Origin of the sequence: Streptomyces sp. NBC_01460, assembly GCF_036227405.1 — a bacterium.
In the GTDB taxonomy this organism is placed as follows: Bacteria; Actinomycetota; Actinomycetes; order Streptomycetales; family Streptomycetaceae; genus Streptomyces.
Genome location: NZ_CP109473.1, coordinates 1774076 through 2001592, shown reverse-complemented (window position 1 = coordinate 2001592; position 227517 = coordinate 1774076). Strand labels below are relative to the sequence as shown.

211 protein-coding genes, 3 rRNA genes, 3 pseudogenes and 1 riboswitch (2 of these 218 only partly in view) are annotated in these 227517 nt (G+C 71.5%); of the genes and pseudogenes, 137 read left to right on the top strand and 80 right to left on the bottom strand.

What is annotated here, in order from left to right; genetic code table 11:
- The 3 genes in view from pgi to OG488_RS08940 are tightly spaced (at most 3 nt apart) and all read left to right on the top strand, a layout consistent with a single transcriptional unit that may run on beyond the window.
- Positions 1–804 carry the 3' portion of a glucose-6-phosphate isomerase gene (pgi, locus tag OG488_RS08950; protein ID WP_329227560.1) on the top strand. Its footprint begins 849 nt before the window's first position, so the window shows 804 of its 1653 coding nt (coding positions 850–1653); the start codon falls outside the window, past its left edge; the stop codon is at positions 802–804.
- A 3-nt stretch (positions 805–807) separates the two neighbouring features.
- Positions 808–1311 (top strand): PH domain-containing protein, encoded by a 504-nt coding sequence (locus OG488_RS08945; protein ID WP_329227558.1) that lies wholly within the window; start codon positions 808–810, stop codon positions 1309–1311.
- On the top strand, positions 1308–2816 hold the full coding sequence (locus OG488_RS08940) for a PH domain-containing protein (RefSeq protein ID WP_329227556.1): 1509 nt from the start codon (positions 1308–1310) through the stop codon (positions 2814–2816). Before OG488_RS08945 ends, OG488_RS08940 begins: the two co-directional genes overlap by 4 nt.
- Before the next feature lie 249 nt (positions 2817–3065).
- Here the strand turns inward: OG488_RS08940 and pgl are convergent, their stop codons facing one another.
- From pgl to tkt, 5 genes are read right to left on the bottom strand one after another with little or no spacing between them, the layout of a single operon-like run.
- Positions 3066–3848 carry a 6-phosphogluconolactonase gene (gene pgl / locus OG488_RS08935; RefSeq protein ID WP_329227554.1) on the bottom strand — a complete coding sequence of 261 codons (783 nt, stop codon included), beginning with the start codon at positions 3846–3848 and terminating at the stop codon, positions 3066–3068.
- Positions 3845–4882: a glucose-6-phosphate dehydrogenase assembly protein OpcA gene (gene opcA / locus OG488_RS08930; protein ID WP_329227552.1), complete on the bottom strand. Its 1038-nt coding sequence runs from the start codon at positions 4880–4882 to the stop codon at positions 3845–3847. Before opcA ends, pgl begins: the two co-directional genes overlap by 4 nt.
- Positions 4879–6411: a glucose-6-phosphate dehydrogenase gene (zwf, locus tag OG488_RS08925; RefSeq protein ID WP_329227550.1), complete on the bottom strand. Its 1533-nt coding sequence runs from the start codon at positions 6409–6411 to the stop codon at positions 4879–4881. The genes opcA and zwf overlap by 4 nt, the downstream gene beginning before the upstream one ends.
- Positions 6412–6416: 5 nt before the next feature.
- Positions 6417–7535: a transaldolase gene (gene tal, locus OG488_RS08920; protein WP_329227548.1), complete on the bottom strand. Its 1119-nt coding sequence runs from the start codon at positions 7533–7535 to the stop codon at positions 6417–6419.
- A 34-nt stretch (positions 7536–7569) separates the two neighbouring features.
- Positions 7570–9657: a transketolase gene (gene tkt / locus OG488_RS08915; RefSeq protein ID WP_329227547.1), complete on the bottom strand. Its 2088-nt coding sequence runs from the start codon at positions 9655–9657 to the stop codon at positions 7570–7572.
- Positions 9658–9943: 286 nt separating this feature from the next.
- Between tkt and OG488_RS08910 the strand changes: the two genes are divergently transcribed.
- From OG488_RS08910 to OG488_RS08895, 4 genes are all read left to right on the top strand, one after another.
- The gene (locus OG488_RS08910; protein WP_329227545.1) at positions 9944–10897 is read left to right on the top strand and encodes a heme o synthase; all 954 of its coding nucleotides are present in this window, start codon (positions 9944–9946) and stop codon (positions 10895–10897) included.
- A gap of 100 nt (positions 10898–10997) precedes the next feature.
- Positions 10998–11354 carry a hypothetical protein gene (locus OG488_RS08905; protein WP_329227543.1) on the top strand — a complete coding sequence of 119 codons (357 nt, stop codon included), beginning with the start codon at positions 10998–11000 and terminating at the stop codon, positions 11352–11354.
- Positions 11355–11519: 165 nt separating this feature from the next.
- Entirely contained in the window at positions 11520–12161 is a 642-nt protein-coding gene (locus OG488_RS08900; RefSeq protein ID WP_329227542.1) for a bifunctional 4-hydroxy-2-oxoglutarate aldolase/2-dehydro-3-deoxy-phosphogluconate aldolase, read from the top strand.
- A gap of 31 nt (positions 12162–12192) precedes the next feature.
- On the top strand, positions 12193–13152 hold the full coding sequence (locus OG488_RS08895; protein WP_329227540.1) for a sugar kinase: 960 nt from the start codon (positions 12193–12195) through the stop codon (positions 13150–13152).
- Between the two features lie 35 nt (positions 13153–13187).
- On the opposite strand, the gene OG488_RS08890 is transcribed toward OG488_RS08895, so the two are convergent.
- From OG488_RS08890 to OG488_RS08880, 3 genes are all read right to left on the bottom strand, one after another.
- Positions 13188–14168: a COX15/CtaA family protein gene (locus OG488_RS08890; protein ID WP_329227538.1), complete on the bottom strand. Its 981-nt coding sequence runs from the start codon at positions 14166–14168 to the stop codon at positions 13188–13190.
- A gap of 85 nt (positions 14169–14253) precedes the next feature.
- Positions 14254–15021, bottom strand: coding sequence for an ABC transporter permease (locus OG488_RS08885; RefSeq protein ID WP_329227536.1), 768 nt, complete (start codon positions 15019–15021; stop codon positions 14254–14256).
- On the bottom strand, positions 15018–15944 hold the full coding sequence (locus OG488_RS08880; RefSeq protein ID WP_329227534.1) for an ABC transporter ATP-binding protein: 927 nt from the start codon (positions 15942–15944) through the stop codon (positions 15018–15020). The genes OG488_RS08885 and OG488_RS08880 overlap by 4 nt, the downstream gene beginning before the upstream one ends.
- A gap of 234 nt (positions 15945–16178) precedes the next feature.
- On the opposite strand from OG488_RS08880, the gene OG488_RS08875 reads away from it, so the two are divergent.
- From OG488_RS08875 to OG488_RS08835, 9 genes are all read left to right on the top strand, one after another.
- Positions 16179–16928: a helix-turn-helix transcriptional regulator gene (locus tag OG488_RS08875; protein WP_329227532.1), complete on the top strand. Its 750-nt coding sequence runs from the start codon at positions 16179–16181 to the stop codon at positions 16926–16928.
- Positions 16925–18346, top strand: coding sequence for a Fe-S cluster assembly protein SufB (gene sufB, locus OG488_RS08870; protein WP_033303094.1), 1422 nt, complete (start codon positions 16925–16927; stop codon positions 18344–18346). Before OG488_RS08875 ends, sufB begins: the two co-directional genes overlap by 4 nt.
- Positions 18347–18407: 61 nt before the next feature.
- Positions 18408–19589, top strand: coding sequence for a Fe-S cluster assembly protein SufD (gene sufD, locus OG488_RS08865; protein WP_329227527.1), 1182 nt, complete (start codon positions 18408–18410; stop codon positions 19587–19589).
- Between the two features lies 1 nt (position 19590).
- Positions 19591–19908, top strand: coding sequence for a bifunctional 3-phenylpropionate/cinnamic acid dioxygenase ferredoxin subunit (locus OG488_RS08860; protein ID WP_073720274.1), 318 nt, complete (start codon positions 19591–19593; stop codon positions 19906–19908).
- Positions 19909–19915: 7 nt separating this feature from the next.
- Complete coding sequence (sufC, locus tag OG488_RS08855) at positions 19916–20680, top strand: Fe-S cluster assembly ATPase SufC (protein ID WP_014156912.1); 765 nt, start codon at positions 19916–19918, stop codon at positions 20678–20680.
- Positions 20677–21945: a cysteine desulfurase gene (locus OG488_RS08850; RefSeq protein WP_329227524.1), complete on the top strand. Its 1269-nt coding sequence runs from the start codon at positions 20677–20679 to the stop codon at positions 21943–21945. The genes sufC and OG488_RS08850 overlap by 4 nt, the downstream gene beginning before the upstream one ends.
- A gap of 18 nt (positions 21946–21963) precedes the next feature.
- Positions 21964–22419, top strand: coding sequence for a Fe-S cluster assembly sulfur transfer protein SufU (gene sufU / locus OG488_RS08845; protein ID WP_329227522.1), 456 nt, complete (start codon positions 21964–21966; stop codon positions 22417–22419).
- On the top strand, positions 22416–22754 hold the full coding sequence (locus OG488_RS08840) for a metal-sulfur cluster assembly factor (protein WP_145802444.1): 339 nt from the start codon (positions 22416–22418) through the stop codon (positions 22752–22754). The genes sufU and OG488_RS08840 overlap by 4 nt, the downstream gene beginning before the upstream one ends.
- Before the next feature lie 140 nt (positions 22755–22894).
- Entirely contained in the window at positions 22895–24289 is a 1395-nt protein-coding gene (locus OG488_RS08835; RefSeq protein WP_329227517.1) for a hypothetical protein, read from the top strand.
- Positions 24290–24339: 50 nt separating this feature from the next.
- On the opposite strand, the gene OG488_RS08830 is transcribed toward OG488_RS08835, so the two are convergent.
- Complete coding sequence (locus OG488_RS08830; RefSeq protein WP_329227515.1) at positions 24340–25491, bottom strand: hypothetical protein; 1152 nt, start codon at positions 25489–25491, stop codon at positions 24340–24342.
- 156 nt (positions 25492–25647) lie between these two features.
- Here OG488_RS08830 and OG488_RS08825 point away from each other — a divergent pair, with 156 nt between their 5' ends.
- The 3 genes from OG488_RS08825 to dapD all read left to right on the top strand — a co-directional run bounded on the left by OG488_RS08825 (position 25648) and on the right by dapD (position 27834).
- Complete coding sequence (locus OG488_RS08825) at positions 25648–25968, top strand: DMT family transporter (RefSeq protein ID WP_329227514.1); 321 nt, start codon at positions 25648–25650, stop codon at positions 25966–25968.
- The gene (locus OG488_RS08820) at positions 25968–26516 is read left to right on the top strand and encodes a TetR/AcrR family transcriptional regulator (protein WP_329227512.1); all 549 of its coding nucleotides are present in this window, start codon (positions 25968–25970) and stop codon (positions 26514–26516) included. Before OG488_RS08825 ends, OG488_RS08820 begins: the two co-directional genes overlap by 1 nt.
- Before the next feature lie 319 nt (positions 26517–26835).
- Positions 26836–27834 (top strand): 2,3,4,5-tetrahydropyridine-2,6-dicarboxylate N-succinyltransferase, encoded by a 999-nt coding sequence (gene dapD, locus OG488_RS08815; RefSeq protein WP_329227510.1) that lies wholly within the window; start codon positions 26836–26838, stop codon positions 27832–27834.
- On the opposite strand, the gene dapA is transcribed toward dapD, so the two are convergent.
- Complete coding sequence (gene dapA / locus OG488_RS08810; RefSeq protein ID WP_329227508.1) at positions 27831–28718, bottom strand: 4-hydroxy-tetrahydrodipicolinate synthase; 888 nt, start codon at positions 28716–28718, stop codon at positions 27831–27833. The two genes, dapD and dapA, sit on opposite strands and share 4 nt — an antisense overlap.
- A gap of 146 nt (positions 28719–28864) precedes the next feature.
- Here dapA and OG488_RS08805 point away from each other — a divergent pair, with 146 nt between their 5' ends.
- The 6 genes from OG488_RS08805 (at position 28865) to OG488_RS08780 (ending at position 35837) form a co-directional block, all read left to right on the top strand.
- Positions 28865–29494: a DUF4232 domain-containing protein gene (locus tag OG488_RS08805; RefSeq protein ID WP_329227506.1), complete on the top strand. Its 630-nt coding sequence runs from the start codon at positions 28865–28867 to the stop codon at positions 29492–29494.
- A gap of 83 nt (positions 29495–29577) precedes the next feature.
- A complete protein-coding gene (locus OG488_RS08800; protein WP_329227504.1) occupies positions 29578–30285 on the top strand; it encodes an antibiotic biosynthesis monooxygenase in 708 nt (235 codons plus the stop codon).
- Positions 30286–30403: 118 nt separating this feature from the next.
- Positions 30404–31876 carry a hypothetical protein gene (locus OG488_RS08795; RefSeq protein ID WP_329227502.1) on the top strand — a complete coding sequence of 491 codons (1473 nt, stop codon included), beginning with the start codon at positions 30404–30406 and terminating at the stop codon, positions 31874–31876.
- A gap of 244 nt (positions 31877–32120) precedes the next feature.
- Entirely contained in the window at positions 32121–33593 is a 1473-nt protein-coding gene (locus OG488_RS08790; RefSeq protein WP_329227500.1) for an alkaline phosphatase PhoX, read from the top strand.
- Positions 33594–33946: 353 nt separating this feature from the next.
- On the top strand, positions 33947–35527 hold the full coding sequence (locus OG488_RS08785) for a TROVE domain-containing protein (RefSeq protein WP_329227498.1): 1581 nt from the start codon (positions 33947–33949) through the stop codon (positions 35525–35527).
- A 79-nt stretch (positions 35528–35606) separates the two neighbouring features.
- A complete protein-coding gene (locus OG488_RS08780; protein ID WP_014156926.1) occupies positions 35607–35837 on the top strand; it encodes a hypothetical protein in 231 nt (76 codons plus the stop codon).
- Positions 35838–36043: 206 nt separating this feature from the next.
- Here OG488_RS08780 and OG488_RS08775 read toward each other — a convergent pair whose 3' ends face one another.
- The 4 genes from OG488_RS08775 to OG488_RS08760 form a co-directional block, all read right to left on the bottom strand.
- A complete protein-coding gene (locus tag OG488_RS08775; RefSeq protein WP_329227496.1) occupies positions 36044–37282 on the bottom strand; it encodes a TerD family protein in 1239 nt (412 codons plus the stop codon).
- 64 nt (positions 37283–37346) lie between these two features.
- Complete coding sequence (locus OG488_RS08770) at positions 37347–37580, bottom strand: hypothetical protein (protein ID WP_329227495.1); 234 nt, start codon at positions 37578–37580, stop codon at positions 37347–37349.
- Positions 37581–37681: 101 nt separating this feature from the next.
- Positions 37682–38254 carry a dihydrofolate reductase family protein gene (locus OG488_RS08765; protein WP_329227493.1) on the bottom strand — a complete coding sequence of 191 codons (573 nt, stop codon included), beginning with the start codon at positions 38252–38254 and terminating at the stop codon, positions 37682–37684.
- Positions 38255–38461: 207 nt separating this feature from the next.
- Positions 38462–39271 carry an NAD-dependent epimerase/dehydratase family protein gene (locus tag OG488_RS08760; protein ID WP_329227491.1) on the bottom strand — a complete coding sequence of 270 codons (810 nt, stop codon included), beginning with the start codon at positions 39269–39271 and terminating at the stop codon, positions 38462–38464.
- 342 nt (positions 39272–39613) lie between these two features.
- On the opposite strand from OG488_RS08760, the gene OG488_RS08755 reads away from it, so the two are divergent.
- From OG488_RS08755 to OG488_RS08685, 15 genes are all read left to right on the top strand, one after another.
- Positions 39614–40573 carry a 5-dehydro-4-deoxyglucarate dehydratase gene (locus OG488_RS08755; protein ID WP_329227489.1) on the top strand — a complete coding sequence of 320 codons (960 nt, stop codon included), beginning with the start codon at positions 39614–39616 and terminating at the stop codon, positions 40571–40573.
- Positions 40570–41754 (top strand): hypothetical protein, encoded by a 1185-nt coding sequence (locus OG488_RS08750; RefSeq protein WP_329227487.1) that lies wholly within the window; start codon positions 40570–40572, stop codon positions 41752–41754. The genes OG488_RS08755 and OG488_RS08750 overlap by 4 nt, the downstream gene beginning before the upstream one ends.
- Positions 41755–41997: 243 nt before the next feature.
- Positions 41998–42654, top strand: a complete 657-nt coding sequence (locus OG488_RS08745) for a GntR family transcriptional regulator (protein ID WP_329227485.1) — start codon at positions 41998–42000, stop codon at positions 42652–42654.
- A 50-nt stretch (positions 42655–42704) separates the two neighbouring features.
- Positions 42705–43607, top strand: coding sequence for a dihydrodipicolinate synthase family protein (locus OG488_RS08740; RefSeq protein WP_329227483.1), 903 nt, complete (start codon positions 42705–42707; stop codon positions 43605–43607).
- Positions 43604–45349, top strand: coding sequence for an L-arabinonate dehydratase (gene araD / locus OG488_RS08735; protein WP_329227481.1), 1746 nt, complete (start codon positions 43604–43606; stop codon positions 45347–45349). The genes OG488_RS08740 and araD overlap by 4 nt, the downstream gene beginning before the upstream one ends.
- A 121-nt stretch (positions 45350–45470) precedes the next feature.
- Positions 45471–46409: a carbohydrate ABC transporter permease gene (locus tag OG488_RS08730; protein WP_329227479.1), complete on the top strand. Its 939-nt coding sequence runs from the start codon at positions 45471–45473 to the stop codon at positions 46407–46409.
- A complete protein-coding gene (locus tag OG488_RS08725; protein ID WP_329227478.1) occupies positions 46406–47323 on the top strand; it encodes a carbohydrate ABC transporter permease in 918 nt (305 codons plus the stop codon). Before OG488_RS08730 ends, OG488_RS08725 begins: the two co-directional genes overlap by 4 nt.
- A 76-nt stretch (positions 47324–47399) precedes the next feature.
- Positions 47400–48572 carry a Gfo/Idh/MocA family protein gene (locus OG488_RS08720; protein ID WP_329227475.1) on the top strand — a complete coding sequence of 391 codons (1173 nt, stop codon included), beginning with the start codon at positions 47400–47402 and terminating at the stop codon, positions 48570–48572.
- Positions 48569–49393: a PmoA family protein gene (locus OG488_RS08715; protein WP_329227473.1), complete on the top strand. Its 825-nt coding sequence runs from the start codon at positions 48569–48571 to the stop codon at positions 49391–49393. Before OG488_RS08720 ends, OG488_RS08715 begins: the two co-directional genes overlap by 4 nt.
- Entirely contained in the window at positions 49390–50940 is a 1551-nt protein-coding gene (locus tag OG488_RS08710) for a glycoside hydrolase family 43 protein (protein WP_329227471.1), read from the top strand. The genes OG488_RS08715 and OG488_RS08710 overlap by 4 nt, the downstream gene beginning before the upstream one ends.
- Positions 50941–51217: 277 nt before the next feature.
- Complete coding sequence (locus OG488_RS08705; RefSeq protein WP_329227470.1) at positions 51218–52552, top strand: ABC transporter substrate-binding protein; 1335 nt, start codon at positions 51218–51220, stop codon at positions 52550–52552.
- A 140-nt stretch (positions 52553–52692) separates the two neighbouring features.
- Positions 52693–53520 carry a rhamnogalacturonan acetylesterase gene (locus tag OG488_RS08700; RefSeq protein ID WP_329227467.1) on the top strand — a complete coding sequence of 276 codons (828 nt, stop codon included), beginning with the start codon at positions 52693–52695 and terminating at the stop codon, positions 53518–53520.
- A 58-nt stretch (positions 53521–53578) separates the two neighbouring features.
- Positions 53579–54907, top strand: coding sequence for a pectate lyase family protein (locus OG488_RS08695; protein ID WP_329227465.1), 1329 nt, complete (start codon positions 53579–53581; stop codon positions 54905–54907).
- A gap of 107 nt (positions 54908–55014) precedes the next feature.
- Positions 55015–56118, top strand: a complete 1104-nt coding sequence (locus OG488_RS08690; RefSeq protein ID WP_329227464.1) for a pectinesterase family protein — start codon at positions 55015–55017, stop codon at positions 56116–56118.
- Positions 56115–57203: a dienelactone hydrolase family protein gene (locus OG488_RS08685; RefSeq protein ID WP_329227462.1), complete on the top strand. Its 1089-nt coding sequence runs from the start codon at positions 56115–56117 to the stop codon at positions 57201–57203. Before OG488_RS08690 ends, OG488_RS08685 begins: the two co-directional genes overlap by 4 nt.
- Positions 57204–57270: 67 nt before the next feature.
- Here the strand turns inward: OG488_RS08685 and OG488_RS08680 are convergent, their stop codons facing one another.
- From OG488_RS08680 to OG488_RS08665, 4 genes are all read right to left on the bottom strand, one after another.
- Positions 57271–58203 (bottom strand): hypothetical protein, encoded by a 933-nt coding sequence (locus tag OG488_RS08680; protein WP_329227460.1) that lies wholly within the window; start codon positions 58201–58203, stop codon positions 57271–57273.
- Positions 58204–58367: 164 nt separating this feature from the next.
- Positions 58368–59201 (bottom strand): pectate lyase, encoded by an 834-nt coding sequence (locus OG488_RS08675; RefSeq protein WP_329227459.1) that lies wholly within the window; start codon positions 59199–59201, stop codon positions 58368–58370.
- A 152-nt stretch (positions 59202–59353) separates the two neighbouring features.
- Positions 59354–60064, bottom strand: coding sequence for a hypothetical protein (locus tag OG488_RS08670; protein WP_329227457.1), 711 nt, complete (start codon positions 60062–60064; stop codon positions 59354–59356).
- Positions 60064–60636, bottom strand: a complete 573-nt coding sequence (locus tag OG488_RS08665; RefSeq protein WP_329227455.1) for a SigE family RNA polymerase sigma factor — start codon at positions 60634–60636, stop codon at positions 60064–60066. The genes OG488_RS08670 and OG488_RS08665 overlap by 1 nt, the downstream gene beginning before the upstream one ends.
- Before the next feature lie 320 nt (positions 60637–60956).
- Here OG488_RS08665 and OG488_RS08660 point away from each other — a divergent pair, with 320 nt between their 5' ends.
- Positions 60957–62468 (top strand): NCS2 family permease, encoded by a 1512-nt coding sequence (locus OG488_RS08660; RefSeq protein ID WP_329227453.1) that lies wholly within the window; start codon positions 60957–60959, stop codon positions 62466–62468.
- Positions 62469–62565: 97 nt separating this feature from the next.
- Here the strand turns inward: OG488_RS08660 and OG488_RS08655 are convergent, their stop codons facing one another.
- The 3 genes from OG488_RS08655 to OG488_RS08645 form a co-directional block, all read right to left on the bottom strand.
- Positions 62566–64578, bottom strand: coding sequence for an Ig-like domain repeat protein (locus tag OG488_RS08655; protein WP_329227451.1), 2013 nt, complete (start codon positions 64576–64578; stop codon positions 62566–62568).
- 226 nt (positions 64579–64804) lie between these two features.
- Complete coding sequence (locus OG488_RS08650; RefSeq protein WP_329227449.1) at positions 64805–66256, bottom strand: peptidoglycan D,D-transpeptidase FtsI family protein; 1452 nt, start codon at positions 66254–66256, stop codon at positions 64805–64807.
- 114 nt (positions 66257–66370) lie between these two features.
- A complete protein-coding gene (locus OG488_RS08645; RefSeq protein ID WP_329227447.1) occupies positions 66371–67141 on the bottom strand; it encodes an IclR family transcriptional regulator in 771 nt (256 codons plus the stop codon).
- Between the two features lie 155 nt (positions 67142–67296).
- Here OG488_RS08645 and OG488_RS08640 point away from each other — a divergent pair, with 155 nt between their 5' ends.
- Together OG488_RS08640 and OG488_RS08635 are read left to right on the top strand one after the other, a co-directional pair.
- Positions 67297–68817, top strand: coding sequence for an aldehyde dehydrogenase (NADP(+)) (locus tag OG488_RS08640; RefSeq protein ID WP_329227445.1), 1521 nt, complete (start codon positions 67297–67299; stop codon positions 68815–68817).
- Positions 68818–68825: 8 nt separating this feature from the next.
- Positions 68826–69431 (top strand): DUF1349 domain-containing protein, encoded by a 606-nt coding sequence (locus OG488_RS08635; RefSeq protein WP_329238520.1) that lies wholly within the window; start codon positions 68826–68828, stop codon positions 69429–69431.
- Positions 69432–69562: 131 nt separating this feature from the next.
- On the opposite strand, the gene OG488_RS08630 is transcribed toward OG488_RS08635, so the two are convergent.
- The 3 genes from OG488_RS08630 to OG488_RS08620 all read right to left on the bottom strand — a co-directional run bounded on the left by OG488_RS08630 (position 69563) and on the right by OG488_RS08620 (position 74775).
- Complete coding sequence (locus tag OG488_RS08630) at positions 69563–69976, bottom strand: hypothetical protein (RefSeq protein ID WP_329227443.1); 414 nt, start codon at positions 69974–69976, stop codon at positions 69563–69565.
- 1 nt (position 69977) lies between these two features.
- Positions 69978–74030 carry an SGNH/GDSL hydrolase family protein gene (locus OG488_RS08625; protein WP_329227441.1) on the bottom strand — a complete coding sequence of 1351 codons (4053 nt, stop codon included), beginning with the start codon at positions 74028–74030 and terminating at the stop codon, positions 69978–69980.
- A 505-nt stretch (positions 74031–74535) separates the two neighbouring features.
- Positions 74536–74775 carry a DUF397 domain-containing protein gene (locus OG488_RS08620; RefSeq protein ID WP_329227439.1) on the bottom strand — a complete coding sequence of 80 codons (240 nt, stop codon included), beginning with the start codon at positions 74773–74775 and terminating at the stop codon, positions 74536–74538.
- Positions 74776–74833: 58 nt separating this feature from the next.
- Here OG488_RS08620 and OG488_RS08615 point away from each other — a divergent pair, with 58 nt between their 5' ends.
- Positions 74834–75001: a hypothetical protein gene (locus OG488_RS08615; protein ID WP_329227438.1), complete on the top strand. Its 168-nt coding sequence runs from the start codon at positions 74834–74836 to the stop codon at positions 74999–75001.
- 34 nt (positions 75002–75035) lie between these two features.
- Here OG488_RS08615 and OG488_RS08610 read toward each other — a convergent pair whose 3' ends face one another.
- From OG488_RS08610 to OG488_RS08600, 3 genes are all read right to left on the bottom strand, one after another.
- Entirely contained in the window at positions 75036–75389 is a 354-nt protein-coding gene (locus tag OG488_RS08610; protein WP_329227436.1) for a hypothetical protein, read from the bottom strand.
- A 181-nt stretch (positions 75390–75570) separates the two neighbouring features.
- Positions 75571–76194: a GyrI-like domain-containing protein gene (locus OG488_RS08605; RefSeq protein WP_329227434.1), complete on the bottom strand. Its 624-nt coding sequence runs from the start codon at positions 76192–76194 to the stop codon at positions 75571–75573.
- 52 nt (positions 76195–76246) lie between these two features.
- Positions 76247–76741 carry a DinB family protein gene (locus OG488_RS08600; RefSeq protein WP_329227433.1) on the bottom strand — a complete coding sequence of 165 codons (495 nt, stop codon included), beginning with the start codon at positions 76739–76741 and terminating at the stop codon, positions 76247–76249.
- 116 nt (positions 76742–76857) lie between these two features.
- Between OG488_RS08600 and OG488_RS08595 the strand changes: the two genes are divergently transcribed.
- The 3 genes from OG488_RS08595 to OG488_RS08585 all read left to right on the top strand — a co-directional run bounded on the left by OG488_RS08595 (position 76858) and on the right by OG488_RS08585 (position 79807).
- Positions 76858–77619, top strand: coding sequence for a GNAT family N-acetyltransferase (locus tag OG488_RS08595; RefSeq protein ID WP_329227432.1), 762 nt, complete (start codon positions 76858–76860; stop codon positions 77617–77619).
- Positions 77620–77941: 322 nt separating this feature from the next.
- Complete coding sequence (locus OG488_RS08590) at positions 77942–78655, top strand: DsbA family oxidoreductase (protein WP_329227431.1); 714 nt, start codon at positions 77942–77944, stop codon at positions 78653–78655.
- A gap of 90 nt (positions 78656–78745) precedes the next feature.
- Complete coding sequence (locus OG488_RS08585) at positions 78746–79807, top strand: aminotransferase class V-fold PLP-dependent enzyme (protein ID WP_329227429.1); 1062 nt, start codon at positions 78746–78748, stop codon at positions 79805–79807.
- Between the two features lies 1 nt (position 79808).
- Here the strand turns inward: OG488_RS08585 and OG488_RS08580 are convergent, their stop codons facing one another.
- Complete coding sequence (locus tag OG488_RS08580; RefSeq protein ID WP_329227428.1) at positions 79809–80312, bottom strand: MarR family winged helix-turn-helix transcriptional regulator; 504 nt, start codon at positions 80310–80312, stop codon at positions 79809–79811.
- A 147-nt stretch (positions 80313–80459) separates the two neighbouring features.
- Between OG488_RS08580 and OG488_RS08575 the strand changes: the two genes are divergently transcribed.
- A complete protein-coding gene (locus tag OG488_RS08575; RefSeq protein WP_329227427.1) occupies positions 80460–81530 on the top strand; it encodes an alkene reductase in 1071 nt (356 codons plus the stop codon).
- A 147-nt stretch (positions 81531–81677) separates the two neighbouring features.
- The gene (locus tag OG488_RS08570) at positions 81678–82139 is read left to right on the top strand and encodes a GNAT family N-acetyltransferase (protein ID WP_406466270.1); all 462 of its coding nucleotides are present in this window, start codon (positions 81678–81680) and stop codon (positions 82137–82139) included.
- Positions 82140–82234: 95 nt separating this feature from the next.
- Here OG488_RS08570 and OG488_RS08565 read toward each other — a convergent pair whose 3' ends face one another.
- The 4 genes from OG488_RS08565 to OG488_RS08550 are packed head-to-tail and all read right to left on the bottom strand — an operon-like array spanning position 82235 to position 86402.
- Entirely contained in the window at positions 82235–83269 is a 1035-nt protein-coding gene (locus tag OG488_RS08565; RefSeq protein ID WP_329227425.1) for a LacI family DNA-binding transcriptional regulator, read from the bottom strand.
- A gap of 42 nt (positions 83270–83311) precedes the next feature.
- Positions 83312–84169: a carbohydrate ABC transporter permease gene (locus tag OG488_RS08560; RefSeq protein ID WP_329227423.1), complete on the bottom strand. Its 858-nt coding sequence runs from the start codon at positions 84167–84169 to the stop codon at positions 83312–83314.
- Positions 84166–85092 carry a carbohydrate ABC transporter permease gene (locus OG488_RS08555; RefSeq protein ID WP_329227422.1) on the bottom strand — a complete coding sequence of 309 codons (927 nt, stop codon included), beginning with the start codon at positions 85090–85092 and terminating at the stop codon, positions 84166–84168. Before OG488_RS08555 ends, OG488_RS08560 begins: the two co-directional genes overlap by 4 nt.
- Entirely contained in the window at positions 85089–86402 is a 1314-nt protein-coding gene (locus OG488_RS08550) for an extracellular solute-binding protein (protein WP_329227421.1), read from the bottom strand. The genes OG488_RS08555 and OG488_RS08550 overlap by 4 nt, the downstream gene beginning before the upstream one ends.
- Before the next feature lie 190 nt (positions 86403–86592).
- On the opposite strand from OG488_RS08550, the gene OG488_RS08545 reads away from it, so the two are divergent.
- Both OG488_RS08545 and OG488_RS08540 read left to right on the top strand, forming a co-directional pair.
- Positions 86593–88638 (top strand): beta-galactosidase, encoded by a 2046-nt coding sequence (locus OG488_RS08545; RefSeq protein ID WP_329227419.1) that lies wholly within the window; start codon positions 86593–86595, stop codon positions 88636–88638.
- A 45-nt stretch (positions 88639–88683) separates the two neighbouring features.
- On the top strand, positions 88684–90243 hold the full coding sequence (locus OG488_RS08540) for a glycoside hydrolase family 53 protein (protein WP_329227417.1): 1560 nt from the start codon (positions 88684–88686) through the stop codon (positions 90241–90243).
- Positions 90244–90246: 3 nt separating this feature from the next.
- Here the strand turns inward: OG488_RS08540 and OG488_RS08535 are convergent, their stop codons facing one another.
- Together OG488_RS08535 and OG488_RS08530 are read right to left on the bottom strand one after the other, a co-directional pair.
- Positions 90247–91254, bottom strand: a complete 1008-nt coding sequence (locus OG488_RS08535) for a VOC family protein (RefSeq protein WP_329227416.1) — start codon at positions 91252–91254, stop codon at positions 90247–90249.
- Positions 91255–91309: 55 nt separating this feature from the next.
- Positions 91310–91873: a TetR/AcrR family transcriptional regulator gene (locus tag OG488_RS08530; RefSeq protein WP_329227413.1), complete on the bottom strand. Its 564-nt coding sequence runs from the start codon at positions 91871–91873 to the stop codon at positions 91310–91312.
- 72 nt (positions 91874–91945) lie between these two features.
- Between OG488_RS08530 and OG488_RS08525 the strand changes: the two genes are divergently transcribed.
- The gene (locus OG488_RS08525) at positions 91946–93025 is read left to right on the top strand and encodes a zinc-binding dehydrogenase (RefSeq protein ID WP_329227412.1); all 1080 of its coding nucleotides are present in this window, start codon (positions 91946–91948) and stop codon (positions 93023–93025) included.
- 62 nt (positions 93026–93087) lie between these two features.
- Here OG488_RS08525 and thpD read toward each other — a convergent pair whose 3' ends face one another.
- The 5 genes from thpD to OG488_RS08500 all read right to left on the bottom strand — a co-directional run bounded on the left by thpD (position 93088) and on the right by OG488_RS08500 (position 97778).
- The gene (gene thpD, locus OG488_RS08520) at positions 93088–93981 is read right to left on the bottom strand and encodes an ectoine hydroxylase (protein WP_329227410.1); all 894 of its coding nucleotides are present in this window, start codon (positions 93979–93981) and stop codon (positions 93088–93090) included.
- 4 nt (positions 93982–93985) lie between these two features.
- Complete coding sequence (locus OG488_RS08515; RefSeq protein ID WP_099176037.1) at positions 93986–94384, bottom strand: ectoine synthase; 399 nt, start codon at positions 94382–94384, stop codon at positions 93986–93988.
- Positions 94385–94446: 62 nt separating this feature from the next.
- A complete protein-coding gene (gene ectB / locus OG488_RS08510; protein ID WP_329227409.1) occupies positions 94447–95709 on the bottom strand; it encodes a diaminobutyrate--2-oxoglutarate transaminase in 1263 nt (420 codons plus the stop codon).
- Positions 95710–95809: 100 nt separating this feature from the next.
- On the bottom strand, positions 95810–96334 hold the full coding sequence (ectA, locus tag OG488_RS08505) for a diaminobutyrate acetyltransferase (RefSeq protein WP_329227407.1): 525 nt from the start codon (positions 96332–96334) through the stop codon (positions 95810–95812).
- Positions 96335–96671: 337 nt separating this feature from the next.
- Complete coding sequence (locus OG488_RS08500) at positions 96672–97778, bottom strand: pyridoxal-phosphate-dependent aminotransferase family protein (protein ID WP_329227406.1); 1107 nt, start codon at positions 97776–97778, stop codon at positions 96672–96674.
- A 103-nt stretch (positions 97779–97881) separates the two neighbouring features.
- Between OG488_RS08500 and OG488_RS08495 the strand changes: the two genes are divergently transcribed.
- Positions 97882–98982: an amidohydrolase family protein gene (locus OG488_RS08495; RefSeq protein ID WP_329227405.1), complete on the top strand. Its 1101-nt coding sequence runs from the start codon at positions 97882–97884 to the stop codon at positions 98980–98982.
- A gap of 322 nt (positions 98983–99304) precedes the next feature.
- Positions 99305–100444: an SCO1860 family LAETG-anchored protein gene (locus OG488_RS08490; protein ID WP_329227403.1), complete on the top strand. Its 1140-nt coding sequence runs from the start codon at positions 99305–99307 to the stop codon at positions 100442–100444.
- Between the two features lie 63 nt (positions 100445–100507).
- Here the strand turns inward: OG488_RS08490 and cobC are convergent, their stop codons facing one another.
- Complete coding sequence (gene cobC, locus OG488_RS08485; protein ID WP_329227402.1) at positions 100508–102019, bottom strand: Rv2231c family pyridoxal phosphate-dependent protein CobC; 1512 nt, start codon at positions 102017–102019, stop codon at positions 100508–100510.
- Between the two features lie 145 nt (positions 102020–102164).
- On the opposite strand from cobC, the gene OG488_RS08480 reads away from it, so the two are divergent.
- Positions 102165–102887 (top strand): ZIP family metal transporter, encoded by a 723-nt coding sequence (locus OG488_RS08480; protein WP_329227400.1) that lies wholly within the window; start codon positions 102165–102167, stop codon positions 102885–102887.
- Between the two features lie 2 nt (positions 102888–102889).
- Here the strand turns inward: OG488_RS08480 and OG488_RS08475 are convergent, their stop codons facing one another.
- The 7 genes from OG488_RS08475 to OG488_RS08445 form a co-directional block, all read right to left on the bottom strand.
- Positions 102890–104236 (bottom strand): cobyrinate a,c-diamide synthase, encoded by a 1347-nt coding sequence (locus tag OG488_RS08475; protein ID WP_329227397.1) that lies wholly within the window; start codon positions 104234–104236, stop codon positions 102890–102892.
- Complete coding sequence (gene cobO, locus OG488_RS08470) at positions 104230–104829, bottom strand: cob(I)yrinic acid a,c-diamide adenosyltransferase (protein ID WP_329227395.1); 600 nt, start codon at positions 104827–104829, stop codon at positions 104230–104232. Before cobO ends, OG488_RS08475 begins: the two co-directional genes overlap by 7 nt.
- Complete coding sequence (locus OG488_RS08465; protein ID WP_329227393.1) at positions 104829–106856, bottom strand: putative cobaltochelatase; 2028 nt, start codon at positions 106854–106856, stop codon at positions 104829–104831. Before OG488_RS08465 ends, cobO begins: the two co-directional genes overlap by 1 nt.
- Positions 106853–108493: a cobyric acid synthase gene (locus tag OG488_RS08460; protein WP_329227392.1), complete on the bottom strand. Its 1641-nt coding sequence runs from the start codon at positions 108491–108493 to the stop codon at positions 106853–106855. The genes OG488_RS08465 and OG488_RS08460 overlap by 4 nt, the downstream gene beginning before the upstream one ends.
- A complete protein-coding gene (locus OG488_RS08455) occupies positions 108490–109434 on the bottom strand; it encodes a cobalamin biosynthesis protein (RefSeq protein ID WP_329227390.1) in 945 nt (314 codons plus the stop codon). Before OG488_RS08455 ends, OG488_RS08460 begins: the two co-directional genes overlap by 4 nt.
- Positions 109435–109562: 128 nt before the next feature.
- Positions 109563–109691: riboswitch (cobalamin riboswitch) on the bottom strand.
- Positions 109692–109842: 151 nt separating this feature from the next.
- Positions 109843–110061: a hypothetical protein gene (locus OG488_RS08450; RefSeq protein ID WP_329227388.1), complete on the bottom strand. Its 219-nt coding sequence runs from the start codon at positions 110059–110061 to the stop codon at positions 109843–109845.
- 12 nt (positions 110062–110073) lie between these two features.
- Positions 110074–111324 (bottom strand): inorganic phosphate transporter, encoded by a 1251-nt coding sequence (locus OG488_RS08445; RefSeq protein ID WP_329227386.1) that lies wholly within the window; start codon positions 111322–111324, stop codon positions 110074–110076.
- Between the two features lie 257 nt (positions 111325–111581).
- Between OG488_RS08445 and OG488_RS08440 the strand changes: the two genes are divergently transcribed.
- From OG488_RS08440 to OG488_RS08430, 3 genes are all read left to right on the top strand, one after another.
- Positions 111582–112241, top strand: coding sequence for a class II aldolase/adducin family protein (locus OG488_RS08440; protein ID WP_329227384.1), 660 nt, complete (start codon positions 111582–111584; stop codon positions 112239–112241).
- 68 nt (positions 112242–112309) lie between these two features.
- Positions 112310–113449 carry an alpha/beta hydrolase gene (locus OG488_RS08435; RefSeq protein ID WP_329227382.1) on the top strand — a complete coding sequence of 380 codons (1140 nt, stop codon included), beginning with the start codon at positions 112310–112312 and terminating at the stop codon, positions 113447–113449.
- Positions 113450–113634: 185 nt separating this feature from the next.
- The gene (locus OG488_RS08430; RefSeq protein ID WP_329238517.1) at positions 113635–114933 is read left to right on the top strand and encodes a hypothetical protein; all 1299 of its coding nucleotides are present in this window, start codon (positions 113635–113637) and stop codon (positions 114931–114933) included.
- 30 nt (positions 114934–114963) lie between these two features.
- Here the strand turns inward: OG488_RS08430 and OG488_RS08425 are convergent, their stop codons facing one another.
- On the bottom strand, positions 114964–115374 hold the full coding sequence (locus OG488_RS08425; protein ID WP_329227381.1) for a VOC family protein: 411 nt from the start codon (positions 115372–115374) through the stop codon (positions 114964–114966).
- 417 nt (positions 115375–115791) lie between these two features.
- On the opposite strand from OG488_RS08425, the gene OG488_RS08420 reads away from it, so the two are divergent.
- The 3 genes from OG488_RS08420 (at position 115792) to OG488_RS08410 (ending at position 118904) form a co-directional block, all read left to right on the top strand.
- Positions 115792–117390 carry an ABC-F family ATP-binding cassette domain-containing protein gene (locus OG488_RS08420; RefSeq protein WP_329227379.1) on the top strand — a complete coding sequence of 533 codons (1599 nt, stop codon included), beginning with the start codon at positions 115792–115794 and terminating at the stop codon, positions 117388–117390.
- Between the two features lie 357 nt (positions 117391–117747).
- Entirely contained in the window at positions 117748–117969 is a 222-nt protein-coding gene (locus OG488_RS08415; RefSeq protein ID WP_006123601.1) for a helix-turn-helix domain-containing protein, read from the top strand.
- A gap of 143 nt (positions 117970–118112) precedes the next feature.
- Positions 118113–118904, top strand: coding sequence for an enoyl-CoA hydratase/isomerase family protein (locus OG488_RS08410; RefSeq protein WP_329227377.1), 792 nt, complete (start codon positions 118113–118115; stop codon positions 118902–118904).
- Positions 118905–118950: 46 nt separating this feature from the next.
- Here OG488_RS08410 and OG488_RS08405 read toward each other — a convergent pair whose 3' ends face one another.
- The gene (locus tag OG488_RS08405) at positions 118951–119646 is read right to left on the bottom strand and encodes a hypothetical protein (RefSeq protein WP_329227375.1); all 696 of its coding nucleotides are present in this window, start codon (positions 119644–119646) and stop codon (positions 118951–118953) included.
- A gap of 94 nt (positions 119647–119740) precedes the next feature.
- Between OG488_RS08405 and OG488_RS08400 the strand changes: the two genes are divergently transcribed.
- Genes OG488_RS08400 through amaP form a run of 5 tightly spaced genes read left to right on the top strand, consistent with a single transcriptional unit; the run spans position 119741 to position 122072 of the window.
- Positions 119741–120232 (top strand): Asp23/Gls24 family envelope stress response protein, encoded by a 492-nt coding sequence (locus tag OG488_RS08400; RefSeq protein WP_329227373.1) that lies wholly within the window; start codon positions 119741–119743, stop codon positions 120230–120232.
- Positions 120233–120264: 32 nt separating this feature from the next.
- Complete coding sequence (locus OG488_RS08395) at positions 120265–120456, top strand: hypothetical protein (RefSeq protein WP_103513710.1); 192 nt, start codon at positions 120265–120267, stop codon at positions 120454–120456.
- Positions 120453–120806, top strand: a complete 354-nt coding sequence (locus OG488_RS08390; protein WP_329227368.1) for a hypothetical protein — start codon at positions 120453–120455, stop codon at positions 120804–120806. The genes OG488_RS08395 and OG488_RS08390 overlap by 4 nt, the downstream gene beginning before the upstream one ends.
- Positions 120803–121489, top strand: a complete 687-nt coding sequence (locus OG488_RS08385) for a DUF6286 domain-containing protein (RefSeq protein WP_329227367.1) — start codon at positions 120803–120805, stop codon at positions 121487–121489. The genes OG488_RS08390 and OG488_RS08385 overlap by 4 nt, the downstream gene beginning before the upstream one ends.
- 4 nt (positions 121490–121493) lie before the next feature.
- Entirely contained in the window at positions 121494–122072 is a 579-nt protein-coding gene (amaP, locus tag OG488_RS08380; protein WP_329227365.1) for an alkaline shock response membrane anchor protein AmaP, read from the top strand.
- Positions 122073–122095: 23 nt separating this feature from the next.
- On the opposite strand, the gene OG488_RS08375 is transcribed toward amaP, so the two are convergent.
- The 5 genes from OG488_RS08375 to OG488_RS08355 form a co-directional block, all read right to left on the bottom strand.
- Positions 122096–122851, bottom strand: coding sequence for an SDR family oxidoreductase (locus tag OG488_RS08375; protein WP_329227363.1), 756 nt, complete (start codon positions 122849–122851; stop codon positions 122096–122098).
- Between the two features lie 4 nt (positions 122852–122855).
- Positions 122856–124649, bottom strand: a complete 1794-nt coding sequence (locus tag OG488_RS08370; RefSeq protein ID WP_329227361.1) for a glycoside hydrolase family 15 protein — start codon at positions 124647–124649, stop codon at positions 122856–122858.
- Between the two features lie 73 nt (positions 124650–124722).
- Positions 124723–125517, bottom strand: coding sequence for an SURF1 family cytochrome oxidase biogenesis protein (locus OG488_RS08365; RefSeq protein WP_329227359.1), 795 nt, complete (start codon positions 125515–125517; stop codon positions 124723–124725).
- Between the two features lie 68 nt (positions 125518–125585).
- Complete coding sequence (locus OG488_RS08360) at positions 125586–125819, bottom strand: hypothetical protein (protein ID WP_073747930.1); 234 nt, start codon at positions 125817–125819, stop codon at positions 125586–125588.
- A 63-nt stretch (positions 125820–125882) separates the two neighbouring features.
- The gene (locus OG488_RS08355; protein ID WP_329227358.1) at positions 125883–126890 is read right to left on the bottom strand and encodes a DEDDh family exonuclease; all 1008 of its coding nucleotides are present in this window, start codon (positions 126888–126890) and stop codon (positions 125883–125885) included.
- Positions 126891–127032: 142 nt separating this feature from the next.
- Here OG488_RS08355 and OG488_RS08350 point away from each other — a divergent pair, with 142 nt between their 5' ends.
- The 4 genes from OG488_RS08350 (at position 127033) to OG488_RS08335 (ending at position 130598) form a co-directional block, all read left to right on the top strand.
- Entirely contained in the window at positions 127033–127752 is a 720-nt protein-coding gene (locus tag OG488_RS08350) for a VIT1/CCC1 transporter family protein (RefSeq protein ID WP_329227357.1), read from the top strand.
- 186 nt (positions 127753–127938) lie between these two features.
- Positions 127939–128856, top strand: a complete 918-nt coding sequence (locus OG488_RS08345) for a sterol desaturase family protein (protein WP_329227355.1) — start codon at positions 127939–127941, stop codon at positions 128854–128856.
- A complete protein-coding gene (locus tag OG488_RS08340; RefSeq protein WP_329227353.1) occupies positions 128853–129533 on the top strand; it encodes a lysoplasmalogenase in 681 nt (226 codons plus the stop codon). The genes OG488_RS08345 and OG488_RS08340 overlap by 4 nt, the downstream gene beginning before the upstream one ends.
- Before the next feature lie 21 nt (positions 129534–129554).
- A complete protein-coding gene (locus tag OG488_RS08335; protein ID WP_329227351.1) occupies positions 129555–130598 on the top strand; it encodes a zinc-dependent alcohol dehydrogenase family protein in 1044 nt (347 codons plus the stop codon).
- Positions 130599–130681: 83 nt separating this feature from the next.
- Here OG488_RS08335 and OG488_RS08330 read toward each other — a convergent pair whose 3' ends face one another.
- Positions 130682–132214 carry a S8 family peptidase gene (locus OG488_RS08330; protein WP_329227349.1) on the bottom strand — a complete coding sequence of 511 codons (1533 nt, stop codon included), beginning with the start codon at positions 132212–132214 and terminating at the stop codon, positions 130682–130684.
- A 310-nt stretch (positions 132215–132524) separates the two neighbouring features.
- Between OG488_RS08330 and OG488_RS08325 the strand changes: the two genes are divergently transcribed.
- The 3 genes from OG488_RS08325 (at position 132525) to moaA (ending at position 135677) form a co-directional block, all read left to right on the top strand.
- A complete protein-coding gene (locus OG488_RS08325) occupies positions 132525–132890 on the top strand; it encodes a DUF485 domain-containing protein (protein WP_329227347.1) in 366 nt (121 codons plus the stop codon).
- Positions 132887–134530, top strand: coding sequence for a solute symporter family protein (locus tag OG488_RS08320; RefSeq protein WP_329227345.1), 1644 nt, complete (start codon positions 132887–132889; stop codon positions 134528–134530). The genes OG488_RS08325 and OG488_RS08320 overlap by 4 nt, the downstream gene beginning before the upstream one ends.
- A 157-nt stretch (positions 134531–134687) precedes the next feature.
- The gene (moaA, locus tag OG488_RS08315) at positions 134688–135677 is read left to right on the top strand and encodes a GTP 3',8-cyclase MoaA (RefSeq protein WP_329227343.1); all 990 of its coding nucleotides are present in this window, start codon (positions 134688–134690) and stop codon (positions 135675–135677) included.
- Here the strand turns inward: moaA and OG488_RS08310 are convergent.
- Positions 135660–135908 (bottom strand): hypothetical protein, encoded by a 249-nt coding sequence (locus OG488_RS08310; protein WP_329227341.1) that lies wholly within the window; start codon positions 135906–135908, stop codon positions 135660–135662. The two genes, moaA and OG488_RS08310, sit on opposite strands and share 18 nt — an antisense overlap.
- Before the next feature lie 219 nt (positions 135909–136127).
- A complete protein-coding gene (locus tag OG488_RS08305) occupies positions 136128–136493 on the bottom strand; it encodes a DUF3099 domain-containing protein (RefSeq protein ID WP_329227339.1) in 366 nt (121 codons plus the stop codon).
- 213 nt (positions 136494–136706) lie between these two features.
- On the opposite strand from OG488_RS08305, the gene OG488_RS08300 reads away from it, so the two are divergent.
- Entirely contained in the window at positions 136707–136991 is a 285-nt protein-coding gene (locus OG488_RS08300) for a GlsB/YeaQ/YmgE family stress response membrane protein (protein WP_329227337.1), read from the top strand.
- A gap of 70 nt (positions 136992–137061) precedes the next feature.
- Here the strand turns inward: OG488_RS08300 and tyrS are convergent, their stop codons facing one another.
- The 3 genes from tyrS to OG488_RS08285 all read right to left on the bottom strand — a co-directional run bounded on the left by tyrS (position 137062) and on the right by OG488_RS08285 (position 141309).
- Entirely contained in the window at positions 137062–138330 is a 1269-nt protein-coding gene (gene tyrS, locus OG488_RS08295) for a tyrosine--tRNA ligase (RefSeq protein ID WP_329227335.1), read from the bottom strand.
- A gap of 64 nt (positions 138331–138394) precedes the next feature.
- A complete protein-coding gene (locus OG488_RS08290; RefSeq protein ID WP_329227333.1) occupies positions 138395–139789 on the bottom strand; it encodes a metallopeptidase TldD-related protein in 1395 nt (464 codons plus the stop codon).
- Positions 139786–141309 carry a TldD/PmbA family protein gene (locus OG488_RS08285; RefSeq protein WP_329227332.1) on the bottom strand — a complete coding sequence of 508 codons (1524 nt, stop codon included), beginning with the start codon at positions 141307–141309 and terminating at the stop codon, positions 139786–139788. The genes OG488_RS08290 and OG488_RS08285 overlap by 4 nt, the downstream gene beginning before the upstream one ends.
- 220 nt (positions 141310–141529) lie before the next feature.
- Here OG488_RS08285 and fabG point away from each other — a divergent pair, with 220 nt between their 5' ends.
- The 3 genes from fabG (at position 141530) to OG488_RS08270 (ending at position 143568) form a co-directional block, all read left to right on the top strand.
- A complete protein-coding gene (gene fabG / locus OG488_RS08280) occupies positions 141530–142249 on the top strand; it encodes a 3-oxoacyl-[acyl-carrier-protein] reductase (protein WP_329227330.1) in 720 nt (239 codons plus the stop codon).
- A 5-nt stretch (positions 142250–142254) separates the two neighbouring features.
- A complete protein-coding gene (gene fabI / locus OG488_RS08275; RefSeq protein ID WP_329227328.1) occupies positions 142255–143022 on the top strand; it encodes an enoyl-ACP reductase FabI in 768 nt (255 codons plus the stop codon).
- Between the two features lie 174 nt (positions 143023–143196).
- On the top strand, positions 143197–143568 hold the full coding sequence (locus tag OG488_RS08270) for a hypothetical protein (protein WP_329227326.1): 372 nt from the start codon (positions 143197–143199) through the stop codon (positions 143566–143568).
- A 19-nt stretch (positions 143569–143587) separates the two neighbouring features.
- Here the strand turns inward: OG488_RS08270 and OG488_RS08265 are convergent, their stop codons facing one another.
- Complete coding sequence (locus OG488_RS08265) at positions 143588–144262, bottom strand: FadR/GntR family transcriptional regulator (RefSeq protein ID WP_329227323.1); 675 nt, start codon at positions 144260–144262, stop codon at positions 143588–143590.
- A gap of 128 nt (positions 144263–144390) precedes the next feature.
- Here OG488_RS08265 and OG488_RS08260 point away from each other — a divergent pair, with 128 nt between their 5' ends.
- The 4 genes from OG488_RS08260 to OG488_RS08245 all read left to right on the top strand — a co-directional run bounded on the left by OG488_RS08260 (position 144391) and on the right by OG488_RS08245 (position 146755).
- On the top strand, positions 144391–145659 hold the full coding sequence (locus OG488_RS08260) for a CynX/NimT family MFS transporter (RefSeq protein ID WP_406461661.1): 1269 nt from the start codon (positions 144391–144393) through the stop codon (positions 145657–145659).
- Between the two features lie 17 nt (positions 145660–145676).
- Positions 145677–145793, top strand: coding sequence for an SGM_5486 family transporter-associated protein (locus OG488_RS08255; RefSeq protein ID WP_329227320.1), 117 nt, complete (start codon positions 145677–145679; stop codon positions 145791–145793).
- Positions 145794–145930: 137 nt separating this feature from the next.
- On the top strand, positions 145931–146137 hold the full coding sequence (locus OG488_RS08250) for a hypothetical protein (protein WP_329227318.1): 207 nt from the start codon (positions 145931–145933) through the stop codon (positions 146135–146137).
- Positions 146138–146236: 99 nt separating this feature from the next.
- On the top strand, positions 146237–146755 hold the full coding sequence (locus OG488_RS08245) for a SixA phosphatase family protein (protein ID WP_329227316.1): 519 nt from the start codon (positions 146237–146239) through the stop codon (positions 146753–146755).
- A gap of 70 nt (positions 146756–146825) precedes the next feature.
- Here OG488_RS08245 and serB read toward each other — a convergent pair whose 3' ends face one another.
- Positions 146826–148082: a phosphoserine phosphatase SerB gene (gene serB / locus OG488_RS08240; protein ID WP_329227314.1), complete on the bottom strand. Its 1257-nt coding sequence runs from the start codon at positions 148080–148082 to the stop codon at positions 146826–146828.
- A 267-nt stretch (positions 148083–148349) separates the two neighbouring features.
- On the opposite strand from serB, the gene OG488_RS08235 reads away from it, so the two are divergent.
- Positions 148350–150941, top strand: coding sequence for an ABC transporter ATP-binding protein/permease (locus OG488_RS08235; RefSeq protein WP_329227312.1), 2592 nt, complete (start codon positions 148350–148352; stop codon positions 150939–150941).
- 137 nt (positions 150942–151078) lie between these two features.
- Here the strand turns inward: OG488_RS08235 and OG488_RS08230 are convergent, their stop codons facing one another.
- On the bottom strand, positions 151079–151807 hold the full coding sequence (locus tag OG488_RS08230; RefSeq protein WP_329227310.1) for a transglycosylase SLT domain-containing protein: 729 nt from the start codon (positions 151805–151807) through the stop codon (positions 151079–151081).
- Between the two features lie 514 nt (positions 151808–152321).
- Here OG488_RS08230 and OG488_RS08225 point away from each other — a divergent pair.
- From OG488_RS08225 to OG488_RS08215, 3 genes are all read left to right on the top strand, one after another.
- Positions 152322–153467, top strand: coding sequence for a GAF domain-containing sensor histidine kinase (locus tag OG488_RS08225; RefSeq protein ID WP_329227308.1), 1146 nt, complete (start codon positions 152322–152324; stop codon positions 153465–153467).
- A complete protein-coding gene (locus OG488_RS08220; protein WP_329227306.1) occupies positions 153460–154104 on the top strand; it encodes a response regulator transcription factor in 645 nt (214 codons plus the stop codon). The genes OG488_RS08225 and OG488_RS08220 overlap by 8 nt, the downstream gene beginning before the upstream one ends.
- Positions 154105–154261: 157 nt before the next feature.
- Complete coding sequence (locus OG488_RS08215; protein WP_329227304.1) at positions 154262–154519, top strand: chaplin family protein; 258 nt, start codon at positions 154262–154264, stop codon at positions 154517–154519.
- A 69-nt stretch (positions 154520–154588) separates the two neighbouring features.
- On the opposite strand, the gene OG488_RS08210 is transcribed toward OG488_RS08215, so the two are convergent.
- Positions 154589–155368: a hypothetical protein gene (locus OG488_RS08210; protein WP_329227302.1), complete on the bottom strand. Its 780-nt coding sequence runs from the start codon at positions 155366–155368 to the stop codon at positions 154589–154591.
- A 120-nt stretch (positions 155369–155488) separates the two neighbouring features.
- Here OG488_RS08210 and OG488_RS08205 point away from each other — a divergent pair, with 120 nt between their 5' ends.
- The 4 genes from OG488_RS08205 (at position 155489) to OG488_RS08190 (ending at position 158725) form a co-directional block, all read left to right on the top strand.
- Complete coding sequence (locus tag OG488_RS08205; protein WP_329227301.1) at positions 155489–156289, top strand: ABC transporter ATP-binding protein; 801 nt, start codon at positions 155489–155491, stop codon at positions 156287–156289.
- Positions 156290–156354: 65 nt separating this feature from the next.
- Positions 156355–156783: an NfeD family protein gene (locus OG488_RS08200; protein WP_329227299.1), complete on the top strand. Its 429-nt coding sequence runs from the start codon at positions 156355–156357 to the stop codon at positions 156781–156783.
- Positions 156784–156943: 160 nt separating this feature from the next.
- Positions 156944–157873, top strand: a complete 930-nt coding sequence (locus OG488_RS08195; protein WP_329227297.1) for an SPFH domain-containing protein — start codon at positions 156944–156946, stop codon at positions 157871–157873.
- Positions 157874–157957: 84 nt separating this feature from the next.
- Positions 157958–158725 carry a sulfite exporter TauE/SafE family protein gene (locus OG488_RS08190; protein ID WP_386862233.1) on the top strand — a complete coding sequence of 256 codons (768 nt, stop codon included), beginning with the start codon at positions 157958–157960 and terminating at the stop codon, positions 158723–158725.
- Between the two features lie 66 nt (positions 158726–158791).
- Here OG488_RS08190 and OG488_RS08185 read toward each other — a convergent pair whose 3' ends face one another.
- The 3 genes from OG488_RS08185 to OG488_RS08175 all read right to left on the bottom strand — a co-directional run bounded on the left by OG488_RS08185 (position 158792) and on the right by OG488_RS08175 (position 160812).
- Positions 158792–159298 carry an HNH endonuclease gene (locus tag OG488_RS08185; protein WP_329227293.1) on the bottom strand — a complete coding sequence of 169 codons (507 nt, stop codon included), beginning with the start codon at positions 159296–159298 and terminating at the stop codon, positions 158792–158794.
- Positions 159299–159439: 141 nt separating this feature from the next.
- Positions 159440–159973 carry a YbhB/YbcL family Raf kinase inhibitor-like protein gene (locus OG488_RS08180; protein WP_329227291.1) on the bottom strand — a complete coding sequence of 178 codons (534 nt, stop codon included), beginning with the start codon at positions 159971–159973 and terminating at the stop codon, positions 159440–159442.
- Between the two features lie 56 nt (positions 159974–160029).
- The gene (locus OG488_RS08175) at positions 160030–160812 is read right to left on the bottom strand and encodes a sporulation protein (RefSeq protein ID WP_329227289.1); all 783 of its coding nucleotides are present in this window, start codon (positions 160810–160812) and stop codon (positions 160030–160032) included.
- Positions 160813–160963: 151 nt separating this feature from the next.
- Between OG488_RS08175 and OG488_RS08170 the strand changes: the two are divergent.
- From OG488_RS08170 to OG488_RS08135, 8 genes and pseudogenes are all read left to right on the top strand, one after another.
- A pseudogene (locus tag OG488_RS08170) lies at positions 160964–161221 on the top strand (DNA-3-methyladenine glycosylase); the annotation flags it as partial.
- A gap of 14 nt (positions 161222–161235) precedes the next feature.
- A complete protein-coding gene (locus tag OG488_RS08165; RefSeq protein WP_329227287.1) occupies positions 161236–161847 on the top strand; it encodes a DNA-3-methyladenine glycosylase in 612 nt (203 codons plus the stop codon).
- Between the two features lie 222 nt (positions 161848–162069).
- Positions 162070–162437, top strand: a pseudogene (locus OG488_RS08160) (DNA-3-methyladenine glycosylase); the annotation flags it as partial.
- Between the two features lie 662 nt (positions 162438–163099).
- Positions 163100–164625: ribosomal RNA gene (locus OG488_RS08155) — 16S ribosomal RNA — on the top strand.
- A 303-nt stretch (positions 164626–164928) separates the two neighbouring features.
- Positions 164929–168053, top strand: a 23S ribosomal RNA gene (locus tag OG488_RS08150).
- Positions 168054–168185: 132 nt separating this feature from the next.
- Positions 168186–168302 (top strand): 5S ribosomal RNA (gene rrf / locus OG488_RS08145).
- The 16S, 23S and 5S rRNA genes sit together here, the layout of an rRNA operon.
- 660 nt (positions 168303–168962) lie before the next feature.
- Positions 168963–169778: pseudogene (locus OG488_RS39245) on the top strand (hypothetical protein); the annotation flags it as partial.
- A 267-nt stretch (positions 169779–170045) separates the two neighbouring features.
- Positions 170046–170798 (top strand): hypothetical protein, encoded by a 753-nt coding sequence (locus OG488_RS08135; RefSeq protein WP_329238514.1) that lies wholly within the window; start codon positions 170046–170048, stop codon positions 170796–170798.
- 88 nt (positions 170799–170886) lie between these two features.
- Here OG488_RS08135 and OG488_RS08130 read toward each other — a convergent pair whose 3' ends face one another.
- Positions 170887–172167 (bottom strand): DUF1015 domain-containing protein, encoded by a 1281-nt coding sequence (locus tag OG488_RS08130; protein WP_329227285.1) that lies wholly within the window; start codon positions 172165–172167, stop codon positions 170887–170889.
- Between the two features lie 72 nt (positions 172168–172239).
- Between OG488_RS08130 and OG488_RS08125 the strand changes: the two genes are divergently transcribed.
- The 4 genes from OG488_RS08125 to OG488_RS08110 all read left to right on the top strand — a co-directional run bounded on the left by OG488_RS08125 (position 172240) and on the right by OG488_RS08110 (position 176395).
- Positions 172240–173268, top strand: a complete 1029-nt coding sequence (locus OG488_RS08125) for an HAD hydrolase-like protein (protein ID WP_329227283.1) — start codon at positions 172240–172242, stop codon at positions 173266–173268.
- A gap of 63 nt (positions 173269–173331) precedes the next feature.
- Complete coding sequence (locus tag OG488_RS08120; RefSeq protein WP_405695862.1) at positions 173332–174393, top strand: FecCD family ABC transporter permease; 1062 nt, start codon at positions 173332–173334, stop codon at positions 174391–174393.
- Between the two features lie 95 nt (positions 174394–174488).
- On the top strand, positions 174489–175508 hold the full coding sequence (locus tag OG488_RS08115; RefSeq protein ID WP_329238510.1) for a FecCD family ABC transporter permease: 1020 nt from the start codon (positions 174489–174491) through the stop codon (positions 175506–175508).
- Between the two features lie 56 nt (positions 175509–175564).
- Entirely contained in the window at positions 175565–176395 is an 831-nt protein-coding gene (locus OG488_RS08110) for an ABC transporter ATP-binding protein (protein WP_329227281.1), read from the top strand.
- On the opposite strand, the gene OG488_RS08105 is transcribed toward OG488_RS08110, so the two are convergent.
- Entirely contained in the window at positions 176379–176726 is a 348-nt protein-coding gene (locus tag OG488_RS08105; RefSeq protein WP_329227279.1) for an SCP2 sterol-binding domain-containing protein, read from the bottom strand. The two genes, OG488_RS08110 and OG488_RS08105, sit on opposite strands and share 17 nt — an antisense overlap.
- Positions 176727–176768: 42 nt before the next feature.
- Between OG488_RS08105 and OG488_RS08100 the strand changes: the two genes are divergently transcribed.
- From OG488_RS08100 to OG488_RS08080, 5 genes are all read left to right on the top strand, one after another.
- A complete protein-coding gene (locus OG488_RS08100) occupies positions 176769–177083 on the top strand; it encodes a hypothetical protein (protein WP_329227277.1) in 315 nt (104 codons plus the stop codon).
- A gap of 7 nt (positions 177084–177090) precedes the next feature.
- Positions 177091–177906 carry a TlyA family RNA methyltransferase gene (locus tag OG488_RS08095; RefSeq protein ID WP_329227275.1) on the top strand — a complete coding sequence of 272 codons (816 nt, stop codon included), beginning with the start codon at positions 177091–177093 and terminating at the stop codon, positions 177904–177906.
- Positions 177903–178826 (top strand): NAD kinase, encoded by a 924-nt coding sequence (locus OG488_RS08090; protein WP_329227272.1) that lies wholly within the window; start codon positions 177903–177905, stop codon positions 178824–178826. The genes OG488_RS08095 and OG488_RS08090 overlap by 4 nt, the downstream gene beginning before the upstream one ends.
- A gap of 83 nt (positions 178827–178909) precedes the next feature.
- Entirely contained in the window at positions 178910–180664 is a 1755-nt protein-coding gene (gene recN, locus OG488_RS08085) for a DNA repair protein RecN (RefSeq protein ID WP_329227270.1), read from the top strand.
- A gap of 175 nt (positions 180665–180839) precedes the next feature.
- Complete coding sequence (locus OG488_RS08080) at positions 180840–181904, top strand: glycosyltransferase family 4 protein (protein ID WP_329227267.1); 1065 nt, start codon at positions 180840–180842, stop codon at positions 181902–181904.
- A gap of 52 nt (positions 181905–181956) precedes the next feature.
- On the opposite strand, the gene OG488_RS08075 is transcribed toward OG488_RS08080, so the two are convergent.
- The 3 genes from OG488_RS08075 to OG488_RS08065 all read right to left on the bottom strand — a co-directional run bounded on the left by OG488_RS08075 (position 181957) and on the right by OG488_RS08065 (position 186985).
- Positions 181957–183585 carry a PucR family transcriptional regulator gene (locus OG488_RS08075; protein ID WP_329227266.1) on the bottom strand — a complete coding sequence of 543 codons (1629 nt, stop codon included), beginning with the start codon at positions 183583–183585 and terminating at the stop codon, positions 181957–181959.
- A 106-nt stretch (positions 183586–183691) separates the two neighbouring features.
- Positions 183692–185086 carry an FAD-binding oxidoreductase gene (locus OG488_RS08070; protein ID WP_329227264.1) on the bottom strand — a complete coding sequence of 465 codons (1395 nt, stop codon included), beginning with the start codon at positions 185084–185086 and terminating at the stop codon, positions 183692–183694.
- Positions 185087–185182: 96 nt separating this feature from the next.
- Positions 185183–186985: a glycoside hydrolase family 15 protein gene (locus OG488_RS08065; protein WP_329238507.1), complete on the bottom strand. Its 1803-nt coding sequence runs from the start codon at positions 186983–186985 to the stop codon at positions 185183–185185.
- 460 nt (positions 186986–187445) lie between these two features.
- Here OG488_RS08065 and OG488_RS08060 point away from each other — a divergent pair, with 460 nt between their 5' ends.
- From OG488_RS08060 to OG488_RS07995, 14 genes are all read left to right on the top strand, one after another.
- Positions 187446–189116: a CTP synthase gene (locus tag OG488_RS08060; RefSeq protein WP_329227262.1), complete on the top strand. Its 1671-nt coding sequence runs from the start codon at positions 187446–187448 to the stop codon at positions 189114–189116.
- A 77-nt stretch (positions 189117–189193) separates the two neighbouring features.
- Positions 189194–189820, top strand: coding sequence for an NUDIX hydrolase (locus tag OG488_RS08055; protein ID WP_329227260.1), 627 nt, complete (start codon positions 189194–189196; stop codon positions 189818–189820).
- A 223-nt stretch (positions 189821–190043) separates the two neighbouring features.
- Positions 190044–192074 (top strand): tetratricopeptide repeat protein, encoded by a 2031-nt coding sequence (locus OG488_RS08050; RefSeq protein ID WP_329227258.1) that lies wholly within the window; start codon positions 190044–190046, stop codon positions 192072–192074.
- A gap of 186 nt (positions 192075–192260) precedes the next feature.
- Positions 192261–193376 carry an alanine dehydrogenase gene (gene ald / locus OG488_RS08045; RefSeq protein ID WP_329238504.1) on the top strand — a complete coding sequence of 372 codons (1116 nt, stop codon included), beginning with the start codon at positions 192261–192263 and terminating at the stop codon, positions 193374–193376.
- Positions 193377–193735: 359 nt separating this feature from the next.
- A complete protein-coding gene (locus OG488_RS08040) occupies positions 193736–194854 on the top strand; it encodes a ParA family protein (RefSeq protein ID WP_073751114.1) in 1119 nt (372 codons plus the stop codon).
- Positions 194839–195441, top strand: a complete 603-nt coding sequence (locus OG488_RS08035) for a hypothetical protein (RefSeq protein ID WP_329227256.1) — start codon at positions 194839–194841, stop codon at positions 195439–195441. The genes OG488_RS08040 and OG488_RS08035 overlap by 16 nt, the downstream gene beginning before the upstream one ends.
- Positions 195442–195541: 100 nt before the next feature.
- The gene (locus OG488_RS08030; protein WP_329227255.1) at positions 195542–196600 is read left to right on the top strand and encodes a segregation and condensation protein A; all 1059 of its coding nucleotides are present in this window, start codon (positions 195542–195544) and stop codon (positions 196598–196600) included.
- A complete protein-coding gene (scpB, locus tag OG488_RS08025) occupies positions 196597–197247 on the top strand; it encodes an SMC-Scp complex subunit ScpB (RefSeq protein WP_329227253.1) in 651 nt (216 codons plus the stop codon). Before OG488_RS08030 ends, scpB begins: the two co-directional genes overlap by 4 nt.
- Entirely contained in the window at positions 197247–198404 is a 1158-nt protein-coding gene (locus OG488_RS08020; protein ID WP_329227252.1) for a pseudouridine synthase, read from the top strand. Before scpB ends, OG488_RS08020 begins: the two co-directional genes overlap by 1 nt.
- 146 nt (positions 198405–198550) lie before the next feature.
- Positions 198551–199207, top strand: coding sequence for a nicotinamide riboside transporter PnuC (gene pnuC / locus OG488_RS08015; RefSeq protein ID WP_329227250.1), 657 nt, complete (start codon positions 198551–198553; stop codon positions 199205–199207).
- Positions 199204–200283: an AAA family ATPase gene (locus tag OG488_RS08010; RefSeq protein ID WP_329227248.1), complete on the top strand. Its 1080-nt coding sequence runs from the start codon at positions 199204–199206 to the stop codon at positions 200281–200283. The genes pnuC and OG488_RS08010 overlap by 4 nt, the downstream gene beginning before the upstream one ends.
- The gene (locus OG488_RS08005) at positions 200280–201023 is read left to right on the top strand and encodes an NUDIX hydrolase (RefSeq protein WP_329227246.1); all 744 of its coding nucleotides are present in this window, start codon (positions 200280–200282) and stop codon (positions 201021–201023) included. The genes OG488_RS08010 and OG488_RS08005 overlap by 4 nt, the downstream gene beginning before the upstream one ends.
- A complete protein-coding gene (locus tag OG488_RS08000) occupies positions 201020–202042 on the top strand; it encodes an ADP-ribosylglycohydrolase family protein (protein WP_329227244.1) in 1023 nt (340 codons plus the stop codon). Before OG488_RS08005 ends, OG488_RS08000 begins: the two co-directional genes overlap by 4 nt.
- A 3-nt stretch (positions 202043–202045) precedes the next feature.
- Complete coding sequence (locus OG488_RS07995) at positions 202046–202843, top strand: nucleotidyltransferase domain-containing protein (RefSeq protein WP_329227242.1); 798 nt, start codon at positions 202046–202048, stop codon at positions 202841–202843.
- A gap of 35 nt (positions 202844–202878) precedes the next feature.
- Here OG488_RS07995 and OG488_RS07990 read toward each other — a convergent pair whose 3' ends face one another.
- Positions 202879–203445 carry a helix-turn-helix domain-containing protein gene (locus tag OG488_RS07990; RefSeq protein WP_329227240.1) on the bottom strand — a complete coding sequence of 189 codons (567 nt, stop codon included), beginning with the start codon at positions 203443–203445 and terminating at the stop codon, positions 202879–202881.
- 47 nt (positions 203446–203492) lie between these two features.
- Here OG488_RS07990 and OG488_RS07985 point away from each other — a divergent pair, with 47 nt between their 5' ends.
- Positions 203493–204431 (top strand): class I SAM-dependent methyltransferase, encoded by a 939-nt coding sequence (locus OG488_RS07985; protein ID WP_329227238.1) that lies wholly within the window; start codon positions 203493–203495, stop codon positions 204429–204431.
- Position 204432: 1 nt separating this feature from the next.
- Here the strand turns inward: OG488_RS07985 and OG488_RS07980 are convergent, their stop codons facing one another.
- Both OG488_RS07980 and OG488_RS07975 read right to left on the bottom strand, forming a co-directional pair.
- Positions 204433–205125, bottom strand: a complete 693-nt coding sequence (locus tag OG488_RS07980; RefSeq protein ID WP_329227236.1) for a nucleotidyltransferase domain-containing protein — start codon at positions 205123–205125, stop codon at positions 204433–204435.
- Between the two features lie 10 nt (positions 205126–205135).
- Positions 205136–205573 (bottom strand): Rieske (2Fe-2S) protein, encoded by a 438-nt coding sequence (locus OG488_RS07975; RefSeq protein WP_329227234.1) that lies wholly within the window; start codon positions 205571–205573, stop codon positions 205136–205138.
- Between the two features lie 247 nt (positions 205574–205820).
- Here OG488_RS07975 and aroH point away from each other — a divergent pair, with 247 nt between their 5' ends.
- From aroH to der, 5 genes are all read left to right on the top strand, one after another.
- The gene (aroH, locus tag OG488_RS07970) at positions 205821–206183 is read left to right on the top strand and encodes a chorismate mutase (protein ID WP_329227232.1); all 363 of its coding nucleotides are present in this window, start codon (positions 205821–205823) and stop codon (positions 206181–206183) included.
- Positions 206180–207268, top strand: a complete 1089-nt coding sequence (locus tag OG488_RS07965) for a prephenate dehydrogenase (RefSeq protein WP_329227230.1) — start codon at positions 206180–206182, stop codon at positions 207266–207268. The genes aroH and OG488_RS07965 overlap by 4 nt, the downstream gene beginning before the upstream one ends.
- Positions 207269–207379: 111 nt before the next feature.
- On the top strand, positions 207380–208096 hold the full coding sequence (gene cmk / locus OG488_RS07960) for a (d)CMP kinase (RefSeq protein WP_329238502.1): 717 nt from the start codon (positions 207380–207382) through the stop codon (positions 208094–208096).
- Complete coding sequence (locus OG488_RS07955) at positions 208093–208761, top strand: lysophospholipid acyltransferase family protein (protein WP_329227228.1); 669 nt, start codon at positions 208093–208095, stop codon at positions 208759–208761. Before cmk ends, OG488_RS07955 begins: the two co-directional genes overlap by 4 nt.
- A gap of 56 nt (positions 208762–208817) precedes the next feature.
- Positions 208818–210287, top strand: coding sequence for a ribosome biogenesis GTPase Der (der, locus tag OG488_RS07950; protein ID WP_329227225.1), 1470 nt, complete (start codon positions 208818–208820; stop codon positions 210285–210287).
- A gap of 84 nt (positions 210288–210371) precedes the next feature.
- Here der and OG488_RS07945 read toward each other — a convergent pair whose 3' ends face one another.
- Both OG488_RS07945 and OG488_RS07940 read right to left on the bottom strand, forming a co-directional pair.
- Positions 210372–210677 carry a hypothetical protein gene (locus tag OG488_RS07945; RefSeq protein WP_329227223.1) on the bottom strand — a complete coding sequence of 102 codons (306 nt, stop codon included), beginning with the start codon at positions 210675–210677 and terminating at the stop codon, positions 210372–210374.
- Positions 210678–210814: 137 nt separating this feature from the next.
- Positions 210815–211597: a hypothetical protein gene (locus tag OG488_RS07940; protein ID WP_329227221.1), complete on the bottom strand. Its 783-nt coding sequence runs from the start codon at positions 211595–211597 to the stop codon at positions 210815–210817.
- Positions 211598–211897: 300 nt separating this feature from the next.
- Here OG488_RS07940 and OG488_RS07935 point away from each other — a divergent pair, with 300 nt between their 5' ends.
- Positions 211898–213178 (top strand): glycosyltransferase, encoded by a 1281-nt coding sequence (locus tag OG488_RS07935; RefSeq protein WP_329227219.1) that lies wholly within the window; start codon positions 211898–211900, stop codon positions 213176–213178.
- Between the two features lie 436 nt (positions 213179–213614).
- Positions 213615–213830, top strand: a complete 216-nt coding sequence (locus OG488_RS07930; protein WP_329227217.1) for an I78 family peptidase inhibitor — start codon at positions 213615–213617, stop codon at positions 213828–213830.
- A gap of 95 nt (positions 213831–213925) precedes the next feature.
- Here the strand turns inward: OG488_RS07930 and OG488_RS07925 are convergent, their stop codons facing one another.
- Positions 213926–214957 (bottom strand): phosphatase PAP2 family protein, encoded by a 1032-nt coding sequence (locus OG488_RS07925; protein WP_329227215.1) that lies wholly within the window; start codon positions 214955–214957, stop codon positions 213926–213928.
- A 481-nt stretch (positions 214958–215438) separates the two neighbouring features.
- Between OG488_RS07925 and OG488_RS07920 the strand changes: the two genes are divergently transcribed.
- Both OG488_RS07920 and OG488_RS07915 read left to right on the top strand, forming a co-directional pair.
- Entirely contained in the window at positions 215439–217163 is a 1725-nt protein-coding gene (locus tag OG488_RS07920) for an MFS transporter (RefSeq protein ID WP_329227213.1), read from the top strand.
- 89 nt (positions 217164–217252) lie between these two features.
- Positions 217253–218482 carry an acyl-CoA dehydrogenase family protein gene (locus tag OG488_RS07915; protein ID WP_329227211.1) on the top strand — a complete coding sequence of 410 codons (1230 nt, stop codon included), beginning with the start codon at positions 217253–217255 and terminating at the stop codon, positions 218480–218482.
- Positions 218483–218504: 22 nt separating this feature from the next.
- Here the strand turns inward: OG488_RS07915 and OG488_RS07910 are convergent, their stop codons facing one another.
- Positions 218505–218945, bottom strand: a complete 441-nt coding sequence (locus tag OG488_RS07910) for a cell division protein SepF (protein ID WP_329227209.1) — start codon at positions 218943–218945, stop codon at positions 218505–218507.
- Positions 218946–219254: 309 nt separating this feature from the next.
- Between OG488_RS07910 and OG488_RS07905 the strand changes: the two genes are divergently transcribed.
- On the top strand, positions 219255–220445 hold the full coding sequence (locus OG488_RS07905; protein WP_329238499.1) for a DUF5685 family protein: 1191 nt from the start codon (positions 219255–219257) through the stop codon (positions 220443–220445).
- 30 nt (positions 220446–220475) lie between these two features.
- Here OG488_RS07905 and OG488_RS07900 read toward each other — a convergent pair whose 3' ends face one another.
- Entirely contained in the window at positions 220476–221414 is a 939-nt protein-coding gene (locus tag OG488_RS07900) for an ABC transporter substrate-binding protein (RefSeq protein ID WP_329227207.1), read from the bottom strand.
- A 449-nt stretch (positions 221415–221863) separates the two neighbouring features.
- Here OG488_RS07900 and OG488_RS07895 point away from each other — a divergent pair, with 449 nt between their 5' ends.
- The 6 genes in view from OG488_RS07895 to OG488_RS07870 are tightly spaced (at most 45 nt apart) and all read left to right on the top strand, a layout consistent with a single transcriptional unit that may run on beyond the window.
- Entirely contained in the window at positions 221864–222730 is an 867-nt protein-coding gene (locus OG488_RS07895; protein ID WP_329227205.1) for an amino acid ABC transporter permease, read from the top strand.
- Positions 222727–224568, top strand: a complete 1842-nt coding sequence (locus OG488_RS07890) for an FAD/NAD(P)-binding protein (RefSeq protein WP_329227203.1) — start codon at positions 222727–222729, stop codon at positions 224566–224568. The genes OG488_RS07895 and OG488_RS07890 overlap by 4 nt, the downstream gene beginning before the upstream one ends.
- 45 nt (positions 224569–224613) lie before the next feature.
- The gene (locus tag OG488_RS07885; RefSeq protein WP_329227201.1) at positions 224614–225516 is read left to right on the top strand and encodes an amino acid ABC transporter permease; all 903 of its coding nucleotides are present in this window, start codon (positions 224614–224616) and stop codon (positions 225514–225516) included.
- A 35-nt stretch (positions 225517–225551) separates the two neighbouring features.
- Positions 225552–226304: an amino acid ABC transporter ATP-binding protein gene (locus tag OG488_RS07880; RefSeq protein ID WP_329238496.1), complete on the top strand. Its 753-nt coding sequence runs from the start codon at positions 225552–225554 to the stop codon at positions 226302–226304.
- Between the two features lie 30 nt (positions 226305–226334).
- Complete coding sequence (locus OG488_RS07875; protein WP_329227199.1) at positions 226335–227309, top strand: ABC transporter substrate-binding protein; 975 nt, start codon at positions 226335–226337, stop codon at positions 227307–227309.
- 15 nt (positions 227310–227324) lie between these two features.
- Positions 227325–227517 carry the beginning of an LLM class flavin-dependent oxidoreductase gene (locus OG488_RS07870; RefSeq protein ID WP_329227197.1) on the top strand. It continues 884 nt past the right edge of the window, so only the first 193 of its 1077 coding nucleotides appear in the window; its start codon is at positions 227325–227327; its stop codon lies beyond the right edge, outside the window.

Genomic DNA, 227517 nt, shown 5'->3' with positions numbered 1-227517 from the left:
TCGCTGATGATCGCCATCGGACCCGAGCGCTTCCGCGAGATGCTCGACGGCTTCCACCTCGTCGACGAGCACTTCCGCACCGCCCCCGCCGAGGAGAACGCCCCGCTGCTGCTCGGCCTGCTCGGCGTCTGGTACGGCAACTTCTTCGACGCCCAGTCCCACGCGGTCCTGCCCTACAGCCACTACCTGTCCAAGTTCACCGCCTACTTGCAGCAGCTGGACATGGAGTCCAACGGCAAGTCCGTGGACCGCGACGGCAATCCGGTCGAGTGGGAGACGGGCCCGGTCGTCTGGGGCACCCCCGGCACCAACGGGCAGCACGCCTACTACCAGTTGATCCACCAGGGCACCAAGGTCATCCCGGCCGACTTCATCGGCTTCGCCGCGCCGGTCCAGGACCTGCTGCCCGGACTGATCGCCCAGCACGACCTGCTGATGGCCAACTTCTTCGCGCAGACCCAGGCCCTCGCCTTCGGCAAGACGCCCGACGAGGTCCGCGCGGAAGGCGTCGCGGAGGAGCTCGTGCCGCACAAGACGTTCCTCGGCAACCACCCGACGACCACGATCCTCGCCGACCGGCTCACCCCCTCGGTGCTCGGCCAGCTCATCGCGCTGTACGAGCACAAGGTCTTCGTGCAGGGCGCCGTCTGGAACATCGACTCCTTCGACCAGTGGGGCGTCGAGCTGGGCAAGGTCCTGGCCAAGAAGATCGAGCCGGTCCTGACCGAGGGCACCGGAGGGGACCAGCTGGACAGCTCCACCGCCGCGCTCGTCTCGACGTACCGGTCGCTGCGGGGCCGCTGAGCGATGACCACGGGGGAGGGGACGATACGGCTGCGGACGCCGCGCAACGCGCCGGCCCGCGGGGCCGTCGGCTGGTGGCGGGCCCGGTGTCTGCTGCTGACGGCGGTACCGGTGGTGGTCCTGGGTCCGCTGGGGGCGTTCCTCGCTCCCGCCAGGTTCTGGCTGCTGACCGCGGCCGTCGCGTCGGCGGCCGTCGGGCTGCTGTGCGCCGTCCTCCTCCCCCTCTGGTGGTTCCGCACCCACCGCTGGGAGGTCACCGAGGAGGCGGTCTACGTGAGCACCGGCGTCCTCCTGCGGGAGTGGCGGATCGCGCCGATGTCCCGCATCCAGACCGTCGACACCGTGCGCGGACCCCTGGAACAGCTCTTCGGACTGGCCACGGTCACCGTCACCACCGCCTCCGCCAAGGGAGCCGTACGGATCGGGGGACTGGCCCACGGGACGGCCGCGGAGCTCGCGGAGCGGCTGACCCGCATCACCCAGGACACCCCCGGGGACGCCACGTGAGCACCGCCGCCGACAGCGGCCCCGGCTGGCGGCGGCTCCATCCCCGCACGGTCCTGGTCACCGCGCTGGTCATGGCGGGGGTCGCGGCGAGCGCCGCCGTGCCGGTCACGGTGGCCCTGGCCGCCCCGGTCGGGTACGCGAGGGCGGTCGGCTGGGTGCTGGCCGGAGCGGCCCTCCTGATCGGCTGCGCGGCCGGCGGTGACTACGTGCGGTGGCGGCGCACCCGCTACCGCATCGGCGCCGAGCGCGTCGATCTGCACAGCGGGCTCCTCCTGGTGAAGCGCCGTTCGCTGTCCCGCGAGCGGATCCGGAGCGTCGACCTCACCGCGCACCTCCTGCTGCGGCTCCTGGGGCTGGTCACCGTCCGCATCGGCACCGGCGAGCACACCGGCGGCGACTCCGCCCTTGAGCTCGACCCCGTCTCCCGGGCGGAGGGCGAACGGCTGCGCCGGGACCTCCTCGACCGGGGCGCCACGACGGCCCCGGGGACGCACCGCGAGGGCGAGCTGGCCACCCTCGACCCCCGCTGGATCCGGTACGCACCGGTCTCCTTCGTCGCGCCCGCGCTCGCCGGCGCGGCGGTCGGCGGGGTGATGCAGATCAGCGACTGGGTCGGTGCGCAGGGCGAGGTCATCGACTGGGTCACCGACCGCTTCCGGGACACCCCGCTGGTCTGGGCGATCACCGTCCTCGTCCTGGCCGCACTGGTCGCCGGTGTCGTCGGCGCCCTCGGGCTCTGGATCGAGATGTGGTGGAACTACCGCCTGGAACGCGAACCGGGCGGCACCCTGCGGGTCAGGCGCGGCCTCCTCACCGCGCGCTCCCTCTCCGTCGAGGAGCGGCGGTTGAGGGGTGTGGACCTGGTCGAGCCGCTCGGCGTCCGGCTGCTGGGCGCCGCCCGGGTGGACGCCATCACGACCGGGCTCGCCAAGGACGAGGAGTCGCGGGGCGCCGAGCACGACACGCTGCTGCCGGTCGCTCCCCGGGCGCTGGCCGACACGATCGCCGCAGAGGTGCTGCGGGAGAGCGCCACCCCGACCGGCGCGCCCCTGACGGCCCATCCCCGCGCGGCCCGGGGCCGGCGGCTGCGCCGCGCCCTCGTCGTGACGCTGGTGCCCGTGCTGGTCCAGGCGGTCCTCGGCGTCCTGCTCACACCCGTGCTGCTGTGGACGGCGTCCGCCTGCGCGGTGGTGGCCGTGCCCGTCGGGGTGCTCCTGGCCCTCGACGCGTACCGCTCGCTGGGGCACACCCTCAGCGGCGGCTACCTGGTGACCCGCTCCGGCAGCGTCCGGCGCTCCACGGCGGCCCTGCGACGGACAGGTGTGATCGGCTGGACGGTGAAGCAGTCCTTCTTCCAGCGGAGGGCCGGGCTGCTGAGCGTCACCGCCACGACGGCCGCGGGAGCCGGCGCCTACACGGCCCACGACACGGACGCCTCCGAAGGGCTCGCCTTCGCCTCCGACGCCGTCCCGGGGCTGCTGGAGCCCTTCCTGGAGCGCGGCTGAGGGTGCCGCGGGGCCGCGGTCACCGGGCGAGCGTGGTGGTCGCCCATGCCCTCGATCCCGCGACGGCACGGGAGCCCGGCTGCGGCCACGCGTCCGCCGTGCCCGGCCGGGCGGCCGGGCACGGCGGACCTCCGCCGGCCTCCCGGCGGGCGGTGACCTCCACGGCCTCCCGGCCGGCGGCCCGCCGCGGCCACGGCGAAAGGCCCGGCCCCGCTCCGAGGAGCGGGGCCGGGCCCCTGCGGTACCGCGTTACGCCGAGGCGGGCGGATACAGCGCGCGCGGCAGCTTCGACGCTGCCGCCGCGTCCAGCAGCCAGAGCGTGCGGCTGCGGCCGTACGCTCCCGCCGCCGGGGCCTGGATCTCCCCGGCACCCGACAGCGCGATCTCCGCCGCCTCCGCCTTGTCCTCACCCGCGGCCAGAAGCCACACCTCACGTGCCGCCCGGATGGCCGGCAGCGTGAGCGAGACACGGGTGGGCGGCGGCTTGGGAGCACCGTGCACACCGACGACGGTGCGCTCGGTCTCCCGCACCGCGGGCAGTTCGGGGAAGAGCGACGCGACGTGCGTGTCCGGGCCGACGCCCAGCATCAGCACGTCGAACGCCGGTACGGGCCCGTGGTCCTCCGGGCCCGCGGCGGCGGCCAGCTCCGCCGCGTACCCCGCGGCGGCGGCGTCGGCGTCGCCGCCGTACGGCCCGTCCGACGCCGGCATCGCGTGGACCCGGGAGGGGTCCAGCGCCACCTTGTCCAGCAGGGCCTCGCGGGCCTGCGTGACGTTGCGCTCCGGGTCGCCCTCGGGCAGGAAACGCTCGTCGCCCCACCACAGATCGAGCCGCGACCAGTCGATGGCGTCCCGCGCGGGCGACCCGGCGAGCGCGGCCAGCAGGCCGTTGCCGTTGCGCCCGCCGGTGAGGACCACCGAGGCGGAGCCCCGGGCGGCCTGGGCGTCCACGATCTTCGTGATCAGCCTGGCCGCCGCGGCCTGGGCCATCAGCTCCTTGTCGCGGTGCACGACGAGCTGCGGAGCGCTCACTTCGACGCCGCCTTCTTGGCAGCCGCCTTCTTCGCGGCAGGGGCGGCGGAACCCGTGGGCTCCTGCCGCTTCTGCCCCGAACCCGCACCCACGGAGGACGCCTCCGTGGGTCCGCCGAGGCGCTCCACGCCGAACTTCACCGTGGCCTCGTAGATGTTGTCCGGGTCCAGGCGGCGCAGCTCCTCCGCGAGGAGCTCGGCGGTCTCCCGCCGCTTGAGCGCGACCGCGCGGTCCGGCTGGCCGGCCATGCAGAGCGTCGCCAGGGAACCGTCGGGACGGTCCAGGACGATCACGCCGTTCCTGGTCTCCAGCCGCACCGCCGTCAGGCCGGGGCCACCGGAGAGGGTGCGCTCGACCGGGACGCCGAGCCGGTCCGCGAGCCACATGGCCAGCAGCTCGCAGCTCGGGTTGTCGGACTCGCCCTCGACCGTCGCCGAGACGACCTGCGCGGGCTGCTGGTCGAGCGCCGCCGCCAGCATCGAGCGCCACGGCGTGATGCGGGTCCAGGCCAGGTCCGTGTCGCCGGGCCGGTACGTCGCCGCGCGCACCGACAGCTCGTCGAGCGGGTGCTCGGCGGAGTAGGTGTCGGTGATGCGGCGCTGGGCGAGCGCGCCCAGCGGGTCCTTGGCCGGGTCCGCCGGAGCGTCCTCGGGCCACCACGCCACCACCGGGGCGTCCGGCAGCAACAGCGGCAGGACGACGGACTGGGCGTGGTTGGCCAGCTCGCCGTGCAGACGCAGGACGACGGTCTCGCCCGAGCCGGCGTCGGAGCCGACCCGGATCTCGGCGTCGAGCCGGGCGTCGCGGCGCGCCCGCGGCGAACGGCTGACCCTCTTGATCACCACGATGATCCGCGAGGGGTGCTCGCGCGAGGAGTCGTTCGCCGCCTTGAGGGCGTCGTACGCGTTCTCCTCGTCCGTGACGATCACCAGGGTGAGCACCATGCCGACGGCGGGGGAGCCGATGTCACGGCGGGCCGAGATGAGGGCCTGGTTGATCTTGCTGGACGTGGTTTCCGTGAGATCGATCTTCATGGCCGGCGCCAGCTCCGTCCGTCGCGTGCGAGCATCTCGTCGGCCTCGGCCGGGCCCCACGTACCGGCCGCGTACTGGGCGGGCTTGCCGTGCTTGTCCCAGTACTCCTCGATCGGGTCGAGGATGTTCCAGGAGAGCTCGACCTCCTGGTGGCGCGGGAAGAGGTTGGCGTCGCCGAGCAGCACGTCGAGGATGAGCCGCTCGTACGCCTCCGGGCTGGACTCCGTGAAGGACTCGCCGTAGGCGAAGTCCATCGTGACGTCCCGTACCTCCATGGAGGTACCGGGCACCTTGGAGCCGAACCGGACCGTGACCCCCTCGTCCGGCTGCACGCGGATGACCAGGGCGTTGCCGCCGAGCTCCTCCGTCGCGCCGACTTCGAAGGGCAGGTAGGGGGCGCGCTTGAAGACGACCGCGATCTCCGTGACCCGGCGGCCGAGGCGCTTGCCGGTGCGGAGGTAGAACGGCACGCCCGCCCAGCGGCGGTTGTTGATCGTCAGCTTGATCGCGGCGAAGGTGTCGGTCTTCGACTTGGGGTCGATGCCGTCCTCCTCCAGATAGCCGAGCGCTTCCTCGCCGCCCTGCCAGGCGTGCGCGTACTGGCCGCGCACCGTGTGCTTGCCCAGGTCCTCGGGCAGCTCCACCGCCGTGAGCACCTTCAGCTTCTCGGCGACCAGGGCCTTGGGGTGGAAGGAGCCGGGCTCCTCCATCGCCGTCAGCGCCAGGAGCTGGAGCAGGTGGTTCTGGATGACGTCACGGGCGGCGCCGATGCCGTCGTAGTAGCCGGCCCGGCCGCCGATGCCGATGTCCTCGGCCATCGTGATCTGGACGTGGTCGACGTACGACCTGTTCCAGATCGGCTCCCACATCGTGTTGGCGAAGCGGAGCGCCAGGATGTTCTGGACCGTCTCCTTGCCGAGGTAGTGGTCGATACGGAAGACCTCGTTCGGCGGGAAGACGTCGTGCACGAGCTGGTTCAGCTCCTGCGCGCTCTCCAGGTCGTGACCGAACGGCTTCTCGATGACGGCCCGTCGCCAGCTGCCTTCCTTCTGGTCGGCCAGTCCGTGCTTCTTCAGCTGCTGGACGACCTTGGGGAAGAACTTCGGCGGCACGGACAGGTAGAAGGCGAAGTTGCCGCCCGTGCCCTGCGCCTTGTCGAGCTCCTCGATCGTGGCCCTGAGGGTCTCGAACGCGAGGTCGTCGTCGAAGTTGCCCTGGACGAAGCGCATGCCCTGGCTGAGCTGCTGCCAGACCTCTTCGCGGAACGGGGTGCGGGAATGCTCTTTGACGGCGTCGTGGACGACCTGGGCGAAGTCCTCGTCCTCCCAGTCGCGGCGCGCGAAGCCGATGAGCGAGAAGCCCGGTGGCAGCAGGCCGCGGTTGGCCAGGTCGTAGACGGCGGGCATCAGCTTTTTACGGGACAAATCGCCCGTGACGCCAAAGATCACCAGGCCCGACGGCCCCGCGATGCGCGGGAGCCGTCGGTCCTGGGCGTCACGGAGCGGGTTGGCTCCGGGAACACCAGACAAGGTGGTCAGCCCTCCGAAGGAGCGAGGCGCTCGAGTTCGGCCTCGGTGGAGTTGAGCAGGTCGTTCCAGGCGGACTCGAACTTCTCGACGCCCTCGTCCTCCAGTACCTGGACGACGTCGTCGTAGCTGACCCCGAGCTTCTTGATCGCGTCGAGGTCGGCGCGGGCCTGGTCGTAACGGCCCCCGACGGTGTTGCCGGAGATCTCGCCGTGGTCGGCCACGGCGTCCAGCGTCGCCTCGGGCATGGTGTTGACCGTGTTCGGCGCGACGAGGTCGTCGACGTACAGGGTGTCCTTGAGGGACGGGTCCTTGACGCCGGTGGAGGCCCAGAGCGGACGCTGCTTGTTCGCGTGCGCCTTGTCCAGGGCGGCCCAGCGGTCGCCCGCGAAGACCTCCTCGTACGCCTCGTAGGCCAGACGGGCGTTGGCGAGGGCGGACTTGCCCTTCGCGGCCTTCGCCTCGTCGGTGCCGACGGCGTCCAGGCGCTTGTCGATCTCGGTGTCCACGCGGGACACGAAGAAGGACGCCACCGAGTGGATCTTGGAGAGGTCCAGGCCCGCGGCCTTCGCCTTCTCCAGGCCCGCCAGGTAGGCGTCCATGACCTCGCGGTACCGCTCCAGCGAGAAGATCAGCGTGACGTTGACGCTGATGCCCCGCCCGATGGTCTCCGTGATCGCCGGGAGGCCCGCCTTGGTCGCCGGGATCTTGATGAGCGTGTTCGGCCGGTCCACCAGCCACGCCAGCTGCTTGGCCTCGGCGACCGTGGCCAGGGTGTTGTGGGCCAGGCGCGGGTCGACCTCGATGGAGACCCGGCCGTCCTGGCCGTCCGTCGCGTCGAAGACCGGACGCAGGATGTCGGCGGCGTCACGGACGTCCGCGGTCGTGATCATGCGGATCGCCTCCTCGACCGTCACCTTGCGGGCGGCGAGGTCGGTGAGCTGCTGGTCGTAACCGTCGCCCTGGGAGATCGCCTTCTGGAAGATCGACGGGTTGGTCGTGACACCCACGACGTGGCTCTGGTCGATCAGCTCGGCGAGGTTGCCGGACGTGATCCGCTTGCGCGACAGGTCGTCCAGCCAGATCGCCACGCCCTCGTCGGAGAGGCGCTTGAGTGCGTCTGTCATGAGAATTGCATCTCCTACTAGTCGTATGTCCGCGTCAGCGCGCGGCGGCGGCGAGAGATTCCCGGGCGGCTTCCGCCACGTGCGCGGCGGTGAAGCCGAACTCGCGGAAGAGGACCTTGGCGTCGGCCGACGCACCGAAGTGCTCCAGCGAGACGATCCGGCCGGCGTCACCCACGTACCGGTGCCAGGTGAGTCCGATGCCCGCCTCGACGGCGACCCTGGCCTTCACGGACGGCGGCAGCACGCTGTCCTTGTACGCCTGGTCCTGCTCCTCGAACCACTCGACACACGGCATGGAGACCACACGGGTCGGCACACCGGCCGCCTGGAGCTCGTCGCGGGCCTCGACGGCCAGCTGGACCTCGGAGCCCGTGGCGATCAGAACGGCCTGCGCCTCGCCGCCCTCGGCGTCGAGGAGCACGTAACCGCCCTTGGCGGTGTTCTCGTTCGCCGCGTAGGTGGGCAGGCCCTGGCGGGACAGCGCCAGACCGTGCGGGGCGCTCGTGCCGAAGTCCTTCTTGCCGCGCTTGAGGATCTCGCGCCAGGCGATGACCGTCTCGTTGGCGTCGGCCGGGCGGACGACGTTCAGGCCCGGGATGGCACGCAGCGAGGCGAGGTGCTCGACCGGCTGGTGCGTCGGGCCGTCCTCGCCGAGACCGACCGAGTCGTGCGTCCACACGTACGTGACCGGGAGGTGCATCAGTGCGGAGAGACGCACGGCGTTGCGCATGTAGTCGGAGAACACCAGGAAGGTGCCGCCGTAGACGCGGGTGTTGCCGTGCAGCGCGATGCCGTTCATGGCCGCGGCCATGGAGTGCTCGCGGATGCCGAAGTGGATCGTCCGGCCGTACGGGTCGGCCTCGGGCAGCGGGTTGCCGGCCGGGAGGAACGACGACGTCTTGTCGATCGTGGTGTTGTTCGAGCCGGCGAGGTCGGCGGAGCCGCCCCACAGCTCGGGGATGACACCGCCGAGCGCCTGGAGGACCTTGCCGGACGCGGCACGCGTGGCGACGCCGTGGCCCGCCTCGAAGACGGGGAGCTCGTCCTCCCAGCCCGCCGGCAGCTCGCCCGCGGCGATCCGGTCGAAGTCGGCGGCGCGCTCCGGGTTGGCGGTGCGCCACGCGGCGAAGGTCTTCTCCCACTCGGCCTTGGCCTCACGGCCGCGGTCCAGCGCCTCACGGGTGTGCGCGATGACCTCGTCGGAGACCTCGAAGGTCTTCTCCGGGTCGAAGCCGAGGACCCGCTTGGTGGCCGCGATCTCGTCGTCGCCGAGCGCCGAGCCGTGCGCGGCCTCGGTGTTCTGGGCGTTCGGGGCGGGCCAGGCGATGATCGAGCGGGCCGCGATGAACGAGGGGCGCTCCGTCTCGGCCTTGGCGGCCAGGAGCGCGAGGTGCAGACCCTCGGGGTCCAGGTCACCGTTGGGCAGCTGGTCCACGCGCTGGACGTGCCAGCCGTAGGCCTCGTAGCGCTTGAGGGTGTCCTCGGAGACCGCGGTCTCCGTGTCGCCCTCGATCGAGATGTGGTTGTCGTCCCACAGCAGCACCAGGTTGCCGAGCTTCTGATGGCCGGCGAGCGAGGACGCCTCGGCCGAGATGCCCTCCTGGAGGCAGCCGTCACCGGCGACGACCCAGACGGTGTGGTCGAACGGGGAGGTCCCGGGGGCCGCCTGCGGGTCGAAGAGACCGCGCTCGTAGCGGGAGGCCATCGCCATGCCCACGGCGTTGGCGACACCCTGGCCGAGCGGGCCGGTCGTCGTCTCGACACCCGTGGTGTGGCCGTACTCCGGGTGGCCCGGCGTCCGGGAGCCCCAGGTGCGGAACGCCTTGAGGTCGTCCAGTTCGAGGCCGTATCCGGCGAGGTAGAGCTGGATGTACAGCGTCAGGCTGGAGTGGCCCGCGGAGAGTACGAACCGGTCGCGTCCGGTCCACTCCGCGTCCGCCGGGTCGTGGCGCATCACCTTCTGGAAGAGGGTGTACGCGGCAGGAGCGAGGCTCATCGCCGTACCCGGGTGGCCGTTTCCGACTTTCTGTACGGCGTCCGCGGCGAGGACGCGGACGGTGTCCACGGCCCGCTGGTCCAATTCGGTCCACTGGAGGTCTGTGGTGGTCGGCTTGGTGCTCACCCTGAGTCAGGGCTCCTCTCCACTGTTCGTAAACCGGTGGCTGGTTACCGCACCGGGCATTGTCGAGCCTACCCCCGTCCCAAGGCCGTACTTCTGCCCTTTCCACAGTGCGGGCGACCTGCGGAGTTCGCCTCCCGTATGAGCGCTCCCGTTCACTTCTGCGCCACCCCAACACGACCCCACCCCCGCGAAGAGCGGCGTATGCCCAACGTCTACAGTGGTCTGGTTCGCGCAAGTCTTTACCGGGCCTTCATGCCCGGAGCTTGCTGGGATTTCTCTGTCAGGGGTGTGCGTGACGGCCGTCGAGTCCCGACCCGCAGGGGTCGCCTTGACTCCGAGCCCAAGGGGCCATCGCCCGTTCGGGGCCCGCATCAAGGCATTCGTGGCTCTTACCAAGCCGCGCATCATCGAGCTGCTGCTGATCACCACCGTTCCGGTGATGTTCCTCGCCGCTCAGGGCGTGCCCGATCTTTGGCTCGTAGTGACCACCACCATCGGCGGATATCTCTCCGCGGGCGGTGCCAATGCGCTCAACATGTATATCGACCGTGACATCGACGCGCTGATGGACCGTACGTCCCAGCGTCCGCTGGTCACCGGCATGGTGAGCCCCAGGGAGTGCCTGGCCTTCGGAATCGCCCTCGCGGTGATTTCCACGGTCTTCTTCGGACTGCTCGTCAACTGGCTCTCCGCCGCACTCTCACTCGGCGCACTTCTGTTCTACGTCGTCGTCTACACGATGCTGCTGAAGCGCCGTACCTCGCAGAACATCGTCTGGGGCGGAATCGCCGGCTGCATGCCGGTGCTCATCGGCTGGTCCGCCGTGACCAATTCGATGAGCTGGGCCGCGGTCATTCTTTTTGCGGTGATCTTCTTCTGGACGCCGCCGCACTACTGGCCGCTGTCGATGAAGGTCAAGGACGACTACGCCCGCGTCGGTGTCCCGATGCTCCCCGTGGTCGCCTCCAACCGGGTGGTGGCCCGCCAGATCGTCGTCTACAGCTGGGTGATGGTCGCGGTCTCGCTGCTGCTCACCCCGCTGGGCTACACCGGCTGGTTCTACACGGCGGTGGCCCTGCTGACCGGCGGCTTCTGGCTCTGGGAGGCGCACGGCCTGCAGAACCGGGCGAAGTCCGGCGTCACCGGCGCGAAGCTCAAGGAGATGCGGCTGTTCCACTGGTCCATCACCTATGTCTCGCTCCTCTTCGTCGCCGTCGCGGTGGACCCCTTCCTGAGGTAGTCCCGCACGACCAGGAGCTCCGCCGACGGGCGGGGTACGTGGCCCACGCCACGCACCCCGCCCGTCGCCACGTCCTCTACCCGTCGGTAGCATCCTGTCCATGGCAGAGACGGCTGAGACCCAGCAGGTGGACGGCAAGCAGGCGGCGCGCGCGGAGCGCAGGGCGGCCCGGCTGGCCAAGCGGATCGGCGCCTTCGCGAAGGCGCACGGCGGCGCCGAGGGGCAGCTCGCCCACCTCGGCCAGGCAGGCACCCGCATCGTCCTCGTCGGCGAGGACGGAGGCTGGGGCGACCTGGTCGCCCCCTCGTACGCGGTCGCCGAGAGCGCCGTGGCGAAGGCCGGGATCACCGTGCACGAGGACTTCGACGGGGAGTTCGCCGCGAAGGTCCGCACCGGCCCGTACGAGTGGTCGCGGATGGCCGGTATCCAGGTCGGCGGTCCGTCCGGCAGGCGCTGAGCCTCCTCACCCGTCCGCCCCGCGGCTCCGTGCCGCGGGGCGCTTCCGTGTGTCCGGCCGCAGACCGTGCGCGGCCTCCGGCGACCCCGCTTCGGCGTACGGAACGGAGGGGACCACGATGGAGGCAGCAACAGACGCACACCAGCAGAAGGAGGGAACCCGGACGTGGAACTGCTGACCGCGCTGCGTACCCACCGGATCGTCGCCATCGTGCGCGGCGCCGACGCGGACGCCTCACTCAGGACCGTCCTCACCCTGGCCGAGGAGGGCATCGCGCTCGTCGAGGTCTCCCTGAGCGGCGAGGACGCCCCCGGCGTCATCCGCCGGGCCCGCGCCGAACTCGGCCCCGCCGCGCCGCTCGGCGCCGGCACCGTCCTGACCGCACGGGACGCGGGGACGGTCGCGGAGGCCGGCGCCGACTTCGTCGTCACCCCCGCCGTCTGCGAGGGCGTCACGGAGTCGAAGCGCCTGGGACTGCCGGTGCTCGCCGGAGTGATGACCCCCACCGACATCGTCGCCGCGCAGGGGCTCGGCGCCGACGGGTACAAGATTTTCCCGGCCGCCCAGGCGGGCGGTCCCGGCTTCCTGAAGGCACTGCGCGGACCGTTCCCCGACGCGCCGTTCGTGCCCGTCGGGGGAGTGGACGCCGAACTGGCGCGCACCTACCTGGCGCACGGCGCCACCGCCGTGGGCGTCGGATCGCCGCTGATCGGCGACGCGGCCGACGGGGGCAGCCTCGACGCGCTGCGCGAGCGGGCCCGCGCCTTCCTCGACGCCGTACGCCTCGCCCCGGACGCCGGGCGATGAGCGCCGCCACCCTCCTGCGGGGAGGTCCCGCGTGAGGCCGCCGGTGGCCTGCGTCGGGGAGACCATGGCCGCGCTGGTGCCGGATCCCGCCGCGCCGCTGGAGGAGGCGGCCGGCCTCGGCGTACGGATCGCGGGCGCCGAATCCAATGTGGCGGTGTACCTCGCGGACCACGGGGTGCCCGCGCGCTGGGTCTCCGCCCTCGGCGACGACCCGTTCGGCCGCCGGATCCGCAGCGAGGTGGCCGCGGCCGGCGTCGATGTGAGCGGGGTCCGCAACGATCCGGAGCGGCCCACCGGGCTCCTGGTCAAGGACCCCGGCCCCGACGGGACCCGGGTCCACTACTACCGTCGCGGCTCGGCGGCGTCGGCCCTGACGGCGGACGTGCTGGAGGAGGACGCCGTACGCACCGCGGGGCTCGTCCACCTCAGCGGCATCACCCCGGCCCTCTCACCGGGCTGCCGCGGGCTGGTCGCCGCGCTGCTGGAGCCGTCGCCCGCCGAGCGGTCCCGGCCGGTCAGCTTCGACGTCAACCACCGCCCGGCCCTCTGGCCGGAGGGCACCGCGCCGGCCGTGCTGCTGGACCTCGCCCGCCGGGCCGACATCACCTTCGTCGGACTGGACGAGGCCCAGGCCCTGTGGGGCGAGGAGCTGACGGACGCCGAGGCCGTGAGGGAGCTGCTGCCCGAGCCGGGCGTCCTGGTCGTCAAGGACGGCGCGACGGACGCCACCGCCTTCGACGCCACCGGGGCGCACAGGGTCCCCGCGCGCAGGGTCGACGTGGTCGAGCCGGTGGGCGCGGGCGACGCGTTCGCCGCGGGGTTCCTCGCCGGGCTGCTCCGTGGGGAGTCCACCGTCCGGGCGCTGCGGCTCGGGCACATCACCGCCGGTGCCGCGCTGGGCGTGACCGGCGACCACGGGCCGCTGCCGGACCCCGCCCGGATCGCCCGGCTGCTGGACGCGACACCGGAGGAGTGGGCGGGGGGCCGCTGAAGCCGGGCGGGGCCACCGCCCGGCAGGGGAACGGCTCAGCCGGCCGCGGTCGCGGGCTCGGGCAGTCCGGCCGTCCGGCCGGGCACCGGGCCCGCGCCGGCCGGGCGCTCGCGCAGCGACAGCAGCAGGCGCAGCACCGCGATCCACATCAGGGACGAGCCCAGCATGTGGAAGCCGACCAGGATCTCCGGTACGTCGTTGACGTACTGGACATAGCCGATGCCGCCCTGGGCCAGCAGCACGATCAGGAGGTCACGGGCGCGGCTCCGGGTGTCGGCCGGGGCGTCGACGACGCGCAGGGCGAACCACATCGCGACGGCCAGGGCGCAGACGACCCAGGCGGCGATCGCGTGCACATGGGCGGCGGCGCTCCAGTCCCAGGGCATGCGCGGTACGTCGCTGCTGTCCCCGGCGTGCTTGCCGGAGCCGGTCACGGTCGTGCCGAGCGCGATCAGGACCACGGTGGTGGCGACGATCGCCCAGGAGAGCTGCCGCACCGGCTTCGGGGCGCGCGGGCGCGGAGCGCCGTCACCCTCACCGATCCGTACCCAGGTGATGACGGTCACCGTGAGCAGGCAGTTGGCCAGCAGGAAGTGCCCGGCCACCGACCACGGGTTCAGGCCCGCCCAGACCGTGATCCCGCCGATGACGGCATTCCCCATCACGAGCCAGAACTGCGACCAGGCCAGGCGGGTGAGCCCGCGCCGGCGGGGCTTCAGGGACCGCGCCGCGATGATCGCCCAGCCGACCGCCGCGCACAGGACGTACGTCAGCATGCGGTTGCCGAACTCGATGGCGCCGTGCAGGCCCTGCTCCGGCGTGGCGAAGAGGCTGTCGTCGGTGCACTTGGGCCAGGTGTCGCAGCCCAGCCCGGAACCGGTCAGCCGGACCGCACCACCGGTGATGATGATGAAGACGCTCATCACGACCGCGGTGAGCGCGGCTCGCTTGGCCGTCTCCGCCGACGGTGTCCAGCGCTTGGCGATGTAGGAGAGGGGGGTTTCCACGCGAACCATCGTAGGCAACGGCTTGTGCAACTTTTCACGAGGGGTGGGGGCATTCCCGGATGACCCGGGACATCGGCGATGTGTCACCGCCCGCTCACTCCCAGCGGAAGAACCTCGCCGCGGCTCCCAGCCCCAGGACCGCCCAGACGGCGAGGACCGCCGCGTCGCCCCAGGGCATCGCGGCGCCGTGCTGCAGGACGTCCCTCAGCCCGCCGGAGAGCGCGGAGATCGGGAGCAGGCCCAGGACCGACTGCGCGGCGTCCGGGAACTTGTCCAGCGGCACGACGACCCCGCCGCCGACCAGCAGCAGCAGGAAGACGAGGTTGGCGGCGGCCAGCGTCGCCTCGGCCTTCAGGGTGCCGGCCATCAGCAGCCCGAGCCCGGAGAAGGCCATGGTGCCCAGCACCAGGAGCAGGAGCACGGCGAACGGATTCCCCTGCGGCGACCAGCCCAGGGCGAGGGCGATCACGGTCAGCAGGACGATCTGCAGCACCTCCGTGACCAGCACCGAGAGCGTCTTCGCCGCCATCAGGCCCCAGCGGGGCAGGGGTGAGGCGCCGAGCCGCTTGAGCACCCCGTAGCGCCGTTCGAAACCGGTCGCGATGGCCTGGCCGGTGAAGGCCGTGGACATCACCGCGAGCGCCAGCACGCCGGGGGCCAGGAAGTCGACCGGATCGCCCGTGCCCGTGTCGACGATGTCGACCGCGCTGAACAGCACGAGCAGCAGCGTCGGGATGACCACCGTCAGCAGCAGCTGCTCGCCGTTGCGCAGCAGCATCCGCGTCTCCAGCGCGGCCTGCGCGGCGATCATGCGGGGCAGCGGGGCGGCGCCGGGGCGCGGGGTGTACGTACCGGCGCTCATGCGCGCAGCTCCTTGCCGGTCAGTTCCAGGAAGACGTCCTCGAGGGTGTGCCGCTCCACCGCGATGCCGTCCGGCATCACGCCGTGCTGGGCGCACCAGGAGGTGACGGTGGCCAGCAGCTCCGGGTCGATCCGCCCGGTGATGCGGTAGGCGCCGGTGGTCAGCTCCGCCGCCTCGCTGCCGTCGGGCAGCGCCTTCAGCAGCGAGGCGAGGTCGAGGCCGGGGCGGCCGGTGAAGCGCAGGGTGTTCTCGGCGCCGCCGCGGCACAGCTGCTCCGGGCTGCCCTGGGCGATGACCCGTCCCGCGTCGATGACGGCGACGTCGTCGGCGAGCCCCTCGGCCTCGTCCATGAAGTGCGTGGTCAGGACGATCGACACCCCGTCGGCGCGCAGCTCCCGGATCAGGTCCCAGGTCGAGCGGCGCGCCTGCGGGTCGAGTCCCGCCGTCGGCTCGTCGAGGAAGACCAGCTCGGGGCGGCCGACGACGGCCATCGCCAGCGCGAGGCGCTGCTGCTGGCCGCCGGAGAGCCTGCGGTAGGTGGTGCGGCCGCAGCCGCCGAGCCCGAGGCGTTCGACGAGTGCGTCGACGTCCAGCGGGTGGGCGTGCAGTTTCGCCGTGTGGCGCAGCATCTCGTCGGCGCGGGCGCCCGGGTAGACGCCCCCGGACTGCAGCATCACGCCGATGCGGGGGCGGAGCGCCGCCGCGTCCGCGACGGGATCGAGACCGAGGACCCGCACGGTCCCGCCGTCCGGACGGCGGTATCCCTCGCAGGTCTCGATCGTGGTGGTCTTGCCGGCGCCGTTGGGTCCGAGGACCGCGGTCACCGCGCCCGCCGCGACCTCCAGATCGAGGCCGTCGACCGCGGTCTTCGTGCCGTACCGCTTGACAAGGCCCCTGGCCTGTACGACGGGCTCGCTGCTCATGGCGGGCAAGTCTAGGCTGGTGGGTGAGGGGTCCGGCGCGCCGGGTTCCCCCGCCTTTCCGGAGCCTTCCCGGCGGTCCGGCCGCGGCCCGGCCCGGACGGCGCCCACCTGCGGCGGCCTGGGTGATCGTGCTGTTTTCGCAGGTCAACTTAGGTCTGCCTAAGTGATGTAAGGCACCGTGCCCGGTCCTGGGGCGGGTTGTCACGCCCGAGGGAATTACGCAACAATGGCGTTGTGAAATACGTTGGCGAGGCTCCTCAGGAGGAACTCGCGACCGGAGAGCGCTCGACGCGCAACCGGGTCGCGCGCTCCATCCTGGACCACGGCCCGTCCACCGCCGCCGACCTCGCGCGGCGCGTCGGTCTCACCCAGGCCGCCGTGCGCCGTCACCTGGACGCGCTCGTCTCCGACGACGTGGTCGAGGCCCGCGAACAGCGGGTGTACGGGGCGCGGACCCGTGGCCGTCCGGCCAAGGTCTTCGCCCTCACCGACTGCGGCCGGGACGCGTTCGACCAGTCCTACGACAAGCTGGCCGCCGACGCCCTGCGCTGGATCGCCGAGACGGCGGGGGACGAGGCGCTCGTCGCCTTCGCCCGCGCCAGGATGGCCGCCCAGTCCGAGACGTACCGCGCGGTGATCGAGGCCGCGGACCCCGAGGCGCGCACCGAGGCCTTGGCCAAGGCCTTGTCGGCCGACGGGTACGCTGCTACGGCGCGCAGCGCGCCGGGCCCTCAGCAGGGTGAGCAGCTGTGCCAGCACCACTGCCCGGTCGCTCACGTCGCCGAGCAGTTCCCGCAGCTGTGCGAGGCGGAGACGGAATTCTTCTCCAGCCTGCTCGGGACCCATGTGCAGCGTCTCGCCACCCTCGCCCACGGTGACGGTGTGTGCACGACGTTCGTTCCGCGCAGCAGCCCCGCAGCACCACAGCCTTCACAGACCACTCATTCAGTATCTGCAAGTACGGCCGGGAGGAACCCCGCATGACGCTCCCTACGGAGACTGCCCACCCTGAGCTCGAAGGCCTGGGCACGTACGAATTCGGCTGGGCCGACTCCGACGCGGCAGGCGCGGCGGCGAAGCGCGGCCTGTCCGAAGCTGTCGTCCGCGACATCTCGGAGAAGAAGAACGAGCCGGAGTGGATGCTGAAGCTCCGCCTCAAGGGCCTCAAGCTCTTCGGCAAGAAGCCCATGCCGAACTGGGGCTCCGACCTGTCGGGCATCGACTTCGACAACATCAAGTACTTCGTGCGGTCCACGGAGAAGCAGGCGGAGTCCTGGGAGGACCTGCCCGAGGACATCAAGAACACGTACGACAAGCTCGGCATCCCCGAGGCGGAGAAGCAGCGCCTCGTCGCCGGTGTCGCCGCGCAGTACGAGTCCGAGGTCGTCTACCACCAGATCAACGAGGAGCTGGAGGCGCAGGGTGTCATCTTCATGGACACCGACACCGCGCTGAAGGAGCACCCGGAGCTCTTCAAGGAGTACTTCGGCACCGTCATCCCCGTCGGTGACAACAAGTTCGCCTCGCTGAACTCCGCCGTGTGGTCCGGCGGCTCCTTCATCTACGTGCCGAAGGGCGTGCACGTCGAGATCCCGCTCCAGGCCTACTTCCGTATCAACACGGAGAACATGGGCCAGTTCGAGCGGACGCTGATCATCGTCGACGAGGACGCCTACGTCCACTACGTCGAGGGCTGCACCGCGCCGATCTACTCCTCCGACTCGCTGCACTCCGCGGTCGTCGAGATCATCGTGAAGAAGGGCGGCCGCTGCCGCTACACGACCATCCAGAACTGGTCGAACAACGTCTACAACCTGGTCACCAAGCGGGCCGTGGCCTACGAGGGCGCGACCATGGAGTGGGTCGACGGCAACATCGGCTCCAAGGTCACCATGAAGTACCCGGCCGTCTACCTGATGGGCGAGCACGCCAAGGGCGAGACCCTGTCCATCGCCTTCGCGGGCGAGGGCCAGCACCAGGACGCCGGCGCCAAGATGGTCCACATGGCACCGAACACCTCCTCCAACATCGTCTCCAAGTCGGTGGCGCGAGGCGGCGGCCGCACCTCCTACCGCGGTCTCATCGAGATCGGCGAGGGCGCTCCGGGAGCCAAGTCCAACGTGCTGTGCGACGCGCTGCTCGTGGACACCATCTCCCGCTCCGACACCTACCCCTACGTCGACGTCCGTGAGGACGACGTGTCGATGGGGCACGAGGCGACGGTCTCCAAGGTCTCCGAGGACCAGCTCTTCTACCTGATGAGCCGCGGTATGACGGAGTTCGAGGCCATGGCGATGATCGTGCGCGGCTTCGTCGAGCCGATCGCCAAGGAGCTGCCCATGGAGTACGCCCTGGAGCTCAACCGGCTGATCGAGCTGCAGATGGAGGGCTCGGTCGGCTGACACGCCCGCCGAACCGCGTCCCCCAGAGTTCCTGACTGAGAAAGCGAGCACTACGACAGCCATGGCTGAGGCTCAGAACATCCCTGCGGGCTCCACCACCGCCGGGTCCATCGCGGTGGCGGCCGAGTCCACCGTCGCCACGCGCATGAGCGCGCCCCCGTCCTTCGACGTCGCGGACTTCCCGGTCCCGCACGGCCGCGAGGAGGAGTGGCGGTTCACGCCGCTGGAGCGCCTGCGCGGTCTGCACGACGGCACGGCCGTCGCCACCGGCGACGGCGTCAAGGTCGTCATCGAGGCGCCGTCCGGCGTCACGGTCGAGACCGTCGGCCGCGACGACGCGCGACTCGGCAGGGCCGGCACGCCGGTGGACCGGGTCGCCGCGCAGGCGTACTCGTCCTTCCAGCAGGCCTCGGTCGTCACCGTCGCCAAGGAGGCCGTGCTCACCGAGCCGATCCGGATCGCCGTGCACGGCCAGGGCGGTGTGGCCTACGGCCACCAGGTCATCGAGCTGGGTGCCTTCGCCGAGGCCGTCGTCGTCATCGACCACACCGGTGACGCGGTGCTCGCCGCCAACGTCGACTACGTCCTGGGCGACGGTGCGAAGCTGACCGTCGTCTCCGTCCAGGACTGGGACGAGAAGGCCGTCCACGTCGGCCAGCACAACACGCTGGTCGGCCGCGACGCCTCCTTCAAGTCGATCGTCGTCACCTTCGGCGGCGACCTGGTCCGCCTCCACCCGCGGATCGCCTACGCGGCCCCCGGCGGCGAGGCCGAGCTCTTCGGGCTGTACTTCACCGACAAGGGCCAGCACCAGGAGCACCGCCTCCTCGTCGACCACAACGCCCCGCACTGCAAGTCCAACGTGGCCTACAAGGGCGCGCTGCAGGGCGACGGCGCCCACGCCGTGTGGATCGGTGACGTGCTCATCCAGGCCGCCGCCGAGGGCACCGACACCTACGAGATGAACCGCAACCTGGTTCTCACCGACGGTGCCCGCGTCGACTCCGTGCCGAACCTGGAGATCGAGACCGGCGAGATCGTCGGCGCCGGCCACGCCTCGGCGACCGGCCGCTTCGACGACGAGCAGCTGTTCTACCTGCAGTCCCGCGGTATCCCGGCCGAGGAGGCCCGCCGGCTCGTCGTGCGCGGCTTCTTCGCCGAGCTGGTCCAGCAGATCGGCCTGCCGGACGTCGAGGACAGGCTCCTCGACAAGATCGAGGCCGAGCTGAAGGCGTCGGTCTGAGATGGCCTTCGTCAAAGCCTGTGCGCTGAGCGAGCTGGAGGACGACACCCCCAAGAGGGTGGAGCTCGACGGCACGCCGGTATCCGTCGTCCGCACCGAGGGCGAGGTGTTCGCGATCAACGACATCTGCTCGCACGCGAACGTCTCGCTGTCGGAGGGCGAGGTGGAGGACTGCATGATCGAGTGCTGGCTGCACGGATCGAGCTTCGACCTCCGCACCGGCAAGCCGTCCGGTCTTCCCGCGACGCGCCCCGTCCCCGTATACCCCGTAAAGATCGAAGGGGACGATGTGCTCGTCTCCGTCACCCAGGAGTCCTGAGTCACCCATGGCAACGCTTGAAATCCGCGACCTGCACGTCTCCGTCGAGGCCGACAACGCCACGAAGGAGATCCTCAAGGGCGTCGACCTGACCGTGAAGCAGGGCGAGACCCACGCCATCATGGGCCCGAACGGGTCCGGCAAGTCCACCCTCGCCTACTCGCTCGCGGGTCACCCCAAGTACACGATCACGAGTGGCACGGTGACCCTGGACGGCGAGGACGTCCTGGAGATGTCCGTCGACGAGCGGGCCCGCGCCGGCCTGTTCCTCGCCATGCAGTACCCGGTCGAGATCCCCGGTGTCTCGGTCTCCAACTTCCTGCGCACCTCCGCCACCGCCGTCCGCGGCGAGGCCCCCAAGCTGCGGACGTGGGTGAAGGAGGTCAAGGAGACGATGGCCGAGCTCCAGATGGACCCGTCCTTCGCCGAGCGCAACGTCAACGAGGGCTTCTCCGGCGGTGAGAAGAAGCGCCACGAGATCCTCCAGCTGGAGCTCCTCAAGCCGAAGGTCGCCATCCTCGACGAGACCGACTCCGGCCTGGACGTCGACGCCCTGCGCGTCGTCTCCGAGGGCGTCAACCGGGTCCGTGAGGGCGGAGAGGTCGGCACCCTGCTGATCACGCACTACACGCGGATCCTCCGCTACATCAAGCCCGACTTCGTTCACGTCTTCGCCAACGGCCGCATCGCCGAGTCCGGTGGCGCCGAGCTGGCCGACAAGCTGGAGAACGAGGGCTACGAGGCATATGTGAAGGGTGGCGCTTCCGCGTGACTGACGCCCGACAGGGGCTCTCCGGCCTCCTCGACACCGAGGCGATCCGCAAGGACTTCCCGATCCTGGACCGCACGGTCCACGACGGCAAGAAGATCGTGTACCTGGACAGCGCCGCGACCTCGCAGAAGCCGCGCCAGGTCCTCGACGCGCTCAACCAGTACTACGAGCGGCACAACGCCAACGTCCACCGCGGTGTGTACACCATCGCCGAGGAGGCCACCGCGCTGTACGAAGGCGCTCGCGACAAGGTCGCGGCCTTCATCAACGCTCCCAGCCGCAACGAGGTGATCTTCACCAAGAACGCCTCGGAGTCGCTCAACCTCGTCGCGAACATGCTCGGCTGGGCGGATGAGCCCTACCGGGTCGACAGTGACACCGAGATCGTCACCACGGAGATGGAGCACCACTCCAACATCGTGCCGTGGCAGCTGCTCTCGCAGCGCACCGGCGCGAAGCTGAAGTGGTTCGGCATCACGGACGACGGCCGGCTCGACCTGTCCAACATCGACGAGATCATCACGGAGAAGACGAAGATCGTCTCCTTCACGCTGGTCTCCAACATCATGGGCACGATCAACCCGGTCGAGAAGATCATCCGTCGCGCGCAGCAGGTCGGCGCGCTGGTCTGCATCGACGCCTCGCAGGCCGCTCCGCACATGGTGCTCGACGTGCAGGCGCTGCAGGCCGACTTCGTGGCCTTCACCGGCCACAAGATGGTCGGCCCCACGGGCATCGGCGTGCTCTGGGGACGGCAGGAGCTCCTCGAGGACCTGCCGCCGTTCCTCGGCGGCGGCGAGATGATCGAGACCGTGTCGATGCACTCCTCGACGTACGCCCCGGCCCCGCACAAGTTCGAGGCGGGTACGCCCCCGATCGCGCAGGCCGTCGGCCTCGGCGCGGCCGTGGACTACCTCACCTCGATCGGCATGGAGAACATCCACCGCCACGAGCAGGCCATCACCGCGTACGCGGTGAAGCGGCTGCTGGAGGTCCCCGACCTCCGGATCATCGGCCCGGCGACGGCCGAGGACCGCGGCGCGACGATCTCCTTCACGCTCGGCGACATCCACCCCCACGACGTGGGCCAGGTGCTCGACGAGCAGGGCATCGCCGTCCGGGTCGGACACCACTGCGCACGACCGGTCTGCCTGCGGTACGGAATTCCTGCGACGACGCGAGCGTCGTTCTACCTGTACTCCACGCCCGCCGAGGTCGACGCCCTGGTGGACGGGCTGGAGCACGTGCGGAACTTTTTCGGTTAGACGGCAGAGGGTTGTCTGGTGAAGCTTGATTCCATGTACCAGGAAGTGATCCTGGACCACTACAAGCACCCCCACGGGCGTGGCCTGCGGGAGGGCGACGCCGAGGTGCACCACGTCAACCCGACGTGCGGCGACGAGATCACGCTCCGCGTGAAGTACGACGGCGAGACGATCGCCGACGTCAGTTACGAGGGCCAGGGCTGCTCCATCAGCCAGGCCAGCGCCTCCGTGCTCAACGAGCTGCTCGTCGGCAAGCAGCTCGGCGAGGCGCGGAAGATCCAGGAGTCCTTCCTGGAACTGATGCAGTCCAAGGGTCAGCTGGAGCCGGACGACGCGATGGAGGAGGTGCTGGAGGACGCGGTCGCGTTCGCCGGCGTCTCCAAGTACCCGGCCCGGGTCAAGTGCGCGCTGCTGAGCTGGATGGCGTGGAAGGACGCGACGGCGCAGGCGCTGTCCGAAGGGAAGACGGCATGAGCGAGAACGAGACTCTTACCACCAAGCCGGCCTCCGAGGAGGAGGTCCGCGAGGCGCTGTACGACGTGGTCGACCCCGAGCTGGGGATCGACGTCGTCAACCTGGGCCTGATCTACGGCATCCACATCGACGACGCCAACATCGCGACGCTCGACATGACGCTGACGTCCGCGGCCTGCCCGCTGACCGACGTCATCGAGGACCAGGCGAAGTCCGCCACCGACGGCATCGTCAGCGAGCTGCGGATCAACTGGGTCTGGATGCCGCCGTGGGGCCCCGACAAGATCACCGACGACGGCCGCGAGCAGCTCCGCGCGCTCGGCTTCAACGTCTGATCCAGGACGTCCAGGACGGCCCCCGGCGATGCGCCGGGGGCCGTCCCGCGTTGTTCGCCCGCCGTACCCGCACCGTGCGCCTTCTGTTGGTGCGGGGACCGGAACCTGCTTCTCGACACCACGCCGACGAGAGGCACGCAGTGCTGCACCAGCTTTCAGTCCAGAACCGCCGGGCGGCCGCCGCCGCTGCCGGGATCCTCGCGCTGGCCGCCCTGGGGAGCAACGCCCCGGTGCACGCCGCGAGTTACGGGACGCCGACGATCAGCCTGTCGGCCTCCTACCTCTCCGGAGCCGTCGGCGCGACGGGCGACCCCGTGGTGAGCGTGACCGTGGCGCAGAGCGGCGCCGACGTCTCCGCGCTCACGGTGGCGGCCTCGGCCAGCTCGAAGTCCTCCGTCGCGGGCACCTCCGACGTGACGGTCACGGGGACCGGGGCGACCCGTACGCTCTCCGTCGCCGCGCACGCCCGCGGGTACACCGATCTCACGATCAAGGTCACCGGGCTCGGTGGGAAGACCGCCACCAAGAAGCTGTCCTACGCCGCCTCGGCGGCCGTGCAGAACTCCTCCGACACCCGCTACGTGACGGGTTCCTCGGACGCCTCGGCGGCCGTCGACGTCGGCGGCGGCTACGCGGTGGTCGCGGACGACGAGTCCAACGTCCTGCGGCTCTACGACCTCGCGGTGTCCGGCGCGCCCGTGCGGACCTGGGACGTCGCCTCGAAGCTGGGTGTGAGCAAGGAGATCGACATAGAGGGGGCGGCCCGGGTCGGCAACACCGTCTACTGGACCGGCTCGCTCGGCAACAACAAGGACGGCGAGTACAAGGCCGACCGCAACACCGTCTTCACCACGACCGTGACCGGCTCGGGCGCCTCGACCCAGCTCACCGTCGGCGGGAAGTACGGCAAGCTGCGTGACGACCTGGTCGCCTGGGACGAGGCGAACGACGACCGGTACGGCTTCGCCGCGGGCACCGAGGACGGCCAGGCGCCCAAGCAGATCGACGGGTTCAACGTGGAGGGGCTGGAGTTCGCTCCCGGCTCGACGAGCACCGCGTACATCGGCTTCCGCGCCCCCCTCGTCCCGCCGAAGTCGGGCGGCAAGGCGCTGATCGTGCCGGTGACCAACTTCGACAAGGTCGCCGGGAGCGGAGCCAAGGCGGTCTTCGGGACGCCGATCGAGCTGGACCTCGGCGGGCTGACCATCCGGGACATCCGGAAGAACGCCGCGAACCAGTACCTGATCGTGGCCGGTTCCTGGGAGGCCGACGACAACTCCGACCCGTACGCCCTGTACGGCTGGGACGGCGTCGCCGGACACGCGCCGGTGAAGCGGACCTCGCTGCCCACCACCGACCCGGGCGGCTGGGAGGCCGTCGTCTCGGTGCCGGACCTGACGGCCGCGGGGACGCGGGCGCAGGTGATCACGGACGCCGGTGCCGCCGACCTGTACGGCGACGGCACGGAGGCGAAGGACCTGGAACACGCCGAGTGGAAGAAGTCCCGCGCCACCTGGTTCACCGTGGGCGGCTGACGTGACCTCCCGCCTCCTCCTGCGGGCAGGGGGAGGCGGGAGCGCGGGTGTCAGCGGTGCATGCCCCCGTACGGAGGCATGCCGTACGGGGGCACACCCCCCGCGGGGACACCGGCGGCCTCCGCCAGCACCGGGCCCAGGTCCTCCGTCCGGATGCGCCGGTCGACGTAGAGCAGGCCGGTCACCAGCTGCGGGAACGTCGTCGAGATGATCTGGCTCACCAGCTGGCCCAGCAGGGTCGCGACCAGGTAGCCGCTCATCGCGACGGCCACGGCGGCGGGGCTCGGGTCGTCGTCCAGCGACGCGGTCCCGATCATGCCGGGGAAGATGCCGAGGATCGAGAACGGCATCTGGATGACATAGCCGGCCACACCGGCCATCAGTCCGGCCAGCAGGACGATGCCGAAGATCCGCCACCAGTCGCCGCGCACCAGCCGGGACGAGCGGCGCAGCGCGGCGATCGGCCGGCTGCCCTCGAAGACCACGACCGCCGGTGCCAGGCAGACCTTTATCCAGAGCCAGACCGCCAGCGGCCCGGTCACCAGCACGCCGACGACGCCCAGGGTGATGGCGGCGGGCGCACCCCCGCCGCTGTCCATGGTGACGAGGCTGATGACCGCCCCGGCGAAGACGGTCATGAGGAGCAGGACGGGCACGGCCGCGACCAGGGCAGTGAGGATCAGGGCGCCGATCACGGGGAACAGATGCGCCCAGGCCTTGCGCCACACCGCCGAGAAGGGGACCGGCCTGCCCAGGACCGCGTCCTGCAGCACGGTGGGGACCGCCGCGTACATCAGGCCCGAGACGATCGCCAGGGTGACGACGCCCAGCAGGGCGAGGACACAGCCCGCGATCACGAGGGGGACGACGTCCGCGGACGAGGCACTCTCGTCGTAGTCGAGGGAGACCACCCGCTCCAGATGGCCGGAGACGGCGGAGTAGGCGACGACCACCGCCGCGGTCATCAGGAGTGCGGCGCCGCCGTAGAGGGCGGCGGCCAGCCCGAACAACTGCTTCCAGTACCTGCCCATCGTCGAGAACGCCCCGCCCAGCACGTCCCCCAGCCTCAGCGGCGCGAGCGGTATCACCCCCGGCTTCGGCGGCGGGACCCAGCCGCCCCACCCCGGAGGTCCTCCGTACGGGCTTCCGCCGTACGGCGCGCCCCCGTAGGCGCCCCCGCCCCACCCTGCGTCCTGCGCCACCACAACTCCGTTGTTCGTATCGTCCGGCAGTCATCCGGTCCTACCGGTGCGGACACCGTAGCGCCCCGGACCGGCCGCGAACCCCGTCCTGGCCGGTCACGACGGGGCCGCACGCGATATGTACGGCAGTACGCAACGTTGTGTACGCTTGTACGCATGGGATACGGATTGCTGGCCGCGGCCATCGCGGCGGAGGTGGCCGGGACGACGGCCATGAAGTACAGCGAGGGGTTCACCCGGCTCTGGCCCTCGCTCGTCACCGTCGTGGGCTACGTCGTAGCCTTCGCACTGCTCGCCCAGACCCTCAAGACGCTCTCGGTCGGCACCGCCTACGCCATCTGGGCCGGTGCGGGCACCGCGGCCGTCGCCGCCATCGGGATCCTCTGGATGGGGGAGTCCGCCGGCCTCGCCAAGCTGGCCGGCATCGCCCTGGTCATCGCGGGGGTCGTGGTCCTCAATCTCGGAGGAGCCCACTGATGGTCCGGCGGTACGACCCCGAGCGGCGCGAGCGCATCATCGACGCGGCGATCCGCGTCGTCGCGGACCGGGGCATCGGAGGGCTCAGCCACCGCACCGTGGCCGCCGAGGCCGACGTCCCGCTCGGCTCGACCACCTACCACTTCGCCTCGCTGGACGAGCTGCTCGTCGCCGCGCTGCGCCGCTGCAACGAGAACTTCGCCCGGGTGGTGCGGGAGAGCCCGCACTTCGACGATCCCTCGGTCCCGCTCGCCGACGAGCTGACCCGACTGCTGGGGGAGTGGTTCGCGAGGGGGCGCGGGCCGCTGGCGCTGGAGTACGAGCTGTACCTCGCGGCCCTGCGGCGGCCCGCGCTCCAGCCGGTCGCCGCCGAGTGGGCCGACACCCTGGCCGTGCTGATCGCCCACCGCACCGACCGGGCCACCGCCCGGGCGCTGGCCGCGCTGCTGGACGGCATCAGTCTCCAGGTGCTGCTCTCCGGGGCCGAGTTCGACCCGGAGTACACCAGGGAGATGCTGGGCAGGGTCGTCGACGGGGCGGGCCGCTGAGCCCGGTCGGGCACCGCCCCGGCGGACGGCCGCCGGTGCGGCCCGCGCGCTCGCCTCGACGTCCGTGACCGGGTGCGGCGCCTCGACGACCGTCCGGTCGCGGTGCATCGCCGCACCCACGCTGCTCCGGCCGCTGTGCGCGGCCTCGCCGGCGGGGCGTCGCGCGGCCGTTCCGGCGGCGCGACGCCCGCGTGGGCCCTCGTCGCCGCACCGGGACGACAGGCGCACCCCTGGTTCCCCGGTGCCCGCCGGGGACGGACACGCTCCGGCACCTGAGACCGGTTCGCCCGTGCGGGCCTCGGACGGTTAGGTTCTGTGCATGACCGACACGACTTCCCAGGGCTCCGCCCGCACCACCGGCGCCGTCGCCGCCGGCCTCGCCACCATCGCCGGTGACGGCACCGTCCTCGACACCTGGTTCCCCGCCCCCGAGCTCTCCGCCGAGCCCGGCCCGGCCGGTACGCAGCGCCTCAGCCCCGACGAGGCGGTGAACCGTCTCGGCGAGGGCGCGGCCAGGGCCATCGGTGTGGACGCGCGCCGCGGTGTGGAGGTCGTCGCCGTGTCCACGGTCATCTCCTCGCTGGACGACAAGCCGCTCGACGCGCACGACGCCTATCTGCGACTGCACCTGCTCTCGCACCGCCTGGTACAGCCCCACGGCCAGAACCTCGACGGCCTCTTCGGCCTCCTCGCCAACGTCGCCTGGACCTCGCTGGGTCCGGTCGCCGTCGACGACCTGGAGAAGGTCCGGCTCAACGCCCGCGCCGAGGGCCTGCACCTCCAGGTCACCTCCGTGGACAAGTTCCCCCGGATGACGGACTACGTCGCGCCCAAGGGCGTGCGCATCGCCGACGCCGACCGGGTCCGGCTCGGCGCCCACCTGGCCTCGGGTACGACCGTGATGCACGAGGGCTTCGTCAACTTCAACGCGGGCACCCTCGGCACCTCCATGGTCGAGGGCCGTATCTCCGCGGGTGTCGTCGTCGGCGACGGCTCCGACATCGGCGGCGGCGCGTCCACCATGGGCACGCTCTCCGGCGGCGGCAAGGAGCGCATCGTCATCGGTCAGCGCTGCCTGGTCGGCGCCGAGGCCGGCGTCGGCATCGCGCTCGGCGACGAGTGCGTCGTGGAGGCCGGGCTCTACGTCACGGCAGGCACCCGGGTCACGATGCCGGACGGACAGGTCGTCAAGGCCCGGGAGCTCTCCGGGGCCTCGAACATCCTCTTCCGCCGCAACTCGGTCTCCGGCGCCGTCGAGGCCCGCCCGAACAACGCGGTGTGGGGCGGGCTCAACGACGTACTGCACAGCAACGACTAGCCCGTAGCGGCGAGGAGTTCCTCGTACAGCCCGCGCAGCCCGTCGGTCGCCTCGCGGCCGGCGGGCTGCAGCGGTTCACGGACCGGGCCGGCGTCCAGCAGCGCCTTCGCCGTGACGGTGCCGGGCAGGCCGGAGGCCATCATCGCCTCCACCAGGCCGATGGTGAGTCCGTTGACACGGGCGGCCCCCGCCGTGTCCCCGGAGTCGAACGCGTCCAGCACGGACCGCATCTGACGCGGTGCCACGTTCGCGACCGTGCTGACGTAGCCCGCCCCGCCGAGCGCGTACAGCGGGAGGTTCAGCTCCTCGCAGCCCGAGTAGTACGCCAGCGAGGTCCGCGCCATCACCTTGGTGGCCGCGAGAAGGTCGTACGAACAGTCCTTGACCGCCAGGACGCGGGGATGCTCCGCCAGGCGGAGCAGGGTCGCCGGTTCGATCCTCGTCCCGGTGCGGCCCGGGATGTCGTACAGCATCAGCCCGAGGCCCGTCGCCTCCGCGACCCGGAGGAAGTGCGCCTCGACCGCGGCCTGCGGGGGCCGGCTGTAGTAGGGGGTCACCACCAGCAGCCCGTCGGCGCCCGCGGCCTCGGCCTCCCGCGCCAGCCGGACCGTGTGCCGGGTGTCGGCACTGCCGACACCCGCGACGATCTGGACCGCGTCGCCCACCGCCTCCCGGACCGCCCGCACCAGCGCGGTCTTCTCCTCGTCCGTCGTGGTCGGCGACTCGCCGGTGGTCCCGCTGAGCACGAGGCCGTCGCAGCCGTCCGCGACGAGACCGGAGGCATGGCGGCGGGCGGCGTCCAGGTCCAGGTCACCGGCGGCGGTGAACGGCGTGATCATGGCGCAGAGGGTGCGGCCGAAGGGCCCGCCCGTGTGGGATCTCATCTCCGCAGTCTCGGGCCCCGGCGGGTGCCGGTCCACTTAGATCTGCTGGGGGTGAGGGGCAAGAGACGCTGAACGGTGGGCCCCGTCTGGCTCTGGCATGATCGAACGGAGTGGCGACGGACCGTTCCAGGGGTGGGGTACACGGCATGCGCGTACGGAAGACGATCACGGCCGCAGTGCTCACGGCAGCCACACTGCCCCTCTCCGGCTGTGCCGGGTTCCTCGTCCCGGCGGGCGAGGGGGAGCCCGGCCCGGCCCCGAGCGCCTCCGTGGCGACGCCGGCGGCGGACTCCGGGCCCACGGCGGACGTGCCCGCCCAGGGCGCCCCCGTCCCCACCCCCGCGGCGACGAGCGGGGGCTGCCCGGCCTCGGGCGTGGCCGTGGAGATGGGCCCCGTCCAGACGGCGATGTTCCACCGCGCGGTCACGCTCACGCTCACCAACTGCGGTGCGAAGTCCTACCGCGTCCACGGTTACCCCTCCGTCCGCGCGCTGGGGGACGACGGCGAGCGCATCCCCGTCCCCGTGAACCCGGGCGGGTCGATGTTCGGCAACGACGAGGGGCCGGAGGAGGTCGTGCTGAAGCCCGGGAGGAGCGTCACGTCGACGCTGGCCTGGGTCTCCACCAAGGAGGGCGGAGACCTCATCGAGGGGGACGCCCTGGAGATCGCCGCCGCCCCGGACACGGGAGCACGCGTCTTCCCGCTGGAGGGTCACGACATCCGGCTGATGGACGAGCTGAACACGACGGCCTGGCGTACGGGGAAGGCCGGATGAACGGCCTTGACCTCAAGCGTGCTTGACGTACGAGGGTGTTCGTCGAAGGCACACCGCGAGGGTGTGCCGGAGAGGATCACGCCATGTCTGCCGTGCAGTTCGACTCCCGCCCCGACCTCACCCGTCCCGACGCGGGCATCGTCAAGGTCAGTACGTGGGGCGTCGGCACCCCGGAACGGCAGCGGCTGACGGTCGAGGCCGTCCGTGCTGCCTGGACAGCCCGCGAGTGGCCGCACCCCGGCCTCCTCTCGTACACCGTGCACACCGGGGAGGACGGGAAGACGCTGCTCCACTACTCGCAGTGGTCCGGCGAGGAGGCGTACCAGGAGTTCGTGCGGAGCGGCCGCGACGCGCGCAACGCCGAGATCGACGCGGCCGTCCCCGGGATCGAGCGGCTCGGGCCGCACACCTTCGAGCTGTACCGCTCGGGGAGCCGGGGGAGCGGCACGCGTGAGCCGGGCTGCGTCGTGATCGTCGACGTGGAGTTCGCGGGACCGGACCCGGCCCGCCAACGGGACTGGGTGGACGCCGTGTTCGAGGCACTGGCGACCGAGACGGAACCGGTGCCCGGCGGTATCTCCGCGCACTTCCACGTCGGTACGGCGGGGGACCGTGTGCTCAACTACGCCGAGTGGGAGACCGCGCAGGCCCACATCGACGCGCTCGCGGGGGACGGTGAGGGTGCCGGAACCCCGTCGCCGCAGTGGGAGCGGGTCCAGGCCTACCCGGGCGTGACGGGCGGCGGCGTGCACCGCTACACCCCCGCGCTCCGCCTCGCGGCCGGCCTGTAGGGGAACCGGGCGGCAGGGGACGAAATACGTCTACGCTGGGACGGTGGCCGCGAACCCGTGTGTACCGGGACGGCGGCCCCGGACACAGCCCGTGCAACGCCCCGAGGAGACCCCCCTGATGTCAGCAGAGCGCCCCTCCCTGCCGCCGGTGCGGCTGCACACCGAGGCCGAGCTGGCACGGGACGCGCTGGCCGCTCCGCTGCTCGCCCGAGCCGCCCGCCTCGCCCGCTGGGCGGGGCCCGGGACCCGGGTCGGCGCCGGCGGCGAGCTCGTGGACGCCCAGCTGCCCGCCGCCGCGCGGCACCTGGGGCTCGCCGACGACGAGGACGGCGCCGCCTCCGCCAGCGAGGCGTGGCGCCTCGCGGTCGACACGGGGCTCGTCGACGTCGAGGACCCGCAGGACGCGGAGGAGGCCGAGGGCGACGACGCGGAGGGCACCGCCACGGCCGGCGAGAACCTGGCCCTGCTGACCTCCGGTTCACCCGCCGACGTCCTCGCGATCTGGCTCGACGGGCTGGAAGCCGTGCACGCGGACGCCACCGCCCCGGCGTTCGACGACTTCGCCGACCTCATCGGCGAGGACGGGAGCGTCGACTTCGACGCCCTGGACTGGGACCCGGAGGAGGAAGCCGACTTCCTCGACGGGGTGCTCGGCAACCTCTACCTGCTGACCCTCTCGGAGGCCGGTCCCGCCGACGGCACCGTGCCGCTGCCCGCGCTCGCCGCGTCCGTCGTGGTGCCCGAGGACATGGGCGAGCCCACCGACGACATCCTGGAACAGGTGTCGGAGGCCATGATGCGGCTGGACGACCAGTTCCGGGTGCTCGAACCCATCGGGATCGTCGAATACCGGCCGGTGGACGAGACGTTGCTGACCGAGGAGGGCGAGGAGGCGGCACCCCCCGCCGACGACGAGGACGTCACCCGCTACGGCATGGTGAAGCTGACCCCCCTCGGCCTCTACGGCATCCGGGAACGGATGCTGGAGGCCGGTGTGGACGCGCCCGCCGTCGGCGACCTCACCGACAAGGGGGCCGACGCCCTCCTCGACGGCATCGCCTACTACCCCGAGGAGGCCGCGCGCACCGAGGTCGGGCTCTGGCTCGGCCGGCACGGCGCGGCCGGGGCGGAGGCCGCCGCGGCGGAGCTCCTCGGCGCGGCACGCGGGGCGGACCGGCGCGCCCCGCTGCGCAGGCTCCACTGCCAGCAGGCCCTCGCCCTGGTCGGGCCCGAGGCCGAGCCCGCGGTGCGCGCGGTGCTCGGTGACCCCGAGCTCGGCGGGCTGGCGCGGGTCTGGCTCGCGGAGCGCGGGGCGGCGGACGTGCCGGCACCGCCGGAGTCGATGATCTTCTGGCTCGCCGTGGACACGATCGCCGCGCAGTTGGACGCCGACGGCGACCTGGAGGAGCTCCAGGAACTGGTCGAGGGGCTCTCCGGTCAGCACAGCGGCTTCTTCGACGAGGCATGGCGGGTGGAGCACCCCGCGACGGAGGAGGTGCTCGAGGCCGTGGGCCGGCTGCACCGGGACCGGAAGATCGCGAAGGACGCGCGCAAGGCCGCCTTCAAGGCCCGCTCACGCGCGAAGAGCTGAACCGCGGGGCCGGACCGTCCGCGCGCCGGGCGGCTCTCCGGCCGGGCGGCTCCGGTGGTCAGGCGGCTTTCCGGCCAGGCGCGCCCGGCCGGAGCCGCGCCCGGTGACCTGATTTGTCAGGGAAAGCCGTACGGCTTGACGTGAGGGCCCGCTCGACGTCGTACGTCGTTCAACTCCTGTTGGTGTGGGGGAGGGAGCGTGATCGCGCCAACCCACCCGGCCCACGCACCACCAGGAGTCCGCGATGTCGATCACGCGCAGGGAATTCAGCAGACAGTCCGCCCTCACCGGTGCCGGTATAGCCCTCACCGGTGCCGTCGGTGCACTGGCCACGGCGCCCGGAGCCCTGGCGGCCGACGACGCGCGGCACGGCCACGGTGACGACGGTCATGGCCACGACCACGGGCACGGGCACGGCAAGGAGCTGGGCTACGGCCCGCTGCTCCCCGACCCGAAGGGCATCCTCGCGCTGCCCGCCGGATTCTCCTACCGCGTGATCACCCACAGCGGTGTCACCACGCTGGAGACGGGCGAACCGACCCCCTCCAACCATGACGGCACCGCCGCCTTCGAAGGCCCCCGCGGTGTCACCCTCCTCGTCAACAACCACGAGCTGAGCGGCACGCGGGCCGGCTGGGAGCACCCCGTACCGCTCACCGAGGGCCTCGTCTACGACCCGGTCGCGGCCGGCGGGTGCACGGTCGTGGAGACCCGTCGCGACGGACGCACGGCCGAGTGGGTCGGCATCGCGGGCACGTCGACCAACTGCGCCGGCGGCAGCACCGCGTGGGGCACCTGGCTCACCTGCGAGGAGACCGAGGACAGGGCCGGCAAGAACGGTCTCCTCAAGGACCACGGCTACGTCTTCGAGGTCGACCCGTACGACAAGCGCGCCAACCGCGACCCGCGCCCGGTCAAGGCGTTCGGGCGGTACGCCCACGAGGCCGTCGTCATCGACCCGAAGCAGGGCCACGCCTACCTGACGGAGGACGCCTCGGGCCCCAACGGCCTGCTCTACCGCTGGGTTCCGCCGCACGGCTTCAAGCACGGCCGGGGCAAGCTGCGCACCCTCGCCGACGACGCCGGCGTCCTCCAGGCCACGAAGTGCTTCGACCGGAACGGCACGTTCGTCGACGACCTGTCCCGCGCCACGAAGGTCGGCACGGTCTACGGCGTGGACTGGGTGGACGTGCCCGACCGGGACGCGAAGAGCGTCTCCGTCCGCAAGCAGTTCACCGACGGTCAGGTCACCCGTGCCCGCAAGCTGGAGGGCATGTGGTGGAGCGACGGCGGCGCCTACATCGTCTCCTCGTTCGCCCGTGACGAGAGCCCCGTCGCCCACGACGGCCAGGTCTGGTTCTACGACCCCAAGCGCCGCACGCTGACCCTGAAGGTGCTCCTCGGTGTCAACGCCGACCCCTCCGTGGACGGTGCCTTCGACGGCCCGGACAACATCACCGTCTCGCCCTACGGCGGTCTGGTCATCGCCGAGGACGGCGAAGGCATCCAGCACCTCTTCGGTGCCACGGACAGCGGCCGCACCTACCCGATCGCCCGCAACGAGCTGAACGGCGGCACGGCGGAGGACCCCTCCTACAGCGAATTCACCGGCGTCACCTTCTCACCGGACGGAAAGACGCTCTTCGCCAACATCCAGACCCCGGGCATCATGCTCGCCATCACAGGTCCGTGGAAGCGCCAGTCCGACAAGCACTGACGTCCCCCGGCGCGGTGCGGCGCGGTGCGCGGGGGAAATCCCCTCGCACACCGCGCAGTTGTTCTCCTAAAGTCATGGCCATGCACCTCCCGGTGCGAAGGCAGCGGCTCCTTCCTTTCCCGAAACCGCCGCAGCCGTCCTGATCTCGGGAGGCACAAGCGCCGGGGTGCCCGGTGCGCAGGCAACGGATACTTCTACGGATCCGAGGGGTGCGGGTTCGAATCCCGCCCGGCCACGGCCGGTAGCTCAATCGGGTGGAGCATCGGGCAAGCACCGTCGCCGACTCCTGATCTCGGGCACCCCTTCCTCGCTGTGCCCTCCCCCATCGATTTCATGAATTCGGGGGAACTCACATGGCACGCTTCAACACCCGCCTCACCCGGCCCCGCGCCACCTCGCCCGTCCGGTCGACCGGACGCACCGCCCCGAACCACCAGGGCGCCGTCGGGCACCTCCGGGACAGCCGCTCCGAGCTCTTCCTGCTCGCGGTCGCGAACTTCGTGTCGCAGGACACCTACCACGAGGACGACGAGGGACGCGACACCCGCTTCGCCGCACTGGTGCGGACACTCGCCGTCGAGGACCCCGAGTGGACCGCGGGGCTGCTGGGCTGGCTGCGCCGCGAGGGACAGATGCGCACCGCGTCGGTCGTCGGCGCCGCCGAGTACGTGAAGGCGCGGCTCGACGCGGGCGCGACGGGCGGCCCGTCCAACCGACAGGTGGTGGACTCCGTGCTGCTGCGCCCCGACGAGCCCGGAGAGCTGCTCGGATACTGGACCTCGCACCACGGGCGCGCCCTGCCCAAGCCGGTCAAGCGGGGGATCGCTGACGCCGTGCGCCGCCTCTACAACGGCAGGGCGCTGCTGAAGTACGACACCGCGTCCAAGGGATACCGCTTCGGCGACGTACTCAATCTGGTGCACGCGGCGCCCGACCCCGGCAAGCCCTGGCAGGGCGACCTCTTCCGGTACGCCCTGGACCGCAGGCACCACCCCGAGGACGCCGTGCCGCCTGCGTCGAACCGGACGCTCACCGCGCACCGGGCACTGATGGCGGTGCCGGTCGCCGAGCGTCGCTCCCTGGTCACCGGACCGGACGGAGCGGACCGGCTGGCGGACGCGGGCATGACCTGGGAGGCCCTGGCGGGCTGGCTGCAGGGGCCGATGGACGCCGCGGCCTGGGAGGCCGTGATCCCGTCCATGGGCGTGATGGCGCTCGTCCGCAACCTGCGCAACTTCGACGAGGCGGGGGTCTCGGACGAGGTCGCGGCGGGTGTGGCGGCGAAGATCAGCGACCCGGAGGCCGTCGCCTCCTCACGGCAGTTCCCCTTCCGCTACCTGGCGGCCTACCAGCACGCGCCGTCGTTGCGCTGGGCCTACCCGCTGGAGCAGGCGCTCGGGCACTCGCTGGGCAACGTCCCCGCGCTGCCCGGCCGCACCCTGATCCTCGTCGACCGCTCCGGTTCGATGGGGGCGCCGCTCTCGGACCGCTCCCTGCTGAACCGCGCCGACGCGGCCGCCGTCTTCGGCGCGGCACTGGCGCTGCGGGCCGCCGACGCGGATCTGGTGCAGTTCGGCACGGGCAGCGCCGCCGTGGCCCACCGCCGGGGCGAGTCCGTGCTGAGGATCATCGAGCGCTTCGGCAACCTCGGCGGCACCAATACCGTCCAGGCGGTGCGCAAGCACTACCGCGCGCACGACCGGGTGCTGATCGTCACGGACGAGCAGGCGTCGTTCACCCACTACGGTGACGTCACCGGGGGCGTCCCGCCCACGGTGCCCGTATACACCTGGAACCTCGCCGGCTACCGGACCGGGCACGCGCCGTCGGGAAGCGAGAACCGCCACACCTTCGGGGGTCTTTCCGACGCGGCGTTCCGCATGGTGCCCCTGCTGGAAGCGGGCAGGAGCGCCGACTGGCCCTGGAACCGCTGATTACGAATCCGGCACTACTGCCCGCTCCGGAGCGGTCGGGCATGGCGTCGGGCGCTTACAGGGCGCATACTCGACCGTAATGAAACAGTCAGCCGGTTCCCGGCGTCACCTGCCTTCCAGTCCCTTCAACCGCCCGGCCCAGGCGGCCCCACCGGTCGAATGCTTCGATGTGGGCGACAGGGTGTCGCACGACCAGTTCGGACTCGGACGAGTCCTCGCTGTCGAGGGCGACAACGACGCAGTGCTCATCGACTTCTCGGGGCGACAGGGGAGGATCCTGAGCCCGTATTCCAAGCTGACCAAGCTCTGAGAGAGCGGACGAGCACGCACCGCGTCCCACCGGAGACTCTCCGGATCCGGGGCACCTGAAGGGGAGACCCGTCGGGTGCCCCGGAAGCCGTTCCGGGGTCCGGACCCGTCCGGACGGTGCCGTGACCCGTCCGGACGGCGCCGTGACCCGTCCGGACGGTGCCGTGACCCGTCCGGACGGCGCCGGGGCGCGTCCGGAGGACGGCCCTACAGGGCCTTCGAGGCCGGCTTCACCATGCCGCGGACGGTCCGCGACTTCACGAACTCACCCATGGCGGTCATCTCCCACTCGCCGGAGAACTGCTTGATCAGCTTGGCCATCATCACGCCCGTCTGCGGCTCCGCGCCGGTCAGGTCGAAGCGGACCAGCTCCTCGCCGGTGGCCGCGTCGATCAGCCGGCAGTAGGCCTTGGCGACCTCGGTGAACTTCTGCCCGGTGAAGGAGTTGACCGTGAAGACCAGCCCCGTCGCGTCGGCGGGGATCCGGCCGAGGTCCACGACGATCACCTCGTCGTCGCCCGCGCCCTCACCCGTGAGGTTGTCGCCGGAGTGCTTGACCGCTCCGCCGAGGATGGACAGCTTGCCGAAGTAGCAGCTGTCCAGGTGATTGCGGTCGGGGCCGAAGGCGATCACCGAGGCGTCGAGGTCGATGTCCTTGCCGCGGAACGCGGGCTCCCAGCCGAGGCCCATCTTGACCTGCGAGAGCAGCGGCCTGCCGCCCTTGACCAGGGACACCGTCTGGTTCTTCTGGAGGCTGACCTTGCCCTTGTCGAGGTTGATCTTCCCGGAGCCGGCGGGCGCGGGCGGTGCGGGCGGTGCGGGCGGTGCGGGCGGTGCCGCGGGCGCCGGCGGAGCGATCCGGGGGTCCACGGGTGCGGCGGTCGGGGGAGCGGCGGGCGGTGCCACGGGTGCCGCCACCGGGGCGGGCGCGGCGGCCGCGGCGGGCTCCTCCACCGAGACGCCGAAGTCCGTGGCGATGCCGGCCAGACCGTTCGTGTAGCCCTGGCCGACCGCGCGGGCCTTCCAGGCGCCGTTGCGCAGGTAGATCTCGATGACCACCAGCGCCGTCTCGCCGCCCAGCTGCGGCGGGGTGAAGGTGGCGAGCGCGCTGCCGTCGTCCGCGTTGCGCACGGTGGCCGTGGGCTCGATGCCGCGGAAGGTCTGGCCCGCGGCGTCGGGGCTCGCCGTGACCACGATCTTCTCGATGCCCGGGGGGACCGCCGTGGTGTCCACGACGATCGCGTCGGGCGCGGAGCCGCCGCCCGAGCGGTACGTCACACCGGGGCCCGAGGGCTGGTTGTAGAAGATGAAGTCGTCGTCGGAGCGCACCTTGCCGTCAGCGGTGAGCAGCAGGCCCGAGACGTCGAGCCGCACCGGGGCGGCGACGTCCACCGCCACGCGGGCGGCGGAGAGAGGGATGTTCGAGCCGGGGGTCATTGCGGTCATGCACGGGCTAACGAACGACCCCTCTTTGCCGTTCCCTTACCTTCGTGTGTGTGGTCCGGACGGCTCAGCGCCCGCCGCGGGCCCGGTTGCGGGGGTGGTCCCGGGCGGTGCGCTCGTTGCCGTGCCGGTACGCGCCCGTCCAGCGGGCCATGACGAGCTGGGCGTCACCGGACACCACCTCCGCCAGGAACTTCTCCGCCCGGCCGCCGCGCAGCGTTCCCGCGGGGCGGCCGTGATGGGTGAGGGTGACGCTCGCGTCGCCGTGCTGCTCGTACTGGAATCCTGTAGGTCTCGGCATGGGCGTATGGTGCCCGACCGGCAGCGTCGCGTCGCGTGAATTCCGTGCCGGGCAACTGCCCGGCCGCGGTGCGCCGGAGGCCCGTACCGTTCCCGCGGCGGTCAGCGGACGACGTCGAAGACGTTCTTCTGGAGCCCGTTGGCGTAGGCCTCGTGCTCCACGAGCCTCAGGTGCTGGGTGTCCTTGTCCGTCGTGCTGAAGAGCCGCTTGCCCGCTCCCAGGAGGAGAGGGAAGACGAGCAGGTGGTAGCGGTCGACGAGGCCGGCGTCCGAGAGGCTCCGGTTGAGGGCGGCGCTGCCGTGGACGATGATCGGGCCGCCCTCGGTCTCCTTCAGCGCGGCGACGTCGTCCAGCGAGCGCAGGATGGTGGTCTCGCCCCAGTCGGACACCAGGTCGCCCTCGCCGAGCGTCGTGGAGACGACGTACTTCGGCATCAGCTTGTAGTCCGCGAAGTCCTCCATGCCGGGCCACACCGGGCTGAACGCCTCGTAGCTGCTGCGGCCCAGCAGCATCGCGGCGGCTTCCTTCTGCTCCCTGCCCTTGATCTCGAACGCCTCGGGCAGGAACTCGACGTCCTTGAAGGTCCATCCGGAGTTCCGGTAACCGGGCTCGCCGCCGGGTCCCTCCACCACTCCGTCGAGCGAGATGAAGGCGGTGCTGATCAGAGTGCGCATCGTGGTCCCCGTGTCCGTGTTCGTGTCCTGCTGCCGTCGGATTCGCCCGGTGCCCGCGACGACCGCTCCCGCGGCCGTTCGCCGTACCGTACGTGATCCATGACCGCCGGCCGGGGGAGAACTCATCGGCGGACGCGCGACGGGTTCCGGAAGCCCCGGTGCTCCGCCCCCCTGTGAGCGGATCACCGGGCGGGGCCGGGGACCGGCTCAGTAGGGCCAGATCGGGGGGTCCGTGACGAAGTGGCCGCCGAGGTGGGCGTGGTCGGGGTTCTCCGGGTCCAGCTCGCCGTGCTCGGCGACGAGCTTGTCCGCGTACTGCTCGGAGTCGTCCTGCGGGTCGTAGCCGAGGGAGCGTGCCGTCGTCAGGTCCCACCACAGGCGGGTGTTGTCCGAGGAGCCGTAGACCACCGTGTGGCGCACGTCCTCGGCGGTCAGGGCCGCGTGGAAGAGGCGGGCCCCGTCGCCCGGGCTCATCCAGACGGAGAGCATCCGCACGGAGGTCGGTTCCATGAAGCAGGAGCCGATGCGCACGGAGACGGTCTCGATGCCGTGCTTGTCCCAGTAGAACTGCGCGAGGTCCTCGCCGAAGGACTTCGACAGGCCGTAGAAGGTGTCGGGCCGGCGGGGGGTCCCGACCGGGATCAGCGGGTCACCGGGGAGCGGGCGCGGGGTGTAGCCGATGGCGTGGTTGGAGGAGGCGAACACGATGCGCTTCACGCCCTCCTCGCGCGCCGCCTCGTAGAGGTTGTAGGTGCCCTCGATGTTGGAGTGCAGAATCTTGTCGAACGAGGCCTCGAGGGAGATGCCCGCCAGGTGGATGACCGCGTCGACGCCCCGCACGGCCTCCCGCAGAGCGGCCTTGTCGCCGAGATCGGCGGTGACGGCGTCCGGTTCGCCCTCGATGGGGGTGAGGTCGAGGAGCCGGAGGTCGTAGCCGTACGCGGGGAGCAGCCCGCGCATCAGGGTGCCGAGGCCGCCGGCGGCGCCGGTGAGAAGGACGGTGCGGGGAGCTGGCATATGAAGATCTCCTCGGTGCGGGCGCAGGGCGCGGGCGCGGCGTGCGCGGACGGTGCGGTGCTGTGCTGCGTGTGGCCGGACGTGGGACCTGCGGGGTACGTGGGGCACGCGGATGTCACGCAACCGCCCGGTGCGTCAAATTCATGGACGGCATTCACATGCGTGGACAAAATAAGAAGTCACGACGGACCGCGTCAAGTGTCGCTCGGTGTCGGCAGGTTCGTCCCGGGGTCGGGTGTTCGCGTCTTGACCAGCGCCGCGCGGCTGCCTTAGCGTGGCGCCGTTCAGAAATATGGACGCCGATCATAATTGTGCACGCCTGAATCTGCTCAGGGAGCGCCCGTGACCTCAGCCCCCCTTGCCGCCCGACTCACCGATGTCGCCGGGCCGCTCTTCTTCCCCGTCACCGCCTACGGGCCGGACGGCGCCGTCGATCCGGACGCCTTCCGCGCGCATGTGCGCGCGGGGATCGACGCCGGCGCGGCAGCCGTCTTCGCCTGCTGCGGCACCGGCGAGTTCCACGCGCTGACGCCGGAGGAGTTCCGGCTCGTCGTCGGGGCCGCCGTCGAGGAGGCCGCGGGGCAGGTGCCCGTGGTCGCCGGAGCCGGCTACGGCACGGCCCTCGCGGTCCAGTTCGCGAAGCTCGCCGAGGAGGCCGGCGCGGACGGGCTCCTCGCCATGCCGCCCTACCTCGTCGTCGCCGGCCAGGAGGGCCTGCTGGCGCACTACACCGCCCTCGCGGCCGCCACCTCCCTGGAGACGGTCGTCTACCAGCGGGACAACGCGGTCTTCACCCCGGAGACCGTCGTCGCCCTGGCCCGGACCCCCGGGATCATCGGCCTCAAGGACGGCTACGGCGACCTCGACCTGATGCAGCGCATCGTCAGCGCCGTACGCACCGGACTGCCCGGCGAGGACTTCCTGTACTTCAACGGGCTGCCCACCGCCGAGCTCACCGGGCTCGCCTACCGGGGCATCGGCGTCACGCTGTACTCCTCCGCCGTCTTCGCGTTCGCGCCCGACATCGCCCTGGCCTTCTACCGGGCGCTGGACTCCGGCGACGACGACCTGGTCAACGCGCTGCTCGACCACTTCTACCGGCCGCTCGTCGAACTGCGGGCCAAGGGCCGCGGCTACGCGGTGTCGCTGGTGAAGGCGGCGGTCCGGCTGGAGGGCCTGGACGTCGGCCCGGTGCGCACCCCGCTCACCGAGCCGTCGGCCGAGCACGTCGAGGAGCTGACCTCGATCATCGCCGACGGCCGCGCCCTGCTGGAGAAGTACCGCGCGGAGGAGGCGAAATGAAGGCCTCCGCCTTCCTGTACCCCTGGGACGTCGTGGGGGACCCGGCCGCCCCCGCCCGCCTCGCCGTTCTGGGCGTCGAACAGGTGACGCTCGCCTCCGCCTACCACTCCACCCGGGCCCTGACCCCGCGCCACCCCTGCCGCCGGATCGTCACCGCCGAACACGCGGCGGTGCTCTACCCGCCGGACACCGCGCGGTGGGCGGGACGGGAGCTCCGCCCCTACGGGCAGTCCTGGGTGGCGGGGGACGACCCCTACGCCGAGGCCGCCGAGGCCCTGGCGGCGGCCGGCCTCCAGGTGCACTCCTGGGTGGTGCTCGCGCACAACTCCCGCCTGGGCGCGGAGCATCCGGACACCTCCGTGGTCAACGCCTACGGGGACCGCTACCCCTGGGCGCCGTGCATCGCACGGCCCGCCGTTCACGCCTACCTGGTGGACCTGGCGGCGGAGGCGGCCGTACGCCCCGGGACGTCGGGTACGGAGCTGGAGTCCTGCGGCTGGTACGGCTTCGCCCATCTGCACGCCCACGACAAGGTCTCCGGGGTCGCGCTCGGCGACGCGGCGCAGTACCTGATGTCCCTCTGCTTCTGCTCCGACTGCCGCGCCGGCTACGCCTCGGTGGGCCTGGACCCCGACGAGCTGCGCGACGCCGTGCGCCGCGCCCTGGAACCCGTCTGGGCCGGGCCGGGATCCGGGGAGCAGGGCTGGGCCGGGGTGGAGAAGCTGCTCGGCGCGGGCCTCGCGGACGCCACCCTCCGATGGCGCGTCCAGGTCGCCAGGGGCCTCCAGGAGGCGGCTGTCGCCGCTGTGCGGGGCGCGGCGGCGGGGCCGGACTTCCAGGTCCTGCTCCACGCCGACCCGGCCTCCCACCGCACCGGCGCCAACGTGGGGACCGACCCCGCCCACATCCTGTCCACGGCCGACGGGGTCGTGCTGCCCTGCACCGGCGGCGACGCGGCGCGCGAGGCGGTGCTCGGCCCGTTCGCCGGGCTGTCCGGGGTGCTGGCCGCGAATTTCAACGTGGTGAGCGGCATGGGCGGCAGCCCCGGCACCCTGGAGCGCGACGCCGCGCACGCGGCCTCGCTCGGTGCGGACCAACTGCGCCTGTACCACGCGGGTCTGGCCTCCGGTCCGGATCTCGCCGCCGTCGGCGACGCCCTCTCCGCGGTCCGCGGCGGCTGACCGCGGACCGTCTCCCACCCTCGAAGCGCAGGTCCCCGGCGTGCGGCCGGGGGCCTGTGCCGTTTCCGCCCCCGGACCGCGGAGCCGTACGGGCCGCCGTCCGTGCCCCCGCCGTCGCGAGGTCGGTGAACTTCTTTTGCCAGAAGCGTTGACGAAACATTCCCGCGGCTCTAGCTTCATCCGCGTCGTACTTCGTACGTCATATATGAGACGCGATACGCGAGATGCGAGAGCTCTTCACCCATGACCTTTGCGCCTGCCCCCATCCCGTCCAGGACCCAGTACGTGCTGGAGGCGATCAAGCACGCCATCCTCACCGCACAGCTGAAGCCGGGACAGGCACTCGTGGAGACCGAACTCGCCGCACAGTTCGGGGTGTCGAAGACCCCCGTGCGTGAGGCGCTGAAGACGCTCGCCGGTACCGGGCTCGTGGTCATGAGCCAGTACAAGGGAGCCACCGTCCGGCTCGTCGACGCGACGATGGCCCGGGAGGTGTACGACGTCCGCCTGCTCCTCGAGCCGGAGGCGCTGCGCCGCTCCATCACCCGCAAGGTCTCGCTGGAAGCGGCCCAGGAGGCCCTGGAGCGCTCCGACTCGGCGGTCGACAAGGCGGACAGGTCGCTCGCCAACCGGGACTTCCACCGGGCGCTCTACCTGCCCTGCGGCAACCCGCTGCTCGCCCGGATGCTCGACGAGATCCGCGACCAGGCCGCACTGGTGTCGACCGTCGCCTGGTCGGCGATCCCGTCCTGGGAGCGCGAGGCGGCCGAGCACCGCGAGATCCTGCGGCTCGCCCTGGCCGACGACGCGGAGGCCGCCGCGGGGGCCCTGCACGACCACATCGCATCGTTCGTACGCCGTGCCTTCCCCGACGACGAAGACGGGGGTGACACGACGTGAACCACCAGCTGGACACGGCTCACCAGCACCTCGACGAAAGGTCAGTCCGCATGGACTTCTCCCCGCTGAAGGCGGCCCTCGCAGACGTTGTGGCGATCCCGGTGACTCCGTTCGCCGAGGACGGCGGCATCGACATCCCGGCGCACCGGGCCCTGCTGCGACGGCTGCTCGACGGCGGCGTCCGCATCGTCACCCCGAACGGCAACACCGGTGAGTTCTACGCGCTCACCCCCGACGAGCGGCGTACCGTCACCGAGCTCACCGTCGAGGAGACGGGTGGCCGTGCCACCGTCCTGGTCGGGGTCGGCCACGACGTGCCGACCGCCGTGGCCGCCGCCGAGCACGCGAGGGACTGCGGAGCGGCGATGGTGATGGTGCACCAGCCGGTGCACCCCTACGTCTCGCAGGACGGCTGGATCGACTACCACCGGGCCATCGCCGAGGCCGTCCCCGGGCTGGGGGTCGTGCCGTACGTCCGCAACCCGCTGCTCGCCGGTGAGCGCCTCGCCGAGCTCGCCGACAGCTGCCCCAACGTCATCGGGGTGAAGTACGCCGTCCCGGACGCCGCCCGCTTCGGCGCGTTCGCCCGCGACGCCGGCCTGGAGCGCTTCGTGTGGGTCGCCGGGCTCGCCGAGCTGTACGCCCCCTCCTACTTCGCCACCGGCGCCACCGGATTCACCTCCGGGCTCGTCAACGTCGCCCCCGGCGTCTCGATCGCCATGATCGAGGCGCTCCGCGCGGGCGACTACCTCGCCGCGATGAAGGTCTGGGAGCAGATCCGCCGCTTCGAGGACCTGCGCGCCGACCGGCAGTCCGCGAACAACGTGACGGTCGTCAAGGAGGCCCTGGCCTCCCTCGGGCTCTGCCGCCGCGACGTACGCGCGCCCAGCCGGGTGCTGCCCGAGGCGCAGCGCGCCGAGGTCGCCTCCCTGGTCGCCGGGTGGTCCATATGACCGGCGCGTCGTCGGCGGGCCGCCGCCTCGCTCCCGAGGAACTGCGCAGCCACCAGTGGTACGGCACGGACGGGCTCCGCTCGTTCAGTCACCGCGCCCGCACCCGTCAGCTCGGCTACCTCCCCGAGGAGCACCTGGGCAAGCCGGTCATCGCGATCCTCAACACCTGGTCCGACATCAATCCCTGCCACGTCCATCTCCGCGAGCGCGCGCAGGCGGTCAAGCGGGGGGTCTGGCAGGCGGGCGGCTTCCCGCTGGAGTTCCCGGTCTCCACGCTCTCGGAGACCTTCCAGAAGCCCACCCCGATGCTCTACCGCAACCTGCTGGCGATGGAGACGGAGGAGCTGCTGCGCTCCTACCCCGTCGACGGCGCCGTGCTGCTGGGCGGCTGCGACAAGTCCACGCCCGCGCTGCTGATGGGCGCCGCCTCCGTCGACCTGCCGACGGTCTTCGTGCCGGCCGGGCCGATGCTGCCGGGCCACTGGCGCGACGAGGTCCTGGGCTCCGGCACGGACATGTGGAAGTACTGGGACGACAAGCGGGCCGGCCTCATCGGCGACTGCGAGATGGCCGAGCTGGAGAACGGCCTCGCCCGCTCCCCCGGCCACTGCATGACGATGGGCACCGCCTCGACCCTGACGGCCGCCGCCGAGGCGCTGGGCGTCACGGTGCCGGGCGCCTCGTCCATCCCGGCCGTGGACTCCGGTCACGACCGGATGGCGGCGCAGTCCGGGATCCGGATCGTCGAACTGGTGTGGCAACAGCTGAAGCTGTCACGGATCCTCACGGCGGACGCCTACGAGGACGCGGTCGCCACGGTCCTCGCGCTCGGCGGCTCCACCAACGCCGTCATCCACCTGATCGCGATGGCGGGCCGCTCCGGGGTGAAGCTCACCCTGGACGACTTCGACCGCATCGCCCGCACCGTGCCCGTCCTCGCCAACCTCCGCCCCGGCGGGAAGTACCTGATGGAGGACTTCCACTTCGCCGGAGGACTCCCCGGGTTCCTGGCACGGCTCACCGACGTGCTCCACCTGGACCGGCCCACCGTCACGCACGCCACGATGCGCGAACAGCTCGACGGGGCGCTCGTCCACAACTCCGAGGTCATCCGGGAGCGGGACAACCCGCTGGCGGAGGAGGGCGGTGTCGCCGTCCTGCGCGGCAACCTGTGCCCGGACGGCGCGGTCATCAAGCACATCGCCGCAGAGCCCCACCTGCTGCGCCACACCGGACCGGCGGTCGTCTTCGACGACTACAAGGAGATGCAGCGCACCATCAACGACCCGGCCCTGGCCCTCACCCCGGACCACGTGCTGGTGCTCCGCAACGCCGGCCCCAAGGGCGGCCCCGGGATGCCGGAGTACGGCATGCTGCCCATCCCCGACTACCTGCTGAAGCAGGGCGTACGGGACATGGTGCGGCTCTCCGACGCCCGGATGAGCGGCACCAGTTACGGCGCCTGCGTCCTGCACATCGCACCCGAGTCCTTCGTCGGCGGGCCGCTCGCGCTGGTCCGCACCGGTGACCTGATCACCCTGGACGTCGAGGCGCGGCTGCTCCACCTCGACGTCACCGACGAGGAGCTGGAGCTCCGCAGGTCCGGGTGGACCGAGCCGCCCGCCCGCTACGGGCGCGGATTCGGGGCGCTCTACCAGGACCAGATCACCCAGGCCGACACCGGCTGCGACTTCACGTTCCTGGCCCGGCAGGGAGAAGTGCCCGACCCGTACGCGGGCTGAACCGCGAAGAGGAATTCCGCGCACCGCGTCGTCCGGGATACCGAACGGCATGCGGTAAGCGCTTGCACCATGCACCGAACGCACGGCACATCCAGCACTTCCCAGAGATCGGAGACGCGTCATGGCCCAATCCGCAGCCGTGGCCACACCGCCCCCCAAGGGGCAGGCGCCGAAGCGCCGTTCGGCCAGTCCCCGCCGCCTGCCGTACCTGCTGATCGCACCCGCGGGCCTGCTGATGCTGGGCTTCATCGCCTATCCGGTGATCAGCGTCTTCTACTACAGCCTGCAGGACTACAACGTCACCAAGCCGTGGCGGAACGGCTTCGCCGGCTTCGACAACTTCACCCGGATCTTCACCGAGGACGACCAGTTCTGGTCGACGCTCGGCTTCAGCGCCCAGTGGGTCTTCACCCAGGTGACCCTCCAGCTGGCGCTCGGCCTCGCGCTCGCGCTGATCGTCAACCAGAGCTTCGTCGGACGCGGCATCTCCCGCGCCATGGTCTTCTCGCCCTGGGCCGTCTCCGGTGTGCTCACCAGCACCATCTGGATCCTGCTCTACAACTCGTCGACCGGCTTCAGCCGCTACCTCGCGGACGCCGGGATCGGTGAGTACGGCACCTCGGTCCTCTCCGACACCGGGACCGTCTTCTGGGCGGCCACCGTCTCCGAACTCTGGCGCGGGGTCCCCTTCTTCGCCATCCTCATCCTCGCCGACCTGCAGTCGGTCTCCAAGGAGCTGTACGAGGCGGCGTCGGTCGACGGCGCGGGCCGGATGCGGCAGTTCTTCCACATCACGCTCCCGCACCTGCGCGACGCGATCATCCTCGCCACCCTGCTCCGCGGGGTCTGGGAGTTCAACAACGTCGACCTCCTCTACACCCTCACCGGCGGCGGGCCGGCGGGCGAGACCACCACCCTCCCGCTCTACGTCGCCAATACCGGCATCGAGGGCCACGACTTCGGATACGCGTCCGCGCTGACCACCGTCGCCTTCGTGATCCTCCTCTTCTGCTCGATCGTCTATCTGCGCCTGAGCAAGTTCGGAGGCGACCACAAGTGACTGCCGCACTCGTAGAGAAGAACGACGCCCGCACGCCCGGGCTCTCCCGGCGGGACGACGTCCCGCCGCCCTCCTCGCACCGCCGGACCAAGCGCGAGCGCGCCTTCGACGACGTACCGCGCTGGCAGATCTACGTGCCGCTCGGCATCTACCTGCTCTTCACGCTCATCCCGTTCTACTGGATGTTCCTCTTCGCCGTACGGCCCGCCGGCTCCACCTCCCTGGTGCCCTGGCCCATGACGGGGGACCACTTCTCCAAGGTCTGGAACGAGCGCAGCTTCGCCCTCTTCTTCCAGAACAGCATGATCGTCGGCGTCGCGACGCTGATCGCCACGACCCTGGTCGCGCTGGCCGGCGGCTACGCCCTGGCCCGGTTCGACTTCAAGATCAAGGGCGCCTTCATGCTGGCGCTGCTCTGCTCGCAGTTCATCCCGGGCGCCCTGATGCTCGTGCCGCTCTTCGAGATCTTCAAGAACCTCCAGATGATCAACTCCCTGGGGAGCGTCGTCATCGCGGAGACCGTCTTCCAGCTTCCCCTGTCGATCATCCTGATCAGCGGCTTCATCAAGAACGTCCCGGTCTCCCTCGAAGAGGCCGCCTGGGTGGACGGCTGCTCGCGCTTCAAGGCCTTCTGCGCCGTCGTCCTGCCGCTGCTGCGCCCCGGTCTGATCGCCGTCGGCTCCTTCGCCTTCGTCCACAGCTGGAACCACTTCCTGTTCGCCCTGATGTTCCTCAGCGAACAGGACAAGCAGACGATCCCGGTCGGCCTCAACACCCTCATCGGCGCCGACAGTGTCGACCTGGGGGCGCTGGCCGCGGGCGGTGTCATCGCCGCGGTTCCGGTGGTCATCGTCTTCGCCTTCATCCAGAAGTGGCTCATCACCGGCTTCAGCGCCGGCGCCGTGAAGGGATGACGGACATGACCTGGAAGCTCCACGCCCGCACCGCCACCGACGTGGCCCGCGGGGCCGGAGCGGGGAAGGCGGACCGATGAGCGTGACCACCCCCCTCCCCGTCGTCCTGGCCGGCGCCCGCGGCCACGGCCGCTGGCACCTCGCCAACATCCGCCGGCTCCAGCACCAGGGGCTGGTCCGGCTGGCCGGGATCTGCGAGCTGAACCCGCTGACCGACGGCGAACTCGACCTGTTCGCCGACGAGATGCCCGAGCAGTCCGCCGACTTCGGGGCCCTCCTGGACTCCACCGGCGCGCGCGCCGCCGTCGTCTGCACCCCCATCCCGACCCACACCACGCTGGCCCTGACCGCCGCGGCCCGGGGCGTCCACCTCCTTCTGGAGAAGCCCCCGGCCGCAACCTGGGACGACTACGCCCGCATGGCGGACGGGGTACGGGAGGCGGGCATCGCCTGCCAGATCGGCTTCCAGTCCCTCGGCTCGCACGCCGTGCCCGCCGTCAAGGACCTCGTGCGCTCCGGGGCGATCGGCGCCGTCCGCGGCGTCGGGGCCGCCGGCGCCTGGGTCCGCGACGACGCCTACTTCCGGCGGGCCCCCTGGGCCGGGCGGCGCAGGCTGGGCGGGACCGACGTGGTCGACGGGGTGCTCACCAACCCCCTGGCGCACGCCGTCGCCACCGCACTCGAACTCGCCGGCCGGGGAACGGCCGACGACGTGGCGTCCATCGAGACCGAGCTCTTCCGCGCCCACGACATCGAGTCCGACGACACCAGCTGCGTCCGGGTCACCACCGCCGACGGGACTCCGGTCACCGTCGCGGTCACCCTCTGCGCGGAGGAGGCCGGCGAACCGTACGTGATCGTCCACGGCGACCGCGGCCGCGTCACCTTCTGGTACAAGCAGGACCGGGTCCTCGTCCAGCGCGCCGGACACGGCCCCGAGGAGGCCGTGCACGGGCGGACCGACCTCCTGGAGAACCTCGTCGACCACCTGGAGCACGGCACCCCGCTCCTCGTGCCGCCGGAGCGCACCGGCGCGTTCATGCGGGTCCTGGAGGCCGTGCGCACCGCCCCCGAGCCCGCCGCACTGCCCGCCACCGCCTGGTACACCCGCCCGGCCGACACGGGCGACGGCGTACGGCGCATCGTGCGCGGTGTCGACGGCACCGTCGCCGCCGCGGCCGACACCCTCACCCTCTTCTCCGAACTGGGCGCCTCCTGGGCGCGCCCGAGCGAGGTGAGCACCCCATGACCACCGCACTCCTCAGCTGCGCCGGACGGCCCGTCGGCCGCTACGGCCACCGGCCCGGGACCGACGGCCGGCCCTACCTGCACCCCGTCACCACACTCGCCGGCACCCCCGTCACCGAGGAGCGGCCCGCCGACCACATCCACCACCTGGGCGCCTCCGTCGCGGTGCCCGACGTGGCCGGGCACAACTTCTGGGGCGGGCGCACCTTCGTCCGTGACCAGGGACCCACCGTGCTCGACAACCACGGGACGCAGCGCCACCTCGGCTGGAAGCTCCGCGACCCGGACGGCTTCGTGGAGGAGCTCAGCTGGGAGGCCGACGGCACCGAGCTGCTGCGCGAGCACCGCACGGTCGCCGCCGTCGGGCTCTCCGACACCGCCTGGGCGCTGGACTTCTCCTTCTCCCTCACCAACCGGGGCTCCACGGACCTCTCCATCGGCAGCCCCGCCACCAACGGCCGCCCCGGAGCCGGGTACGGCGGATTCTTCTGGCGCGCACCCAAGGAGGCCGTGCCGCCCGCCGTCTTCAGCGGCACGCTCGACGGCGAGGAGGCCGTGCACGGCAGGGCCGCCGACTGGCTGGCCCTCGCCGGGGACGGCTGGACCCTCGTCTTCGCCGGCGCGACCGAAGAGACCCGGCGCGACCCGTGGTTCGTGCGCACCACCGAGTACCCGGGGGTCGGTTCATCCCTCGCCGCCGACCGGCGGCTTCCCGTCCCCGCCGGAGCCACCGTCGTGCGCAGGGTCGTCACCGTCGTCGCCGACGGACGCCTCGGCCGGGACGCCGCGGGCGCCCTCGTCCGCAAGGCGGTCGCCGCATGACCATGCCCTGGAGAGCCGACCTCGGGGACGGCACCTACCGCAACCCGGTCCTCAACTCCGACTGGTCCGACCCCGACGTCGTGCGCGTCGGCGACGACCACTACCTCACGGCGTCCAGCTTCGGCCGGGTCCCCGGGCTGCCCCTGCTGCACTCCCGTGACCTGGTCAACTGGACCCTGATCGGCCACGCCCTCGACCGGCTCGGACCGGAGGCCGACTTCTCCGTGCCGCGCCACGACTGCGGGGTGTGGGCGCCGTCGCTGCGCCACCACGCCGGACGCTTCTGGATCTTCTGGGGGGACCCCGACCACGGCGTCCAGCAGATCAACGCCGAGAACATCCGCGGCCCCTGGAGCGCCCCGCACCTCGTCAAGGCCGGGAAGGGCCTGATCGACGCCTGCCCCCTCTGGGACGAGGAGACCGGCGAGGCCTATCTGGTCCACGCGTGGGCCAAGTCGCGCTCCGGCATCAAGAACCGGCTCACCGGCCACCGGATGAGCCCCGACGGGCGCGAACTCCTCGACGAGGGCACGACCCTGGTCGACGCCGACACGATCCCGGGCTGGTTCACCCTCGAAGGCCCCAAGCTCTACCGGCACGACGGCTGGTTCTGGATCTTCGCCCCCGCCGGGGGAGTGGAGACCGGGTGGCAGGGCGCCTTCCGCTCGCGGACGTTCGCCGGCCCCTACGAGGAGCGGGTCGTCCTCGCCCAGGGCAGCACCGAGGTCAACGGCCCCCACCAGGGCGGCTGGGTCAGGACCGCCGCGGGTGAGGACTGGTTCCTGCACTTCCAGGCACGCGGGGCCTACGGCCGTGTCGTGCACCTCCAGCCCATGCGCTGGGACGAGGAGGGCTGGCCGGTCATCGGTGACGAGGGCGAACCCGTCCTCACCCACCGCAGCCCGAAGGCGCCGGAACAGACCGCGGAGGCCCCGGTCTCCAGCGACGACTTCCCCGGCGGGCGGTACGGCCGGCAGTGGCAGTGGACGGCCGATCCGCGGCCCGGCTGGACGGTCGGCCACGGCGGCGACGGGCTGCGCCTCAGCTGCGTACGGACCGCGTACGCGCACGATCTGCGCGCCCTGCCCAACGTCCTGGTGCAGCGGCTGCCCGCCGAGGAGTTCACCGTCGAGGTGGGCATCACGCTCGACACCGGCGAACCGGACGCCAAGGCCGGGCTCGCCGTGCTCGGGGACGCCTTCTCGTGGATCGGCCTGGAGGCCGGGGCCGACGGCACGGCCCAGCTCGTGCACCGGTACGCCGAGACCGTCGCCGAGCACGAGCGGGACGCCGAGCACCCCCGCCCCGCACCCGACGCCTCGGTCCGGGTACGGATCGAGGTCACCCGGGGCGCCCGCTGCCGCTTCTACGCCGACACCGGCGACGGGTCCGGATTCCGGGCCTCCGGCCAGGTCTTCGCCGCCGCGCCCTGGCGGTGGGTCGGCGCGCTGCTGGGCCTCTTCGCCACCGCCCCGGCCGGTTCGGGGCCCTCCGGAACAGCCGGCTTCACCGCGTTCCGCACCACCGCGCCACCGCGCACCACCTGACCCCGCACCGCCGTATGGGAGCCGCAATGACGCACCTCCGTACCGAGCGCACCAGAGCGAGAACACCGTTCACCGCCTTCACCCCCGCCGTCCTCCGGCGTGCGCGGAGCCAGGACGGTGGCCGTCGGAAACAGCTGCCACGGGGGCGTCCGGCACACCCGCCGGGACGACACGCCGGCCGGGCCGGTCCGGCGCGGCCGAGCACCCCGGCGCCGCACCGCGCACACCACTGACCTCCCCCCACGTACGCGTACAGATCCGAGAGAGAAGAGCCGACATGAACATCTCGAAGACGCTCCGGGGGCGTGCCGCGACCGCGGTGTCCCTCACGGCGGTCCTGGCCCTCGCGGCCACCGGCTGTGGCGACGACGGCAGCGACTCCGGCACGGACGGCAGCGGGAAGGGCGAGATCACCTTCTGGGACAACAACGGTGGCCCGCGCACCGCGATCTGGACCGAGATCATCAAGGACTTCGAGAAGAAGAACCCGGACATCAAGGTCAAGTACGTCCCGATCCCGATCGCCGACGTCCAGTCGAAGTACGACACGGCCATCGCGGGCGGCGGGCTGCCCGACGTGGGCGGCGTCGGCACCGCGTACCTGGCGAACATGGTCTCCCAGGAGGCCCTGGAACCGGTCAACGACCGGCTGGACGGGTCGTCGCTGAAGGGCAAACTCGTCGAGGGCATGGTCGAGAGCGTCAGAGCCGCGGCCGGCCGGGGCGACGACCTGTACTCCGTGCCGACCTCCGCCAACAACGGGGCGCTCTGGTACCGCACCGACCTGTTCGAGGAGGCCGGCCTGGACGCGCCCACCACCTGGCCCAAGTTCTACGAGGCCGCCGACAAGCTGACGGACGCCAAGAAGAACAAGTTCGGCTACACCATCCGCGGTGGCGCGGGCTCCATCGCCCAGGCCCTCGACGCGATGTACGGCCAGACCGGCATCACGGACTTCTGGGACGGCGAGAAGACCACCCTGAACGACCCGAAGAACGTCGCGGCGCTGGAGAAGTACGCCGCCCTCTTCAAGAAGACGACGCCCTCCGCCGACGTCAACAACGACTTCACCAAGATGGTCGCCCAGTGGGACTCCGGCACCATCGGGATGCTCAGCCACAACCTCGGCTCCTACCAGGACCACCTGAAGGCGCTGGGCGAGGACAAGTTCGCCGGGATACCCGCCCCCATCGGGGAGGGCGGCACCCGCGTCCAGGTCTCGAACCCCGTCGACGGCCTCGGCCTGTTCCGGTCCAGCAACAACAAGAACGCGGCCTGGAAGTTCATCGAGTTCGCGGCCTCCCACGAGTCGAACAGCAAGTGGAACGAGTCCGCCGGCGCCATCCCCGCCAACACCGAGGCGGCCAAGGACCCGTGGATCGGTGAGACCGAGCCGACCGCCCTCGCGGCGAAGGCGCTCACCGACGGCTCCACCAAGATCGTCGACCTCCCGTACTACCTGCCCGACTGGAACAACATCAGCAAGGCGGACAACGAGCCCGAGTTCCAGAAGCTGCTGCTCGGCAAGATCACGGCCAAGGCCTTCCTGGACGCGATGGCCGACGAGCTGAACGCCGCCCAGAAGGAGTGGAAGGAACTGGGCAACGGCTGACCCGGCCGTCCCCTCGCGGACGCCCCCCATGACCGGGGGACCGGCGGCGGTCCGGGTCGCACCCCGCCGCCGGTTCCCCACCTCCGTACACCCCCCCCGGGCACCACCTCACGTCGTCCCCCGAGAGAGGCAGTCATCCTGTGTCACTCACCCGCAGACGGACGGCGGCCGCGCTCCTCGCGCTGCCCCTCGCCCTGAGCGCCACCCCCGCACTCGCCCACGGCGGCGGCGGGCACCGGCCCCGGACCCGTACGCTCCACATCGCGGGCGACTCCACGGCGGCCCAGAAGTACGCCGACGCCGCGCCCGAGACCGGCTGGGGCATGGCCCTCCCCTTCTTCCTCGGACAGGGCCTCACCGTCGCCAACCACGCGATGAACGGCCGCAGTTCCAAGAGCTTCATCGACGAGGGGCGCCTCACCGCCCTCCTGGACGGCGTCCGTCCGGGCGATCTCGTCCTCATCCAGTTCGGGCACAACGACGAGAAGACCGAGGACCCCGCCCGGGGCACCGACCCGTACACCACGTACCAGGAGTACCTGCGCCAGTACCTCGAGGGCGCCCGAGCCCGGCGCGCCGAGCCCGTGCTGATCACCCCGGTCGAGCGCCGCCGCTTCGCCGAGGACGGCACGGCGAAGCCCACCCACGGGGAATACCCCGCCGCGATGCGCGCCCTGGCGTCCGAGGAGGGCGTCGCCCTGCTCGACGTCCAGGCGCTCTCCCTCGCCCGGTGGCAGGAACTCGGCCCGGACGGGACCCGGGCGTACTTCAACTGGCTGGAGCCCGGCGAGTCGCCGAACTACCCCGACGGCAAGCAGGACAACACCCACTTCCGGCCTGACGGCGCCGTCGACGTGGCCAGGACGACGGCCCGCGCGCTGCTGGACGGGGGCGTGCTCGCCCCGCGCGAGCTGCGCCGCCTCGACGCGACGGTGCCCGGGAGCCGGATCACCTGGCCGCAGGCCTGACACCCGCTCCCCGCATTCCCCTTCATTCCTTTCCCCGTACGACAGTTAGGGATCCGCCATGCCCGCACGCATGAGACACGTCCGCGCCATCGCCGTGGTGATGGGCAGCGCCTCGCTCGCCCTCGCGGTGAGCGTCCCCGCCCAGGCCACCACCCACCACGGCAGGGGCATCGAGCGTTCCGTGCTCCCGGCCGGTGACGGCTGGGCCTCCGCCGACGGCTCCACCACGGGCGGCGCGGACGCCACCCCGGAGCACGTCTACACCGTCACCAACCGGGCCGAGCTCATCGCCGCCTTCGAGGACGCGGGGGACGCACCGAAGATCGTCCGGATCGCCGGCACCGTCCACGGCAACTCGGACGCCGCGGGCACCCCGATCGGCTGCGAGGCCTACCAGCAGGGCGGCTACACCCTGGAGAAGTACCTCGCCGCCTACGACCCGGCCGTCTGGGGCACGGACGAGGTCCCCTCGGGCCCGCTGGAGGACGCCCGTGCCGCGTCCGCGAAGCTGCAGGCCGCCGCGGTCAACGTGAACGTCCCGTCCCACACCACGCTCGTCGGTGTCGGCAAGGACGCCACGATCATCGGTGCCAGCCTCCAGGTGAAGAACGTCTCCGACGTCATCATCCGCAACATCTCCTTCGAGGACACCTACGACTGCTTCCCCCAGTGGGACCCCACCGACGGTGACCAGGGCGCCTGGAACTCCGAGTACGACAACCTCGTCGTCTACGGCTCCAGCCACGTCTGGGTCGACCACAACACCTTCAGCGACGGCGACCGCCCCGACGCCGACCAGCCCCACTACTTCGGGCAGGTGTACCAGCAGCACGACGGCCTCTTCGACATCGTGCGCGGCGCCGACCTCGTCACCGTGTCGTGGAACGTCCTCAAGGACCACGACAAGACCATGCTCATCGGCAACAGCGACGGCGCCGGGGCGAGCGACCGGGGCAAGCTCCGCGTGACGCTGCACCACAACCTCTTCAAGGACGTGAAGGAGCGCGCGCCCCGCGTCCGCTTCGGCCAGGTCGACTCGTACAACAACCACTTCGTCGCGGGCAAGGGCGCCGCCTACGGCTACACGTACGGCATCGGCGCCGAGTCGAAGCTCGTCGCCGAGCACAACGCGTTCACCGTGCCCTCCGGCTTCGACAAGGCGGCCATCCTCAAGAAGTGGTCCGAGTCCTCCCTCACGGCGGGGGACAACTACGTCAACGGGCGGAAGACCGACCTGATCGCCGTGCACAACGCGGGCGTGCCCTCCGAGCAGCTCACCGAGGGCGCCGGCTGGACCCCGACGCTGCGCACCGGGGTCGTCCACCCGCTCGCCGTCCCGCTCCTGGTGGGCCTCGGCGCGGGAGCCGGCAAGCCGCTGGTCCGCTGACCCCACCCCACCCCGAACCGGCCGGAGCGGCACCGCACCCTTCCACCACCCCGGAAGGCGCCGCTCCGGCCCGCCTGTCCTCGCACCTCTTCGCAAGGAGTACCGCCATGCCCAGCAGACGCAGCGCGCTGACCCTGCTCGCGGGTGCGGGCGCCGCCCTCGCCCTCGGCACACCCACCGCCCACGCCCGGCCCGCGCACCCCCGCCCCTTCGGCCGCCACGGCTCACCGGCGCGCCGCCTGAACGCCCTGACGCTGTACGTCGATCCGCACGGCAGGGGCGACTTCACCGACGTACGGTCCGCGCTCGACGCGGCCACCGGCACCGGCCGGACCCTGGTGATCGCCCCCGGCACCTACCGCGGGAAGCTCTCCGTCCCCGCCGACCGGACCGGCCTCACCCTGATCGGCGCGAGCGGCGACCCGCGCGACACCGTCCTCGTCCACGGCGACGCCGCCGGAACCCCGAAGCCCGACGGCTCCGGCACCCTGGGCACCAGCGGATCCGCCTCCGTCACCGTCCAGGCCGCGGACTTCACGGCCCGCGACGTGACCTTCGCCAACGACTGGCTGCGCTCCGACAACCCGGAGTACACCGGGACCCAGGCCGTCGCGATCAAGGTGCAGGGCGACCGCTCGGCGTTCCTCGGCTGCCGCTTCCTCGGCCACCAGGACACGCTGTACGCCGACTCCCTCGCCCTCACCGCCTTCGCCCGCCAGTACTACCGCGACTGCTACGTCGAGGGGGACGTCGACTTCGTCTTCGGCCGTGCCACCGCCGTCTTCGACCGCTGCCACTTCCGTACCCTGACCCGCACCGACCTGGCGTCCGCGCCGTACGGCTTCGTCTTCGCACCCAGCACCGCCGGAGCCAACCCGCACGGCTACCTGGTCCTGCGCTCCCGCGTCACGAGCACCGCCCCCGACGGCTTCTACAAGCTGGCCCGCCCCTGGGTGCCCTCCTCGGACCTCACCGCGCACCCGATGCTGACCGTCCGCGACAGCCACCTCGGCGCGGGCATCGACGCGGCGGCCCCGTACGGCACGATGTCCGCGGGCTTCCCCTGGCAGGACCAGCGCTTCGCCGAGTACCGCAACACCGGTCCCGGCGCGCGCGTCACCGTCCCCGGCAACCGCCCGCAGCTGAGCGCCGCCGAGGCCCGCGCGCACACCCCGGCCGGCCACCTCGGCGACTGGCGCCCCTCCGCATGACGCTCGGGATCACCCGCGGGGTGCTCCCGGACTTCTACGGGCGGCTGAAGGACGAACTGACCTTCCCGCTCTCCTGGGAGCGCTCCGCGACCCGTGACTTCCCGGCCTGGCGCGCCGAGGGGCGCGCCGCGGCCGGGGAGTCGCTGCTGCAGCCGGCGGTCCCCGGCCCCGAGCCCTACGACCCGGTGACCCTCGACGAGCACGCACGCGGCCCGTACACGGCGCGCACCGTGGAGTTCGCCCTCAGCCGGTACGGCAGGGCACGCGGCTCCCTGCTGGTGCCGCACGGGACGGGGCCGTTCCCCGCGGTGCTGGTCCTGCACGACCACGGGGCCGAGTTCAGGATCGGCCGGGAGAAGACCGTACGGCCGTGGTCGGACCCGGACCGCCTCACGCTCGCCACCGCGTGGACGGACCGCTACTACGGGGGCCGGTTCATCGGCGACGAACTGGCCGCCCGGGGGTACGCGGTGCTGGCCGTGGACACCCTGGGCTGGGGCGACAGGGGACCGCTCGCCTACGAGGACCAGCAGGCACTGGCCGCCAACCTCCTCCGGCTGGGCACCTCGCCGGCGGGCCTCGCCGCCCACGAGGACATCCGCGCCGCGGACTTCCTCGCCTCGCTGCCCGAGGTGGACGAACGGCGTGTGGGCGCCCTGGGCTTCTCCATGGGCGCCTACCGCGCCTGGCAGCTGTCCGCCCTGTCCGACGGGGTCCGCGCGGCGGCGGCCGTCTGCTGGATGACGGGGCTCAAGGAGATGATGCTCCCGGGCGACGACGCCCTGCGCGGCCAGTCCGCGTACTTCATGCTCCATCCCGGGCTGCACCGCCGTCTCGACATCCCCGACGTGGCGTCCCTCGCCGCCCCGAAGCCCGCCCTGTTCCACGCCGGTGGCCGGGACGGCCTCTTCACGGCGGCCGGGGTGGAGGCGGCGTACGCCGAGCTGCGCGCGGTCTGGGAGTCGCAGGGGGCCGGCGACCGCCTCACCACCAGGGTGTGGCCGGACACCGGGCATGTCTTCAGCCGTGCCATGCAGGACGACGTCCACGGGTGGTTCGACAGGTGGCTGAGGGCTCCGGCCTGAGACGCCGCCTCGCACCGTACGCGTCCGGGCGGTCCGGGCCGGCTCCTGCGGGGCGCCGCCCGCCCGGCTACGTCCGGCGCCGAGGCCGGGCCGCGGCCTTCTTCGTGGTCCTGCTCCTCGACGGCCCAGGGACGCCGTCCTCCTTCTCCGCGTCGGCCTCCGCCGAGGACGCCTTCCTGGCCGCGGTCTTCTTCACGGGCTTCCTGCCGGAGGCCCTCCTGCTCTCCGGGGCCGTGGCGCCGGACGCCTTCTTCCTGGCCGTGCTCGTCCTCTTCGCGGGGGCCGGACGGCGTGGCCGGTCCGGGGCGGTGTCGTCACCCTCCGGGGCCCGGCGCCGACGGCGGGCGACCGGGCGCTCGGACGCCCTCTCCGTCTCTTCCGCACCGTCCTGGTCCCCGGTGTCCCCGCCGACCTCCTCGACCGTGTCCGCGGCGCTCCGGCCCACGTCCCCGACGGCCGCGCCCGCTTCCTCGCCGATGTCTTCCACCGCGCCGCCCGCACCGCTGCCGACGGATTCGACCGCGGTCCCGGCTCCCCGGCCCACCTCGCTCACGGCCGCGCCGGCGCCCGCGCCCAGCTCGCCCGCGGCCCGGCCGGTGCCGGCTCCGACGTCCTCGACCGCCGCGCCCACCCCGCGGGTCAGCTGTTCGAGGATCTGCGGGTTGCGGTCCACCGTGGCCAGCAGCCGGGTGACGATGGCGGCGATGTGGTGGAGCCGCACCTTGAGCTGCGCCTGGACGTCCACACCCTCGATGTCCAGCTGGACCCGTCCGAGTCTCACGTCCGCTCCGACGTTCAGTTTGAGGAGGTCCAGCACCTCCGCCTGGAGGGAGACGTGGGCCTCCAGGTCGTCGACCTCCAACTCCAGCTTGTCCACGTGGAGGGAGGGAACGTCCAGGAAGACATCTGACGGTCCATCATCGGGGCCGTCGTCCCCCGGGACCACGATCTCGGCGTCCGGGTCCCGGCCTTCGCGGCCGGCTCTGTCGGAGCTGGGCATGGCGTGCGCACATCCTCGGTAGGTTCCCCGAGCAGGATCCTCACGTCCCAGTGTCGACCGGGGGAAACCATGACGCAATCGCCGGTGCCGCGCGTCCGCCCCCGCAGGCCAGGGGCACCGGGCCTGCGGGGGCGGACCGCACTCGGGGGACGCCCGCCGGATCTCTAGTCGTAGCTGAGGTCCGACGCGGTGTAGCGGCAGTACGTGCCGTCCGGACCGCTGCCCGTCTCCTTCGGCTCGGCGCCCGTGTTGTTGCCGGTGTAGCGGACGCAGGGCTTGATCTTCTTGCTGCTGTCGCCGTGGATCCGCACCGAACGCAGCGCGGCGGTGTCCCCGTAGTTGGTGTTGATGCCGACCAGGGACGTGCCCGGCGCCGTGATGTCGACGTCGTTCACGATGATGTCGCGCTTGTACTGCTTGGAGCAGTTGCCGCAGGACCGGACGAGCTTGCCGAAGTCCGTGACCTGGAACTTCGTGATGACCAGCTTGCCCGCGCCGTTGAACTGGAAGACCTTGTCCGAGGCCTTCCTCGCGCCGCCGCCGTACACCGTGTAGACGGAACCGGTCGACGTGCCCTTGAAGGACGCGGCGTCCTCGCCGACGTCCTCCCACCAGACGTTCTGGATCGTGCAGCTGCCGGAGCAGTGGACACCGTCGGCGGCGGGTGAGCCCAGGATGACGTTCTTGAGCGTCGCCCCGTCGGCCAGCTTGAAGATCGGGTCCTGTCCTTCGTCCTGGCCGTCGCCGCCGAGGTCGCCGCTCCCGTAGAAGCGCTTCAGCGATCCGTCGTACGTCCCCGAGACCTCGATGGTCTTCGAGACGGCCTGGGTTCCGGTGGCACCGGGCCAGGCGGGCACCGCGGCCGTCGCCGCTCCCGCGGGCTGCAGCATGACATTGGTGGCCAGAGCGGCTCCGGTGAGACCCAGGGCGGCGGTCAGTGCGGCCGCCATGCGGCGCTTGCCGGGCCTGCGCCGATGCGTGTGCGCTCGTTCGCTCATGTTGGTCGGTCCCGTTTCCTAGGGGGTGGGGGGGATGGTGTCGCGCTCATGGGTCGCCACCGCCCGCGAAAGGGTTGCCGTGTTCCGGATCTGTTTTTCCGTGGAGGCCCCTCGCACGCCCCCCGCCCCACCCGCCGCCCCGCGGGGTGAGCTCAGTGCGTCTCCGCGAAGTCGCCGCCCACCGAGGTCTGCCCGCCCGTCGCGCGCCCCCGCGCCGTGTAGTCGTCCCGTCCGGTGTCGCGGGACCCCTCCGCGTGGTCGTACTGCCCGGCGAAGGTGTGCGTACCGGTCGGCACGCCCCGCCCCGGCCTGAGCGTCCAGCGGTAGACGAGGAAGCCGTCCTCCTCGGTCGCCGACGCCACGAAGTCCTTCTCCGGCAGGGAGCGCCAGGAACCGGTGGTGTGCACCCCGCCGTTCAGAGCGATCCGCAGCTCCACGGTGAGCTCCGTCAACGGCCGGGTCGTCTTGACCGTCACCTCGCTCTGCGCCCAGTAGGCGTTGCCGTTCGGGTTCAGCGAACCGTCCGACCACAGCGGGCCGCTGCCGGCGGGCAGCGCGGCGCCCCGGCCGGCGGGCGGGGACTCGGGGCGGTGCGACGTGGGGCCGGCGGCCACCCGCTGTCCGGCCCGCGGTTCCTCCCGGCCCGCGGACGTGACCGCGAAGGCGCCGGCCGTCAGCACCCCGCAGACCGCCGCGGTCGCCCCGGCGACCCGCAGCCACGGCATCGGAGAGCGCGGGGCGCGCGTGGGGCGTACGGGCGGTTCCTCCGACATGCCGCGCTCGATCCGGGCCAGCATCCGCGCCCGGTCGGGGCGGTGCGAAGCGGCGGCCGTGCGCAGCCGCTCCCGCAGGTCCTCGTCCATCACTGCCTTCCCCCGGTGCGCTGCCCGGCGACCGCCACCTGTACCTGTGCCGCCGGGGTCTCGGGTCCGAGCAGCCGCTGGAGTTCCGCCACACCGCGCGAGGTCTGGCTCTTCACCGTACCGACCGATATCCCGAGGACCAGAGCGGTGTCCCGCTCGGACAGGTCGAAGGCGTGCCGCAGGACCACGCACGCGCGCTTGCGGAACGGCAGCCGCCGCAGGGCGCCCTGGACGTCGACCACCGCCGACACGTCGGGCCCGTCCGCCGCCCAGCCGTCGCCGGACCCACGGGGTGCCCAGAACAGCGCGATCCTCCGGCGCTCCCGCACGGCGCTGCGGATGCGGGTACGGGCCAGGTTGGCGACGACCCCTCGCGCGTAGGCCGCCGGGTGGTCGGCGCCCCTGACCCGGTCCCAGCGGTGCCAGAGCGCCATGAGCGCGTCGGCGGCCAGGTCGTCCGCCGCATCGGCCTCGCCCGTCAACAGATGGGCGAGCCGGGCGAGTTCGGCGTAGTGCGCCTCGAAGAACGCACGGAACTCGGCGGCAGCAGCATCATCCAGGACTGTGCCCACGGGTACCTCTCCTCTGCACGGGATCCCTGCGCGCGGACTGTGTACGTTCCCAATTGCGTTCGCGGGGCGAGAGCGTACCAATGCGTGTCCCCGGAAGCGCTTCGACGCGTGTGCGCCTCCAGTAAGGCGCACCACGGCGGAAACCTGAACCCCCTTGCGCCGGATGACCGTTCCGGAACCCTCGGTGCGGAGACCGGACACGGGGTCGTCGCCGCGGAAGACGTAACACGGGGAAAACCTGAAATCCCCGCGACCGGTGAACAATCCGGCTGACCGCCGCGTGATCCGTACACCGTGATCCGTACACAAGGAGGAGTGCCATGCCGGACAGATCCGATCCCACCGTGCCCGTGCCCGCGCCCAGGACCGACGAGGCCGGGGCCACGGGGGCCGCCGGGCCCCCCGGAGCGGTGCCGAAGGGCGCGCCGCGCGGCGCGGTCGACCGCTTCTTCTCCATCAGCGCGCGCGGCTCGGACTTCGGGCGCGAGATACGCGGCGGCTTCGCCACCTTCTTCACGATGGCCTACATCCTGGTGCTCAACCCGATCATCCTCGGCTCGGCCGAGGACAAGTTCGGCAACCACCTCTCGGGTCCCCAACTCGTCACCGCAACCGCCCTGGTGGCCGCGGTGATGACCGTCGCCATGGGGGTCGGCGGCAATCTGCCGCTCGCCCTCGCCGCGGGGCTCGGCCTCAACGCCGTCGTCGCCTTCCAGATCGCGCCCCTGATGAGCTGGCCCGACGCGATGGGGCTCATCGTCATCGAGGGCCTGCTGATCTGCGTCTTCGTGGTCACCGGGCTGCGCGAGGCGATCATGCACGCGATCCCCTCGTCCCTGAAGCAGGCCATCGGCGTCGGCATCGGGCTCTTCATCGCGTTCATCGGCTTCGTCGACGCCGGCTTCGTCACCCGCATCCCCGGCGACACGGGCTCCGTCCCCGTCCAGCTCGGTGCCACCGGGCAGCTCTCCGGCTGGCCGGTCCTGGTCTTCTGCCTCGGTGTGCTGCTGACCGTCGCGCTGCTCGCCCGCAAGGTGAAGGGCGCCATCCTCATCGGCATCGTGGTCACCACCGTCGTGGCGGTCGTCATCGACGGGATCGCCGACATCGCCCCCACCGCCTGGGGCCTGACCGTGCCGTCCGTCCCGGACGACCTGGTGGCCGCGCCGGACTTCGGCCTGATCGGCTCCTTCAGCCTCTTCGGGGCGTTCGAGCACGTCGGCGTCGTCACCCTCGTGCTGCTCGTCTTCACCCTGCTGCTGAGCGACTTCTTCGACACCATGGGCACCGTGCTCGGCGTCTCCCAGGAGGCCGGCCTCCTCGACGAGGACGGCAAGGTGCCGCATCTGGGCCGGGTCCTGCTCATCGACGGCGCGGCGGCCGTCGCGGGCGGCGCCGCCTCCGCCTCCTCCGCCACGTCCTACGTCGAGTCCGCCGCGGGCGTCGGCGAAGGCGCCCGTACGGGCTTCGCCTCGCTGGTCACCGGCGGCCTCTTCGCCGTGGCGCTGTTCCTCACGCCGCTGGCCACGATCGTGCCCTCCCAGGCCGCGGCACCCGCGCTGGTCGCGGTCGGTTTCCTGCTGATGGCGCAGGTGCGGCACATCGACTGGGAGAAGTACGAGGTCGCCATCCCGGCCTTCCTCACGATCGCCGTGATGCCGTTCACCTATTCCCTGACCAACGGCATCGGCGCGGGCTTCGTCGCCTACGTCGTGATCAAGGCGGTCCTCGGCAAGGCCAGGGAGGTCCACTGGCTGCTGTGGGCCACCGCGGTCGTGTTCGCGGTGTACTTCGCCATCAACCCCGTCGAGCAGCTCCTCGGGGTGAGCTGACCGGGGCCGCACGTGACGCCGGCCTCCACGACCCGGTCGGGTCGTGGAGGCCGGCGTCGTCGTGCGGGGCCGGGGCCTCCGCGTGTGCCGTGCGACGTCAGTTGGTGACGTACATGTACTTCCACGAGCCGTAGGCCGTCGAGTTGACGCCGTCGCCCGAGTAGCCGGCGCCCTTGACGTACGCCGACCGGAACCGGAACTTGTAGCCGACGGAACTCGACCCCGGCTTGCCCAGGTTGACGACCGACTTGCCGAGCGAGTCCAGCGTGAAGTACTCCGAGCCGCCACTGCGCCAGGCACCCTGGTAGTACATCTGGATGTCCAGCCGCTGCTTGCGGCCCGGGTAGGGGTTCATCGTGGTGTTGAAGTACGGCTGCGAGGTCTTGTGGACGTAGGAGTACGTCGTCGAGCCGATCTTCCCCGTCTTGTAGTGCCGGGAGATGGACGTGCCGACCTTGGCCTGGCCACCCGCCCACACCGTCACGGTCTTCGCGGCGGTCCGCGCGTCACCGTCGTACACGGCGTAGACCGAGGAGTCCCGGTACATGTTCAGGGTGCCGGAGAGCTTGCCGGTGCTGTTCACCGTGCCCGACTTGATCAGGTACTTGCCCTTGCCGTCGCCGGCCCGGTCGGCGTAGATCTTCACCGCGCGGTTCTTGTACGTCGTGCCCAGGGCGGCGGTGAAGGAGACCGGCTTCCCGTACGAGAAGATCTTCTTGTCGTTGTTCAGGGTGAGGGTGACCGCGGTCCGTGACACGGTGACGGTGTCGGAGCCGCTCGCCGGGGCGTGCGTGGCGTCGCCCGCGTACGCGACCCTGTACGTCACGCTGCCGCCGGCCGACGGGGTGTCGGAGAAGGAGAACGCGCCGCCCGTCCTGGTGACGACGGCGGGCAGCGTCCTGCCCTTGGGGTATTCGACGTCGGTGCGTGTCACCGTCAGCGGTGTCCCGGCGGGGAGCGCCACACTCGCGGTGATCGTGCCCGTGACCGTCAGGGCCTTGGCGCGCGTCGCGCTGGAGGGCGCGCTCACCGTGATCGCCGGGAGCGATTTCGCGGGGTCGCCGAGGACGCGCAGGGAGAACACGCCGTCGCTGTTCACCGACACGGCGAACAGCCGGCTGCTGTCCGGAGCCCAGGCCAGGGCGCCCGGCACGAGGGTGTCCCCGCCCGAGGAGTTGCCCGTGTTGGGGAACTCGAAGGTCCGGACCGGGTCCGGGTCGCCGTGCGAGAAGACGTGGACGTCCGGCCCGTACCAGGAGAAGGTGCCGCCGGCGACCTCGCCGCCCGGGGCGACGTCCACGGCATTGGGGTAGTCGGACGACTGGTAGGTCACGACCGGCGAGAGGTCGGCCGTCGAGAACGCCGGGTGCACGTAGGGCGCTCCGCTGGCGGTCACGACCTCCTTGCCGTCAGGGGTGATGTCCAGTTCCCGGAGGTTCCCGGCCACCGACTTGCTGACGCGCAGTGTCAGCCCGGACTCCGTCACGTCGTAGATGCCGACGACGTCGCTCTCCTGCACGCCGACGGCCAGCACGCCCGGAGCGGCCGGGTCGGAACCGAACTCCGGGGCCACGGAGCCGCTGTAGCCCTGAGGGCTCTGCAGGGAGAGTGCGACGACGGGTTCGGGGCCCGACAGGTCCAGCGAGCCGATGCGGCCGGAGTACTCGGCGGTGTAACCGAAGAACAGCCTGCCGCCGGCCTGGGCGAGCGTGCTGACACCGTCGAGACCGCCGAGGGCGTAACTCGCGCTCTGCGCGTACGTCTGCGTGTCGACCTCGATGATCCGGCTGCCGCCGGTGACGGCCGCGTACAGCCGGCCGGAGTCCGGCGAGAGCTCGAGGCCGTTCACACCGGACAGGCCGGTGAGTGTGGCGACGACGGTCGCCGCGTAGTCGGTGACGACGATCCGGCCGGCGGTCGGGTCCGATATGTAGACCCGCTGGTGGACGCCGTCCACCACGACGTCTCCCGCGGACTTCAGGGAGAGGACCTTCGAGGTGTCGGCCGCGGCCGGGCCCGCCGCCCCGACGCTCAGCGCCGCCGAGCTGAAGAGGACCGCGAGCGCCGTCGCGGTGGTGAGCGTGCGTCTGTGCTTATGTCTGCGCACCATGATGAGACCCCCCAGGGTGAAGAAAGTGTGTAAGCGCCCCCGCTGGCTCGCAGCGTATGTGATGCCTGTGACAGTTGGGCAGCGGGTTAACCGCTGCGAGGCATGGGGAAGTGCCCCGTCCGGTGCCGGACGTCCCCGGCGGCCGGATCCGGGCCCCGCGACGCCCGCACGCCCGGTCACTCGTCCACGGACACCCGGTCACTCACCACCGGGGGTGCCCGGTCACTCACCCCTTCAGTGCCGCCTTCATCATCTTCTGCGCGATCGGCGCGGCCAGGCCGTTGCCGCTGACCTCGGAGCGGGCCGCTCCGGAGTCCTCGACGACCACCGCGACCGCGACCTGCTTGCCGGTGGAGTCGTCCTTCGCGTACGAGGTGAACCAGGCGTACGGGGTGTTGCTGTTGTCCACGCCGTTCTGCGCGGTCCCCGTCTTGCCGCCCACCTCGGCGCCGTCGATCTTCGCGTTGCTGCCGGTCCCCTTGTTCACCACGGTGACCATCGCACTGCGCAGCTGCTCCGCCGTCGACTCCTTCACGACCCGCTCGGTGTCGCCGTCCGGGTACTCCTGGAGCGCGGAGCCGTCGGCGTCCGTCACCTTGGAGACCATGTGCGGCGAGGCCAGCTCACCGCCGTTGCTGAGGGCCGCGGAGACCATGGCCATCTGCATGGGGGTGGCGGTCACCTCGAACTGCCCGATGCCGGTCAGCGCGGTCTGCGCCTTGTCCATGTCCTTCGGGTACACGCTCTCGGACGCCCGCACGGGCACGTCCAGCTCCTTCGTGTCGAAACCGAAGGCGTCCGCCATCGCCTTCAGCTTGTCCTGGCCGAGATCGGCGGCGACCTTCGCGAACACGTTGTTGCAGGAGTACTGGAGCGCGGTGCGCAGCGTGGCGTTCTCGCAGGGCGCCGAAGGGTTCTCGTTGGACAGGACCGTGCTCGTGCCCGGCAGGGTGTACGGATCGGGGCTGTCCGTGGCCTCGTCGACCGAGCCGTACAGGCCGTTCTCCAGGGCGGCCGAGGCCACCACCAGCTTGAACGTCGAACCGGGGGGCAGCGGCTGCCGCAGCGCCCGGTTGACCAGCGGCTTGCTCGTGTCGCCGAGCAGCTTCTGCCAGGCGTCGGCGTCCCCCGTCCCGCTGATGTCGGAGGGGTCGTACGAGGGCGAGGAGACCATGCCCAGGATCCGCCCGGTCTCCGGGTCCATCGCGACGGCCGCGCCCCGGTCGTCGCCGAGCGCCTCGTAGGCCGCCTTCTGGACGCCCGGGTCGATGGTCGTGATCACGTCGCCCGGGGACGTCTGCTTGCCGGTGATCAGATCCGTGGGGTTCTTGAGCCGGTCGTCGGTGCCGTCGAGGACATCGCTGTAGATGCCCTCCAGCTGGGTCGCCCCGTAGGCCTGAGAGCTGTAGCCGGTGACCGACGCGTACAGATCGCCCTGGGTGTAGGTGCGCTTGTAGCGGAGGTCGTCGCCGTCCGTCTCCTTCGAACCGGTGACCGGCGAGCCGGCCACGATGATGTCGCCGAGCGGCTGCGCGTACTGCGCGATCGTGTTCCGCCGGTTGTGTTCGTCGTCTGCGAGCGCCCGGCCGTCGTACGCCTGCACCCAGGTCGCCCGCACCAGCAGGGCGAGGACCATGAGCAGACAGAAGACCGAGGCGCGCCTGATCGTCTTGTTCATCCCGCTGGAGGGACGAACGGGGACACCTGGGGCGTTCCCGTTCGTGTTCCTTCTCACCGCTTTCTCAGGCACGCCGCACCGGGCCCCCGGGGAGACCCGGGCGGTGCCGGGCGGTCAGAGCCTGCGGGTCGCGAGGGTGAGCCGGTCGCGGGCGTCGAACAGGGCGTCCTTGACCATCTGCTCGTGCGCCGGGGTGAGCCGGGCGACCGGCACCGAGCAGCTGATGGCGTCGCGCGAGGGGGTGCGGTACGGGATCGCGACGCCGAAGCAGCGCAGCCCCAGGGTGTTCTCCTCGCGGTCCACCGCGTATCCCTGCTCGCGGATGACGTGCAGCTCCTCGATCAGCGCCTCGCGGTCGGTGAGGGTGTGCTCGGTCAGCGCCGGCAGGGTCTCCGGCAGCATCTTGCGGACCTGCTCGTCGCTGTGGGTCGCCAGGAGCGCCTTGCCGAGCGAGGTCGAGTGGGCGGGCAGCCTGCGGCCCACGCGGGTGAAGGGGCGCAGGTAGTGCTGGGACTGCCGGGTGGCGAGGTACACCACGTTCGTCCCGTCCAGCCGGGCCAGGTGGATGGTCTCCGTGGTGTCGTCGGAGAGCCGGTCCAGGGTGGGGCGGGCGGCGGCGACGACCTCGTCGCCGTCGATGTACGAGGTGCCGACCAGCAGGGCCCGCACGCCGATCCCGTACCGGGTGCCCGTGGCGTCGGTCTCGACCCAGCCGAGCTCCACCAGGGTGCGCAGCAGCATGTAGAGGCTGGACTTCGGGTAGCCGACGGCCTCCTGCACAGCTGCCAGCGAGTGCATCCCGGGGCGCCCCGCGAAGTATTCGAGGAGTTCCACCGTCCGTACCGCGGACTTGACCTGTGCCCCACCGGGCTCGCCAACCGACATCCCTTATGCCCCTTCCAGCCTTCTTGTACGACCCTGCGACTTCTTGCCAACACGGAGCGCCCGGAAATAGAGTTCCTGTGTATTCACGTTCAGGAACGCTGTTCAGAATACCGAACAACTTCTCCTGTGTGGCAGTGGAACCGGAAGGAATCACGGTGGCAGCAGCACCAGTCTGGAGCGTCGACCCCCGGACGGGGAACCCGCGTGAGCAGGTTGCGGTGGAGGCTACAGCGGAGGAGGTCGACCGCGCGGTCCGGGCGGCGCACGCCGTCCGCGGGGCGCTGGCCGACCGCACCGTGCGTGCCGCGTTCCTCCGCACCGCGGCCGACCTCCTCGCCGAGGCCAAGGACCACGTCATCGAGGCGGCCGACGCGGAGACCGCGCTCGGCCCCGCCCGGCTGACCGGTGAACTCGCGCGCACGGCCGCCCAGCTGAGGGCCTTCGCCGAGGTCGTCGACGAGGGCGCCTACCTCGACATCCACATCGACCACGAGGACGGCAGCCGGACCCCGCCCTGGCCGGACCTGCGCCGCTACAAGATCCCGCTCGGCGTCGTCGCCGTCTACGCGGCCAGCAACTTCCCGCTCGCCTTCTCCGTCCCCGGCGGCGACACCGCGAGCGCGCTCGCCGCGGGCTGCCCCGTCGTCGTCAAGGCGCACCCCGACCACCCCGCGACCTCGGAGATCTGCGCCTCCTTGCTGCGCAGGGCCGCCGCGCAGAACGGCCTTCCCGAGGACGTCCTGACCGTGGTCCACGGCTTCGACGCGGGTGTCGAGCTGGTGAAGCACCCGCTCGTCTCCGCCGCCGGTTTCACCGGCTCGATCCGTGGCGGCCGCGCCCTCTTCGACGCGGCGGCGGCCCGGCCCACCCCGATCCCCTTCCACGGCGAGCTCGGTTCGCTCAACCCCGTGGTCGTCACCGAGGCGGCCGCCGCCGAGCGCGGTGAGCAGATCGGCGCCGGACTCGGCGGCTCGATGACGATGGGCGCCGGACAGTTCTGCACCAAGCCCGGCTTCGTGTTCGCCCCCTCGGGCGAGGCCGGCGACCAACTGCTCAAGTCGCTGACCGAGACGGTCAGCGGTACGGGCGCCGGGGTCATGCTCGACCACCGGATGCGGGACGCCTTCGTGCGGGGAGTGGCCGAACGGGCCGAGCTCCCCGACGTCGAGGCCCCGGTCACCCCGGGCGCGGGCGGCGAACACACGGTCTCCCCGGGCTTCTTCACCGTGCCGGCCCAGCGCCTGGCCCAGGAGGGTCCGCACGACGCACTCCTGGAGGAGTGCTTCGGGCCGGTCACCGTCGTCGCGCGCTACGACTCGCCGGACGAGATCACCGCGGTGCTCTCCCGCCTGCCGGGCAACCTCACGGCCACCCTCCAGATCGCCACGGAGGAGGCCGACGGCAGCGCCGCCGGGATCCTCTCCGAGCTCACCCCGGTGGCCGGACGCGTCCTGGTCAACGGATGGCCGACCGGCGTCGCCGTCGCGCCCGCCCAGCACCACGGCGGCCCCTACCCGGCCACCACCTCCACCTCCACCTCGGTCGGCGCCACCGCGATCGAACGCTGGCTGCGCCCGGTCAGCTACCAGTCGACGCCCGAGGCCCTGCTGCCCCCGGAGCTCCGCGAGGACAACCCGCAGAACCTCCCGCGACGGGTCGACGGGCGGCGCGCGTGACGACGGCGATGCAGCTCCCCGAACTCCCCTTCGGCCTCGACCCGGTCGGGCCCGACGGCGGGTGGACCTACGCCGACGGCGTGCTGACCGGATCGGCGGGTGCGAAGCAGGACCGTTTCGTCCCGCCCGGCGGCGACAGCCTGGAGTCCGCCTCCGACGCGCCGCGCCTGCTGGGGGCGGCGCCCGAGGGCGACTTCCAGCTGATCGCCCGGGTGGACGTCGGCTTCGCCGCCGCCTTCGACGCGGGGGTCCTCTACCTCCACGTCGGGGAGCGGGACTGGGCGAAGCTCTGCCTGGAGCTCTCCCCGGAGCGCCCCACGGTCTGCACCGTGGTCACCCGGGGCCACTCCGACGACGTCAACTCCGCCGTCGTGGAGGGCAACAGCCACTGGATGCGCCTCAGCCGCGTCGGCAGCAGCTTCGCCTTCCACGCCTCGGCGGACGGCGAGCGGTGGACCTTCGTCCGGGTGTTCACCCTCGGCACGGAGGAGGAGCGGGCGGCGGCCCGCATCGGCTTCCTCGTCCAGTCGCCCACGGGCGACGGGTGCACCGCGTCGTTCGACCGGATCGTCTTCCGGCCCACCGGCCCCGGCGATCTGCGCGACGGCGGCTGACACCCCGCAACCGCACACGGGAAGGGTCCGGATCCGGGAGGATCCGGGCCCTTCCCAGCTTCCTCATCGCCTTTGACGGACGTGAGGTGGCGCGACCCGACGCCGACGGGCAGGCGAACCGCACCGGTCTCCTACCGGGCCGGCGTCCCGCATCCCTCGCCCTGCCGGGGCAGGGCCACCCGGGTGTGCGTGTCGAGCGGGAGCGGAACGGTGAAGACGTAGCAACCGGCCCCGTCCTGCGGGTAGGTGACCGTGATCCGCAGGGCGGTGTCGCCGGTCTCCCGGTCCCACCGGCCGCCGCGGGCGGCGAAGGCGATCTCCTTGGCGGTCAGGGCGCCGTCGGTGGCGTAGCTCTCCAGGTAGTGCCTCGTCGCCTCGGCCGTGCCGGGCGGTTTCCCGGCCGGTTCCGCGGGACGGTCGAAGAACCCTGTCACCGCCACCGAGAGCAGCAGGCAGACCGCTGCGAACACGATGCCCCCGATGACGACGGCGCAGGGGCACCCGCCTGCGAACAGGCGAGTGCCCCTGCTGGAATCGTCCGGCATGTCAGGGCGTTCCCGTATAGCCGATCGCGTTCAGACGGAGCCGCATCACCTCAGCGTATCCGGTGGTGCCGGCGTCCTTGGGGTGGAAGGACTCACGGCTGAGGCACTTGCCGCCCAGCGCGCCCCACAGGCAGGAGGCCGGGACGGCCGCCGCGTCGCCCAGGTGGAAGTCGCCGTCGCCGTTGGGGCCGAGGACGAACTTGTTGATCCACTCGGGGTCGTCGCAGCCACTGTGACCGACGAACGCACTGACGGGGTCGGCGTAGTCGACCTTGAGCTTGGACGTACCCGTACGCAGCGCGTCGACCATCACCTTCTGCTTGTCGTCGGCGTAGTTCACCAGCTCCGCGAGTGCCTTGACTTCCGTCATGTCGTAGTAGAGCGAGCCGCCGCACTTGACCGAGCGGCTGAGCAGTTCCGGATAGCCCATGAGGACGATCCGTGCGTTGGACGCCCTGGTCGCGACGTCCTCCAGGGCGGCCTGCACCCGCTCGGTCATACGGTCCACGACCGCCTTGTACCCGGGCAGGAAGTCCGAGTCGCTGGAGCAGTCACCCAGCCCACCGCACTCCTGCATGGCGGAGGCGAAACCGCCCTCGTCGTTGCCCCCGAGCGTCAGCATGACCAGGGTCGTGTCGTCACTGAGAACACCGGATTCCGTCTGCAGAACCTCCTTGAACTGTCCCTCCAGGTGATTCTGCGGGTCGTTGTTGTAGTTCGGCTGGTACGCCACGTTCTTGGACATCGCTCCCGAGCAGGCGACGAAACCCAGCTCGGCGGAGGTGCCCCAGGTGTCGGCGATCTTGCCGAGCGACTCGGTGGTGCCGGGCAGGACCAGCTTGCGGGGCCACGCGTTGGCGCTGCGCCGGCAGGCGTTCCACCCGGCCTCGCCGTGGTCCTTGTCGCTCTCGGGGGAGTAGGAGCCCGCCCCCTCGCCGGAGGTGAAGGAATCGCCCAGCACCGCGACGATGTGCTTCGGCTTGGCGGCCAGCGGCTGGAAGGCCACGGCGTCCCAGGCCACGTCCTCGTCCCCCGTGCCGTCCAGGGTGGTGCTGGCCAGCCTCACCCGAGGAGTGCCGGAGATCTTGTAGGTGCCGAGCGAGACCCAGGTGTTGGCCTTGCGTTCCTGGCCCAGGGAGCGGTGACGGGTGAACGAGCCGGAGCCCGTGTCGATCTCGTAGTCGGCCTGCTGGGTGTGGGCCCCGTGGTCCGGGACGTGGACCATGATGCGGGACCACTGGTTCAGGCTCTTGCCCAGGGTCCACGTCCCGGTCGTCCGCAGCCGGGAGCCGTCCGTGTCGGTCGCCTTACGGGTGTGGGTGAACCAGAAGTGGTCGCCGTAGCCGGCTCCGATCTGGTGCAGGTCGATCTTGCCGGGATAGGTGCCGTTGGACTCGGCGAAGTCGAACGCGAACGTGCCGGCGGACGCCACCTGACCGCACGTATGGCCCGACTGCCCTGTCGGGGTGACTCCGTTCGGGACGTCGTCGATGACCAGCGATCCCGACGGCGGGTTACCGGAGGCGGAGGCACAGCGCGGCGGGTACGAGGAGTTCTCGTCGGGCTGCTCCGGGTAGTCCGCGTTGTTGAACCGGTGCACGGGGTTGCCGCACTCCGCGGCCGCCTCGCAGTCCTTCCACTTGACCGACTCGTGCCACCAGCACTTGAGATAGAGCGGGTTCGTCTCGTCCGGGTCGCCGGGCAGCAGGCACGGGCCCTTGCCGGTCTGGTTGGACGAGCCGTCGAGGATCTTGTCGTCGTCGCAGTCGTTCGACGCCGTGCAGAAGATCATGTTAGGCGGCTTCGCCCGCGTGCGGGCCGCGTTGTTGTTCCACCAGGCGGCGCGGTAACCGGCCTGCATGTCACCCGGCTTGAACATCGCCGAGATGGGGCGGGCGGCCCAGCCGATCACCTTCTCCTGGTACGGCCAGTACTGCGGGGTCGCCGCGTGCGAGTAGTCGTCACCGCCGCTGGAGCTCTCCAGGAACGGAAGGCGGTTCTCCTTCCACAGCGGGTTGGCGGGGTTGTTGGTCCAGCCCACACCCCACTTGCCGCCGTTGCTCCCGGCCTGGGACTGCGGGTGGAAGCCGGAGTTGTAGGCCCACAGCGCGAAGAACCAGTTCTCGATGTACTTCGGCTTGCCGCCGTTGACGGTCATGCCGGCGGCCCTGGTGTCGTTCCACTTCGAGGCGAGGATGCTCGCCCCGTACGCGATGTTCGCCGTGTAGTCGAGGGCCGCGGCCTCCTTCTGCGCGGTCGTCAGCGTCGTGTCGGACAGACGCATGCCGTCCGTGACCTGGGTGATGCCGTAGCCGCAGTCGGCCTTGGCCCAGTTGACGGCCCAGGGATCGGCCTGGTCGCCGTCGGCGGAGTACTTGATCCCGTAGAAGTTGCCGATCAGGGAGTTGCCGGTGACACCCGGGACCACGGTCCGGGTGGCCTGCCACATGTTCGACTCCTGCGCGGTGACACCGAGCAGGATCTGCGCCGGGATGTGCCACTCGTCCGCCCGGTCGACGACCCCGTTCGGGTCCCCCGCGAGGACGGGGAGCGGGAAGAGGGTCTGCGGGGTGTACGGGGACATGCCGGTGTTGTTCCAGTTGGCCTGCCGGCTGACCCACATGTACAGACCGTCGATCACCGCCTGGTCCACGGCCCACTCCGCCTGGCGCGGTGTCGGCTGCAGCGCCTGCTTGCGCGGGTCGTTACGGGGCACGGCACACGTCCGCTCGGCTTCCACCGGGTTGGACGGTGAGCCCGCGGCGACCTTCGCCGTACCGCCGGACTTCGCCGTACCGGACCGGACGGCCAGGGCCGGTGAGCTGGTGGCGCCCGTTCCCATCTGCGCCGACGCCAGGGGCGTACCGCCCGGCAGGGCTTCGAGAGTGGCCTCGGCACCCGTGTCCAGGAGGCGAAGCCGCGTCCGCACGGGCCGTGCTTCGTCGCTCGTTCCCGTGGTGGTGACCGGGGAATCGGCGTCGGGCACCCAGGAGGTGCCCACGGCAGCGTCGGACAGGGTGGAGATGCGGTCGTCCTTGGCCAGCGTGCCGGGGTTCTTCACGCTGTCCGGCAGCGTGCCCCGGGTCCTGGCCTTCCCCGTGACGTACACCGTGCCGTCGGCGGCGGCGGACAGGTCCCAGTCGGTGAGCGGGCCCCGCGCCAGCGTGGCGGGGGTCGCCCCGCCCCGGCCGATCTGCGTGGCACTGACCCGGCGGGCCGCGCTCTCGACGGCCGCGTCGGAACTCTTGCCGCCGGCCGCGACGGGAAGGCGCTCGATGAACGTGACACCGCCGGACCGGTCCGGGCGGAGCTGGAAGGGAACCGTACGGGTGCGGGCGATCTCCTTCTCACCGCCGTCGGCGCCGATACGGACCAGCCGCTTGCCGTGGGCGGCGACGATGCCCTGCCCGGTGGGGACGGCGGACGTGACCTGGCCGTCCAGGTGCAGGGGTGCGGCGCTCTTGCCACTGGCGGCGTCGACGCTGATCAGCCGGGTGCCGGACTGCTTGTCCCCGTCGGTGGTGAGCTGTGTGAAGACCGTCTTCTCGCCTGATCCGCAGCCTGGGGAGAAATAGGCCAGCGAGGCCGTGTTCGCCAGCTTGGTGACCTTGCCGGTCGTCAGGTCCACGATCGCCGCGAAGGCACCACGGACCATCAGCTCGGGCTTGTTGGTGAAGGTGCGGGGCGCGTAGGCGACCGCCGCCCGCTTGCCGGAGCGGGTCACGCAGGCGTTGCCGATCCAGGCATCCGCCTCGAATCCGGGCTCGGACAGGGTGGCGGCCGTCTTCCAGGCGTAGCCGTCCTTGGCGTCGGCCACCATGAGGTGGAATCCCCGGGCGTCCCCGGAGGTGGTCCACGCGCGGTCCTTCGAGGCCTTGTACCCGGCCCCGAGGGTCTTCTCGCGGTCGGCGGCGGGAACACGGTCGGGTGCGTCCTGACCGGCGGCGTCGCGGAACGTCTTCGCCGACCAGCCGTTCGCCGCACCGGGCGGCGGGGAGCCGGCGGCCAGAGCGGTGCCCGGGAGCGTCCCGGCGAGCAGAGCGAGGGAACACACGGCTATGAGGTGGGCCGTGGTCCGGGCATGGCCGGCGGATCTGCGCCGTCCCGCCGGACGTCTGAGCAATGGCACGGGATGAGCCCTTCGACGAGTCGGTGTGTGCGGGGGCACGGCCCACCGGTCGGTGATGGCTGTGACGAGTGCTGCGGAGAAGCCGGTTTCCACGCGAGGGTGCTCAGCCGCCGGTGAACGGCTGCTGGGGCTCACCCCTCCGAACACCCTTGTCCAAGGCCGCTGTCAGGGTGCACCGACGGGATGAAACGCACCTTCCCGGCCATGCCCCACCAGCCTTAACCACCCCATGCGTCACTCGCGCCCCCTCCGGCAGGAGCAACATACGCAAGGTCCGTTGTCCGACCGGCTGGACACAGCTGGAAAGTGACGCCCTCACCGTCGACCGGCACGCCGCTGCCGAGCCCTCGACCTGGATGGACGCGCGCGGGCCGAAGTGGGAACGGGCCCCTCCGATCCTGACGGTTCGGCCAGAAACGCGTGACGGTGCCTACACGTGATCACGGGCGCCCTGCGACGCGGGCGGGCGTAAGGTCCCGGCGGCGTACCGCACGAGGTGCGCCCATCGGGCGGGGGTGACGGCCAGGTGGGGGCGGCTGAGGTCCTTCGAGTCGCGGACGAGGACGGCACTGACCGTGGTGGCGACCTCGACGCATTCGCCGCCGTCGCCGGCGCTGTGACTGCCCGTGGACCAATTGAGTTCGGCGGCCGCACTGAGGTGGGTGCTCATCGCTCTCCCGGCAACTCCTCGGTCAGTGCCAGGTGAGGGCCTGACCGCGAATGCGTCGGTGACCAGACGGGTCGTGCTCTGCACCTCCAGGTGGCGGGCGGGCCGCTTCGGGATGGCCTTCGTGGACGCGTTCGCCAGGGACTGGGGCGTGTGCCCGTTCCCGCCGTCCGGGAAGACCCTGTGGGCCGAGATCGCCCCGGAGCGCGGGGGCGGGGAGCAGGGCTGAGGCGGAGGGCGCCCCTTCGGGGAACCTTCCCGCCTCAGCGGAACTCGTGGACCACCTGGATCCTGCCGACGATGTGGGCGTTGAAGTCGTCCAGTTCCTCGGCCGGGACCCAGAGTTCGAGGATGGTCCGCCCACCGGCCTGCTGGACGGGATACCGGCTCACGAACTGCGACTCGACCTCGAAGCGGGTGACGAAGCCGGCGCCGTCGTGCTTCACGTTCCAGTCGCGGGCGATCCTCACCGCGTAGTCCTCGTTGAGGACCGGGTAGAAGATCGGCTGCTCCGGCAGGCGGGGAGGCCAGGCGCGCCAGTCCAGCTCCCGGAGCAGATCCAGTTCCACGGGGCCGGTGGGGCGCCACAGGGTCGTCGTCTCTTGTCGGCCGGTCATGTGCGTCGCTCTCCGATGGTGGGCCGCCCGGCACGGCGGACCCGGAGGCCGGACGATACCGGCAGGGCGATCGCAGAGTCACGCGGTTTGCGGGCAGCTGTCGGCCTCGTGACCAGCAGGCACCTGTGCCGGTGCGGGGACGAGCAGCACACCGCGTACGCCGCGTGGCGCCGGTCCGTCCTCATCGGACCGCGCTCCGCACCGGCTGCCGGAGGACGGTCCGGAGTCTCGCCGGCTCGGTCCGGCGCGGATCGCTGAGGTAGACCTCGTGGTGGAGCCCGGTCATCCGCAGGCCGTTGGCGGCGAGGTACTCGTCGTGGAGCGCGGCGAGCACGGGGCCCTCGTCGTCGTAGGGCCCGACGTGCAGGAGCTGGGCACTGGGTCCCTCGTGCAGGGTCTCGTGGCGGATGTCGGCGATCGCGGGGAGGCCCTTCTTCGCCAGCGCGGTCTCCTTGGCTTCGTCGACGAGGGCTTCCGTGATCCAGTCGGGCCGGCTGATGAGCATGCGCCACTGCCATGCGTCCTTGTCGCGGGAGGTGAAGACCTCCATGCGGTCGGACCACCACAGCCCTTCGAGCGGTCCGACGACGAAGTCCGGGTCACCGGTGCGTCGGCCGGTGAACTTGAGGGTGTAGGCGACGGAGTAGAGCGCCTCGACGGCGCGTGCGTAGGCGTCGCTCGTGTTGGGGTCGCCCCGGCCGTCCACGGCGATGAACTGCTGGGCGGGTACGTCGACCAGTTCCCAGCCGGTGTTCCTCGGCGCGTAGCACTGCCTGAGTTCGCGTTTGACGTCGTAGGGGGGCATGGCCCGTACTCCTTCGGGGTGGCGGCCGGCGGCCTGCTGCGGGACCGGAGGCCTAGCCTCGCAGCGCCGTGCTGTTCGCGCCGTCGATCGCCTCCCGGACGATGTCCGCGTGCCCGGTGTGCTGGGCCGTCTCCTGGAGGAGGTGCAGCAGGATCCTGCGTCCGGGCCGGCGGTGCACCACGCCGGGCTCCCAGGGGGCCTCGGGGAGCGGGACCTCCGCGTCGAGGTCCGCCGTCGCGACGGTGGCGTCGGTGGCGCGGGCGGCCTCCTCGTACGCGGCCCGCAGCGCCGTGAGCGTGACGCCCTCCGGCGCCTTGTACTGGCCCATGTCCCACATGCCGTCCGGGACGCTGCCGGTGGTGTCGGTGAGGATGTGCGTCCAGACCCGCTCGCCCTGCGTGAGGTGGTTCAGGATGCCGCCCAGGGTCAGCTCGCTCACCGTGGACCGCTCGGTGAGCTGGGCGTCGGTGGCGCCCTGCACGGTGATGAGGAGGAGCTTCCGCGCCTCGCGCAGGGCCCGCAGGATGCCTTCGTTCTCCGGTGTCATGGGGAGAGCGTAGGGATCCATCAGGTCGGAATCCGACCTGTACGGCTCCGGGTCACCGACGGACCGGAGCGGGATCTTCGCGGCGGGGCGCCAGGAACACCTGGTAAGCACGTCGCATGGAGGAACTCGCACGGCTCAGTGACATCGAGCGGACCGCGGCCGGCCACGGGCAGCTGATCTGGACCGCCCAGGGGCAGGGGGGTGAGAGCCTGGGGCCTGAGGTACGGGCCTGGCGCCACGGCGCGGCGGTGGCGGTGGCCGGCCCGAGCCGGCAGCAGGACCGGCTCGCGGTCCACGGTGACAGTGCCGACGCGGTCGTACTGGTGCGACGGGTCCTGGAGGAGGTCGGCGCGTCCTACCGGCTCCTGGGGGAGGCAGCGTTGATCGGTGCGCTCGTGCGGCAGGTCCCCGGTCTCGTGCCGGTCCACGAGTTCTTCTGGATGGAGACCACGTCCCCTCCCGGTGCCGCCCCTGACGGCGTGCGGTGGCTGGACGCCCGCGAGGAGACGGAGGCGAGGCCGCTCTTCGACCGTTTCTTCCCCGACTCCTACGCGCAGCCGGGCCGCGCGGGCGTGGGCCGCTGGGCCGGGGTCGTCGGTGAGGTGGACGGCAGTACCGGGGCGGAGCCGCCGGCGGTCGCGGCGGACGCGTGGTCCGCGGCCGGGTGCGGGTTCATGGGAGGGGTGGTCACCCACCCCTCCGCCCGCGGCCGCGGGCTCGCCCGGGCCGTGTCCGGCTTCGTCCTGGACGCCCTCGTCCACCGCCACGGCCGCGCCGCGCTCATGGTGCTCACCACCAACGCACCGGCCATAGCCACGTACGAACGCCTCGGCATGGCCAAGCACCGCTTCGGAGCGGCACACCTCCCGGCCCGGTGAGTCCGGGGCCCCACGGCCCGACGCCCTCACGCGGTGGGAGTACCTCTCCCCGGACGGGCCGTCGCCAGCGTGGTCACGGTCAGCAGGACCGCGCTGATCACCAGGCTCGCCCGGAGCCCTGTGTGGAAGCCGTTCGCGACGAGAGCGCCGAAGGAACATCAGCAGAGTGGCGGCCGTGACCGGATCCGCCCCTGCCCGCCCGCGCGCCCACGTGTGACGCGGGCCGGGGGACCACCGGGAATCACCTGGTCGGGCACCGCGTTGAACCGGCGGCGGAGGCCCCCTCCGCACCGGTACTGCAGAGCTGGAGAGTAGAAGAGTCATGCGCGTCGAGATATGGAGCGACATCGCCTGCCCGTGGTGCTATGTCGGAAAGGCCCGCTTCGAGAAGGGGCTCGCCGGATTCGCCCACCGTGACGAGGTCGAGGTCGTCCACCGCTCCTTCGAGCTCGACCCCGGCCGTGCCAAGGGTGACACCGAGCAGGTCGTCGACATGCTGGCGCAGAAGTACGGGCGCACCCCCGAGGAGGCCCGGGGCATGGAGGCGAACGTCGCCGCGAACGCGCAGGCCGAGGGGCTCGGCTACCGCACCGAGGGGCGCGATCACGGCAACACCTTCGACATCCACCGGCTGCTCCACCTCGCCAAGGCCCGCGGGCGCCAGGACGAGCTGCTGACCCGCGTCTACCGGGCGAACTTCGCCGAGGAGCGTTCGGTCTTCGACGACGCGGTGCTGGCCGACCTGGCCGTCGAGGCGGGGCTCGACGCCGACGAGGCGCGCGCGGTGCTGGCCGATCCCGAGGCGTACGCCGACGACGTGCGGGGCGACGAGCGCGAGGCCGCCGAGCTGGGCGCCAACGCCGTGCCGTTCTTCGTGCTCGACCGGCGCTACGGCATCTCCGGCGGTCAGCCCGCGGAGGTCTTCGCGCAGGCCTTGGAGCAGGCGTGGAAGGACCGCGAGGTCACCGGGCTCACCCAGGTCGGCGGGGATGCCGCCGCCTGCGACACCGACGGGTCCTGCGAAGTGCCCCGGTAGGACGGGACCGGCCTCTATAAGGATGTCTTGGGCGTGCCGCTCGGATTCGCGTGATTGACGTGGAGTTGAGCGGCCGTCAGGCTGGCCCGCATGGAGAATTCTGCGATCGACCAGGTCAGGGCCACCGAATTCGCATCGGAATCCACCTACCTCAACACCTCGACGTGCGGGCTGCTGCCCCGTCGCGCGATCGAGGCCGTCCAGAAGCTGGCCGGCGACAGCGCCGTGGGCATCCGGGGCGGCGTGGGCAGCTTCGACTCGGTGGACGCCGCCCGCGCGGGCTTCGCCCGGATCGCGGGAGTCGCACCGGCCCGGGTGTCCGTGGGGGGTTCCGTCGCCGCCCATGTGGGGATCGTCGCGGCGTCCCTCCCGCCGGGCGCCGAAGTCCTGGCGCCCACGGGGGAGTTCAGCTCCGTCGTCAGCCCCTTCGCCGTCCGCGGTGATCTCAGGATGCGCTACGTCCCGCTGGCCGAGCTGGCCGACTCCGTGCGGCCCGGGACCGCGCTCGTCGCCTTCTCGGCCGTGCAGTCGGCCGACGGCCGGGTCGCCGACGCGGACGCGGTCCGCGCCGCCGCGGCGGCGCACGGGGCCCGCACGATGTTCGACGCCAGCCAGTCGGCCGGATGGCTCCCGCTGGACGCCGGGGCGTACGACTACACGGTCACCGGCGGGTACAAGTTCCTGATGTGCCCCCGGGGCGCGTCGTTCCTGACCGTGACGGAGGAGGCGCAGGAGACCCTGCCGGCGCTCTACGCGGGCTGGGTCGCGGCCGAGGACCGCTGGAACAGCACGTACGGGCCGGTCGAGAAGCTCGCCGTCGACGCCCGGCGCTTCGACGAGCCGGTGGCGTTCCTCGCCTACCACGGGGCCGAGCAGTCCCTGGAGCTGCTGGCCGAGGTGGGAGTGGACCCCGTGTACGCCCATGCCACCGGGCTCGCCGCCCGCTTCCGGAAGGGCCTGGCGTCGATCGGGCACGAGGCCGTGCCCGGAACCTCCGCCATCGTCGCCGTGCCGGGACTGGGCGGCCGGGAGCCCGATCTGGCCGCGGGCGGGGTGATGGTCTCCGCCCGGGCGGGGAACCTGCGGGCCGCCTTCCACCTGTACAACACCGAGGCGGACGTGGACCGCGCCCTGGACGTGCTGTCCGGCTGAGCTACGGCGTGCGGCAGTCCCCGTCCTCATGGCAGAGGTTCTCCTCCACCATGGCGAGCAGTCGGGTCAGCTCCGCGCGATCGGCCGGGCCGAGCCCCGCGAGGGTGTACTCCTCCAGGCCGGACCAGGCGCTGCGCACCTCGTCGTGCAGGGCGCAGCTCTCGTCGGTCGCCTCGACCAGGACGGCCCGTCCGTCGTCCGGGTCGGGGCGGCGGCGCACGTGCCCGGCCTGTTCGAGGCGCTGGAGCATCTTGGTGACGGTGGACGGGTCGAGGTCCATGGCCTTGATCAGCTCGGCCTGGCGGACGGCCCCGGTCTCCCACAGGTGCATCATCAGGAACTCCTGCCCCGGGTAGAGGCCGAGCCTCTTGAGCATCCGGCCCGCCGTGATCCTGTGCAGCCTGGCGACCCGTGAGACGGCGTGGCTGACGGGCCCGCCGAGGGCCGCGCTCGGCAGGCCGCCGGCGCAGGCGGAGTGGGCGGGGTCGGTGCTGTCGTCCTTCATCGGGACTCCTCGGGGCGGTGGTGCGGCCCGGCAGGATCCGGGGTTCATGACGTGCTCGTGAACTTTACCTTGGTCGGCCAATCAATAGGTTACAGTGACCGGGCACCCAATTACTTGGCCGACCATGTAAATACCTCGGAGGCTTTCATGACCACCGTGTTCGACCCCATCGACCTCGCCGGCACACAGCTCTCCAACCGCATCGCCCTCGCGCCGATGACCCGCAGCCGGGCCGGTGAAGGAGGCACGGCCACCGACCTCGTCGTCGAGTACTACACCCAGCGCGCCTCGGCCGGACTGATCATCACCGAGGGCATCCAGCCGTCCGTGGTGGGCCAGGGGTACCCGTCCACCCCGGGCCTCCACAGCGCCGAGCAGGTCACCTCCTGGCGCAAGGTCACCGACGCCGTCCACGCGGCGGGCGGCCGGATCTTCGCCCAGATCATGCACGCGGGCCGGATCGGCCACCCCGTCCTGCTGCCGGACGGACTGACCCCGGTGGCACCCTCTCCGGTCGCCGCGCCCGGCCAGGTCTACACCCACGTGGGGCCGAAGGACTTCGTGGAGCCGCACGAGCTGACGGACGCGGAGATCCGCGAGACCGTCCGTGACTTCGCCACCGCCTCCCGCAACGCGATCGAGGCCGGGTTCGACGGCGTCGAACTGCACGGTGCCAACGGCTACCTGATCCAGCAGTTCCTGGCCCCCAACACCAACCTGCGCACCGATGATTGGGGCGGCTCCGACGAGGCCCGCATCCGCTTCGCGGTCGAGGTGGTCAAGGCGGTCGTCGCCGAGATCGGATCCGAGAGGACCGCGCTGCGCATCTCCCCCGGAAACCCCTACAACGGCATCGAGGAGCCCGAGCCGGACGCCGTCTACACCGCGCTCGTCACGGAGCTCGAACCGCTCGGGCTGGCCTACCTGCACATACTGGAGCAGGCCGGCACCCGTGACCTGACCCTCGCGCTGCGCAAGAGGTTCACCGGAACCCTCGTCATCAACGTGTTCTCCGAGGGGCCGACCGGCCCCGAGCACCACACCGTCATCGATGACGGGATCGCCGACATCATCGCCTACGGCGCCCTGTTCCTCGCCAACCCGGACCTGCCGGCCCGGCTGAAGGCCGGCGGGCCCTACAACACCCCGGACCCGTCGACCTTCTTCGGCGGCGACGCGAAGGGCTACACCGACTATCCGGCGCTCGACACCGTCTGACGGGACCGGCGGGGCCTCCGTCACCGGCGGCCCCGCCCTGCCGGGCCGGTCGGCCCTCCGTGGCACACTGCCGCGGTGAACGACGAGACGACGCACGGCGTACGGATCAGGCCCGGCGGTCCGGCCGACGCCCCGGCCATCCTGGACATGCTCGACTCCGCGGTGGCCTGGATGAACGCCCGCGGCAACACCGAGCAGTGGGGCACGGTCCCGTATTCGCGGACGTCCGGCGGCGTCGCGCGGGTGGAGCGCTACACCACCGAGAACACGCCGTACGTCGCGGAGCTGGAGGGCGTGCCCGTCGGGGCGATGGTCCTCGACCACGGACCCAGCCCGCAGATGCCGATCGAGGCGGCCGGGGAACCCGAGCGGTACGTACGCCTGCTGGTCTCCGACCGGACGCGCGCCGGCCGGGGCATCGGCGCGGCTCTGCTGGCCCACGCCGCGGAGGAGACCCGGCGGGCCGGAGTGGATCTGCTGCGCGTCGACTGCTGGGCGGGCGGCGGGGGCGAACTGGTCGCGTTCTACGAGCGCAACGGCTTCGCCCCCACGGACCGCTTCCTGTCCGGGACCTGGCCCGGACAGGTGCTGGCCCGCCGGGTCGGCTGAGACCGGCCGTCCGGAACCCGCCCCCGCAGGGGCCCCCGGGTCGGCCGAGCCCCGGCCGTGTCGCCCGGCCCCGCACGGACCGCTGAGCCCGGGCCCTACGCCGACTCGCGGCGCACCAGCTTCGTGGGGAGGATGACCGCGGCCGGGTCCTCCCCGCCGATCTGGGCGAGCAGCACCCGCACCATCTCGGCGCTGATCCGGTCCCACGGCTGGCGGACCGTCGTCAGCTCGGGACGCGCCGCGAGCGCCGCGGGGGAGTCGTCGAACCCGCCGACCGCGATGTCCTGCGGCACCCGGCGCCCCGCCCGCTCCAGCGTGCTCAGCACCCCCTGCGCCATCAGGTCCGACGCGACGAAGACCGCGTCCACATCGGGTGCCCGCTCCAGCAGCAGCGCGGCCGCGGCCTCACCCCCGGCCCGGCTGTAGTCGCCCGGCACGATCAGGGACTCGTCGACGGGCAGCCCGCACTCGGTGAGCGTCTCGCGGTAGCCCGCCAGCCGGTCCACACCGCCCGGGGTGTCCAGCGGCCCGGTGACCGTGGCGATCCTGCGGCGCCCCGACCCGTGCAGGAAGCGCACCATGTCCCGGGCCCCGTTGCGGTCGTCCGCCGCGACGTAGCTGACCCGCGACCCCTGCCCGAGCGGCTTCCCGCAGGCCACCAGGGGGACGCCGGCCTCGTGCAGCTGGGCGGCGACGGGGTCGCCGGAGTGGCTGGAGACCAGCAGCACCCCGTCCACGTGCCCGGCGATGTAGCGCATGTTGCGGCGGCGCTCCGCCTCCGTGCCCGCGATCATCAGCAGCAACGGGATGTCGTGCGCGGCGAGCGCGGTGGTGCAGCCGCGGAGCAGCACGTTGAAGTTCGGGTCCTCGAAGAAGCGCTCCTGCGGCTCGGTCAGCAGGAACGCCACCGAGTCGGAGCGCCCGGTGATCAGCGACCGGGCGTGCCGGTTCACGGTGTACCCGGTCCGCCGGATGGCGGACTGAACCGCGTCGAGGGCGGCCGCGCTGACGTTGTGACCGCCGTTGAGCACCCGCGAGACCGTGCCCCGGGAGACCCCGGCCTCCCGGGCGACGTCGTGGATCGTCGGCGGCCTGCGGCGTCCCGCGCCGTTCTGTTCTGTGCGGCTCATGGTGCTCGATCTTTCATGAAGAGGTGCCCTGTTGAGGAGCAGTCAGGACTTTACGGCGCCGGAGAGCAGGTCGAGGCTCCAGAACCGCTGGATCACGAGGAACAGGGCGATCAGCGGGATGATCGCCAGCAGCGCGCCGGTGATGACCAGCGTGTAGAGCGCCGGGGTGGTCGCCCCCTGCTGGAGCAGCGTGTAGAGCCCCAGGGTCACCGGGAACTTCTCGTCGTCGCCGAGCATGATGTAGGGGAGCAGGAAGTTGTTCCAGACCGCGACGAACTGGAACAGGAAGACCGTCACCAGCCCCGGCAGCATCATCGGCAGCGCGATCGTCCGGAAGATCCGCCACTCACCGCCGCCGTCCATCCGCCCGGCCTCGATCACATCGGCCGGCACGGCGGCCGCCGCGTAGATCCGGGCGAGGTAGACGCCGTACGGGGAGAGGATCAGGGGCAGCAGCACCGAGAGGTACGAGTCGGTCATGTCCGCCTCGGCGAGCAGCAGGTACTGCGGCACGGCGAGGATCACCGGGGGCATCAGCACCCCGGCGAGCAGGATGTTGAAGACCGTCTCCTTGCCCCGGAAGCGGTACACGGCCAGCGCGTACCCCGAGACCGCCGACACCGCGGTCGACAGCAGGGCGCCCACCCCCGCGTAGAAGGCCGAGTTGGCCATCCACGTCCAGTACACCCCCTCGCGGTACTCCGTGAGCTCGGCGACGTTGTCGGCGAACCCGGAGCCCGGCAGGAAGGTGAAGGTGGAGAACAGCTCGCTGCCGGACTTCGTCGAGGCCACCAGGACCCAGGCGACGGGCAGCAGGCAGTACAGGGCGCCGAGCAGCAGCGCGGCGGTCGGGACGAGCGGGAGGCGCCGGCGGCCGGCGGCGGGGGGCTGGGTGCTCATCGGGAGTCTCCCTGCTTCGTACGGGAGTTGGCCGCCTTGAGGAAGCCGAAGGACAGGGCGAGGGTGGCCAGGGCGATGATGACCGCCTGGGCGGCGGCCGCGTGGATGTCGTTGTTGACGAAGGCGTCCTGGTAGACCTTCATCAGCGGACTCCAGGTGGTGGAGAGGGAGTTCGTCAGCGGCTTGAGGGTGGTGGGCTCGCTGAAGACCTGGAGCGTCGCGATGATCGAGAAGAAGAAGGTCAGGATCAGCGACGGCGCCACCATCGGGATCTTGATCCGCAGCGCGATCTGGAACTGCGAGCAGCCGTCGAGGCGCGCGGCCTCGAAGATCTCGGCCGGGATGGCCCGCAGCGACGTGTAGATCACGATCATGTTGAAGCCGGTGCCGCCCCACACCGCGATGTTCGCCAGCGACAGGTACAGCGGCCCGCCGTCCAGCAGATCGGGCTGCGGCAGTCCCGTCGCGTCGAGCACGTACAGGAAGGGGCTGACGTCCGGCAGGTACAGGAAGCCCCACATCAGCGCGGCGATGACGCCGGGGATCGCGTAGGGCAGGAAGATCGCCAGCCGGGTGAAGCCGCGCAGCCGGAGCCCGTCGGTGTCCAGGAGCAGGGCGAAGAGGAGGGCGAGGCCGAGCATCACCGGGACGACGATCGCGCCGTAGCCGAGGATGCGCAGCGCCCCGTGGAGCAGCTCCGAGTCGGAGATCGCGTCGGTGTAGTTGGACAGGCCGGCCCAGATCTCGTCCCGGGCGCCCTTGCCGAGGCCGAGCCCCCGTACCTCGGTCCTGCGGAAGCTGAGGTACACGGCGTAGCCGATGGGGAGGGCGAAGAAGAGCAGGAACAGGAGGGTGGCGGGGACCAGGAAGACGTACGGGGCGCTCCTGACCCCGTACGCCTTCCCGCGGGGTGCGCGTGTCACTCGGAGACTCCGAAGCCCTGCTTCTTCAGGTCCGCGACGGTGGCGTCCTGCATCGCCGTCAGCGCGGCGCCGAAGTCCGACTTGGTCTTGGCGGCCGCGGCGAAGTTGTCCTTGAAGGCGCTGTACGCGACGTTGACATTCGGCCCCCAGGCGGCGGGCGCGGTGCCCTGGGCGATCTTGGCGGCCTCGGTGTAGAAGGCGGGCTGGTTGGAGAAGTAGTCCGGGGCCTTCGCGAGCGCGCCACCGGTCTGGGCGGCGGTCGCGGCGGGGTAGATGCCGCTCTCCTTCACCAGCGCGGCGAGGGCCGCCGGATCCGTGTTCAGCCACTTCGCGAAGGTGGCGGCCGCCTTCTTGTTCCTGGAGTCGTTGGTGACGGCCGTGGAGGAGCCGCCCCAGCTGCCGGTGACGTTCTCACCCGCGGTCCACTGGGGGAGCGGGGCCATCGCCCACTTGCCCTTGGTGTCGGGCGCGGCGGTGGTCAGGGTCCCGGGGGCCCAGACGGCGCTGACCCAGGCGACCTGCTTGCCGGTGTTGAGCGCCTTGTTCCAGGCGGGGGTGTACATCGGCTGGTTGTCGATGGCGCCCTCCTTCACCAGGCCGCCCCAGAAGTCGGCGACCTTCTGTGTGGCCGGGTCGTCGATGGCGACCTTCCACTTGTCGCCGCCCGTGGTCCACCACTGCGCGCCCGCCTGCTGGGCGAGACCGGCGAAGAGGCCCGAGTCGTTCGAGGAGAAGGTGGTGAGGTCCTTGTCGGGCGCCTTCTTCTTCAGCGCACGAGCAGTCTCGGCGAACTCGTCCCAGGTGGTGGGCACGGTCAGTCCGTACTGCTTGAACAGGTCCTCGCGGTAGTAGAACATCAGCGGGCCGGAGTCCTGCGGCAGCGCGTACAGGGCGTCCGAACCGAGCGTGGCCTGCTGCCAGATCCCCTCGGCGAAGTCGCCCTTCGCGTCTCCCGCCTCCTCGGATATGTCGGCGAGGACGTCGTTGGAGACGAGGGTGGGGAGCGCCTGGTACTCGGCCTGGACCAGGTCGGGGGCCTTGTGGGCCTTCGCCGCTGTGATGATCTTGGTGACCAGGTCGTCGCCCGACGCCTGCTTCTTGACCGTGACGGTGATGCCGGCCTCCTTGCCCGGCCCCTTGTTCCAGATGTCCGCGACCTTGTCCAGGCCGGGCGCCCAGGCCCAGTAGGTGAGCGACGCGGGCCCGGAGGCGGCCGGCTCGTCGCCGCCGTCGTCCGATCCGCACCCGGAGAGCAGGGCGGTGGCGGCGAGAGCGGCGGCGGTGGTCACCGCGACGGTGCGGTATTTCATGGTTTCTCCCCTGACGAGACCGGCGAGCGCATCGGCGAGGTGGCCGAGAAGAGGCGCTGTGAGCGTTCACAGTAGAGAAACCAATCCGACACTTGTCAATGGTTGTTGCTGTGCGGTTATGTTGGCCCTGCGCCGCCGAGAGTGTGTGTGCACGTTCCCAGAAGTTGTCCCGAAGAGCCAGGAGCTGTCCATGCCGCACTCAGAATCCGCTCCGTACCCGGTCGGCCTGCACAAGCTGGCCTTCGGCGGCGACTACAACCCCGAGCAGTGGCCCGAAGAGGTCTGGCACGAGGACGTACGCCTGATGCGGGAGGCCGGCGTGACCATGGTCAGTGTCGGGATCTTCTCCTGGGCGCTGCTGGAACCCGAGCCGGGCACCTACGACTTCGGCTGGCTCGACCGCCTCATGGACCTGCTGCACGTCAACGGCATCCGGGCCGACCTCGGCACCCCCACGGTCGCCCCGCCCGCCTGGTTCTACCGCGCCCACCCCGAGGCCCTGCCCCTCAGCAGGGACGGGGTCCGCTTCGCCTTCGGGTCACGCGGCGCCATCTGCCACAGCTCGGCCCCCTACCGCGCGGCGGCGGCGAACATCACCGAGCAGCTCGCCCGCCGCTACGGGAACCACCCGGCCCTCGCGATGTGGCACGTCCACAACGAGTACGGCGTCCCGGTCAGCGCCTGCTACTGCGACACCTGCGGCGCGCACTTCCGCCGCTGGCTCACCGCCCGGCACGGCTCGGCCGAAGGGGTCAACGCGGCCTGGGGCACCGCCTTCTGGGGCCAGCGCTACCGCAGCCTCGACGACATCGACCCGCCCCGCACCACCCCGACCGTCGGCAACCCGGCCCAGCAGCTGGACTACGCCCGCTTCGCCGACGCCACCATGCGGGAGAACTTCACCGCCGAACGCGACATCCTGCACCGCCTGGCCCCCGGTATCCCGGTCACCACGAACTTCATGACCGCCCTCAGTCAGTGCGAGTCCGTCGACTACTGGGCCTGGGGCCGCGAGGTCGACCTCGTCACCAACGACCACTACCTGATCACCGACGGCCGCCGCACCCACGTCAACCTCGCCATGGCCGCCGACCTGACCCGCTCGGTCGCGGGCGGCGGGCCCTGGCTGCTGCTGGAACACTCCACCAGCGGCGTCAACTGGCAGCCGCGCAACCCCGCCAAGCGCCCCGGCGAGATGGCCCGCAACAGCCTCGCCCACGTCGCCCGCGGCTCCGAGGGCGCGATGTTCTTCCAGTGGCGGCAGTCCCGGCGCGGCGCCGAGAAGTTCCACTCGGCGATGGTCCCGCACGCGGGCACCGACTCCCGGATCTGGCGCGAGGTGAGCGCGCTCGGCGCCGGCCTCGGGCTGCTGGAGGGCGTCCGGTCCACCCGGACCGTCGCCGACGTGGCGATGGTCTGGGACTGGGAGTCCTGGTGGGCGCAGCGCCTGGAGTGGCGCCCGAGCGAGGAGCACGACGCCCGCGAGCGCGCCGACACCTTCTACGCCTCGCTCTACGACCGGCACCTCACCGTGGACTTCGCCCACCCGGAAGCGGACCTCTCGGCCTACCCCCTGGTCGTGGTCCCCGCCCTCTACCTGGCGAGCGAGGAGACCGGCCGCAACCTGCGCCGGTACGTCGAGAACGGCGGCACCCTCGTCGTCTCGTACTTCTCCGGCATCGTCGACGCCGACGACGCCGTGCACCCCGGGGCCTACCCCGGCGCGCTCCGGGACGTGCTCGGCCTGACGGTCGAGGAGTTCTCCCCGCTCGGCGAGGGCGGCACCGTACGCCTGGTCACCCCCGAGGGCGCCCCCGAGGGGCCGGAGCTCACCGGCGACCTCTGGTCGGACGTGGTGATCCCGCGCGGCGCGGAGACCGTCTGGGCGTACGCCGAGGGCATCCCCGCCGGCCGGCCCGCCGTCACCCGCTACCGGCTCGGTGAGGGCACCGCCTGGTACCTCTCCACCCGGCTCTCCGGAGCCGGCCTGGACGCCGTCCTGGACCGCGCCGCCGCCGACGCGGGCATCGCACCCCGCACGGATCTCCCGTACGACGTCGAGGTCGTACGCCGCAGCGGCGACACCGGAAGCTACCTCTTCGTCGTCAACCACACCGACGCGGAGGCCGTGGTGGCGCTGGACGCCCCCGGAACCGAACTCCTCACCGGCGAGCCCGCCGTGGACAAGCTCGCCGTTCCGGCGGGCGCGGTCCGCGTCGTACGGCTCGACGGCTGAGGCACCCGCACGTTCCCCCGCACCACAGTCGAAGGGACATCGACGATGTACGGAACGACGCACACCCGCGCGAAGGCGGCCGGGGCGGTGGCCGCACTTTCCGGCCTCGTGTTCGCCGCACTTCCCGCGCAGACCGCCCACGCGGCCACCGCCCCCGTCAACACCGGCTTCGAGTCGGGCGCCACCGGCTGGTCGACGTACTCGGCCGGAGGCCAGAACGCCGCCTCCTTCACCGAGGCGGGCGGCCACGGAGGCAGCACGCGGCTCAGCCACTGGTCGGCCTCGGCGTACAAGGTCGAGACCTACCAGTACCTGAGCGGCCTCACCGACGGCACGTACACGCTCAGCGCCTGGGTCCGCTCCGGCGGAGGCCAGAACGCCGCCTACCTCGCCCTGCGCAACTGCGGAGCCGCCGAGCAGCGCACCGACCTGCCCCCGACGGCGAACGGGGCCTGGGTCCGGCTCGTCACCTCCGTCAAGGTCACCGGCGGGGCCTGCACGATCAGCCTCAACTCCGACGCCCACGCGGGGGAGTGGGCCAACTTCGACGACATCACCTTCACCACCGGAACCACCGGGCTGAGCGTCAGGGGAGGTGACCTCTCCACCCTCCCGAAGAACGAGGCCCACGGCGCCACGTACAGCAACGCGAGCGGCGCCGCCGGGGACGCCATGAGCATCCTCAAGAGCTCCGGGATGAACTACGTACGGCTGAAGGTGTGGGTGAACCCCGCCGACGGCTACAACGACAAGGCCCACGTCCTCGCCATGGCCAAGCGCGCCAAGGCCCTCGGCATGAAGACGCTCATCGACTTCCACTACTCCGACGCCTGGGCCGACCCGGGCAAGCAGAACAAGCCCGCCGCCTGGGCCGGACACGGCTACAGCCAGTTGCGCACCGACGTCTACAACCACACCTACGACGTGCTGAACGCGCTCAAGGCCCAGGGCACCACGGCCGACATGGTGCAGATCGGCAACGAGATCAACGGCGGCATGCTCTGGCCGGAGGGCTCGACCGACAACTGGTCCCAGCTGGCCGGACTGATCACCTCCGGGGCGAACGCCGCCAAGGCGGTCTCCTCCGGCACGAAGGTCGCCCTGCACCTCGCCGAGGGCGGCGACAACGCGGGCACCCGCTGGTGGTTCGACAACGCCGTGGCCCAGAAGGTGCCGTTCGACGTCATCGCCCTCTCGTACTACGGCTACTGGCACGGCTCGCTGTCGGAGCTCCAGACCAACCTCGACGACGCCGCCTCCCGCTACGGGAAGCCGGTGATGGTCGCCGAGACGGCCTACGCCCACACGCTCGCGAACGCCGACGGCCTGGAGAACAACGTCGCCACCGCGAGCCAGCTGGTCAGCGGCTACCCGGCGACCCCGGCCGGCCAGGCGGCGAACCTCAGGGACGTCATGAACGTCGTCGAGGCCGTCCCGAACGGCCGGGGCCTGGGAGCCGTCTACTGGGAGCCCGCGTGGACCGCCGTCACCGGCAGCGGCTGGGACCCGGCGGACCCGGCCTCGGGCAACGCCTGGGAGAACCAGGCGGTGTTCGACCGCAACGGCAGGCTGCTCCCGGCGGCCGGCTGGTTCTCCCACCGGTAGCCCCTACAGCGGCGCGCCGTGCCACTTCCACGAGGTGACACGGTCGCGGCCCGGCAGACCGGCGCGGCCGGTGGACCAGAGCAGGACCGTCCACCGGTCGTCGTCGTCCGGGGCGTCGGGGAAGAGCCGGGCCAGCACCCGGTCGCAGAGGTCCCGGGGAGGCGCCCAGGAGAGCGACAGCCCCGAGGCCACGTCGTAGGTGTGCACGAGGGTCTCCACGATGCCCATCGCGGCGAAGCCCTCCGGGTCGGAGAGCCCGAACACGTGGTGGGAGCGGACGTCCGAAGGGGTCGTCCGCACCATCGCCGTCAGGAGGGCGCCGCTCGACTCCAGCGTCTGGAGCAGCCCGGACGTCCCCGCCTCAGGGTTCGCGAAGATCGAGTTCCAGGGGCCGCCCTCACGGTCGGGCCCGTACCGGTACGGCACCTCGCGGTCCTGCGGGGGCCTGCGCCCGCCCAGCTGGACCGCGTACGCGAAGAGGTCGTCGCTCAGGTGCTCGACCGTCTCCCAGCAGTCCCACTCCAGCGATCCCGCCGGGATGCGCCAGTCGTCCGCCGGGGACGTCGCGAGGGTGTCGACCGCCAGCCGCACCGCCAGCGTGACGTCGTCGGCGGTGACGGGCAGCCGGGCTCCGGTCAGCGCGGCCCGTTCGCGCGCACCGCACTCCACGCAGAACTCGTTTCCCTCGGGGTCGGCCAGTGTCGCCCAGCCCCGGCCGTTCGGCTTGCGGTGGTCGGCGACCAGCGTGGCGCCCAGTGCCAGCAGCCGCTCGACCTCCTCGTCGCGGGTGCGCTCCTCGGGGCGCAGGTCGAGGTGGATCCGGTTCTTGGTGCTCTTGGCTTCGGGCACCGTGACGAAGAGCAGTGCCCCACGGGGCGACTCGACGAGCGCCTCGGGGTCACCGGGCGCGTCGTCGTCGGAGAGAGGGGAACCGAGCACCTCGGCCCAGAAGAGGGCCAGTTCGTAGGCGTCGGCGCAGTCGATGGTGATGTGCTGTACGAGCGATGTCATGGGCGCCACTGTCGTCGTGGACGGGGCCCCGGGTCCAGCGGTTTGAGAGCCGCGGTCAGGTGGCGGCTCTCACCAGGGCCCGGGCGAGGTCGGCGCTGTCCGGGAGGGTGTCCAGCGGGAGGGGCTGCGTGGCGAGAGCGCCCTCGTGCAGCACGAGGAGCTGGGCGGCGAGGGTGGCGGGGCGTGAACAGCCCGCCGCGGTGGCGAGTTCCACGAACAGGTTCAGCAGCCAGAGCTTCTGGTTCGCGGCGATGCCGTACGCGGGATGCGCGGTGTCCGGGAGCTCGGCCAGGGCGTTGGTGAACGCGCACCCGCGGGGGTTGGTCCCGGTCCAGGTCCGCAGCGCGTCGAAGGGCGCGGTGACGGCCTCGACGGGGCTGTCGCAGGCCTCGACGGCGGCGCGGACCAGCGACCGCCAGCGCTGGTCACGCTCCATGAGGTACGCCGCCACGAGCTGGTCCTTGGAGCCGAACTGGTTGTAGAGGGTCCGCTTGGTCACCCCGGAGCGCTCGGCGATCAGATCCACGCCGACCGCGGTGATCCCCCGCCCGTAGAACAGCTCCTCGGCTGCCGCGACGATGCGCCGGCCGGCCGGCGTCAAGGGTCGTGTGCGCTGCATGGGCCGCCTCTTCACCGATCGGTGTACCGTGGGATGTGTTCACAGATCAGTATACCTACGAGGAGGTCGGTGATGGGTGAGCCCGAGGTCATGCGCGCCGTGCGGATCACAGGGCACGGAGGACCGGAGGTCCTCGAGCAGGTGGAGGTGGCCGTGCCCGCCCCGCGGGCGGGAGAGACACTGGTCCGGGTCGGCGCGGTGGCGCTGAACAACACCGACCTGTGGACCCGGGAGGGCGCCTACGGCCGCCCGGGAGAGCCGGAGGCCGTGTCCGGCTGGCGCGGCCCGATCGCCTTCCCGCGCATCCAGGGCGCCGACGTGGCCGGCCGGGTCGTGGCGGTGGGCGACGGCGTGGACACGGGCCTCGTCGGCCGCCGGGTGGTCGTCGACCCGGCGCTCTACGACAGCGAGGGTCCGGACGCGAACCCGGTGGGCCTGATGGGGAGCGAACGCGACGGCGGTTACGCCGCGTACGTGACCGCGCCGGCGACGCAGGTGCACGACGTGACGGGTTCCCCGCTCACGGACGACCAGCTCGCGACCCTGCCCACCGCCTACGGCACGGCGCTGGGCATGATCGAACGGGGCCGGCTGCGCGAGGGCGAGACCGTCCTGGTCTCGGGGGCGTCCGGCGGTGTCGGCATCGCGCTGATCCAGCTCGCCCGCGCGCGGGGCGCGAGGGTGCTGGCCGTCAGCAGCGGATCCAAGATCGACGCGGTGCGTGAGGCGGGCGCGCACCACGTCCTCGACCGCGCCCGGGACGTCGCCGGGCAGATCCGCGCCGCCGCCCCGGAGGGCATCGACGTCGCCCTCGACGTCGTCGCCGGCGACCTGGTGAGCGACGCGCTGCCCCTGCTGCGCGAAGGCGGCCGGTGGGTCGTCGCCGGAGCACTCGGCGGGTACGACGTGGCCTTCGACGTGCGCCGTCTCTACCTGCACAACGTGCAGGTGATCGGTTCCGCGATGCACACGCCGACCCACTTCGCCCTCCTCATGGACCTGGCCCGTCGCGGTGGGATCCGGCCCGTCGTCGCGGCGACGTTCCCGCTGGACCAGGCCGCCCGGGCACAGGAGGAGCTCGCCCGGAGGGTCCACGTGGGAAAGATCGTCCTGCACCCCTGGGAGGAGAGCCCGCCCGGCACAGGGAGCTGACCTGTGCGGAGAACGCCGGAAGGGGCGGGACGCCCGACGCGTCCCGCCCCTTCCGTACGCCGCTACTTCACCGGCGTGAAGTCGCGTGCCCCGATGAACTCGGGCCGGCGGATCGGAGCCGCGAAGGGCTCCTGCGCCAGGTTGTCCACGCTGTTGAACACGATGAAGACGTTGCTCCGGGCGTAGGGGGTGATGTTGTCCCCCGACCCGTGCATCGCGTTGCAGTCGAACCAGGTCGCCGAACCGGCCTTGCCCGTGAAGAGCTTGATGCCGTGCCGGTCGGCCAGCTTCGTCAGGACCTCGTCCGACGGGATGCCGGCGTCCTGCATCTGCAGGGACCTCTTGTAGTTGTCCTTCGGCGTCTCGCCCGCGCAGCCGACGAACGACTTGTGCGAGCCGGGCATGATCATCAGCCCGCCGTTGGTGTCGAAGTTCTCGGTCAGCGCGATCGAGACGGACACCGTCCGCATGTGGGGGAGGCCGTCCTCGGCGTGCCACGTCTCGAAGTCCGAGTGCCAGTAGAAGCCCGAGGCACCGAAGCCCGGCTTGACGTTGATCCTGGACTGGTGGACGTACACGTCGGAGCCGAGGATCTGGCGGGCGCGGCCCACGACGCGCTCGTCGCTGACGAGCTTTGCGAAGACCTCGCTGAGCTTGTGGACCTCGAAGACGGACCGCACGCTCTGCGACTTCGGCTCGATGATCGAGCGCTCGTCGGCACGGACCAGCGGATCGTCGACGAGCCGGTCCAGCTCCGCCCGGTAGACGGAGACCTCGTCGGGGGCGACGAGCTGGTCGACGGTGAGGAAGCCGTTCTCCTCGAAGCCCTGGAGATCCTTCGCGGTGATCGGACCGGGCGCGCCCGGCGCGGACCAGATGACCGGGTCCTGGCGGGGAGTGGTCATCTCGGCGGCGCCGCGCGAGGGGTACAGATCGGCGCGTACATCGGTGGTCATGGGCTCAGCCCTCCTCTGTCAGCAGCGGGTATACACCGTTCTCGTCATGGTCCTCCCGTCCGGTGACGGGGGGATTGAAGACGCACACGCAGCGGAAGTCGGTCTTGGGCCGCAGCGTGTGGTGCTCGTGCCCGTTCAACAGGTACATCGTCCCGGGGGAGATCCAGTGCTTCTCGCCGGTCTCGTCGTTGGTGAGCTCGGCCTCGCCCTCGGTGCACAGAACGGCCTCGATGTGGTTCGCGTACCACATCGACGTCTCCGTGCCCGCGTACAGCACGGTCTCGTGGAGCGAGAAGCCCACCTTCTCCTTGGCGAGCACGATGCGCTTGCTCTCCCAGGTACCTGAAGCGGACTTGATGTGCCGGTCGGTGTTCTCGATGTCACTGAAAGATCGGACGATCACGGTGGGATGGTGCCTTTCTCTTCTGTCCTGCTCAGTGGTGCCTATGCGGGGGAGTGCCCCGCTCAGGCGGTCTCTCGGACGGAGCGGGCCAGCGTGCGCAGGCCCTCCTCCAGCTCATCGGGGGTGACGGTCAGCGGCGGGAGCAGCTTCACGACCTCGGACTGCGGGCCGGAGGTCTCCAGCAGCAGGCCCAGCTCGAAGGCGCGCTTGCAGACGGCGGAGGCGCGCTCGGGGTCGGTGAACTCCAGGCCCCAGACCAGTCCGCGGCCGCGGAACTGTGCGGTGTCGTCCTCGCCGCAGATCGCCAGCAGCGTCTGCTCGACCTGCTCGCCGCGGGCCAGGGTCTGCTTCTCCATCTGGCCGTCGGCCCAGTAGGCGTCGAGCGTGGCCGCGGCGGTGACGAACGCCGGGTTGTTGCCGCGGAAGGTGCCGTTGTGCTCGCCCGGCTCCCAGACGTCCAGCTCGCCCTTGAACAGGCAGAGCGACATCGGCAGGCCGTAGCCGCTGATGGACTTCGACAGCGTCACGATGTCCGGGACGATGCCGGCCTCCTCGAAGGAGAAGAAGCCGCCGGTCCGGCCGCAGCCCATCTGGATGTCGTCGACGATCAGGAGCATGTCCTGGCGGTGGCACAGGTCCTGGAGCGCGCGGAGCCACTCGGCCCGGGCGACGTTGATGCCGCCCTCGCCCTGCACGGTCTCCACGATCACGGCGGCGGGCTTGTTCAGCCCGGAACCCTGGTCCTCCAGGAGCCGCTCGAACCAGAGGAAGTCGGGCACCTGGCCGTCGAAGTAGTTGTCGAACGGCATCGGGGTGCCGTGGACCAGCGGGATGCCGGCGCCGGCCCGCTTGAAGGCGTTGCCGGTCACGGCGAGCGAACCGAGCGACATGCCGTGGAAGGCGTTGGTGAACGAGACGACGGACTCGCGGCCCTTGACCTTGCGGGCGAGCTTCAGCGCCGACTCGACGGCGTTGGTGCCGGTCGGGCCGGGGAACATCACCTTGTACGGCAGGTCACGGGGACGCAGGATCACGTTCTCGAAGGTCTCGAGGAACGCCCGCTTGGCCGTCGTGGCCATGTCCAGGCCGTGGGTGATGCCGTCGCGCTCGATGTAGTCGATCAGCGCGCGTTTCAGCACCGGGTTGTTGTGCCCGTAGTTGAGGGATCCGGCACCGGCGAAGAAGTCCAGGTACGAGTGGCCGTCCTCGTCCGTGAGCCGGGCACCCTGTGCACGGTCGAACACCGCGGGCCAGCTGCGGCAGTAGCTGCGGACTTCCGACTCAAGGCTCTCGAAGACGCTCAGGGCGGGCGGGGTGATGGTCACAGCGAATCTCCTGCTCGAGGGGGGTGGTGTGACGGGCTGCGGGTCAGGCATGCCCCGGGGAACCGCGCCCGGGCGGGGCGCGGAAGGGGCGTCGGAGGCTCTAGAACGGACCGATGCGGTACAGCACCTCCGGCAGGTGCGTTCCCTCGGGGAACAGCGACCCGTCGAAGAGGACCTCGCGCTCCAGGGGCACGTCGTGCCGCTGGGCGAAGCTGGTGAACAGCCGGTCGGAGGCGGTGTTGTCCGGGGTGATGGTCGTCTCGACCGATGCCAGTCCCTGGTCGGAGGCGACGCGGGTGGTCAGCGCGTCCAGCAGCGTGGCCGCCAGTCCCTTGCCACGGTGGGCCTGGTCCACGGCCACCTGCCAGACGACGAGCGTCTCGGGGCGGTCGGGGCGGATGTACCCGGTCACGAAGGCGACCGGGTCGCCGTTCTCGTCGCGGGCGACCACGGAGGTCGCCGCGAAGTCACGGCACCACAGCAGGTAGCTGTACGAGGAGTTGAGGTCCAGGACCTCGGAGTCGCGGGCAATGCGCCAGATCGCAGCTCCGTCCTCCACTCGCGGGGCGTCGATTCTGATGAATTCGCTTCGGGCACTTGCAAAGTCTGCTGGTGCGGCGGTCATGTGAATTGAATTTACCCAGCAAAAATCAAAATTGCATCGTCAGAAGGGGTTGGGTGAAGGGGCCTCCTGTGCTATCACGCGGGCGCGGGCCGCCCACAGCAGGGTGAAGGTTTCAACCATTTTGCCCTGAATTTTTCGCCCAAATGGGTGACGGTGTGGAGTCGGTCACAGGTCCGTAACCGTCGTGACACCTGTTCGGATTGTGCGGAACCGCCCCGTCGGAACTGCTGCGTTTAGGGAGGGGAGGAGCGGGAAGAAGAATGCGGGGAGCTGCTCCCGGAAAAGCAGCTCCCCTTTTTTGTCCCTGGAATTGCTTCCTGGCCCGGCCGAAATGAATTCAGCTCTTCGGCCAGGTTTCCTCCACGGCTGCGCGGGCAGCCTCGAGATCGGCCGTACGGCCCGCGCCGGCCAGCGCGGTGCCCAGGGCCTCGAGGGCCGACAGCACCACGTCCCGCGTCGCGTCCACGCCGTAGTGGTTGACCCGGACCATCTCCTTGGAGAGCGCCCCGCCGCCCGCGATCAGCGGCAGCGAGGGGTCGGCCGCGAGCGCCCGCCCGACCAGCTCCGCGGCGTCCACACCCGCCGGCGTGCGCAGGGTCGTGGCGACCGGAGCCGCGTCACGGGCGTCGTGGACGTACGGCTCCAGCCCGCCGCCGAGCGCCGTGGCACCCGCCCGGGTCGCCGCCGCCGCCGAGGCGTGGCGCGCCATGACGGTGTCCAGCCCGTCGGTCGCGATCCGCTCCAGGCACGCGTCGAGCGCCAGCATCTCCAGCTGTGCCGGAGCGTGCGGCAGCGCCGTCCGGCCCCCGTCGATCCAGCGCGCCTTCCAGTCGAGCAGCGAGAGGTACGACTGACGCGGGGCCTTCGGGTTGGCGGCCATCCGCTCCCACGCCCGCGCGCTCACCGACACCGCGGACACCCCGGCCGGGCCGCCCATGGCCTTCTGCGCCCCGATGACGCACAGGTCCACGCCCCAGGCGTCGACCAGCAGCGGCTCCGCACCCACCGAGGCGACGGCGTCCACCATGAACAGCGCACCGTGCGCCCGGACCACCTCGCCGATCTCCCCGACCGGGTTGGTGTTTCCGGTCGCCGCCTCGGCGTGCACCAGGGAGACGAAGTCGATCTCCGGGTGCTCCGCGAGCGCCCGCTCGACCTGCTCGGCGGTGACCGCGGAGTGGAAGGGGACGGCGAGGTCGACGACCTCGGCGCCGCAGTCGCGCAGCCAGTCGCCGAAGGTCTGGCCGTACGGCCCGGTGACGACGTTCAGCGCGGTCGAGCCGGGCCGGGCGCCGCCCCGGATGCAGCCTTCGAGGGGCAGCAGCGCCTCACCCTGCATGATGACGACGTCCTGCTCGGTGGCGAGGAGGTCGGCCACCCGCCGCTCGATCGCCGCGAAACGCGCGGCGGTGAGCGGGGCGAGGTCGAGGAATGGGTGCGTCACGGTGGTGCTCTCTTCGGGTCGGCCGGTGCGCGGTCAGCGCCTGCGTCGAGGGTACCCAGCACCTCTCCGGGCCCCGTGAGGACCGCCTCGTACAGTGCTGTCCATGAGTGATCACGAGGTGGCGCCGGTGCTGCGGATCAAGGGGCGGGTACTCGTCGGACCGGACGAGGTGAAGGACGGGCTCTGGGCGGTCGACGGGCGGATCACCTACGAGAGGCCGCCGGGTGCGGACGGTGCGCCGACGCTCACCGGGTGGGTGCTGCCCGGCCTCGTCGACGCGCACTGCCATGTCGGCCTCGGCCACCAGGGCCCCGTCGACGCGGCGACCAGCGAGAAGCAGGCCCTCACCGACCGCGAGGCGGGCACCCTGCTCATCCGGGACGCCGGGTCACCCTCCGACACCCGCTGGGTGGACGACCGCGAGGACCTGCCGAAGATCATCAGGGCGGGTCGGCACATCGCCAGGACCCGCCGTTACATCCGCAACTTCGCCCATGAGATCGAGCCCGGCGACCTCGTCGCCTACGTCGCGAGGGAAGCGCGCCGCGGTGACGGCTGGGTGAAGCTGGTGGGCGACTGGATCGACCGGGACGCAGGGGACCTGACGGCCTGCTGGCCCCGCGGCGAGGTCGAGGCCGCCATCGCCGAGGCGCACCGGCTCGGCGCCCGGGTCACCGCCCACTGCTTCGCCGAGGCGGCGCTGCGGGATCTGGTGGAGGCCGGGATCGACTGCATCGAGCACGCGACGGGGCTGACCGAGGACACCGTCCCGCTCTTCGCGGAGCGCGGGGTGGCGATCGTCCCGACCCTCGTCAACATCGCCACCTTCCCCGGCCTCGCCGAGGCCGGCGAGGTCAGGTACCCCCGCTGGTCCGCCCACATGCGGCGGCTCCACGAGCGCCGGTACGAGACCGTGCGCGCGGCGTACGACGCCGGGATCCCGATCTTCACGGGCACGGACGCGGGCGGCTCGCTGGCCCACGGCCTGATCGCGGACGAGGTCGCCGAACTGGTGAAGGCCGGCATCCCGGCGATCGACGCGCTCTCCGCGACGGCCTGGGGCGCGCGCCGCTGGCTCGGCCGTCCGGCGCTCGAGGAAGGCGCCCCGGCGGACCTGGTGGTCTACGACGAGGACCCGAGGGCGGACGTACGGGTGCTGGCGTCCCCTCGGAGGGTGGTGCTCAACGGGAGGGTGATGGGCTGATCACCGGTTGACCCCGGAACGGGCGCCGTGTTGACCGGCGGTGACCCGGCGCCCTGCCTCTCGTTGAAGCACTCCGGCACACGCTCCGACGTGCCCACCGAGTGCGCCCCTGAGGCCGTGAAACGGGTGATTGAGAAGAACTCCTGTGCCGGTGGATTCGAATGTGCACGCGGAAACCCCTCTTTGGAGTGAACTGGCGGAAGGTATCCGCCAGTTCACTCTCTGTGCGTAAAGATTCACGGAGTCGAGGCCACCGGTGCCCGCGATGTCCCCCATTGGACGGCGCCGGCGGCTCCATGTCTCTTGTGGGGGTTCCACCATCTTGAACAGCAACACCTTCCGTCTGGCCGCCCTGGCGATCGCCGCCGCTCCCGTCGCCCTGCTCGTCGCCGTCCCCGCGCACGCAGCCACCGCGACGAGCCCGGCCACCCCGGGCGGCGGCCACGGAAAGGCGAGCGCGGTCGTCCTCCGCGCCGGGCTCGACGTCTCCCTCCTGAACAAGTCGGTCCAGGTGCCGCTCGAGGCCACGCTCAACGAGGTGCACGCGCCGGCGAGCGCGGAGGAGACCGCGCTCAGCGTGGAGCTCGACGGCGCCGAGAAGGGCCGTCCCATCCACGTGCTGAAGGCCGATGTCGCCACGGCGAACGCGACGGTGGACGCCCGCAAGGCGGAGGGGTACACGAACCTCGTCGCCGCGCGGGTGCATGTCCCGGGTCTTCCGCTGCTCTCGCTGATCGAGGTCGAGGAGGTCACCTCCAAGGCACTGTGCGAGAAGGGGCGCAAGCCGGTCGCGGAATCGAACGTGCTGGGGCACGTGTCGGTGCTCGGCAAGAGGGTCCGGCTGACGTCGGGCGGCACGACCAGGGTCGAGGTGCCGGGCGTCGGTGACGTGACGCTCGACCTGTCGAAGACCGAAACCACCACGCGGACGGCGGCCGCGACGGCTCTGCGACTGCGTGTGTCCGTCAATCCGCTGAAGCTGAACGTGGCCGAGGTGGAGGGCGAGGTCATCCTGGCCGAAGCCACCTGCGAGACGCCCGGGCGCGGGGGCGGTTCCGGTCACGGCGGATCGGGCAACGGCGGTTCCGAGGACGGGGGTTCGGGCAACGGGGGTTCGGAGAACGGGGGCTCCGAGGAGGGCGGCTCGGACAATGGCGGCTCGGGCGACGGGGGTTCGGGGAACGGGGGCTCCGGTGACGGCGGCGCCTCCGGTGACGGCGGGTCGACGGGCGGCGACAGCGGTTCCGGTGGCACGGGCGGCACCGCCGGAAGCGGTGGCAAGGAGGGGCCCGTCGACGTGAAGCCGCAGACGGGCACGGACCCGGTCCAGGCCTCCGGCGCCGGTGACCTCGCCGAGACGGGAGCCGGCACGTCGACCCCGTACATCGCGGGTGGCGCAGCCGTCCTGCTGGCGGCCGGCGCCGGTGCCACGGTCATCGCCCGCAGGCGCGCCCGGGGCTGACCCCCACCGCACGGAGAGCGGTGCCCGCAGCGCAGGGCACCGCTCACCTCCCCCGGGAAGCCGTCAGCCGGCGGTTCTCCGGGGCAGGCACTGCAGGGCCAGGTCGAGCGCCTGCAGGAACCGGTTGGTCGTGACCCGGTCGCGTACGGCGAGCCGCAGCCACTCGCTGCCCAGCCCGGGGAACGTGTCCCCGCGCCGCGCGGCGAACCCGCGTGAGCGCAGGAGGTGACGCACCTCGTCCGCCCGGTCCAGCCGCAGCAGCACGAACGGCCCCGCGGCCGGCTCCATCACCTGCACCTCGCTGAACTCCGCCAGTCCGGCCAGCAGATGGGCCCGGTCCACGGCGATCCGGTCCGCCGCGTCCGCCGCCTCGACCAGCGCACGCGGCTCCATGCACGCCTCGGCCGCCGCCAGCGCGGGGGAGGAGACCGGCCAGAGCGGCTGCGCCTCCTGCAGCAGCGCGACCGTCGCCGGATCGGCCAGCACGTAGCCGATCCGCAGGCCCGCGAGTCCCCAGGTCTTCGTCAGGCTCCGCAGGACGACGAGCCCGGGGAGGTCCTGGCGGTCGCACAGGGCCTCGCGCTCGCCCGGAACGGCGTCCATGAACGCCTCGTCGACCACCAGCGTCCGGCCGGGCCGCGCCAGCCGCTCCAGTACGTCCGCGGGGTGCAGGACGGACGTCGGGTTGGTCGGATTGCCGACCACCACCAGGTCCGCGTCCTCGGGCACCGCCGCCGGATCGAGCCGGAAGCCGTCCTCCGGGCGCAGCACCACCCGTCGCACCTCGTGCCCCGCGGCGCGCAGGGCCGCCTCCGGCTCGGTGAACTGCGGGTGCACGACGACCGGCCTGCGGGCGGGCAGCGCCCGCGCGATCAGCACGAACGCCTCGGCCGCGCCCGCCGTGAGCAGGACATGCTCCTCGGGCAGCCCGTGCCGCCCGGCGACCGCAGTCCGTGCGGGCCGGCCGTCCGGATAGGCGGCCAGCGAGCCCAGCGACGCGGCTATGCGCTCCCGCAGCCAGTCCGGGGGCGTGTGGGTCCGTACGTTCACGGCGAGGTCGGTCAGATCCAGGCCGCGTACTTCCTCGTCGCCGTGGTGCCGCAGATCGGGCCCGGCGCTCTCGATGTGCTTCGTGGGGGGCAGCATGGCAGCCATGGTGGACGGCTCGGCGCCATTCGTCGATGCCGAGGTTCCGGCCGGTCGTGTCCGGAGGGCGACGGCGCAGGTCGCCGAGGCCGACTTCCTTTTGGATACGAGCAGTTCACCGGCGTCCACGAGCGCCGCGGCCTCCGCCACGGACCCGGTGGCCACCGCCGCACGGGGAACAGCCGACGGATGGGGCACCGGGACCTCCGCCAGCACGTCGGCCGTGTACGCCCGCACGGGCACCCCCAGGCGTACGGCGGCGCCGGCGATCCCCGGCTCGTCCGCCCGGCTGTCGAGCGTGGCCAGCTCGACCACGTCGCCGACCGCGAGCCCGGCCTCCTCCAGCGTCGTCCGGATCAGCCCCAGCACCTCCTCGGCCGGGACGCCCCGACGGGCGCCGACACCGACGACGAGCGCCGCTCGGTTCATGGGAGGAGGTCCTTTCGCGGGCACGGACAAGGAGACAAAGAGACAAGAGGACAAGGAGGCAGCAGACCGGGGACACGGGACACGCGGACGTGGGTCAGGCCGGCCTGAGGTGCGGGAAGCGGTGCCGATCGGCTAGCAAGGGCCCATGGCGGTATTCGTCGCGCTCGGCGCGTTCCTGATGACCCTGGCGGGCGGCTGGGTCGCGCAGCGCGTCAGCGACCGCCGCCACCTCGTGCTCGGCTTCGCCGGCGGACTGATGCTGGGCGTCGTCGGCCTCGACCTGCTGCCCGAGGCGGTGGAGGCCGCCGGTGGAGTCGTCTTCGGCGTCCCCGCCGCCCTGCTGCTCTTCGTGGGCGGCTTCCTGACGGCCCATCTCGTCGAGCGATCGCTCGCCGTACGCCAGGCGGCACACGGGGCGGGCGAGGAACGGGTGCCGCAGGTGGGGCTGACGGCGGCGGCCGCGATGGTCGGCCACAGCCTGATGGACGGTGTCGCGCTCGGCGCCGCGTTCCAGATCGGCGGCGGCATGGGGGCCGCCGTCGCGCTCGCCGTCATCACCCACGACTTCGCCGACGGCTTCAACACGTACACGATCACCAGCCTCTACGGGAACGCCCGCCGCAAGGCGCTCCTGATGCTGTACGCGGACGCCCTCGCCCCGATCGTGGGCGCGGCGACCACCCTGCTGTTCACCCTTCCGGAGGAACTGCTCGGCTGCTATCTCGGCTTCTTCGGAGGGGCGCTCCTCTACCTCGCCGCCGCCGAGATCCTCCCCGAGGCGCACCACGACCACCCGGCCCGTTCCACGCTGCTGTGCACCGTCGCGGGGGTGGGCTTCATCTGGCTGGTGGTCGGCATCGCGGAGTGACGTCACCCCCCGCACCGCTCCACGAAACGCCGGGCGATCTCCGGGGAGGCCGCCCAGTGCGTGTGCAGATAGCTCGCGTGCACGCCCCGCTGCACGAAGCCCTCCACCCGCCGCTCCGGCTGGTGCAGGCCCCAGGCGGGCGTCGCCCCGGCCCCGGGCTCCAGCACCGTCCGGTGGAACTCGTGACCGCGCAGCCGGGTCCCGGCCACCGCCAGCACGCTGTCCGACACCGCCACGGCCTGCCGGTAGCCGAGCGTCAGCCGCTCGGACATCCGGGCCGAGGCGTCCAGCACCCCGCACATCGGCCGCCCGTCGAGCTCACGGGCCAGGTAGAGCAGCCCGGCGCACTCCGCGGCCACCGGCGCGCCGGACAGGGCCAGAGCGGTCACCGCCCGCCGCAGCGGCTCGTTCGCCGACAGCTCCGGCGCGTACACCTCGGGGAATCCGCCGCCGACGACCAGCCCCGCCGTGCCTGTGGGCAGCTTCTCGTCGCGCAGGGGGTCGAAGACGACCACCTCCGCGCCCGCCGCGGTGAGCAGCTCGGCGTGCTCGGCGTAGGCGAAGGTGAACGCCGCGCCGCCCGCCACGGCCACCACCGGCCGCACCGCCGAGGCGGGACGCCGCTCCGGCTCCCACGCCTCGTCCGGCAGGGCGGGGGCCGAACGGGCCAGCGCCATCAGGGCGTCCAGGTCGCAGCCCTCGCGTACGCGGTCGCCCATCGCCCGTACGGCGTCGAGCGCGTCGGTCTGCCGCTCGGCGACCGGCACCAGCCCCAGATGGCGCGACGGGGTCGCCACCTGCGGCGCCCGCCGCAGCACCCCGAGCACCGGCAGCCCGGACTCGTCGAGCGCCTCGCGGAGCAGCGCCTCGTGACGGTCGGACGCCACCTTGTTCAGGATCACCCCGCCTATGCGCACCTCCGGGTCCCAGGAGGCGAATCCGTGCACGAGGGCCGCGACCGAACGGGACTGGGACGACGCGTCGACCACCAGCACGACCGGCGCCCGCAGCAGCTTGGACACCTGGGCGGTCGAGGCGAGTTCGCCCTGCCCCGACGCCCCGTCGTACAGGCCCATCACCCCTTCGACGACGGCCAGGTCGCAGCCGCTCGCACCGTGCGTGAACAACGGGGCGACGAGATCCGGCCCGCACATGTACGCGTCGAGGTTGCGCCCCGGCCGGCCGGTGGCCAGCGCGTGGTACCCCGGGTCGATGTAGTCGGGCCCCACCTTGTGCGGGGAGACCGCGAGGCCGCGCTCCGAGAAGGCCGCCATCAGGCCCGTGGCGACCGTGGTCTTGCCGCTGCCCGAGGCCGGTGCGGCGATGACCAGACGAGGAACGCTCACCACTCGATGCCTCTCTGGCCCTTCTGGCCCGCGTCCATCGGATGCTTCACCTTCGACATGTCCGTCACCAGGTCCGCGGCGTCGACCAGCTTCTGCGGGGCGTTCCGGCCCGTGATCACCACATGCTGCGTCCCCGGGCGGTCGCGCATCACCTCGACGACCTCGTCGGTGTCGATCCAGCCCCAGTGCATCGGATAGGCGAACTCGTCGAGCACGTACAGCTTGTACGTCTCGGCGGCCAGGTCCCGCTTGACCTGCTCCCAGCCCTCGCGGGCCTTCTCCTCGTTGTCCAGCTGATTGTCACGCTGGACCCACGACCACCCCTCGCCCATCTTGTGCCAGTCGACGGTGCCCCCCTCGCCGCTCGCCCCGAGCACCTTCAGGGCGTTCTCCTCGCCGACCTTCCACTTCGCCGACTTCACGAACTGGAACACCCCGATCGGCCAGCCCTGGTTCCAGGCCCGCAGGGCCAGCCCGAAGGCCGCCGTCGACTTGCCCTTGCCGATGCCCGTGTGGACGAACAGCAGCGGGCGGTTGCGCCGCTGACGTGTCGTCAGTCCGTCGTCCGGTACCGATACCGGCTGTCCCTGTGGCATTAAGCGGCCCTCCCGGCAGCAGTGATGTCCTTGACCAGCCCGGCGATCGAGTCGGCGCGCAGCTCGTCGAGCGTGACCGCGCTGCCCCCCAGATCCCGGGCGAGCTGTGCGGCGAGACCGAGGCGCACGATCCCCGACTCGCAGTCCACGACGACGGAAGCGGTGCCCTCGGAGGCGTGCAGCCTCCCGGCCCGCGCCGCCAGCGCCACCGGATCGACGCCCCCGGTGGCCCGGCCGTCCGTGACCACGACCAGCAGCGCCCGGCGCGACGGATCCCGCAGCCGCTCCACCCGCAGCACGTCGTGCGCCTTCAGCAGCCCGGCGGCCAGCGGGGTGCGCCCGCCGGTCGGCAGCGTCTCCAGCCGCGCGGCGGCCGCGTCCACCGACGAGGTCGGCGGCAGCACCACCTCGGCGTCCTTGCCCCGGAAGGTCACCAGGCCCACCTTGTCCCGGCGCTGGTAGGCGTCCAGCAGCAGCGACATCACCGCGCCCTTCACGGCGCTCATCCGCTGCCGGGCCGCCATCGACCCGGAGGCGTCCACGAGGAACAGCACGAGGTTCCCCTCGCGCCCCTCCCGCGTCGCCTGCCGCAGGTCGTCCCGCCGTACGACGAGCCCCCGGCCCGTCCGGCCGCGCGCCCGCTGGTGCGGCGCCGCCGCCTGCACGGTGGCCGCGAGGTGCAGCTTCGTCAGCGCCCCCTCGGGCCGCCGGGAGCCGGTCGTCCGCCCGTGCTCGGTACGCGCCCGGGACCGTCGCCCGGCCGCGCCCTCACCCAGTCCGGGCACGCTGAGCATCTTCGTGCGGAACGGCTCGCCGGCCCGCACGGGCTGCTGCTCCCCGGCGCCGCCGCCCGGGGCGGGCGCGTCGCCGCTCCCGTTCTGCTCCGGGCCCGGCGCGTCGGTACCGCCGTCGTCGGGACCACCCGTGTCGGTACCGCCGTCGTCGGGGCCACCGCCCTGCGGGGGCACCCCGCCGCCGGGCCCGTCGGGGTCCGGGTCGTCGTCCCCGCCGTCGCCGTCCGCCGCGTCCTGGAGGGCCTCGTCCAGCTTGTCCTCGTCCAGCCCGGGCGCGTCGAACGGGTTGCGCCGGCGCCGGTGGGGGAGTGCCAGGAGCGCGGCCTGCCGGACGTCGTCCGCGACGACCTCGTCCCGGCCCGCCCACGCCGCCAGCGCCGTCGCCGTACGGGCCATGACGATGTCGGCACGCATCCCGTCGACCTCGAACGCCGCACACGTCGCCGCGATCTGCCGCAACACGCCGTCGCCGAGCACCACACGGGGCAGCAGGGCGCGCGCGGCGACGATCCGCTCACGCAACGCGGCCTCCTCGTCGGCCCACCGTGCGGCGAACCCGGCCGGGTCGTCGTCGTAGGCGAGCCGGCGGCGTACGACCTCCACGCGCAGGTCCGTCTCGCGCGAGGCGGCCACCTCGACGGTCAGCCCGAAGCGGTCCAGCAGCTGCGGCCGGAGCTCGCCCTCCTCCGGGTTCATGGTCCCGACCAGCAGGAAGCGGGCCGCGTGCCGTACGGAGACGCCCTCGCGCTCGACGTAGGAGGCGCCCATGGCCGCCGCGTCGAGCAACAGGTCCACCAGGTGGTCGTGAAGCAGGTTGACCTCGTCCACGTACAGGATCCCGCGGTGCGCGTCGGCGAGGAGCCCCGGCTCGAAGGCCTTCACACCCTCGGAGAGCGCCCGTTCGATGTCGAGCGCCCCGACGAGCCGGTCCTCCGACGCGCCGACCGGGAGCTCCACGGTCCGCGCCGGGCGCGACACGCCCGCCCCCGCCTCGTGGGGGCCGTCGGGACACGCCGGATCGGGCGCGCCGGGGTCGCAGGAGAACCTGCATCCCGCCACGACCGCCACCTCCGGCATGAGCGCGGCGAGCGCGCGTACGGCCGTGGACTTGGCGGTGCCCTTCTCACCCCGGACCAGCACCCCGCCGACGGCGGGACTGACGGCGTTGAGCAGGAGCCCGAGGCGCAGATCGTCCTGCCCGACGATGGCGGTGAAGGGATACGGCGTACTCACGGAGCCTCCTCTGTAGCGATCACATCTGTACGGCCGGGCCCGGCGGCACCGGGTTCCGGCGCCCGGCCGGACGGGGCCGGGCCGGCGCCGTCCGGGGCCCCCGCGGGAGCCCGACGGGCGGGGACCGGCACGGGTGGCGCGCCCGGCGGGAGGAACGGCAGCCCCTCCGGGGCCCCCTTCTCGATCAGCCTCCACAGGGCGTCCGTGTCCGCGTGTTCCTCGATCAGGTCCCCCAGCCGGTCCAGCTGCTCCTCCCGCAGTGCCCCGAAGCTCGTGTCCGGCGCCGCGACGAACCGCCGCCCGGCCGCCCGCGCGACCTCACCGAGGAACGCCCGCCGGAACGCGTCGCTCTCCAGCGACCCGTGCCAGTGCGTCCCCCAGACCGCGCCCACCCGGCACCCGTCCAGGAACGGCTCGCCGCCCAGGACCTCGGCGACGCCGTGATGGATCTCGTACCCCTCCACCGGCTCCCCGAGCGCCGACCCGACGGGCCGCTCCAGGACCTTCTCCCGGCCGAAGCGGACGCGTACGGGCAGCAGCCCGAGCCCCTCGACCAGCCCTGCCCGGGACTCGACGTCGTCCTCGATCCGCTCGCCCAGCACCTGGAAACCGCCGCAGATGCCCAGCACCGGCCGGCCCTCGGCGGCCCGGCGGACCAGCGCGTCGGCGAGCCCCCGCTCCCGCAGCCACGCGAGGGCCTTCACGGTGCCGCGTGTCCCGGGCACGATCACGAGGTCCGCGTCGACGAGCTCCTCGGCCCGGTCCACGAACCGCACCACCACACCCGGCTCGGCCGCCAGCGCGTCCACGTCGGTGAAGTTGGACATCAGCGGTACGGCGCAGACCGCGACCCGCAGCACGTCCTCGCCGTGCGGCGGTGCCACCACCGACTCCCGCACGGTCCCGCGCATCGAGACGCGCAGCCCGTCCTCCTCGTCGATGCCCAGCCCGTGGGCGTACGGCAGCACGCCGTACGCCGGCCGCCCGGTGAGCCCGAGCAGCATGTCGAGACCGGGCTCCAGCAGGGACACGTCACCGCGGAACTTGTTGACCAGGTATCCCGCGATCAGCGACTGGTCCTCGGGGCTCAGCAGCGCCGTCGTACCGAAGAAGGAGGCGAACACACCGCCGCGGTCGATGTCCCCGACGACCAGCACCGGGAAGCGGGCGGCCCGCGCGATGCCCATGTTCACGATGTCCGTGCGCCGCAGGTTGATCTCGGCCGGACTGCCCGCCCCCTCGCAGATCACCGCGTCGTAGGTGGACCGCAGCTGCTCCAGACAGTCCGTGACCGTCCCCAGCAGCGCTTCCTGGCGTCCCCCGTGGTAGCCGCGCGCACTCATCTCGCCGACCGGCTTCCCCATCAGGACGACCTGGCTGGAGCGGTCACCGCCGGGCTTGAGCAGCACCGGGTTCATCAGCGCCGACGGCTCCACCCGGGCGGCCTGGGCCTGCATCGCCTGGGCGCGGCCGATCTCCGCCCCCTCACGGGTGACGAACGAGTTCAGCGACATGTTCTGCGCCTTGAACGGCGCGACCTTCACCCCCCGGCGCACGAGCCACCGGCAGATCCCGGCCGTGACGACGCTCTTGCCCGCGTCCGACGTCGTTCCGGCGACCAGCAGTCCGCCGCTCATGTGGCTCTCCGTCCCCTGGCGAGGCGCCCCGCCGCACACACGGCGAGGGCCAGCACACTCACCCGGCGCGACAGCCGCACCGCGCGTTCGATGTCAGCGACCCGCACCTCGCGGCCGGCCTCCCCGTTGAGCACCGGCCGGTGCTCGATCCGTCCGCCGTACGCGAGGGTCCCGCCGAGCCGTACGCCGAGCGCTCCCGCGAACGAGGCCTCCACGGGGCCCGCGTTGGGGCTCGGATGCCGTCCCGCGTCCGCCCGCCAGGCCCGTACGGCGTCGTGCGGACGCCCCCCGGCGGCCACGGCGAGCGCGGCGGTGAGCCGGGCCCCGGGCCAGCCGACGACGTCGTCGAGCCGGGCCGACGCCCAGCCGTAGCGCCGGTGGCGGGGCGACCTGTGCCCGACCATAGCGTCGAGCGTGTTGACGGCCCGGAAGCCGACCAGCCCCGGCACGCCGCCGAGCGCACCCCACACCAGGGCCCCCACCACGGCGTCGGAGGTGTTCTCGGCGACGGACTCGACGACCGCGCGGGCGATCTGCGGGCCGTCCAGCGCCTGCGGATCGCGGCCGCACAGATGCGGCAGCCGCTCGCGGGCCAGCTCTATGTCCCCGGCGGCCAGCGCCCCGCCGACGGCGCGGGCCTCCCGGCCCAGCGACGTACCCCCGACGACGGACCAGGTGGCGGCGGCGGTCAGCGCCACGGCCAGGGCCGGACGGTTCCGTACGGCACGGGCGGCCAGCGCGGCGGCGCCCGTGGCGCCCCCGGCGCAGACGAGCGTGTGCAGGGCGCCCCAGCCGCGGTGGTCGCGCCAGAGCCGGCTCTCGGCGGCCGCGGCGGCGTGCCCGAAGGCGGCGACGGGGTGGCCCCGCCGGGGATCACCGAGCAGCAGGTCGCCGATCAGGCCGGCGGTGGCGCCGTACGCGAAGATGCGGTCGGCTCGCACCGCTCAGCCGGCCGTCGCGCCTCGAAGGACCTCCGGAGCAGGTGGTGCAGCGACCGACGCAGGGCAGCCAGACATGGCGTATGTCCTCACTCAGGGTCCGCGCCCTGGTTCGACGTGACCGGCGACGAGAGTCTCCTGGCTTCCGGATCCGCAGTTCCTCCGGCCTTCCAGCCCGCGGTGGCGGGCCGTGACTTCCGTGTGGAGGCTGCTCCCCGGTGACAGTGGCGGGACCGCGCCGGATTCGCACCGGCTTCCTCTCCTGTCGCCGTAAATGGCTCCGGCAGTCCACCACGGCCCGTGAAGGCCCGTCAACCTGCCGTTGACCTGCGAGGCTTCAGTGTGCGCAGACGCACACCGGGCCGGACACACCACCGTGGTGTGTCCGGCCCGGTACGGGTCGTGCGGGTGTCAGGCGACGATCAGGTAGATCCCGTACGCGACCGCCGCCGCGCACAGCGCGAAGCAGGCGTACGCACCGGTGCGCGCCAGGGCGCCACCGCCGCCCCGCGTCGTCGACACCTGCTTGGCGAGGCCGGTGATGCCGAGGGTGAAGAGGCCGACCAGCGCCACGGTGATCACGAGGCTGACGCCGAAGACGGAGGCGAGGGCCGCCCAGTCGATGTTCATGCGGATCTGTCCTTACACCGTGGCCGGCCGGGCCGGGTCGGCCTGGGTGTCCGGAGCGGGGATGGTGGTCTTGAAGTCCGGGACGGCCACGCCGACGGGCGGCGGGCTGACGGCCGCGATGGCGGTCGTGACGACGCCCGCGGGCTCGCCCTCGGTCGCGTTGACGTTGGTGTGGTCGACCGGCTTGCGGCGCGACAGCAGCCAGATGGCACCGGAGCCCGCGACGAGCAGGATGGCGACCACGGCGACACCCCAGGGACCCTGCTTGGTCAGGAACTCGGCACCCGCGCCGACCAGGCCGGCGGCCGGCAGCGTCAGGCCCCAGGCGACGAACATCCGGGTGGCGGTGGACCAGCGGACCACGCCCCCCTTGCGTCCGAGGCCCGCGCCCATGACGGCACCGGAGCAGGACTGGGTGGTCGAGAGGGAGAAGCCGAGGTGCGAGGAGGCCAGGATGACCGTGGCCGCGCTCGTCTGGGCCGCGAAGCCCTGCGGCGGCCGGAGGTCGGTGAGGCCGCTGCCCATGGTGCGGATGATGCGCCAGCCGCCGAGGTAGGTGCCCAGCGCGATGGCGATGCCGGCGGAGGCGATGACCCAGACCGGCGGGTTGGAACCGGGGGACAGGACGCCGCCGGTGACCAGGGCCAGGGTGATGATGCCCATGGTCTTCTGGGCGTCGTTGGTGCCGTGGGCGAGCGAGACGAGACCGGCCGAGGCGATCTGGCCGGCGCGGTAGCCCTTGGCGGTCGACTTCAGCTGGGCCTCGTCGGTGATCTTCCGGTTGAGGCGGTACGTCAGCTTCGTGGCCAGCAGCGCCGCGAGACCCGCGACGAGGGGAGCGGCGATCGCGGGCAGCAGGACCTTCGTGACGACGGTGCCGCCGTTGATCGAGGACCAGCCGGCCGACATCACCGCGGCGCCGATGAGGCCGCCGAAGAGTGCGTGGGAGGAGCTGGAGGGCAGGCCGACCAGCCAGGTCAGCAGATTCCACAGGATCGCGCCGACGAGCGCGGCGAAGATGACCTCGGTTCTGAGGCCGTTCTCGTTGATGATCCCGCCGGAGATCGTCTTGGCGACCTCCACCGACAGGAACGCGCCGACGAGGTTGAGCACGGCGGACATGGCCACCGCGGTCTTGGGCTTGAGGGCGCCGGTCGAGATGGTGGTGGCCATCGCGTTGGCGGTGTCGTGGAAACCGTTCGTGAAATCGAACACGAGAGCTGTCACGATCACGATCGCGAGCAGCAGCGTGATGTGTTCCATTTACCCAGGCAATCGTTCGACGTCATTGGCACGTGGAACGTAAGCAACCAGGGTGAACGGAAGATGAACTGGGCAGGGCGGCATGGTGACCCCAACCGCGTACGTCAGTTCCGCTTGTGTGCGCCGAGAGTATCCGGAGGCGCCCACTCCGGGGCGTGGGCCGGGCGTGGGCCGGGCCCTGTCCCGCACCTGTCGTCCACCTTCGGCCCGATGTGTCCCCCGGAAGAGACATCGGTCACCACCCCTAGGATCCCCGCATGGGTGATGAGCGGCAGGACGCGATCGAGCAGGCGTGGGACGGAGTCGTCGCGACGGCCCGGCGGACGGCGGCGGACGGCCTGGTCGTCGGCACCTCGGGCAACGTCTCGGCCCGGGTCGGGGACATCGTGCTGGTCACCCCCAGCGGGGTTCCCTACGACCGCCTGGGTCCCGGCGACGCCGTCGGCGTCGACCTCGAAGGACGCCAGGTCCTCGGCGACCTCGTCCCGACCAGTGAACTGGCTCTCCACCTGGCCGTCTACCGCGACAGCGACGCCGCGGCCGTCGTCCACACCCACGCGGTGCACGCCACCGCCGTCTCCACCCTCGTCCACGAGGTGCCGCTCATCCACTACGCCGCCGCCATGATGGGCGGCCCCGTCCGCACGGCCGCCTACGCGCGCTACGGGACGCGGGAGCTCGCCGACAACATGCTGGCCGCGCTGCACGGCCGCACCGGCTGCCTGCTGCGGAACCACGGCACGGTCACCTACGGCAGCACCCTCGACCAGGCGTACGACCGCACCGCCCAGCTGGAATGGATGTGCAGGCTCTGGCTCACGGCGAGCTCCGTGCCCGGCCACAGTCCCGCCCTCCTCTCGGCCGCCCAGCTGCGTGACGTGCGGGAGGCCCTGGAGGGCTACGGCCAGCCGGGCTGAACCCGGGGCGGGCTCCGTACGGCCCCTGCCCACTGGCAGAGGGCGCCCCGGCCCAGGACACTGGAGCCGTGCGCCAGGCAACAGCGGCGGCAGTGGCCGCAACCTCGATCCTCGGCGTCGGCGCGGCAGCGGTCGCCGCCGGCCGCTACGCCAGCGACGCCGCCCTCGGGGCGCCCTCGCCACGGCCCTTCCCCGCCGACCGCCGTCTCACCGTGCACGCCACCGCGGCCGGGCAGGTCACCCTGACCCGCTCCCTCTCCGCGCTGCGTCCCGGCACGTACGGACTGACCGGCCGGGGCGGCGTCCACGCGGTGGTGGGCCCGGTGCTCGAACAGCCCGGCCGCTCCGCCGTCTCCGCGGACACCGTCGTACGCCGGCTGGAGAGCGTCACCCTCGGCAGCCTGAAGCCCGGCGCCCGGGTCCGCCTCACCCCGGAGCTCCACCGCGGTGACCCCCTCGCCGCCCTCGGCCTCGCCTACAAGGAGGTCGAGGTCCCCGGAGAGCTCGGCGCCCTGCCCGCCTGGTTCGTGCCCGGGGCCCGCGACACCTGGGTGATCACCGTGCACGGTCTCGGCACCACCAGGGACCACCCCCTGAATGTGATGGGGTTCCTCCACGACCAGCAGTTCCCCGTGCTCGACCTGGCCTACCGGGGCGACCCGGGTGCCCCGCGCTCCCCGGACGGGCTCACCCACCTCGGCGAGTCCGAGTGGCGCGACCTCGACGCCGCCATCCGCTACGCCGTGCGCTACGGGGCGGAGCACGTGGTCCTCCACGGCTGGTCGTCCGGCGCCTCGATGGCGCTGCACGCGGCCGTCAACTCCGCCCTCCGTGATCGCATCCGCGGCCTCGTCCTCGACTCCCCGGTCATGGACTGGCGGACCACGCTGCGGGCCCTCGCCTCGGCGAGGGGCGTCCCCTCGGCGCTGCTCCCCCTCGCCGTCCGCGCGGCCCAGGGCCAGACAGGGCTGCACGGCGCCCCGCTCCTGAGCACCTCGGTGCCGACGGCCCTGCACGCCCCCACCCTCATCGTCCACGGGCCCGACGACACCCTGGCCCCCTGGGGGCCCTCCCGGGAACTCGCCGCGCTCCGGCCGGACCTGGTGACCCTGCACCCCGTGCCCCAGGCTCCGCATGCGGCGATGTGGAATGCCGACCCGGCAGGCTACGAGGAGGCGCTCCGGCGCTTCCTCACGCCCCTGATGTGAGCTGATGGGCCGGAACCGCCCGGTTGGTGACCCGGCCCCGAAGCTCCCCGAACCCTGGTGACACGGCTTCCGTTTGGGCTTTCGGCCCGTCAGAGGCAAGACTGCTCCTCGTGACGTCCCGTACCCCGCGCGACTCCAGGCTGCGACTTGTCCGCCCGCGACCCCAGGCGACCGCCCGTAAGGCCGTGACGACCCGGCGCACCCGGCCGGCCCCCCGCCCACCCGAGGGCACACCGCCCCCGGCGGAACTGGCACGCCAGGCCAGGGCCGTGCTCGCCGACGCCGTACGGATCGCCCACTGGGCGGCGGACGGTACGAGTCCGGGCTCGGTCACCCTTGCCGCCCAGGCCCTGGAGCGGGCCGCCGCGGCGATGGAGCTGTCACCGGCCCAGGTGCTGACTGGCTGGGACCGGGCCAGGCTGGCCGGGCTCATCGAGCTGCACGGCGACACCGCCCGCCCCGGCTGGCGGCTGCGGGCCTGGGACCGCGACGACTCCGCCGTGCTCCGCGGCTGGGTCGCGCTCTTCGACGCCTGGTCGCTCGTCCACGCCTCACCCGACGGCATCGAGGCCACCGCCGTGGCGGAAGCCGTCGAGGCCGTGCCCCAGGTGCTCTCCCTCCTCCAGCTCTCGGCGGGGCCCGTCACCGTGCCCGCGCTCCTCGACCTGCTCGGCCAGCGCGTCGCCGAGCTCCACGAGGAGCGGTGCGAGGTGCCCTACGGCCCGCAGGAGCAGCCCGCTGCCGTCGCCGGACACCCCGCCGACCTGAACGCGCTGCTCCTCGACTGGGCCCTGGAGGGCCTGGCCTCCGTGGGCGCCCTGACGCTCGGCGCCGGCCACGCGACCCTCACCCCTCTGGGCAACTGGGCGGTCTGGGTCAAGCTGGAGCAGATCTGCGTCGCCGCCCAGAGCCCGGCCGGCAACATCGAGCAGTCCGCCGCCGACATGCTGCTCGGCTGCGCCCGGCTCACCCCCGGCCCGGCCCGCGCCGAATACCGCGCCTGGCTCGCCGCCCGGCCCGTCGGCAGCGCCGTGGCCGAGCTGCTGGCCGTCGCCCGGGGCGAGGACGCGCTGCTGCGCGGGCTCGCCTTCGAGGCCCTGCGCGTCGTCGGCGCCCCCGCCGAGCCGGTCGTCCGCTCCGTCGTCACCGAGGCGCCGCTGCGCCCGTACGCGCTGCTCTGGCTCGCCGAGTACGAGGGCACCGACCCCGACGACGCCCAGGACGTCCTCAGCCGCGAGGAAGCGACCTGGCTCTGGGTCGACACCGCCGCGGCCGTGGCCGACCACGGCGAGACCGGGCTGCTGGTCCGCCACCTCGACTCCGCGGTCCAGGGCACGGTCCCCGCGCTGCTGGACGAGGTGCGTGCCGTGGGGCACCCCCGGACCGTCCAGGTGCTGGTGGCCCTGGCCGCCGCGCACCCGGACCCGGCCCTCGCCAAAGCCGTGCGCCGCGCCGCCTTCCAGGTGCACACCGGCGGGGTGTGAGCGGGCGAGCACGCGCGGCCCCGGGGACGCTCAGTCCGAGGACCCCGGGGCGTACGTCCCGAAGCTCCAGACGTTGCCCTCCGCGTCCCGCGCCATGTAGTCCCGCGAGCCGTAGTCCTGGTCGGTGGGCGGCATGAGGATCTCCACGCCGTGCTCCACGGCCCGCGCGTGGTGTGCGTCCACCTCGTCCACGACGACGTAGACCCCGGAGGGCCCGGCGCCGGCCATCGCCTCGGCGAAGGCGCCCCCGCGGCCCCTGGAGCCGAGCATCACCCTGCCGTTGCCGCACGAGAGCTCGGCATGGACCACGCTGCCGTCCTCGCCCTCGTACACCGCCTCCTCGGTGAACCCCAGGGCCTGGGTGAGCACTCGGATCGCGGCCTTCGCGTCCTCGTACAGGATCGTCGGAAAGATCGTGGGACCACCGTCCGCCACTGCCATCACGCTCGCCCTCTCCCGCTACCCGACCACCTCGATGTGATCTGCGTCTCAGTCTTCCATCGGCCACCGACGACGTCAGCGGAAGGGGCCGCGGCGGCCCGGGTCCCCGGTGCTCCTGGATCCGGGCCGCCGCCGACCGCCGTCGCCGCGGAGAGACCGTCCCGGATGTCCGCCTCCGTCCGCTCCGGCCGCTCCACCGCGACTGTGCCGTTCGGTGCCGGGTTCCAGCCGGTTCGGCGGGGTGCGCCCGCCTACGTGACGAGGTGTGGTGGCGCGGTGGCGGGCCGGGAGCATGAGGTAAAGCAGGTGGACACCGCCAGTAGACTGAGTCCCATGGCAATTCTCCTTGTGCATTAGGCGGCGTCGAGTCGTGAGTCCGCTGTCCCTCCGCCGTCCATACCGCCCTGGAGTATTTCCGTGATCACCGCTTCCGGCATCGAGCTGCGCGCCGGCGCCCGCATCCTCATCGAGAACGCGTCCTTCCGTATCGCCAAGGGCGACCGCATCGGTCTGGTCGGCCGCAACGGCGCGGGCAAGACCACGCTCACCAAGTGCCTCGCGGGCGAGGGGACCCCCGCCGGCGGCACCATCAGCAACAGCGGTGAGGTGGGCTACCTCCCGCAGGACCCGCGCACCGGCGACCTCGACGTCCTGGCCCGCGACCGCATCCTCTCGGCCCGCGGGCTCGACGAGATCCTGCGCAAGATGCGGGAGAACGAGGAGCGGATGGCGAACGGCAAGGGCGCCACCCGCGAGAAGGCGATGAAGCGGTACGAGCGCCTGGAGACGGAGTTCCTCACCAAGGGCGGATACGCCGCCGAGGCCGAGGCCGCCACCATCGCCGCCGCGCTCAGCCTGCCCGACCGGGTGCTCGGCCAGCCCCTGCACACCCTCTCCGGTGGTCAGCGCCGCCGTGTCGAGCTCGCGCGCATCCTGTTCTCGGACGCCGACACCCTGCTCCTCGACGAACCCACCAACCACCTCGACGCGGACTCGATCGTCTGGCTGCGGGACTACCTCAAGACCTACCGCGGCGGCTTCATCGTGATCTCCCACGACGTCGAGCTCGTGGAGACCGTGGTCAACAAGGTGTTCTACCTCGACGCCAACCGCGCGCAGATCGACATCTACAACATGGGCTGGAAGCTCTACCAGCAGCAGCGCGAGGCCGACGAGAAGCGCCGCAAGCGCGAGCGTCAGAACGCCGAGAAGAAGGCCGCGACCCTCAACGCGCAGGCCGACAAGATGCGCGCCAAGGCCACCAAGACCGTCGCCGCGCAGAACATGGCCAAGCGCGCCGACCGGCTGCTCTCGGGGCTGGAGGCCGTGCGGGTCTCGGACAAGGTCGCCAAGCTGCGCTTCCCCGACCCCTCCCCGTGCGGCAAGACCCCGCTGATGGCCGAGGGCCTCTCCAAGTCCTACGGCTCCCTCGAGATCTTCACCGACGTGGACCTGGCCATCGACAAGGGCTCCCGCGTCGTCATCCTCGGCCTCAACGGCGCGGGCAAGACGACCCTGCTGCGCCTCCTCGGCGGAGCCGAGAAGCCCGACACCGGCGAGGTCATCGAGGGCCACGGCCTCAAGCTCGGCTACTACGCCCAGGAGCACGAGACCCTCGACCCGGAGCGCTCCGTCCTGGAGAACATGCGCTCGGCGGCGCCCGACCTCGACCTGGTCGCGGTCCGCAAGACGCTCGGTTCCTTCCTCTTCTCCGGTGACGACGTCGACAAGCCCGCCGGAGTGCTCTCCGGCGGTGAGAAGACCCGGCTGGCCCTGGCGACGCTGGTGGTCTCCTCCGCGAACGTGCTGCTGCTCGACGAGCCGACGAACAACCTCGACCCCGCCAGCCGCGAGGAGATCCTCGGGGCCCTGCGCACCTACAAGGGCGCCGTCGTCCTCGTCACCCACGACGAGGGCGCGGTGGAGGCGCTCCAGCCGGAGCGGATCATCCTGCTGCCCGACGGTGTCGAGGACCTCTGGGGTGCGGACTACCGGGACCTGGTCGCCCTCGCCTGACCCCGCAGGGGACCCGGAACCGGCGCGGAGCCCGGTGATCCAACGCGTCTGGATCATTCGGCCCATCGGTGATCCATCATCTGGGTGAGCGGGTCTCGTACTCCGGCGCGGCGCCCGGCAGATAGCTGCCGGGCGCACTCATTTCCGGCCACCCCACCCCGTACGGCCCTGACCTGGCCGTTCTTCCCGCATCCCGCTCCACGGGGCTCTCAGCCCCCTTGGAATGCGGGATTCCGCTTGTGTCGGACCGCTTCCGGACGTGGAAACCGGTCGTACGTACCTTGCCGAATGGGTGGCCAGGAAGCCCGGTAGGGGTGATCATGAGAGTCCAGAGCGCACTTCCTTGAGGAGGCACGGGTGGCCGAGACTCTGAAGAAGGGCAGCCGGGTTACCGGCGCCGCGCGTGACAAGCTCGCGGCAGACCTGAAGAAGAAGTACGACTCCGGTGCGAGCATCCGGGCGCTGGCCGAGGAAACCGGCCGCTCCTACGGATTCGTCCACCGGATGCTCAGCGAGTCCGGAGTCACGCTGCGGGGACGCGGCGGAGCGACTCGAGGCAAGAAGGCCGCTTCGGCCTGACGGCGGTCAGGAGCCGGCCCGGCCGGCTCCTCGGACTCACCGGAACACCGGGTGGCCACCCGGCCGACCACCAGGTCGTCCGGGTGGTTACTGTTCAGTTACTTGCCAGTAAGTGCTGACAGCACCCGATCCGGAGGCGTTCCATGACCTCGCTCGACCCTGTGCTCGACAAGGACGGTGTACGGCTCACCGTCGATGACGCGGTTGCCACGGTGACGCTCACCAATCCGGCCAAGCGCAACGCTCAGTCTCCCGCTCTGTGGCGGGCGTTGACAGAGGCCGGACGGGCGCTCCCCGGCAGCGTGCGGGTCGTCGTGCTGCGCGGCGAGGGCAAGTCCTTCTCCGCGGGCCTCGACCGGCAGGCATTCGCACCCGAGGGATTCGACGGCGAGCCGTCCTTCCTGGACATGGCGCGCGGCCCGGAGGCCGAGCTCGACGCGACCATCGCCGAGTACCAGGAGGCGTTCACCTGGTGGCGCCGCAACGACATCGTGTCGATCGCGGCCGTCCAGGGGCACGCGATCGGTGCCGGCTTCCAGCTCGCCCTCGCCTGCGATCTGCGCATCGTCGCCGAGGACGTGCAGTTCGCCATGCGCGAGACCAGCCTCGGTCTCGTTCCCGACCTCACGGGCACCCACCCCCTGGTGAACCTCGTGGGATACGCCCGTGCGCTCGAGATCTGCGCCACCGGCCGCTTCGTGCACGCCGAGGAGGCGGAGCGCTCCGGCCTCGCCAACCTCGTGGTCCCCGCGGACCAGCTGGACGCGGCGGGCCGCGACCTGGCCGCCGCCCTGCTCGCCGCCCCGCGCGACGCGGTCGTGGAGACGAAGGCACTGCTGAGCGGCGCCCTCTCCCGTACGTACGAGGAGCAGCGCACCGCCGAGCGGGCCGCCCAGGGCCGCCGACTGCGCGACATCGCCGGGCTGGCCGACTGACCCCCTGTCACCCACGGCTCCCTCGCCGGACGGTGAGGGAGCCGTGTCAGTTTCGCTCCACCACGGCCGTGATCAGCACGGCGACCGTCGGCCGGCCCTCCACGGCCCCGGCCACCGCCCCGCGCACCGCCCGGGCGACGTCCAGCGCCCGGTGGTCCCCGGCCGTCGCGAGCTCCACCCGGACATGACCCGGCGCGTGCTGCACCGCGCCGCCCAGGACGTGGGTCAGCGACATCACGCCGGGGACCCCCGCCGCAGCCGCCCCCGCGGTGCCGTCCGGTTCCGCCGCGCGCACGTCGGCGGGCGGCTCAGGGGCCGGACGGGGCTCCTCCTCCAGCAGCTCCGTCACCCGCAGGTCCACCTCGTCGACCACCAGGCCGAGGCGCTGGGCCGCCGCGGTCAGCAGCGCCGCGCGCAGCGCGTCCGCGGTGGCGTGCAGGGGCCGCCGTGCCGTCGAGGCGAAGTCGGCCTCGATCCGCAGCGGTCCGGGCGGCAGTGCGCTGGGCGGTCCGGGCACCGCCGGTTCCGGGGTGTGCTCCTCGACGGCCGGGGCGATCCTGAGCTTCCCCAGGACGGCCCCCGACCCGGCCGCGGCGTCCCGCAGCACCGTGGCCGCCGCCCGTTCCGCGATCCAGGAGCCGTCGGCGGGGCCGCCCAGAGGGAGTAGTCGCCCCAGACCGAGCCGTTGGCGTACCGCGGCGGTCCATCCGTCGGCCCGGTGGGGGCCCTCAGCCGTTGTCATTGCTCCACCCTGCCCCATCCACGGCGCGGGACCGGGCAAGCGCACTTACTGTGGGCCACGGAAGTCCAACCCTGCCCCGAAGGGAAGAGCGGCGATGACCGATAGCCCGCAGCGAAACCGGCCCGACAGCCCCGGCAGTGCGCCCGGGGACGACGGCAGGCAGAGCCAGTTCAGCAAGCGCGGCGGGGGAGCCCCGGCGACCCGGGGACGCACCACCATCGCCGACGGCGTGGTCGAGAAGATCGCTGGAATGGCGGCACGCGACGTCGTCGGTGTCCACGCGATGGGCAGTGGCATCTCGCGGACGTTCGGCGCGGTGCGCGACCGCGTCCCCGGCGGCAGCAAGTCCGTGTCGCGCGGGGTCAAGGCGGAGGTCGGCGAGTCCCAGGCGGCCCTCGATCTGGAGATCGTCGTCGACTACGGCGTGGCGATCGCCGAGGTGGCCCGCGACGTGCGCGAGAACGTCATCGCGGCGGTCGAGCGGATGACCGGCCTGGAGGTCGTGGAGGTCAACATCGCCGTGAGCGACGTCAAGCTGCCCGACGAGGACGACGACGATGACGAGTCCGAGTCACGCGTCCAGTAGGACCCTCCCGCCCGGCAGTTGAGGAGCACACGATGAGCATGGCTGTGGTCGGCATGGTGGCCGGCATGGCGCTCGGATTCGCCGGATACTTCGGTGGGTTCGGGGCCTTCCTTCTGGTGGCCGCGCTGGGCGCGGTCGGCTTCGTCGCCGGCCGCTTCCTCGACGGCGACCTGGAACCCGGCGACTTCTTCCGGAGTCGCGAGCGCGGCGACCGGCGACGGTGACCGGGGTGACGGACCGGGTCGACGCCGCCGGACGCGGGCAGACCCGGATCGCCGACCGGGTCGTCGCGAAGATCGCCGCGCAGGCGGCGAAGGAGGCCGTCGACGAGCGGCCCGAGGGCGCCACCGCGCCGCGTGCCACGGTCACCGTGCACCGCGACACCGCCCGCGTGCGGGTCAGCCTCGACCTGGCCTACCCGTGCGACATCGGCCGGCAGTGCGGCGCGGTGCGTCGTCGGGTGGCCGAGCGGGTAAGAGCGCTGGCAGGGATGGAGGTGCCCGAAGTGGCGGTGCAGGTCGAACGGCTGCACCGGCCGGAAGCGGGCACCGCACCGGAGGGGAGCATCCGATGAGCGAGCCCCAGGAGCCGGACAACCGCACGCAGCGGCTGCCCACGGTCGAGGCGGCGCCTTCCGGCGGCGTGCTCGCGATGGACCAGTCCGCTTCGGGCTCGTCCTACGAACCCGCGGCCGTGCCGGCGAAGCCCGGCGGCAGGGCCGGCCGGTTCCGGTCCGGGCGCAGGATCCCCGCGGCACTCGTCGCCCTCGTCGTCCTCGGCGGCGCGGGACTCCTGCTCTACGACATCGCGGCGGTACGGGCCGGACACCCCGCCATGCGGTGGCGGCGTTCCGTCGCCGACGACCTGGCGAGCCGTCACCTCGACGACGTATGGGTCCTGGCGGGATCGGCCCTGGCGGCCGCGCTCGGCCTCTGGCTGCTCCTGCTGGCCCTGACCCCCGGACTGCGTGCCCTGCTCCCCATGAACCGCCGGCACGCCGGTGTGCGGGCCGGGCTCGACCGGACCGCCGCCGCCCTCGTCCTGCGTGACCGGGCCGTGGAGGTGGCCGGCGTGCAGTCCGTCCGGGTGAAGATGAGCCGCCGCAGGGCGACCGTGCGCGCCGTCTCGCACTTCCGTGAACTCGACGACGTCAGGGCCGACCTGGACACCGTCCTGGGAACCGCCGTCGGCGAGCTGGACCTGGCGAAGCCGCCCGGCCTCTCCGTGCACGTACGCCGGCCCGCGAAGAAGGGGTGACCCCGTGATCAAGACCGTCAACCGGGTCCTGCTCGGCCTGGCAGGGCTGGTCCTCGTCGTCGTGGGCGGCGCCGTCCTCGCCACGGGGCTCGGCCTGTCCGTGCCCTCCTGGTGGCCCTGGGACGGCACGGACGACGTGCTGTTCAGCAAGGCCGACCGGACCCGCTGGCGGGACGAGGGCTGGTGGTGGCCCACCGTCATCGCGGTCCTCGCCGTCCTCGTGGTCCTCGCGCTGTGGTGGCTCCTGGCCCAGCTGCGCCGGGGGCGCCTCGCCGAGGTGCTGGTCGACAGCGGCGACGGCGAGGGCGCGCTGCTGCGCGGCAGGGCTCTGGAGGGTGTGCTCGGCGGCGAGGCGGGAGCCCTGGACGGGGTCTCCGAGGCGAAGGTGGCGCTGACCGGCCGCCGCACCGCCCCGAAGGCCGGGGTCCGGCTGCTGATGGAGCCGCACGCGTCCCCGGGCCTGGTGCTGCGCGGCGTGTCCGAAGGGGCGCTGACCCACGCGCGGACCTCGGCCGGACTGGACGAGCTGCCCGCCGAGGTCCGTCTGAAGGCGGTCAAGCACCGCGCGGAGCGGGTGAACTGACGGGACGCCCTCCGGGGCGGCCGTCAGAAACCGTGCCGGGCCCCGCCGTCGACCGGCACCATGATGCCCGTCAGGTAGGAGGCGGCCGGGGAGAGCAGGAAGGCCGAGGTCTTCCCGAACTCCTCGGGGGTGCCGTAGCGGCGCAGCGGGATGCGCGCCTCGTTGGCCGTACGGGAGGCCTCGGCGTCGCCGGACAGGGCGTCGAGCTCGCGCACCCGGTCCGTGTCGATCCGCGACGGCAGCACACCCACGACCCGGATGCCACGCGGACCCAGCTCGTCGGCCAGCGACTTGGCGAAGCCGGCGAGGCCGGGGCGCAGACCGTTGGAGATCGTCAGACCGGCGATCGGCTCGTGCACCGATCCGGACAGCACGAAGCCGATGACACCGCCCTCGCCGAGCGCCTCGGCCGCCGTACGGGCCAGACGCACGGCGCCCAGGAAGACCGACTCGAAGGCCGACTGCCACTGGTCGTCCGTGTTGTCGGCGAGGAAGCCCGGCGCGGGGCCGCCGACGCTGATGAGGATGCCGTCCAGCCTGCCGAAGCGATCCTTCGCGGTGTCCACGAGACGCCGGGCGGCCAGCGGATCGGCGTTGTCCGCGCCGAGCCCGACCGCGTCGGCACCCAGTTCGGCCGCGGCCTCGACGGCGTCCTTCTCGTCACGGCCGGAGATGATCACCTTCGCGCCGTCCGCGGCGAGGGCGCGCGCGGTGGCGTTTCCCAGCCCGCGGGTCGCGCCGGTGACGATGTACACACGGTCCTTCAGTCCAAGATCCATGGCCCTATCCTGCCAAGTCCTCACCGGCGAGGTCGACCGCGCTGTTCACCAGGCCGACGTGGCTGAACGCCTGCGGGTAGTTCCCGAGCTGGCGGCCGGCCGCCGAGTCGTACTCCTCGGCCAGCAGCCCCACGTCGTTGCGCAGGTCCAGCAGCCGCTCGAAGAGGACCTCGGCCTCGTCCCTGCGGCCCGTCCGCAGCAGGGCGTCGACCAGCCAGAACGAGCACGCGAGGAACGCCCCCTCGTCACCCGGCAGACCGTCCACCGATCCGCCCGCCGTGCTGTAGCGGCGGATCAGACCGTCGTGGGCGAGCTCGTCGCGCACCGCGTCGACCGTCCCGGTCACCCGGGGGTCGTCGGCAGGCAGGAAGCCGGTGCGCACGATGAGCAGGGTCGAGGCGTCGAGCTCGTGCGAGCCGTAGTACTGGGTGAAGGTGTTGCGTACGGGGTCGTAGCCCTTCTCGCAGACCTCGGCGTGCACGGCGTCCCGCATCGCCCGCCACCGGTCGGCGTCGCCCGGCAGGTCCGGGTTCTCCTCCAGGGTGCGGACCGCGCGGTCCGCCGCGACCCAGGCCATCACCTTGGAGTGCACGAAGTGGCGGCGCGGGCCGCGGACCTCCCACAGGCCCTCGTCGGGCTCGCGCCAGGTGGACTCGAGGAAGCCGAGCAGACTGAGCTGCAGGTTCCAGGCGTGCGGCTTGTCGTCGAGGCCGGCGTCCCGGGCCAGCCTGAGCGAGTCGATCACCTCGCCGTACATGTCGAGCTGGAGCTGCCGCACCGCCGCGTTGCCCGTACGGACCGGGACCGAGTTCTCGTAGCCGCTCAGCCACGGCAGCTCCGTCTCGGGGAGCCTGCGCTCCCCGGCGAGCCCGTACATGATCTGGAGGTCGGCGGGGTCACCGGCCACCGCCCGCAGCAGCCAGTCCCGCCACGCCGCCGCCTCCTCCACGTACCCGGCCGAGACCATGGCGGCCAGGGTGAGCGTGGAGTCCCGCAGCCAGCAGTAGCGGTAGTCCCAGTTCCGCACGCCGCCGATCTCCTCCGGGAGCGACGTCGTGAGCGCCGCCACGATCCCGCCCGTGGGCGCGTAGGTCAGCGCCTTCAGGGTGATCAGGGAGCGGAGCACCGCCTCCCGGTGCCTGCCGTGGTAGGTGCACTTCGCCGACCACTTCGCCCAGTCGGAGAGGGTGTGCTTCAGCGACTTGTGGGGGTCGATCAGCTTCGGGCGGGGGGAGTGCGAGGGGTGCCAGGTGAGCACGAAGGCCACGCTCTCGCCCTCGGCGACCGTGAAGGAGGAGCACGTGCTCATCTGCTGGCCCCACGTCTTGACCTCCGGCTCGCTGCGCAGCCAGACGGAGTCGGGGCCCGCGACGGCCACCCGGTGGCCGTGCGAGCGGCGCATCCACGGGACCACGGAGCCGAAGTCGAACCGCAGCCGCAGGACCGAGCTCATGTCGACGCTGCCGCTGACCCCCTCGACGATCCGCATGACATCGGGCGCCTTGTCGCGCTGCGGCATGAAGTCGATGACCTTGACGGTGCCCGTCCTGGTCTCCCAGAAGGTCTCCAGGACCAGGGAGTCCTCCACGTACGCGCGCCGGGTGCAGGTGTCCGTGCTGTCGGTGCCCTGGGGGGCGATGCGCCAGTGGCCGTTGTCCTCGTCGCCGAGCAGGGCCGCGAAGCAGGCACCCGAGTCGAAGCGGGGCAGGCACAGCCAGTCGACAGAACCGTTCCTGCCCACCAGGGCGGCCGTCTGGAGATCGCCGATGAGGGCGTAGTCCTCGATACGTGGAGTCACGCTGGGCGTCTTCCCGAACCTGCGCCCCGCTAAGCAGTGGAACCGGTGCGAACAGGCGCTGACGTCCGTGCCCTCAGGCGGCCGCGGGCTCCGGCTGTGCCGCCGCCCCGGCGTCCTCGGCGGCCTGTTCGCGGTCGCGCTTCTCGCGGCGCACGAGAATGACCCAGCCCACGGGGACACCGGCGGCGAAGAGCCACCACTGGACGGCGTAGGCCATGTGGGGACCGATGGAGCTGTCGTCGGGTGCGGCGATCGTCTCGGGACTGCCGTCGGCGGGTTCGGGGGCGGTGAGCTCGACGTACCCGCCCAGCACCGGACGGCCGAGCAGGTGGGCCTGCTGGGCGCTGTTGATCAGCATCACCTGGCGGTCCGGCAGCCCCTGGAGGTCCTTGATGCCGCTGGCGCTCGTCGTCTCGTCCGCCTTGAGCCTGCCCTTGACGGTGACCTCGCCGCGCGGCGGTGCGGGCACCTTCGGGAAGGCCTGCTGGTCGTCGGCGGCGGGGACCCAGCCCCGGTTGACCAGGACGGTGCCGCCGCCCTTGAGCTCCAGGGGGGTCAGGACCAGGACGCCGATGCGTTCGTCCTGGGAGGTGCGGCGCCGTACGACCACCTCGTGCTCGGTGTCGAACGTCCCGGTGGCCGTCACGGCACGCCAGTAGTCGGAGCGGGGGACCGTGTGCCCGGGGGAGGTGAGGCGGGTGACCGGGGCCGGGTCCGCCTCGAGGTTCCGGGTGATCAGCGCGTTCTGCTCCACCCGGTGTTCATGCCGGTGCAGCTGCCAGAAACCCAGCTCGACCATCGTGGGGATCATGGCGAGGACGAGGAGGGCGAGAATCACCCACTGCCGGGTCAACAGGAAGCGGTACACCCCATGACCGTACAACCGGGGTCATGGGGTGCGGCACGGAGGGGTCCCCGTGCGGACGGGACGGACCGTCATACTTTGTCCACGATGCCCGCCCTTCCCTCGGCGCGGGCGCAGTGGCCGCCGCAGTACCAGTGACCGTCGACCTCGACGCCCTGGCCGATGACCTGGACCCGGCAGTGCTCACAGATGGGCGCCATGCGGTGGATGGCGCAGGAGAAGCAGTCGAAGACATGCACCGCGCCCTGCGCGTGCACCTCGAAGGACATCCCGTAGTCGTTCCCGCAAACCTCACAACGTGCCATGCGCCACAGGGTGGGACGCCGGGCGGCGGCGGGCGAGCGGGTGCCGGGCGAGTCGCCGCCGGTTCACTCCGATGACGGTGAGGGCTTCGGCACGGTGGCCGTCCTCGCCGGTGCCACGTCCCTCAGCAGATGGGTGAAGGCGCTCTCCTCCAGGATCGGCGTGCCGAACGACTTGGCCTTCACCGTCTTGGACGTCGCCGAGTCCGGGTCGTTGGTGACGAGCAGGCTCGTCAGCCGCGACACGCTGGTCGCCACGTGGAGCCCCGCCTCCACGGCACGGTCCTCCAGGAGCTCCCGGTCGACGGAGGTGTCTCCGGAGAACGCCACACGCATGCCCTGCATGAGTGGTTTGTCCGACTCGTACCGCCCGGGGTTCGGATAGGGGCACGCGGGGCGCTTGCGCGAGGGGCGCCAGCTGCCCGATGCCGGCGCGGGCCGGTAGCCGGAGCGCGGGGTGACCGGGGAGTCGTACCACTCCGTCAGCGGGCGGCACTCCAGCAGCGGCAGCCGCACGCCGTCCCGGGCCGCCGCGTGAAGGCTGGGGCGGAACGCCTCGGCCAGCACCCGGGCGTCGTCCAGCGCGTGGTGCGCGCGCTGCTGGACCACGCCGAAGTGCGCGGCCAGCGACTCCAGCTTGTGGTTGGGCAGGGGGAGCCGCAGCTCCTTGGAGAGCGCGATGGTGCACAGCCGCTGCTCGACGGGCGCGGTGACCGCGGCGCGCGCGTACTCGCGGGCGATCATCGACCAGTCGAACGCGGCGTTGTGGGCGACCAGCACCCGTCCGCTGAGCCGCTCGGACAGCTGTGCCGCGACCTCCGGGAAGAGCGGGGCGCCCTCCAGGACGTCGCTGGTCAGCCCGTGGATCCAGACGGGGCCCGGGTCCCTCTCCGGGTTCACCAGCGTGTACCAGTGGTCCTCGACGTCGCCTCGCGCGTCCAGGCGGTAGACGGCAGCGGACACTATCCGGTCGTCGCGGGCGAGTCCGGTGGTCTCCACGTCGACGACCGCGTACCCCTGGGGATACGCGGCCGGCCACGGCGCTGCGGTCTGACGGTCGTCGAGCATGGTCACAGAGAATACGGGCCGGGACCGACAGCGACCTATCCGGGCGTCGTCGTCGGCGAACCCGGTGACGTCGGCGAGCAGTTGGCAGGGGCGGCGGGGACGCCGGCCGGGGATGCGCCCGGGGCGGGCGCGGTGAGACGCTCCCGGGGTGACGGAGACACAGGCGCAGACGCACGACGAACCCCACCGGGGCGGGCTCGGCACCCGGCTCAACTGGCTGCGGGCCGCGGTGCTCGGTGCCAACGACGGTGTGGTCTCCACGGCCGGCCTCGTAGTCGGCGTGGCCGGCGCCACGGGTGACCGCTCCACCCTGCTGACGGCCGGCCTGGCCGGGCTGCTGGCGGGGTCCCTGTCGATGGCGGCCGGCGAGTACGTGTCGGTGTCCACCCAGCGCGACTCCGAGAAGGCCGCGCTGGCGACGGAGGAGCGGGAGCTGGAGGAGACCCCGGAGGCCGAGCTCGCCGAACTGACCGGGCTGCTGGAGGAGAAGGGGCTGAGCAACGAGCTGGCCCGGGAGGCCGCCCTCCAGCTCACGGAGCGGGACGCGCTCCGTGCCCACGCCGAGGTCGAGCTGGGCATCGACCCGGACGAGCTGACCAACCCGTGGCACGCGGCGGGAGCGAGCTTCCTCGCCTTCACGGTGGGCGCGCTGCTGCCGCTCCTGGCGATCGTCCTGCCCCCGCCCTCGGCGCGCCTGCCCGTCACCGTGCTCTCCGTGCTCGCGGCGCTGGCCCTCACGGGCTGGGGGAGCGCCCGGCTGGGCGAGGCCGCGGCGGGGCGTGCGGTGGCGCGGAACATGGCCGGGGGAGCGCTGGCCATGGGGGTGACCTACGCGGCGGGGGTGCTCCTGGGGGCGGCGGGGGCGTGATCCCGGCCGGATCGGCGCAACATCGGTACCGGGTGAGCTCGTTCCTCCCGCTCGGTCAGGTGCGTGCCGGAAATCCTGCGGCGGGGCTGTTGGCAGAACCCGCCAAACGGTGATGACGTCCCGTCTCACATACTTGTCGGTAACAACGTCTATGCCCGGCACCCGGGACGGCTCTACGGTGCTCGCATGGAGCCGAACCTGCCCGATGTCGTGCTGTGGTCGATCCCGGCCTTCGTCCTGCTCACCGTCCTCGAAATGGTGTCCTACCGACTGCACCCGGACGAGGACGCCGCCGGGTACGAAGCCAAGGACGCCACCACCAGCGTCACCATGGGACTCGGCAGCCTGGTCTTCGACCTGCTGTGGAAGATACCCGTCGTCGCGATCTACGCGGCCGTCCACGAGCTGACCCCGCTGCGCGTCCCGGTCCTGTGGTGGACGGTCCTGCTGATGCTCCTCGCACAGGACTTCTTCTACTACTGGTCCCACCGCGGCCACCACGTCATCCGGCTCCTGTGGGCCTGCCACGTGGTCCACCACTCCAGCCGGAAGTTCAACCTCACCACGGCACTGCGCCAGCCCTGGACCTCGCTCACCTCCTGGCCGTTCTACCTCCCGCTCATCGCCCTGGGCGTCCACCCGGCCGCCCTGGCCTTCTGCTCCTCGGCCAACCTCGTCTACCAGTTCGGCGTGCACACCGAGCGGATCGACAAGCTGCCCCGGCCCTTCGAGTACGTCCTGAACACCCCCTCGCACCACCGGGTGCACCACGCCTCCCAGGGCGGCTACCTCGACCGCAACTTCGGCGGGATCCTCATCGTCTGGGACCGGCTCTTCGGCTCGTTCGCCGCCGAGACCGAGCGCCCCGTCTTCGGGCTCACCAAGAACATCGACACCCACAACCCGTTCCGCGTCGCCACCCACGAGTACGCCGCCATCGCCCGCGACGTACGCGCGGCCGCCACCTGGAGCGAGCGGGCGGGGCGGATCTTCCGGGGACCGGGCTGGCAGCCGTCGCGCGCCGTCGGAGCCGCGCCGGCCGCACCGGTGCGGCCGCCGGCCGTCACCGTCCCGCCGCACGCCGCCACCGAGCGCACCGGATGACCCCCCGCGCCGGCGCACCCCGGCTCGCACGCCCTCTGCTGGTCGCCTTCCTGGCCGTCTCCGCCGTCCATCTGGCCGGGCTCCTCGCCGGGCAGGACGCCGTGCACGTGGCCACCAAGCCGCTGCTGATGCTTCTGCTCGCCGGCTACGCCGCGGCCCGCGGCGGTCCCCGGCTGCTGATCGCCGCACTGCTCTGCGGCTGGGCGGGGGACGTGCTGCTGATGCCCGACGCGGAGCCCGCGTTCCTCGCGGGGATGGGCCTCTTCGCCGCGGGCCACGTCTGCTACCTGCTGCTCTTCGGCCGTGCCCCCGTGCGACCGGTCACCGGCCTCGTGTACGCCGTCGTGCTCGTGGTCTTCGTCGTCCTGCTCTGGCCGGGGCTGCCGGGCGGAATGCGCGTCCCGCTGACCGGCTACAGCCTGCTGCTCACGGCGATGGCGTGGCGGGCCGGCGTCCTCGGCCGGTACGCGGCCCTCGGAGGCGCCCTCTTCCTGTTCTCCGACGCCCTCATCGCCACCGGCATCGCGGAGTGGCCGCAGCTGCCCGCCCACAACTTCTGGATCATGCTGACCTACACAGGGGCGCAGTACCTGCTCACCCGGGGAGCGCTCGATGTTCCCAAGGATTCCACCGGCGCCGCCCCCGGGGCGTACCGTGAGGGGAGTATCAGAATCTGAGACGATCGAGGATCCCCACCCATGCGCGCCACAGTCATCCACGCCCCCCACGACATCCGCGTCGAGGAGGTGCCCGACGCCGCGGTCCAGCAGCCCACGGACGCCGTCGTGCGGGTCCTGCGGGCCTGTATCTGCGGCAGCGACCTGTGGGCCTACCGGGGCGAGTCCGCCCGGCAGCCCGGTCAGCGCATCGGCCACGAGTTCCTCGGCGTCGTGGAGGAGACCGGCTCCGGGGTCAACGGCTTCGCCGTGGGCGACCTCGTCGTCGCCCCCTTCGTCTGGTCCGACGGCAGCTGCGCGTACTGCGCCGAGGGGCTCACCACCTCCTGCCCCCAGGGCGGGTTCTGGGGATCGGTCGGCTCCGACGGCGGCCAGGGCGAAGCGGTCCGTGTCCCGTTCGCCGACGGCACCCTGGTCAGGCTCCCGGCGGCCGCCGCGTCCGACGACCGGCTGCTCACCGCGCTCCTCGCGCTCTCCGACGTCCTGGGCACCGGCCACCACGCCGCGCTCGGCGCGGGCGTGAAGCCCGGCAGCACCGTCGCGGTCGTCGGTGACGGCGCGGTCGGCCTCTGCGGCGTCATGGCGGCCAAGCGGCTCGGCGCCGAGCGGATCATCGCGCTGGGCCGCCATCAGGCCCGGACCGACATCGCCCGTGCCTTCGGCGCCACCGACGTGGTGGCGGAGCGCGGCGAGGCGGCGCTCGCGGCCGTGCGGGAACTGACGCGCGGCGAAGGCGCCCACGGCGTGATCGAGGCGGTCGGCACCGAGGAGTCGATGCGCACGGCCATCGGCATCGTCCGTGACGGCGGTTCCGTCGGATACGTCGGGGTCCCGCACGGCAGCGGCACCGGGATCGACCTCGACGTGATGTTCGACCGGAACATCGCCCTGCGGGGCGGCGTCGCCCCCGTGCGTACGTACATCCCGGAGCTGCTCCCCGACGTGCTGGACGGCACCATCGACCCGTCACCGGTCTTCGACCTGTCCGTCGGGCTCGAGGGTGTTCCGGGCGGCTACAAGGCGATGGACGAGCGCACGGCCCTCAAGGTCCTCATCAAGCCGTAGCGGTACGCGGGAGGGGCCGGGGACAGCTGTCCCCGGCCCCTCCTTCACGCCCTACCCGCAGATCGCCTCACCCGCGGGCCGGTTCACCTGCGGACCGCGTCCAGCGCGTCCACGACACCGGCTCCGTAGAAGCCGTTGTACTGCTTGCCGCCCTCGCAGACCGCGTCGACGGTGCCGTCCTTGTCGATGTCGTACGGCGCGCCGCACGCGGTGGCGTCCGCCTGGTGCGTCAGCAGGGCCTTCACCAGGCCCGCCGAGGCGTGCGGGTGGGTCGACTTGACCAGGGCCGCGACGCCCGCGACGTGCGGGGACGCCATCGACGTACCGGCCATGTAGCCGAATCCGCCACCGGGCAGGGTGGACAGGATCAGACCGTTGTCGGCCGGTGCCTCCGGCGCCTGGTAGCGCGTCGAGTCACCGCCCGGGGCGGCCACGTCGATGACCCCGAGACCGTAGTTCGAGTAGGAGGACTTGAGGTTTTTCGCACCGGTCGCGGAGACCGTCACGACACCCGGCACCATGGTCGGGATGTCGGGGCAGGCGCTCGGGTCGACCGTGCGCGTGACCGGATTCGTGTCGTTCGGGCTCGTCGAGTCCTCGATGGCGTCGAGGGCCAGGTCGTGGTCGGAGTTGCCGGCCGCGGCGACGTTGACCACGCCCTTGCGCTCCGCGTACCGGGTGGCGCGGGTGACCGCCTCCACCAGGGCGCCCTGGTCCGGGTCGTTCTTGCAGTTGAACAGCCACGGGTCGGTGTAGTAGCTGTTGTTGGTGACGTCGACGCCGTGCTCGGCGGCCCACACGAAGCCGCAGACCACGGCCTCGGTGTAGAAGAATCCGGCAGGCGTGGACACCTTGATGCCGGAGACCTTCACACCCGGCGCCACACCGGTGACGCCCGTGCCGTTCTTCGCCGCGGCTATGGTGCCCGCGACATGCGTACCGTGAGGGCTCTCACCCGCCGCGGGCCGCCAGGCGCCGTCCGTGGTGTCCGGGGCCCCGGACACACAGTTCACCGAGGCCTTGCGGTCGAAGTTCGGGGCCAGGTCCGGGTGCGTGTCGTCCACACCCGTGTCGATGACGGCGACCGTGACCTTGCTGCTGCCGAGCGACTTCTTGTGCGCCTTGTCCGCCTTGATGGCGGGCAGGTCCCACTGCAGGGGCTCCAGCGGGTCCTGGCCCGCCACCGCGTCGTTCGACGCCTCCCGCGCCTGGCCGGCGCTCAGGGGCTGCTCGACCCCGATGTCCTTCGTCGCCTGCGGAACGATCGGGTCGGTGCGCGTGGCGCCCGCCGACTGGACGCCCCTGGCCTTGCGGATCGTCGCGCCGAAGTCCGGGTTCTGCGAGTGGACGACGATGACGCCTATCGTGTCGTACGACGTCACGACGGTTCCGCCGGCCGCGGATATCGCCTTCCGTACCTGTTTGACGGTGCCGTGGCCCGCCCGCGTGTTCACGACGTACGACAGCTTCGGGCCGTCCGCGGGAACCGACGCCGCGGGCCCGTCCGCGGGTGCCGCGGACGCGGCACCCGTCGGGAGGAAGCCCAGCGAGGCCGTGAGCGCGAGTCCGACGGGCAGCGTGAGTACGCGAGTCCGTCTGGATGCCAGATGAGCCATGGGTTCTCCACATCATCCGTGCCGTGGGGCCGGACACAGGTGTGTCCGGTCCGGTACATGACCAGTGAAGTTATCGCTGATCTTCCCGGAGCATCAATGAATACGGGCAAGTGAGTTCGAGGTGTGACCTGTGGGAGTCGTGTCCACGGGAGCCCACGGGAGAAGACCGAACCTGCGGTGAACCGCTTCGCCACGCTCTCCGTGCCGTTGCACAGGGAGCCGTGCGTCCAGCTCATCACCCCCGCAACGCAGAGGACTCCCCTTGAAATCCACCGTCCCCACCACCGCACCCGCGTCGCGAGGAGAATCCGTGGCCACCGAAGCACCGCCGCCCCAGAGCCCTGAGGGCGGCAGTCCCGTCCAGCCCACGACCGAGGCGTTCCTCGAGGCGCAGAACAGTGCGGAGTTCGCCGAACTGCGCCGCTCCCACCGGTCCTTCGCCTTTCCGCTGACCGTCGGCTTCATCGCCTGGTACCTGCTGTACGTGCTGCTGTCCAGCTACGCCGACGGCTTCATGAGCAAGGTCCTCTTCGCGAACTTCAACGTCGCCTTCGTGTTCGGCCTCGCCCAGTTCGCGACCACGTTCCTCATCGCCTGGTTCTACTCACGCCACGCCACGAAGACGCTCGACCCGCAGGCGGCGGCCATCAAGTCCCGTCTGGAGGCCGACGCATGAGCGCCGCGTACGCATCGCACGCCGTGACCCAGCTCGCCGCGTCGACCTCGTCGACGAGCGAGCACCGGCCGCTGATCATCACCCTGTTCGCGGTCTTCGTCGCCGCGACCCTGGGCATCACCGTCTGGGCCGGCCGCCAGACCAAGAGCGCCTCGGACTTCTACGCGGGCGGGCGGCAGTTCACCGCCTTCCAGAACGGCCTCGCCGTCTCCGGCGACTACATGTCGGCCGCGTCCTTCCTCGGCATCGCCGGTGCCATCGCGCTCTTCGGCTACGACGGCTTCCTCTACTCCATCGGCTTCCTCGTCGCCTGGCTCGTGGCCCTGCTGCTCGTCGCCGAACCGCTGCGCAACTCCGGCCGCTACACCATGGGCGACGTCCTCGCCTACCGGATGCGGCAGCGTCCCGTCCGCACCGCCGCTGGCGTCTCCACCATCGTCGTGTCGATCTTCTACCTGCTCGCCCAGATGGCGGGCGCGGGCGTCCTCGTCGCCCTGCTGCTCGGCATCACCAGCGACGCGGGCAAGATCCTCATCGTTGCCCTGGTCGGCGTGCTCATGATCCTCTACGTCACCATCGGGGGCATGAAGGGCACCACCTGGGTGCAGATGGTCAAGGCCGTCCTGCTCATCGCGGGCGCCCTGCTGATGACCCTGATGGTGCTGTGGAAGTTCGACTTCAACGTCTCCGACCTGCTCGGCACGGCCGCCGAGAAGAGCGGCCACGGCGCGGCCTTCCTGGAGCCCGGCCTCAAGTACGGCGCCACCGGCACCTCGAAGCTGGACTTCATCTCGCTCGGCATCGCCCTGGTGCTCGGGACGGCGGGTCTGCCGCACATCCTGATCCGCTTCTACACCGTGCCCACCGCCAAGGCCGCCCGGAAGTCGGTGAACTGGGCCATCGGCATCATCGGCGCCTTCTACCTGATGACGATCGCCCTCGGCTTCGGCGCCGCCGCCCTCATCGGGCCCGAGGAGATCAAGGCGAAGAACCCGGCCGGCAACGCCGCCGCACCCCAGCTCGCCGAGTACCTCGGCGGACTCGGCACCACCGGCGGCGCCGTCATGCTCGCCGTGATCTCCGCCGTCGCCTTCGCCACGATCCTCGCCGTGGTCGCCGGCCTCACCCTCGCCTCCTCGTCCTCCTTCGCCCACGACATCTACGCCAACGTCATCCGCAGGGGCAAGGCCACCGAGAAGGAGGAGATGCGCGCGGCCCGCTGGGCCACCGTCGCGATCGGCGTCGTCTCCATCGGCCTCGGCGCGATGGCCCGCGACCTGAACGTCGCCGGGCTCGTGGCGCTGGCCTTCGCCGTCGCCGCGTCGGCCAACCTGCCGACCATCCTCTACAGCCTGTTCTGGAAGCGCTTCACCACCCAGGGCGCCCTCTGGTCCATCTACGGAGGCCTCGCCTCGTCCGTCCTCCTGGTGCTGTTCTCCCCGGTCGTCTCCGGGAAGGCCACCTCGATGTTCCCGGACGTGGACTTCGCCTGGTTCCCGCTGGAGAACCCCGGCCTCATCTCCATCCCGCTGGGCTTCCTGCTCGGCTGGGTCGGTTCGGTCCTCTCCAAGGAGGAGCCCGACCGGGGCAAGTACGCCGAGCTCGAGGTCAAGTCCCTCACCGGCACCGGAGCCCACTGACCGGGCCCGCCGCACCCCACGGGGCCCCGTCGTAGAGACCTACGACGGGGCCCCGCCGCACCTCGTGTCAACCTGGCCCCCTCGATGTCACCGCTCTCGCGTAGTCTCGGAGATGTCAGACCGCAACCGCGGACATCACCGGGGGAGGGGGCCCACAGTGCTCATCGACACCTACGGCCGGGTCGCCACCGACCTGCGTGTATCACTGACCGACAAGTGCAATCTCCGCTGCACCTACTGCATGCCGGAGGAGGGCCTCCAGTGGCTCTCCAAGACCGAGCTGCTCAGCGACGACGAGATCGTCCGGCTCATCCGCATCGCCGTCACCACCCTCGGCATCACCGAGGTCCGCTTCACGGGCGGCGAGCCGCTGCTGCGTCCCGGCCTCGTCTCCATCGTCGAGCAGTGCGCGGCCATGGAGCCCCGCCCCAGGATGTCGCTCACCACCAACGGCATCGGCCTCAAGCGCACCGCGGCGGCCCTGAAGGCGGCAGGCCTGGACCGGGTCAACGTATCCCTGGACACCCTGCGGCCCGACGTCTTCAAGACGCTCACCCGCCGCGACCGGCACAAGGACGTCCTGGAAGGGCTGGAGGCCGCCCGTGAGGCCGGGCTCACCCCGGTCAAGGTCAACTCCGTCCTCATGCCCGGCCTCAACGACGACGAAGCCCCCGAGCTGCTCGCCTGGGCCGTGGAGAACGCCTACGAGCTCCGCTTCATCGAGCAGATGCCGCTCGACGCCCAGCACGGCTGGAAGCGCGACGGGATGATCACGGCAGGTGACATCCTGGCCTCGCTGCGCACCCGTTTCACCCTCACGGCCGAAGGGGACGAGGCGCGCGGATCCGCCCCCGCCGAGCGGTGGACCGTGGACGGGGGACCGCATCGCGTCGGCGTCATCGCCTCCGTGACCAGGCCCTTCTGCCGGGCCTGCGACCGCACCCGGCTCACCGCCGACGGACAGGTCCGCACCTGCCTCTTCGCCCGGGAGGAGACGGACCTGCGCGGAGCGCTGCGCTCCGACGCCCCCGACGAGGAGATCGCCGGCATCTGGAAGCTCGCGATGTGGGGGAAGAAGGCCGGCTCCGGTCTCGACGACCCCGCGTTCCTGCAGCCCGACCGCCCGATGTCAGCGATCGGCGGCTGAGGAGTCCCACTCCGCCAGCGTCACGACGTCCTTCAGGAAGCCGCGCACGCCGAGGAACGAGGACAGGTGTTCCCGGTGCTCGTCGCAGGCCAGCCACGTCTTGCGGCGCTCCGGGGTGTGCAGCTTCGGGTTGTTCCAGGCGAGCACCCACAGGGCATCGGCGCGGCAGCCCTTGGCGGAACAGACCGGCGCACCGGTGGCGCTCTCGGCGGAGGTATCGGGGAAGTTCACGGCTTCAACCCTACGGGCACCCGGACCGGGCCCCTTCGACGCATCCCCGCCGGAGAAAGGCGACGCCGAGCAGCCACGGGGGGAGCTGCCCGGCGTCGGTCCGTCGCTCCGACGGGGGATGCGGAGCGCTCACGAAGTATGCCACGGGGCCCGGGGTCCGGTGCACCGTAACGTCATGATTGATCTGAGCTCTCCCCGAGCTCCGTGGACCGCTTCCGGTCACTCCCCGTGAGGCGTACGGTCCGCGCGACCGGCGTCCCCGGGTTCCTCCACGGGCCCGGACACCGGGGCCGCGCCGAGCGCGGGCCGCATCGGTGCGGGCACGAACGTCGTCGGGAGCGAACGGGCGTTCTCACGACCGCCGTTGGCGATGACCACCGAGAAGTAGGGGAGCAGGACGCCCAGCGCGAGCGCCACCACGGCCACGTGCCTCTCGACGTTCCACAGGGTGGCGGCCAGTACCACGGCGACGGTGCGCACGGACATCGAGATGATGTAGCGCCGTTGCCGGCCACGCACGTCGTCGGCAAGTCCCTGCCGGGCGCCCGTGATCCGGAAAACCTCCGAGTCGCTCTGCTTCCGCATCGTGATTCCACCACCAGATCTCTGTGCTGGGCTTCCCCGGACCGCGCGGCTCCTACAGTACGCCGGGCGTCCGCGGCATTCGAGACCGGGTCGGGCCCCGACCGCACGGATCCCGGACGCGCTCCCACGTACGGCCCTGTCCGGCATGCGGCGTACGTCCTCCGGGCCGAGACTGGGCGAACGTGCGCACACCGCGCCGCACGAGGAGGCGATATGAGCTGGTTGTGGGCAATCATCGTGGGTCTGGTGCTGGGTGTGATCGCCCGGGCGATCCTTCCCGGCAAGCAGAACATCCCCCTCTGGCTGACGGCGGTGTTCGGCATCCTCGGCAGCATCCTGGGCAACGCCGTCGCGGGCTGGATCGGCGTCAGGGACACCGACGGCATCGACTGGACCCGCCATGTGCTCCAGCTGATCGGTGCCGTGGCCGTCGTCGGTGTCGGAGACATGCTCTGGCAGTCCATCAGGGGCAACCGGAACAAGCAGCAGAGAACCTGACCGATGTCACACAGCACCGCGGCCGGCCACGCTTCGCGCGTGACCGGCCGCGGTGCTGTGCCCGCCGGGGTCAGCCGGCGGCGACCTCGACGGCCGCCAGGTTCTTCTTGCCGCGGCGCAGGACCAGCCAGCGCCCGTGCAGCAGCTCCTCGTGGGCCGGAGCGCTCTCGCCGTCCGTGACCTTCGCGTTGTTCACGTAGGCCCCGCCCTCCTTGACCGTACGGCGGGCGGCCGACTTGCTGGCGGACAGCCCGACCTCGACCAGGAGATCCACGACCGGGCCCAGCTCGGTGACCCGGGCGTGCGGCACCTCGGACAGGGCGGCGCTCAGCGTCGCCTCGTCCAGCTCGCCCAGCTCACCCTGGCCGAACAGCGCCTTCGAGGCCGCGATGACCGCCGCGCACTGCGCGCCGCCGTGCACCAGCGTCGTCAGCTCCTCGGCCAGCGACCGCTGCGCCGAACGCGCCTGCGGACGCTCCTCCGTGAGCTTCTCCAGCTCCTCGAGCTCCTCACGGCTCCTGAAGCTGAGGATGCGCATGTACGTCGAGATGTCCCGGTCGTCCACGTTCAGCCAGAACTGGTAGAACGCGTACGGCGTCGTCATCTCCGGGTCGAGCCAGACGGCCCCGCTCTCGGACTTGCCGAACTTGGTGCCGTCCGCCTTCACCATCAGCGGCGTCGCCAGCGCGTGCACCGCGGCGCCCGGCTCCAGGCGGTGGATCAGGTCGATCCCGGCCGTGAGGTTGCCCCACTGGTCGCTGCCGCCCTGCTGGAGGGTGCAGCCGTAGCGCCGGTACAGCTCCAGGTAGTCCATGCCCTGGAGGAGCTGGTAGCTGAACTCCGTGTAGCTGATGCCCTCCTGCGACTCCAGCCGGCGGGCCACCGAGTCCTTGGTCAGCATCTTGTTGACCCGGAAGTGCTTGCCGATGTCCCGGAGGAACTCGATCGCGGACAGGCCCGCGGTCCAGTCCAGGTTGTTCACCATCGTCGCGGCGTTCGGGCCCTCGAAGGTGAGGAAGGGCTCGATCTGCCCGCGCAGCCGCTGGACCCACGCGGCGATGGTCTCCGGGTCGTTCAGCGTGCGCTCCGCCGTCGGCCGCGGGTCACCGATCTGGCCGGTGGCCCCGCCGACCAGGGCCAGCGGCCTCAGCCCGGCGAGCTGGAGCCGGCGCATGGTGAGGACCTGCACCAGGTGGCCCACGTGCAGACTCGCCGCTGTCGGGTCGAAGCCGCAATAGAAGGTGACCGGGCCGTCCGCGAGAGCCTTGCGCAATGCGTCCTCGTCGGTGGACTGGGCGAACAGCCCGCGCCACTTCAGCTCGTCGACGATGTCCGTCACGGTCGTTTCTCTCCTTCTGAGGGTTCGACTGGGTTCGCTCGGTTGTCCGGTCAGTCTATGGGCGTCATACGCCCCGGCTGACCGAGCTCATGTGGAAGTCCGGGATGCGCAGCGCGGGCATCGCGGCCCGGGTGAAGTAGTCGCCCCACTCGCGCGGCAGCGTCCTCTCCGTACGGCCCGCCTCCGACGCCCGGGACAGCAGCCCCACCGGCGACTCGTTGAACCGGAAGTTGTTCACCTCGCCGAGGACCTCGCCGTCCTCCACCAGGTACACGCCGTCCCGGGTGAGGCCGGTCAGCAGCAGGGTCGCCGGATCCACCTCGCGGATGTACCAGAGGCAGGTCAGCAGCAGCGCCCGGCCGGTCGTCGCGGCCACCATCTCCTCCAGGGACCGCTCACCGCCGCCGTCCAGGACGAGGTTGTCCATCGCGGGCGCCACCGGGAGGTCCGTCAGCGCGGCGGAGTGCCGGGTCGTGGTCAGCCGCTCCAGCCTGCCGTCCTTGATCCAGTCGGTCGGTGCCAGCGGCAGCCCGTTGTCGAAGACCGAGGAATCGTCCCCCGACGCGTGGGCGATCACGAAGGGAGCCGACTCCAGTCCCGGAGCGTGCGGATCGCTGCGCAGGTTCAGCGGCAGCTCGGAGAGCGTCTCGCCGATCCGCGTACCGCCCCCCGGCCGGGAGAAGACCGTCCGGCCCTCCGAGGCGTCCCGGGCGCCCGCCGACCAGTACTGGTAGATCAGCAGGTCCGCCACCGCGGTCGGCGGCAGCAGCGTCTCGTAGCGTCCGGCCGGCAGCTCGATCCTGCGCTCCGCCCACCCCAGGCGCCGCGCCAGCTCCGCGTCCAGGGCCGCCGGGTCGACGTCCTTGAAGTCACGGGTGGCCCGCCCCGCCCAGGCGGAACGGGTCCGGTCGGGGGACTTGGCGTTCAGCTCCAGCGTCCCGTTCGGCTGGTCGTGGCGCAGCCGCAGTCCGGTCGACGTGCCCAGGTACGTCGAGTTCAGCTGGTGGTGGGCGAAGCCGTACAGCTCACGGCCGCCCGAGCGGGCCCGTGCGAAGGCGTCGCCGAGCGCCGGGGCGAAGCCGGCGAAGACGTCGGAGCCGGTCTCGGCCGGCGGTTCGGTGAAGTCGGCGGACGCCGGGACCCCGGAGACCAGCGGCCGCGCGTCCTCCGCGGGCCCGGCGCCACGCGCGGCGGCCTCGGCGGCCCGTACGAGCGGCTCCAGGTCGTCCGCGGTGACGGCCGAGCGGGACACGACGCCGGACGCCGTCCCCTCGGCGCCGTCCACGGTCGCGATGACGGTCAGGGTCCGTCCTCGCGTCACCCCGTTCGTGGTGAGCGCGTTGCCGGCCCAGCGCAGATTGGCGGAGGAGCTCTCGTCCGCGATGACCACGCAGCCGTCGGCGGTGGACAGCTCGAGCGCCCGCTCGACGATCTCGTACGGCTTGCTGACGCGGCTCATCGCCCGCCCTCCTGAGTCGTGTTGAGGATGTTCACGCCTCGGAAGAGGGCGGAGGGGCAGCCGTGCGAGACGGCCGCGACCTGGCCCGGCTGGGCCTTGCCGCAGTTGAACGCCCCGCCCAGGACATAGGTCTGCGGTCCGCCGACCTTCTCCATCGAGCCCCAGAAGTCGGTGGTCGTCGCCTGGTACGCCACGTCCCGCAGCTGGCCCGCCAGCCTGCCGTTCTCGATGCGGAAGAACCGCTGGCCCGTGAACTGGAAGTTGTACCTCTGCATGTCGATGGACCACGACCGGTCGCCGACCACGTAGATCCCGCGCTCGACCCCGCCGATCAGGTCCTCGGTCGAGAGCCCGCCCGGATCCGGCTGCAGCGACACGTTGGCCATGCGCTGCACGGGGACGTGCTCGGGCGAGTCGGCGTAGGCGCACCCGTTGGACCGGCCCAGGCCCGTCAGCTTCGCGATCCGCCGGTCCGTCTGGTAGCCGACCAGCGTCCCGTCCTTGACCAGGTCCCAGGACTGCGCCTCGACGCCCTCGTCGTCGTACCCGACGGTCGCGAGCCCGTGCTCGGCGGTGCGGTCCCCGGTCACGTTCATCACGGGGGAGCCGTACGTCAGCTTCCCCAGCTTGTCGAAGGTCGCGAACGAGGTCCCCGCGTACGCCGCCTCGTAGCCCAGCGCCCGGTCCAGCTCGGTCGCGTGGCCGATCGACTCGTGGATGGTCAGCCACAGGTTGGACGGGTCGACGACCAGGTCGTACGTCCCCGCCTCGACGCCCGGAGCCCGCATCTTCTCGGCCAGCAGCCCGGGGATGCGCTCCAGTTCGGCGTCCCAGTCCCAGCCGGTGCCCGTGAGGTACTCCCAGCCCCGGCCCGCCGGCGGGGCGATCGTCCGCATCGAGTCGAACTCACCGGTCGTGCCGTCCACGGCCACGGCGGTCAGCTGCGGATGCACCCGCACCCGCTGCTGGGTGGTGACGGTGCCGGCGGTGTCCGCGTAGAACTTGTTCTCATGGACCGTCATCAGCGAGGCGTCCACATGCGCCACCCCGTCGGCCCGCAGCAGGCGCGTGCTCCACTCGGCGAGCAGCCCGGCCTTCTCGGCGTCGGGTACGGAGAAGGGATCGACGTCGTACGCCGACACCCAGGTCCGCTCGCCGTGCACCGGCTCGTCCGCCAGCTCGACACGCTCGTCGGAACCGGCCGCCGCGATCACCTTCGCGGACAGCTTCGCCATGGCGACCGCCTGCGAGGCCACCTTCGCCGCCGCGTCCATCGTCAGGTCCACCCCGGACGCGAAGCCCCACGCCCCGCCGTGCACCACCCGGACCGCGTACCCGGTGTCGGTGGTGTCGGAGGTCCCGGAGGGCCGGGCGTCCCGCAGCCGCCAGGAGGCGCCGCGCACCCGCTCGAACCGGAAGTCCGCGTGTACGGCGCCGAGCGCACGGGCGCGGGCGAGCGCCGCGTCGGCGAGGGCACGCAGCGGCAGGGCCAGGAACGACTGATCTACCTCGTGGGCCACGCGGGCCTCCCCTTCTCCACCTCTGAAAATGTCTCCGCAGTGAATCATGGGGGTCGCGGCGCCCCCGTGCGCGGGTTTTGCGCTGCCATGGGCCCGTACCCGCCGTTCTGTAGGGACCCGACAGACGCGGCCCGGCGGCGCTGTCAGAGACGATTCCCTGGATGAGCACGGGTACCGATAGGTTTTCGATGTACCAGACCGCCAAGGAAAGGGTGATCCGTTGAGCCGCTCGGTTCTCGTCACCGGAGGAAACCGGGGCATCGGCCTCGCCATCGCCCGCGCCTTCGCCGACAACGGCGACAGGGTCGCCGTCACCTACCGTTCGGGAGAGCCGCCGCAGGCGCTCACCGAGGCGGGAGTCCTCGCGGTCCGGTGCGACATCACCGACACCGAGCAGGTGGAGCAGGCCTACAAGGAGATCGAGGAGAAGCACGGTCCCGTGGAGGTGCTGGTCGCCAACGCCGGTATCACCAAGGACCAGTTGCTGATGCGGATGTCCGAGGACGACTTCACGTCCGTGCTCGACACCAACCTCACCGGTACCTTCCGCGTCGTCAAGCGGGCCAACCGTGCGATGCTGCGCGCCAAGAAGGGCCGCGTCGTCCTCATCTCCTCCGTGGTCGGCCTCCTCGGCTCGGCCGGACAGGCGAACTACGCGGCGTCCAAGGCGGGCCTGGTCGGCTTCGCCCGGTCGCTCGCCCGTGAGCTCGGTTCGCGGAACATCACGTTCAACGTCGTCGCACCCGGGTTCGTCGACACCGACATGACCCAGGCGCTCACCGACGAGCAGCGCAAGGGCATCGTGGCGCAGGTGCCGCTCGGCCGCTACGCGCAGCCCGCCGAGATCGCCGCCGCGGTGCGCTTCCTCGCGTCCGACGACGCGTCGTACATCACTGGAGCCGTCATCCCCGTTGACGGCGGATTGGGCATGGGTCACTGATCACCATGAGCGGAATTCTCGACGGCAAGCGCATCCTCATCACGGGCGTGCTGATGGAGTCGTCCATCGCCTTTCACACCGCGAAGGTGGCCCAGGAGCAGGGCGCCGAGGTCATCCTCACGGCGTTCCCCCGCCCGACGCTGACCGAGCGGATCGCCAAGAAGCTCCCGAAGCCCGTCAAGGTGCTCGAGCTCGACGTGACCGACGCGGAGCACCTGGAGCGGCTGGCCGGCCTGGTCAAGGACGAGCTGGGCTCGCTGGACGGCGTCGTGCACTCCATCGGCTTCGCGCCGCAGGACGCGCTCGGCGGCAACTTCCTGAACACCCCGTTCGAGTCGGTCGCCACCGCGATGCACGTCTCGGCGTTCTCCCTGAAGTCGCTCGCCATGGCCTGCAAGCCCCTGATGAACGACGGCGGCTCGATCGTCGGCCTCACCTTCGACGCGCAGTTCGCCTGGCCCCAGTACGACTGGATGGGCCCGGCCAAGGCCGCGCTGGAGGCCACCTCCCGCTACCTCGCCCGGGACCTGGGCAAGGACAGCATCCGCTGCAACCTGATCTCGGCCGGACCGCTCGGCTCCATGGCCGCGAAGTCCATCCCGGGCTTCGGTGAGCTCGCGGACGTCTGGAACCACCGCTCCCCGCTGGAGTGGGACATGACCGACCCCGAGCCGGCCGGCCGCGGTGTGGTCGCGCTGCTCTCCGACTTCTTCCCGAAGACCACGGGCGAGATCATCCACGTCGACGGTGGCGTGCACATGATGGGCGCCTGACCCGAACGGCTGACGGACGGCCGCGTACCACCGCAGGAGCGGTCGGTACGCGGCCGTCGCGCGTGTCGGCCGTGCCCCGTCCGGCCTGTCGGCCCTCGAGTCGAAAAGCCGGCCGTTCCACCGCAGAATGTGGTGGAACCGGACTTCTGGTCAGGCTACGGGGAGGAGAACGCCGTGCGCTCCACACGTCGCCGAACCTGGGCCCTGCTCGCGGCGGCGGCCGTCGTCGCCGGGCTCCTGGCCCCGGTGGCCGTGAGTGCGGCCAACCGGGCGGGAAGCGGGGCGGCGGCGCCCCTCACCCCGGAACCGGAGCCCTCGGGCGCCGAATGCCGTACGTCGGTCGACGGCTCCCAGGTGGTCGCCTACTGCCACAACCCGTATCCCACGACCGATCTCGTCCGGCTCCACACCGAGTGCGCGCGCTGGTGGGACGTCGACGCCGACGCCGAGGCGGTCGCGGTGCAGCCGGGCCGCACGGTGAAGCTGGAGGACCGGTGCTGGAAAGAGGTCGGCTCGGCCTGGGTCAGCCACTCGACGGCCCGATGAACGCGCCGCCGGCCCGTCCCTAGACCCGCTCCCGCAGGCAGCTCAGCGCGTGGGCGGCGGCCTCGGCGGCAGCCGTCTCCGCGTCGCCCGCCCGGATCGCCTCGACGAGCCGGGAGTGGTCCATGAGCCCGTCGGGTCCCAGTTCCGGGCCGACGTCGTCCCGCAGGTAGTCGCGGAGCAGGTCGTTCAGGTCGGCGTAGAGCTCGGTCAGCACGTCGTTGTGCGACGCGGCGACCACGGCGAGGTGCAGGGTCGCGTCGGCGGCCACGAAGCCCTCCGCGTCCCCGGACGCCCACACGGCCTCCCGTCGCGCCATCAGCGTGTCCAGCTGCCGCAGATCGCGGTCCGTCCGCCGCAGGGCGGCGAGCCTGGCCGCGGAGGACTCCAGGGTGGAGCGGAGCTCGGCGACGTGCCGGGGGTCGGCGTCCGCGAAACGGCGGTGCATCACCCCGGCCAGTTCGCTGGTCGCCACCACATACGTACCGGAGCCCTGGCGGATGTCCAGCAGCCCGTTGTGCGCCAGGGCGCGCACGGCCTCGCGCACCGTGTTGCGGGCGACCCCCAGCTGCTCGACCAGCTCGGGCTCGGTGGGGATCCGTGAGCCGACCGGCCACTCGCCCGCGGTGATCTGGTTCCTCAGCTGGGCAATCACCTGGTCGGCGAGAGCCGAACGCCGCGTGGACGTCAGCGCCATGGTGCTCCTTGGTGGTGTTCCGGAAAGGGTGGTCCGGGAGGTGCGGGCCCGTCGGACGTCTCCCCGATTGTCTCAGGGGGAGAGTACGAGTGGACAGTCAATCATCCCATGATTCTATGATGGGTCCCATGCGCCACGACGAGACCCCGACCTTGAGTCCTCCCGCCGCCCCCACCGCCCCCGCCCCCGCGCCCGGCACAGCCGGGCCCGGCCCTTCCCCCTGGGTGCTGCGGATCGTCACCCTCGGCCTGGTTCTCGCCGCGCTCAACCTCCGGCCCGCCATCACCAGCCTCGGCCCGCTCCTGGAGGAGGTCCGGGACGGGCTGCACATGAGCGGCAGCGTCGCCGGTGTCCTCACCTCCGTGCCGCCGCTCTGCTTCGCGGTCTTCGGGTTCATGGCGCCGCGGCTGGCCCGCAGGTTCGGCCCCAGCGCCGTCGTGTGCGCCGGGATGGCGGCCATCGCCGCCGGCCTGCTGCTGCGCCCCTTCGTGGGCGGCACGGCGGGGTTCCTCGCCGCCAGCGCACTGGCCCTGATGGGCATCGCGGTCAGCAACGTCCTGATGCCCGTCATCGTCAAGCGCTGGTTCCCCGACCGGGTCGGCACCGTGACCGGCCTCTACTCCATGGCCCTGGCCCTCGGCACCGCCCTCGCGGCCGCCCTCACCGTGCCCCTGACCGACGCGATGGGCGGTGACTGGAGGACCGGGCTGGCCGTCTGGGCGGCGCTGGCCGTCGTCGCGGTCCTGCCCTGGCTCCCGTTCGTGAAGGACCGGGCCGACACGTCGGGGCGGGCCGCCGGCACCCCCGCCCCGCCCGCCCTCCGGATCACCCGGAGCCGTACCTCCTGGGCGCTCGCCTGCTTCTTCGGCCTCCAGGCCACGGCCGCCTACATCACCATGGGCTGGATGCCCCAGATCTTCCGTGACGCGGGGATCCCGGCCGGCACCGCCGGCGTCCTGCTCGCGGTGACCATGGCCATGGGCGTGCCCCTCGCCTTCGTCATCCCCCGGGTCGCCTCCCGGCTGCGCACCCAGGGCCCGATCGTCCTCGTCCTCAGCGGATGCGGCCTCCTCGGCTACGCGGGGCTCTACCTGGCCCCGGCCGGCGGCGCCTGGCTCTGGGCGCTGCTGCTGGGCATCGCCAACTGTGCCTTCCCGCTCGCCCTCACCATGATCGGGATGCGTTCGCGCAGCGGCGCCGGAGTGGTCAGGCTCTCCGCCTTCGCCCAGTCCACGGGCTACCTCCTCTCGATCCCCGGCCCGCTGCTGGTCGGCGTGCTCTACCAGCACAGCGGCGGCTGGGGCCTGCCGCTCGCCCTCATGGCCGGCCTCCTCGTGCCGCAGACGATCGCGGGGATGCTCGCCGGGAGGGACCGGACGATCGAGGACGAGTGCTGAGATGCGAGACTGTGCGCATGCCAGTGCTCGAACCGAATCCCCCGAACGGCCAGAGGAAGCTCCTCCTCGTCTTCGGGACGATGCTTCTCATCTCCGTCGTCATCGGCGTGATCGCCACGATCGCCTCGCCCTGACCCTCAGAGGTGGGGACAGCCCCCCTGTCCCCTAGGGGGCCGGTTTCAGGGTCGAGTGGGTGGGCCACCGGATGGGACCGCCGCCGCCCGGACCGTAGGTTCTTGGTGACGACAGCCGAGGACCCACGGAGGCGGACATGGCGGCCCGTACACAGACCCGGACCCACCGCCCGGCCCCGGACAGCGTCGAGGTCCGGCTGCCGTGGTGGGCCGTCGCGCTGCCCGCCCTCGCCTTCGCCGCGCTCCTCCTGCTGATCGTGGAACCCGGCCAGGCACACGCGGCGGCGGGAGACCCCGCGATCGGGCGGCTGCTCGGGCACATCCTCGGCCTGATGCCCGCCTGACCGGCGCCGCACACCCTCCGCCGCCGTTCGTTCACCCTCAGCGGGCGAGCATGTCAACACCCTGCGCCCGGAGGCTCGATCCGTGCGAAGCTGAGGTGTATGAGCGCCGATACACCTCGCAGGATCGTCCTTCTCAGGCACGCAAAGGCGGAATGGTCGCAGGACTCCGACCATGAGCGGCCCCTGGCGGAACGGGGCAGGAAGGACGCGCCTGTCGCCGGCCTCAGGCTGGCCGATTCGGGAACCGCCTTCGACCTGGCTCTGTGCTCGACCGCCACCAGGACCCGCGAGACCTGGAAGCTCGCGGTCCACGAGTTCGAGCAGCGCCCCAGGACCGTGTACGAGGAGAGGCTCTACGAGGCCTCCCTCGGCGAGCTGATCGCCCTGTTCGGCGAGACCCCCGACGACGTGACGAACCTGCTGGTCATCGGCCACAATCCCGGCATGCACGGCGCCGCGGACGCTCTCTCCGGCAGCGCCGAGGGCGACACGCTCGCCCGCATGACCAGGGACGGCTTCCCGACCGCGGCCTACGCCGTCGTCGAGTTCTCCGGCTCCTGGAAGACCCTGGAGCACGGGGTGGGCAAGCTCGTCGAGTACTGGACGCCGAACGACTGAGCACGACGTACGACAGGGGCGCGGCACACCTCGTGTGCCGCGCCCCTGTCGTACGTACGAGGTCCGGACCTCAGTCGACGAGGCCGTCGGCGGCCTCGACCTCCTCGCGGGTGATCCCGAGGAGATACAGCACCGTGTCCAGGAACGGGACGTTCACCGCCGTGTGGGCGGCCTGACGGACGACCGGCTTGGCGTTGAAGGCGACACCCAGACCGGCGGTGTTCAGCATGTCCAGGTCGTTGGCGCCGTCGCCGATCGCCACCGTCTGCGCCAGCGGCACCCCCGCCTGCTCCGCGAAGCTGCGCAGCAGCCGGGCCTTGCCCGCCCGGTCCACGATGTCGCCCACGACCCGGCCGGTGAGCCTGCCGTCGACGACCTCCAGCGTGTTGGCGGAGGCGAAGTCGAGCCCGAGTCGCTCCTTCAGGTCGTCTGTGACCTGGGTGAAGCCTCCCGAGACCACACCCACTTGGTAACCGAGCCGCTTCAGGGTCCGGATCAGGGTGCGGGCACCGGGGGTCAGCCGGACCTCCGCCCGCACCTTCTCCACCACCGACACGTCGAGGCCGGCCAGCAGCGCCACGCGCGCGTGCAGGGACTGCTCGAAGTCCAGCTCGCCCCGCATCGCCTGCTCGGTCACCGCGGCGACCTCGGCCTCGCACCCGGCGTGGGCGGCGAAGAGCTCGATGACCTCGTCCTGGATCAGCGTCGAGTCCACGTCCATGACGACCAGCCGCTGCGCCCGGCGGCTCAGCCCCGCCGACACGACGGCGATGTCGACGCCGATCCCGGCGGCCTCCGTCGCCAGCGCGGTCCGCAGCTCCTCGGTCCCGGTCCCGGAGACCGCGAACTCGACGGCGGTGACGGGGTACTTCGCGAGGCGGAAGATACGGTCGATGTTGCCGCCGGTGGAGGTGATCCTGGCCGCTATGGCCGCCGTGGACTCCGCGGTCAGCGGGTGCCCCAGCACGGTCACATGGGAACGGCCGTCGCCGCGGGGGCGGTTGTCGCCCGTGCCCGAGATGATCTCGGCCTGCAGCTTGAGCGACTCGGCCCAGCTGTGCACGGTCGCCCGCAGATCGCCCTCGGTCGTGCCGCCCGGGGTGGGGGACGTCACGAGGGCGCACAGGACGATGCGGCCACGCGTGACGACCTGCTCGATGTCCACGACATCGACGGCGTACGCGGCCAGGGTGTCGAAGAGTCCGGCGGTGATGCCCGGACGGTCCTTCCCGAAGATCTTGACGAGAAGCGTGGGTGCGTCCGTGTCCCGAGGAGACTCGGGGAGCTCAGGAGACCGGGGTGACCGAGGTGGCTGAGATGCGCTCATGGTGGTCCCACCGTATAGGGCCGCCGGGCGGGCTCCGAAGCCGTCCCGAGTGGCGGACAGCCGGGGACCGGGCCGCCGGGCCCGGTCACGGGGCCCCGGATGGGATGCTCCGGTCCCATTTCTCCCGAGTCGGGCGAGGGGGTGCCGAGCCTCCTCGCCGTCTTCACGCCGCCCGGCTTTCCGTTACGGGACCGGTCCTGGAATAGTTCCCCACGATGTTCAGCATCCCTAGGCTCCCTGCGACGGGGGCGACTCGGGGGACAACTAGTGGGGCGCGGAGTGCCGGAACTCGTACTGGAATTGAATGGAAGGACCTGGGCGCTCGATCCGTCCAGGTCGTACACCCTCGGACGTGATCCGCAGGGCGACCTCACGATCGACGACGCCAGGGTGTCGTGGCGGCATGCCACGGTCAGCTGGAACGGCCGCGGCTGGTCCATCGAGGACCACGGCAGCACGAACGGCACCTATGTGCAGGGCCGGCGTGTCCAGCAGATGGAGATCGCCCCCGGGACCTCGGTCCACCTGGGCAACGCCACCGACGGACCGCGGGTGACCCTCACCGCGGCGGCGGGTGCCGGAGTCCAGGGCGGGCCGGCGGAAGGCGTCCGGAAGGCCCCGGCTCCTCCCGTGCAGCAGGCGCCCGTGCAGCAGCCGCAGCACGCCCCGGCGCAGCAGCCGCAGCAGGGTGGTGCCGGCTGGGCCGGCGGTCCCGCCCCGCAGCAGCCGGCCTGGCAGCAGGCGCAGCAGCCGCAGCAGCCCCAGGTCCCGCACCAGCAGGGCCACGCCGGCCCGCCGCCCGGAGCCGGTGTGCCCGGTGGCCCGGCGGGGGCACCGCCGGTCTACGGGGACCGCAGCCCGACGACGTTCCACCAGCTCGACCTCGGCCGGGTCATGCGCATCGGCCGCGCGCTCGAGAACGAGCTGGTCGTCTCCGACCTCCAGGTCTCGCGTCTGCACGCCGAGTTCCGCGCGACGCCCGACGGCCGCTTCGAGATCCGCGACCTGGGATCCCACAACGGCACGTACGTCAACGGCCAGCCGCTCAGCAAGTCCGGCTCGGCGCTCATCGGCCCGAACGACATCGTCGGCGTCGGTCACTCGACCTTCCGGCTGGTCGGGGACCGGCTGGAAGAGTTCGTCGACACCGGTGAGGTCTCCTTCTCGGCCCGCCACCTCACGGTGACGGTCGACGGAGGCAAGGACATCCTCAAGGACGTCTCCTTCGGCGTGCCCGAGAAGTCGCTGATCGCGGTCATCGGCCCGTCGGGCTCCGGCAAGTCCACCCTGCTCAAGGCGCTCACCGGCTACCGGCCCGCCAACCAGGGTGACGTCCTCTACGACAACCGGAACCTGTACAAGCAGTTCGCCGAGCTGCGGCAGCGCATCGGTCTGGTCCCGCAGGACGACATCCTGCACAAGGAACTCACGGTCACCAGGGCTCTGCGGTACGCGGCGAAGCTGCGCTTCCCCGCGGACACCACGGAGGCCGAGCGCACCGCCCGGATCCACGAGGTCCTCGCCGAGCTCAAGCTCGACATCCACCGGGACAAGAAGATCACCTCGCTCTCCGGCGGCCAGCGCAAGCGCGTCTCGGTCGCCCTGGAGCTGCTGACCAAGCCGTCGCTGATCTTCCTGGACGAGCCGACCTCGGGTCTCGACCCGGGCATGGACCGTGATGTCATGCAGCTGCTGCGCGGCCTGGCCGACGACGGCCGTACGGTCCTCGTGGTCACGCACTCCGTGGCCGAGCTGGCCATCTGCGACAAGCTCCTGGTGATGGCGCCGGGCGGATCCGTCGCCTACTTCGGCCCTCCCGAGGAGGCGCTGAACTTCTTCGGCTACACCAGCTGGGCCGACGTCTTCTCCGCGTTCGAGAACTACCGCGACTACGACTGGGCGGGCCGCTGGCGCGGATCGCAGCACTACCAGATGTACGCCGCGGACATCGACGCCGTCGCCGCGCAGCCCGTGCACATGCCGCCGCCGCAGCAGATCCGCCCCCCGAAGCCCTCGGGCTGGACGGCGCAGCTGTGGACGCTGATGCGCCGCTACGTGTCGGTGATCGCGTCCGACAAGGGGTTCCTGCTCCTGATGGTGCTCCTGCCGGCCGTGCTCGGCGTCGTCAGCGTCGTCATCCCGGCGGAGTTCGGACTGGCGGAGCCCGATCCGCCCTCCCGCTTCAACGGCAAGGCCGGGACCATCATGCTGATCCTCGCGGTCGGCATGTGCTTCGCCGCCGCGGCGAACTCGGTGCGAGAGCTGATCAAGGAGCGGGTGATCTACGAGCGGGAACGGGCCACCGGCCTCTCCCGTTCCGCCTACCTGCTGTCCAAGGTGATCGTCCTCGGCGTGATCACGGCCTTCCAGGGCGTGATCATCTGCGGGATCGGCTTCTCGACCCGCGATCTGCCGGAGGAGGGCCTGTTCATGCCCCCCGCCGTGGAGATCTGCCTGTCGATCATCGTGCTCGGCTTCGCGTCGATGATGTTCGGCCTCATGATCTCCGCGCTGGTGAAGACCGCCGAGAAGACCATGCCGCTGCTCGTCATGTTCGCCATCGTCCAGGTCGTCTTCACCGGCGTGCTCTTCCAGGTCTACGGGTCGCCGGGCCTGGAGCAGTTCGCCTGGCTGATGCCGTCGCGCTGGGCCGTGGCCGCGGCGGGTACCACGCTGGACCTCGCCCACCTCATGCCGCCGTGGGACCCGAAGAAGCCGACCGACCTGGACCCGCTCTGGGAGCACTCGGCCGGGCAGTGGGGGATCAACATCGCGGTGATGCTCTTCATGAGCGCCGTTCTCTTCTTCGCGGTGTCGCGGATGCTGCGCCGCCACGAGCCCGAGGTGATGCGCAAGTAGTGCAGTCCGGGCCGTCGGGCCCGGAAACGCCCGAGGGCGGCAACCCCGTGGGGTGCCGCCCTTCGGCATGTGCCGGCCGGTCACGCGACGCTGCGGACCGGCGGGCCCTCTGTGCCAGGCCTTGCTCGGTGCGTGGCTCAGTACGCGCTGTCGACGTTGTCGATCGAGCCGTACTTGTCCGCGGCGTAGTTGGCGGCGGCGGTGATGTTGGCGACCGGGTCGTACTGGTCGTGCTTGGTGCCCTTGACGTGGTAGAAGTCGAAGGTCGGCTTGATGACCTGCAGGAGGCCCTTCGACGGGACGCCGTTGATGGCGTTGATGTCCCAGTCGTTGATGGCACGGGGGTTACCGCTGGACTCGCGGATGATGTTGCGGTGCAGGCCCTCGTAGGTGCCGGGGATGTTCTTCTTGTCCATGATGGCGAGAGCCTCACGGATCCAGCCGTCCAGGTTGTTCTTGTAGACCGGCTTGCGGTCGGCGGCGCGGCTGGCCTTCTTCTTGGCGGCACGCTTCTTCGCGTCGGCCTTGGCCTCGGCGACGGCCTTGGCCTTCGCCTCCGCCTTCGCGGCGGCCTTCTTCTTGGCGGCGGCCTCCTTGGCCTTCGCCTCGTCGGCGGCCTTGACCAGCTGCTGGGCCGTGGCGTTCTGCTCGATGGAGCCGGCCTGGACGTCGGTCTTCGCCTGCGAGCCGGTGTAGGCGACCGGCGCGGCGGCCGAAGCGGCCTGCGGCTCGGTCGTGGCCGAGGCGTCGTGCGGGACGAGGGAGAAGGCGACGGCGGCGGCGGCCAGGGTCGAGACCCCCGCGACGGAGAGCTTCTGCGTCTTGTTGAGACGACGGCTACGGCTGGAGATGCGGGACACGGACATACAGTCGTACCTCTTCGAACTAGGGGGTCCTCGGCGAGGACGCGGACGGAAGCGCCGGGGCGCATCTCCGTCGGGGACAACCCAATTCTTAGCTCCAGCAAAATGACGTGGCAAAGGTGTGACGTACGAAGCCGGGTAGTGGGCAGGGGTCTCGTTCATACCTTCTTGTCCGGTTTGAACCCGCGCAACTTGCCCCTTTTGAGTCGACTATCCGTCTTCGTAAGTGACGTGGGTCCTATGCCTGGGCTCACACGGGGCGCCCTTCGCGTTCACAAATAGTTGCTCCTGTAATGCGGAGCGTGAGGGGATTTCCAGGGCTCGGAGGCAGGGGAAAGGCGCCGGGGACCCCGAACTCCCGCGCCGGAGGGGCGAAGCCCCGCGCTCCGGTGCGGCCCCGGATCGCGCGAGGCCCCCGAGGGCTCGCGCGAGCCCCTCGGACCTAGGTCCGAGGGCCTACGCCGGGGCCGTCCACAGCCCGATCCGGCGGGATCGCGCCCGCCGGTACGGTGAGCGCATGAGCCACCGCCCGCCGTCCGGCCTCGCCGCGGTCAGTGCCGCCCTGCTCGCCATGAGCCGGCACCTCGAGATGAGGGACGTCCTCAAGACGATCGTCGCCTCGGCCCGCGAACTGCTCGACGCCGAGTACGCGGCGCTCGGTGTGCCGGACGACCACGGCGGCTTCGCCCAGTTCGTCGTCGACGGGGTCAGCGACGAGCGGTGGAAGGCCATCGGTCCGCTGCCGCGCCAGCACGGCATCCTCGCGGCGATGCTCCACGAGGCGAAGCCCCAGCGGCTCGCCGACGTACGGAAGGACCCCCGGTTCGAGGGCTGGCCCGACGCCCACCCCGAGATGTCCGACTTCCTGGGGCTGCCCGTCCAGGACGGCGACGAGACCATCGGCGCGCTCTTCCTCGCCAACAAGCGCTGCCCCCGGCCGACGGGCGGCTGCGGCTTCACGGAGGAGGACGAGGAGCTCCTCGGGATCCTCGCCCAGCACGCGGCGATCGCCCTCACCAACGCCAGGCTCTACGAACGCAGCCGCGAGCTGACGATCGCCGAGGAGCGCTCCCGCCTCGCCCACGAGCTGCACGACGCCGTCAGTCAGAAGCTCTTCTCGCTCCGGCTCACCGCCCAGGCCGCCGCAGCCCTCGTCGACCGGGACCCGGCCCGGGCCAAGGGCGAGCTCCAGCAGGTCGCCACCCTGGCCGGGGAGGCCGTGGACGAGCTGCGCGCCGCCGTCGTCGAGCTGCGCCCCGCCGCTCTGGACGAGGACGGCCTGGTCGCCACCCTCCGCACCCAGATCCAGGTCCTGGACCGCGCCCACAGCGCCCGGGTCACCTTCGGGAGCACCGGGGTGCGCGCCCTGCCCGCCGCTCAGGAGGAGGCGATGCTCAGGGTCGCCCAGGAGGCCCTGCACAACGCCCTGCGCCACTCGGGCGCCGGGCTGGTCACGGTCACGCTCGGCCGGGAGGCCTCGGCCACGGTGCTGCGGATCGCCGACGACGGCCGCGGGTTCGACACCCAGGTGGTCCGGCGTGCCGGACGCCACCTGGGCCTCGTCTCCATGCGGCACCGCGCGGACAGCGTCGGGGGCCGGCTCACCGTGGCCTCGGAGCCCGGCGAGGGCACCACGATCCGGATGGAGGTCCCCTGTGTCTGACAAGGTCATCAAGGTGCTGCTGGTGGACGACCACCAGGTGGTCCGCAGGGGACTGCGGACCTTCCTCGAGGTCCAGGACGACATAGAGGTCGTCGGGGAGGCGGCGGACGGGGCCGAGGGCGTCGCCAGGGCCGAGGAGCTGCGGCCCGACGTCGTCCTGATGGACATCAAGATGCCCGGCATGGACGGCATCGAGGCGCTGCGCCGGCTCAGGGAGCTCGAGAACCCCGCCAGGGTGCTGATCGTCACCAGCTTCACCGAGCAGCGCACGGTCGTACCCGCCCTGCGGGCAGGAGCGTCGGGCTACGTGTACAAGGACGTGGACCCCGACGCCCTCGCCGGTGCCATCCGCTCGGTCCACGCGGGCCACGTCCTGCTCCAGCCGGAGGTCGCCGGGGCGCTGCTGGCCCAGGACGACACAGGTAACGGCACGGGGCGGGGGAGCACCCTGACGGAGCGGGAGCGCGAGGTGCTCGGCCTGATCGCCGACGGGCGCTCCAACCGGGAGATCGCCCGGGCGCTCGTCCTGTCGGAGAAGACGGTCAAGACGCACGTCTCGAACATCCTGATGAAGCTCGATCTGTCGGACCGGACCCAGGCCGCGCTGTGGGCGGTCCGGAACGGAGCGGCGGGCTGACGGGGCACCGTTGATCGGAAAATCGGACGGTTCCCTTCCGGTCTGAGATTCATAATGTCGGGCGTACGTCACCCGTACGGCGCATCCTCAGGGGCGTGACGGCGTTCTCCATGCGTGCTGCGGCGGTCGGCCGCGGCGACGCGAGGAGGACCCTGAAGTGAAGAACCTGAAGAAGGCCGCAGCCGTCACCATGATCGCGGGCGGACTCGTCGCCGCCGGTGCCGGAGCCGCCTCCGCCACGGGCCACGGCCACGGAGGGGCCGCCGCCCACGGCCAGGCCGTCGGCTCCCCGGGCGTCGCCTCGGGCAACCTCGTCCAGGTCCCGGTGCACGTCCCGGTGAACGTGGTCGGCAACACGGTCAACGTGATCGGCCTGCTCAACCCGGCCTTCGGCAACCTCGGCCTGAACGGCTGACCCGCGCCGCGCACCTCCTCCCGCCGGGCAGGCCCACCGAGGCCGCCCGGCGGACGGGGGCGCCCCGCACTACCGGCCCCGCTCCTCCACATACGCGTTGTACGCCGCGACCTGCGCCCGCCGGGCCACCCGCTCCACCGGCCGCAGCGCCTCGCCCCGGGCCGCGATCTCGGAGGCGCTCACCGCACCCCCGTGGCCCGTCTCGTGGGCCACCGACACGAGCAGCCCGACCCGCTGGGCGAGCTCCAGCACCCGGACCGCCCGGGGCGGATACCCGGGAGCCAGCACCTCGCGGCCCCGTTCCGCCCGCGCCCGGTAGGCGTCCACCGCGGCCTCCGCGACCGGGCCGGACCCGGCGACGTCCAGCCGGGACAGCACCGCCGTGGCATCCCGCAACGCCTCGGCGAGCTCCCGCTCCGCCTCACCCAGCGACGGCACGTCGGCCGGCGGCGCCTCCCTGACCGGCAGACAGCGCCACACCACCTCGACGTGCAGATCCCCGGCGGGCCCCGCCTCGGTCACCTCCGGTACGAGCCCGTACGGAGCCCCGGACGTGACCACCGCCTCCTCCGCCTCGAGAGCCCGGGCGTTGAAGTCCGGCGGCCCGCTGAGCCCCAGCGGGTGCCCGGGCACCGGCAGCGCCACCCGGAAACCGGCCGCCCCCAGCCCTCTCAGCCGGCCGAGCGCCAGCGTCAGCCCGACGGGCCCCTCCTCACCCGGCAGCCCCTCGACGCGGTGCACCGCGTCCTCGCCGACGATCGCGAGTGCGGCGTCGTCCGGTGACACAAGTCCGGCCAAAAGCGCGTTTCCCCATGCGGCGAGCCGCCCTGAGCGTGGTTCCGAAAGCATGGGAACAGCCTAGGGAACGGCCCCAGGGCCTGAGCACTCCCCGGGTGGCGTAGGTTTTCCCTGGGAGCTGTGCCCACAGGCACGCGACGATCTCGACACTGTATGGGGAGACAACGCGCCATGAGCGATGTACTGGAGCTGGTGGACGTATCCGTGGTCCGCGACGGACGCGCTCTGGTGGACGACGTCTCCTGGTCGGTCAAGGAGGGGGAGCGCTGGGTCATCCTCGGCCCGAACGGCGCCGGCAAGACCACCCTCCTCAACATCGCCTCCAGCTACCTCTTCCCCAGCACCGGCACGGCGAAGGTCCTCGGCGAGCGGCTCGGCGGAGTCGGCACCGACGTCTTCGAGCTCCGGCCCCGCATCGGCATCGCCGGTGTGGCCATGGCCGAAAAGCTGCCCAGGCGCCAGACGGTCCTGCAGACGGTGCTCACCGCCGCGTACGGGATGACCGCCACCTGGCACGAGGACTACGAGGCCGTCGACGAGGAGCGTGCCCGCGCGTTCCTCGACCGCCTCGGCATGTCCGACTACCTCGACCGCAAGTTCGGCACGCTCTCCGAGGGCGAGCGCAAGCGCACCCTCATCGCCCGCGCCATGATGACCGACCCCGAGCTGCTCCTCCTGGACGAGCCGGCCGCCGGGCTCGACCTCGGCGGGCGCGAGGACCTGGTCCGCCGTCTCGGCAGGCTGGCCCGCGACCCGTACGCCCCGTCCATGATCATGGTCACCCACCACGTCGAGGAGATCGCGCCCGGCTTCACCCATGTCCTGATGATCCGTCAGGGCAAGGTGCTCGCCGCCGGCCCCATGGAGACCGAGCTCAGCTCCCGGAACCTCTCCCTCTGCTTCGGCCTTCCCCTCGTCGTCGAGCACCACGGCGACCGCTACACCGCTCGCGGCCTGCCCCTCGGCCAGTAGGCGCACCACAGCCAACCTCCTCTGCGCCCTGTCCGGGAGGGCACCCGCGGTCCTACGATGACCGGGTGGACATCGACGCGTGGGTGTGGTGGCTGATCGGCGCGGTGGGACTGGGCATTCCCCTCGTCCTGACCGCGATGCCCGAATTCGGGATGTTCGCCGTCGGAGCGGTGGCCGCTGCCGTCGTCGCGGCCCTCGGCGGGGGCATCGTCGCCCAAGTCCTGGTCTTCGTCCTGGTATCGGTGGCCCTGATCGCGGTCGTCCGCCCGATCGCGGCCAGACACCGGGCGGGCCAGGCCGGGTCCGCCACCGGCATCGACGCACTGAAAGGCCGTCAGGCCGTCGTCCTGGAACGGGTGGACGGCAGCGGCGGGCGCATCAAGCTCGCCGGAGAGGTATGGTCCGCGCGCTCACTCGACGGCGACCAGGTCTTCGAACCCGGCCTGCAGGTGGACGTCGTGGACATCGACGGTGCAACGGCCGTCGTCATGTAGCGAACCGGTCACACGGCAGGCCCCGGTCTGCCAAACTCGAAGTCGATCATCATGAGAATGCGACCGTCGTGAACACGCGACCGTTGTGAGCAGCGACCGTCATGACCGTTCGACCTCGAACACCGCGATCCGTCGGCAACCGAAGGGCACGAGGCACACGATGCAACCGATCATCATCGTCCTGATCATTCTGGTGGTGCTCGTCTTCATCGCCCTGATCAAGACGATCCAGGTCATCCCGCAGGCCAGTGCCGCCATCGTGGAGCGCTTCGGCCGCTACACCCGCACCCTCAACGCCGGGCTGAACATCGTCGTCCCGTTCATCGACTCGATCCGCAACAGGATCGACCTCCGCGAACAGGTCGTCCCCTTCCCGCCGCAGCCGGTGATCACCCAGGACAACCTCGTCGTCAACATCGACACCGTCATCTACTACCAGGTGACCGACGCCCGCGCCGCCACCTACGAAGTCGCCAGCTACATCCAGGCGATCGAGCAGCTCACCGTCACCACCCTGCGCAACATCATCGGCGGCATGGACCTCGAACGGACCCTGACCTCCCGCGAGGAGATCAACGCGGCGCTGCGCGGAGTCCTCGACGAGGCCACCGGCAAGTGGGGCATCCGCGTCAACCGCGTCGAGCTCAAGGCCATCGAACCGCCCACCTCCATCCAGGACTCGATGGAGAAGCAGATGCGCGCCGACCGCGACAAGCGCGCCGCCATCCTCACCGCCGAGGGCATCAGGCAGTCGGCGATCCTCACCGCCGAGGGTGAGAAGCAGTCCGCGATCCTGCGTGCCGAGGGCGAGGCGAAGGCGTCCGCCCTCCGCGCCGAGGGTGAGGCCCAGGCCATCCGTACGGTCTTCGAGTCCATCCACGCCGGAGACCCGGACCAGAAGCTCCTCTCGTACCAGTACCTCCAGATGCTCCCCAAGATCGCCGAGGGCGACGCCAACAAGCTCTGGATCGTGCCCAGCGAGATCGGCGACGCCCTCAAGGGCCTCAGCGGAGCGTTCGGCAACCTCGGCAGCGGTGCCCCCGGCTTCAACACCGGCCCGGAGCGCCGGGAGCAGCCCCCGGTCGACTGACCGGCACACCCCTTCGTGCATGATCAGTGAGGCCCCTCGACCTTCATGGCGGGGAGGCGTCACTGACCATCGAAGGAGATGGCCTTGTCCATCTGGGAGATTCTCGCGGTCTTCGCGGCCGGCGTCGGCGCCGGCACGATCAACACCATCGTCGGATCCGGGACGTTGATCACCTTTCCCGTCCTGCTCGCGACCGGGCTGCCACCGGTCACCGCGACCGTGTCCAACGCACTCGGCCTGATCCCCGGCTCGATCAGCGGGGCCATCGGCTACCGGAAGGAACTGGCAGGCCAGCGCCGCCGGATCCTGAAACTGAGCGCCGGCGCACTGATCGGCGGACTCACCGGGGCGACCCTCCTGCTCGCCCTGCCCTCGACGGCGTTCGAGACGATCGTCCCCGTCCTGGTGGCCCTCGCGCTCGTGCTGGTCATCCTGCAACCCCGCATCAGCAGAGCGGTCCAGCATCGGCGTGAGCGCACGGGAACACCCGCCCGCCCCGACGGCGGACCGCTCCTCCTCATCGGCCTCATGCTCGCCAGCGTCTACGGCGGCTACTTCACCGCGGCCCAGGGGATCATCTACCTCTCCCTGATGGGCATGCTGCTCGACGACACGATGCAGCGCCTCAACGCCGTCAAGAACGTCCTCGCCGCCGTCGTCAACACCGTTGCCGCGCTCTTCTTCCTCTTCGTCGCGGACTTCGACTGGACGGCCGTCGTCCTCATCGCGGTGGGTTCCGCGATCGGCGGGCAGATAGGCGCGCGCGTCGGCCGCCGGCTCAGCCCGCGCTTCCTGCGCGCGCTGATCGTCGTCGTCGGCACCGCGGCGATCGTCCAACTGCTGCTGCGCTGACGGACGGGAGCCCGTCCCCTCCGACGAGCCGGAGGGACGGGCTCCGCATACGTTCGTGTGCGGCGGCTACGCGGCCGAACGCGCCAGCCACTCCGGCAGCGCCGACCGGTCGCCGACACCCAGCGCGAGCAGCATCGCGTCCGCCGGCGAGGGCACGAACGGCTGACGCAGCAGGGGCATGCCCGCCTGCTCCGGCGTCCGCGCCGCCTTGCGGTGGTTGTCCTCCGCGCACGAGGCCACGGTGTTCAGCCAGGTGTCCTGGCCCCCCTGGGCACGCGGAACGACGTGGTCCACGGTGCTCGCCCGCCGCCCGCAGTACGCGCACCGGTGCTGGTCCCGTATGAGCACCCCCCGTCTGGACCACGGAGCGTGTCTTCGGAACGGCACCCGCACGTACCGGCAGAGCCTGATGACCTGGGGCACCGGGAGGTCGACGGCGGCACCACGCATACGGAGCCCGGGATGCGACTGCTCGACGACGGCCTTGTCCTGGAGGATCAGGACCACCGCGCGGTTGAGCGTCACCGTCGACAGCGGCTCGAAGCTCGCGTTGAGTACAAGTGTGTCCCGCATCCTGCCCACCTCCCGTGTGCCGCCCGTCAGTCGGCGGGCCCGGATCAACTCTGTCCGGGAGAGCCGTGAGGGACAACGCAATAAAAAGTGCCCTGCCCTGATCTCTCCAAGACCAGGGCAGGGCAAACAGGAGGCGAACGTTCAGCTTGCGGGAGCGGTGTACTCCCCGATCAGCTGAGCCCGGCCCAGCGTGTGGAACCGGAGGTTGAAACCGACCGCCGCGGGCGAGGCGTCGCTGTCCGGCCCGAGCTTCTCGGTGTCCACCGCGTACACGGTGAAGACGTAGCGGTGGTTCTCGCCGGCGGGCGGTGCGGCGCCGCCGAACTCCTTCGAACCGTAGTCGTTGCGGGCCTGGACGGCACCCTCGGGCAGTCCCTCGAACGCCCCGCTCCCCGCACCGGCGGGGAGCTCCGTCACCGATGCGGGGATGTCGAAGAGCACCCAGTGCCAGAACCCGCTGCCCGTCGGGGCGTCCGGGTCGAAGCAGGTCACGGCGAAACTCTTCGTCCCCGCGGGGAAGCCCTCCCACCGCAGCTGCGGCGAGGTGTTCCCCGCCTCGAGCACCTGGGCGTCCGCGAGGACCGCGCCCGGGGCGAGCTCCTTGCTCTCCACGGTGAACGGGGGGACCTCCGGATGGAAGTCGTGCGGCAGCGGCGCCCTCTTCGGTCCGGTCACGTCAGCACCTCTCCTGATCGGCTGTGCGGTCTCTTCCCCACCGACCCTAGGCGGTCTCAGAGCCAGTTGCGCTGGCCGCCGACCTGGGCGAGCCACTGATTGAGGTAGGCGGCCCAGTCGGTGCCCTGGAAGTCGTTGAGACCCACCTTGAACGCACGGTAGGAGTCGCTGCCCTCGCTGAAGAGACCCGGCTTCTTGTCCATCTCCAGGACGACGTCCATCTCGCGGTCGTCCGCGATGAACGTCAGCTCCACCTGGTTCAGCCCCCGGTACTGCTGCGGCGGGACGAACTCGATCTCCTGGTAGAACGGCAGGCGCTGGCGGGTGGCGCGGATGTGCCCGCGCTCCATGTCGGCGCTGCGGAAGCCGAAGCCCAGCTGCCCGAAGGCGTCCAGGATGGCCTGCTGCGCGGGCAGCGGGTGCACGTTGATCGGGTCCAGGTCACCGGAGTCCAGCGCGCGGGCGATCTCCAGCTCCGTCGTCACCCCGATGTTCATGCCGCGCAGCTGCTGCCCCGCGAACATGGTGATCGGCGTCTCCCACGGAATCTCCAGGCCGAACGGCACGACGTGCACCGCGCCGGCCTTCACCTCGAAGGCACCGCCGAGGCGCAGCTTGGCGAACTCGATGTCCTGCTTGGTCTCCTGGTCCCCGCCCTCGACCTCGACGCGGGCCTGCAGACCGACCGAGAGCCCCTCGATCTGCTGGTCCACGGACCCGCCCTGGATCCGCACCTCGCCCTGGACGACCCCGCCGGGAACGACGTTGAGTTCGGTCAGTTCGGTCTCGACCGAAGCACCGCCGGCACCCATGCTCGCGAGCAGTCGCTTGAAGCCCATGTTTTCCTCCTTGGTCCACCCGTACATACGCGCCACGACCGTAGCCGGTTCCCACGGCCGTCGTCCCCAGGGGCCCGCGCGGACCCGGGACACACGGTCCTCGATCGCTGACTCCGGAGCGGCACGCTTCTCCCCAGTACCCTCGGACGCCATGAACGAGGGCATGAACAGAACGCCGCTCACGCGGGATTTCTTCGACAGGCCGGTCCTGGACGTGGCCCCCGACCTCGTCAGCCGCATCCTCGTCCGGACCACGGACGAGGGCCCCATCGAGCTGCGTCCGACGGAGGTGGAGGCGTACGCGGGCGAGGCCGACCTCGGCTCCCACGCCTTCCCCGGCCGGCCCGTCCGCGACGGCGTGATGTCCGGCCCGCCCGGACACGCGTACGTCTCTTTCACATACGGCATGTCACGGCGGTCAGCATGAACGTCGACGTCCTCGCCCGTCCTGCCGAAGAGGTCGCCCCCAGGCTGCTCGGGAGCGTCCTCACCTGCACGACCCCCGAGGGAACCGTGAGCATCGCCATCACGGAGACCGAGGCGTACTCCGGTACGGCTGACCCGGCCTCCCATGCCTACCGGGGCCGGACACCCCGTAACGCCGTCATGTTCGGACCCCCAGGACACCTGTACGTCTACCGGTCCCACGGTCTCCACTGGTGCGCCAACGTCGTCACCGGGACGGACGGCACCGCCTCGGCCGTCCTCATCCGGGCAGGCAGGGTCATCGAGGGGGAAGACCTGGCACGCAAGCGGCGAGGGGAGGAGGTCGAGAGTCCACGCCTTGCCCGAGGGCCGGGGAACTTCTGCCAGGCACTCGGCGTCACGGGAGAGCACGACGGCGCAGACCTCCTGGCAGGAACCTCGGTCGTGTTGTCCGCGGGTGAGTCCGCACCTGCCGCGCTCATCCAGGTTGGTCCTCGGGTGGGAGTGAGCAAGGCCCACGACTGGCAGCACCGGTTCTACCTCGCCGGTGATCCGACCGTCTCGGCGTACAGACTGAGTCCGAGAGCCAAACCGTCCACCGGAGCCTGAGCCGCCGTGCGCCTCGCTCACGGCTCGCCGGTGAGTGGGTGCGGAAGTTGGTCCAGAAGATGCGTGATCGTCGGCGGGTGCGGCGCTTGGCGCGTTCCTGGCCGGTGGCCGGTCGAGTGACCGCCGACGTGCGCCACGCCTACGACGGACCATCCGTTCCGGTCGCACAGCGCCCGACTCGGCGCCCGTTGCGTCAGGCTCCCGCCCTTGGACTCCTCGCCCCTGGTGCGCGGTCCTGAGGGCAGGGCGAGCGGTGTCCTGCTCAGGGCGGGGCGACAGGTACAGGGGCGGAGACGGCCCGGAAACGTCGGTTCTCGGCCCGGCTTGACAGAGAACCGGCCAAAGGGACGGCGCGACTGGCGACGGCACTGGACGTCGACCGGGTACGGGACGGTGTCGACGTCGTGGAGGGTGAGGGGCGCCCCCTGTCCGTCCTGCAAGGGACCCCGCCGCTGCCCGACCAGGTACGCAACGGGCCTCGGACCGGCGTGGGCGGCGATGGCTCGCACCAGCCCTGGGGCTTCAGGATCGACGGCGACCCCACGGTCAGCCCGTACAGGGCCGATGTGCCACGCCGACGCGCAACTTGACTCGCCCCTGCCGTTTCCCTAATGTAGTCCGAGCCGCTTGAACGGATGCAGTTGTTCCTGGCGCGGTCCATCGGACCGGGTCGAAGCATCGTGAGAGGGCCAACCACTACCTACGATTCACCCCTGGCGGGTGTGATTCCGGCATGCCGGAATTCGCCCCGGCGACTCGATTATGAGCCGCAGAGGAAATCGACTAACGTAGTGAACACGCCGAAAGGCAAAGGCCACTCCGCAGGCCGCTTGATTCTGATTCGGACCGGAAACGGAACGGAAAAGAGTCTGGTAAAGTTGGACTCGCCGGAAAGGGAAACGCGAAAGCGAAGAACTGGAAAGCGAAACAGCAGGAACCCGCTTCGGCCGGGAATCGGACACGAAAGAGTCTGATAGAGTCGGAAACGCAAGAACGAAGGGAAGCGCCCGGAGGGCCCCGGTGAAACGGGACCGAAGGAAGCGTCCGTTCCTTGAGAACTCAACAGCGTGCCAAAAATCAACGCCAAATTTGTTGATACCCCGGCCCACTTCGGTGGGTTGGTGGTTCCTTTGAAGTCCTACCGGCCCATGTGGCGGGTAGGCAACATCAGCGAGGACGCTGTGGACGACCATCCCTATTCCGGATCGGTCGTCCCGCTCTTCTATGGTGCTCTCCCGATTACGGGAAAACATTCATGGAGAGTTTGATCCTGGCTCAGGACGAACGCTGGCGGCGTGCTTAACACATGCAAGTCGAACGATGAAGCCCTTCGGGGTGGATTAGTGGCGAACGGGTGAGTAACACGTGGGCAATCTGCCCTTCACTCTGGGACAAGCCCTGGAAACGGGGTCTAATACCGGATAACACTCTGTCCCTCATGGGGCGGGGTTAAAAGCTCCGGCGGTGAAGGATGAGCCCGCGGCCTATCAGCTTGTTGGTGGGGTAATGGCCTACCAAGGCGACGACGGGTAGCCGGCCTGAGAGGGCGACCGGCCACACTGGGACTGAGACACGGCCCAGACTCCTACGGGAGGCAGCAGTGGGGAATATTGCACAATGGGCGAAAGCCTGATGCAGCGACGCCGCGTGAGGGATGACGGCCTTCGGGTTGTAAACCTCTTTCAGCAGGGAAGAAGCGAAAGTGACGGTACCTGCAGAAGAAGCGCCGGCTAACTACGTGCCAGCAGCCGCGGTAATACGTAGGGCGCAAGCGTTGTCCGGAATTATTGGGCGTAAAGAGCTCGTAGGCGGCTTGTCACGTCGGATGTGAAAGCTCGGGGCTTAACCCCGAGTCTGCATTCGATACGGGCTAGCTAGAGTGTGGTAGGGGAGATCGGAATTCCTGGTGTAGCGGTGAAATGCGCAGATATCAGGAGGAACACCGGTGGCGAAGGCGGATCTCTGGGCCATTACTGACGCTGAGGAGCGAAAGCGTGGGGAGCGAACAGGATTAGATACCCTGGTAGTCCACGCCGTAAACGTTGGGAACTAGGTGTTGGCGACATTCCACGTCGTCGGTGCCGCAGCTAACGCATTAAGTTCCCCGCCTGGGGAGTACGGCCGCAAGGCTAAAACTCAAAGGAATTGACGGGGGCCCGCACAAGCAGCGGAGCATGTGGCTTAATTCGACGCAACGCGAAGAACCTTACCAAGGCTTGACATATACCGGAAAGCATCAGAGATGGTGCCCCCCTTGTGGTCGGTATACAGGTGGTGCATGGCTGTCGTCAGCTCGTGTCGTGAGATGTTGGGTTAAGTCCCGCAACGAGCGCAACCCTTGTTCTGTGTTGCCAGCATGCCCTTCGGGGTGATGGGGACTCACAGGAGACTGCCGGGGTCAACTCGGAGGAAGGTGGGGACGACGTCAAGTCATCATGCCCCTTATGTCTTGGGCTGCACACGTGCTACAATGGCCGGTACAATGAGCTGCGATGCCGCGAGGCGGAGCGAATCTCAAAAAGCCGGTCTCAGTTCGGATTGGGGTCTGCAACTCGACCCCATGAAGTCGGAGTTGCTAGTAATCGCAGATCAGCATTGCTGCGGTGAATACGTTCCCGGGCCTTGTACACACCGCCCGTCACGTCACGAAAGTCGGTAACACCCGAAGCCGGTGGCCCAACCCCTTGTGGGAGGGAGCTGTCGAAGGTGGGACTGGCGATTGGGACGAAGTCGTAACAAGGTAGCCGTACCGGAAGGTGCGGCTGGATCACCTCCTTTCTAAGGAGCATCTAGGTTTCCTTCGGGGAATCCAGAGACCATTACGTCGGCAAATGTTCGACGGTGGTTGCTCATGGGTGGAACGTTGATTATTCGGCACGATGAGCACGGTTCTGTGAGTACTGCTTCGGCGTGGAAAACAGGATCGGGTTGGTCGGGTCGGGCACGCTGTTGGGTATCTGAAGGTACGGGCTCGTTGAGTCTGGATCTTCGGTTGCCGGCCCCAGTAAACTCGCCTGTTTGGGCGGGGTGATGGGTGGCTGGTCGTTGTTTGAGAACTGCACAGTGGACGCGAGCATCTGTGGCCAAGTTTTTAAGGGCGCACGGTGGATGCCTTGGCACCAGGAACCGATGAAGGACGTGGGAGGCCACGATAGTCCCCGGGGAGCTGTCAACCAAGCTTTGATCCGGGGGTTTCCGAATGGGGAAACCCGGCAGTCGTCATGGGCTGTCACCCGCTGCTGAACACATAGGCAGTGTGGAGGGAACGAGGGGAAGTGAAACATCTCAGTACCCTCAGGAAGAGAAAACAACCGTGATTCCGGGAGTAGTGGCGAGCGAAACTGGATGAGGCCAAACCGTATGCGTGTGATACCCGGCAGGGGTTGCGCATGCGGGGTTGTGGGATCTCTTTTTCATAGTCTGCCGACTGTGAGACGAGTCAGAAACCGTTGGTGTAGGCGAAGGACATGCGAAAGGTCCGGCGTAGAGGGTAAGACCCCCGTAGCTGAAACATCAACGGCTCGTTTGAGAGACACCCAAGTAGCACGGGGCCCGAGAAATCCCGTGTGAATCTGGCGGGACCACCCGCTAAGCCTAAATATTCCCTGGTGACCGATAGCGGATAGTACCGTGAGGGAATGGTGAAAAGTACCGCGGGAGCGGAGTGAAATAGTACCTGAAACCGTGTGCCTACAAGCCGTGGGAGCGTCGCTGTATGTGCTTGCACATGCAGTCGTGACTGCGTGCCTTTTGAAGAATGAGCCTGCGAGTTAGCGGTGTGTAGCGAGGTTAACCCGTGTGGGGAAGCCGTAGCGAAAGCGAGTCCGAATAGGGCGATTGAGTTGCACGCTCTAGACCCGAAGCGGAGTGATCTAGCCATGGGCAGGTTGAAGCGGAGGTAAGACTTCGTGGAGGACCGAACCCACCAGGGTTGAAAACCTGGGGGATGACCTGTGGTTAGGGGTGAAAGGCCAATCAAACTCCGTGATAGCTGGTTCTCCCCGAAATGCATTTAGGTGCAGCGTCGTGTGTTTCTTGCCGGAGGTAGAGCACTGGATAGGCGATGGGCCCTACCGGGTTACTGACCTTAGCCAAACTCCGAATGCCGGTAAGTGAGAGCACGGCAGTGAGACTGTGGGGGATAAGCTCCATGGTCGAGAGGGAAACAGCCCAGAGCATCGACTAAGGCCCCTAAGCGTACGCTAAGTGGGAAAGGATGTGGAGTCGCAGAGACAACCAGGAGGTTGGCTTAGAAGCAGCCACCCTTGAAAGAGTGCGTAATAGCTCACTGGTCAAGTGATTCCGCGCCGACAATGTAGCGGGGCTCAAGCGTACCGCCGAAGTCGTGTCATTCACACATATAGGGCCAACGCCTGTGTGGATGGGTAGGGGAGCGTCGTGTGCCGGGTGAAGCAGCCGCGGAAGCGAGTTGTGGACGGTTCACGAGTGAGAATGCAGGCATGAGTAGCGATACACACGTGAGAAACGTGTGCGCCGATTGACTAAGGGTTCCTGGGTCAAGCTGATCTGCCCAGGGTAAGTCGGGACCTAAGGCGAGGCCGACAGGCGTAGTCGATGGACAACCGGTTGATATTCCGGTACCCGCTTTGAAACGCCCAATACTGAATCAGGCGATGCTAAGTCCGTGAAGCCGGCCCGATCTCTTCGGAGTTGAGGGTAGTGGTGGAGCCGACGAACCAGACTTGTACTAGGTAAGCGATGGGGTGACGCAGGAAGGTAGTCCAGCCCGGGCGGTGGTTGTCCCGGGGTAAGGGTGTAGGCCGTGTGGTAGGCAAATCCGTCACACATTAAGGCTGAGACCTGATGCCGAGCCGATTGTGGTGAAGTGGATGATCCTATGCTGTCGAGAAAAGCCTCTAGCGAGTTTCATGGCGGCCCGTACCCTAAACCGACTCAGGTAGTCAGGTAGAGAATACCGAGGCGTTCGGGTGAACTATGGTTAAGGAACTCGGCAAAATGCCCCCGTAACTTCGGGAGAAGGGGGGCCATCACTGGTGATCCGATTTACTCGGTGAGCTGGGGGTGGCCGCAGAGACCAGCGAGAAGCGACTGTTTACTAAAAACACAGGTCCGTGCGAAGCCGTAAGGCGATGTATACGGACTGACGCCTGCCCGGTGCTGGAACGTTAAGGGGACCGGTTAGTGCACTTTCGGGTGTGCGAAGCTGAGAACTTAAGCGCCAGTAAACGGCGGTGGTAACTATAACCATCCTAAGGTAGCGAAATTCCTTGTCGGGTAAGTTCCGACCTGCACGAATGGCGTAACGACTTCTCGACTGTCTCAACCATAGGCCCGGTGAAATTGCACTACGAGTAAAGATGCTCGTTTCGCGCAGCAGGACGGAAAGACCCCGGGACCTTTACTATAGTTTGATATTGGTGTTCGGTTCGGCTTGTGTAGGATAGGTGGGAGACTTTGAAGCAGCCACGCCAGTGGTTGTGGAGTCGCCGTTGAAATACCACTCTGGTCGTGCTGGATGTCTAACCTGGGTCCGTGATCCGGATCAGGGACAGTGTCTGATGGGTAGTTTAACTGGGGCGGTTGCCTCCTAAAGAGTAACGGAGGCGCCCAAAGGTTCCCTCAGCCTGGTTGGCAATCAGGTGTTGAGTGTAAGTGCACAAGGGAGCTTGACTGTGAGACCGACGGGTCGAGCAGGGACGAAAGTCGGGACTAGTGATCCGGCAGTGGCTTGTGGAAGCGCTGTCGCTCAACGGATAAAAGGTACCCCGGGGATAACAGGCTGATCTTCCCCAAGAGTCCATATCGACGGGATGGTTTGGCACCTCGATGTCGGCTCGTCGCATCCTGGGGCTGGAGTCGGTCCCAAGGGTTGGGCTGTTCGCCCATTAAAGCGGTACGCGAGCTGGGTTTAGAACGTCGTGAGACAGTTCGGTCCCTATCCGCTGTGCGCGTAGGAATATTGAGAAGGGCTGTCCCTAGTACGAGAGGACCGGGACGGACGAACCTCTGGTGTGCCAGTTGTCCTGCCAAGGGCATGGCTGGTTGGCTACGTTCGGAAAGGATAACCGCTGAAAGCATCTAAGCGGGAAGCCTGCTTCGAGATGAGTATTCCCACCACCTTGAGTGGTTAAGGCTCCCAGTAGACGACTGGGTTGATAGGCCAGATGTGGAAGCCCGGTAACGGGTGGAGCTGACTGGTACTAATAGGCCGAGGGCTTGTCCTCAGTTGCTCGCGTCCACTGTGTTGTTCCCAGGCCACGAACAGTCGTGCTGGTTGAACAGCTTCACTACTTAACTGAAAAGTGTGCTTGTTCGCTAAGTGCCGATCTCCGCTTATGCGGAGTGGCCGATAGTGTTTCGGTGGTCATTGCGTTAGGGAAACGCCCGGTTACATTCCGAACCCGGAAGCTAAGCCTTTCAGCGCCGATGGTACTGCAGGGGGGACCCTGTGGGAGAGTAGGACGCCGCCGAACAATCTTTCAGGGCCCTTGGTCCCAGCGTTCATGCTGGGGCCGAGGGCCCTTTTTGTTTTGCCGAAGCGCGTCGGATGGTCGGCTGCGCGAGAATGTCTGTGGTACCCGATGACAGGAGTCACCCCCATGTCCACCAACTCTTCCGACGACCGTCCGGAGCGCGAGCCGCGTCGCCGGGACGGCGGTGACAGGGGCGGCTTCCGAGGCGGCCGTGACGACCGGGCCGGCGCTCCTCGACGCGACAGCGACCGTGGCGCACCCCGCCGCGACGACCGTGACCGCGGTCCTCGTCGTGACGACAACCGGGGGGCTGGTACCGGCGGCGGCTTCCGCCGTGATGACCGTGCTCCGCGTCGTGACGACGAGCGTGGTGGGTACCGCGGTGGTCAGCGTGACGACCGTGGTGGTCGTCCCAGCGGTGGTGGCTTCGAGCGTCGTGATGACCGTGGTGGTCGTCCCAGCGGTGGTGGCTTCGAGCGTCGTGACGACCGGCCGCGTGGTCCGCGTCGTGATGACGACCGTCCTGGCGGTTTCCGCCGTGACGACAGCCGCGGTGGCAGCACCGGCGGTGGATTCCGTCGCGATGACAGCCGCGGGGCCGGCACCGGCGGCGGTTTCCGTCGCGACGACCGCGACCGTGCGCCCCGCCGTGACGACGACCGGTCGAGCAGCTTCCGCCGTGATGACCGTGCCCCGCGTCGAGACGACGAGCGTGGTGGATACCGCGGTGGCCAGCGCGATGACCGTGGTGGTCGTCCCAGCGGTGGTGGCTTCGAGCGCCGTGATGACCGTGGTGGTCGTCCCACTGGTGGCTTCGAGCGTCGTGACGACCGGCCGCGTGGTCCGCGTCGTGATGACGACCGTCCTGGCGGTTTCCGCCGCGACGACCGAGGTGGCGACCGCGACCGTGCCCCGCGCCGTGATGATGAGCGTGGTGGATACCGCGGTGGCCAGCGCGATGACCGTGGTGGTCGTCCCAGCGGTGGTGGCTTTGAGCGTCGCGATGACCGTGGTGGTCGTCCCAGCGGTGGTGGCTTTGAGCGTCGCGATGACCGTGGTGGTCGTCCCAGCGGTGGTGGCTTTGAGCGTCGCGATGACCGTGGTGGTCGTCCCAGCGGTGGTGGCTTCGAGCGTCGTGACGACCGTGGTGGTCGTCCCAGCGGTGGTGGCTTCGAGCGTCGTGACGACCGGCCGCGTGGTCCGCGTCGTGATGACGACCGTCCTGGCGGTTTCCGCCGCGACGACAACCGTGGCGGCAGCACCGGCGGTGGATTCCGTCGCGACGACCGCGACCGTGCGCCCCGCCGTGACGACGACCGGTCGAGCAGCTTCCGCCGTGATGACCGTGCCCCGCGTCGAGACGACGAGCGCGGTGGTGGGTACCGCGGCGGCCAGCGCGACGACCGCGGCGGCCGCCCCAGCAGCGGCGGTGGGTTCGAGCGCCGCGACGACCGGCCGCGTGGTCCGCGCCGTGACGACGACCGTCCCGGCGGCTTCCGCCGCGACGACAGCCGCGGTGGCAGCACCGGCGGCGGCTTCCGCCGCGACGACCGAGGCGGCGACCGCGACCGTGCGCCCCGCCGTGACAACGACCGGGGCAACGACCGCGGTGGCTACCGTGGCCGCGACGACCGCGGCGGTTACCAGGGACGGGACGACCGGGACCGCGAGCCCATCAAGCGGCTCCCCATTCCCGACGACGTCACCGGTGACGAGATCGACAAGGACGTCCGGCAGGAGCTGATGAGCCTGCCGAAGACCCTTGCCGAGGACGTCGCACGGAACCTCGTCATGGTGGCCCGTCTGATCGACGAGGACCCTGAGCAGGCATACGCGTACTCGCGTATCGCTCTTCGGCTGGCGTCGAGGGTCGCCGCGGTGCGCGAGGCGGCGGGCTTCGCCGCGTACGCCACGCAGAAGTACTCGGAAGCGCTGGCCGAGTTCCGGGCGTCGCGCCGGATGACCGGCTCCGTGGACCTGTGGCCCGTCATGGCTGACTGTGAGCGTGGGCTGGGCCGTCCCGAGCGGGCGATGGCCATGGCCGGCGAGCCCGAGGTGCAGAAGCTGGACAAGGCCGGACAGGTCGAGATGCGTCTGGTCGCCGCGGGTGCCCGCAGGGACATGGGCCAGATCGACGCCGCGATCGTCACGCTGCAGAGCCCCGAGCTCGCTTCCAGCGCCGTCCACTCGTGGACGCCGCGTCTCCGCTACGCCTACGCCGACGCGCTCCTGGAAGCAGGCCGCGAGGACGAGGCGCGGGAGTGGTTCGGCAAGGCGCTGGAGGCCGACAAGGACGGTTCGACCGACGCTTCCGACCGGCTCGCCGAACTCGACGGTGTCGAGTTCGTCGACGCGCTCGGCGAGGACGACGAGCCGACCGGCGCCTCCGCTGAGGCGGACGAGCAGGACGGCCCCGACGCCGAGGCGGATGTCGAGGACGAGGACGAGGACGACGACGTCCAGGGCGACGACGTGGACGGGTCCACGAAGGCCTGACGTCTGCTTCAACACGGCATGAGCACGGCATGAGGAAGGGGCGGTACCCGCACGGGTACCGCCCCTTCCTGCGTTCCGGACCTCGCCCTCAGCTGATGTCCAGGCTCCGCAGGACCAGGCCCGTGGCCGGTTTCGGGCCGAACGAGGTCGACTTGCGGGGCATCGTGACACCCTGGCGCGCGAGGTCCCGTACGGCGTCCTCGCGCACCGGATGCATCAGGACCGCCGTGGCGTCGTGCCGTTCCGCCTGCTCGACCGCGGCCGCGCTGTCATGGATGTAGGCGATGTGTTCCGGGGCGTCGGGGATGTCCCAGACATCGTCGAGGAGCGTGGAGTGCAGCACCGTCGCGTCGAGCGCGCGCCAGGCGGCCGGCCGGTCGGCGGGAACGGTACGGGCCAGCAGGCGCGCGTCGGGCCGGTCGACCAGATGGAAACGGCCGTCACCCGCGAGGAGGAAGGCGTTGCCTTCCGCGGCGGCGTCGGCGAGCACGCCGAGCGCATGGGGCAGCGGCCCGTCGACGTGCCGGACGCGGAAGAGACCGTCGAGCGCGCGGAGGGCCTCCGCGACCGGGAGCCGGTGCAGCAGCCGGTGGATGGCGCGCACCCGCAGCGGGTAGCGGGCCGTGTCGACGAGCAGGACGAGCCCGAAGTCCCAGGGGCCGGGAGCGGACTGTTCCTCCTGGAGCCTGAGGTAGGTGGCCCAGCGGTGGTGTCCGTCGGCGATGAGCGCCTGGCGTCGCGACAGATCCGACTCGATCTCCTCCCGTTCCGCGGGATCCGTGACGGCCCAGAGGCGGTGGCTGAAGCCGTCCTCGGTCGTCGTGGTGAGGAGCGGGAGACGCTCCGCCACCCGCTCGATGACGGCCGTCGCGCCGCCGGGACCGCCGTCCCCGGCGTAGCTGAAGAGCAGCGGTTCGAGGTGGGCGGCGGCCGTGCGCATCAGGTCGGCGCGGTCCTCCACGACATCTGCCATGACGTCCTCGTGCGGCAGCACGATGCCCTCCGAGGCGGGGGAGAGCGCCAGGGCCCCGATCACACCGCGCTGGAGGACGTCACCGGCACGCTGTTCGTAGACGTAGAGCACGGGCTCCGGGTCCGGGGCGAGGACGCCCTCCGTGAGCCAGCGCTTCAGGGTGTCGGCCGCCTGCCGGTGGCGCTCGGCGGCCGTGCCGGCCTGCGGAAGGATGAGCCGCACGATGTTGTGGGGGTCCGCGGACTCCAGGTGGTGCAGTCCGTCGGGCCGCACGACGACGTCGTACGGGGGTGAGGTCACCGCTGCCAGGCTGCCGACCCGCTCGGGGACGTACCGCAGTCCGCGGAAGGGGGTCAGCCGCAGTCCCCGGCTGACGGCGGGCCCGGTCGTGTTCATTTGTGCATCGTATGTGCGCTCCCGCGATGCGCGATGATCGGGGGAGAAGCATGGAAAGAGGAGCGCAGGCATATGAGTCAGCAGTACAGGTCCCGGCCGCTCGGGAGCGACGTGGCGCTCAGTGAGGCGTACGACACGGCCCTGCTCGACCTCGACGGGGTGGTGTACGCCGGCGGGCACGCGATCGTCCACGCCGTCGAGTCGCTGGGCACCGCCCGTGAGGGCGGGATGCACCTGGCCTACGTGACGAACAACGCGCTGCGGACGCCGGACGCGGTGGCCGAGCACCTGACGGAGCTCGGAGTGCCGGCCGAGCCCGCCGACGTCATCACGTCGGCGCAGGCGGTGGCCCGGCTGATGGCCGATCAGCTGCCCGCCGGGGCGAAGGTGCTCGTGGTCGGCGGGGAGGGGCTGCGGGTCGCGCTGCGCGAGCGCGGCCTCGTGCCGGTGGAGTCGGCGGACGACGACCCGGCCGCCGTGGCGCAGGGGTTCGGCGGGCCCGATCTCCCGTGGGGCCGGTTCTCCGAGGCGGCGTACGCGATCAGGCGCGGAGCGGTGTGGTTCGCGTCCAACACGGACCTGACGATCCCGGGAGCCCGGGGCATCGCGCCGGGCAACGGGGCGGCGGTGGAGGTCGTGCGGATCGCGACCGGCGCCGAGCCGCAGGTCGCGGGCAAGCCGCTGCCGCCGATGCACCGCGAGACGGTGCTGCGGACCGGGGCGAAGCGGCCGCTGGTCGTCGGGGACCGGCTGGACACGGACATCGAGGGCGCGTTCAACGGAGGCGTGGACTCGCTGCTCGTGCTCACCGGGGTGACCGACGCGGCGCAGCTGATCGCGGCCGAGCCCAAGTACCGCCCGACCTACGTGGACCGGGATCTGCGGGGGCTCCTCACCGGGCAGCCCGAGGTGTCGGAGGAGGACGGCGGGTTCCGCTGCGGCGGCTGGACGGCCGCGGTGCGCGGGGACGCCCTCGTGCTGGAGGGCGAGGGCGACGCGATCGACGGTCTGAGGGCCCTGTGCGGGGCGGCGTGGACGCAGGCGGGGGACGGCGCGTGCGCGCTGGACGCGGCGAAGGCCGTGGCCGGACTCGACCTGTAGGGCACCGGACCGCGTACCGTACCGGGGAGTTGAGATGATACGAGGATAGGCTAACCTAACCACGTGTTGGTCCAGAGTCCCCCCGAATCGAGTCCCGGTCCCGAACCCGCGCCGGATACCTCTGCGCGCGCAGGGCGCCACGCGGTACGTGCCGCGGGGCTGCTGGTCGCCGTGGGTGTGCTGGTGCTGGTGTGCCTCGCGAGTGTCGCGATCGGCGCCAAGGCACTCCCGCTCTCCGAGGTGTGGCACGGGCTGTTCCACTACTCGGGCACCAACGGCGACGTCCTCGTACGGGATGTGCGGGTCCCGCGCACCGTGCTCGGGCTGATCGTCGGGGCCGCCCTGGGACTGGCGGGCGCGGTGATGCAGGCGCTGACCCGCAACCCGCTCGCCGAGCCCGGTCTGCTGGGCGTCAACGCCGGGGCCGCGGCCGCCGTCGTCTCGGCCATCACCTTCCTCGGCGTCACCTCGCTCACCGGCTACGTCTGGTTCGCGTTCGCCGGCGCCGCGATCGTGTCCGTGGCCGTGTACCTGCTCGGCGGGAGCCGCTCCGCGAACCCCGTACGGCTGGCGCTCGCCGGTACGGCGGTGACCGCGGCACTGTTCGGCTACGTCAACGCCGTACAGCTGCTGGACGCGGCGGCGCTGGACCGGCTGCGCTTCTGGACCGTGGGATCGCTGGCCTCCGCGAACCCGGAGACCGTCGGCAAGGTATGGCCGTTCATCGCGGTCGGCGTGCTGCTGTCCCTGCTGATCGCCCGGCCGCTCAACGCCCTGGAGATGGGCGACGACACCGCCAGGGCGCTCGGCGCGCACCTGACCCGCACCCGTGTCCTCGCGATGGTGGCCGTCACCCTCCTGTGCGGGGCGGCGACCGCCGCCTGCGGGCCGATCGTCTTCATCGGGCTGATGATCCCGCACCTGGTCCGCACCGTCACCGGCCCCGACCTGCGCTGGATCCTGCCGTACGCGGCCGTGCTCGCCCCTGTGCTGCTCCTCGGTGCCGACGTGGTGGGCAGAGTCGTCGCCCGCCCCTCCGAGCTGCAGGTGGGCATCGTCACCGCGCTGCTCGGCGGGCCCGTCTTCATCCACCTCGTACGACGCAAGAGGATGGCCCAGCTGTGAAGGCCGCACCGGACACCACGAAGACGGTCCGCGCCGCGGAGGACGACACGAGGACCGTCCGTGCCGCGCGGGACACCACGAGGACGGTCCGCGCCGTGCGGACCTCCGGCGGGCTCTCCTTCCGGGTGGACGCCCGGGCGTCGGCCGTGATCGCCCTGCTCGTCGCCGCGGCCGCCTTCGCCGCCGTGGTGCTGGTCGGCAGCGGCGACTACGCCATGTCACCCGGTCAGGTCGTCACCACGCTCTTCGGCAACGGCACCTTCCAGCAGGAGTTCATCGTCACGGAGCTGCGGCTGCCCCGGGTCCTGGTCGGGCTCCTCGTCGGCGCCGCGCTCGGTGTCGGCGGAGCCGTCTTCCAGAGCGTCTCCCGCAACCCGCTCGGCAGCCCCGACGTGCTCGGCTTCGGCCAGGGTTCGGCGGTCGGCGCCCTCATCGTGATCGTGCTCTTCCACGGCGGGCCCACCGAGGTCGCCGCCGGAGCCGTCGTCGGAGGCCTGCTGACCGGCGCCGCCGTCTACCTGCTGGCCTGGAAGCGCGGGGTGCACGGCTACCGGCTCGTCCTCGTCGGCATCGGCGCCGCCGCGATGCTCACCGCCGCGACGCATTACCTGATCACCAAGGCCAACCTGGTCGACGCCACCCGCGCGGTCGTCTGGATGACCGGCTCGCTCGACGGCCGGGACTGGGCCCAGGTCTGGCCGCTGCTCGCCGTCTGCTGCGTGCTGCTGCCCCTGGTCCTCGGCCACGGGAGGGCGCTGCGCATGATCGAGATGGGTGACGACGCCGCCCACGCCCTGGGCGTACGGGTGGAACGCACCCGGCTGGTCCTGCTGAGCAGCGCCGTCCTGCTCGTCGCCGTCGCCACCGCCGCCGCCGGCCCCATCGTCTTCGTGTCGCTGAGCGCCCCGCAGGTCGCCCGCCGGCTGACCCGCGCACCCGGACCCAACCTGGCGGCAGCGGCCGCCACGGGCGCGGCCCTGCTGCTCGTCGCCGACTGGACGGCCATGAACGCCTTCGGGGACCGTCAGCTCCCGGTGGGCGTGGTCACCGGGGTGCTCGGCGGCTGCTACCTGCTGTGGCTCCTGGTGTCCGAGCGCAGGGCGGGACGCATATGAGGCCCGGGCCGCCGGCCAGCACCGAGACCACCCCCACAGAATCCGGGAGTACGACCATGCAGCGCCTCACCGCAGAATCGGTGACCCTCGGCTACGACCAGCGGGTCATCGCCGAGAACCTCTCGGTCGAGATCCCCGACCACTCCTTCACGGTCGTCGTCGGCCCCAACGCCTGCGGGAAGTCGACCCTGCTGCGCGCGCTCTCCCGGATGCTGAAGCCGAGCGGCGGCGACGTCCTGCTGGACGGGCAGTCCATCCACCGCCTGCCCGCGAAGAAGGTGGCCAGGACCCTGGGCCTGCTGCCGCAGTCCTCCATAGCCCCGGACGGCATCACCGTCGCCGACCTCGTCTCGCGCGGCCGCTACCCGCACCAGGGGCTGCTGCGGCAGTGGTCACCCGAGGACGAGCGGATCGTGAAGGAGTCCATGGAGTCGACCGGCGTCGGCGGGCTCGCCGACCGCTACGTCGACGAACTTTCCGGCGGCCAGCGCCAGCGGGTCTGGATCGCCATGGCCCTCGCCCAGCAGACCCCGCTGCTGCTGCTCGACGAGCCGACGACGTACCTCGACATCCAGCACCAGATCGACGTGCTCGACCTCTGCGCCGAACTGCACGAGACGCAGGGCCGCACGCTGGTCGCCGTGCTGCACGACCTCAATCACGCCGCCCGGTACGCCACGCACCTCATCGCCATGCGCGAGGGCACGGTCGTCGCCGAGGGCGCGCCCGGCGACGTCGTCACGGCGGAGCTCGTGGAGGAGGTCTTCGGGATGCGGTGCCAGGTCATCGACGACCCCGAGACGGGGACCCCGCTCGTCGTCCCCGCCTCCCGCAGGAGGCGCTCGGAGGCCTCCCTGCGGGGCCCCGGGGTCACAGCAGGGACTTGAGCTTCAGCAGATCGCGGAAGCCCGCCTCCAGCCGCACCCGGCCCGAGGCCCAGGCCTTCGCGAAGTTCAGCTCGCCGCCGACCATGGCCACCAGGTCGTCCCCGGCCATCGCGAGCCGGATCTCGGCCTTCTCGCGGGGCGGGCCGTCGTACGTGTCCAGCACCCGGATCCGGCCGTGCTCCAGCCGTCCGGTGAACGTCGCGTCGAGGTCCCTGATGTGGCAGCTCAGCGAGCGGTCGAGGTCGGCGGCGCCGCGCACGTCGCCGTCCGCCCCCGCCAGATTGTCGGAAAGTGTGTCGAGTGCGCTGCGGCACTCCGCCATGGTCGCCATCGTCACCGACGGTACACCGGCCGTTCGGGGTAGCGTTCCCGCATGAGCGACTGGACGCCGGGACCGGACACGGAGCAGCGGGGTGAGGCGGGCGGGACGGCCGCCGGGGCACCCGCCGCGCCTCCCGCACCCTCCTTCGACCCCGCACCGCCCGCACCCCTCGGTGTCGCGCGCACCCCCACCGGGCACGCCGGGGTCGACGCGCGGCTGGAGCGGCTGGCCGACGCGGACCACCTCGCGGCCGACGGCCACACCGAGGTGTACGAGGATGTACACCGTGGGCTGCGCGACGAGCTGACCGCGCTGGACGCACGGCCCGCACCCGCACCGACGCCCACGCACGACAACAGGAGCTGAACCGAACGTGGCAGGAGTGGCACGTCGCCGCCTCGACGCCGAGCTGGTACGCCGCAAGCTCGCCCGCTCGCGTGAGCACGCGAGCCAGCTGATCGCGGCCGGGCGGGTGACGGTCGGCGGGAACACCGCGACCAAGGCCGCCACCCAGGTCGAGACCAGCGCCGCCGTCGTCGTCGTCAAGGACGACAGCGACCCCGAGTACGTCTCGCGCGGCGGGCACAAACTGGCGGGCGCCATCGCCGCCTTCGCGCCCCTCGGGCTGAAGGTCGAGGGACGGCGGGCGCTGGACGCCGGGGCCTCGACGGGGGGCTTCACCGATGTGCTGCTGCGGGCCGGAGCGAGCCACGTCGTCGCCGTGGACGTCGGCTACGGACAGCTCGCCTGGTCCCTCCAGTCCGATGAACGCGTCACCGTCAAGGACCGTACCAACGTACGTGAGTTGACGGTGGAGCAGATCGACGGGGAGGAGGTGGGCCTGGTGGTCGGCGACCTGTCGTTCATCCCGCTCGGCCTGGTCCTCCCCGCCCTCGCGCGCTGTGCCGCACCGGACGCCGACCTGGTGCTCATGGTGAAGCCGCAGTTCGAGGTGGGTAAGGAGCGCCTCGGCAGCGGGGGGGTGGTCCGCAGCCCCGAGCTGCGGGCCGAGGCGGTACGGGAGGTGGCGCGCCGGGCCGGTCTGCTGGGCCTGGGCGTCCAGGGGGTCACGGCGAGCCCGCTGCCCGGCCCGTCGGGAAATGTCGAGTACTTTCTGTGGCTGCGGGCCGGCGCACCTGCGCTGGATCCCGCGGACGTCGACCGTGCAGTGGCGGAGGGGCCCCGTTGACGACGCATGCGGCACAACCAGGTAACGCGGAACGCACTGTCTTCCTGCTGGCGCACACCGGCCGCCCGGCCGCGATCCGCAGCGCGGAGCTCGTCGTCCAGGGCCTGCTGAAGAACGGCCTCGGAGTCCGGGTGCTGGCGGTGGAGGCGGAGGACCTGCCGTTGCCGCCGTCGGTGGTGACGGTCACGGACGCGACGCCCGCGGCCGTGGACGGCTGCGAGCTGCTGATCGTGCTCGGCGGGGACGGGACGCTGCTGCGCGGCGCCGAGATCTCCCGCGCCTCGGGCGTGCCGATGCTCGGCGTCAACCTCGGAAGGGTGGGATTCCTCGCCGAGGCCGAGCGCGACGACCTGGACCAGGTCGTCGACCGCGTCGTCACCCGCGCCTACCAGGTCGAGGAGCGGATGACGCTCGACGTCCTCGTGCACAGCAACGGCGAGGTCGTCCACTCCGACTGGGCGCTCAACGAGGCCGCCGTGCAGAAGGTCTCCCCCGAGCGGATGCTCGAGGTCGTGCTGGAGATCGACGGCCGCCCGGTGACCGGTTTCGGCTGCGACGGGATCGTCTGCGCCACCCCGACCGGCTCGACCGCGTACGCCTTCTCGGCCGGCGGCCCCGTCGTCTGGCCGGAGGTCGAGGCGCTGCTGATGGTGCCGATCAGTGCCCACGCCCTGTTCGCGAAGCCGCTGGTGACCTCGCCCGACTCGGTGCTGGCCGTGGAGGTCCAGCCCCACACCCCGCACGGGGTGCTGTGGTGCGACGGCCGCCGGACGGTCGAGCTGCCCGCCGGGGCCAGGGTCGAGGTACGGCGCGGGGCCGTTCCCGTACGCCTCGCACGGCTGCACCAGGCATCCTTCACCGACCGCCTCGTGGCCAAGTTCGCGCTGCCCGTGCAGGGCTGGCGGGGTGCTCCGCACTGACTCCCCGGGGCGCTGCTCACACCCGCGTGAGTGAACCGGTCACCGGGGTCCGTCGCACACCGGGCCCCGGACCTCGTAAGGTCATGTCCGTGTTGGAGGAGATGCGGATACGGTCGCTCGGAGTCATCGACGACGCGGTGGTGGAGCTGTCACCCGGTTTCACCGCGGTGACGGGTGAGACCGGCGCGGGCAAGACCATGGTCGTCACGAGCCTCGGGCTGCTGCTCGGCGGGCGCGCCGACCCGGCCCTGGTGCGGGTCGGCGCCAAGGCCGCCGTCGTCGAGGGGCGGATCACCGTGTCCCCGGGCGACGCGGCGGCGCTGCGGGCCGAGGAGGCGGGGGGCGAGATCGAGGACGGCGCGCTGATCATCAGCCGGACCGTCTCGGCGGAGGGGCGCTCGCGTGCCCATCTCGGGGGCAGATCCGTGCCCGTGGGGGTGCTCGCGGAGCTCGCCGACGAACTCGTCGCCGTGCACGGCCAGACCGACCAGCAGGGACTCCTCAAGCCGGCCCGGCAGCGGCAGGCCCTGGACCGCTACGCCGGTGACGGTGTCGAGGGCCCGCACACCACCTACGCGGCGGCCTACCGGCGGCTGCGCGCGGTCGTCACGGAGCTCGACGAACTGACCACCCGGGCCAGGGAGCGCGCCCAGGAGGCCGATCTGCTGCGCTTCGGCCTCGAAGAGGTCGCCGCGGTGGAGCCGCTGCCCGGCGAGGACGTCGAACTCGCCGCGGAGGCCGAGCGGCTCGGCCACGCCGAGGCACTCGCGTCGGCGGCGGCCCTCGCCCACGCCGCGCTCACGGGCGACCCGGAGGACCAGGAGGGGGTCGACGCCACCACGGTGGTGGCCGCCGCCGGACGGTCCCTGGACGCCGTACGGGCACACGACCCGGCGCTGGCCGCGCTCGCCGACCGGATCGGCGAGATCTCGATCCTGCTCGCCGACGTGGGCGGGGAGCTCGCCGGATACGCCGACCAGCTGGACGCCGACCCGCTGCGACTCGCGTCGGTGGAGGAGCGGCGGGCCGCGCTCACCGCGCTCGTCCGCAAGTACGGCCAGGCCGGCCAGGACACCGCCTCCGTGCTCGCCTGGGCCGAGGAGGGCGCCTCCCGGCTGACCGAGCTGGAGGGCGACGACGACCGGATCGGTGAGCTGACGGCGGAGCGCGACGCGCTGCGCGGCGAGCTCTCCGCCCTCGGCCAGGAACTGACCGACGCGCGGACGGAGGCGGCGGCGCGCTTCGCCGCGGCCGTCACGGAGGAGCTGGCCTCGCTCGCGATGCCGCACGCCCGGGTCTCGTTCGCCATCCGGCAGACCGAGGCGCCGGACGAGGCGTCCGGCATCGACGTCGGCGGCCGGAGCGTGCTCTACGGGCCGTCGGGCGCCGACGAGGTGGAGCTCCTGCTGGCGCCGCACCCCGGTGCCCAGCCCCGGCCGATCGCCAAGGGCGCGTCCGGGGGCGAGCTGTCCCGGGTGATGCTCGCCGTGGAGGTCGTCTTCGCGGGCTCGGACCCCGTGCCGACGTACCTCTTCGACGAGGTCGACGCGGGCGTCGGCGGCAAGGCCGCGGTCGAGGTCGGCCGGCGGCTGGCGAAGCTCGCCAGGTCGGCACAGGTCGTCGTGGTCACCCACCTGCCGCAGGTGGCGGCCTTCGCCGACCGGCAGCTGCTGGTCGAGAAGACCGTGGACGGATCGGTGACCCGGAGCGGCGTCACGGTCCTGGAGGGCGAGGACCGGGTGCGGGAGCTCTCCCGGATGCTCGCCGGCCAGGAGGACTCGGAGACCGCGCGGGCCCACGCCGAGGAGCTGCTGGAGACCGCCCGGGTCGACGGATAACGACCCTCCGGCGTCAATTTAGCGCCGCCCGCCTCACTCGAACGGGTGGGGCGGGCCGTCTTCCGCCGACGGGCCGACGGGAACAACGTTTCGCCTGTCCCGGAACGTGCGTACGGACTGGCATCCTTGGCGCTGTACCCACCACCGACTCGGGAGCCCCGGGGAGCCGATCAACGTGTCACAGCTGCGTACGGTCCAAGTCCTGGACGGCGGTGCCGGAAGCAGCGCTCATGTCAGCTCGCTCGCCGCGGGCCTGGTCGCCCGCGGCGTCCAGGTCACCGTCTGCGCCCCCGCCGGTTCGGGCCGCGCCCACGGACTGCCCACCAGCGGCGCCCGCTTCGTCGCCGTGCCCCGGCGCAGCGACCCCGCGGCCGTCGCCGCCCTGCGCACCGCCTGCACCGGGGCGGACATCGTCCACGCGCACGGTCTGCACGCCGCCCTGCGCGCCGGGATGGCGCTCAGCGGCCGGGGCACCCCTCTGGTCGTGACCTGGCACACCCGTGTCCATGCCGAGGGTGCCCGCGGCCGGCTGCTGCGATTCCTGGAACGTCGGGCGGCCCGTGCGGCCGCCGTCGTGCTGGGCACCTCCTGGGAGCTGGTCGACCGGGCGCGGCGCAGGGGCGCCCGGGACGCCCGGCTCGCGCCCGCGTCGATCCCCGCGAGCCGCTTCGGCGGCGGCCCCGACGACGGCAAGGCGCGCGCCGAACTGGGCGCGGTGGGAAGGCCGCTGCTGGTCTCGGTGGCACAGCACGACCACGACACGCTGCTCGACGCCGCACGGGAGTGGCGCCACCTGGACCCCGTGCCGCTGCTGGCCTTCGTGGGGGAGGGCGCCCGGGGCGGTGCCCTGCGGCGCCGGATCGCGGACGAGGGACTGCCCGTCGTCCTCGCCGACGGCCGGGACGACCTCGCCGACATCCTCGCCGCCGCGGACATCGCCGTGCTCTCAGGCCGGGGCGAGGCCGGGCCGCTGCTCGCCCGGGAGGCCCTGCGCCTCGGCGTCCCCCTGGTCGCGGCCCGTACCGACGACCTGCCCGAACTCGTCGGGGAAGCGGCCGCGTTCGTCCCGTACGGGGACACCGAGGCGCTCGCCGGCGCCGTCGTACGGCTCCTGGGCGACCCCGGGCAGCGGGAACGCCTCGCCGGCTCCGGCCGTGCGCAGGCCGCGACCTGGCCGACCGAGGACGACACCGTCGCCCATGTGCTCTCCGTCTACGACGAGCTGGCGGACACGGCGTAGGGCCTCCCGTCCGGTCCACGCCTGGCTCGCGTGCCCCGTGGGGGCCCGTTCCTCAGCGGGTGTGGCGGCGGGCCCGCAGGGCCAGGCTCAGGGCGAGCACCGACTGCGGGTCGTCGAGGTCCGTGCCGAGCACCTCGCCGATGCGGGCCAGCCGGTTGTAGAGCGTCTGACGGTTCAGATGCAGCTCGCGTGCGGCCTCCGCCTTGCGGCCCGCGTGCGCGAGGAAGGCCTCGAGGGTGGGCAGCAGTGCCGGGCGGGAGGTCCGGTCGTGCTCACGCAGCGGTCCGATCGCCCGGTCCACGAAGGACTCCAGATCCGGATGGTCCCGCAGCCGCCACAGCAGCAGATCGATGTCCAGACGGCGGGCGTCGAACCAGGGGCGCTCCTCCAGCCCCTGCGCGGCCGAGGCCGCCTCCGCCGCGTGCCGCAGTCCCGCTCCCGCCGTCGCCCAGCCGCCCGCCTCCCCGACCACCACGACGACCGGCGTACGGTCGCCGGCCCGTTCGAGGCCCGCCCGCCCGGCTCCGGCCCGCAGCGCCGCCGCCACCCGGTCCGCGAGGGCCGTGCGCGTCGTCCCCGGCCGCAGCGCCAGCAGCAGGAGGACCCTGCCCTCCACCGGACGCACCCCCACCAGCACCGGCGCCCCCACCGCCGCGAGCTCCTCCGTCACGGTCCGGGCCGGCAGTGCCCAACTGCCCGAGGACGCCGATCCGGGGGCCAGCCGCATCACCACGGGCAGCAGCGGATGCCCGCCCGGCCTGAACCCCAGCACCCCGGCCTGCGCGGGAGCGTCGTCGGGGGAGATCCGGCCCTCGGCGAGATCCGTGAGGAAGTCACCGCGTCCCCGCGCCGCGACCTCCTCCTCCTGGCGGGCCTGCATCAGCACGACCGCGAGGATGCCCGCCGCCCGCTCGGCCGCCATCCGGTGGACCGTCACCAGCGGGCCCGACACGGCCAGCAGGACCAGCCGGGCCCGTACGGAACCGGTCCCGGGCCCGCCACCCGGCACCTCCACCAGGACCGTGCCGGCCGGGGGCGCCTCGCGTGCCGCGCGTGCCCCGCGCAGTCCCTCCCAGACCTGCAGCGGGTCGGCGCCCACCGGCCCCGTCCCGGTGCCGGCGGCGAACAACAGCCGGCCGTCCGGGGTCTCCAGGAAGACCGGGGTCGCGGCGAAGTCGGCCAGGATGCCCAGGACCTGCGGCACCCCGCCACCCCCGAGAACCGCCTGCGTGCACTGCCGGTGGACCTCCTCCGCCCGCTGGAGCAGGGCGTAGTGGCCGTTGACGATCTCGGTGTGGATCTCCTCGGTCACCGCGACGAACGGCACCTCGCGGTGGAGCTGCACGAGCGGAAGTCCCGCCGTACGCGCCGCCTCCACGATCGCCGTGGGCAGTCGGCTGAAGCGCGGCCCGAGTTCCACGACGAGGGCGGCGATGGACCGGTCGGCCAGCTTCCGGACGAAGGCGCGCTGGTCGGAGGGGCGGGAGCCTAGGCCGAGCCCCGTCGTGAGCAGCAGTTCCCCGCCCTTGAGGAGGGCGGGGATGTTCGGTGCCTCGCCCGCGTGCACCCAGCGCACCACCCGGTCCAGCCGGTCCTCGCCGGTCAGTACCTCCGGAAGTCCGCCACGCAGTCCCGGCAGCTCAAGCGCCCGCCGTACGGTGATCCCGCCCTCTGTCTCCACCGGCTCCGGCCTCGTGCTTCCCGTCGTGCGCGTCCGCGCTCGTGCCCTCGTGTACGCGGGGCGCGAACGCCCCGGTCAGGAAGGTACCGGGCCGCGCCGGGGCGCGTCACACCTCGGCCACGGCCGGCTTCACGTTGTGGTTCAGATGGAAGACGTTGTCGGGGTCGTAGCGGGCCTTGACGCGGGACAGCCGTTCGTAGGCGTGCTCCCCGAAGCCGGAGACGACCCGCTCCTGGCCCTCGCGCCCGATGAAGTTGAGGTAGACCGCACCGCTCGCCCACGGCAGGAAGGCACCGCGCACCCGGCGCACCCACCGCTTGGCCTCCTCGTCGTCGGCCGCGTTCTCCCAGACACCGAACGGATGCACGGCCCAGGGGGAGGCGCGCCAGGGCAGCGGGTAGTCGGCGGGCCCCCTGGCCACCGCGCCGCCCATCGGGAACAGCACGTGCTGCGAGCCGGAGGGCACCGGCAAGGAGGAGGCGCAGGCGCAGAAGACCGCCGCCGCGTCGTCGGGCAGACCGTCCAGGTACTCCGCCGACCAGTAGTTCCGCATGCCGGGCGGGTCGTCGAGCATGCACTGCAGATCGGCGTAGGGGATGCCGGCGATCACTTCCGCCTCGCGCTCCAGCACCAGCAGCGGCGCCGCCACCTCCCGCAGCTCCGCCTCCGGCCCGGCGTAGGTGACCAGCACCGCGCACACGAGCCGGCCCACCATCGCCTCGGGCACCCACTCCTCGGGCGGCCCGGTGAAGTAGATGCAGGCGCCGCCCGCCGCGTCCGGGGCGGACTCCATCACGTCGCGGTAGGTACGGACCGCCTCGGGGCCGTTCTCCGGACGGAACAGGAGCAGCGCCATGCTCATCGCCGGCAGCTCGTGCAGCCGGAGCGTCAGCGAGGTGACCACACCGAAGTTGCCGCCGCCGCCGTGCAGGGCCCAGAAGAGCTCGGGGTGCTCGTACGCGCTCGTGTGCACGGTGCCGCCGTCCGCCGTCACCACGTCGGCCGCCAGCAGGTTGTCGCAGGCCAGCCCGAACGCGCGCTCCAGCCACCCGGAGCCGCCGCCCAGCGTGAAGCCGCCGACACCGGTGGTGGAGACCCGCCCGCCCGTGGTCGCCAGGGCGTACGGCTGGGTGGCCCGGTCCAGGTCGCCCATGGTGGCGCCGCCCCCGACGCGGGCCGACCCGGCCTCACGGTCGACGTCCACCGTGCGCATCCGGCGCAGGTCGACCACCAGACCGCCCTCGCTCAGGGCCATGCCCGCGACGCTGTGCCCGCCGCCGCGTACGGCGACCTCCAGCTCCTCGTCCCGTGCGAAGCGCAGCGCCCGCGCGACGTCCGCCTCGGAGGCGCACTGGGCCACCACCGCCGGTCTGCGGTCGATCATGCTGTTGAAGACGGTCCGGGCCTCGTCGTAGCCGGGGTCGCCCGGAACGTGGATCTCACCGGCGAAACCGGACCCGAGGCGGGCCGGAGCGGCGTCCGCCGCAGTGCGGGGCGTCATGTGGAGCCCCCTTCGCAGGGCGTGACAGGACCTTTCCATCGTAGGCCCGACCGTCGCGATCGGCCGTTCCTGCGGAGCCCTGTCACGCCCTCCGGATCAGCCCACGTACGCTCCGCTGGCCGTCAGCCGCAGTGCCGTGTCGATCAGCGGCACATGGCTGAACGCCTGGGGGAAGTTCCCCACCTGGCGCTGGAGGCCGGAGTCCCACTCCTCGGCCAGCAGGCCCAGGTCGTTACGGAGGGACAGCAGCTTCTCGAAGAGACGGCGGGCCTCGTCGACCCGGCCGATCATCGCCAGGTCGTCCGCCAGCCAGAAGGAGCAGGCCAGGAACGCGCCCTCGTCCCCCTCCAGGCCGTCCACGCCCGCGTCGTCGCCCTCGGTGGGGTAGCGCAGGACGAAGCCGTCCTCCGTGGACAGCTCCCGCTGGATCGCCTCGATCGTGCCGATGACCCGCTTGTCGTCGGGAGGCAGGAACCCCATCTGCGGAATGAGCAGCAGGGAGGCGTCCAGCTCCTGGGACCCGTAGGACTGCGTGAAGGTGTTGCGTTCCTTGTCGTAGCCCCGCTCGCAGACATCGCGGTGGATGTCGTCGCGCAGCTGGTGCCACCGCTCCAGCGGCCCCTCGGCGTCGCCGGACTCGATCAGCTTGATCGTCCGGTCGACGGCGACCCAGGCCATCACCTTGGAGTGCACGAAGTGGCGGCGCGGCCCGCGCACCTCCCAGATGCCCTCGTCCGGCTCGTCCCAGTGCTTCTCCAGGTAGCTGATCAGCTTGAGCTGGAGGCCCATCGCGTAGTCGTTGCGGGTCAGCCCCGTCATGTGCGCCAGGTGCAGCGCCTCGGTGACCTCGCCGTAGACGTCGAGCTGGAGCTGGTTCGCCGCGCCGTTGCCGACGCGGACGGGCCCGGAGTTCTCGTAGCCGGGCAGCCAGTCGAGCTCCGCCTCGCCGAGCTCCCGCTCACCGGCGATGCCGTACATGATCTGGAGGTTCTCCGGGTCGCCCGCGACGGCCCGCAGCAGCCACTCACGCCACGCGCGTGCCTCCTCGCGGTACCCCGTGCGGAGCAGGGAGGAGAGCGTGATCGCCGCGTCCCGCAGCCAGGTGTAGCGGTAGTCCCAGTTCCGCGAGCCGCCGATGTCCTCCGGCAGGGAGGTGGTCGGGGCCGCCACGATGCCGCCGGTCGGCGCGTACGTGAGCGCCTTCAGCGTGATCAGCGAGCGGACGACGGCCTCCCGGTAGGGGCCGTGGTACGTGCACTGCTCGACCCATTCGCGCCAGAAGCTCTCCGTCGCCTCCAGGGACGACTCCGGCTCCGGCACTCCGGGCGGCTCGTGGTGCGAGGGCTGCCAGCTGATCGTGAACGCGATCCGGTCGCCCGGGGCCACGGTGAAGTCGGAGTACGTGGTCAGATTCTGGCCATATGTCTCCGCGTCCGTGTCCAGCCACACCGAGTCGGGGCCCGCGACGGCGACCGTACGGCCGTCGACCTTGTGCACCCAGGGGGTGACCCGTCCGTAGCTGAAGCGCATCCGCAGCTCGGAGCGCATCGGGACCCGGCCGCTCACACCCTCCACGATGCGGATGAGCTGGGGCGCGCCGTCACGCGGCGGCATGAAATCGGTCACGCGGACCGTCCCGCGGGGCGTGTCCCACTCCGATTCCAGGATGAGCGAGTCGCCGCGATAACGGCGTCGGTCCGCCGAAGGGGCCTCGGCCCCTTCGGCGCGGGCGGGTCCCAGCCGCCAGAAGCCGTGCTCCTCGGTACCGAGAAGTCCGGCGAAAATCGCGTGTGAATCGAAACGGGGCAGGCACAGCCAGTCCGCTGTGCCGTCCCGGCAGACCAGGGCTGCGGTCTGCATGTCTCCGATGAGTGCGTAATCCTCGATGCGCCCGGCCACGTGCGTCTCCAGTCGAACGGCCATGTCGCCCCGCAGGGCGCTTACTGCTGGTCAAGGGGTCGTTGTAGTAGAACCGACGAGCTCTTGCGCGGGTGAGCGGGCTGGGGTGGAGCCGCTGGGCCGGCCAACTCGGCAGCGAGTGTCCGAGCAGGATACGACGCACCCGGGAGATCCGCGCGACTGTCCACAAGTTGTCCGTCGCCCGTCACGGGCGAATGGGTGGGACGTGAAACGGACGTGCTGATCTTGTGCCCACCGTGCCGGAGGTCATGCCTCCGGCATGAGGCGGCATGGCCGGAAGCGACCTCTCCTCGTCGCTGATACCCTGGTAGCCCGTGGACCGGTGGTCGTCCCGACAGTGGACGAGGCCCCCGAACCGCAGCGACGGCACCTCCGGAAATCTCCGTACGGCACGCCGGTACGCACCTCACGATCGCGACCACGGGAGCCCCCTTTGGCTATGCAGCCCACATCCACGACGACCAAGCACATCTTCGTCACCGGGGGTGTCGCCTCCTCCCTCGGCAAGGGTCTGACTGCCTCCAGCCTGGGTGCCCTGCTCAAGGCACGTGGCCTGCGGGTCACCATGCAGAAGCTCGACCCCTACCTCAACGTCGACCCCGGCACGATGAACCCCTTCCAGCACGGTGAGGTCTTCGTCACGAACGACGGAGCCGAGACCGACCTGGACATCGGCCACTACGAGCGCTTCCTCGACGTCGACCTCGACGGCTCGGCCAACGTCACGACCGGCCAGGTCTACAACACCGTGATCGCCAAGGAGCGGCGCGGCGAGTACCTCGGCGACACCGTCCAGGTCATCCCGCACATCACCAACGAGATCAAGCACCGCATCCGCCGCATGGCGACCGACGACGTGGACGTCGTCATCACCGAGGTCGGCGGCACGGTCGGCGACATCGAGTCGCTGCCCTTCCTGGAGACGGTCCGCCAGGTCCGCCACGAGGTCGGCCGCGACAACGTCTTCGTCGTGCACATCTCGCTGCTGCCCTACATCGGCCCGTCCGGCGAGCTGAAGACCAAGCCCACCCAGCACTCCGTCGCCGCGCTGCGCAACATCGGCATCCAGCCGGACGCCATCGTCCTGCGCGCCGACCGCGACGTCCCGACCGCCATCAAGCGCAAGATCTCGCTGATGTGCGACGTCGACGAGACCGCCGTGGTGGCCTGCAAGGACGCCCGGTCGATCTACGACATCCCCAAGGTGCTGCACACCGAGGGCCTGGACGCCTACGTCGTCCGCAAGCTGGACCTGCCGTTCCGCGACGTCGACTGGACCACCTGGGACGACCTGCTGGACCGGGTCCACAACCCCGACCACGAGGTCACCGTCGCCCTGGTCGGCAAGTACATCGACCTGCCCGACGCCTACCTCTCGGTCACCGAGGCCATCCGGGCCGGCGGCTTCGCGAACAAGGCCCGCGTCAAGGTCAAGTGGGTCGCCTCCGACGACTGCAAGACCCCGGCCGGCGCGCAGAGGCAGCTCGGTGACGTCGACGCCGTCTGCATCCCCGGCGGCTTCGGCGAGCGCGGTGTGGTCGGCAAGGTCGGCGCCATCCAGTACGCCCGCGAGAACAAGGTGCCGCTGCTCGGCCTGTGCCTCGGCCTCCAGTGCATCGTGATCGAGGCCGCGCGGAACCTCGCCGGCATCCCCGACGCCAACTCCACGGAGTTCGACGCCGCCACCGGACACCCCGTCATCTCCACCATGGAGGAGCAGCTCGCCTACGTCGAGGGCGCGGGCGACCTGGGCGGCACCATGCGGCTCGGCCTGTACCCGGCGAAGCTCGCCGAGGGCTCCGTGGTCCGCGAGGCGTACGCCGACGAGCCGTACGTCGAGGAGCGCCACCGCCACCGCTACGAGGTCAACAACGGCTACCGCGCGGAGCTCGAGAAGAAGGCAGGACTGGTCTTCTCCGGCACCTCCCCGGACAACAAGCTCGTCGAGTACGTCGAGTACCCGCGTGAGGTCCACCCCTACCTGGTCGCCACCCAGGCGCACCCGGAGCTGCGCTCCCGCCCGACGCGCCCCCACCCGCTCTTCGCCGGTCTGGTGAAGGCCGCCGTGGAGCGCAAGGTCGCGGCGCACGGGACGGGCGCCGACGCGTAAGGCGATACGGTTGACCGGGGTACGGGTCCTTGACGGGACGTGTACCCCGGTTTCTGTTTGTTCGTGGGAGGACGTACATGGGTTTCCAGGACACGCCCGAGGAATGGCAGGTCACCGCGACGGTGACGCCCTTCACCGGTAACAAGACCAGCGTCCGCACCGACGACGTCGTGATGCCCGACGGCAGCGTCCACAGCCGCGACTACCAGGTGCACCCCGGGTCCGTGGCCGTGCTCGCGCTCGACGCGGACGGGCGGGTCCTCGTCCTGCGGCAGTACCGGCACCCGGTGCGCCACAAACTGTGGGAGATCCCGGCGGGGCTGCTCGACGTCCCCGGCGAGAACCCGCTGCACGCCGCGCAGCGCGAGCTGTACGAGGAGGCCCACGTCAAGGCCGAGGACTGGCGGGTGCTGACCGACGTCTACACCACGCCCGGCGGCTGCGACGAAGCCGTGCGCGTCTTCCTCGCCCGGGACCTCTCCGAGGCCGAGGGCGAGCGCTTCGAGGTCGCCGAGGAGGAGGCCGACATGGAGCAGGCCCGGGTGCCCCTGGAGGAGCTCGTACGGGGCGTCCTCGACGGAGATCTGCACAACAACTGCCTGGTCGTGGGCGTCCTGTCGCTGACCGCGGTCCTCGCGGGCGACGGGGTGGACGCGCTGCGGCCCGCCGACGCGCCCTGGCCGGCCCGCCCCTTCGACGCCTGACGGCCCGTCCGGCCCCGGTCCGCCCTCGCAGAGGCCGGCCGGGGCGGGCCGAACGGGGCGGCGGGCCCGGTCCGATGAGGGGCCGATCGTACGAAAACCTGATCCGATCGGGGGACGTCTCCGCCGCGCTCGGCCGTGATCGCACGCACCACTGAACTACGCTCGAAAGGCCCCGCCCGGAGTTCCGGCGGGCAACCGCGTGCAGTGAAGTGGAGCGTGGCCCGTGACCGATCAGGCGGTGGACACCAACGGCCCGGCCGGAGCGGCGGGGACGGCGGGAACCAAGGAAGCGCCTGACGCCGCCCCAGCCCAATTCTTCGGCCGCGAACGCGAGTTGAAAGCCCTTCAGGAAGACATCGAGCAAGCGGGTCTGGACACTCTCGCGGGCCGCAAAGCCTCCCGTGCCCGGATCCTGCTGATCGCCGGGCGGCCCGGATCCGGACGCACCGCCCTCGCCTCCGAACTCGTCCGCCGGCTCGCCGAACCGGGCGACTACCCCGACGGCGTGTTCCGGGTCTCGCTCACCGAACCCGGGGGCGAGCGCGTCCCCCCGGAACGCACCGCACGCGGCCTCCTGGACCTCCTGTCCGTCACCGCCCCGCCCGGAGCCGACGAGGACGAACTCTCCGAGATGGTCCGCGAGGCGTTCGCCGTGCGCCGCGCCCTGATCGTGCTCGACGACGCGGTCGACGCCGAACAGGTCGACCCGCTGCTGCCGGACAACCCGGACTGCCTGGTCGTCGCCACCGCGACCGGCCCCCTCACCGGCATCCCCGGCGTCCGCCCGTGCACCATCGGCGGGCTCGACGCGGGCTCCGCCGTCCAGCTGCTCGCCCGCACCATCGGGCAGGTCCGCATCACCGTCGATCCGCGGACCGCGGAGACGCTCACGGAGGAGTGCGGGGGGCAGCCCGCCGCACTGGCACTGGTCGCGGGCTGGCTCGCCGCCCGTCCCGGCGCGTCGGTCGCGGACGTCGCCAAGCAGCTGCGCGACCAGCAGGACGACGCCGACCAGCCCGTCGGCGCCCGGCCGCTGGCCCGCGCCTTCCGCCTCGTCCACGACTCCCTGCCGCCGGCCGCCGCCGGGATACTGCGGCTGCTCGCCCTCGCCCCCGCCGGACTGGCCGACGCCCACACGGCCTCCGCGCTGGCCGGGTGCTCGGTGTCGGCCGCCCAGACCACCCTGGACGACTTCGTCCGGTTCGGGCTGCTCAGGTCGAACGGCGCGGAGCTGCCGCTGTACGAGGTGCCCGGCTGCCTCGTCCCGCTGGTGCGCGCCGTGCTCGAGGAGCGGGAGCGTCCCGCCGAGATCCAGCTGGCCAGGGCCAGGATGCTGGAGCGGACCGTGCGCCGGCTCCAGGCCTGCCGTGCGATCACCGACCCCGAGGACTCCCCGGCGCGCCGCAGGCTGGCGGGACTGCCGCGCTCCCTGCGCTTCCCCCATCCCGAGTCCGCCGCCGAGTGGCTGCGGAGCCGGGAGCCGGCGCTGCTGGCCGCCGCGCGTTCCGCGGTGCGCGAGGGGGACCTGGACACCCTCGCCCGCCGGCTGGTGGCCGCCCTCGTACGGGCTCTCGCCGTGCACCGGGGGACGGAGGAGGCCGCCCCCGTGCTGTACGGGCTGCACGGCCTGGTCCTCGAGGTGGCGGAGCGCCGCGACCTGCACCGCGAGAAGGCCGCCGCCCTGCTCAACCTCGCCGATCTGGACGCCGGGACCGGCCGTACGCGGGAGGCGCTGGCCCGCTACCGGGCCGCGCTGGACGCCGGACGCGCGGCGCACGACCTCTATGCGACCGGCCGCGCGATGGAATCCGCAGGCGGCGCCTACGCCGAGCTGGGGGATTTCAACCGGGCCTCCGACTGGTACGGCCGGGCCCTCGCGCAGCGCCTCGGCCAGGGGGAGCGGGCCGACGAGGCGCGGCTGTACGGACGGCTGGGAGCCGTCCACACGTACGCCGGACGCTACGGCGAGGCCCTGCGCGACTGGAGGGCGGCGGCTGCGGGCCACCGCAGGCTCGGGGATGTGCCGGCCCAGGCGCGCGCGCTCAGCGAGGCCGCGCGCGTGCAGGAGTACGCGGGGCGGCCGCAGGAGTCTCTGCACACCTGCAGGGAGGCGGTCGACCTGGCGCGCCGGGCCGGTGACGTGCGTCTCCAGGCCGCGCTGGAGCTCCGGCTGGCCGACACCCTGGACCGGCTCGGGGACCCGGCGGCGGCCCGGCTGCACCGTGCGACGGCCGACAGGTTGCTCAAGGAGTAGGGCCCGGCCTACGAAATCCGTAGTACTTCCGGCAAAACTTAATGCTTTGTAAGGCTGGACAGCGAGAAGCCCTTCATTAATGATGGCTCTGCCGCGTATCTCTGCGGTGTCTCCCCCTATGCTTGGTTCAGGCGGGTATCTCCCGCTATGTCCGAGCACATCTCCGAGCCAAGGACCGTGATCGACGTGAAGGTCGGCATCCCCCGCGAAGTCAAGAACAACGAGTTCCGGGTGGCGATCACCCCTGCCGGAGTGCATGAGCTCGTCCGTCACGGCCACCAGGTCCTCGTCGAGCAGCACGCCGGTGAGGGGTCCTCCATCCCGGACGCGGAGTACGTCGCCGCCGGTGCGCGGATCCTCCCGACCGCCGACGAGGTCTGGGCCGCCGCGGACCTGCTGCTCAAGGTCAAGGAGCCCGTCGCCGAGGAGTACCACCGGCTGCGCAAGGGGCAGACCCTCTTCACGTACCTGCACCTGGCCGCCTCCCGTGCCTGCACGGACGCGCTGCTCGAGTCGGGCACCACCGCCATCGCGTACGAGACGGTCGAGACCGCGACCCGCGCCCTGCCGTTGCTCGCCCCCATGTCCGAGGTGGCCGGCCGCCTCGCCCCGCAGGTCGGCGCCTACCACCTGATGCGCTCGGTCGGCGGACGCGGTGTGCTCCCCGGCGGTGTCCCCGGTACGGGGTCGGCCAGGGCCGTCGTCATCGGTGGCGGGGTCTCCGGCTGGAACGCCACGCAGATCGCCGTCGGGCTCGGCTTCCACGTGACCCTGCTCGACAAGGACATCAACAAGCTGCGCGAGGCGGACAAGGTCTTCGGCACGAAGGTGCGGACCGTCGTCTCCAACGCCCTCGAGCTGGAGAAGGCCGTCGTCGAGGCGGACCTCGTCGTGGGCGCCGTGCTCATCCCCGGTGCGAAGGCGCCGAAGCTGGTCACCAACGAGCTGGTCGCCAAGATGAAGCCCGGAAGTGTTCTTGTCGACATCGCGATCGACCAGGGCGGCTGCTTCGAGGACTCGTACCCGACCACGCACGCCGAGCCGACCTTCATGGTCCACAACTCGGTCTTCTACTGTGTCGCGAACATGCCGGGCGCCGTGCCGAACACCTCCACGTACGCCCTCACCAACGCCACGCTGCCCTACATCCTGGAGCTCGCGAACTGCGGCTGGGCCGACGCCCTGCGCCGTGACGCCGCTCTCGCCAAGGGTCTCAACACCCATGACGGCCAGGTGGTTTACCGCGGGGTGGCCGAGGCGCACGGTCTCGACCACGTCGAGCTGAGCACCCTTCTCGGCTGAGCGGGTCAACCCTCCCCGTCAACCTCGCGCGTCCGGCCGGACCTTGCCCAGCAAGGTCCGGCCGGACGTATGAGAGGGCTCGGGCCAACTCGCCGGAGACGTAACCCTCCACCCGTTTTGCACCCCCGCGAAAGGTGCGCCCCGGGCGCTCCGCGCTCTTGACAGAGGGGTGTTCGATTGCCGACACATCGGGCCGGGTCCGGCGGATTGTGTTGCTGCGAACCGGTGACACGCCATAGAGTCGCCAATCGTCGGCATGGTGCCACGCTGACCTATCGATAAGTTTCCTGGTCACATCCAAGGAGGTAAGACGACTTGTGAATGAGTCGACAATTACTCCTGGGGGTGGTCAGCCAGGGATGCCCGCACGGGGTCTGAGCCCGATCGGGCTCGAAGCTGTCGGCTCCGTCGCTGTCCGCACCTTCGCCACCCACCAGCACATGACGACAGCCCCCCAGATGATGGACGGCCTACACGTGAACGCCATGGCCGGCAACGAAAGTGGCCGGGAGACCGCCCACTTCGCCGACTTCGCCGAGGTGCCCGAGGGGCACTTCTACGACCCCGATGCCGAATACGAGCCCGATCCGGAGTACGCGGCCACGCTCGCGCCCGACGCGGCCCGCCAGCGACGCGAGCGGATCGGCCCGACCGGCCGGCCGCTGCCGTACTTCCCGATCCCCGGTCCGCTGACCGACCACGGTCCCGCGAAGATCATCGCGATGTGCAACCAGAAGGGCGGCGTCGGCAAGACCACGTCGACCATCAACCTGGGTGCCGCGCTCGCCGAGTACGGCCGGCGCGTCCTGCTCGTCGACTTCGACCCGCAGGGAGCCCTGTCGGTCGGCCTCGGGGTCAACCCGATGGAGCTCGACCTCACCGTCTACAACCTGCTCATGGAGCGGGGCATGGCGGCCGACGAGGTCCTGCTGAAGACGGCCGTGCCCAACATGGACCTGCTCCCGAGCAACATCGACCTCTCGGCCGCCGAGGTGCAGCTGGTGAGCGAGGTGGCCCGGGAGTCGACGCTGCAGCGCGCCCTCAAGCCGCTGATGGCCGACTACGACTACATCGTGATCGACTGTCAGCCCTCGCTCGGTCTGCTCACCGTGAACGCCCTGACGGCGGCTCACAAGGTGATAGTCCCGCTCGAGTGCGAGTTCTTCGCGCTGCGCGGTGTCGCGCTGCTCACCGAGACCATCGAGAAGGTCCAGGAGAGGCTCAACCCCGAGCTGGAGCTGGACGGCATCCTCGCCACCATGTACGACTCCCGCACGGTGCACAGCCGTGAGGTGCTCGCACGGGTCGTCGAGGCCTTCGACGACCACGTCTACCACACCGTCATCGGACGCACCGTGCGCTTCCCGGAGACCACGGTCGCCGGTGAACCCATCACCACGTACGCGTCGAACTCCGTCGGTGCCGCCGCCTACCGCCAGCTCGCCAGGGAGGTGCTCGCCCGGTGTCACGCCGAGTGAGTCTGCCGGGGGCCGACGAGTTGTTCCGTACCACCGGGGGCATGGGCCTGCAGGCCTCGTCCCCCGCCGAGCGGCGACGCAAGGCGAACGGCGAGGCGCGGGTCCCCGCACCGGCCGGAGGAGGCGATCAGGCGGCGGCGGAGGCCGGTCAGGGCGGCGCACCGGCGAACGGTGGGACGTCCGCCGGGGCGTCCCGGGAGGAGCACTCCGCGGCGGACGCCGACGGCGGCGGCTCCCGCAGCCGTGGTGACGGGGACGACCGGGGAGCGTCCGCGACGCCCCGGGCCCGTACGGCGCCGCAGGAGGCGGCTCCCACCGTCCAGCCGCAGCGCGGACGCGGCGGAGGGGGCGGACGGGGCGCGAACCGCCGGCCCAGCGGCCGGGAGCGCCACGACGAGAAGATCACCGTCTACGTGTCCGCCGAGGAGCTGATGGACCTCGAGCACGCACGCCTCGTCCTGCGCGGTGAGCACGGACTCGCCGTCGACCGCGGGCGCATCGTCCGCGAGGCGGTCGCCGTGGTCCTGGCCGACCTGGAGTCGCGCGGCGACGCGAGCATCCTCGTACGGAGGCTGCGGGGCCGCTGACCGGCACCGCGCCGGTAGCCTGCCGGGGGAGGGCCGCCGTACGGGCGGTCCCGCCCCGGGGCCACGGCCCGCCTCCCGCCGCACCCCTGGACCCCAGCACATGCCGACTGCCGACGACACGCCCCGCCCGACCCGCCGCGCCCTCGGCCGCGGCCCGGGGATACGGGCCGCGGGCGTACCGGCGGCTCCTGAGGCTCCCGCGGCCTTCCACGAGGCTCCTTCGGCCCCGTCAGGCGCCGAGGCGGCCACAGAGGCCCCTGAGGCCGTTCCGGGTGCCACCGGCGGCCCCGTCGAGAGCCCTCCGGACGCCCTGCCGCCCCCTGAGCCGGTGGAACCCCGTGAGGCCGGAGACGACCGGCGGTTCACCGTGCGGCTCGTCAACTTCGAGGGTCCCTTCGACCTGCTCCTCCAGCTGATCTCCAAGCACAAGCTCGATGTGACCGAGGTCGCGCTGTCGAAGGTCACCGACGAGTTCATGGCCCACATCCGCGCCATGGGACCGGACTGGGACCTCGACCAGACCACCGAGTTCCTCGTCGTCGCCGCGACCCTGCTCGACCTGAAGGCCGCCCGGCTCCTCCCCACGGCCGAGGTGGAGGACGAGGCGGACCTCGCACTCCTGGAGGCGCGGGACCTGCTCTTCGCGCGGCTGCTGCAGTACCGCGCGTACAAGAGGATCGCGGAGATCTTCAGCGACCGGCTGGAGTCGGAGTCCCGCCGCTACCCCCGTACGGTCGGGCTCGAACCCCAGCACGCCGAGCTGCTGCCCGAGGTCGTGATCAGCATCGGCCCGGAAGGCTTCGCCCGGCTCGCCGTGAAGGCGATGCAGCCGAAGCCGAAGCCGCAGGTCTACGTCGACCACATCCACGCACCGCTGGTGAGCGTGCGCGAGCAGGCGGAGATCGTGGTGGTGCGGCTGCGCGCGGAGGGCGAGATCAGCTTCCGGGTGCTCACCGAGGACGCGGCGGACACCCTCACGGTCGTCGCCCGCTTCCTGGCGCTCCTGGAGCTCTACCGGGAGAAGGCGGTCGCGCTCGACCAGGAGGAGGCGCTCGGCGAGCTCCTGGTCCGCTGGGCCGGGGGCGAGGGGGCTGAACCGCTGGTCACGGACGAGTTCGACCAGGAGACGCGCGAGCCGCAGGAGGACGTACAGGCATGAGCACGGATGACGACGGACGCGACGCCGCGGTCGCGGAGCTCGACCTCAAGCCCGCCCTGGAGGCGGTCCTCATGGTCGTCGACGAGCCCGCCACCGAGGAACACCTCGCCAAGGTCCTCCAGCGGCCCCGCAGGGCCGTCGCGGACGCCCTGCGGGAGCTGGCCGACGAGTACACCGTCCAGCGCCGCGGATTCGACCTCAGGCTCGTCGCCGGGGGCTGGCGCTTCTACACCCGCCCGGAGTACGCGGAGGCGGTCGAGGGCTTCGTCCTGGACGGCCAGCACGCCCGGCTCACCCAGGCGGCGCTGGAGACGCTCGCGGTGGTCGCGTACCGTCAGCCGGTCAGCCGGTCGAGGGTCTCGGCGGTGCGCGGGGTGAACTGCGACGGCGTCATGCGGACCCTGCTCCAGAGGGGTCTCGTCGGGGAGGCGGGCGCGGAACCCGAAACAGGTGCGATCCTGTACAGGACGACGAACTACTTTCTGGAGCGCATGGGCCTGCGAGGCCTGGACGAGCTCCCGGAGCTCGCGCCCTTCCTCCCGGAGGCGGACGCGATCGAGGCTGAGACGCTAGAGGGTGTGCCGTCGTTCGATCCGGACGCACCGGACACCCCGGATACTCACGCAGACGACAAGACGGATTTTTGATGCGAAGCAGTGGCAGGAACAGCGGAAGCGGCAGCGGCGGCAACAGTGGCGGCCGGAGCGGTGGCGGCGGCCGGAGTGCCAGGAACAACACCGGCACCGGCAGGAACAGCAACCCGAGCCCCCGGGTCTCCGGCTCCGGGCGCGACGACCAGCAGGAGCAGCGCCCCCGCCGCCCCCGCCCCGAGGAGCGCCGCTACGACGTCGGCGCCGACAAGCCGGGCGGCGACGGCGGTCCCCGCAAGGGCCGCGGCGCCGCGGCCCGCGGTGGTGCCAAGGGCGGCCCCAAGCCCGCACAGAACGTGAGCAAGGGTGGACGGCGCGTGGGCGCCCCGTCCCGTCCCCGCGAGCTCGACGCCAAGATCGAGCAGCGCAACCGCGACCGTTACGCGGACAAGCCCGAGATCAAGACGCCCAAGACGCACCCGGGCGCCGAGCAGGAGGGCGAGCGTCTGCAGAAGATCCTCGCCAGGGCCGGCATGGGCTCGCGCCGGGCGTGCGAGGAGCTGATCGAGCAGGCCAGGGTCGAGGTCAACGGCGAGATCGTCCTGGAGCAGGGCATGCGGGTCGACCCGCAGAAGGACGAGATCAAGGTCGACGGCCTGACCGTCGCGACCCAGTCGCACCTGTTCTTCGCGCTGAACAAACCGGCCGGTGTCGTCTCCACCATGGGGGACCCGGACGGCCGCCAGAACCTCGGTGACTACGTCACCAACCGTGAGACGCGGCTGTTCCACGTCGGGCGGCTCGACACCGAGACCGAGGGCATCATCCTGCTCACCAACCACGGCGAGCTGGCGCACCGTCTCACGCACCCCAAGTACGGCGTGAAGAAGACCTACCTGGCCGCCGTCCAGGGCCCGCTGCCGCGCGACCTCGGCAAGCGGCTCAAGGACGGCATCCAGCTGGAGGACGGCTACGCCCGCGCCGACCACTTCCGGGTCGTCGAGAACACCGGCAAGAACTACCTGGTCGAGGTCACCCTCCACGAGGGCCGCAAGCACATCGTCCGCCGGATGCTGGCCGAGGCGGGCTTCCCCGTCGACCGCCTGGTGCGGACGTCCTTCGGGCCGATCCCGCTGGGCGACCAGAAGTCGGGCTGGCTGCGCCGCCTGACCAACACCGAGGTGGGCATGCTGATGCGCGAGGTCGGTCTGTAGACCACCGCCGGTCTTCGGACCACCGCCCCTCCCGAACGGCCCGCGGCCGGTTCCTCGTTCGTCTTTTCGAACAGGAACCGGCCGCGGGCCTTTTGCTGCCGCCGCTTCTTCTTTATAGTCAGAGTGACCATTAAGAAGGAGGCGGCGTGACGCTCGCGGACATACTCGATCCCCTGCAACAGCCCCTGGTGACGGTCCTGGACACCCCGGTCAGCTGGACCGAGGTGCTGGGTTTCGGCAGCGGCGCGCTGTGCGTCTGGCTCGTGGCCCGCCAGCACCTCGCCAACTGGCCCATCGGCATCGCCAACAACCTGTTCTTCGTCCTGCTGTTCGCCCAGTCCGGTCTGTACGCCGACGCCGGCCTGCAGATCGTCTTCATCTCCCTCGCCGCGTACGGCTGGTGGACCTGGACCCACGGGGGTGGACCAGGTGCGACGGGCCTGCCGGTGCGGAGCACCACCCGCGCCGAGTGGACCTGGCTGCTCGCGGCGGGGGCGGTGGGCACCGCCGGCCTCACCCTGCTGCTGTCCCGGGCCACGGACTCGACCGTGCCGTTCTGGGACGCCCTCACCACCTCGCTGTCCCTCATGGCGACCTACGGGCAGTGCCGCAAGCGCGTCGAGTCCTGGTGGCTGTGGATCGCCGCCGACGTGGTGTACATCCCGCTCTACGCGTACAAGGAGCTCTACCTGACGTCCCTGCTCTACGCCGGTTTCCTCATGCTCTGCCTCCTCGGGCTGCGCAACTGGAACCGTGACCTCGCCGGGGCGGACCGGCGGAGGGGCGCGGTGGTGCCGGTATGAAACGCCACGGGCACGGCCTCGTCCTCGGCAAGTTCTATCCGCCGCACGCCGGCCACCACCACCTCGTCCGCACCGCGCGGGACCGCTGCGAGCGGCTCACCGTCCTGGTCTGCGCCGCCTCCGTGGAGTCCGTACCGCTCGCCGACCGGGTCGCCTGGATGCGGGAGGCCCACCCCGACGTACGGGTGGTGGGCACCGTCGACGACCACCACATGGACGTCACGGACGAGGCCGTCTGGGACGCGCACATGGAGGTCTTCACCGCCGCCGTCCCCGAACGGGTCGACGCCGTCTTCACCTCGGAGGCGTACGGCGAGGAGCTGGCCCGCCGCTTCGGAGCCGAATCCGTCCTCGTCGACCCCGGCCGCACCCTGTTCCCCGTCTCGGGTACCGCCGTCCGCGCCGATCCCGCCCGCTTCTGGGACTACCTGGAGCCGCCCGTCCGGGCCGCGCTCGCCCGCCGCGTCGTCGTCCTCGGCGCGGAGTCCACCGGCACCACGACCCTGGCCCGCGCCCTGGCCGACCACTACCGCGGGCGCGGCGGCGTATGGGCGCGGACCCGCTACGTCGCCGAGTACGGGCGGGAGTTCAGCGAGGCGAAGCTCGCCGCCCTGCGCGACCGGTGGCCGGGCGCCCAGTGGGAGGACGTCACCTTCACCACCGACGACTTCCCCCTCATCGCCGAGACCCAGAACGCCAGGGAGGACGCCGCCGCACGGGTGGGGTCCCCGGTGCTCTTCTGCGACACCGACTCCTTCGCCACCACGGTCTGGCACGAGCGCTACATCGGCGGGAGGAACCCGCTCGTCGAGAAGACCGCCGACCGGGTCACCCACCACCTGTGGCTGCTCACCGACCACGAGGAAGTCCCCTTCGAGGACGACGGACTGCGCGACGGCGAGGAGCTGCGGCCCTGGATGACGGACCGCTTCCGCGCCGAACTCATCCGCACCGGACGCACGTTCGTCGAGATCACCGGGGACCGCCGTGAGCGCCTCGACACGGCGGTCGCGGCCGTCGACCGGCTCCTCGCCGACGGCTGGCACTTCACCGCACCCCTGCCGGAGATCCGATGAGCACCGCCCCCGAGGGGTACGACCCCCACGCCTTCGCCCCCTTCGCCGTCACCGTCGACCTCGCGGTCTTCACCGTCCGCGAGGCACGGCTCCATGTGCTGCTCGTGGAGCGCGGCCAGGCCCCCTACAAGGGGCGCTGGGCGCTGCCCGGCGGATTCGTCCTGCCCCGGGAGTCCGCCGAGGAGGCGGCCCGCCGCGAGCTCGCCGAGGAGACCGGTCTCACCCAGAAGTCCGTGTGCGGCTTCCACCTCGAACAGCTGCGCACCTACACCGACCCGGACCGCGACCCCAGGATGCGGGTCGTCTCCGTCGCGTACGCGGCGCTCGTGCCCGACCTCCCGGAGCCCCGGGGCGGCGGGGACGCGGCCCACGCCCAGTGGTGGGACGCGGGCGGCACCGGGCCGCTCGCCTTCGACCACGACCGCATCCTGGCGGACGCCCACGACCGGATCGGGGCCAGGCTCGAGTACTCCTGCCTGGCCACCACCTTCTGCCCCGCCGAGTTCACCCTCGGCGAGCTCCAGCAGGTCTACGAGACCGTCTGGGGCGTCGAGCTCGACCGGCCCAACTTCAGGCGCAAGGTCCTCACCACGCCCGGCTTCGTCCAGGCCGTGGACGGACCGCCGCGCCGCACCGGCGGACGGGGAAAGCCCGCCGCCCTCTACCGGGCGGGTGCCGCTACCGCCCTGCACCCACCCTTGCTGCGCCCGGAAGGACGCCCTGAAGGACGGACATCATGATCCCGACACGGATTCTCACCAAGCAGGCGGCCACGGGCGCGCTGACCGGGCTCGCGCTCGGCGACGCGCTGGGCTTCCCCACCGAGTTCAACAACGTCCCCGCGATCCTCGCCAAGTGCGGGCCCTGGCGCCAGATGCGGCTGCCGAAGCCCGCGTTCGTCACCGACGACACCCAGATGACGCTCGCGCTCGGCCGAGGCATCCGCACCGCCATGGACCGGGGCCTGCTCACCCCGGAGCGTCTGGCGGGGCCGGTCCGCGAGGAGTTCGTCCGCTGGTCCCGCTCCCCGGACAACAACCGTGCGCCCGGCCGCACCTGCATGACCGCCTGCCGCCTGCTGGAGGACGGGAGGCCCTGGCAGGAGGCCAGCCAGACCGGCTCCAAGGGCTGCGGCGCCACCATGCGGGTCGCACCCGTCGGCCTCGTACCGGGGCTCAGCGAGGAGCAGCGGGCCGGAGCCGCCCAGCTCCAGGCCGCACTGACCCACGGTCACCCCACCGCGCTGGCCGCCTCCGACCTGATGGCCCGCGCGGTTTTCCTGCTGGCGCAGGGGGCCGAACCGATGGGCCTGGTCGGCCAGTTGCGCAGCTACGCCTACGAGAACGGCAGCCGGTACCCGATGCGCTGGCTCGGCGACCTCTGGCGCCACGCGGGCGACGCCTCGCCCGAGGCGTACATCCGGCGTGGCTGGGACGAGTGCCTCACCGCCCTCGCCCGGGTCCAGGACGCCCTGCGGAACCCGTCCCCCGAGACCGACCCCTGCGAGGCCACCGGCGACGGCTGGGTCGCCGAGGAGGCCCTCGCGACGGCCCTGCACTGCTTCCTCCTCTTCCCCGAGGAGCCGGTCACCGCGCTGCGCCGGGCCGCCTGCACCCGCGGCGACTCCGACTCCCTGGGCTGCCTGACGGGCGCGCTCGCCGGCGCGCACCTGGGGGCGGGAGCCTGGCCCAAGGAGTGGTCGGAGCGCATCGAGTACCGCAGCGACCTGCTGTCGCTGGCAGCGCTCTGGGACGCTTGACCCATGCACAGCGACACGACGCTCCTGCGACGGGCCGGGCTGCCGGTCACCGATCTGGCCCCGGTACTCGCCGACGAGCCCTGCCCGCTCCTGTTCGCCACGGTCTCGGGCGCCCACCTGTACGGCTTCCCCTCACGGGACTCGGACGTGGACCTGCGGGGGGTCCACGTCCTGCCCGCGGAGGATCTCGTCGGCCTCCGGGAGCCGGAGGAGACGCGCTCGCGGATGTGGGACCACGACGGGACCGAGATGGACCTCGTCACCCACGACCTCCGTAAGTTCGTCCGGCTCATGCTGAAGCCCAACGGCTACGTACTGGAGCAGCTGCTCTCACCGCTGGTGGTGCACACCACGCCCCTCCACGCGGAACTCGCCTCCCTGGCCCCGCTGGTGGTGACCCGCAACCACGCCCACCACTACCGGGGGTTCGCCGGCACGCAGTGGCGTCTGTTCGAGAGGTCCGGCGAGCTGAAGCCGCTCCTCTACACGTTCCGCGCGCTGCTCACCGGCATCCACCTGATGCGGACCGGCAGGCTGGTGGCCCACCTGCCGACCCTGCTGGACGAGGTGACCGGGCCGCCCTACCTGCCCGCGCTGATCGAGGCGAAGGCCGGCGCCGAGCACGGGCCCGCGTCGACGGTGGACCGGCCGTCGGCCGCGCGCGACGTCGAGGCGCTCCACGCCGTCCTCGACGACGCGCAGGCCCGGTCGGGGCTCGCGGAGTCACCCTCGGGCTTCGACGCGCTGCACGAGCTGGTCGTACGCGTGCGGCTGGGTGAGGAGTCCGTCCTGATTCCCTGAGGGCCGGACGGTTCCGGCATCCTGCGGCCGCTCTCTCAGGAGTCCTCGCGCAGATGGGAGCGGCGGCCGTCCCGGTCGAAGATGCCGAGGACGTCGGCCGGGCCGCCGACGGCGCCCAGCGCGTGCGGGAGCATCGTGCTGAACTCGGCGGCCTGCCCCTCCACCAGGCGCAGCCTCCGGTCGCCCAGGACCAGCATGACCGTGCCGGACAGCACCGTGAACCACTCGCGGCCGGGGTGCGCCTTCAGCGCCGCAGGGCCCTCGGGCGGGGGATCGGTCAGCCGCATCCGGGCGACGGTGACGCCCGGATCACCGCGCATCGGCCACTGGGTCAGCCCCCGCGCCGGATTGTGCGAGGGGTTGATGACGACGTCGTCCGCGGCCGTCTCGACGAGCTGGTCGAGCGAGGTGCCCAGCGCCCGGGCGAGCGCGGTGAGCTGGTCGAGCGCGATCCTGCGGTGCCCCGTCTCGATCCGGCTGAGCGTGGAGGGGCTGAGGTGGCAGCGGGCGGCGAGGTCGTCGAGCGACCAGCCGTGCGCCGCCCGCAGAGCCCGGACCCGTTTGCGTACGAGGCCGTCGAGATCACTGCCTTCTTGCGTCATGGGCAAGAGCGTATGCGCTGCGCGCAAATCCTCGTAGGCTCGGTCCCATGACACGTTCGACATCCCACGCCCCGGAGCCGCACGGCCCCGCCCACCACCACGGCCACGGCGACCACCCCGGCCACGGAGGCGGTCACGGGCACGGCCACGCGCACACCGCTCAGGACGACGCCCTCCTCGTCGCCGTGCTCGACCTCGACGCCGAGATCTTCGCCCCGTACCTCACCGCGGTGACCAGCGGGATCGCCGAGCTCGCCCGCGACCGGGTCTCGCACGTCGTCGACCTCGGGGCGGGCACCGGGACCGGCACGTTCGCCCTGCTGGAACGTTTCCCCGACGCGCGGGTGACCGCCGTCGACAGCTCTCCCGCGATGCTCGCCCTGCTCACCGAGAGGGCCCGGGCGAAGGGCCTGGGCGACCGGGTGCGCACCCTGGAGACGGACGCGGGCACCGGGCTCGCCGGCATCACGGACGCCGACCTCGTCTGGGCCTCGGCCTCCCTGCACCACGTCGACGACCCGGCCGCCGCCCTCGCCGGGGTCCGCGCCGCACTGCGTCCCGGCGGAATCGTCGCCGTCGCGGAGATGGACGGGATGCCGCGCTTCCTCCCGGAGGACGCCGTCGTGGGCCGCCCCGGCCTGGAGGCGCGCTGCCGCGAGGCCCTCGGCGCGGTCGACGCCGAGCAGGTGCCGCACATGGGCGCCGACTGGGGCACCCTGCTGGCCGAGGCGGGACTCACCGTCGAGCAGGAGCACACGGAGCCGCTGGAGCTGCGGGCCCCGCTGCCGGCCCAAGCCGGCACGTACGCCCACCTCGTGCTCGGCCGCATCCGCGGCGCCCTCGAAGGCCGGGCCGACCCCGCGGACCTCGACGCCCTCTCCACCCTGCTCGACGGCGGCCCGGGCGACGTGCGCCACCGCGAGGACCTGGTCGTACGGTCCACCCGTCAGCTCTGGGTGGCCCGCCGCCCCGCGGACGCCCCCTGAGTCACCCGCCCGCCGACGCCCGCCGGGCCCGGACCAGGAACGCCTCCACCCGCTCCCGGTCCGGCTCCGGCGGGAGCGGGGAACGGGAGGCCGCCTCGTCGTTCTCGTCGGCCAGGCGCGCCATCCGGCGCGCCACCTCGGCCCACGGGACCTCGCCCCGCTTCACCGCCAGCAGGTCCTCGCGCGCGTCCCCCACCCCGATCCGCAGCTCACCCGTCCGCAGCAGCTCCCGGCTCGACGCCAGCAGCCGCAACAGATGCATGGCGTGCTTCCAGCGTGGAGCGCCGTGCACGCGGACATCGGCCTCCAGCTTCCGGCGCTGGCCCAGCGCGTAGCGCGCGAACGTCCCGTGGGCCTGCCGGGACAGGAAGGCGTCGCGGAGCCCGAGGAGCTCCTCGCCCGTGGCGTCGATCCGCTCCACGAGCGGGGAGTGCAGGCACTCCAGCACATTGGGGTTGGCCCGCAGCGCCAGCTCGCAGAAGCGCTCCAGCTCCCAGGAGAACTGCTCGTCGGCCGGCCCCTCGACATGGGAGGGCGGCTTCGTGAAGCCCCAGAACAGCGGGGTCGGCGCGAGGAACACCCCGCGCCGGTCGGTGTCGCTGTCCTCGGTGGCCAGTCCGAACGCGCGGGAGCCCATCACACACGCGTAGACGGTGTGCTCCCGCACGAGCCGCGCGCCATCAGGGGTGATCATGCGCGCGAGGCTACGCGCCCTGCCCCAGCCGGATGCTGTCGCCCTCGACGGTGATCCGTTCGGCCGGCAGGGCGCGCGTGGCCGGGCCCTGCTCGACGGCCCCGTCCTCGATGCTGAACCGGCTGCCGTGGCAGGCGCAGTCGATGGTGCCGTCGGTGACCGAGGAGACGATGCAGCCCGCATGGGTGCACACCGCGGAGAAGGCCTTGAACTCCCCGGCGACCGGCTGGGTCACCACGACCTTGCGGTCCTTGAAGATCTTCCCGCCCCCCGCCGGGATCTGGGAGGCCGTCGTCAGCTCCGCGTCCCCGGAGGCGGACGGGGGACTGGCGTCCCCGGAGGCGGCAGAGGAGCTCTCCTCGCCGCCGCCCCCGTCGCCGGACGAGCCGCAGCCGGTCACCAGCGCCGCCGCTCCCGCGGTCAGGACCGTCCTTCGCCGTGCGTTCATGCTTCTCCTCGCGGGGTGGTCGTGCAGGGACCGATGACAGGCATCGTCACCCCGCCCGGCGTCCGGGCCCGGCAACCCGGCGGTGGATGCGCCCGACCGGGTGGGCCGCGGAGCGGCGTCCCGTCGCGCGGCCCACCCGGGTCGGGCGTCCCGGCCCGCGTCTCACGGACAGGGCACCGGTGACCGGCCCACCCGTCACCCCTCTAGGCTGAAAGGGCACACAGAACGAGGCGACGAGAGGTACGACGTGGCGGTACGAGCAGTCCGTGGAGCCGTCCAGCTGGAGCGGGACGAAGCCGCTCACATGGACGAGCGGGTGAGCGAGCTCCTCACCGCTGTGCTGGAGCGCAACCAGCTCGTCGCCGACGACCTGATCAGCGTCTGGTTCACCGCCACCCCCGACCTGCACAGCGATTTCCCGGCAGCCGCCGCCCGCGGGCTCGGCATCGTCGACGTACCGCTGATCTGCGCCCAGGAACTGGACATCGACGGGGCCATGCCCCGTGTCGTCCGCATACTCGCCCACGTGGAGACGTATCTCTCCAAGGCCGAGATCGGCCACGTCTATCTCGGCGCCACCGGCGCCCTCCGCAAGGACATCGCCCAGTGAGAACAGCCCTCGTCATCGGAACGGGCCTGGTCGGCACCTCGGCGGCCCTCGCCCTCGCGGGGCGCGGCATCCAGGTGTACCTGGCCGACCGTGACGCGTCCTCGGCGCAGACCGCCGCCGCGCTCGGCGCCGGTACGACGGACGAGGCGCCCGACGGCCCCGTCGACCTGGCGATCGTCGCCGTACCGCCCGCCCACACCGCCTCCGTGCTCGCCACGGCCATGCGGGACGGGATCGCCCGCGCCTACCTCGACGTCGCCAGCGTCAAGGGCGGCCCGCGCCGCGAGCTGGAGGCACTCGGCGTCGACCTCACGCCGTACATCGGCACCCACCCCATGGCCGGCAAGGAGCGCTCCGGGCCCCTCGCGGCCACCGCCGACCTCTTCGAGGGCCGCCCCTGGGTCCTCACCCCGACCCGGGAGACCGACACCGAGGTCCTCAACCTCGCCCTGGAACTGGTCGCGCTCTGCCGGGCCGTCCCGGTGGTCATGGACGCCGACGCCCACGACCGTGCCGTGGCCCTGGTCTCGCACACCCCGCAGCTGATCTCCTCGATGGTCGCCGCCCGGCTGGAGGAGGCCGACGAGACCGCCGTACGCCTGTGCGGCCAGGGGATCAGGGACGTCACGCGCATCGCGGCCTCCGACCCCCGGATGTGGGTGGAGATCCTCTCCGCCAACCCCGGCCCGGTGGCCGACGTGCTGGCGGGCGTCGCCACCGACCTGGACGAGACGGTCCGGGCGCTGCGCGGCCTCCAGTCCGCCGACGAGGACGAGCGCCGCACGGGCACCGAGGGCATCGAGGACGTCCTGCGCCGGGGCAACGCGGGCCGCGTCAGGGTCCCCGGCAAGCACGGGGCCGCCCCGGCGTCGTACGAGGTCGTCGCCGTGCTCATCAGCGACCGGCCGGGCGAACTGGCCGCGATCTTCGCCGACGCGGGGAAGGCCGGCGTCAACATCGAGGACGTCCGCATCGAGCACGCCACCGGTCAGCAGGCCGGACTCGTCCAGCTGATGGTCGAGCCGAGCGCCGCACCCGCGCTGAGCACCGCCCTCAGCGAGCGCGGCTGGTCGATCCGGCACTGAGGACCGTCCCGGAGACAGGGGTACAAACGCGCTTCCGGCACTCGGTAACCTTGAGGGAGGCCGCCCCCAGTCTGCCCTGCCATGCTCCACCCACCCCCGCGTACCAGGAAGGTGTCCACCACCGTGGAAACCGTAAGCGCCGCCGCCCGGACCGCCCCGGCCGCAGTGATCGTCGCCATCGACGGCCCCTCCGGCACCGGCAAGTCGAGCACCTCCAAGGCCGTCGCCGCCCAGCTCGGCCTGAGCTACCTGGACACGGGCGCCCAGTACCGGGCGATCACGTGGTGGATGCTGAACAACGGCATCGACGTGACGGACGCGGCCGAGATCGCCACGGCCGCCGCCAAGCCGGTCATCGTCTCCGGGACGGACCCGTCCGCTCCGACGATCACCGTCGACGGCGAGGACGCCTCGGGCCCGATCCGCACCCAGGAGGTCACCTCCAAGGTCAGCGCGGTCAGCGCCGTGCCCGAGGTGCGCACCCTGATCACCGAGCTGCAGCGCACCATCGCCGCCGAGGCCGAGCGGGGCATCGTCGTCGAGGGCCGTGACATCGGCACGACCGTGCTGCCCGACGCCGACATCAAGATCTTCCTGACCGCGTCCCCCGAGGCGCGCGCCGCCCGCCGCAGCGGTGAGCTCAAGGGTTCCGACCTGGCGGCCACCCAGGAGGCGCTGGTCAAGCGGGACGCCGCCGACTCCGGCCGCAAGACCTCGCCGCTGGCCAAGGCCGGCGACGCCGTCGAGGTGGACACCACCGACCTGACCCTCACGCAGGTCATCGAGTGCGTCGTCACCCTCGTCGGGGAGAAGCAGGCCGCGAAGTGACCGAAGCCACTGCCGCGCCGACGTTGCGCGGTGCGGCCGTCGGGCGCGGGATCGGCATCGGGCTCATGTACGGGCTCTTCAGGCCCCGCGTGCTCGGCGCGTGGCGGGTCCCCACCACGGGACCCGTCATACTCGCGGTGAACCACGCGCACAATCTCGACGGACCGATGCTGATGGGCACCGCGCCCCGGCCCGTCCACTTCCTGATCAAGAAGGAGGCGTTCGTCGGCCCCCTCGACCCGTTCCTGCGCGGAATCGGTCAGCTGAAGGTGGACCGCACGACCGTCGACCGCACCGCCATCACGCAGGCACTCGGCGTGCTGGACGACGGCGGCGTCCTCGGGATCTTCCCCGAGGGCACCAGGGGCGAAGGCGACTTCGCCTCCCTGCGTGCGGGGCTCGCGTACTTCGCGGTGCGCGGCGGGGCGCCCATCGTCCCCGTCGCGGTCCTGGGAAGCACGGAGCGCCGTGGACGGTTGGTACGGGCGCTGCCTCCGCTGCGCAGCCGGGTCGACGTCGTCTTCGGTGACGCCTTCCAGGCCGGTGACGGCAGCGGGCGGCGCACCAGGAAGGCGCTGGACGAGGCGACACTGCGGATCCAGGCCGAGCTGACCGCACACCTGGAAAACGCCAGGCGCCTCACCGGGCGCCCTGTTAAGACTTGAGTAGTGGGCCGCGCGATCGTGGCCCATCGATGATGATGCAAAGAGGAACGGACTTCATGAACGACCAGATTCACTCCGGCGGCTCGGACCACGAGCACGGAGCACTTGGCGATGCCGAGTACGCGGAGTTCATGGAGCTCGCCGCGCAGGAGGGGTTCGACCCCGAGGACGTCGAGGGCGCGATCGGTGAGGCCGGTCACGGGCCGCTTCCCGCGCTCGCCGTCGTCGGCCGCCCGAACGTCGGCAAGTCGACCCTGGTGAACCGGATCATCGGCCGCCGCGAGGCCGTCGTCCAGGACAAGCCCGGTGTCACCCGTGACCGCGTCAGCTACGAGGCCGAGTGGGCCGGCCGCCGCTTCAAGGTCGTCGACACCGGTGGCTGGGAGCAGGACGTACTGGGCCTCGACGCCTCCGTCGCCGCCCAGGCCGAGTACGCCATCGAGACGGCCGACGCGGTCGTCTTCGTGGTCGACGCCACCGTCGGCGCCACCGACACCGACGAGGCCGTCGTGAAGCTGCTGCGCCGCGCCGGCAAGCCCGTGGTCCTCTGCGCCAACAAGGTCGACGGACAGAGCGGCGAGGCCGACGCCACCGCGCTCTGGTCGCTGGGCCTCGGCGAGCCGCACCCGGTCTCCTCCCTACACGGCCGAGGCACCGGCGACATGCTGGACGCCGTCCTGGAGGCCCTGCCCGAGGCCCCGGCCCAGTCCTTCGGCGCCGCGCTCGGCGGCCCGCGCCGCATCGCGCTCATCGGCCGTCCCAACGTCGGCAAGTCCTCGCTCCTCAACAAGGTGGCCAACGAGGACCGCGTCGTCGTCAACTCGCTCGCCGGCACCACGCGCGACCCGGTCGACGAGCTGATCGAGCTCGGCGGCATCACCTGGAAGTTCATCGACACGGCCGGCATCCGCCGCAAGGTCCACCTCCAGGAGGGCGCGGACTACTACGCCTCGCTGCGCACCGCGGCCGCCGTGGAGAAGGCCGAGGTCGCCGTCATCCTGATCGACTCGAGCGAGTCCATCAGCGTCCAGGACCAGCGGATCGTCACCATGGCGGTGGAGGCCGGCCGCGCGATCGTGCTCGCCTTCAACAAGTGGGACACCCTCGACGAGGAGCGCCGCTACTACCTGGAGCGCGAGATCGAGACGGAGCTCGCGCAGGTCGCCTGGGCGCCCCGCGTCAACGTCTCGGCCGTCACGGGCCGCCACATGGAGAAGCTGGTCCCGGCGATCGAGACCGCGATCGAGGGCTGGGAGACCCGTGTCCCCACCGGCAGGCTGAACGCCTTCCTCGGTGAGATCGTCGCCTCCCACCCGCACCCGGTGCGCGGCGGCAAGCAGCCCCGCATCCTCTTCGGCACCCAGGCGGGCACCAAGCCGCCCCGGTTCGTGCTCTTCTCGTCCGGCTTCCTGGAGCACGGCTACCGCCGCTTCGTGGAACGCCGTCTGCGCGAGGAGTTCGGCTTCGAGGGCACGCCGCTGCACATCTCGGTGCGGGTGCGCGAGAAGCGCGGCCGCAAGAAGTGAGGTAGCGCCACGACGAAGCCCCTGATCATCCGCCGCGGAAACGGATGGTCAGGGGCTTCGTCGTGCCGTCGGACGGCCGTGGCGTCAGGCGTCCGTGGACCCGGGCGGCAGCGCCGCGGGCCGGGCGCGCCCGGCGTGGCGTCCGACCCGCTGCCAGGAACCCGGGTTGCTCCCGCCCGCGCTGTGGCTTCCCTGGGCGTTCGCCGCCGTACGGCCGCTCAGTGGTGCACGGCTGCCGAACATCCCGATGCCGAACGTTCTGAAGCCGAGATTCTCCTCACCCGTGCGGTCCCCGGGAAGCGCCCGGAACGATCGCCTGTACTCGGAGTACAGGGCGTCGTAGATCGGGGTGGGGGACTTGCCGCCCGAGGGCTCCTGCGACGGGCGCATGGCCGGAATCGGGGTCTGCTGATGGCGAGAAGGGTCATATGAGTGCACGTAGGTGCCAACGACCTCACCGCCCGTCGGATGCGGGCCGGACGGAGAAAACGCTGTTCGGCGGGCAGGGGAGGGCTGCCCGGACACGCTCAGGTCCCGGCCAGCGGCATCGTCGCGGCGACCAGCAGGCCGTTGACGGCGGCCTTGTCCAGCGCGTCGCGGAGCAGGTCCTCGCGCGGCTGCTGGCCGATGGAACCCGCGGGCGCGGCGAAGACCAGCACGCTCTGCGACTTGTTCGCGGCGGCCCGCCAGCCGTCGGTGACCTGGAGCGGCTGGTGGGCCTGCCACCAGGCGACCGGGTTGCCGCCGCCCGCGCCGGGCTGCAGCACGGCGTGCAGCTGTCCCATGGCGAGGAGCACGGACCAGCCGGGGAGGACGCCCGGCAGCCGGTTCAGATGGGGTGTGGGGAGGAAGCCCTGTTCCAGCAGCAGCTGGAGGAACTGGTCCCCGCCGCTGCCGTCCGTGCCCGGCCGGGCGATCGGCCCCGTCGGTTCGACGACCAGGGCCGGGCGGAGGTCGTCCTCGATCAGGACGAGACCGCTGGTGATGCCGAGGACGGCCTGTTCGGGCATGAGACCCTCCGGGTTCTGTGGCTCGCTGCCGGTGATGGACCGCACGGCGCCCTGGAGCTGGTCCTCCGCGACCTGGACCACCTGCGAGGGGATGCAGGTCGCGTGGGCGAACGCGAGAACGGCGGTCTCCTCGCCCACGAAGAGCACCGTGCTGGTGCGCTCCTGGTCGGAGTCGCCGGGAGTGCGGCACGAGGTGCAGTCGTAACTGCCTGGGGCACTGTCGCCGACGAGCAGCCGTTCGGCTTCGGCATCGCCGATCTCGGCGCGTACGTCCTCGCTGACGTCGAGCATGCGCGGCACGGGTGGCTCCTCGAACTCGGTGCGTGGGCCGGGCGGTTCCCGGCTCATGAAGAGACAACGGAAGACCCGGGGCCGGGGTCACGCGTGAATCCGGAGATTAAGTGCCGGAGCCGGCGGACCGGTTGAGCCGGAAGATCGCACACGTGATCCGGAGTCACATATTCCGAACACGGGCCTCTGACGTGCGTGTATTCGTTCGAATGTCACAGGTCTGTGCGACTCCTGTGCGAACTCCGTGCCGTCATCTGACGGCACGTAAGGTCCGTCGCAGACCAGTCGACCAGGGGAAACGACTACGTAATGCACATTTCATTCCTGCTCCACAACGCGTACGGCATCGGGGGAACGATCCGTACCACCTTCACGCTCGCCAGGACCTTGGCGGAGCAGCACGACGTCGAGATCGTCTCCGTCTTCCGGCACCGCGACGCCCCGAAGCTCGGCGCGCCCGCCGGAGTACGGATGAAGCACCTCGTCGACCTGCGCGGGTCGAGCCCGGGGTACGAGGGGGAGACCGCCGAACACAAGGCGCCGGCGTCGGTGTTCCCGCGGGGAGACACCCGGCACGGGCAGTACAGCAGGCTCACCGACAGGCGTATCGCGGCTCATCTGGGCGGGCTGGAGGCCGATGTCGTCGTCGGCACACGGCCCGGTCTCAACGTCCACATCAGCCGGGAGGCGCGGCGGGGTCCGGTGCGCGTCGGCCAGGAGCACCTCACCCTCGAGAGCCACGGCTACCGGCTGCGCAGGGAGATCAGCCACCGCTACAGACTGCTCGACGCCGTCACGACCGTGACCGGGGCCGACGCCCGCGACTACCGCGGCAGGCTGCGGCTGCCCGGCGTACGGATCGAGGCCATCCCGAACAGCGTGCCCGAGCCGGCCGGCCCGCCCGCCGACTGCGACGCCAAGTGGATCGTGGCGGCCGGCCGGCTGCACCGGGTCAAGCGGTACGACGTCCTGGTCCGGGCCTTCGCCGAGGTCGCGGCGGTGCGCCCGGAGTGGCGGCTGCGGATCTACGGCGCGGGCGACGCGTCCGGGAACGAGCAGCAGCCCCTGCGCGCGCTCGTCGACGAGCTCGGCCTCCGGGAGCGGGTGGTCCTCATGGGTTCGGTCGACCCGATGGAGGCGGAGTGGCCCCGGAGCTCCATCGCCGCCGTCACCTCCGAGCGGGAGTCGTTCGGCATGACCATCGTGGAGGCCATGCGCTGCGGGGTGCCGGTCGTGGCGACGGACTGCCCCCACGGCCCCGCCGAAATCATCGACGACGGCACGGACGGGCGACTGGTGCCGCTCGGGGACACCGGCGCCTTCGCCAGGGCCCTGCTCGGCCTGATCGACGACGACGACCTGCGGCACCGGATGGGCCGCGCCGCGAGGGTCTCCGCCGCGAGGTTCGATCCGGCGCCGATCGCGGAGCGGCACGAGAGGCTCTTCACCGAGCTGGCCTCGCGGGGCGGAGGAGGGGGAGCGCGGAGCGTGCTGCGCGGTGCGGTCCACCGCTCCCGGGGCAGCGTGCTGGACGGGGCGTACGCGCTGCGTGACAAGGCGGCGGGGGTGATCCGCGGAGGACGGTCCTGAGCGGTGGCGCCCGGACCCTCCGTCCGGGCGCCCTGCGCCGGACCGATTCATTCCGGATGGTGCGGCGGCCGGGGAAGCCCTTCGGCCGATGCCGTGCGGGCGTCGGGGGCGGCGGGAAAAGTAAGGCCGGTATAAGCGCGGATGAATTCCAGGTGGCGCGCCCGGGTATTTCCTTTTTCGCGGACATCGGGAAAGGGGGGCGCCGTCGGCCGTCCCTCCCGGAATTCCGCCTCGGGCCGGGGGCAGGGGAGGCATTTCGCGGGGCCGGTTCCATTACGTTCCGTCCCGCCCGACTGTCCGTTCGGGTGAAGTGGGCCGACGTGGACACACGGGGTGATCCTGTGACACAGCCGTGACAGGTGAGGCACGCGGTGCCCGCCGGCACCCCGGGCCACGGTCGCTTCCGCCGCGCCGCGAGGCGGCATACGGTGAAGGTATGGCATCCGTACCGACCCCTCCCGCCCAGCCGGACGACTCCACCGACTCCTACATCGGCCTCGACGCCGACACCGCCGAACGGCAGGCCAGATCGCGCGGCTGGAGCACGGTCCGGGCCCTCCCGCCGGGCACGGTCATCACCATGGAGTTCCGTGGTGGACGCATCAACTTCGAGGTCGACGCCTCGACCGTGACCCGCTGCTGGGTCGGCTGACGCCGCTCCCGACGGACGAGGGCCCCGACCTGGGTCGGGGCCCTCGCTGTGTGCGGGTGCGGGGGACGCGGGCCGTCCCCGCAGGTCGGAGCAGGTCAGGGAGCGACCGGACCGCCCGCCACCGGGCGGGACGGCCCCGCACTGTTCCGCGGGGCGCGGTCCGCGTGCGGCGGACGGCGTGAGCCGGCCGGGGCCGGTGGCGTCCGCTCCGAACGCACGGGGTGGACCGGGTGCGCCCTGGCCCGGCCCGCCGCACCCGGATGAGCCGCGGTGGGCGCGGGCGCCGTGCTCGCCGCCCCCTGGACGCCTCCGGCGGGCGCCCCGCCGCACAGCGCCTGCGGGAGCAGGACCGGCTCCTGCGCGGCGGGCGCGGCCGGGACGGCGCCCCGGGCCCTGCGTCGGGCCCGCCACTGCTCGCGCACCGAGAGCACCCAGACCTCGGTCCGGGTGATCAGCGGCTCGAACCAGGGCAGGGCCAGCAGGATCAGCAGACCGGCCGCCCAGCCCAGCACGACGTCGCTGAGCCAGTGGGTGCCGATGTAGACGGTGGTGAGTCCCACGCCCAGGGAGACGAACGCCGAGACGGCCGACAGGTAGCGCCTGGCGCGCGGTGTGGTGGCCAGGTAGGCGAGGATTCCCCAGGTCACCACGGCGTTGGCGGTGTGTCCCGAAGGAAATATATCGCCGCCGGCGAAGAGCTCCGCCGAGCCGATCTGCGTGGCGTAGTGCGGGCCGAGCCGCCCCAGGCCGAGCTTGACCGCGCCCACCGTCACGTTGAGCAGCAGTAGGGAGGTGCCCAGCGTGAGCAGGGGCCTCAGCGTGTGCTGGCGCCAGGAGCGCCAGCCGAGCCAGGAGGCGACCATCACGGCCGTGGGGCCACGCTGGCCGAGCACGACGTAGTAGTCGAGGAAGGCGTGGAGTCCGGGCCACTGCTGGTAGGGCCGGAACAGCATGACCTTCCAGTCGAGGGCCACCAGCCAGGACGAGACCAGCACGGCGACGACGATGGCGAGATAGAACGCCAAAGTCCCGCCGAAGAGAGCGATGCGGTGACGGCTCATCCGCGGGGTCTCTATCTTCGGCGGTTCCGGCTCCCGGTCCAGACGGGCAAAGATGTCGGTACGCACGCAATGGACGTTACAGCGAGTGAGTGTGTGATCCGGCCGATCTCGCGTCTTTGTGATGACGATGTGATGTGGACTTTGTCTCAGACCGGTATCCATTCGGGGAGCGCCGGGGAATGGTTTCCGGCCTCCGCCTATTCGCCCCGGCCCTTATTCGCAGAAATGTTTGAACCTCGATGAAATGGGCCCGGCGTGACCTCGCCGCGTAAGCGCGGGGCCATTCGGGGGACTCTCCGGCCGGTGGGGAGGCGGGCGCCGCGACCCCGGCGTGGCGGTCCGGGTGTCACCCCGCGTACAGGGAGTCACGTGGTGTACGCCACACCTGGTGGCTCGTGAACGTATGAGCTGCACCACGCGTGACCACCTGGAACTCGCGTACGCTGACGGCTCACTCGCCCGTCGATGCCGGGCCCGGGGGACGCCGTGAGCCGGATTCCCCAGCAGGTCTGCCGAGCGCGAGGGACTCATTGTGGGAGGTACGTACATGACTGGGACGTCCACGGCCGTGAGCAGGCTGCGTGCGGCAGCCGACGGTGCCAACCGCTGGGTCGTCCTGGTCGTCCTCTGCCTCAGTCTGCTGCTCGTCGCGCTCGACGCGACGGTGCTCCACGTCGCCGTCCCCGCCGTCACCGAGGACCTGCGGCCCAGCGCCGTCGGCCTGCTCTGGATCGTGGACGCCTATCCACTGGTCTGTGCCTCGCTGCTGATCCTCTTCGGCACGCTCGGTGACCGGATCGGCAGGCGGCGCGTCCTCCTCTTCGGCTACGCGCTCTTCGGGATCGCCTCCGCGCTCGCCGCGACGGCCGGCTCGCCCGGGGTGCTGATCGCGGCGCGCGCGCTGCTCGGTGTCGGCGGCGCGATGATCATGCCGGCCACCCTGTCGATACTCCGCCAGGTCTTCCCCGACCGCCGCGAGCGGGCCCTGGCCGTCGGCATCTGGACGGCGGTCGCCGCGGTCGGCGCCGCGACCGGGCCGGTCATCGGCGGTTTCCTCGTCGAGCACTACTGGTGGGGCTCGGTCTTCCTGATCAACATCCCCCTCATGGCGCTCATCCTCCCGGTCGGGCGCTGGCTGCTGCCGGAGTCCCGCGGCGAGTCCGACGGCCCCTGGGACGTGCTCGGCGCGCTGATGGCCGCGGCCGGTGTTCTCGGCGTCGTCCTCGGGATCAAGCGGATCGGCGGGGGAGAGGGTCTGCTGAACCCCGCGACCCTGGTGCCGCTGCTCGTGGGGGCCGTCCTGCTGGCCCTCTTCGTGCGCAGGCAGAAGCGCCGCACACATCCGCTGATCGACATCGCGATGTTCTCGCGGCCTGCCTTCACCACCGCTGTCGGGTGCATCGTGCTGGCCATGCTGGCCCTGGTCGGCCTGGAGCTGATCGCGGTCCAGTACCTCCAGCTGGTCCTGGACCTGAGCCCGCTGGAGACCGGTCTGCGGCTGCTTCCGCTGACCTTCGCCGCGATGGCCGCCGGCGCCACCGGCTCCTCCACCCTGAGCCGTATCGGACCCCGCCGGATGGTCGCCTGGGGATTCGTGCTCACGGCGGCCTCGGTCCTCCTGCTGACGCTGATGGGCCAGCACGACCGGCCCGTGCTCCTCACCGCCGGGTTCGTGCTGCTCGGCTTCGGACTGCAGTCCACGCTGTTCGGGGCGTACGAGTCGATGCTGAGCGAGGTCCCCGCCGAGCGGGCCGGGGGCGCCGCGGCGATCGGGGAGACCTCGTACCAGCTGGGCGCCGGCATGGGCATCGCGCTGCTCGGCAGTGTCATGAACGCGGCCTACGCCCCCGGTCTCTCCCGGCTCCACGAGGAGGGTGTGCCCGCCGCCGCCGGGTCGGCCGCGTCGCACTCCCTGGGCGAGGCCTACCAGGTGGCCGGCCGGCTGGGCGGCCCCATGGGCGAGCTGCTGCGGAACACCGCCCGGCACGCCTTCGTGGACGGTCTGCACATCACCCTGCTGGTCAGCGCGGGCCTGCTGCTGCTCGGGGCGGCGGCGGCACTGCGCCTCCCGCGCGTCATGGACTGTTCTCCGGTCAAGGCCGCCTGCCCGGACCAGCCGGCCGCCGTGCCGGAGCAGGGCACCGGGCCCGACCCGGCCGGATCCTCCTCCCGCCGCCGGTCCGCTCCGCCGGAGGCCCCCGGGCACCGGGTCCCTCTCCCCGCCCGGCGCGAACCCGCCGAGGCCACCGGCTCTGGACGGGCCGCGCGCTGAGCCGTAACGTCGGCACGGCGCCGTAACTACCACTGCTAGTTTTAGTACCGTGGCGCGTTTCTGTACCGTGCGAGCCGCCGGAGGCACCGATGTCCACCACCGAGTCCGCGAAGCCGTCCGAACCGTCGAGGATCCCTCCGTTCGATCCGGGTGACCCCCTGGGCATCGACGACCTCCTCGACCCGGAGGACCTCGCGATCCGTGACACCGTGCGGAGCTGGGCCGCCGACCGGGTCCTCCCGCACATCGCCGAGTGGTACGAGAACGGCGAGCTCCCCGGCATCCGCGAGCTGGCCCGCGAGCTCGGCTCGCTCGGGGCGCTGGGCATGTCCCTGCGGGGATACGGCTGCGCCGGGGCGAGCGCCGTCCAGTACGGCCTGGCGTGCCTGGAGCTGGAGGCGGCCGACTCCGGCATCCGCTCCCTGGTCTCCGTCCAGGGCTCCCTCGCCATGTACGCCATCCACCGCTTCGGATCCGAGGAGCAGAAGCAGCGCTGGCTGCCCGGCATGGCGGCCGGCGAGATCATCGGCTGCTTCGGCCTCACCGAGCCGGACCACGGCTCGGACCCCGCCGGCATGCGGACGTACGCCCGGCGGGACGGGGACGACTGGGTCCTCACCGGCCGCAAGATGTGGATCACCAACGGATCGGTCGCCGGGGTCGCCGTCGTCTGGGCGCAGACCGACGACTCGACCGGAGGCTCGGGAATCCGCGGCTTCGTCGTACCGACGGACAGCGCCGGCTTCTCCGCGCCCGAGATCAGGCACAAGTGGTCGCTGCGCGCCTCGGTCACCAGTGAGCTGGTCCTGGACGGCGTCCGGCTGCCCGCCGACGCGGTCCTGCCCGGCGCCACCGGGCTGCGTGGCCCGCTCAGCTGCCTCAGCCATGCCCGTTACGGCATCGTGTGGGGGGCCATGGGCGCCGCACGGGCGAGCTTCGAGTCGGCACTCGACTACGCGAAGTCCCGCGAGCAGTTCGGCAGGCCGATCGGCGGATTCCAGCTCACCCAGGCCAAGCTCGCGGACATGGCCCTCGAGCTCCACAAGGGCATCCTGCTCGCCCACCACCTGGGCCGCCGCATGGACGCGGGCAGGATCCGCCCGGAGCAGGTCAGTTTCGGAAAGCTCAACAACGTGCGGGAGGCGATCGAGATCTGCCGCACCTCGCGCACGATCCTGGGGGCCAACGGGGTCTCGCTGGAGTACCCGGTGATGCGGCACGCCACGAATCTGGAGTCGGTGCTCACCTACGAGGGCACCGTGGAGATGCACCAGCTGGTGCTGGGCAAGGCGCTCACCGGCCTGGACGCCTTCCGGTAGGACGTCCCGGCGAGCGCCCCGCTCAGCTCTGGTTGAAGAAGCCGTCGGCCGGCCGGCCGGCGGCTTCGCCGTTCACCACCTGGGTGTGGGCGGGGGTCAGCAGGAACACTCTGGTGGCCACGCGCTCGATGGAGCCCCGCAGCCCGAAGGTCAGTCCGGCGGCGAAGTCCACGACGCGCTTGGCGTCGGTGGGGTCCATGGCGGTGAGGTTGACGATCACCGGCACGCCCTCCCGGAAGAGCTCCCCGATGCCGCGTGCGTCCCGGAAGCTGTCCGGGGTGACCGTGGCGATCCGGCGGCCCTTGTCCTCGGCCTTCTCGGACGCGACCTGGACCCGCGGGTCGGTCACCCATGGCTGATGCGTGCCGGTCTCAGCATCCTCGGAGTACTCGTCGTCGTAGTACCGCTCGTCGTTGTCCTCCACGAGGCCCAGCCAGGCACTTGCCTTGCGCACCGATCCCATGGACGCCTCCTCTCACCGCGGTTCGTTGGTGTTCCGCATCTCTTTCCTATCCCTATGGTCGTCCATGATGCGGATACAGCGCCAAGGGGATAGTCGCCGCGCAGGCGATTCGTGACGCTACTGGTGCAGAACATGTGGCGATTCGTCAGGGTACCTACCGCATCAGGGGGCTTGCGGAACGAAAATATGACCCTCCCGTCCGTATGGGTGACCTGGGGGGCGTACGGGTGAACGGATCCCTCGATAGGATGCACGCCGCGCAGACGCACGGGCGCGGCTCGTCAGGTGAACGACTCCCGGGGGATCGTCGTGTTCGGAATCGTGAGGCCCTGTACCCATCGGCTGTCCGAAGGGCTCAAGGCGGAGTGGATGGCCCATCTCTGCGGGCTCTGCCTCGCTCTTCGCGCGGACCACGGGCAGTTCGCCCGGGTCGTGACGAACTACGACGGCCTGGTCGTCTCGGTTCTGACGGAGGCTCAGTCCGAGCGCTCGGCCGGACAGCGGCGCACCGCGGGCCCCTGCCCGCTGCGCTCGATGCGTACGGCGCCGGTCGCCCGCGGTGAGGGGGCCAGGCTCGCCGCCGCGGTCTCGCTCGTGCTGGCGTCCGCGAAGGTGCGCGACCATGTGGCGGACCGCGACGGTCTGTTGAAGCGGCGGCCGGTGGCCGCCGCCGCACGCCGGGTCGCCGCCGGCTGGGACAGGGCCGGAGCGCGCACCGGGGCGGAGCTCGGCTTCGACACCGCGGTCCTGGTCGACGCCGTCGACCGGCAGACCGGCATCGAGTCCCTCGCCGGTCCGGGGACCCCGCTGCTGACGGTCACCGAGCCGACCGAGACGGCGACCGCCGCGGCCTTCGCGCACACCGCCGTCCTCGCGGGCAGACCGCGGAACGCCGAGCCGCTGGCCGAGGCGGGGAGGCTCTTCGGGCGGCTCGCCCATCTGCTGGACGCCGTGGAGGACCAGGAAGCAGACGCCGCGTCAGGTGCCTGGAACCCGCTCACCGCGACCGGCACGCCGCTCGCCGAGGCCCGCCGCCTGTGTGACGACGCGCTGCACGGCGTGCGCCTGGCGATGCGGGACGCGGAGTTCACCGACGGCACGCTGGCGCACGTACTCCTGGTGCACGAGCTGCGGCGCTCCGTGGACCGGGCCTTCGGGCCCGCCTCCTGCGCGCACCAGCCGGGCGGGCAGCCGTCGGGATCCTTCGGCCCGGCGCCCGGAAACCCGTACGCGCCGACACCCGGCGGCCCCTCCGGCCCGCCGCTCCCGCCCGAACCGCCCCGTAACCGGCGCGGTCTCCTGGCCGGCTGCCTCGTGTGGGCCGGGCTCGCCTGCACGTGCCAGATGTGCTGTGCCAGCAGCTTCCACGACCCCTGGAGCGGCCAGGAGCGCGAAGGGCTCTGCCACAAGTGCGACTGCGGGGACTGCTGCGAGGGATGTGACGCCTGCGGCAACTGCTGCAGCTGCTGCGAGGGCTGTGACTGCGGGTGCGACTGCTGACAGGACGTCAGTCAGTCGCACCCGGCGGACTCACCTGAGCTCGGGCGGCGAGATCTGCGAGGTCTTGATGGCCGAACCCGTGGTTCCCCACTTCTTCAGGATGCGGTCGTAGGTCCCGTCCTCCTTGAGGCCGTTGACCGCTGCCTGGAAGGCCGGTGCGAGCGGGGTGCCCTTCTTGAAGGCGAAGCCGACGTCGAGCCGCTTGAACTCGTTGAGGAAGCGCAGCCCGTCCAGCTGGGTCACGCCGTAGCGCAGTCCGTTGATCGTGTTCATCACGACATCGCTGCGGCCCTGCTGGAGCGAGATCCAGACCGCGGACGGATCGGCGTACGTCTTGACCTCGTACGGCTTCCTGCCCGCGTCGCCGCACAGGTGCTTGTTCTCCTCCAGGGTCGCCTCGAAGGTGGTGCCCGCGCCGGTGCCGACGGTCAGGCCGCAGAGCTGCGTGAGGTCGGTGACCTCCTTCAGGTCGCTGTCGTCACGGACGGCGAAGCCCTGCCCGTCGTTGATGTAGGTGACGAAGTCGATCGTCTTCCTGCGCTCGTCCGTCACCCCGAAGTTGCCCGTGCCCAGGTCGTACTTGCCGCTGCCGAGAGCCGGCAGGATCGCCTCGAACGCCGCGACCTCCCGCTTCGGCTTCAGCCCGAGCGCCTTGGCCGCCGCGTCCGCGAAGTCGATGTCCGCCCCGGCGAGCGTCTTTCCGTCCTCCAGGTAGAAGGCGCCGGGAGGGGAACCCGTGCTGGTCGCGAGGGAAAGGGTGCCCGCGGCACGCACCTTCTCGGGCAGCAGCGCGGCCGCCTCCTCGTTCTTCCGTACCGACGAGACCACGTCGGTCTTCGGGATCTTCCCCTTGGCCGGGGATCCCTTGCCGGCCGGTGCGGTGGCGGGGTCGCCCGACCCGCAGGCGCTGAGCGTGAGGGCTGCCACGGTGATCAGTGCGAAGGCAGCGGTCTGCCTGGTTCGAGGCATGACGGAGTTTCTCCGGATTCGTCGACCCCGCTCGGGTGCCAGGGCAGCACGGAGCGTCGGGGCGGGAGATCAGCTGTACGAGGGGAGGGCCGAGCCACGTCGTGTACACGAAGGAACGCAGGGGCGTCCGCTCGAGCGCCGGCAAGGGCGCGAGCGGGAGAACCGGAGACGCAGGGGGTCAGCTCAACAGGAAGAGGACCACACGCGACCGAAGTCGATGTGGGAGCGGGTGACCAGCCACTGCTGCGAATACATGGCCACAGTGGAACAGGCTTCCGGTGGCGCGTCAACTGAACTGAGACGTACGGCTCACACTGTGGACAAGCTTGACAACGGCACGGTGTGGCGCTTTTCTCAGAGGCGGACCGGCGCTGAGGGGCCCGGTCCACGTTGTGTTTCGCGCTGAAGGCACGCCCCGTGTTCGATCTCTGCATCCACGGAGCCTTCGCATGTCCGCGCAGACAGAAATCCATGCCCCGTCACCCGCGGCCCAGCCGGACGGACCCGTCGGGGACGAAGCCCCGCGCATCGTCCCGGTACGCCGAACCGGCCAGTGGGCGGCGGCCGTTGCCGTCCTGCTCCTCCTCGCGGGAGTCCTGGTCTCCGTCGTCCGCAACGACGCCTTCCAGTGGGACGTCGTGGGCCGGTACCTCACGACCGAATCCGTACTGCGCGGCCTCGGCCTCACCCTGTGGCTCACCGGCCTCGTCATGGTGCTCGGCTTCGCCCTCGGCACCCTGCTCGCCGTGTTCAGGCTCTCCGGCAACCCCGTCCTCCAGGCGGTGAGCTGGGGCTACATCTGGCTGTTCAGGTCCACACCGATCCTGGTCCAGCTGCTCTTCTGGTTCAACATCGGCGCCCTCTACCCGCAGATCCTCGGCGTCAACACGGTCAACCTCCTCAGCCCGATCGCCGTCGCCGTCATCGGCCTCACGCTCCACGAGGCCGCGTACGCCGCCGAAGTGGTCCGCGGCGGCATCCTGTCCGTCGAGCGCGGGCAGCTGGAGGCGGCGCAGTCGCTCGGTCTCGGGCCCTGGCGCCGGCTGCGGCGGATCGTGCTGCCGCAGGCCATGCGCTCCATCGTGCCGCCCGCCGGGAACATGCTGATCGGCACGTTGAAGGGCACCTCGATCGTCAGCATCATCGCCGTCCAGGACCTGCTGTACTCCGTGCAGCTCGTCTACCACCGCACCTACGAGGTCATCCCGCTGCTGCTGGTCGCCACGCTCTGGTACGCCGTGGTCACCTCGCTGCTGTCCATCGGCCAGTACTACGTCGAACGCCACTACGCACGCGGCACGGCGGGTGCCCGGTGAGCGACACCCCCACGCTCGTCGTCATAGGCGGCGGCCCGCGTGGCACCGGCGTCATCGAACGCATCGCCGCCAACGCCGCCGAGCTGTACGGCGACCGGCCCCTGGACATCCACGTCGTCGACCCGTACCCGCCCGGGGGCGGCCGGATCTGGCGGCAGGACCAGTCCCCGCTGCTCTGGATGAACTCCATGGCCGAGGACGTCACCATGTTCACCGACGACACCGTCGAGCTGGACGGCCCGGTGAGCCCCGGCCCCGCCCTGCACACCTGGGCCGCGGACGTCCGCGACGGCCGGACCGTCATCTCCGCCGACCCCGGGGTCCTGGAGGAGATCAGCGGTCTCGGCGGCCAGGGCTTCCCCAGCCGGAGGCTGCAGAGCGCCTATCTGCGCTGGGTGTACGAGCAGGCCGTCGCCGCGCTCCCGCCCGGCACCACCGTCCACGAACACACCGGCCACGCCCTGCGCGTCTCGGGGCCCCGCGACGGCCGGCAGCGCGTCCGGATCGAGGGGCGCGCCGAGCCCCTCGTCGCCGACCTGGTCGTCCTCACCGTCGGGCACCTCGACGCCGAACCGGACGCGGAACAGCGGGAGCTGGCAGCCTTCGCGGCACGTCACGGACTGGTCCACCTGCCGCCCGACTTCACCGCGGACGCCGACCTGTCCGCCGTGCCGGCGGGCGAGGCCGTCCTCGTACGCGGCTTCGGCCTGGCCTTCATCGACCTGATGGTGCTGCTCACCGAGGGGCGCGGCGGACGGCACGAGGACGGGGAGTACATCCCCTCCGGCAAGGAGCCCGTCCTGTACGTCGGGTCCCGGCGCGGCGTCCCGTACCACTCCAAGCTCGGCTACTCCTGGCAGGGCGAACGGCCGCCCCTGCCACGCCACTTCGGCGCCGGACGGGTGGCCGAGATCATGAGCGGGCCCGGCCCCGTGGACTACCGGCGCGATCTGTGGCCACTGATCGCCAAGGAGCTGGGCCACGCCCACTACCACCGGCTCTTCACCGCGCACCCGGAGCGCACCGCCGTGGACCTGGGTGACTTCGAGGAGAAGTACGCCGTCGCCGGGCCCGGCAGTCCCGAACTCGCCGCCCTCGTCGCGTCGGCCGTCCCCGACCCGGCCGACCGGCTCGACCTCGACGCCCTCGACCACCCGCTCGACGGGGTGCGCCACGACTCCTACGGCTCACTGCAGGACGGGCTGCGCGCCTACATCGCCGCCGACCTCGAACGGCGCCACGACCCCGCGCACAGCCCCGACCTCGCCGTGTTCCTCGGACTGCTCTCCGTCTACGGCCAGCTGGTCGACATCGGCGACATCGGGACGCGGTGGCACGGCTTCTTCAACTACCTCGCCTCCGGACCCCCCGGACCCCGGCTGCGCCAGCTCCTCGCCCTCTCACGGGCCGGAGTCGTCCGCTTCCTCGGTGCGGGCATGACCGTCGAGTCCGACGAGGACCAAGGGGTCTTCCGCGCCCGCAGCGCCACCGTGCCCGGCGCGTACACGGAGGCCCGCGCCCTGGTCGAGGCCCGGCTGCCGGACCCCTCCCTGCGCAGGACCCGCAGCCCGCTGCTGAGCGCGCTGTACGAGGACGGGGCGGCCGGCACCGACACGGGTCTGCTCTCCGTCGACCCGGCCGACAGCAGGATCCTGGAGCTCGACGGCAGCCCGCACCCGCGCCGCTTCGCCCTCGGCCCCTACACCACCGCCCGGTCCAGCGGCGCCTTCACCCGGCCGCGCACCGGCGGTCCGGCCTTCCGGCAGAACGACGCCACCGCCCGCACGGCCCTCGCGTTCCTGCGCGACCTCTCCTGTCGGGACCGCCTCACCGCGTGAGCCCGGCACCCCTCTTCCTCATCCTGTCGCAGAAGGAACCACACCATGGCGCTGACCAGCGATCCACCCATCGACCCACAGGCCGGGACGGACCCAGGAGAACGGGCGGCCGTCCCCGACCACACGGACCTGAAAGTCGTCCCCCTGCGTCACCCCTGGCGCTGGGTGGCGGTCGTCGCCACGGCCGTGCTGCTCGCCCAGTTCCTGAACGGGCTGGTCACCAACCCCGGCTGGGAATGGGACGTCTTCGCCCGGTTCATCACCGCCGAGGCCATCCTGAACGCCGTCTGGGTCACCATCCAGCTGACCTTCTACGGCACGGTGATCGGCTTCGCGCTCGGCATCGTCCTGGCCTTCATGCGGCTCTCCGACAGCCCCTTCCTCAGGGGGGTCTCGTACGCGTACGTCTGGGCGTTCCGCTCGATCCCGCTCATCGTCCAGCTGCTGTTCTGGTTCAACCTCGCCTACCTCTACAAGGAGCTCGCGTTCGGGATCCCGTTCGGGCCCGGGTTCTTCTCCTTCGACACGATGAACCTCGTCGGCGCCATGAGCGCCGCCGTCCTCGGGCTCGCCCTGCACCAGGCGGCGTACGCGGCGGAGATCGTCCGCGGCGGCGTACTGGCCGTGGACAGCGGCCAGCTGGAGGCCGCCGCCGCGCTCGGGATCCCCCGTCTGCGGCAACTGCGGCGCATCGTGCTCCCGCAGGCGATGCGCTCCATCCTGCCGAACGCCGCCAACGAGATCGTCTCCCTCTTCAAGGGCACCTCGATCGTCTCCGTGATGGCGATCGGCGAACTCTTCTACCAGGTCCAGGTCGTCTACGGGCGCAACGGCCGGGTGGTTCCCCTGCTCATGGTCGCGACGGCCTGGTACATCCTCCTCACCACCGTGCTCTCCGTCCTCCAGTACTACGTCGAACGTCACTACGCCAAGGGGGCCGTGCGATGAGCGCACCCACGGAAGAAGTCGCCGGATCCGACCCGATGGTCGAGATCCGGTCCGTCCACAAGAGCTTCGGTTCGCTCGAGGTGCTCCGCGGCATCGACCTGTCCGTCCGTACGGGCGAGGTGACCGTGGTCCTGGGCCCCTCGGGGTCGGGGAAGTCCACCCTGCTGCGCACCATCAACCACCTGGAGAAGGTCGACCGGGGCTGGATCAGCGTCGACGGCACCCTCGTCGGCTACCGCAGGTCCGGGAACAAGCTGTACGAGCTGCGCGAGCGCGAGGTCCTGCGCCAGCGCACCCGGATCGGTTTCGTCTTCCAGAACTTCAACCTCTTCCCGCACCTCACCGTTCTCGAGAACGTCATCGAGGCGCCGATCGCGGCGCTCGGCCGCCCACGCAAGGACGCCGTCGCGGCGGCCGAGAAGCTCCTGGCGCGGGTCGGACTGGCCGAGAAGGCCGGCGCCTACCCCAAGCAGCTCTCCGGCGGCCAGCAGCAGCGCGTCGCGATCGCCCGCGCCCTCGCCCTGGAACCGCGGCTGCTGCTCTTCGACGAGCCCACCTCCGCGCTCGACCCCGAACTCGTCGGCGAGGTCCTCGACGTCATCAAGGACCTCGCCCACGGGGGCACCACCATGATCGTCGTCACGCACGAGATCGGCTTCGCCCGCGAGGTCGCCGACACCGTCGTCTTCATGGACGAGGGGCGGATCGTCGAGCAGGGCACGCCCGCCGACGTACTCGACCGCCCCGTCCAGGAGCGCACCCGCGCCTTCCTCTCCAAGGTCCTCTGAACCATGTCCCCGCAATCAAGGAGCAGTCACATGTCCGTCCGCCGCACCCTCACCGCCGCCCTCGCCACACTCACCGCAGCCGGACTGCTCACCGCGTGCGGCGCCAGCGACGCCACCGAGGACGTGATCAGCGCCAAGGGGCAGAAGGACACCGGTATCAACATCGGACCCGACCAGAAGCGGATCAGAGGGAAGGAAGTGGAGGCCGTCGCCGCCAAGGTGCCGGCCGCCATCCGCGAGCGCGGCACCCTGCGGATCGGCGGGAGCGCCGACAGCTCGCCTCCGCTCGGCTTCTTCGCGACCGACGACAAGACCCGGATCGGCGCCGACATCGACCTGGCGACGCTGCTCGCCGACACGCTCGGACTGGAGCCGGTGTTCGAGCAGGTCTCCTGGGAGAACCTCTTCGTCGGTCTCGACAGCTCCAAGTTCGACGCGGTCCTCTCCAACGTCACCGTGACCGAGGAGCGGAAGGAGAAGTACGACTTCGCCACCTACCGCCTCGACAACATCGCCTTCGAGGCGAAGAAGGGCTCCGGCTGGAAGGTCGACGGCCCCGCCGACGTGGCGGGGAAGACCATCGCCGTCTCCTCCGGCACCAACCAGGAGAAGATCCTCGTCGACTGGAGCGAGGAGAACGTCAAGGCGGGCCGGAAGCCGGTGGACATCAAGTACTTCCAGAACATCACCGACTACTACATCGCCCTCCAGTCGGGCCGCATCGACGCCTACTTCGGCCCGAGCCCCTCGGCCAACTACCACGTCGCGTCGGCCGGCCAGTCCGAGGTCGTCGGCACGCTCTCCGGCGCGGGCGACTCCCTCCAGGGGAAGATCGCCGCCACCACGAAGAAGGACAGCGGCCTGGTCGAGGCGTACGGCGCCGCGATCGACCACCTCATCCAGGACGGTTCGTACGCCAAGGTGCTGAAGCGCTGGGGTCTGTCCAACGAGGCCGTCGAGAAGTCGGAGATCAACCCGCCCGGCCTCCCCAAGACCGAGAACTGACCCCGAGAGGTCCGCATGTCCGCCATCAGGCCACTCCACCTCGCCGCCGAGATCGGCGGCCCGCCGCGCTACGACGCCGCCTCCCACGTCGCGCTCGCCCGGCTCGCCGAGGGAGGCGCGCTCGACTTCGTCACCCTGAACGACTCCTTCGCCCGCCCCGGCCCCGACGCGCTCGCCGTGCTGGCCCGCGTCGCCCCGGCCACGACCC

Bases quoted from the DNA above. Each gene is read 5' to 3' on its own strand.
- OG488_RS08945 (WP_329227558.1), top strand. From the start codon at position 808: ATGACCACGGGGGAGGGGACGATACGGCTGCGGACGCCGCGCAACGCG.
- opcA (WP_329227552.1), bottom strand. From the start codon at position 4,882: ATGAAGATCGATCTCACGGAAACCACGTCCAGCAAGATCAACCAGGCC.
- tal (WP_329227548.1), bottom strand. From the start codon at position 7,535: ATGACAGACGCACTCAAGCGCCTCTCCGACGAGGGCGTGGCGATCTGG.
- OG488_RS08905 (WP_329227543.1), top strand. From the start codon at position 10,998: ATGGCAGAGACGGCTGAGACCCAGCAGGTGGACGGCAAGCAGGCGGCG.
- OG488_RS08890 (WP_329227538.1), bottom strand. From the start codon at position 14,168: ATGGTTCGCGTGGAAACCCCCCTCTCCTACATCGCCAAGCGCTGGACA.
- OG488_RS08885 (WP_329227536.1), bottom strand. From the start codon at position 15,021: ATGAGCGCCGGTACGTACACCCCGCGCCCCGGCGCCGCCCCGCTGCCC.
- OG488_RS08880 (WP_329227534.1), bottom strand. From the start codon at position 15,944: ATGAGCAGCGAGCCCGTCGTACAGGCCAGGGGCCTTGTCAAGCGGTAC.
- sufB (WP_033303094.1), top strand. From the start codon at position 16,925: ATGACGCTCCCTACGGAGACTGCCCACCCTGAGCTCGAAGGCCTGGGC.
- sufD (WP_329227527.1), top strand. From the start codon at position 18,408: ATGGCTGAGGCTCAGAACATCCCTGCGGGCTCCACCACCGCCGGGTCC.
- OG488_RS08860 (WP_073720274.1), top strand. From the start codon at position 19,591: ATGGCCTTCGTCAAAGCCTGTGCGCTGAGCGAGCTGGAGGACGACACC.
- sufC (WP_014156912.1), top strand. From the start codon at position 19,916: ATGGCAACGCTTGAAATCCGCGACCTGCACGTCTCCGTCGAGGCCGAC.
- OG488_RS08840 (WP_145802444.1), top strand. From the start codon at position 22,416: ATGAGCGAGAACGAGACTCTTACCACCAAGCCGGCCTCCGAGGAGGAG.
- OG488_RS08825 (WP_329227514.1), top strand. From the start codon at position 25,648: ATGGGATACGGATTGCTGGCCGCGGCCATCGCGGCGGAGGTGGCCGGG.
- OG488_RS08820 (WP_329227512.1), top strand. From the start codon at position 25,968: ATGGTCCGGCGGTACGACCCCGAGCGGCGCGAGCGCATCATCGACGCG.
- dapD (WP_329227510.1), top strand. From the start codon at position 26,836: ATGACCGACACGACTTCCCAGGGCTCCGCCCGCACCACCGGCGCCGTC.
- dapA (WP_329227508.1), bottom strand. From the start codon at position 28,718: ATGAGATCCCACACGGGCGGGCCCTTCGGCCGCACCCTCTGCGCCATG.
- OG488_RS08805 (WP_329227506.1), top strand. From the start codon at position 28,865: ATGCGCGTACGGAAGACGATCACGGCCGCAGTGCTCACGGCAGCCACA.
- OG488_RS08800 (WP_329227504.1), top strand. From the start codon at position 29,578: ATGTCTGCCGTGCAGTTCGACTCCCGCCCCGACCTCACCCGTCCCGAC.
- OG488_RS08795 (WP_329227502.1), top strand. From the start codon at position 30,404: ATGTCAGCAGAGCGCCCCTCCCTGCCGCCGGTGCGGCTGCACACCGAG.
- OG488_RS08790 (WP_329227500.1), top strand. From the start codon at position 32,121: ATGTCGATCACGCGCAGGGAATTCAGCAGACAGTCCGCCCTCACCGGT.
- OG488_RS08785 (WP_329227498.1), top strand. From the start codon at position 33,947: ATGGCACGCTTCAACACCCGCCTCACCCGGCCCCGCGCCACCTCGCCC.
- OG488_RS08780 (WP_014156926.1), top strand. From the start codon at position 35,607: ATGAAACAGTCAGCCGGTTCCCGGCGTCACCTGCCTTCCAGTCCCTTC.
- OG488_RS08775 (WP_329227496.1), bottom strand. From the start codon at position 37,282: ATGACCGCAATGACCCCCGGCTCGAACATCCCTCTCTCCGCCGCCCGC.
- OG488_RS08770 (WP_329227495.1), bottom strand. From the start codon at position 37,580: ATGCCGAGACCTACAGGATTCCAGTACGAGCAGCACGGCGACGCGAGC.
- OG488_RS08765 (WP_329227493.1), bottom strand. From the start codon at position 38,254: ATGCGCACTCTGATCAGCACCGCCTTCATCTCGCTCGACGGAGTGGTG.
- OG488_RS08760 (WP_329227491.1), bottom strand. From the start codon at position 39,271: ATGCCAGCTCCCCGCACCGTCCTTCTCACCGGCGCCGCCGGCGGCCTC.
- OG488_RS08750 (WP_329227487.1), top strand. From the start codon at position 40,570: ATGAAGGCCTCCGCCTTCCTGTACCCCTGGGACGTCGTGGGGGACCCG.
- OG488_RS08745 (WP_329227485.1), top strand. From the start codon at position 41,998: ATGACCTTTGCGCCTGCCCCCATCCCGTCCAGGACCCAGTACGTGCTG.
- OG488_RS08740 (WP_329227483.1), top strand. From the start codon at position 42,705: ATGGACTTCTCCCCGCTGAAGGCGGCCCTCGCAGACGTTGTGGCGATC.
- araD (WP_329227481.1), top strand. From the start codon at position 43,604: ATGACCGGCGCGTCGTCGGCGGGCCGCCGCCTCGCTCCCGAGGAACTG.
- OG488_RS08730 (WP_329227479.1), top strand. From the start codon at position 45,471: ATGGCCCAATCCGCAGCCGTGGCCACACCGCCCCCCAAGGGGCAGGCG.
- OG488_RS08720 (WP_329227475.1), top strand. From the start codon at position 47,400: ATGAGCGTGACCACCCCCCTCCCCGTCGTCCTGGCCGGCGCCCGCGGC.
- OG488_RS08715 (WP_329227473.1), top strand. From the start codon at position 48,569: ATGACCACCGCACTCCTCAGCTGCGCCGGACGGCCCGTCGGCCGCTAC.
- OG488_RS08710 (WP_329227471.1), top strand. From the start codon at position 49,390: ATGACCATGCCCTGGAGAGCCGACCTCGGGGACGGCACCTACCGCAAC.
- OG488_RS08705 (WP_329227470.1), top strand. From the start codon at position 51,218: ATGAACATCTCGAAGACGCTCCGGGGGCGTGCCGCGACCGCGGTGTCC.
- OG488_RS08695 (WP_329227465.1), top strand. From the start codon at position 53,579: ATGCCCGCACGCATGAGACACGTCCGCGCCATCGCCGTGGTGATGGGC.
- OG488_RS08690 (WP_329227464.1), top strand. From the start codon at position 55,015: ATGCCCAGCAGACGCAGCGCGCTGACCCTGCTCGCGGGTGCGGGCGCC.
- OG488_RS08685 (WP_329227462.1), top strand. From the start codon at position 56,115: ATGACGCTCGGGATCACCCGCGGGGTGCTCCCGGACTTCTACGGGCGG.
- OG488_RS08680 (WP_329227460.1), bottom strand. From the start codon at position 58,203: ATGCCCAGCTCCGACAGAGCCGGCCGCGAAGGCCGGGACCCGGACGCC.
- OG488_RS08675 (WP_329227459.1), bottom strand. From the start codon at position 59,201: ATGAGCGAACGAGCGCACACGCATCGGCGCAGGCCCGGCAAGCGCCGC.
- OG488_RS08670 (WP_329227457.1), bottom strand. From the start codon at position 60,064: ATGGACGAGGACCTGCGGGAGCGGCTGCGCACGGCCGCCGCTTCGCAC.
- OG488_RS08660 (WP_329227453.1), top strand. From the start codon at position 60,957: ATGCCGGACAGATCCGATCCCACCGTGCCCGTGCCCGCGCCCAGGACC.
- OG488_RS08655 (WP_329227451.1), bottom strand. From the start codon at position 64,578: ATGGTGCGCAGACATAAGCACAGACGCACGCTCACCACCGCGACGGCG.
- OG488_RS08650 (WP_329227449.1), bottom strand. From the start codon at position 66,256: ATGAACAAGACGATCAGGCGCGCCTCGGTCTTCTGTCTGCTCATGGTC.
- OG488_RS08645 (WP_329227447.1), bottom strand. From the start codon at position 67,141: ATGTCGGTTGGCGAGCCCGGTGGGGCACAGGTCAAGTCCGCGGTACGG.
- OG488_RS08635 (WP_329238520.1), top strand. From the start codon at position 68,826: ATGCAGCTCCCCGAACTCCCCTTCGGCCTCGACCCGGTCGGGCCCGAC.
- OG488_RS08630 (WP_329227443.1), bottom strand. From the start codon at position 69,976: ATGCCGGACGATTCCAGCAGGGGCACTCGCCTGTTCGCAGGCGGGTGC.
- OG488_RS08620 (WP_329227439.1), bottom strand. From the start codon at position 74,775: ATGAGCACCCACCTCAGTGCGGCCGCCGAACTCAATTGGTCCACGGGC.
- OG488_RS08610 (WP_329227436.1), bottom strand. From the start codon at position 75,389: ATGACCGGCCGACAAGAGACGACGACCCTGTGGCGCCCCACCGGCCCC.
- OG488_RS08605 (WP_329227434.1), bottom strand. From the start codon at position 76,194: ATGCCCCCCTACGACGTCAAACGCGAACTCAGGCAGTGCTACGCGCCG.
- OG488_RS08600 (WP_329227433.1), bottom strand. From the start codon at position 76,741: ATGACACCGGAGAACGAAGGCATCCTGCGGGCCCTGCGCGAGGCGCGG.
- OG488_RS08595 (WP_329227432.1), top strand. From the start codon at position 76,858: ATGGAGGAACTCGCACGGCTCAGTGACATCGAGCGGACCGCGGCCGGC.
- OG488_RS08590 (WP_329227431.1), top strand. From the start codon at position 77,942: ATGCGCGTCGAGATATGGAGCGACATCGCCTGCCCGTGGTGCTATGTC.
- OG488_RS08585 (WP_329227429.1), top strand. From the start codon at position 78,746: ATGGAGAATTCTGCGATCGACCAGGTCAGGGCCACCGAATTCGCATCG.
- OG488_RS08580 (WP_329227428.1), bottom strand. From the start codon at position 80,312: ATGAAGGACGACAGCACCGACCCCGCCCACTCCGCCTGCGCCGGCGGC.
- OG488_RS08575 (WP_329227427.1), top strand. From the start codon at position 80,460: ATGACCACCGTGTTCGACCCCATCGACCTCGCCGGCACACAGCTCTCC.
- OG488_RS08570 (WP_406466270.1), top strand. From the start codon at position 81,678: ATGCTCGACTCCGCGGTGGCCTGGATGAACGCCCGCGGCAACACCGAG.
- OG488_RS08565 (WP_329227425.1), bottom strand. From the start codon at position 83,269: ATGAGCCGCACAGAACAGAACGGCGCGGGACGCCGCAGGCCGCCGACG.
- OG488_RS08560 (WP_329227423.1), bottom strand. From the start codon at position 84,169: ATGAGCACCCAGCCCCCCGCCGCCGGCCGCCGGCGCCTCCCGCTCGTC.
- OG488_RS08550 (WP_329227421.1), bottom strand. From the start codon at position 86,402: ATGAAATACCGCACCGTCGCGGTGACCACCGCCGCCGCTCTCGCCGCC.
- OG488_RS08545 (WP_329227419.1), top strand. From the start codon at position 86,593: ATGCCGCACTCAGAATCCGCTCCGTACCCGGTCGGCCTGCACAAGCTG.
- OG488_RS08540 (WP_329227417.1), top strand. From the start codon at position 88,684: ATGTACGGAACGACGCACACCCGCGCGAAGGCGGCCGGGGCGGTGGCC.
- OG488_RS08535 (WP_329227416.1), bottom strand. From the start codon at position 91,254: ATGACATCGCTCGTACAGCACATCACCATCGACTGCGCCGACGCCTAC.
- OG488_RS08530 (WP_329227413.1), bottom strand. From the start codon at position 91,873: ATGCAGCGCACACGACCCTTGACGCCGGCCGGCCGGCGCATCGTCGCG.
- OG488_RS08525 (WP_329227412.1), top strand. From the start codon at position 91,946: ATGGGTGAGCCCGAGGTCATGCGCGCCGTGCGGATCACAGGGCACGGA.
- thpD (WP_329227410.1), bottom strand. From the start codon at position 93,981: ATGACCACCGATGTACGCGCCGATCTGTACCCCTCGCGCGGCGCCGCC.
- ectA (WP_329227407.1), bottom strand. From the start codon at position 96,334: ATGACCGCCGCACCAGCAGACTTTGCAAGTGCCCGAAGCGAATTCATC.
- OG488_RS08495 (WP_329227405.1), top strand. From the start codon at position 97,882: ATGAGTGATCACGAGGTGGCGCCGGTGCTGCGGATCAAGGGGCGGGTA.
- cobC (WP_329227402.1), bottom strand. From the start codon at position 102,019: ATGAACCGAGCGGCGCTCGTCGTCGGTGTCGGCGCCCGTCGGGGCGTC.
- OG488_RS08480 (WP_329227400.1), top strand. From the start codon at position 102,165: ATGGCGGTATTCGTCGCGCTCGGCGCGTTCCTGATGACCCTGGCGGGC.
- cobO (WP_329227395.1), bottom strand. From the start codon at position 104,829: ATGCCACAGGGACAGCCGGTATCGGTACCGGACGACGGACTGACGACA.
- OG488_RS08460 (WP_329227392.1), bottom strand. From the start codon at position 108,493: ATGAGCGGCGGACTGCTGGTCGCCGGAACGACGTCGGACGCGGGCAAG.
- OG488_RS08450 (WP_329227388.1), bottom strand. From the start codon at position 110,061: ATGAACATCGACTGGGCGGCCCTCGCCTCCGTCTTCGGCGTCAGCCTC.
- OG488_RS08445 (WP_329227386.1), bottom strand. From the start codon at position 111,324: ATGGAACACATCACGCTGCTGCTCGCGATCGTGATCGTGACAGCTCTC.
- OG488_RS08440 (WP_329227384.1), top strand. From the start codon at position 111,582: ATGGGTGATGAGCGGCAGGACGCGATCGAGCAGGCGTGGGACGGAGTC.
- OG488_RS08425 (WP_329227381.1), bottom strand. From the start codon at position 115,374: ATGGCAGTGGCGGACGGTGGTCCCACGATCTTTCCGACGATCCTGTAC.
- OG488_RS08410 (WP_329227377.1), top strand. From the start codon at position 118,113: ATGACCTCGCTCGACCCTGTGCTCGACAAGGACGGTGTACGGCTCACC.
- OG488_RS08405 (WP_329227375.1), bottom strand. From the start codon at position 119,646: ATGACAACGGCTGAGGGCCCCCACCGGGCCGACGGATGGACCGCCGCG.
- OG488_RS08400 (WP_329227373.1), top strand. From the start codon at position 119,741: ATGACCGATAGCCCGCAGCGAAACCGGCCCGACAGCCCCGGCAGTGCG.
- OG488_RS08395 (WP_103513710.1), top strand. From the start codon at position 120,265: ATGAGCATGGCTGTGGTCGGCATGGTGGCCGGCATGGCGCTCGGATTC.
- OG488_RS08385 (WP_329227367.1), top strand. From the start codon at position 120,803: ATGAGCGAGCCCCAGGAGCCGGACAACCGCACGCAGCGGCTGCCCACG.
- OG488_RS08375 (WP_329227363.1), bottom strand. From the start codon at position 122,851: ATGGATCTTGGACTGAAGGACCGTGTGTACATCGTCACCGGCGCGACC.
- OG488_RS08360 (WP_073747930.1), bottom strand. From the start codon at position 125,819: ATGGCACGTTGTGAGGTTTGCGGGAACGACTACGGGATGTCCTTCGAG.
- OG488_RS08345 (WP_329227355.1), top strand. From the start codon at position 127,939: ATGGAGCCGAACCTGCCCGATGTCGTGCTGTGGTCGATCCCGGCCTTC.
- OG488_RS08340 (WP_329227353.1), top strand. From the start codon at position 128,853: ATGACCCCCCGCGCCGGCGCACCCCGGCTCGCACGCCCTCTGCTGGTC.
- OG488_RS08335 (WP_329227351.1), top strand. From the start codon at position 129,555: ATGCGCGCCACAGTCATCCACGCCCCCCACGACATCCGCGTCGAGGAG.
- OG488_RS08330 (WP_329227349.1), bottom strand. From the start codon at position 132,214: ATGGCTCATCTGGCATCCAGACGGACTCGCGTACTCACGCTGCCCGTC.
- OG488_RS08320 (WP_329227345.1), top strand. From the start codon at position 132,887: ATGAGCGCCGCGTACGCATCGCACGCCGTGACCCAGCTCGCCGCGTCG.
- OG488_RS08305 (WP_329227339.1), bottom strand. From the start codon at position 136,493: ATGCGGAAGCAGAGCGACTCGGAGGTTTTCCGGATCACGGGCGCCCGG.
- OG488_RS08300 (WP_329227337.1), top strand. From the start codon at position 136,707: ATGAGCTGGTTGTGGGCAATCATCGTGGGTCTGGTGCTGGGTGTGATC.
- OG488_RS08290 (WP_329227333.1), bottom strand. From the start codon at position 139,789: ATGAGCCGCGTCAGCAAGCCGTACGAGATCGTCGAGCGGGCGCTCGAG.
- fabI (WP_329227328.1), top strand. From the start codon at position 142,255: ATGAGCGGAATTCTCGACGGCAAGCGCATCCTCATCACGGGCGTGCTG.
- OG488_RS08265 (WP_329227323.1), bottom strand. From the start codon at position 144,262: ATGGCGCTGACGTCCACGCGGCGTTCGGCTCTCGCCGACCAGGTGATT.
- OG488_RS08260 (WP_406461661.1), top strand. From the start codon at position 144,391: ATGCGCCACGACGAGACCCCGACCTTGAGTCCTCCCGCCGCCCCCACC.
- OG488_RS08255 (WP_329227320.1), top strand. From the start codon at position 145,677: ATGCCAGTGCTCGAACCGAATCCCCCGAACGGCCAGAGGAAGCTCCTC.
- OG488_RS08250 (WP_329227318.1), top strand. From the start codon at position 145,931: ATGGCGGCCCGTACACAGACCCGGACCCACCGCCCGGCCCCGGACAGC.
- OG488_RS08245 (WP_329227316.1), top strand. From the start codon at position 146,237: ATGAGCGCCGATACACCTCGCAGGATCGTCCTTCTCAGGCACGCAAAG.
- serB (WP_329227314.1), bottom strand. From the start codon at position 148,082: ATGAGCGCATCTCAGCCACCTCGGTCACCCCGGTCTCCTGAGCTCCCC.
- OG488_RS08230 (WP_329227310.1), bottom strand. From the start codon at position 151,807: ATGTCCGTGTCCCGCATCTCCAGCCGTAGCCGTCGTCTCAACAAGACG.
- OG488_RS08225 (WP_329227308.1), top strand. From the start codon at position 152,322: ATGAGCCACCGCCCGCCGTCCGGCCTCGCCGCGGTCAGTGCCGCCCTG.
- OG488_RS08210 (WP_329227302.1), bottom strand. From the start codon at position 155,368: ATGCTTTCGGAACCACGCTCAGGGCGGCTCGCCGCATGGGGAAACGCG.
- OG488_RS08205 (WP_329227301.1), top strand. From the start codon at position 155,489: ATGAGCGATGTACTGGAGCTGGTGGACGTATCCGTGGTCCGCGACGGA.
- OG488_RS08195 (WP_329227297.1), top strand. From the start codon at position 156,944: ATGCAACCGATCATCATCGTCCTGATCATTCTGGTGGTGCTCGTCTTC.
- OG488_RS08185 (WP_329227293.1), bottom strand. From the start codon at position 159,298: ATGCGGGACACACTTGTACTCAACGCGAGCTTCGAGCCGCTGTCGACG.
- OG488_RS08175 (WP_329227289.1), bottom strand. From the start codon at position 160,812: ATGGGCTTCAAGCGACTGCTCGCGAGCATGGGTGCCGGCGGTGCTTCG.
- OG488_RS08165 (WP_329227287.1), top strand. From the start codon at position 161,236: ATGAACGTCGACGTCCTCGCCCGTCCTGCCGAAGAGGTCGCCCCCAGG.
- OG488_RS08135 (WP_329238514.1), top strand. From the start codon at position 170,046: ATGAGCCTGCCGAAGACCCTTGCCGAGGACGTCGCACGGAACCTCGTC.
- OG488_RS08130 (WP_329227285.1), bottom strand. From the start codon at position 172,167: ATGAACACGACCGGGCCCGCCGTCAGCCGGGGACTGCGGCTGACCCCC.
- OG488_RS08125 (WP_329227283.1), top strand. From the start codon at position 172,240: ATGAGTCAGCAGTACAGGTCCCGGCCGCTCGGGAGCGACGTGGCGCTC.
- OG488_RS08110 (WP_329227281.1), top strand. From the start codon at position 175,565: ATGCAGCGCCTCACCGCAGAATCGGTGACCCTCGGCTACGACCAGCGG.
- OG488_RS08105 (WP_329227279.1), bottom strand. From the start codon at position 176,726: ATGGCGACCATGGCGGAGTGCCGCAGCGCACTCGACACACTTTCCGAC.
- OG488_RS08100 (WP_329227277.1), top strand. From the start codon at position 176,769: ATGAGCGACTGGACGCCGGGACCGGACACGGAGCAGCGGGGTGAGGCG.
- recN (WP_329227270.1), top strand. From the start codon at position 178,910: ATGTCCGTGTTGGAGGAGATGCGGATACGGTCGCTCGGAGTCATCGAC.
- OG488_RS08070 (WP_329227264.1), bottom strand. From the start codon at position 185,086: ATGACGCCCCGCACTGCGGCGGACGCCGCTCCGGCCCGCCTCGGGTCC.
- OG488_RS08060 (WP_329227262.1), top strand. From the start codon at position 187,446: ATGCAGCCCACATCCACGACGACCAAGCACATCTTCGTCACCGGGGGT.
- OG488_RS08055 (WP_329227260.1), top strand. From the start codon at position 189,194: ATGGGTTTCCAGGACACGCCCGAGGAATGGCAGGTCACCGCGACGGTG.
- OG488_RS08040 (WP_073751114.1), top strand. From the start codon at position 193,736: ATGCCCGCACGGGGTCTGAGCCCGATCGGGCTCGAAGCTGTCGGCTCC.
- OG488_RS08030 (WP_329227255.1), top strand. From the start codon at position 195,542: ATGCCGACTGCCGACGACACGCCCCGCCCGACCCGCCGCGCCCTCGGC.
- scpB (WP_329227253.1), top strand. From the start codon at position 196,597: ATGAGCACGGATGACGACGGACGCGACGCCGCGGTCGCGGAGCTCGAC.
- OG488_RS08020 (WP_329227252.1), top strand. From the start codon at position 197,247: ATGCGAAGCAGTGGCAGGAACAGCGGAAGCGGCAGCGGCGGCAACAGT.
- OG488_RS08010 (WP_329227248.1), top strand. From the start codon at position 199,204: ATGAAACGCCACGGGCACGGCCTCGTCCTCGGCAAGTTCTATCCGCCG.
- OG488_RS08005 (WP_329227246.1), top strand. From the start codon at position 200,280: ATGAGCACCGCCCCCGAGGGGTACGACCCCCACGCCTTCGCCCCCTTC.
- OG488_RS08000 (WP_329227244.1), top strand. From the start codon at position 201,020: ATGATCCCGACACGGATTCTCACCAAGCAGGCGGCCACGGGCGCGCTG.
- OG488_RS07995 (WP_329227242.1), top strand. From the start codon at position 202,046: ATGCACAGCGACACGACGCTCCTGCGACGGGCCGGGCTGCCGGTCACC.
- OG488_RS07990 (WP_329227240.1), bottom strand. From the start codon at position 203,445: ATGACGCAAGAAGGCAGTGATCTCGACGGCCTCGTACGCAAACGGGTC.
- OG488_RS07985 (WP_329227238.1), top strand. From the start codon at position 203,493: ATGACACGTTCGACATCCCACGCCCCGGAGCCGCACGGCCCCGCCCAC.
- OG488_RS07980 (WP_329227236.1), bottom strand. From the start codon at position 205,125: ATGATCACCCCTGATGGCGCGCGGCTCGTGCGGGAGCACACCGTCTAC.
- OG488_RS07975 (WP_329227234.1), bottom strand. From the start codon at position 205,573: ATGAACGCACGGCGAAGGACGGTCCTGACCGCGGGAGCGGCGGCGCTG.
- der (WP_329227225.1), top strand. From the start codon at position 208,818: ATGAACGACCAGATTCACTCCGGCGGCTCGGACCACGAGCACGGAGCA.
- OG488_RS07945 (WP_329227223.1), bottom strand. From the start codon at position 210,677: ATGCGCCCGTCGCAGGAGCCCTCGGGCGGCAAGTCCCCCACCCCGATC.
- OG488_RS07935 (WP_329227219.1), top strand. From the start codon at position 211,898: ATGCACATTTCATTCCTGCTCCACAACGCGTACGGCATCGGGGGAACG.
- OG488_RS07930 (WP_329227217.1), top strand. From the start codon at position 213,615: ATGGCATCCGTACCGACCCCTCCCGCCCAGCCGGACGACTCCACCGAC.
- OG488_RS07920 (WP_329227213.1), top strand. From the start codon at position 215,439: ATGACTGGGACGTCCACGGCCGTGAGCAGGCTGCGTGCGGCAGCCGAC.
- OG488_RS07915 (WP_329227211.1), top strand. From the start codon at position 217,253: ATGTCCACCACCGAGTCCGCGAAGCCGTCCGAACCGTCGAGGATCCCT.
- OG488_RS07910 (WP_329227209.1), bottom strand. From the start codon at position 218,945: ATGGGATCGGTGCGCAAGGCAAGTGCCTGGCTGGGCCTCGTGGAGGAC.
- OG488_RS07900 (WP_329227207.1), bottom strand. From the start codon at position 221,414: ATGCCTCGAACCAGGCAGACCGCTGCCTTCGCACTGATCACCGTGGCA.
- OG488_RS07895 (WP_329227205.1), top strand. From the start codon at position 221,864: ATGTCCGCGCAGACAGAAATCCATGCCCCGTCACCCGCGGCCCAGCCG.
- OG488_RS07885 (WP_329227201.1), top strand. From the start codon at position 224,614: ATGGCGCTGACCAGCGATCCACCCATCGACCCACAGGCCGGGACGGAC.
- OG488_RS07880 (WP_329238496.1), top strand. From the start codon at position 225,552: ATGGTCGAGATCCGGTCCGTCCACAAGAGCTTCGGTTCGCTCGAGGTG.
- OG488_RS07875 (WP_329227199.1), top strand. From the start codon at position 226,335: ATGTCCGTCCGCCGCACCCTCACCGCCGCCCTCGCCACACTCACCGCA.